Genomic DNA, 230,686 nt, shown 5'->3' on the forward strand with positions numbered 1-230,686 from the left:
TTAGTAGACGGCTGGTATTTAATTGTGAAATCTTTGCTTCAGAGCTTTTAGGGTAGGTGCTAAACGTGAGTTCAGAATTTGTAATTTCTATGGCGGAAAAAGCCGTATACGTAACGCTGATGATCAGCGCGCCATTACTGGCTATTGCTTTACTGGTCGGTTTAATCGTAAGTATCTTTCAGGCGACAACTCAAATCCAGGAACAGACTTTGGCGTTTATTCCAAAAATCGTGGCGGTTCTCCTAGCTCTGATTTTTTTTGGTCCATGGATGCTATCGACCATTCTTTCATTTACAACAGAGCTGTTTTCTAACTTAAATCGTTTTGCAGGGTAATGTAGAGATGAATTCGATTATTGATTTATTTCCTGCTTTTTTATTGGTTTTTATTAGAATCTCTGCTTTTTTTGTAACGATTCCGCTTTTCGGACACCGGAATGTGCCAGCTGTTCATCGTATTGGATTTGCTTTTTTTCTCGCGGTCATTTGTTTCAGTACCATTGATAAACCTCCCTCTTTGGAGATAGATGGGCAATATATGCTCTTGACATTTAAAGAAGCTTTGGTTGGCCTTTGTCTAGGCTTAATTGCTTATATGATGATTGCTGCAGTACAGATTGCCGGCTCGTTTATTGATTTTCAAATGGGATTTTCAATTGCGAACGTTATTGATCCCCAAACAGGTGCACAAAGTCCGTTAATCGGCCAGTTTATCTATACAATGGCACTTTTGTTTATGCTGAGTGTCAATGCCCACCATTTGCTGCTGGACGGTATTTACTACAGTTTTCAGTATATTTCAGTTGATCAGGCATTTCCAAATTTCGGCGATGAAAAGTTTGCTTATTTGATCGCGAAAAGCTTTAATGCGATGTTTATTATCGCTTTTCAAATGTCAGTGCCGGTTGTGGCCAGTTTGTTTCTTGTTGATTTAGCATTAGGTATCGTGGCTCGAACTGTTCCACAATTAAATGTATTTGTGGTCGGTCTGCCTTTAAAGATCGCTGTCAGTTTCATCATGCTCATTGTGTGTATGTCCGTTATGTTTGTCGTTGTGCGGAATGTCTTCAGTTTAACGATTGAAACGATGCGGAATCTTTTAGCATTGGTCGGTGTTTCTTAATGAAGCTTAGAATTGACCTGCAGTTTTTTGCGGGAGAGAAGACAGAGAAAGCTACTCCGAAAAAACGGAAGGATACACGAAAAAAAGGGCAGGTAGCCAAAAGTTCGGATGTCAATACAGCCATTTCTTTACTAGTAGTATTCCTTTCGTTTATTGCGATTGGTCCGTATATGAGAGACAGGCTGCTGTCATTTATAGAAACATTTTATACCGAATCGCTCACAATGAAGCTCTCAGAATCAAATGTTCATATACTGTTGATCAGCTTATTAAAGGATATGGGCATGATACTTGCACCGATTTTGCTTGTCGCTCTTGTTGCAGGGGTCGTCAGCAACTATATGCAGGTTGGGTTCTTGTTTTCTGCTGAAGTGATACAGCCTAAGCTTGAAAAGCTGGACCCGATCAAAGGCTTTAAACGAATATACAGTATGAGGGCGATTGTAGAGCTAATTAAATCCATATTGAAAATTACTGTTGTTGGTTTTGCGGCTTTCGCTGTGCTTTGGCTGCATTATGGGGAAATTCTCCGGCTCCCGCTCTTGACACCCGAAGAGGCACTTTCTTTTGTTTCAAAACTTACCTTGTGGATGGGGCTGAGCGGTGCAGGAGCTTTGTTGATACTTGCTGGTCTCGACTATTTATATCAGAGATTTGACTATGAGAAAAATATCAAAATGTCAAAGCAGGATATAAAAGATGAGTACAAAAAATCTGAAGGAGACCCGATTATCAAGTCAAAAATTAAACAAAGACAGCGGGAAATGGCGATGAGGCGGATGATGCAAGAAGTTCCCAAAGCAGATGTCATTATCACAAACCCGACCCACTATGCGATTGCCCTGAAATATGATGATGAAAAAATGGATGCTCCTTATATTGTTGCAAAAGGTGTCGACCACCTAGCGTTAAAAATCAGGAAAATTGCTAAAGAGCATGATGTCATGATGGTAGAAAACAGACCGCTTGCCCGTGCGTTATATGATCAGGTAGAAATTGACCAGGCGGTGCCGGAAGAATTTTTTAAAGTCTTGGCAGAAATTCTGGCTTACGTATATAAAACAAAACAAAAAGTATATTGAATTTTTCGAGTTAAAAGGAGAGAAAAAACAGCATGTCAACAAGAGATTTATCCGTTTTAATAAGTGTTGTCCTCATTGTGGCGATGCTGGTGATTCCATTTCCTCCATGGCTGTTAAGTATTTTGATCATTATTAATATTTCTCTTGCGTTGATCGTGCTTCTTACCACAATGAATATGCAAGAAGCGCTTCAGTTTTCGATTTTCCCGTCACTGTTGCTGCTTTTAACCTTATTTCGTTTGGGCTTGAACGTCTCAACTACCCGTTCAATTCTTTCACATGGTGAAGGAGGAAAAGTCGTCGAGACTTTCGGAAATTTCGTTGTCGGCGGAAATGTATTAGTTGGACTCGTTGTATTTATCATCCTTATTATTATTCAGTTTATCGTCATTACGAAAGGTGCTGAACGTGTTTCCGAGGTTGCAGCAAGGTTTACGCTGGACGCAATGCCGGGGAAGCAGATGAGTATTGATGCTGACTTAAACGCAGGGATGATTACCGAACAGGAAGCGAAGCACCGCCGCGAAAAAGTGGCAAGAGAAGCTGACTTTTATGGAGCAATGGACGGTGCCAGTAAATTTGTAAAAGGCGACGCGATTGCCGGAATCATCATTGTGATGATCAATATTATTTTTGGTATCGTGATCGGAATGCTTCAGCAGGGAATGTCCATTCAAGAGGCCGCTTCACAATTTACGATGCTGACTGTCGGGGATGGAATTGTTTCGCAAATTCCGGCGCTGTTAATTTCTACAGCTACGGGTATTGTCGTGACAAGAGCTGCCTCTGAAGGAAACTTAGGGCATGACATTACAGGTCAGCTGTTTGCTTATCCAAAGCTTTTATACGTCGCAGCATCTACGATTCTGCTTCTTGGTATTTTCACTCCGATTGGCATTTTTCTGACGGGGCCGCTTGCAGGTCTGCTTGCTTTCGGCGCTTATATGCTATCTAAATCAGGTAAGGAAAAAGAAGAAGTGGATGAGATTCTCGAAGAAGAGGCTGAGGTTGACGACCTTAAAAGCCCTGAAAGCGTTGTTCAGCTTCTGCACATCGATCCGATAGAATTTGAGTTTGGATATGGCCTGATACCGCTTGCTGATGCCAATCAAGGCGGTGATTTATTAGACCGAATTGTCATGATACGCCGTCAGTTGGCTCTGGAACTTGGGCTTGTCATTCCTGTCGTGCGAATCAGAGACAATATAGCGTTGCAGCCTAATGAATACCGATTGAAAATTAAAGGCAACGAAGTAGCAAAAGGCGAGCTGTTGCTTGATCATTATTTAGCGATGTCGCCTACACCTGAAGACGATCTCATCGAAGGGATTGAAACAGTGGAACCGTCATTCGGACTGCCGGCCAAATGGATTAGCGAATCGGTAAAAGATGAAGCTGACATGCTTGGTTATACAGTTGTCGACCCTGCTTCAGTCGTTTCGACTCATATTACGGAGAAAATTAAGCAGTATGCCCACGAATTAATCGGAAGACAGGAGACGAAACAGCTGATCGATCACTTGAAAGAATCGTATCCAGTCCTTGTTGAAGAGGTTACGCCAAATCCGTTGTCTGTCGGTGATATTCAAAAGGTGCTGGCCAAGCTTTTAAAAGAAAAAGTTTCAATCCGAAACTTAGTAACGATTTTTGAAACGCTTGCTGACTATGGAAAATTAACAACAGATTCTGATCTTTTGACAGAGTATACAAGACAGGCACTGGCAAAACAAATTACAGCCCAGTTTGCCAAAGAAAATGAAGTGTTGAAGGTTGTTACTTGTTCGGGTCGTGTAGAAAAGGCAATTGCAGATGGCGTACAGCAAACGGAACACGGGAATTATTTGTCGCTTGAACCAGATGTTTCAGAAAGTATTGTACGCTCTGTCGCTAAAGAAGCCGAACAGCTGTCATTACGTCAGGAAACTGCGATTCTTCTCTGCTCGCCGCCTGTCAGAATGTATGTGAAACAGCTTCTGGAACGATACTTCCCTGATCTTCCGGTACTTTCTTATAACGAACTTGAGGCGAATGTTGAGGTACAAAGCATTGGAGTGGTGGATATTTAATGAAAATAAAAAAATTTACTGCTGCTTCAATGCAAGAAGCGGCACTTCTCATCAGAAAAGAGTTAGGTAATGAAGCGGTCATATTAAATTCGAAAAAAATTAAAAAGCGAAAATGGTTTGGACTCATCAACAAGCCTGCTGTTGAAGTAATTGCCGTATTGGATCAGGACTTTCTTGAAAACAAAACACCTCAGAAAGCAGCTGAGCCGAAACAAACATTAAAAACTCCGGTCAGCAGTCCGAAAATAGAGGAGAGGATATATCCCCCTCAAACTCCGGCGCAACATGAGCCCGGTGATTTTTCAGTGTATCAATCTGTACTTCCTGAGCCGCTGCAAAAAGCAGAAAAGCTTTTGCAAGAAACGGGTATTAAAGAGTCAACGAAGACGAGCGCACTGAAAAAATTGCTTCGATGCTCTGTGGAAGCGGGCGGTCTGACGGAAGAAAACGTGGTTGGCAAACTTCAGGATATACTATGCGATACGCTGCCTTCAGGAGACAAGTGGCAGGAGCATATTCACTCAAAGTATATCGTGCTGTTTGGTTCAACAGGGGCAGGAAAAACAACAACACTGGCTAAGCTTGCAGCCATATCTATGCTTGAAAAACAGAAAAAAATCGCTTTTATCACAACAGATACGTATCGGATAGCAGCTGTTGAACAGTTGAAAACATACGCCGAACTGCTGCAGGCTCCTCTGGAAGTTTGCTATACAAAAGAAGAATTCCAGCAGGCGAAGGAGTTATTTTCTGAGTATGATCATGTGTTTATTGATACAGCCGGAAGAAACTTCAAGGAGCAGCAATACATTGATGAATTGAAAGAAACGATTCCTTTTGAGAGTAGCATTCAGTCATTTCTCGTTTTATCCGCGACTGCAAAATATGAAGATATGAACCATATTGTCAAACGGTTTTCATCCGTCCCTGTCAATCAGTTTATTTTTACGAAAATAGATGAGACTACTTCCTTAGGTTCTGTATTTAATATACTGGCAGAATCAAAAATAGGTGCCGGGTTTATAACGAATGGCCAGAATGTGCCGGAGGATATACAGACTGTAGCTCCACTTGATTTTGTAAGGATGCTGTGCAGATGAACAGATTTGACCAAGCAGCAACTTTACGGGCGAAAATGGAAAAGCGTCAGCGTGTTCTGTCAATGGTTTATTCACAAAAAGCCAAGACACTTGCTGTCATCAGCGGCAAGGGCGGTGTCGGCAAATCCAATATTACTTTAAACATGGCCCTTGCGCTGCAGGATAAAGGTAAGAAGGTACTGCTTATTGATCTTGATATTGGGATGGGAAACATTGATATATTAATGGGAAACTCATCTTCCGCCACGATTATCGATGTATTAACCGATCGCAAGCCTTTGATGCAGTCATTATCCACTGGGCCAAAGGGTTTGCGGTATATATCAGGGGGAACCGGTCTGGATGTAATGTTTCAGCTGGATCAGAGAAAATGGGCGTTTTTTGCTAATGAGCTTTCTCATGCGTTAAGCCAGTTCGACTATGTGCTGTTTGACATGGGAGCGGGCTTATCAAAAGATCAGCTGCCTTTTATTTTATCGGCAGAAGATATTTTGATCATAACAACTCCCGAACCGACGGCCATCATGGATGCATACAGCGCTGTCAAGCACTTGGTTTTGACAGAAAATAAACTTTCGATGAAGGTGGCTGTCAATCGGTGCCGTGATCAAAAGGAAGGGCTAGACGCCTTTACCCGCCTTTCCCGCACGATTCATATGTTTTTGGATGCTCAGGTTCAGTTTGCCGGTTCCGTTTCTGACGATGCGATCGTGAGCAAAGCAGTTGTCGAACAGGTTCCTTTTTTCATAAAAAGTCCTCAGGCAAAAGCCAGCCGGTCAGTCCGTGTTTTAGCGGACGCCTTGTTTGAAAGAGAAGAAACAAGACACAAAGAAGACAAACAGACATTTATTGAGAAATTATCTTCTTTTTTAATGAGGAGGGCTTAATTTGATTCGTGTGCTTGTAGTTGATGATTCAGCTTTCATGAGAAAAATGATAAGTGATTTTTTAACCGAGGAAAAGCAGATAGACGTAATCGGAACTGCGAGAAACGGAGAAGAAGCGCTTAAGAAGATTGAATTACTAAAGCCAGATGTTATTACTCTTGATGTTGAAATGCCGGTCATGAACGGGACAGACACACTGCGCAAAATTATCGAAATTTATAACTTGCCGGTCATCATGGTGTCAAGCCAGACAGAGAAAGGCAAAGAGTGCACAATTAATTGTTTAGAGATCGGCGCCTTTGACTTTATCACAAAGCCATCAGGCTCCATATCTCTGGATTTGTACAAAATTAAAGAACAATTAGTTGAGCGTGTCATCGCGGCTGGGCTTTCCGGCAAGCGGAAACATCCTGTTTCACAGGCAGTTCGGCCTGAACCTATAGTGCGTGCTGTAAAGCCTGAATTAAGCAAGCCGAAACCCGGCACAGGCAGACAAATTGTATGTATCGGCACATCAACAGGCGGTCCAAGGGCGTTACAAAAGGTGATACCGAAGCTCCCTAAGGATTTGAACGCACCAGTGGTTGTTGTTCAGCACATGCCTGAAGGTTTTACTGCTTCTTTGGCTGAGCGGCTGAATCATTTATCCGACATTCAAGTAAAAGAAGCAAAAGATGGTGAAGCAGCTCTTAACGGCTGTGTTTACATAGCACCGGGAGGAAAAAACATATCCGTTATTAAAAACAGCGGAGGACTCCAGATCGTGCTTGATAATCTCGATACGCCAAGCCGTCATAAACCATCAGCTGATTATTTATTCCGTTCTGTCGGTAAACTGGCAGACTATGAAAAAGTAGCCGTTATCATGACCGGTATGGGCAGTGACGGCACTGCCGGCTTAAAGGACATGCTTATGGCCGGCAATGTGAAAGCCATTGCGGAGTCTGAAGAATCTTGTGTCGTATATGGGATGCCGAAAGCAGCTGTTAAAGCGGGCCTCATCCATGAGATTAAACATGTGGAAGATATCGCAGCATCCATCACAAGCTGTGTGAAAAAAGAGAGGATGTGATTCAAATGGATATGAATCAGTATTTAGATGTCTTTATTGATGAGAGTAAAGAACATTTACAAACATGTAATGAAAAGCTTCTCCTTTTAGAAAAAGACCCGACTGACCTTCAGCTCGTTCATGATATATTCAGGGCTGCCCATACATTAAAAGGAATGAGCGCAACGATGGGCTATACCGACTTAGCACATCTAACCCATCTGCTTGAAAATGTGCTGGATGCAATCCGAAACGGAGACATGGCAGTTACCTCAGAATGGCTGGATATTTTGTTTGAAGCCCTGGATCACCTGGAAGCTATGGTTCAGTCTATTATTGACGGCGGGGATGGTAAAAGAGATATCTCAGAAGTGAGTGCCAAGCTTGATGTGAATGGTGCACACGCTGAAATGGCTGCCTCTGCGGAACCTGCAGAAGCACAGAATTCAATATCTGATTGGGAATATGACGAGTTTGAACGGACTGTCATACAAGAAGCGGAGGAGCAAGGTTTCAAACGATATGAAATCAAGATTTCTCTGAACGAAAACTGTATGTTAAAAGCAGTTCGTGTCTATATGGTGTTTGAAAAGCTTAATGAAGTCGGAGAAGTAGCCAAAACAATTCCAAGTGCGGAAGTGCTTGAAACAGAAGATTTCGGCACTGACTTTCAAGTTTGTTTCTTAACACATCAATCAGCGGAAGAGATTGAACAATTAATCAATGGCGTTTCAGAAATTGAGCATGTTGAAGTCATTCAAGGGGCTCCTTTAACATCAGCTGAAAAGCCGGCAGAATCTAAGCCGGCAGATTTGCCAGCACCGGTACCTGTGAAGCAGGAGAAACAAAAACAGTCTGCTAAAAACGAAGAGCAGGCGAAGCACACAGCCGGTGGATCTAAAACAATTCGTGTCAACATTGACAGACTTGATTCTTTAATGAACTTATTTGAAGAGCTTGTCATTGACCGCGGGCGACTCGAGCAGATTGCAAAAGAGCTTGAGCACAATGAACTGACTGAAACGGTTGAACGAATGACGAGAATTTCCGGAGATTTGCAATCGATTATTCTTAATATGAGAATGGTTCCAGTTGAAACTGTTTTTAATCGGTTCCCGAGAATGATTCGCCAGCTTCAAAAAGAGCTGAATAAAAAAATCGAACTCTCGATCATCGGTGCGGAAACTGAACTGGATCGAACAGTGATTGATGAAATCGGAGATCCTCTCGTTCACTTGATCAGAAACAGTATTGATCATGGTATCGAGTCGCCGGAAACACGTTTGCAAAAGGGAAAACCGGAATCAGGAAAGGTTGTGCTTAAAGCTTATCACAGCGGCAACCATGTCTTTATCGAAGTAGAGGATGACGGTGCAGGCCTTAATCGCAAAAAAATTCTCGAAAAAGCGCTTGAGCGCGGGGTCATTACGGAAAAAGAAGCTGAAACCTTAGAAGACAATGAAATTTACGAATTGATCTTTGCTCCAGGGTTCTCAACTGCTGATCAAATTTCTGATATTTCCGGCCGCGGTGTTGGACTTGATGTTGTAAAAAACAAACTGGAGTCTCTGGGCGGTTCAGTCAGTGTGAAATCTGCAGAAGGTCAAGGCTCTCTATTCAGCATCCAGCTTCCACTTACCTTGTCCATTATTTCAGTTCTCCTAATCAAATTGGAAGAAGAGACATTTGCCATTCCAATTTCTTCAATCATTGAAACGGCAGTTATTGACAGAAAAGACATTTTGCAAACGCATGACCGTGAAGTGATTGACTTTAGAGGGCACATTGTCCCTGTCGTTTATTTAAAAGAAGAGTTTAAAATAGAAGATACAAGACAAGATGCGGAACAGCTCCATATCATTATCGTGAAAAAAGGCGATAAACCTACTGCATTTGTGGTGGACTCCTTTATTGGCCAGCAGGAAGTTGTGCTGAAATCACTCGGAGATTATTTAACAAACGTCTTTGCAATTTCCGGAGCTACTATTTTAGGAGACGGAGAAGTAGCGCTCATTATTGATTGTAATGCACTGATTATTTAACCATTCGAGGAGGTGTCCCACATGACTGCAGAAATTAAAACAGGCGAAAAAATGATTGTCTTTATGGTAAATGGCAAAGAATATGCCATTTCCGTCACTCAGGTGAAATCAATTGAAAAATGGCAAAAACCAACGAGAGTGCCTGGCGTCGAACCATATATTTGCGGGGTAATCAATTTGCGCGGGGTAGTGACTCCGGTTATTGATTTAAGAAAGCGCCTGAATTTGCCAGAGTATGAAATTACCGATGAAACACGGATTATCATTATTGCTTATCGTGATACTGAAATCGGCTGGATAGTGGATGAAGCTAATGATGTGATTACCGTACACGAAAGTGAAATCGAATCCGCTCCAGAAAGCATCCAGAAAGATACGGATGTGTCGATCGAACAGATTGTGAAACAAGAGAACAGGCTCTTAAATATTATTGATGCGAACGCGGTTTTGGATAAAGAATCATCTCAGTCCGCTGTGCCCGATCAAGCTTAATCTTAAAGGGGTTATGACATGAGTATTTTTAATGGAATCAAAGAAGAGCAGATGGACATTTTGCGGGAAGTCGGCAATATAGGCGCCGGCCACTCCGCCTCTGCAATGGCCCAGCTGTTAAATAGAAAGATAGATATGGAAGTCCCGTTTGCAAAGCTGTTGTCTTTCGATGAGCTTGTCGATTTTTTCGGCGGCGCCGATATCCCGGTTGCCAGCATCTTTTTAAGAATGGAAGGCGATTTAACGGGCTCGATGTTCTTTATAATGCCTTTTTATCAGGCGGAGCAGTTTATCAGAGAGCTGATTGGAAACCCCGATTTTGATATAGAGGACTTAGGTGAAGATCATATGAGCTCATCCGCTTTGCATGAACTGGGCAATATTTTAGCAGGATCATATTTAACAGCTTTGGCGGATTTGACGAAACTCCAGCTTTATCCAAGTGTTCCTGAAGTTTCTTTGGACATGTTCGGCGCTGTGATCAGCGAAGGGCTGATGGAGCTAAGCCAGGTTGGAGAACACGCCATTGTTGTGGACACGTCAATTTTTGACCAAAGCCATCAGCAGGAGCTGAAAGCGCATATGTTTATGCTGCCGGACTATGATTCATTTGAAAAGCTCTTTGTCGCCTTGGGTGCATCATTATGAGTACAACTGAGGCTGTCGTTGTAAAGGTTGGAATTGCTGACGTGAAGATCGCCCGCTTCCCGGACACCATCAGGACCTCTGGGTTGGGATCATGTGTGGGACTGGTGCTTTATGATAAAGAAAAGCAGACGGCGGGGCTTGTCCATGTCATGCTTCCGGATTCGACGTTATCGAAAACTGCCGAACTCAATCGGGCTAAGTATGCTGATACAGCCGTAAAGACCACGATTGATATGTTGATAGAAGCGGGATGCCGGAAATTTGCATTAAAAGCAAAGCTGGCCGGCGGATCAGAGATGTTTAAATTTAAATCAACAAATGATTTGATGAAGATAGGACCGAGAAATGTATTAGCGATAAAGGAACAGCTGTCTTTATATAATATTCCTATTATTAGTGAAGATACGGGCGGCTCAAGCGGCCGGACGATAGAATTTGAACCGAAGTCCTGCATGCTGCATATTCGAACTGTTAAACAAGGTGAAAAAACGATTTAATTAAGGTATTAGGGGGATAACAATGCAATCCTTGAATTATGAAGATCAGGTGCTTTGGACGCGCTGGAAAGAGTGGAAAGATCCTAAAGCCGGTGACGATTTAATGCGCCGTTACATGCCGCTTGTTACATATCATGTAGGCAGAATTTCTGTCGGACTGCCGAAATCAGTGCATAAAGACGATCTTATGAGCCTTGGTATGCTTGGTTTATATGATGCCCTTGAAAAATTTGACCCTAGTCGGGACTTAAAATTTGATACCTACGCCTCGTTTAGAATTCGCGGCGCAATCATAGACGGGCTTCGTAAAGAAGATTGGCTGCCCAGAACCTCACGTGAAAAAACAAAGAAGGTTGAAGCAGCAATTGAAAAGCTTGAACAGCGCTATCTTCGGAACGTATCGCCCGCAGAAATTGCAGAGGAACTCGGAATGACGGTACAGGATGTCGTGTCAACAATGAATGAAGGTTTTTTTGCAAATCTGCTGTCAATTGATGAAAAGCTCCATGATCAAGATGACGGTGAAAACATTCAGGTTATGATCAGAGATGACAAAAATGTTCCGCCTGAAGAAAAGATTATGAAGGATGAACTGATTGCACAGCTTGCTGAAAAAATTCACGAACTCTCTGAAAAAGAACAGCTGGTTGTCAGTTTGTTCTACAAAGAGGAGTTGACATTGACAGAAATCGGACAAGTATTAAATCTTTCTACGTCCCGCATATCACAGATTCATTCAAAGGCACTTTTTAAATTAAAGAATCTGCTGGAAAAAGTGATTCAATAATGAATTTCAATGGTTAGCGAGTGAAAAACATGTCAACACTATTATGGCTTTTAAGCTTTACGCTCCACGGCGTTCTTCTGTACGCTGTCATTATCCTGTATATGAGACTCGCAGCTGTGAAAGAAACAGAAAAACAGCAAAAGAAATTACTTGAAGAGACGGAAAACACCTTGGCAGCATTTCTTCTTGAATTAAAAGAAGAAAATGAGAAACTGATAGAAAATACCGGTTCACCTTCAAGTCAAGCGGAAGAAGAAACCCAAAAGCCAGACCTTCGGCACTCTGAAAAAGATTCAGAGCGGGGTGCAGTTCAAGAAGAAGAAAATCTTCTTGAACATATCGAAGGTCTGATTACTGAGGTTGAGCGTCAGGAAGAGAGCATAAACAGCAATGCCCAATCATTTGAAGACCAGGTCATAGCATTATATGAGCAGGGGTATTCGGCCAATCAAATTGCTCAGAAACTGAAGAGCGGAAAGACAGAAATCGAGCTGTTTTTAAAATTTCGCTCCAAAGGTGTAAAGGATTCTTGATTGTCGGATAAAGCTGTGTTATATTATGTCTTGGTGTTAAATACACACGCTTAACGATTTATGCAGAGGGTGCTGCAGGCGGCAGTTCTGCACAAAAATGACCTAAGCGGAGGAAAAAAACCATTATATTAGGAGGAAATAACATGTCAGTCATTTCTATGAAGCAATTGCTTGAAGCTGGTGTTCACTTCGGTCACCAAACACGCCGTTGGAACCCAAAAATGAAGCGTTACATTTTCACGGAGCGTAACGGAATCTACATCATTGACCTTCAAAAAACAGTCAAAAAAGTAGAGGAAGCTTACAACTTCACTAAAAACCTTGCTGCTGAAGGCGGGAAAATCCTTTTCGTCGGAACAAAAAAACAAGCTCAAGATTCTGTTAAAGAAGAAGCTCAGCGCTCTGGCATGTACTATGTCAACCAACGCTGGTTGGGCGGTACATTAACAAACTTTGAAACAATCCAAAAACGTATTAAACGTCTTAAAGACATTGAAAAAATGCAAGAAAACGGTACGTTTGATGTACTTCCTAAAAAAGAAGTCGTTCAATTGAAAAAAGAATTAGAGCGTCTTGAAAAATTCCTAGGCGGAATTAAAGATATGAAGGATCTTCCTGATGCATTATTCATCATCGATCCTCGTAAAGAGCGCATCGCTGTTGCGGAAGCTCGCAAATTAAACATCCCTATCATCGGTATCGTAGATACTAACTGTGATCCAGATGAAATCGATGTTGTAATCCCAGCGAACGATGACGCTATCCGCGCTGTTAAACTTCTAACTTCTAAAATGGCAGATGCAATCTTAGAAGCGAAGCAAGGCGAAGAAGAAGCGGAAGTTGCTGAAGAAACTGCACCAGAAACAGAAACAACAACTGCGTAACCTATTCAAAAGGTGATAAGAGGGACTGCCTTTTATCACCTTTTTTCAAGAAAAATGTGTAATATACATACTCTTGTTTTAACATATAAGGAGGAATACAAATGGCAATTACTGCACAGCAAGTAAAAGAACTGCGTGAAAAAACTGGCGCGGGCATGATGGATTGTAAAAAAGCGTTAACTGAAACTGACGGAGATATGGACAAAGCAATTGACCTTTTAAGAGAAAAAGGGATTGCGAAAGCAGCGAAAAAAGCTGACCGTATCGCGGCAGAAGGTTCTACTCTTATTAAAACTGACGGCAACAAAGGCGTTATCTTAGAAGTAAACTCTGAAACTGACTTCGTTGCGAAAAACGAAGGCTTCAAAGAGCTTCTTAACACTTTAGCTGACCACCTTCTTGCAAATGCTCCAGCAGATGTTGAAGAAGCTATGGGTCAAAAAATGGAAAATGGCTCTACTGTTGAAGAGTACATCACAAGTGCAGTTGCTAAAATTGGTGAGAAAATCACTCTTCGCCGCTTTACAGTTCTTACAAAAGACGACAGCTCTGCATTCGGTGCTTACCTTCACATGGGCGGCCGCATCGGCGTATTAACTGTTCTAAACGGTACAACTGACGAAGAAACTGCGAAAGATATCGCAATGCACGTTGCTGCGGTTAACCCTCGTTACATTTCTCGTGATCAAGTATCTGAAGAAGAAAGAAATCATGAGCGTCAAATCTTAACTCAGCAAGCCCTTCAAGAAGGTAAACCTGAAAACATCGTAGCGAAAATGGTTGAAGGCCGTCTGAACAAATTCTTCGAAGAAATTTGTCTTTTAGACCAAGCGTTCGTTAAAAACCCAGATGAAAAAGTGAAACAAGTGGTTGCAGCGAAAAACGCAACTGTTCAAACTTATGTACGCTATGAAGTTGGAGAAGGCATCGAAAAACGTCAAGAAAACTTTGCTGAAGAAGTAATGAACCAAGTGAAAAAATAATGGCGAAAAGATTTCGCGGCCAAGTCGCGTCTTTTCAGGCAGTATAGGGGACACACTTTGTGTTCCCTATTTTTAAAACTATATTTACAAACCTTTTTTTCTCTTGCATAATAGAAAACGGCAATGTTTACACTTGGAGGTTATCATGGAAAAACCAAAATACAAACGTATCGTATTAAAGCTTAGCGGGGAAGCATTGGCAGGAGAACAGGGAAACGGAATTAACCCAACTGTCATTCAATCCATTGCAAAGCAAGTGAAAGAAATCGCTGAGCTTGAAGTCGAAGTGGCTGTTGTAGTAGGCGGCGGCAACTTATGGCGCGGAAAAACAGGAAGTGACCTGGGCATGGACCGTGCAACTGCTGACTATATGGGAATGCTGGCGACAGTTATGAATTCGCTTGCTCTTCAAGACAGCTTGGAAACACTCGGAATCCAGTCCAGAGTGCAAACATCCATTGAAATGAGACAAGTTGCTGAACCGTACATAAGAAGAAAAGCGATACGCCACTTAGAGAAAAAACGTGTCGTTATTTTCGCTGCGGGTACAGGAAACCCATATTTCTCAACTGATACGACAGCTGCACTGCGGGCTGCTGAAATTGAAGCAGACGTTATTTTAATGGCTAAAAATAATGTTGACGGTGTGTATAATGCTGATCCTAGAAAAGATGAATCAGCTGTTAAGTATGAATCACTTTCTTATCTTGACGTTCTTAAAGACGGCCTGGAAGTCATGGATTCAACAGCATCATCTTTATGCATGGATAATGACATTCCGCTTATCGTCTTTTCTATTATGGAAGAAGGAAACATCAAACGTGCCGTTATCGGTGAATCAATCGGAACGATCGTGAGGGGGAAATAACGTGTCAAAAGAAGTATTAACTCAAACAAAAGAAAAAATGGAAAAAGCAATTACTGCTTATCAACGTGAATTGGCTACTGTACGCGCAGGGCGTGCAAATCCATCTCTATTAGATAAAGTAACGGTTGAATATTACGGAGCACAGACACCTTTAAATCAGCTGTCTTCTATTAACGTGCCTGAAGCTCGTATGCTCGTTGTAACGCCATACGACAAATCAGCAATCGGCGATATCGAAAAAGCGATTTTAAAAGCTGATTTAGGTATTACGCCAACAAGTGACGGCAATATGATTCGAATTGCGATTCCGGCGTTAACGGAAGAAAGACGGAAAGAATTAGTGAAAGTTGTAAAAAAATATGCTGAAGACGCGAAAGTAGCTGTCCGTAACGTTCGCCGTGATGCTAACGATGATCTCAAAAAACTTGAGAAAAACGGAGACATTACTGAGGATGAACTGCGTGCTTCAACTGAAGACGTTCAGAAACTGACAGATGAATATGTGTCAAAAATTGACAGTGTCACAAAAGACAAAGAAAAAGAAATCATGGAAGTTTAATGAAAAACTATGTACAATAGATAATAGTGAAAAGACCCTCTCATGTTTACAGGGGGTTTTTTTGTTAATACTGTTGATTACATTGATTATCAGCAGGGAATGCAACCTTTTTGGGTGACGGAGGAATCTCATGCTCAACATACTCAAAAATTGGAAGAATCAGCAAACTGCGGCTTCCAACTTAGAACGTTATACAAAAGAAGACATACTTAAGGGAGAAATTCCCGAACACATCGCCATTATCATGGATGGAAATGGCCGTTGGGCTAAAAAACGCTCTCTTCCCCGAATTGCAGGCCACCATGAAGGGATGAAGGTGGTAAAAAGGACAACGAAGCTTGCAAATGAATTAGGTGTAAAAGTACTGACATTGTATGCATTTTCAACAGAAAACTGGAAGAGGCCGAAAATGGAAGTCGATTTTTTAATGAAGCTTCCGGAAGAATTTTTGAATACGTATCTTCCAGAGCTTGTTGAGGAAAATGTACAGGTTCGGATCATTGGAGATGAAACGGCTTTGCCGGCACACACATTACGTGCGATTGAAAAGGCAGTACAGGATACGGCACAAAACGACGGAATGATTCTTAATTTTGCTCTCAATTATGGAGGCCGTACTGAAATTGTCGCTGCTGCAAAAACACTCGCGGAAAAAGTGAAGGATGGCTCTTTGAATATTGAAGACATTGATGAATCGCTTTTTTCTAATTATTTAATGACTGAATCTTTGCAGGATCCTGAGCTTTTAATTCGAACGAGCGGCGAGATTAGACTGAGCAATTTTATGCTATGGCAGGTTGCCTACAGTGAATTTGTCTTTACTGACGTCTTGTGGCCTGACTTTAAAGAAGATCACTTCTTACAGGCTTTAGGAGAATATCAGCAGAGAGGCCGGAGGTTTGGCGGAATTTAGAGGATGGTGGACATGAAACAAAGAATTTTGACAGGTGTTCTGGCAGCAATTGTATTTTTATTGTTGGTTATTGTCGGGAAATTGCCGTTCACCATATTAATTTATGCTATGGGCAGTGTGGCGCTTTTTGAACTTTTACGGATGAAAAAGCTGAAGCTGGTTTCACTGCCGGGTTTGATCGGTCTTTTATTATTGTGGATGTTCTTATTGCCAAGCCAGTATTCGTTTTTTGAAGCGAACGGTATTTCAAAAATGGAAATCGCTTTGTTTGCGGTACTACTTTTGCTGACTTACACAGTGTTGGTGAAAAACACCTTTACTTTTGATGAAGTCGGTTTTATTACGCTGGCAGTAATTTACATCGGAATGTGTTTTCATTATTTTATAGAAATCAGAAATATTGACCAATACGGATTAACATACATTTTTTACGCGTGTGTTGTGATTTGGTCCACTGATTCCGGTGCATATTTTGTCGGGAAAGCGCTTGGTAAGCGAAAACTGTGGCCTGAAATCAGTCCGAATAAAACAGTGGAAGGATTTGTAGGTGGAATTGTTATCGCGCTTGTATTGGCGACGATTTTTCAGCTTGTTGCACATCTTCCGGTCCCGTATATCTATCTGCTGTTGATCACGCTGTTTTTGTCTGTTTTCGGACAACTTGGAGATTTAGTGGAATCCGCCTTAAAAAGACATTACGATGTAAAGGATTCTGGGAAGATTCTTCCCGGGCATGGCGGTATCTTAGACCGTTTTGACAGTTTCTTGTTTGTCATGCCTTTCTTGTACTTTCTGCTTGCCCTTTTTTCATAAAAAAGTCTAATATGAATATAAGACTGATCATGCAGCAAAAAGAATAGGAGTAGTGGCAACTTTGAAAAATATTTGTCTTTTAGGAGCAACAGGATCAATCGGCGAACAGACACTTGACGTACTTCGTACACATCAAGATCAATTTCAGCTGGTATCTATGTCGTTTGGCAGAAATATTGATAAGGCCGTTCCAATGATAGAGGCCTTTCAGCCGAAGTTTGTCTCTGTCGGTGATCTGGATACATATCATAAATTAAAACAAATGTCTTTTTCTTTTGAATGCCAAATTGGGCTGGGAGAAGAGGGACTGATAGAAGCAGCAGTGATGGAGGAGGTTGACATCGTTGTCAACGCCTTGCTCGGAAGTGTCGGTCTTATCCCGACGTTAAAGGCAATTGAACAGAAAAAAACAATCGCGCTTGCAAATAAGGAAACTCTTGTCACTGCAGGGCATATAGTAAAAGAACACGCTAAGAAATACGATGTTCCGCTGCTGCCTGTTGACAGTGAGCACTCGGCCATTTTTCAAGCGCTACAAGGCGAACAGGCTAAAAACATTGAACGCCTCATTATTACGGCATCCGGCGGAAGTTTTCGGGACAAGACGCGGGAGGAGCTCGAATCAGTAACGGTTGAGGACGCATTAAAACATCCAAATTGGTCAATGGGTGCAAAAATTACGATTGATTCGGCTACAATGATGAATAAGGGGTTAGAGGTGATCGAGGCGCATTGGCTTTTCGATATACCATATGAACAAATTGATGTGGTTTTACATAAGGAGAGCATCATCCATTCAATGGTTGAGTTTCATGACAAAAGTGTGATCGCACAGCTCGGAACTCCGGATATGAGGGTTCCAATTCAATATGCGCTCACTTACCCTGACCGGTTGCCATTACCAGATGCGAAAAGGCTTGAATTATGGGAAATCGGCAGCCTCCATTTTGAGAAAGCTGATTTTGACAGGTTCCGATGCTTACAATTTGCTTTTGAATCAGGTAAAATAGGAGGAACAATGCCGACAGTGCTAAATGCGGCAAATGAAGTAGCTGTCGCTGCCTTTTTAGCCGGCAAGATATCGTTTTTGGCTATTGAAGACTGTATCGAAAAGGCATTATCCCGCCATCAGTTAATGAAAAAACCGAGCCTGGCGGACATTCAAGAAGTGGACAAAGATACCCGGGGATACGTCAATTCAATACTCACATAAGGTGGTATGTTCGTGAATACAGTTATAGCGTTTATCATTATTTTTGGAACGCTCGTTTTCTTCCATGAACTGGGCCATTTGTTGCTAGCCCAAAGAGCGGGAATTCTCTGCCGTGAATTTGCGATCGGATTCGGTCCAAAGATTTTTTCTTTCAAAAAAAATGAAACAGTTTATACGATCAGGCTCCTTCCAGTCGGCGGATTTGTCCGTATGGCCGGCGAAGATCCGGAAATGATTGAGGTGAAACCTGGTTACACGGTTGGGCTTCTGTTTAATAAAGAAGATCAAGTTGAGAAAGTCATCATCAATCAAAAGGAAAAATACCCGGATGCTTTAGTCATCGAAGTGGAAACAGCGGATTTAGAGCATGACATGAAGATCACCGGCTATGAACAGGGCAAAGAGGATGAGCTTTCCAGCTTTACTGTCAGCGAAACATCCTTTTTCATTGTAGACGGAGAAGAAGTGCAGATTGCGCCGTATAATCGCCAATTTGGTTCCAAACCAGTGTGGCAGCGGATTAAAGCGATTGCTGCAGGGCCGATTATGAACTTTATTTTAGCTTACGTCATTTTAGTGATGCTTGGGCTGATTCAAGGTGTACCGTCTAATGAGCCTATGCTCGGGCAGCTGACAGACAATGGACGGGCGGCCGAAGCAGGGCTAAAAGAAGGGGATTATATCCAAAGCATTAACGGAGAGAAAATGAGGTCTTGGACTGACATTGTCTCCGCTGTAAAAGAAAATCCGGAAAAAGAAATGGATGTTGCGGTAAAAAGAGATAACAAAACGCTTCATATTGCAGTGACTCCGGAAGCTGTGAAAGATGAGAACAAAAAAACAATCGGACGTTTCGGTTCCTATGCGCCGACTGAAAAAGGTGTTCTCTCAGCAGTTGCTTACGGCGCGACATCAACAGTTGATGTCACCAAAGCGATTTTAACCAACTTAAGCAAATTAGTAACAGGCCAATTTAAACTTGATATGCTGTCAGGTCCTGTCGGCATATATGACATGACAGACCAAGTGGCGAAAACAGGGTTAGTGAACTTATTCCAGTTTGCTGCGTTTCTAAGCATTAACCTTGGGATTGTCAACCTGCTTCCAATTCCGGCACTTGACGGAGGAAGACTGCTATTTCTATTTATTGAAGCGATTCGGGGCAAACCGATTAACAGGGAAAAAGAAGCATTTGTTGTGTTTATCGGGGTAGCTTTCTTAATGCTACTTATGCTGGTCGTCACATGGAACGATATCCAGCGGCTGTTCTTGTAAACGAAAAGTAAATCAATCAGAGGTGCGAAGAAATGAGACAAAGCTTGACGCTTATTCCTACGCTCCGTGAAGTTCCAGCTGATGCCGAAGCAAAAAGTCATCAGCTTCTTCTGAGAGCAGGATTTATCAGACAGAATACGAGCGGGGTATACAGCTATATGCCTCTTGCGTATAAGGTGATTCAAAACATTCAGCAGATTGTTCGTGAAGAAATGGAGAAAATAGATGCCGTAGAAATGCTTATGCCCGCATTGCAGCAGGCTGAGACATGGCAGGAATCAGGCAGATGGTATACGTATGGTCCTGAACTGATGAGACTAAAAGACCGTCATGGCCGTGAATTTGCTTTAGGGGCAACGCATGAAGAAGTCATCACTTCACTTGTTCGCGATGAGGTTAAATCTTATAAGCGTCTCCCTCTGACTCTGTATCAAATCCAGTCTAAGTTCAGAGATGAAAAACGTCCTCGCTTCGGTTTGTTAAGAGGGCGCGAATTTATTATGAAGGATGCGTATTCTTTCCATGCATCTGAAGAGAGCCTCGATGAAACGTATCAAAAAATGTACGAGGCCTATTCTAATATTTTTGCCCGCTGCGGCATTAATGTAAGACCTGTCATCGCCGATTCAGGCGCAATGGGAGGAAAGGATACGCACGAGTTTATGGCACTTTCTGCAATCGGTGAGGATACAATTGCGTATTCTGATGAATCACAATATGCGGCTAATATCGAAATGGCTGAAGTTCTTTATCAAGAAGTCCCTTCTGATGAAGAGCCTAAAGCTTTAGAGAAAGTCCACACGCCTAACGTGAAAACAATTGAAGAACTGACTGCGTTTTTACAGGTTTCCGCTGAAACCTGCATTAAATCGGTTTTGTTTAAAGCAGATGACCGTTTTGTCTTAGTGCTTGTAAGAGGCGACCATGAAGTCAACGATATTAAAGTGAAAAACTTGCTTCATGCAGAAGTTGTGGAGCTTGCCACACATGAAGAGGTCATTCAGCAGCTCGGAACAGAGCCAGGATTTGTCGGCCCTGTCGGTGTCTATCAAGATGTTGAAGTATATGCCGATCATGCTGTGAAAGCAATGGTCAATGCTGTTGCCGGTGCGAACGAAGAAGATCATCATTATAAAAATGTCAACGTGAACCGTGACGCGCAAATTAAAGAATTTGCAGATCTTCGTTTTATTAAAGAAGGCGACCCTTCACCAGACGGTAAAGGCACGATCCGTTTCGCGGAAGGAATCGAGGTCGGACAAGTCTTTAAGCTCGGAACACGCTATTCAGAAGCGATGAATGCGACATACTTAGACGAAAACGGACGCGCGCAGCCAATGCTGATGGGCTGTTACGGAGTAGGTGTGTCAAGAACGCTTTCTGCTATTGCTGAACAGCATCACGACGAAAAAGGATTAATATGGCCAAAAAGTGTTGCACCGTATGATCTTCATATTCTTGCTTTGAACATGAAAAACGATTCGCAAAGAGAGCTTGCTGAAAAGCTGTATGCCAATTTAAAAGCAGAGGGCTATGAAGTGCTCTATGACGATCGTGCTGAACGCGCAGGCGTAAAATTCGCTGATTCAGATCTAATCGGCCTTCCAATCCGCATCACTGTCGGAAAACGTGCGGACGAAGGAATTGTCGAAGTGAAAATCCGTCAAACGGGTGAGTCAACTGAGGTTTCAGTAGATGAATTATCTGCTTTTATCAGCAAGCAGTAATCACCATAACGATTTAGCAAAAAACATGTTAAAATAGAAATAATAGAAGGTACCTCATTGCCTGAGGTACCTTCACTTATGATGTTTTTAGGGAGGGATACTGTCTTAATGGAACAGTTATCAGTAAACAGAAGGCAGTTTCAAATTCTTCTGCAGCAGATTAATATGACAGATGATACCTTCATGACATATTTTGAAGATGGCGAGATTAAAAAGCTGACAATACACAAAGCTTCTAAGTCTTGGCATTTTCATTTTCAATTTAAATCTTTGCTGCCTTTTCAAATATATGACACATTAACAACGAGGCTGACGCAATCGTTTGCCCACATAGCAAAAGTGACATCTTCAATTGAAGTGCAGGATGCCGAGGTCAGTGAAAGTATCGTTCAAGACTACTGGTCACGATGCATTGAAGAATTGCAAGGCATTTCGCCGCCGATTATCAGTCTCTTAAACCAGCAAAAACCGAAACTGAAGGGCAATAAACTGATTGTCAAAACAAAAACAGACACAGAAGCGGCTGCTCTTAAGAACAAATACAGTTCCATGATTCAAGCTGGCTACCGTCAATTTGGTTTCCCAGACCTTCAGCTTGATGCCGAAATATTTGTATCCGAGCAAGAAGTTCAAAAGTTTCGGGAGCAAAAGCTTGCAGAAGACCAAGAGCGGGCCATGCAAGCGCTGATTGAAATGGAGAAGAAAGATAAAGAAAATGATGAAGATCAAGTGCCATCTGGGCCTCTTGTCATCGGTTACCAAATTAAAGATAACGAAGAAATCCGGACGCTTGACAGCATCATGGACGAAGAACGGAGAATTACAGTCCAAGGTTACGTGTTTGATGTGGAGACCCGCGAGCTGAAAAGCGGGCGTACGCTATGTATCTTCAAAATTACAGATTACACAAATAGTATTTTAATCAAAATGTTTGCACGTGAAAAAGAAGATGCGGCACTAATGAAGTCTCTGAAAAAAGGAATGTGGGTAAAAGCACGCGGAAGCATTCAAAATGACACTTTCGTCAGAGATCTCGTCATGATCGCAAATGACGTAAACGAAATAAAAGCAAAAACCCGGGAAGATTCGGCTCCTGAAGGAGAAAAAAGAGTGGAATTGCATTTGCATTCCCCAATGAGCCAAATGGATGCTGTTACGGGTATTGGAAAGCTTGTCGAACAGGCGAAAAAATGGGGGCATGAGGCCATCGCTTTGACGGACCATGCTGTTGTTCAATCTTTCCCTGATGCGTATTCTGCCGCCAAAAAGCATGGAATTAAAATGATTTATGGGATGGAAGCGAATCTCGTTGATGATGGCGTGCCAATTGCTTATAACGCTGCACACCGTCTGCTTGAGGAAGAAACATATGTTGTTTTTGACGTCGAGACGACGGGACTGTCTGCTGTATACGATACCATTATTGAGCTGGCTGCAGTAAAAGTAAAAGGCGGAGAAATTATTGATAAATTTGAGGCGTTTGCGAACCCACATCGTCCGCTCTCAGCCACAATCATAGAGCTGACTGGCATCACCGATGATATGCTTCGCGACGCTCCGGATGTCGTAGATGTGATAAGAGATTTCAGAGAATGGATTGGCGATGATATCCTTGTCGCTCATAATGCGAGCTTTGATATGGGATTCTTAAATGTAGCTTATAAAAAGCTTCTTGAAGTCGAAAAAGCTAAAAACCCAGTCATTGATACGCTTGAGCTTGGCCGTTTTCTCTATCCGGAATTTAAGAACCACCGTTTGAACACACTTTGTAAAAAGTTTGATATCGAACTCACACAGCATCACCGTGCGATCTACGATACTGAGGCGACTGCTTATTTGCTTCTGAAAATGCTGAAGGACGCAGCTGAAAAAGGCATTCAGTACCATGATGAGCTGAATGAAAATATGGGTCAGTCCAACGCTTATCAAAGATCTAGACCGTATCATGCAACATTACTCGCTGTGAACAGCACGGGGCTTAAAAATTTATTTAAGCTTGTGTCACTTTCTCATATTCATTATTTTTACAGAGTGCCTCGTATCCCGAGATCTCAGCTTGAGAAATACAGAGAAGGGCTTCTGATCGGTTCAGCCTGTGACAGGGGAGAGGTTTTTGAAGGGATGATGCAAAAATCGCCTGAAGAGGTTGAAGATGTCGCAGCATTCTATGATTATCTTGAGGTTCAGCCGCCTGAAGTGTACCGTCACTTGCTAGAGCTTGAACTGGTCCGCGATGAAAAATCGCTGAAAGAAATTATTGCGAATATCACGAAATTGGGTGAAAAGCTAAATAAACCGGTTGTTGCTACGGGAAATGTTCATTACTTGAATGATGAGGATAAAATTTACAGAAAGATTTTAATATCCTCTCAAGGCGGGGCCAATCCGCTGAACAGACATGAACTGCCGAAAGTGCATTTCAGAACGACAGACGAAATGCTTGAAGCATTTTCTTTTTTAGGCGAAGAAAAAGCGAAGGAAATTGTTGTTACCAATACCCAAAAGGTTGCTTCTTTAATCGATGACATCAAGCCGATTAAAGATGATTTGTATACACCGAAAATCGAAGGCGCCGATGAAGAAATCAGAGAAATGAGCTATCAGCGTGCAAGAAGCATTTACGGCGAACAGCTGCCTGAAATTGTCGAAGCGCGGATTGAAAAAGAGTTAAAGAGTATCATTGGCCACGGCTTCGCTGTTATTTACTTGATCTCTCACAAACTTGTAAAACGTTCACTAGATGACGGGTATCTCGTAGGTTCCCGTGGTTCCGTAGGATCTTCATTAGTTGCGACGCTTACTGAGATTACTGAGGTCAACCCGCTGCCGCCACACTATGTCTGCTCTGAGTGCCAGCATTCTGAGTTCTTTAATGACGGTTCTGTCGGTTCCGGTTTTGACTTGCCCGACAAGATGTGTCCTCATTGCGGAACACCTTTGAAAAAAGATGGCCATGATATTCCGTTTGAAACGTTCTTAGGATTTAAAGGGGACAAAGTACCTGATATCGATTTGAACTTCTCAGGGGAATATCAACCGCACGCACACAATTACACAAAAGTATTGTTCGGAGAAGACAATGTATATCGAGCAGGAACAATAGGCACAGTTGCAGAAAAAACAGCCTACGGTTATGTAAAAGGCTATGCCGGAGACAATAACCTCCACATGCGCGGGGCCGAAGTAGATCGGCTCGTACAGGGATGTACAGGTGTAAAACGTACAACTGGACAGCACCCTGGGGGTATTATCGTAGTTCCGGATTATATGGATATCTATGATTTTTCACCGATTCAGTTCCCGGCAGATGCCACAGGTTCAGAGTGGAAAACGACTCATTTTGATTTCCACTCCATCCATGACAACCTGTTAAAACTGGATATTCTCGGACACGATGACCCGACCGTCATTCGGATGCTTCAAGACTTAAGCGGCATTGATCCGAAAACAATTCCAACCGATGATCCAGAAGTGATGAAGATTTTCCAGGGAACCGAATCACTCGGTGTTACAGAAGAACAGATCGGCTGTAAAACAGGAACTCTTGGAATCCCTGAATTCGGAACACGATTTGTTCGGCAGATGCTTGAAGATACAAAGCCGACAACTTTTTCCGAGCTCGTTCAGATTTCAGGCTTGTCTCACGGAACTGATGTATGGCTCGGCAATGCGCAAGAGCTCATCCACAATAATATTTGTGAGCTGAGTGAGGTTATCGGCTGCCGTGACGACATTATGGTTTATCTAATCTATCAAGGCCTTGAACCGTCCCTTGCCTTTAAAATCATGGAATTTGTGCGTAAAGGAAAAGGATTAACGCCTGAATGGGAAGAAGAAATGAAAAATAACAATGTCCCAGACTGGTATATTGATTCTTGTAAAAAGATTAAATACATGTTCCCGAAAGCCCACGCCGCGGCTTATGTATTAATGGCAGTCCGCATTGCTTACTTTAAAGTACATCATGCGCTTCTGTATTATGCGGCTTATTTTACCGTTCGTGCAGACGACTTTGATATCGATACAATGATCAAGGGCTCTACAGCAATCAAGGCGGTAATGGAGGATATTAACTCTAAAGGACTTGATGCTTCACCGAAGGAAAAAAACCTTCTGACTGTATTAGAATTAGCGCTTGAAATGTGTGAGAGAGGCTATTCATTCCAAAAAGTCGATTTATATCGCTCCAGCGCTACAGAGTTTATTATTGATGGCAACAGTCTTATCCCGCCGTTTAACTCCATTCCTGGATTAGGGACGAACGCCGCTCTGAACATTGTAAAGGCTCGTGAAGAAGGCGAATTCCTCTCAAAAGAAGATTTGCAAAAGAGAGGGAAAGTGTCAAAAACGATTCTAGAGTATTTAGATCGTCATGGCTGTCTCGAATCACTGCCTGATCAAAACCAATTGTCATTGTTCTAACATAGAAGCAGAATTTCTCTCGAAATTCTGCTTCTATGCATATATAACCGCAAAAAGTGCCATTGTAACATTAGAGTTTCTGTCATTTGCTTAGGTATGAAAGTAGCGTATATCCATTTGCAATAAAAATATGGTTATGGTATAGTTTTATTGGAAATGCTAACGATTACCGAGGCAAAGAGTGGGGAAACCCGCTCTTTTGTATTGAACAAGAGAATTTTGTCTCGACATGTTCATCGTTTACTTTTTAGCCCCTGCTCTCTTGAAGCAGGGTTTTTATGCAGAGTGACGAGACGAATATGATATCGACAGCACAAGGAGGAAGAACATGAGCAAAAAAGTGACTGACACCGTTCAAGAAATGGCTCAGCCAATCGTAGACAGCCTTCAGCTGGAACTCGTTGACATTGAATTTGTCAAAGAGGGTCAAAGCTGGTTCCTTCGCGTGTTTATTGATTCCGATGACGGTGTGGATATTGAGGAATGTGCCAAAGTAAGCGAAGCTTTAAGCGAAAAGCTTGATGAGGCAGATCCAATCAGCCAAAATTACTTTCTTGAAGTCTCATCTCCGGGAGCTGAGCGTCCGCTAAAGAAAAAAGCCGATTTCGAAAAATCACTTGGAAAAAATGTGTATATTAAAACTTATGAGCCTATTGAGGGCGTAAAAGTGTTTGAAGGTGAGCTGGCTGAATTTGATGGACAAACAGTGACAGTTGAGATCACGATCAAAACAAGAAAGAAACGGATCAATATTCCGTATGAAAAGATAGCTAATGCAAGATTAGCTGTTACATTCTAATGAATACAAATGTTTTAAGGGGGGAGACCGTTAAATGAGCAGTGAATTATTAGATGCTCTCACGATTCTTGAAAAAGAAAAAGGCATCAGCAAAGAAATTATCATTGAAGCAATCGAAGCTGCGTTAATTTCTGCTTATAAGCGGAATTTTAATCAAGCGCAAAATGTACGGGTGGATTTAAACCGTGAAACAGGCTCCATCCGTGTATTTGCAAGAAAAGATGTCGTTGACGAAGTTTACGACCAAAGGCTGGAGATCTCTATTGAAGAGGCGCAGAGCATCCATCCTGAATATATGGTCGGCGATGTCGTTGAAATCGAAGTAACGCCTAAGGATTTCGGGCGCATAGCTGCTCAAACAGCGAAGCAGGTCGTCACACAGCGTGTGCGCGAAGCTGAGCGCGGTGTGATATATTCTGAATTTATCGACCGTGAAGAAGACATCATGACAGGTATCGTTCAGCGCCTAGACAATAAGTTTATCTACGTGTCTTTAGGCAAAATTGAAGCCTTGCTGCCGGTTAATGAGCAAATGCCGAATGAAAGCTACAAGCCTCATGATCGCATTAAGGTATATATCACAAAAGTAGAAAAAACGACGAAGGGCCCGCAGATTTATGTGTCAAGAACACATCCAGGCCTGTTAAAGCGTTTGTTTGAAATCGAAGTGCCTGAGATTTATGATGGAACTGTCGAGCTGAAATCTGTTGCCAGAGAAGCTGGCGACCGTTCAAAAATTTCTGTTCGCACAGACGATCCTGACGTGGATCCTGTTGGCTCATGCGTAGGTCCTAAAGGCCAGCGTGTTCAGGCAATCGTCAATGAATTAAAAGGTGAAAAAATTGACATTGTCAACTGGTCCAGTGATCCTGTAGAATTTGTCGCGAATGCGCTCAGCCCTTCGAAAGTGCTGGATGTCATCGTTAATGAAGAAGAAAAAGCGACAACTGTTATTGTTCCTGATTACCAGCTGTCTCTGGCGATTGGCAAAAGAGGACAAAACGCACGCTTAGCTGCTAAACTGACAGGCTGGAAGATTGATATTAAGAGCGAAACGGACGCAAGAGAACTTGGAATCTATCCGAGAGAACTTGAAGAAGATGATGAGCCGCTCTTTACGGAGCCTGAAACTGCTGAATCGGATGAATAAGAGGTGACCTTAGGTGAATAAACACAAAAAGATCCCGTTACGCAAATGTGTAGTGACTGGTGAAATGAAGCCTAAAAAGGAACTGATCCGAGTTGTACGTTCAAAAGAAGGCGAAGTCTCAGTAGACCCGACCGGAAAAAAGAACGGGCGGGGTGCTTATTTAACGCTGGATAAAGAGTGCATCTTAACAGCAAAAAAGAAAAACACTTTGCAAAATCAATTTCAATCACAAATCGATGACCAGATTTTCGAAGAATTGCTGGAACTGGCGGAAAAGGTGAAAAAATAAAATGTCTGGAATGGAATGGTTTCCCTTGCTGGGTCTGGCCAATCGAGCTCGTAAGGTCGTGTCAGGCGAAGACTTGGTAATAAAAGAAATCAGGAATGCGCGTGCAAAGCTTGTCCTGCTTACAGAGGATGCATCATTTAACACAGCGAAAAAAGTAACCGACAAGTGCAATTATTATAAAGTCCCTTATAAAAAAGTCGAGAGTCGCGCGGTTCTTGGACGCTCTATCGGTAAAGAAGCCCGTGTCGTTGTCGCCGTCACTGACCAAGGTTTTGCGAATAAGCTGATCAGCTTGCTCGATTAATATTTTTGGGGGTGAACGAATGGCTAAAATGAGAGTATACGAATATGCAAAAGCGTTAAATGTTTCAAGTAAGGAAATTTTGACCGCACTGAAAAACATGGATTTAGAAGTGAATAATCACATGGCCATGCTTGAGGAAAAGGCCATTAAACAGCTTGATGCCAAATATAAAAAAGGCGGCGCAGCCGCTAAATCTCAAAAGCCAGCAGAAACGAACAAAAACAAACAGCCGCAAGGGATCAATCAGCAATCAGCTGGAAATCAACCAAATAAAATTCGAGACGGAAAGAAGAATGACGTGCAGAATAATCAATTTAACAAAAACAAGAAGAATAACAACAACAAAAAAAATAAACGCAACCACAACAATAAAAACCAACATCAGCAAAAGCCTGTAAAGCCGAAAAAAGAGCTTCCTGAGAAAATTACATTCTCTGGAACATTAACAGTCGGCGCACTGGCTGAAGAGCTTGGCAAAGAGCCTTCAGAACTCATTAAAAAGCTGATGCTTCTTGGCGTAATGGCAACCATTAACCAAGAGCTTGATAAAGACACAATTGAACTCATTGCATCAGAATATGGTGTTGAAACAGAAGAAGTTATTGTGCTTGAAGAAACAGAGCTGGAAAAATACGAAGAGCCTGATAATGAAGAGGATCTTGAAATTCGTCCTCCTGTCGTTACGATCATGGGTCACGTTGACCACGGGAAAACGACGCTTCTTGACAGCATCCGTAAAACGAAGGTTGTTGAAGGAGAAGCAGGCGGAATCACTCAGCATATTGGTGCTTACCAAATTGAAGAGAACGGCAAGAAAATTACGTTCTTGGATACTCCGGGCCACGCCGCATTTACAACGATGCGTGCACGCGGTGCAGAAGTAACTGATATTACAATTCTAGTTGTTGCTGCCGATGACGGTGTAATGCCGCAAACAGTAGAAGCGATTAACCATGCAAAAGCAGCTGAGGTTCCTATTATCGTTGCAGTGAATAAAATTGATAAAGAATCCGCAAATCCTGACCGTGTGATGCAAGAACTGACGGAATACGGTCTTGTCCCTGAAGCTTGGGGTGGAGAAACCATTTTTGTTCCGCTTTCCGCTTTAACTGGAAAAGGCATTGATGAACTCGTTGAAATGATTTTGCTTGTCAGTGAAGTAGAAGAACTGAAAGCGAATCCGAACCGCCAGGCAAAAGGAACGGTTATTGAAGCAGAACTCGATAAAGGCAGAGGGTCAGTTGCGACATTGCTCGTACAGACTGGAACACTGCATGTCGGTGATCCGATCGTAGTCGGCAACACATTTGGCCGTGTCCGTGCAATGGTTAACGACATTGGACGCCGTGTGAAAACTGCCGGCCCGTCAACTCCGGTTGAAATTACCGGTTTGAATGATGTCCCTCAAGCGGGAGACCAATTCCTTGTCTTTAAAGATGAAAAAACAGCTCGTTCTGTCGGGGAAGCCCGTGCTTCGAAACAGCTTGAAGAGCAGCGCAGCGATAAAGCGAAGCTTAGTCTTGATGACTTATTCGAGCAAATTAAACAAGGTGATGTAAAAGACATCAACATCATCGTAAAAGCTGACGTTCAAGGATCTGCTGAAGCTTTAACAGCCGCACTTCAAAAAATTGAAGTAGAAGGCGTTAAAGTGAAAATCATCCATACAGGCGTTGGTGCAATTACCGAATCTGACATTATCTTGGCATCTGCTTCCAATGCAATTGTTATCGGGTTTAATGTGAGACCGGACGGAAATGCTAAGAGTACGGCTGAAGCTGAAAATGTAGATATTCGACTTCACCGTATCATTTACAAAGTAATCGACGAGATTGAAGCTGCCATGAAAGGTATGCTTGATCCTGAATATGAAGAAAAAGTAATTGGTCAAGTAGAGGTACGCCAAACATTCAAAGTATCTAAAATCGGTACAATTGCCGGCGGATATGTTACTGAAGGAACCATTACGCGCGACAGCGGCCTCCGTTTAATTCGTGACGGCGTCGTTATCTTCGAAGGCGAAGTAGACGTTCTGAAACGCTTTAAAGACGATGTGAAAGAAGTTTCACAAGGCTATGAATGTGGTATTACAATTAAGAAATACAATGACATTCGTGAAGGTGACATCCTTGAAGCGTTTGTCATGCAAGAAATTGAAAGAACGTGATCGGATTTGCGGAGTGTGAATGCATCATTTATGATGCAGGATCGCTAAAAGAAAAGCGTGCCGTTCTGAAGCGGATTTTAACCAGGGTTCAAAACAAGTTCAATGTTTCGATTTCGGAGATTGGCTATCAGGACACATGGCAAAGGACCAGCTTCGGAATCGCCGCTGTTTCTTCCTCTCGCGTTCAAACAGAAAAAGAACTGCAGCGCGTTCTGGCGTTTATCGATTCTTTTCCTGAAATTGAACGGACGATCACTAGAACAGAGTGGTTTTAACTTAGAGGTGATTGAATTGAGTATGAGAGCAAACCGTGTTGGCGAGCAAATGAAAAAAGAACTCGGTGACATTATCAGCCGCAAGCTGAAAGATCCGAGAATTGGTTTTCTGACAGTAACGGATGTGCGTGTATCAGGTGATTTGCAAATTGCAAAGGTGTATATCTCGGTTCTCGGTGACGAGAAAAAACGGGAGGAAGCGCTGAAAGGGCTGGCAAAAGCGAAAGGATTTATCCGATCCGAAATCGGCAGCCGCATCAGACTTCGAAAAACGCCTGAAATTGAATTTGAATTCGATGAATCAATCGATTACGGAAATCGTATCGAAACACTGATTCACGAAATACATTCAGAGAAACCATCTGAATAAAAAATGGAGAGGATAGGCGTATATCGTCTGTCCTCTTTTCTATGTTTTAAAGAGAAAAACTCAAAAGAAGGAGTGAAAGACAAATGGTTAACGGAGTTCTCCTTTTACATAAACCAGTTGGCATGACATCACATGACTGTGTCATGAAAATCCGAAAACTGTTAAAAACAAAAAAAGTAGGACATACGGGAACGCTCGATCCAGAAGTATCAGGCGTGCTTCCGATTTGTGTGGGAAGGGCGACAAAAATTGTCGAATACTTAACTGAAAAGTCTAAAACGTATGATGCGGAAATAACGCTTGGCTTTTCAACGACAACTGAGGATCAAACGGGCGAAACGGTTGAAACAAAGCCTGTCAATCAAGACATTGATAAAGCGGAAGTAGAAAAGGTGTTAAACAATTTAAAGGGTAAACAAGAACAAATTCCTCCCATGTATTCCGCTGTAAAAGTAAACGGCAAAAAATTATACGAGTACGCTAGAGCAGGGATTGAAGTAGAACGTCCGAAACGCATGATTACCATTGAAGACATCGCCCTGACGACAGAGATTACACATAATGAAGAAACCGCAAGCTTCCGACTTACAGTGACATGCTCCAAAGGGACCTATGTAAGGACGCTGGCGGTCATGATCGGCGAAAAACTCGGATACCCGGCTCATATGTCTCATTTAATTCGTACGGCATCCGGAGATTTTTCTCTCGACGAATGCTTTACCTTTGAAGAACTGGAAGCACAGGTCCAGTCCGGAACCGTGGGAGAGCATACAGTTCCTATTGAACGTGCGCTCAATCATTTGCCGAAATGGATCATAAGTGATACATTAGCTAAGAAAGTAGAAAATGGGGCTTTGCTTGAGACGCCCGAGCAGTTTTCTGAAATGACAAGCGAAGACCGCATTGCCGTCTTTACTGAATCCGGAAGCTGTTTGGCGATCTATTTCCCCCATCCTGCGAAAAAAGGGCTGTTAAAGCCGGCAAAAGTATTGATGCAAAAAAGCGAACAATAGAAAAAAGGTGACCGTTCTGTGAAGACGATACATATTACACATCCTCATCATTTAATCCAAGAGGAGCAGGCAAAGTCTGTGATGGCGTTAGGGTATTTTGACGGCGTTCATCTTGGGCATCAAAAGGTAATCGGGACAGCGAAGCAAATAGCCGAAGAAAAGGGTCTGGCATTAGCTGTGATGACCTTTCATCCTCATCCTTCTCATGTATTGGGCAGGGATCAGGAGCCAAAGGATCTGATTACGCCTCTGGAAGACAAAATAAACCAAATTGAACAATTAGGCACAGAGATTCTGTATGTCGTTAAATTTAATGAAGTATTTGCTTCTCTTTCTCCTAAGCAGTTTGCAGACCAGTATATTATCGGCCTTAATGTACAGCACGCAGTGGCGGGCTTTGACTTTACGTATGGCAAATATGGCAAGGGAACAATGGAAACCATGCCGCATGATTTAGACGGAAAAGCAGAGTGCACAATGGTAGAAAAATTAACGGAGCAGGATAAAAAAATCAGCTCCTCATATATCCGTACCGCGCTTCAAAACGGAGACGTTGAATTGGCGAATATCTTGCTCGGACAGCCTTATTTTATAAAAGGAATTGTCATTCACGGTGATAAAAGAGGGCGGACCATCGGGTTTCCGACAGCAAATGTCGGTTTAAATAACAGCTATATCGTTCCGCCGACGGGTGTATATGCCGTGAAAGCGGAAGTGAACGGCGAAGTTTACAATGGCGTTTGCAATATCGGCTATAAGCCGACGTTTTATGAAAAACGTCCGGAGCAGCCTTCAATCGAGGTCAATCTGTTTGATTTCGATCAGGAAGTATACGGAGCCGCTATAAAAATCGAATGGTATAAACGGATTCGGAGCGAGCGGAAATTCAATGGCATCAAAGAATTAACAGAGCAAATTGAGAAGGATAAGCAGGAAGCCATCCGTTATTTCAGCAATTTGCGGAAATAACATGCAACGCACACAAATTTTATTCTAAAATATTTGCATATGGGCACGATTTTTAGTATGATAGTTTTCGTAGTCTTAAAACCATTGCTTGGCAATCCGAAGTCACCGACGGTTGCTAGGTAACTGGGGCTAAATATGATTTGGAGGTGAAACAGGATGGCAATTACTCAAGAGCGTAAAAACCAACTCATCAGTGAGTTCAAAACACACGAATCTGATACTGGATCTCCAGAAGTTCAGATCGCTATCCTAACTGACTCAATTAACAACTTGAACGAGCATTTACGTACTCATAAGAAAGACCACCACTCACGTCGCGGTCTTCTTAAAATGGTAGGTAAGCGTCGTAATCTTCTTACGTATCTACGTAATAAAGACGTAACTCGTTATCGTGAGTTAATTAACAAACTAGGCTTACGTCGATAATCGTAAAAAGCGGGAGGATTCCCGCTTTTTTATCGTATTAAAGCGAAATTACTTATAACAAATCATTGAAATCCTTTTACATACTACTTTGACATTGATATGTTCAATTCATTTCGTTCATAATAGGAGTAATTGATTATTTCACACAACGAAGAGAGGAGTTCGTAATCGTATGGGACAAGAAAAACATGTCTTTACCATAGATTGGGCCGGAAGAACGCTTACCGTTGAAACCGGCCAGCTTGCCAAACAGGCAAACGGTGCTGTGATGATCCGCTACGGTGATACAGCAGTACTTAGTACAGCAACCGCTTCAAAAGAACCAAAACCGCTTGATTTCTTCCCGCTTACTGTAAACTATGAGGAAAGATTATATGCGGTAGGAAAAATTCCGGGCGGATTTATTAAAAGAGAAGGACGTCCAAGTGAAAAAGCGGTTCTTGCCAGCCGTTTAATCGACCGTCCGATCCGTCCTTTGTTTGCCGATGGATTCCGTAATGAAGTACAAGTCATCAGCATTGTCATGAGTGTTGACCAAGACTGCTCTTCTGAAATGGCTGCCATGTTCGGTTCATCTCTTGCTCTTTCTGTATCGGACATTCCGTTTGAAGGACCGATTGCAGGGGTTACTGTCGGACGCATTGATGATCAATTTATTATTAACCCGACAGTCGATCAGCTTGAGAAAAGCGACATCAATCTTGTTGTTGCCGGCACGAAAGATGCCATTAACATGGTAGAAGCGGGAGCGGACGAGGTTCCTGAGGAAACCATGCTTGAAGCCATTATGTTCGGCCATGAAGAGATTAAACGCCTGATTGCATTCCAAGAAGAAATTGTAGCAGCAGTTGGCAAAGAGAAATCAGAAATTGCGCTTTATGAAATTGATGAAGAGCTTAGTGAAAAAGTAAAAGCTTTAGCAGAAAAAGATCTGCTGAAAGCTATTCAAGTTCATGAAAAGCATGCCCGCGAAGATGCCATTAATGAAGTGAAAAACACAGTTGTGGCAAAATTCGAGGATGAAGAGCATGATGAAGACACAATCAAGCAAGTGAAGCAGATTTTATCCAAGCTGGTGAAAAATGAAGTGCGCCGCCTGATTACTGAAGAGAAAGTAAGACCGGACGGCCGCGGTGTCGATCAAATTCGCCCGCTTTCTTCTGAGGTCGGCCTCTTGCCAAGAACGCACGGATCAGGTCTGTTTACAAGGGGACAAACACAAGCCCTCAGCGTATGTACGCTAGGTGCTCTAGGAGATGTGCAAATCCTTGACGGCTTAGGTGTTGAAGAGTCAAAACGGTTTATGCATCACTACAACTTCCCGCAATTCAGCGTTGGGGAAACAGGACCAATGCGTGGGCCGGGACGCCGTGAAATCGGACACGGAGCACTGGGTGAGCGTGCGCTTGAGCCAGTTATTCCGTCTGAAAAAGACTTCCCTTACACTGTCCGTCTTGTATCAGAAGTGCTTGAATCAAACGGTTCTACGTCTCAAGCAAGTATTTGCGCAAGCACACTTGCAATGATGGATGCCGGTGTACCAATCAAAGCCCCAGTTGCGGGTATTGCGATGGGTCTTGTCAAATCAGGCGAACATTACACCGTTCTGACTGACATTCAAGGCATGGAAGACGCGCTTGGAGATATGGACTTTAAAGTAGCAGGAACGGAAAAAGGCGTAACAGCGCTGCAAATGGACATTAAAATCGAAGGCCTTTCCAGAGAGATTCTTGAAGAAGCGCTTCAGCAGGCGAAAAAAGGAAGAATGGAAATCCTCAACAGCATGCTTGCGACATTAAGCGAATCAAGAAAAGAGCTTTCTCAATATGCGCCTAAGATTTTAACAATGGCCATTAATCCTGATAAAATCCGCGATGTCATTGGGCCAAGCGGAAAACAAATCAATAAGATCATCGAAGAAACCGGTGTTAAAATTGATATTGAGCAGGACGGCACAATCTTTATTTCTTCAACAGATGAAAGCAGCAACCAAAAAGCGCAAAAAATCATCGAAGACCTTGTCAGAGAGGTTGAAGTCGGCCAGCTTTACCTAGGTAAAGTGAAACGAATCGAAAAATTCGGGGCTTTCGTTGAAATTTTCAGCGGAAAAGACGGTTTGGTGCACATTTCAGAGCTTGCGCTTGAACGCGTAGGAAAAGTTGAAGATGTTGTGAAAATCGGAGACGAGATTCTTGTCAAGGTCACTGAAATTGATAAACAAGGACGAGTCAATTTGTCTCGTAAAGCGGTGCTCCGTGAAGAGAAAGAAAAAGAAGAACAACAATCTTAAATGAAAACATAAAAAGGAGCCTGGGAGACCCGGCTTCTTTATTTTGAAGCTTTTAAAAAGCAGGCGGGTTCTACCTTGTCCTTCTCCTTCATAATGTGAGGTGAGGGGGGACAGAACATGTACAAAAAATTTGTGCCGTTTGCCGTTTTTCTATTTCTTTTTTTTGTCTCATTTGAGATGATGAAAAATCCGCACACACTTGATTATATAGGGGCAATGAAAAAAGATACGGTGACTGTCACGGCGTCCAAAGACCCGTTATATGAAGAATTGCTTCAAAAAGCGCCGGAGTATGAAGTCAAGCCCCAAGATGCCAGAGTCGATAAAGTGTGGAAAAGCATTCCCGGCTATAATGGACTGAAGGTCAATATTGAACAATCATATAAAAAAATGAAAAAGCACGGCGAGTTTCGGGAAAACGATCTGGTGTACAGCCAAGTAAAACCAAACGTTCATCTTGAGTCTCTTCAGCCTGAGCCTATTTATAAAGGAAATCCTGACAAACCGATGGTGGCTTTTTTAATCAATGTGGCATGGGGAAATGAGTATTTGGAAAAAATGCTCCCTATCCTGCAAAAGCACCAAGTCAAGGCTACGTTCTTTTTAGAAGGCAATTGGGTGAGGAACAATAAACAGCTCGCTAAGAAGATTGCGGAAGACGGACATGAAATCGGAAATCATTCATACAATCATCCAGATATGAGCAAACTGACTACAGGAAGAATTTCCGAGCAGCTCGACAAGACAAATGAGCAAATAGAACAAACGATTGGCGTTAAGCCGAAGTGGTTCGCTCCGCCGAGCGGAAGTTTACGAAAAGCGGTTGTCGACATTGCAGCTGAGAAACAGATGGGAACAATAATGTGGACAGTTGATACGATCGATTGGCAAAAACCGGCTCCGTCTGTACTTCAAACGAGAGTGTTAAGCAAGATACATAATGGTGCCATGATTTTAATGCATCCGACTGACTCCACGGCGGAAAGTCTTGAAGTGCTGATTACAAAGATAAAAGATAAAGGATACGCGCTTGGAACAGTCACTGAACTAATGGATGAAACAAGACTGTTGAAGTAACAGATGCAGGCAGCTTGTCTTTGAATAGGAGGAACAAATTTGATTAAACGATATACGTGTCAAAATGGTGTAAGAGTTGTGCTGGAAAATAACCCGACAGTCCGTTCTGTTGCGATCGGCGTATGGATCGGCACAGGTTCGCGGCACGAAACGCCGGAGATAAACGGGATTTCTCACTTTTTAGAGCACATGTTCTTTAAAGGGACGAGCACAAGATCTGCACGCGAGATAGCAGAATCTTTTGATCGTATTGGCGGTCAGGTCAATGCGTTTACTTCAAAGGAATATACCTGCTACTATGCAAAGGTGCTTGACGAGCATGCGAATTACGCGCTTGACGTATTAGCAGATATGTTCTTTCATTCAACGTTTGATGAAAACGAGCTGAAAAAAGAAAAAAATGTAGTATATGAAGAAATTAAAATGTACGAAGATGCGCCAGACGACATTGTGCATGATTTACTGAGCAAAGCCACTTACGGCAATCATTCTTTAGGCTACCCAATTCTAGGCACGGAAGAAACGCTTGCTTCTTTCAATGGTGACTATCTCAGACAATACATGCATGATTATTATACGCCGGACCGAGTGGTCATTTCGGTAGCGGGCAATATATCTGACAGTTTTATCAAAGATGTAGAAAAATGGTTCGGGTCATACGAGGCGAAAGGCAAAGCGACAGGCCTTGAGAAACCCGATTTCTACACAGAAAAACTGACGAGAAAAAAAGAAACAGAGCAGGCTCATCTGTGCCTTGGATTTAAGGGCCTTCAGGTTGGCCATGAACGCATTTATGATTTAATTGTCCTGAATAATGTGCTCGGAGGCAGCATGAGCAGCCGGCTGTTCCAAGATGTCCGAGAAGACAAAGGCCTCGCTTATTCTGTTTACAGCTATCATAGCTCTTATGAGGACAGCGGAATGCTTACCATTTACGGAGGAACGGGTGCCAATCAGCTTCAGCAGCTGTCAGAAACCATTCAAGAAACCCTTGCTACATTAAAACGCGACGGCATTACCTCAAAAGAGCTGGAAAATAGCAAGGAGCAAATGAAGGGAAGCTTAATGCTGAGCTTAGAAAGCACAAACAGTAAAATGAGCCGAAACGGGAAAAATGAACTGCTGCTCGGTAGACATAAAACATTAGATGAGATCATCAATGAATTAAACGCCGTGAACTTAGAGCGTGTCAACGGCCTTGCCAGACAATTGTTTACTGATGATTATGCACTGGCACTCATCAGCCCTTCCGGCAATATGCCGTCTTAAAAAGGAAAAGCCTGCCCCTTAACGGAGCAGGCATTTTTTTATCCCTTTGATCATACATAGTACAAGGGGGTGACAGACATGCGGCTCAGTGAATTATCAGGAAAGGAAATTGTAGACATCAAAAGAGCTGAACGGCTGGGAGTGCTTGGCCAGACCGATTTAGAAATCAATGAACAGGATGGCCAGATTACAGCACTCCTCATTCCGACAGTTAAGTGGTTTGGTTTGAGAAAACACGGTCAAGACATTCGTGTCCCCTGGCATCATATTCAAAAGATCGGATCAGATATGATCATATTAGATGTACCTGAGGAAATGTCTCCTCGACAAGAGTAAATGAAAAAGCCCAAAATGACTGTGGTGCGGGCTCTAAAGTAAACATCTGAAACATCGGCTTTTGGCAGCCGATGTTTTTTTATATGAAAAAACCGCATGTTTTAATTCACCGGTATTTCCTTTTGATCATAAGATGAAGGGGAGCTTAACAACTAGAGATCCAGTATATACAAAGAAGGTGAACGTTTAGAATGTTAACCGGATTGAAAATTGCAGTTATCGGCGGTGACGCAAGACAGCTCGAAATTATTAGAAAGCTCACTGAACAGCAGGCTGACATCTACCTTGTCGGTTTTGACCAATTGGATCACGGTTTTACCGGAGCAGTAAAATGCAACATTGATGAAATTCCTTTTCAGCAAATAGACAGCATTATTCTTCCAGTGTCTGCGACAACAGGAGAAGGTGTCGTATCGACGGTATTTTCGAATGAAGAGGTTGTGTTAAAACAGGAGCATCTCGACAAAACGCCTGCACACTGTGTCATTTTCTCAGGAATTTCTAACGCCTATTTAGAAAACATTGCAGCTCAAGCAAACAGAAAACTTGTTAAGCTGTTTGAGCGGGATGACATTGCGATATACAATTCTATTCCGACAGTAGAAGGAACGATCATGCTGGCTATTCAGCACACGGATTATACGATACACGGATCTCAGGTGGCCGTTCTTGGTCTAGGACGCACCGGGATGACGATTGCCCGTACATTTGCCGCGCTTGGAGCGAATGTAAAAGTGGGGGCAAGAAGTTCAGCGCATCTGGCACGTATCACTGAAATGGGGCTCGTTCCTTTTCACACCGATGAGCTGAAAGAGCATGTAAAAGATATAGATATTTGTATTAATACCATACCGAGTATGATTTTAAATCAATCGGTTCTTTCTAGCATGACACCAAAAACCTTAATATTGGATCTGGCCTCACGTCCCGGGGGAACGGATTTTAAATATGCCGAAAAACAGGGGATTAAAGCACTTCTTGCCCCTGGCCTTCCAGGGATTGTCGCACCTAAAACAGCCGGGCAAATCCTCGCAAACGTCTTGAGCAAGCTTTTGGCTGAAATACAAGCTGAGGAGGGGAAATAAGGATGTCGTCATTAAAAGGAAAAAGAATCGGGTTTGGACTGACCGGATCGCATTGCACATATGAAGCGGTTTTCCCGCAAATTGAGGCGCTGGTCAACGAAGGAGCGGAAGTGCGTCCGGTTGTCACATTTAACATGAAATCCACAAATACCCGATTTGGAGAGGGAGCAGAATGGGTTAAAAAAATTGAAGACTTGACTGGATATGAGGCAATTGATTCAATTGTAAAAGCAGAGCCCCTTGGGCCAAAGCTTCCCCTTGACTGCATGGTCATTGCTCCTTTAACCGGCAATTCAATGAGCAAGCTGGCAAATGCCATGACGGACAGTCCGGTGCTGATGGCGGCAAAAGCGACAATCCGAAACAATAGGCCGGTCGTTCTTGGCATCTCGACAAATGATGCTCTCGGTTTAAACGGAACAAATTTAATGAGGCTCATGTCAACAAAAAATATCTTTTTTATTCCATTCGGGCAAGACGATCCATTTAAAAAACCGAATTCAATGGTAGCCAAAATGGATCTGCTTCCGCAAACCATTGAAAAGGCACTAATGCATCAGCAGCTTCAGCCGGTTCTGGTTGAGAATTATCAGGGAAATGACTAAATTTACAGAAAATCTTTCCCAAACTAAAAAATTCGGTCATCACCCGCATATTCTATGGTAAAATAAAACGTAAAATCATAGTCAAATCAATTCAATGAGGCTGATTGGCGGAAGGAGTTTTACAGATGGGAAGAGGTTTACACGTAGCTGTTGTCGGAGCGACAGGAGCTGTAGGACAACAAATGCTTAAAACACTTGAAGACAGAAACTTTGAAATGGACACACTTACATTGCTATCTTCAAAACGCTCTGCGGGGACAAAAGTCACGTTTAAAGGCGAAGAGCTGACTGTTCAGGAAGCTTCTCCTGAGAGCTTTGAAGGGGTAAATATTGCTTTGTTCAGCGCCGGCGGAAGCGTATCACAAGCATTGGCACCAGAAGCTGTAAAACGCGGCGCTATTGTTATAGATAATACGAGTGCGTTCCGTATGGACGAAAATACACCGCTTGTTGTGCCTGAAGTGAATGAGGCAGATTTACATGAACACAACGGCATCATTGCCAATCCTAACTGCTCTACAATCCAAATGGTTGCGGCTCTTGAACCGATCCGCAAAGCATACGGCTTAAACAAAGTCATCGTATCAACGTACCAGGCGGTATCAGGAGCGGGAAATGAAGCTGTAAAAGAGCTTTACAGCCAAACACAGGCGATTTTAGATCAAGAAGAAATTGAGCCTGCGATCATGCCTGTAAAAGGTGACAAAAAACACTATCAAATCGCCTTCAACGCGATTCCGCAAATTGATAAATTCCAAGATAACGGCTATACGTTTGAGGAAATGAAAATGATAAATGAAACGAAAAAAATCATGCACATGCCAGACCTTCAAGTAGCGGCTACATGTGTGAGACTGCCAATTCAAACTGGGCACTCAGAGTCAGTCTACATTGAGGTAGACCGTGACGACGCTACAGTTGAAGATATTAAAAATCTATTAAAAGAAGCTCCGGGCGTGACACTTCAGGATGACCCAAGCCAACAGCTTTATCCGATGCCTGCTGATGCCGTCGGCAAAAACGATGTGTTTGTAGGCCGCATCCGCAAAGACTTGGACGGAGCAAACGGTTTTCATTTATGGGTTGTTTCTGATAACCTATTAAAAGGCGCGGCATGGAACTCTGTTCAAATTGCAGAAAGCCTGAAAAAACTAAACCTCGTATAATAGAGAGAATTTCCTAAAGACGAATAGAAGAGAGTAAGGCACTATCAGCCTGCTCTCTTCTGTTACGTCCGAATAATTTGGAGTGAAAACAGTGAAGATAATTGTTCAAAAGTTCGGCGGAACATCTGTAAAAGATGATAAAGGCCGCAAACTGGCTTTAGAGCATATTAAAGAAGCAATCAGTGAAGGATATAAGGTTGTCGTTGTCGTTTCAGCGATGGGCCGGAAAGGAGACCCGTACGCTACAGATTCTTTGCTGGGACTGCTTTACGGCGATCAGTCAGCGATTTCTCCACGGGAGCAGGATTTGCTTTTATCTTGCGGAGAGACCATTTCCTCTGTCGTCTTTACAAGCATGCTGCTTGATAACGGTGTGAAAGCAGCTGCGCTGACAGGGGCTCAGGCTGGCTTTTTAACGAATGATCAGCATACCAATGCGAAAATCATTGAAATGAGACCGGAGCGTTTATTCGGTGTGCTCGCGAATCATGACGCTGTAGTCGTCGCAGGATTCCAGGGCGCAACTGAAAAGGGTGATACAACAACGATCGGCAGAGGGGGCAGCGACACGTCCGCAGCCGCACTCGGAGCAGCTGTTGACGCGGAATACATCGATATTTTCACCGATGTAGAAGGTGTGATGACTGCTGACCCGAGAGTGGTGGAAAATGCGAAACCGCTTCCTGTCGTGACATATACAGAAATTTGCAACCTGGCGTATCAAGGGGCGAAGGTCATTCATCCGCGGGCTGTGGAAATTGCGATGCAGGCCAAGGTTCCGATCCGTGTCCGTTCGACTTATTCGAAAGATAAGGGCACATTGGTGACATCGCATCACTCTTCCAAAGTCGGAAGCGATGTTTTTGAAAGGCTGATTACGGGAATTGCCCATGTCAAAGATGTCACTCAGTTCAAAGTGCCTGCCAAAATTGGCCAGTATAACGTTCAGACTGAAGTGTTCAAGGCGATGGCGAATGCGGGAATCAGTGTCGATTTCTTTAACATTACACCTAGTGAAATCGTATATACGGTGGCTGGGAATAAAACAGAAACAGCTCAGCGTATTTTAATGGATATGGGCTATGATCCGATGGTAACCAGAAATTGCGCGAAAGTATCGGCGGTCGGAGCGGGCATTATGGGTGTTCCTGGTGTCACATCGAAAATCGTTTCTGCTCTATCAGAAAAAGAAATTCCGATCCTTCAGTCGGCTGACAGCCATACGACGATATGGGTGCTTGTCCATGAAGCCGATATGGGACCTGCTGTAAACGCTTTGCATGAAGTGTTTGAACTTTCCAAGTAAATGTGATTGAATCATGATGAGGTGAATAAAATGAATTTCGGAAATGTGTCTACAGCGATGATTACACCCTTTGACAATAAAGGGAACGTAGACTTTCAAAAACTGTCTACACTGATTGATTACTTGTTGAAAAACGGAACGGATTCTTTAGTAGTAGCGGGAACAACTGGAGAATCTCCGACCCTTTCAACTGAAGAAAAAATTGCGCTTTTTGAATATACGGTAAAAGAAGTGAACGGTCGGGTGCCGGTTATTGCGGGTACTGGAAGCAACAACACGAAAGATTCCATTAAGCTGACAAAAAAAGCTGAGGAAGCGGGCGTAGACGCAGTCATGCTTGTTACGCCTTATTACAATAAGCCTTCTCAAGAAGGAATGTACCAGCATTTTAAAGCAATTGCGGCTGAAACGTCTCTTCCGGTTATGCTTTATAATGTGCCGGGCCGTACGGTTGCTTCTCTTGCTCCTGAAACGACGATCCGTTTGGCGGCAGACATTCCGAATGTTGTTGCGATTAAAGAAGCGAGCGGAGACCTCGAAGCGATTACAAAAATTGTTGCAGAAACGCCGGAAGACTTCTCTGTCTATTCAGGGGATGACGCCCTGACGCTTCCTATTCTCTCAGTTGGAGGAAGAGGAGTTGTGTCAGTGGCGAGCCATATCGCAGGCTCTGATATGCAGCAAATGATCAAAAATTATACGAATGGGCAAACAGCTAATGCGGCACTGATTCATCAGAAACTGCTGCCGATTATGAAGGAACTGTTTAAAGCGCCTAATCCTGCTCCTGTCAAAACAGCGCTTCAGCTGAGAGGCCTTGATGTCGGTTCAGTGCGTCTTCCTCTTGTTCCGTTAACCGAGGATGAACGTCTGAGCTTAAGCAGCACGATCAGCGAACTGTAAGAAAAATTTCATACAGTGAAACAAACGCGGTCATTCTCACATTCAGCTGAGTTTGACCGTTTCTTATACATATTGGTTTTCCCTAAACCTTCTGCTTTATCTTGTTTTCTAAATTTACTTTCAGTTATAATAGGAACAAGTGATGATGGACGGGTATGAGACTAGGAGGATATAGATTTTGAAAAAGAAAAATACAGAAAACGTTAGAATTATCGCCCTTGGCGGTGTCGGAGAAATTGGGAAGAACCTTTATGTCATCGAAATTGACGCAGACATATTTGTTGTAGATGCCGGCCTTATGCATCCAGAAAACGAAATGCTCGGTATTGATGTGGTGATTCCTGACATATCATATTTGATTGAACGGGCTGACCGCGTCAAGGCAATCTTTTTAACGCACGGGCACGATGAAAATATCGGCGGCGTTTTTTACTTATTGAACAAGCTGTCCGTTCCAGTGTACGGAACAAAGCTGACGCTTGCGCTATTAAGAGAAAAATTAAAACAATACGGACATAACCGAAAAACTGATTTAAGAGAAATTCACTCCAAATCTGTCATTACATTTGAATCGACTAAAGTATCGTTCTTTAGAACGATTCACAGCATCCCTGATTCTGTAGGTGTGAGTCTTAAAACATCACTTGGATCTATTGTATGCACGGGAGACTTCAAATTTGACCAAACGCCTGCACTTAACCAAACGTGCGACATTGGCGAGATCGCCAAGATCGGCAATAGCGGCGTACTTGCCCTGCTTTCCGACAGTGCAAATGCGGAGCGCCCGGGCTATACACCTTCGGAAGCTGCTGTCAGCGGAGAAATTTCGGACGCGCTGTATAATTCAGTGAACCGGGTGATTATTGCTGTTTTTGCATCCAATATTAACCGGATTCAGCAAGTCATTCATGCAGCGGCTCAAAATGGCAGAAAGATTGCCGTTGCCGGAAAAAATCTTCAATCTGTCCTGCAGCTGGCAAGAAAGCTTGGATATATTGAAGCAGATGATGAATTGTTTATTTCTGTACAGGATGTCAAGAAATATCCGAAGCGCGAAGTGGCCATTATTACAGCCGGCAGCCAAGGTGAACCGTTAGCTGCACTGACAAGAATGGCAAACAAAGCTCATAAACAGCTGAACATTGAAGAAGGGGATACGGTTGTCATTGCGTCAACTCCAATCCCTGGGCAGGAACTCATTTATTCTAAAACAGTAGATCTTCTTGCGAGAGCCGGTGCACAAGTCATCTTTGCACAAAAGCGTGTCCATGTATCTGGCCACGGCTCACAAGAAGAGTTAAAGCTGATGATCAATCTGCTTAAACCAAAATATTTAATTCCTGTAAACGGCGAATACAGAATGCAAAAAGCTCATTCAAAAATCGCTGAAGAAATCGGCATGAAGCGCAGTGATATCTTCTTAATTGAAAAAGGAGACGTCGTTGAATTCCGCGGCCAAAACGTAAAAATTGGGGATAAAGTTCCGTACGGCAATATTTTAATTGATGGTTTGGGTGTCGGTGATATCGGCAATATCGTATTAAGAGACCGCCGCTTGCTTTCACAAGACGGAATTTTAATCGTTGTCATTACACTTGATAAACAAAAGAAACATCTTGTATCAGGACCAGAAATTATCACTCGCGGTTTTGTTTATGTAAGAGAGTCTGAAGGCCTTATCGTACAGGCTACTGAGCTTGTCCGTTCCATCGTGACAGAAGCGACTGAAACATCAAATGTTGAATGGTCAACGCTGAAGCAGGCAATGCGAGATGCTTTGAACCAATTCCTATACGAAAAAACGAAACGCAAACCGATGATCATCCCAATTATTATGGAAGTATAATGTCTGAATAAAGACCGGAGCTGCTCCGGTCTTTATTTTTTTGCCTTTCAAGCCGGGATTGAATTGAGTATCTTTGTTCATAATACAAAGAGAAATTCGGAAAGGGTGAAAGCGAAATGGATCATCGTATGGAAAACGCAGAAGAAGAGCGTCCTGAAAAAAATGACGCGAAAGACAGCATTATGAATAAAATACAGCAGCTTGGTGAAACGACGCTTCCGCAGCTGCCCCAAGATACAAATATTCATTGTCTGACCATTATCGGACAAATAGAAGGCCATGTTCAGCTTCCTCCGCAAAACAAAACAACAAAATATGAGCATGTCATCCCGCAGATTGTGGCAATTGAACAGAATCCCAAAATTGAAGGCCTGCTGATTATATTAAATACTGTCGGAGGAGATGTTGAGGCGGGTCTCGCAATAGCGGAAATGCTGGCATCATTATCAAAACCGACCGTTTCCATCGTGCTTGGCGGAGGGCATTCCATCGGCGTTCCGATTGCGGTATCCTGTGATTACAGCTATATTGCTGAAACAGCAACGATGACGATTCATCCCGTTCGGCTGACAGGACTGGTAATTGGTGTGCCGCAAACGTTTGAATACCTGGATAAGATGCAAGAAAGAGTTGTTAAATTTGTAACAAGCCACTCAAATGTAAACGAAGATAAGTTCAAAGAGCTGATGTTTTCAAAAGGAAACTTAACACGCGACATCGGAACAAATGTCGTTGGTAAGGATGCTGTCGAGTACGGATTGATCGATCACGTCGGAGGAGTCGGACAAGCGATCAATAAACTGAACGAGCTGATCGAGGAAGCAAGAGCAGAAGAAGGACGGATGATTCAATGATTCTGTATACTATGATGCCGCAGGAAATTGTTTTTGCTGAACAGAACCAACAGACAAGCGCACATGAGCAAATTGAATATAGAGGTGTGCCGCTTCTTGTCGAGATGAAAGGCAATGAAGCGGAAGTTATTCAAATCATGAGCACAAATCCAATGCATTTTCTGCACCCGGACATTTCACCGGGACAAAAGCTGAAATTAAACGTATAAGATCCATCCCTTTTTTAAGGGCAAAATATGCTATAATAGGGGAATCCTACAGAAAAAACGCAGCCTGTAATCGGCTGCTTTCTTCATTATGTATGAACTTACATTTTTTAACGCAGTAAGGTGATGAGTGTGGCAAAGAAAAAACGAAAATCAAGAAAAAAACAGGCGAAACAGCTCAATATAAAATACGAACTCAACGGATTGCTGTGTATAGCCATTTCAATTATTGCGATTCTGCAGCTGGGGGTAGTCGGGCAAACCTTTATTTACTTGTTCCGCTTTTTTGCTGGAGAGTGGTTTATTTTATGCTTGTTAGGTTTATTAGTGTTAGGAGTCTCGCTGTTTTGGAAGAAGAAAACGCCAAGCCTATTAACGAGACGAAAGGCCGGATTGTACTGTATTATCGCAAGCATATTGCTGCTTTCTCACGTGCAGCTGTTTAAAAATTTGACGCACAAAGGGTCTATTGAGTCCGCAAGCGTGGTGCGCAACACATGGGAATTGTTTTTGATGGACATGAAGGGCAGCTCCGCTTCACCTGATTTAGGCGGAGGGATGATCGGTGCGTTGCTATTTGCGGCTTCACACTTTTTATTTGCGTCAACTGGTTCTCAGATCATGGCGATTGTTATGATTTTGATCGGAATGATTTTAGTCACAGGGCGCTCTCTTCAAGAAACGCTGAAAAAGTGGATGAGCCCGATTGGCCGTTTTATAAAAGAACAATGGTTTGCATTTATTGATGATATGAAATCCGTCAAAACCAATATGAAGTCATCGAAAAAAACGAAAGTGCCGAGCAAAAAACAAAAACCGGCCCGCAAAAAACAGCAAATGGAACCGGAGCCTTCTGATGAAGAGGGGGATTTGGAAACGATATCGCCTCTTATTCATTCAGAGCCGATTATCTCAAGCTTTTCAGATCGTAATGAAGATGAAGAGCCTCCAGTCATAGAAAAACGTGCTGAACCTGTACCAGAGCCGATTCAGGACATCCAGACTGAGACAGGTGATCAGGAAACTGTTTCTGCTCCGCCTATGACCTTTACGGAGCTTGAAAATAAGGATTATGAGATGCCGTCACTTGATTTACTGGCAGATCCGAAGCATACTGGCCAGCAGGCAGATAAAAAGAATATTTATGAAAATGCGAGAAAGCTCGAACGCACCTTCCAAAGCTTTGGCGTAAAGGCGAAAGTCACACAGGTTCATCTCGGGCCGGCCGTAACAAAATATGAAGTGTATCCTGATGTCGGAGTGAAGGTTAGCAAAATCGTCAATTTAAGCGATGATTTAGCGCTTGCACTTGCTGCAAAGGATATCAGGATCGAAGCGCCAATACCAGGCAAATCAGCAATCGGAATTGAGGTTCCGAACGCAGAAGTGGCGATGGTATCGCTGAAGGAAGTGCTGGATTCTAAATTGAATGACAGACCGGACGCAAAGCTGCTAATTGGACTCGGCCGCAATATTTCAGGTGAAGCTGTGCTGGCTGAGTTAAACAAGATGCCCCATCTTTTAGTCGCAGGCGCAACAGGAAGCGGGAAGAGCGTCTGTGTCAACGGCATTATTACGAGTATTTTGATGCGCGCGAAACCGCATGAAGTGAAAATGATGATGATCGATCCTAAAATGGTAGAGCTGAATGTCTACAACGGGATTCCGCATTTGCTTGCTCCGGTTGTAACTGATCCGAAGAAAGCGTCACAGGCTTTGAAAAAGGTTGTCAATGAAATGGAGCGGCGGTACGAATTATTTTCTCATACGGGTACAAGAAATATTGAAGGATACAATGATTATATAAAACGTGCCAACGAAGAAGGAGCGAAACAGCCGGAGCTGCCGTATATCGTTGTGATTGTGGACGAGCTTGCCGATCTCATGATGGTCGCTTCATCTGATGTGGAGGATTCAATTACGAGATTGTCCCAAATGGCGCGGGCTGCCGGCATCCATCTCATTATTGCGACACAGCGGCCGTCGGTTGACGTTATCACAGGGGTCATCAAAGCGAATATTCCGTCACGAATCGCGTTCAGCGTATCTTCACAGACGGATTCAAGGACGATTCTTGACATGGGTGGCGCTGAGAAGCTGCTCGGCCGCGGCGATATGCTGTTTTTGCCTGTCGGGGCTAATAAACCTGTCCGTGTGCAGGGAGCATTTTTGTCGGATGACGAAGTGGAAAAGGTCGTCGACCATGTGATTACGCAGCAGAAAGCGCAATATCAGGAAGAAATGATTCCTGATGAGACAACGGAAACTCATTCCGAAGTTACCGATGATCTTTATGATGAAGCTGTTGAATTAATCGTCGGCATGCAGACGGCATCTGTTTCAATGCTGCAAAGAAGATTCAGGATCGGTTATACGAGAGCGGCGCGCCTGATTGACGCCATGGAGGAACGGGGCGTTGTCGGGCCGTATGAAGGCAGCAAACCTAGGGAAGTCTTATTATCAAAAGAGAAATATGATGAGCTCTCTTCTTAATGAAGGGAGTTCAGCTTTCTCTAGTTATCAATAATAACATTATGTAAACTAATAACCTTGCTATTTATTTTTTCGACAAAACATGATATAGTTGTCCCAATTGTTCAATAATTTTTATCGAAAGTGGTTTACGGAGGGGAAACATGTCTACAAAAGCTGATAATCGGCACTTGTATTTGAAAGTAATTGAACGAATTAAAGAGGATATAAAAAATGGCATTTACACTGAGAAGGAAAAGCTGCCTTCTGAATTTGAGCTTTCCAAAAAGCTTGGTGTCAGCAGAGCGACGCTTAGAGAAGCCTTGCGGATACTGGAAGAAGAGCATGTCATTATCAGAAGACATGGTGTAGGCACTTTTGTCCATTCTAAGCCGTTATTTCTTTCGGGCATTGAACAGCTGAACAGTGTAACGAAGATGATAGAACAGGCAAATATGACGCCTGGTACGATTTTTCTATCATCCCAAGTGCTTATGCCGTCTGAAGATGATATTAAGAGATTTCATTTGGAAGATGAGCAAGAACTTTTTTACCTCGAACGAGTCAGAACAGCTAACGGACAGCCGATTGTGTATTGTATAGACAAAATTCCGATGGATATTTTGCCGAATTCTTTCTCTCATCAGCAAGAATCCATGTTTGACCTGCTTGAGAAAAATTCAGGCTCCGTGATCAGCTATGCCGTGACTGATATTGAACCGATCGGCTATCATGATACCATTTCTCCAGTGCTGGAATGCGATCCGGAAACAGCTCTTTTGCTGTTAAAACAAACCCATTACGATCAGCACGATAAACCGGTGCTTTACTCATTAAACTATTTTAGAGCGGACAAATTCAGATTTCATGTTTTGCGTAAACGATTCTAAAACGGGCGCTGTGATGTGTCTGTTTTTTTATTTGCACTGATTCATGTTTCTTTGTACATACTTTCACTCCGATTAACGCAACATATAAGGGATGACAAGAAAGTGAATGGGTGAAAATGTTGAGAGAGAAAAATGGAATGAAAAATATTATTGCATTGTCTTCCGTACCGCTTGTGATGACACTAGGGAACTCCATGCTGATTCCTGTTCTTCCGATGATGGAGAAAAAGCTGTCTGTGACTTCATTTCAAGTGTCTTTAATCATTACTGTATATTCAGTAGTAGCGATTATTTGCATTCCGATTGCCGGATATTTGTCGGATCGATTCGGGAGAAAAAAAATATTGCTTCCATGCCTCCTCATTGCAGGATTAGGTGGGTTGGTGGCTGCTTTTGCCTCAACCTATATGAAAAATCCTTATGCTATGATTTTGGCGGGTCGGGTTCTTCAAGGTATCGGCTCTGCAGGGGCAGCTCCTATCGTTATGCCGTTTATCGGCGATTTGTTTCAAGGAGACGATGAAAAGGTCAGCGCCGGCCTTGGTGATATTGAAACTGCCAACACGTCAGGGAAGGTATTGAGTCCGATACTTGGCGCCTTACTGGCTTCCTGGTACTGGTTTGTCCCATTTTGGTTTATTCCGTTTTTCTGTTTGATCAGCTTTTTGCTCGTGTTGTTTCTGGTGGCCAAGCCTGAAGAAGATGAAGATGCGCCAGCAGTTTCTGAATTTATCAAGAGTGTGCGGAAAATCTTTAAACAGGATGGGCGCTGGCTTTATACGGTCTTTATTATCGGGTGTGTGATTATGTTTTTGTTATTTGGCGTATTATTTTATTTGTCAGATACGCTGGAGAACAAGTATGCCATTGACGGAGTGGCTAAAGGCGGATTACTGGCAATCCCACTTTTATTTTTGTCAACCAGTTCATTTATAGCAGGCAAAAAGATTGGCAAAGATAAAGTCCGAATGAAATTTTGCGTTGTTACGGGAATGATTCTGTTAACCCTGTCGTTTATTGCCTTGTGGTGGAACCACAGTTTTTATTTTTTATTTGTCTTTTTAAGCTTTGGCGGGATTGGGATTGGAATGGCGCTTCCTGCTTTAGATGCACTGATAACCGAAGGAATTGAAAGTGAGCAATGCGGAACCATTTCCTCCTTTTACAATAGCATGCGCTTTATAGGAGTAGCTCTCGGTCCACCTGTGTTTGCGGCATTAATGTCTAATGCAAACTGGCTGATTTTCATTCTATCGGCGTTTTGCAGCATCATTGCTTTATTCTTAGTGCTTTTTACTGTGGATGCTAAAAAAAGTGAAGAGGAAGAAAAAAACTTAGGGACGGTCTAGCCAACCGTCTTTTTTGCTGTGATAGCGAAAAATCTTTCTCTCTTGCAGTTTACAACTGTCGTTCTGCAGGCGCAAACAGAGGTCTTTCAGATAGAAAATGGATTAACCTATACAGCCTCCGTCCTGTCGTGCGGAGGTTATTGTTTCCTTATAAATCCTACAGTTGCTATAATTACATGAAAGAGTGTTTCTGCGGATGCTGAAAATTGGTCATAATACATACTAATAAGAAATGAACGAAGGAGGTTCCATATGTCATATGTAAATGAAATCAAAACAAAGCACGGCGGTTTAACCGCACACATTGTAAAAACAGAAAAATTCAAAACCGTCTCGCTTATTTTTAAAATGCTTGCACCGCTGACAAAGGACCAAGTCACCAAAAGAGCGCTGCTTCCGCATGTGCTTCTTCGCGGAACAAAAAGCCATCCGAAAACCGCAGAGTTGCGTTCTTATTTGGATGAACTATACGGCACGTCCGTTTCGGCGGATCTTTCGAAAAAAGGAGAGCGGCACGTCATTACGTTCAGGCTTGAAGTCCCGAATGAAAAATATTTAAAAGATCAAACGCCGCTTCTTGAAAAAGGACTGCAGCTTCTTGCAGAAATCGTCTTTTCACCTGCTTTAGAAGGAGGCGCTTTTCAATCACAATATGTGGCTCAGGAAAAACGGACGCTCAAGCAAAGAATCCAAGCCGTCTATGACGATAAAATGCGCTACTCGAATTTAAGGCTGATACAGGAAATGTGCAAAAATGAGCCTTACGCGCTCCATGTCAATGGGGAAATCGACGATGTCGATGCCATTACGGCCGATCAATTATATGAAGCATATCAAAGCGCTATCCAAAAAGACCAGCTCGATCTTTATGTCGTTGGCGATGTGGACAGTAACCAAGTGCAAGCGGCAATTGATAAGTATTTCCAAGCAAAAGAGCGCAACCTCGGCACGCCTGAAAACAATCACGCTGAGCAAAAAGCCCAGCCTAAAGAAGTAATTGATGAAGAAGACGTCAAACAAGGAAAGCTGAATATCGGCTACCGCACCAGCATCACTTATACGGATCAGGAATATCCTGCTCTGCAAGTGTTTAACGGATTGTTCGGCGGATTCTCTCATTCCAAGCTTTTCATCAATGTTCGGGAAAAAGCCAGTCTTGCATACTACGCCGCTTCGCGTATAGAAAGTTTTAAAGGCTTGTTAATGGTGATGTCGGGCATTGAAATGAAAAATTACGAACAGGCTGTTTCTATTATTGCTGAGCAATTTCAGGCAATGAAAAACGGCGACTTCAGCGAGCAGGACATCGCTCAGACAAAGGCTGTCATTCGAAATCAAGTGCTGGAAACCATTGATACAGCGTACGGTTTATCTGAATTTTTATATCAGCAGGCCGCTGCCCAAGTCGATATTCCTATCGAAGAATTTCTTGCCAATATTGAGCAGGTCACAAAAGAGGATATCGTGAAAGTCGGCGAAAAGATTCAGCTTGATACGACTTATTTCTTAAAAGGGACGGAGGGTGCATCTTGATCAAACCAATCGAATACGAACAGCTTCAGGAGACGCTGTACCATGAAAAAATGCCGAACGGACTTGACGTTTACGTTTTGCCGAAAAAAGGCTTCAACAAAACATATGCGGTCTTTACAACAAAGTACGGCTCTATAGATAACCGGTTTGTCCCTTTAGATAAAAATGAGATGGTTCACGTGCCGGACGGCATTGCCCATTTTCTTGAGCACAAGCTGTTTGAAAAAGCGGACGGAGATGTTTTTCAAGATTTCAGCAAACAGGGCGCTTCTGCAAATGCGTTTACGTCATTTACAAGAACGGCTTATCTTTTCTCAAGCACATCAAATGTTGAACGCAATTTAGAGACGCTCATCGATTTCGTACAGGACCCGTATTTTACTGAAAAAACGGTTGAAAAAGAAAAAGGGATTATCGGGCAGGAGATTAACATGTATGACGACAACCCCGATTGGAGGCTTTACTTCGGGGTCATTGAAAACATGTACAAAGAACATCCTGTCAGAATTGACATAGCAGGAACAGTGGAAAGCATTTCACATATTACAAAAGACTTTCTTTATGAATGCTATGAAACGTTTTATCACCCGAGCAACATGCTCCTCTTTATTGTCGGGCCTGTAGATCCTGAAGCGATCATTTCTCAGGTAAGAGAAAATCAGGAGAGAAAGCCGTATACTGACCAGCCGGAGATCAAACGGGAAGAAGTGAAAGAGCAAGAAGCTGTTTTCCGAAAAGAAAAAGAGATCAAAATGAATGTGCAGGGACCGAAATGCCTTGTCGGGCTGAAATCAAAGAATCCGTTTAAATTAGGCAAAGAGCTGTTAAAGCATGAACTTTCAATGAACTTATTGCTTGAATCTCTTTTCGGCAAAAGCTCTGCCCAGTACGAATCACTTTATGAAAAAGGGTATATTGACGAAACGTTCAGCTTTGATTTTACTGCTGAATATGGGTTCGGTTTTGCGGCGATCGGCGGCGATACGCCGGAGCCTGATCAATTGGCAGAAGACATTTCAAGCATGCTTCTGCGCGCCGGTGAACTGATTACTGCTGAAAAGATTGAACTTGCCAGAAAGAAAAAGATCGGTACATTCTTAAAAGCGCTGAATTCACCTGAATACATTGCCAATCAATTTACCCGTTATGCTTTCTTGGATATGAGCCTGTTTGACGTCGTAACGGTTCTCGAGCAAATTACCCTCGAGGATGTCCAGAAAGTCATACAAGAGGAAATTGCTGCAGACAGACTGACTGTCTGCAAGGTTGTTCCTAAATCATAAACAAACATCCCTCCAGTGTGAGGGGTGTTTTTCTGCGGAAAGAAGGAAAGAGGATGAACAAAACAGCACTAATCACCGGAGCAAGCGGCGGCATCGGCAAAAGCATAAGTGAAACCCTTGCGGCAGAGGGATACAATCTTCTTCTGCATTATAATACAAATCAAAACGCGGCAGCGGAGCTTGCTGAAAAACTAAGAGAGACGTTTGGCGTGCATGCTGAAACTTTGCAAGCCGATCTGTCCGCGCCAGAAGGAGCAGATAAGCTGACAAGTTCAATTGTTCAGCCGGTTGATGCGATTGTTTTAAATAGCGGAAGAAGCCATTTTGGACTGATTACGGATGTGGATAATGCAACAGTTCAGGAAATGGTTCAGCTCCATGTGGCGAGTCCGTATATGTTGACGAGAAACCTTCTTCCAGGCATGATCCGGAATAAATCAGGAGCGATTGTGGCTGTCAGCTCTATTTGGGGCGAGACTGGAGCATCTTGTGAAGTGCTGTACAGCATGGCAAAGGGAGCTCAGCACTCGTTTGTAAAAGGACTGGCTAAGGAGCTGGCGCCAAGCGGAATAAGAGTAAACGCCGTAGCGCCGGGCGCGGTTGATACAAATATGATGAATCAATTTACCCTGTCTGAAAAAGAAGAGATTGCTGATGAGATCCCAATTGGCCGGCTTGCCCGGCCGCAAGAAATTGCCGATGCAACAGCATTTCTCCTGTCTGAAAAAGCGTCATATATTACCGGCCAAATTCTGTCGGTGAATGGCGGCTGGCACTGCTGATTCGAAAATATTCGGTGTATAGTTTCTTTTGCGAAGGACACAATAATCTTGTAACTTCACATGAAATGGAGGAAACGAGCATGTCAGTATTAGAAAACTGGGATAACTGGAAAAACTTCCTTGGCGACCGTCTGAACTATGCGCAAGATAAAGGTATGAGCCAGGATACTATTACAGATCTTGCGACAGAAATCGGCAGTTACTTGGCTAATGAAGTGGAATCTAAGAACGAGCAGGAAAAAGTGCTGGCAGATCTTTGGAGCGTAGCATCAAAAGATGAACAGCACGCAATTGCCAATATGATGGTTAAGCTTGTTGAAAATAACAGCACTCACTAAGAAGAGAGGGGATTTTTCCTCTCTTTTTTATGTTTTCCTCATCACAGCAACATTCTTCTTTCTAATTAGAGAAAAATGCTTTATGATAAAGGAAGGTAAAATTTTGCCACAATGAAGGGGGTATATCATTTGGCAAAGCTCGAATGGTATTTTGAATATGAAATTCAAGTGAACCGCCCCGGACTGCTCGGGGATATTTCATCTCTTCTTGGGATGCTTTCTATTAACATCGTAACGATAAACGGCGTCGATCTTTCCAGAAGGGGAATGCTCCTCAGGTGCCGCCATATAGATCAAATTAAACGATTAGAATCAATCTTAAAAACGATGGAAACAATTAAAGTAACGAAGCTGAGAGAACCGAGGCTTCGCGACCGTCTTGCCGTACGTCACGGCCGTTACATTCAAAGGGATGCCGATGACAAGAAAACGTTCCGCTTTGAACGGGACGAGCTAGGCTTATTAGTCGATTTTATGGCCGAACTGTTCAAAAAAGAAGGCCATAAATTAATCGGGATCAGGGGGATGCCGCGTGTCGGAAAAACGGAATCGATTGTGGCCTCCAGCGTGTGTGCAAGCAAAAGGTGGCTGTTTGTGTCATCAACCTTGCTGAAGCAGACGATAAGAAGCCAGCTGATTGCCGATGAATACAGCACTGAAAATGTCTTTATCGTGGACGGAATTGTGTCAACACGAAGAGGATCAGAACGCCACCTCCAGCTGGTCAGAGAAATCATGAGGCTGCCTGCAACAAAAGTGGTGGAGCATCCGGACATATTCGTTCAAAATACAGAGTATACACTAGATGACTTTGATTATATTATTGAACTTAGAAATGACCCTGATGAGGTTATTACATATGAACATGCCGAAGAACCCCAAATGTTTGACCAATCCGGGTTTTCAAGCTTTGATTTTTAAAATTGGAAGGTGTTTGTTGTGACTGAACTAGGAATCCGGCTCAAAGAAGCCAGAGAGGAAAAAGCAATGTCATTGGATGATCTCCAAGCGGCAACAAAGATTCAAAAAAGGTACTTAACCGCCTTGGAGGAAGGAAACTATGACATTATTCCGGGGAAGTTTTATGTTCGGGCATTCATCAAGCAATATGCGGAAGCTGTCGGGCTTGATGCGGATCAGCTGTTTGAGGAGCATAAAAAAGATATCCCAAATACGTATCATGACGATGTGTCTGAAAAGATCTCCGGCATGAATCTTCAAAAGGAAATGCCAAAGCCAGCATCTAAGGCGCTGGAGCTGCTGCCAACGATACTTGTCATTCTTGGCGTGATTGTCGTGATTGCGATTGTGTACGCGATCATTCAGTTTGCGAATCATAAAAACAGCGATGATAACAATGCCGCATCTGAAAAATCAATTACGCAAAGTGAAAGCAAGTACGAAATCCCAAAAGATTCATCACTAAAAGAGAATCAAAGCAACAGCTCTGAAAAAGAGACAGACACTAAAAAAGAAACGAAAGAAAAAGAAGATAAAAAAGAAGAAAGCGACAGTGATAAACTGGAGATTAAAGCAACTGGCACTGAAGGATCATTAACAACTTATGAAGTGTCCGGCGCTGATAAAATCGAGCTCGAACTGAAGGCATCAGACAGTTCTTGGATTCGAGTACGCGATGAAAACAGCAGCTCGTTAAAAGAGGGAACGCTGAAAAAAGGCGAAACCTATAAAAAAGACATAACTGATCAGAAACAAGTTGAAATCCGCACCGGATATGCACCTAATCTGAAAATAAAAATCAACGGTGAGGTTCTTTCATATGAACTTGACCCGAAAAAAGTGATGGCACAAACCATAAAGATTGTAAATAAAAAGGAAGAAAAGTCATCTTAATTACCAGATGACTTTTCTTCACGTCCGAGTATGAAATTGGAGGGGCTTTATGTTTAACTTACCAAATAAAATCACACTTGCTAGAATCGCATTAATCCCAATCTTCATGATTATCATGCTGGCACCGTTTGACTGGGGCAGGCTCGAATTTGGAGACGAATCGATTCCGGTCGCACACTTGGCGGGGGCTATTCTATTTATTATTGCATCCACAACAGACTGGATAGACGGATATTATGCCCGAAAACTGAATCTCGTTACAAACTTCGGAAAATTTCTAGATCCGCTTGCGGACAAACTGCTTGTATCCGCAGCGTTAATTATCCTTGTTCAATTTGATCTTGCTCCAGCCTGGATGGTCATTGTGATTATCAGCCGAGAGTTTGCCGTGACAGGTTTAAGGCTTGTCTTAGCCGGAACAGGAGAAGTCGTAGCTGCTAACATGCTTGGTAAAATTAAAACCTGGGCACAAATCATTGCGGTTTCCGCATTGCTTCTTCATAATCTTCCGTTTGAACTTGTGTCATTCCCGTTCGCTGACTTAGCGCTGTGGGTAGCCGTCTTCTTTACTGTCGTCTCAGGCTGGGAATATTTCGCTAAAAACTGGGAAGCGTTAAAAACATCTAACTAAGAAAGAAGGACTTCGTCATGGAATTTCCAAAAAAAGCAGAAATTATTGCAGTCGGTTCAGAGCTATTGCTTGGCCAGATCGCCAATACAAATGCTCAATTTATCAGCAAACAGCTCGCTGAAATCGGAGTGAACGTATTTTATCATACAGCAGTCGGAGATAACCCGGAGCGGCTGAAGCAGGTCATCCGCATTGCTGAAGAACGCTCTGACTTCATTATTTTTTCAGGAGGTCTCGGACCGACAAAAGATGATCTGACGAAAGAAACGATTGCAAATGCGCTGGGACGTCCGCTTGTGTTAAATGATGAGGCGTTCCAATCCATTGAGGACTATTTCAAACGAACAAAACGGACGATGTCACCTAATAATCGAAAACAGGCGCTTGTAATCGAAGGATCTGACGTACTGGCAAATCACTTTGGAATGGCACCGGGAATGCTCACAGAACATGAATCGCGCTTTTATATGCTTCTTCCTGGACCGCCAAGCGAATTGCGTCCCATGTTTGAAAACGAGGCAAAGCCTCTTCTGCTGAAAAAGATGGGTTCAAATGAAAAAATTGTGTCAACCGTTCTTCGCTTTTTCGGTATTGGTGAATCTCAGCTTGAAGCCGATTTGGAAGATATTATTGATGCACAAACCAACCCGACAATCGCTCCTTTGGCGGCAGATGGAGAGGTGACGCTGCGTCTGACAGCCAAGCATGCTGACGAAAAGGAAACAGAGCGTCTGTTAAAAGAAACAGAGGCTGTTATTTTAGAACGTGTCGGTGAATTTTTCTATGGTTACGATGATACTTCCCTTGTAAAAGAGCTTTCTAAAGCATGTAAGGAAAAAAGCATTACGATTTCCGCGGCGGAAAGTTTTACCGGCGGGCTGTTTTCTGAATGGCTGACGGATCTTAGCGGTGCTTCAAAACGATTTGCCGGCGGCGTCGTTTGCTATACAAACGACATGAAACAGAATGTGCTTGGCGTCAAGAAGGAAACATTAGATCAATTTGGCGCGGTCAGCAAGGAGTGCGCATCAGAGCTGGCAAAGGGTGTTCAAAAGCTCACTGGTAGCGACATCGGCATCAGCTTTACCGGTGTAGCAGGACCTGATACTCAAGAAGGGCATGAGCCTGGACATGTGTTTATCGGTATTTCAGCTAATGGAAAAGAAGAGGTTCACGAGTTTCACTTTGCGGGCTCCAGAACGGGAATCAGAAAACGCGGTGCCAAATACGGCTGCCATTTAATCTTGAAGCTTTTAGAGCAAAAATAATATTTTCAGCACATTATCCTCCTAAAAAAACATGATTTCTCTGATACATTATGATATTTTGATAGAAATCACGCCAAGAAAAAATCCGAATATGCGTTCGCTTTTTTCTTGGCAAATCCCTTCAAACAGGGTATAGTATATGTAGTGGTAACATAAAGGAGGAAAAAATAGAATGAGTGATCGTCAGGCAGCCTTAGATATGGCTCTTAAACAAATAGAAAAACAGTTCGGCAAAGGTTCCATTATGAAACTGGGAGAAAAGACAGATACAAGAATTTCTACTGTCCCAAGCGGCTCCCTCGCTCTTGATACGGCATTAGGAATTGGTGGATATCCGCGCGGGCGGATTATTGAAGTATATGGTCCTGAAAGCTCAGGTAAAACAACTGTGGCGCTTCATGCGATTGCTGAGGTTCAGCAGCAGGGCGGACAAGCCGCGTTTATCGATGCGGAGCATGCGCTAGATCCGGTATACGCGCAAAAGCTCGGAGTCAATATCGAAGAGCTTTTACTGTCTCAGCCTGATACAGGCGAGCAGGCGCTTGAAATTGCGGAAGCGCTGGTTCGAAGCGGTGCAGTTGACATTGTTGTTGTCGATTCTGTAGCAGCTCTCGTGCCGAAAGCGGAAATTGAAGGCGACATGGGAGATTCGCATGTCGGTTTACAAGCACGCTTAATGTCTCAAGCGCTTCGTAAGCTTTCAGGGGCCATTAACAAATCGAAGACAATTGCGATTTTCATTAACCAAATTCGTGAAAAAGTCGGCGTTATGTTTGGAAACCCGGAAACAACTCCTGGCGGCCGTGCGCTGAAATTCTACTCTTCCGTGCGTCTTGAAGTGCGCCGTGCTGAACAGCTGAAACAAGGAAACGACGTAATGGGGAACAAAACGAAAATCAAAGTCGTGAAAAACAAGGTAGCTCCGCCGTTCCGTACAGCCGAGGTTGACATTATGTACGGAGAAGGCATCTCAAAAGAAGGCGAAATCATTGATCTTGGAACTGAACTTGATATCGTGCAAAAAAGCGGTTCATGGTATTCCTATGAAGAGGAGCGTCTTGGCCAAGGCCGTGAAAATGCAAAACAATTCTTGAAAGAAAATAAAGATATCATGCTGATGATTCAGGAGCAAATTCGCGAACATTACGGCTTGGATAATCACGGAGCAGTGCAGCAGCAAGCTGGAGAGGCACAAGAAGAACTCGAATTTGAAGAATAAAAATAAAATAAGTTTGAAATGATACAAAAGGCTGAGTGAAAAACTCAGCCTTTTTGTATTTTTACAAAAAAATGATAAATATATTGCTTTTTTTGACAACTTTTTTAGTGCTTTATTCGTCTAACAAAACGTGTGCAAAATGGAATTTATTTCGGGAGGAAAAAATGAATGACAAGCCCAACCCGCAGAAGAACTGCGAAACGCAGACGGAGAAAACTAAATAAAAGAGGCAAACTTTTGCTTGGTCTTTTAGCAGTGATGATTTGCTTCACGATTTGGAATGCGCTTCAACGAAATAGTGAAGAGAACGAGCCATCACAAGAAACTGCAGCAGTTTCAGATACCAGCCAGAAAAAAGAAGTCAAAAAGAAAACCACCAAAAAAACAGACGAACAAATCAAAATAGTCGACCGTAATCAAAAAATCAGCAATTATTTAAAAGAGATCGGTTTCAGCGGAACAGCCATGATTGTCAGAAATGGAGAAATCGTAACAAGTAAAGGTTTTGGTTATGCAGACCGTAAACATCACATTCAAAATAATCCATTGACATCTTTTTATGTCGGTTCGTCACAAAAAGCGTTGATTGCAACCGCTATTTTGCAGCTTGAGGAAAAAGGGAAACTTCAAACAAGTGATCCTGTAAGCACGTATTTACCTCATTTTCCCAATGGACAAACAATTACTTTGAAGAACCTGCTTACACATACATCGGGAATAAATGGACATATTGAAGGCAATGGCGCAATCACTCCGGACGATTTAATAAAAGACATAGAACGTCAAGGAATCAAACGTCAGCCGGGCGTATGGGACTATAAGGATTCCAATTATTCTGTTCTCGCTTATATTATTGCTGAGGTAAGCGGTGAGTCTTATGAACAATACATAACGAATCATATTTTTAAACCGACGGGAATGACGCATGCAGGCTTTTATAAAACATATAATAAAGAACCTTATCCTGCTGTCGGGTATAAGCTGAAGGGCAGCAGAATGGTTACACCGTATATGCCTGATCTATCTCAGTTGTATGGAGCCGGTGATATTTATATGAGTGCTATAGATATGTACAAATTTGACCAAGCGCTGATAGATGGCAAACTGTATTCGCCAAAAAGCTACGAAAAGATGTTTACGCCAGGGAGCAGCTCTACATATGGTATGGGATTTTATGTCGCTCCCGGAAGCTATTCAAACCATGGTGTCATGCCGGGCTTCAACATCTTGAACAGCTTTAGCAAATCTGGGCAAACCATTGTTGTTTTGTTGTCAAACATTCAAAATAACGCTAAATTAGGCCAAGTGAACAATAAAATATACCAGCTTCTGAATCAAGAATGATTTATGATCTTCTTTGGAAGGATTGCATTCGGCACGTTAAAAGACGGCAGTCGGCAAACGTTAAGATGGCAAGCTTGACAAGTATTTCCGACACATTTACAATGAAGTTGTAACATTTGTTTTTTTAACATGATTGTTAAACCATTTTAAACTTGACAAGGGCGATGAAAATACTCATTCCCTGTGAAGGTTCTGTATGTTGAGAAAACTAGACAATGTACATGCCGACACTTATTTAAGCAACAACCAAGTTCATAGCAAGAGGAGGTGAAAGTATGACCCCAATTATGATGGTTCTCATCTCCATTTTGCTGATTCTACTCGGTTTAGTTGTTGGCTACTTTGTTCGTAAAACCATTGCCGAAGCGAAAATTGCGGGCGCACGCGGTGCAGCCGAGCAAATTCTTGAAGATGCAAAGCGTGATGCTGAAGCACTGAAAAAAGAAGCTCTGCTTGAAGCAAAGGATGAAATCCACAAACTTCGAATAGATGCTGAACAGGAAGTTCGTGAAAGACGAAATGAGCTTCAAAAACAAGAAAACCGTTTACTCCAAAAGGAGGAAAACCTTGATCGCAAACATGAGGGAATTGATAAACGGGAAGCGATGTTGGAGAAGAAAGATCATTCTCTGAATGAACGACAACAACATATTGAAGAGATGGAAAGCAAAGTGGATGAGATGATTCGTATGCAGCAGTCAGAGTTGGAACGAATTTCGAGTCTGACTCGTGATGAAGCAAAACAAATCATTCTTGAGCGGGTTGAAAACGAGCTTTCACATGACATCGCCATCATGACAAAAGAAACTGAAAACCGCGCGAAAGAAGAGGCGGATAAGAAAGCGAAAAACATTCTTTCACTCGCCTTACAGCGCTGCGCAGCGGACCACGTTGCCGAAACAACGGTATCAGTTGTCAATCTTCCAAATGATGAGATGAAAGGACGTATCATCGGACGGGAAGGGCGTAACATTCGTACGCTTGAAACGCTGACAGGTATCGACCTGATTATTGATGATACGCCTGAAGCTGTCATTCTTTCCGGATTTGATCCGATCAGACGTGAGACAGCAAGGATTGCTCTTGATAAACTCGTTCAGGATGGCCGTATTCATCCGGCACGGATTGAAGAAATGGTTGAAAAATCTCGCCGCGAGGTCGATGACTATATTCGTGAGATGGGTGAGCAAACGACATTTGAGGTTGGCGTTCACGGCCTCCACCCAGATCTCATCAAGATCCTCGGCCGCTTAAAGTTCCGTACAAGCTACGGTCAAAATGTGCTTAAGCATTCCATGGAAGTCGCATTCTTGGCCGGTCTAATGGCATCGGAGCTTGGAGAAGACGCAAAGCTTGCTAAACGTGCGGGCCTTCTTCACGACATCGGGAAAGCAATTGACCATGAAGTAGAAGGAAGCCACGTTGAAATCGGGGTAGAGCTTGCGACCAAATATAAAGAGCACCCAGTCGTGATTAACAGTATTGCATCACACCACGGGGATGAGGAGCCGACTTCCATTATCGCTGTGCTGGTAGCTGCAGCAGATGCGCTTTCCGCTGCAAGACCTGGCGCGCGAAGTGAGACGCTCGAGAATTATATTCGAAGACTTGAAAAGCTCGAAGAAATTTCTGAGTCCTACGAAGGTGTTGAAAAATCATTTGCCATTCAGGCTGGACGCGAAGTGCGTATTATGGTGAAGCCGGATTCAATTAATGATCTTGAAGCTCATCGACTGGCGCGAGATATCCGTAAGCGAATTGAGGACGAGCTCGATTATCCAGGTCATATTAAAGTGACAGTAATCAGAGAAACTCGAGCCGTAGAGTATGCAAAATAAAGTGATGCGCTAAGCATCACTTTATTTTTTTGATGGTCAAGGAATTTTTAAGAAGAAAGGATTTACAAAATGAGAATTTTATTTATCGGAGATGTTGTCGGTTCACCGGGCCGTGACATGGTAAAAGAATATGTACCAAAGCTAAAAACAAAATATAAGCCTCACTTTACCATTATTAATGGTGAAAACGCCGCACATGGAAAAGGCCTGACGGAAAAAATTTATCACAGCTTAATCCAGTCCGGCGCAGATGCAATCACGATGGGGAACCACACATGGGATAAAAAAGAAATTTTCGATTTTATAGATGACGTTCCGAACTTGGTTCGCCCGGCAAACTTTCCTGAAGGAACACCGGGAAAAGGGATCACATATGTGAAAGCAAACGGCAAAGAGCTTGCCGTCATTAATTTGCAAGGACGTACGTTTTTACCGCCGCTTGATGATCCGTTTTTAAAAGCGGATGAATTGATTGCCGAAGCTTCGAAAAGAACACCGTACATTTTTATCGACTTCCATGCCGAAGCGACAAGTGAAAAGCTTGCACTCGGCTGGTACACAGACGGTCGGGCATCAGCTGTCGTCGGAACTCATACACACGTGCAAACAGCGGATAACCGCATTTTGCCGAAGGGGACGGCATATATTACTGATGTAGGAATGACTGGCCCATATGACGGTATACTGGGGATGGACAGAGAGACGATTATTAAGCGATTCAAAACGAACCTTCCAGTCCGCTTTACTGTCGCTGAAGGAAAAACAACGCTGAGCGGAGTTGTCATTGACATCGACGATCAAACGAAAAAGGCTGTCAAAATTGAACGTATTCTGATCAATGATGATCACATGTTCTTTGAATAATTAGCATAGGGTTATTTTATAAAAATATTAAAAAGAAAAGCAGGAATATAGCAACTTCTTAGTGAATATAGTAAAAATGGAAGGTAGCCCGCTATTTTTGAAAAGCATTGTGGGGATGGCTTTTTGGATAGCAACATCTAATAATGATTGTTCTAATGAACACTCACTTATCCATTGTAAAACTAAGGGGGAGCAGAAATGGAAATCTTAAAAGTTTCAGCAAAATCGAGTCCAAATTCAGTGGCAGGTGCACTTGCAGGTGTGTTAAGAGAGCGAGGGGCCGCCGAGATTCAAGCGATTGGAGCGGGTGCATTAAACCAGGCTGTAAAAGCTGTGGCGATTGCCAGGGGATTTGTGGCGCCAAGCGGCGTTGATTTGATTTGTATTCCGGCTTTTACTGATATTCAGATCGATGGGGAAGAAAGAACGGCGATTAAATTAATCGTGGAGCCTCGCTAAAAACAAATAAAGCATTCTCAACCTGTTTGCGTGAGCAAACAGGTTGTTTTTCATTTGTTGTGATATTTTCTTCCAATAGTATTTTCAGCATATAAATGACGGATATACACAAGTCAGAAATGTTTTAGAACGTTTCAGAAAAAAATTCCGCCCATTTTTCAAGACAGATACTTTTGTCTTTCTCAGAAAGACAGTGCTGTTTACGCTTATTCCATATCATGGTACAATCCGAATGTAATAAGAATTTTTCAAGGGGGATTGTACATGCGGAGTGGAAAGATGAAAGCTCTAATGAAAAAGGAGGGGTCGTTCGGTGCTGTACTGACTGAAGTTCCCATTCCTGAGATCGATAAACATGAAGTCCTCATAAAAGTGAAAGCTGCTTCCATATGCGGCACGGATGTGCACATTTATAATTGGGATCAATGGGCACGCCAGAGAATCAAAACTCCCTATGTTTTCGGCCATGAGTTCAGCGGCATTGTTGAAGCTGTAGGAGAGAATGCCGGCAATGTAAAAGTAGGGGAGTATGTGTCTGCTGAAACGCATATTGTCTGCGGTGAATGTGTCCCTTGCGTAACCGGAAAATCTCATGTTTGCACCAATACAGCTATTATTGGGGTGGACACGGCAGGCTGTTTTGCGGAGTATGTGAAAGTCCCCGCTGATAACGTTTGGAAGAATCCCGCCGATATGGACCCGGCGATTGCTTCCATTCAAGAACCTTTAGGAAATGCGGTTCACACAGTACTCGAGAGCCAGCCCGCAGGAGGAACAACTGCAGTCATCGGATGCGGACCGATTGGTCTTATGGCTGTTGCGGTTGCAAAAGCAGCAGGTGCTTCTCAAGTGATAGCGATTGATAAAAATGAATACAGGTTGGCGCTTGCCAAACAAATGGGAGCTACACGTACTGTTTCTATTGAAAAAGAAGATCCGCTCAAAATTGTAAGCGCTTTAACGAATGGGGAAGGAGTGGATCTCGTTTGTGAGATGTCGGGTCATCCCTCAGCGATTGCCCAAGGTCTTGCGATGGCTGCGAATGGCGGAAGATTTCATATTCTCAGCTTGCCGGAACATCCGGTGACAATTGATTTAACGAATAAAGTAGTATTTAAAGGACTTACGATTCAAGGAATCACAGGAAGAAAAATGTTTTCGACATGGCGGCAGGTGTCTCAATTGCTCAGCTCAAACGTGCTCGATCTTTCACCTGTTATTACCCATCAGTTTCCGTTAGAGGAGTTTGAGAAAGGATTTGAACTGATGAGAAGCGGCCAGTGCGGAAAAGTGATATTACTTCCATAAGGGGGATAAACATGATGAAGGAATTTGAGTTTTTAAAAACAGAGCTTGATAAAATGAAAGAAAACCATACATGGCAAGAGATCAAACAGCTTGAATCAATGCAGGGCCCAGCTGTCACAGTGAATCACAAAAACGTCATTCAGCTTTCTTCTAATAATTACCTCGGTTTTACTTCACACCCAAGACTCATCAAAGCCGCGCAGGAGGCCGTTCAGCAATTTGGGGCAGGCACCGGATCAGTGAGAACGATTGCCGGTACATTTACAATGCATCAAGAGCTTGAGAAAAAGCTGGCAGCCTTTAAAAAAACGGAGGCGGCACTTGTTTTCCAATCAGGCTTCACAACAAACCAAGGCGTACTTTCAAGTATTCTTTCAAAAGAGGATATTGTCATCTCAGATGAATTGAACCATGCCTCTATTATTGATGGAATCCGACTGACAAAGGCGGATAAAAAGGTGTATCAGCACGTCGATATGAGTGATTTAGAGAGGGTGCTGAGAAAGTCAATGAATTATCGGATGCGTCTGATTGTGACAGACGGCGTATTTTCCATGGATGGCAACATAGCTCCTTTGCCTGATATTGTAGAACTCGCTGAGAAATATGACGCATTTGTAATGGTAGATGACGCCCATGCATCGGGAGTGCTGGGTGAAAACGGCAGGGGAACGGTGAATCACTTCGGTCTGGACGGCAGAGTCCATATTCAGGTCGGAACGTTAAGCAAGGCAATCGGAGTGCTCGGCGGCTACGCCGCAGGTTCAAAGGTGCTGATCGATTATTTGCGCCATAAAGGCCGTCCGTTTTTATTCAGCACATCCCATCCGCCGGCTGTCACTGCAGCTTGTATGGAAGCGATTGATGTCTTGCTGGAAGAGCCGGAGCATATGGAGCGCTTGTGGGAGAATACGGCCTATTTTAAATCCATGCTGGTGAAAATGGGTCTGACGCTCACGCAGAGTGAGACGCCAATTCTTCCTATTTTAATAGGTGACGAAGGAGTGGCAAAGCAATTTTCTGATCAGCTCCTTTCTCGCGGCGTTTTTGCCCAAAGCATCGTTTTCCCGACTGTAGCAAAGGGAAAAGCCAGAATTCGCACGATTATTACCGCTGAGCACACTAAAGAAGAACTGGATGAGGCGCTTGCCGTCATCGAAAAGACGGCTAAGGAGCTCCAGCTATTGTAAGAGGAAGAGTATACTCTTCCTCTTTTGATTCCTTATTGATTATTATTCTCAATGAGTGTACAATGATAGGTTGCCAGTTGTGCAGAGCTTCAATAACCTTTATACTGAAGGGTGGAAGTTTGGTTTGAAAGGAGAAATCATGACATGAATGAAAAGCAAAAATTAGAGAGCGGACAAGTTAATCCATCGGACAAAAAATCCGAGAAGGATTACAGCAAGTACTTTGAAGCTGTTTATATTCCGCCTTCCTTAAAAGATGCGAAAAAACGAGGCAAGGAAGCCGTTACTTATCATAATGACTTTAAAATTTCTGAACAATTTAAAGGATTGGGAGACGGAAGAAAGTTCTATATCCGTACGTACGGCTGCCAAATGAATGAACACGATACAGAGGTTATGGCAGGGATCTTTATGGCGCTCGGTTACGAAGCGACAAACTCTGTTGATGATGCCAATGTCATTTTGTTAAACACATGTGCGATCCGTGAAAATGCCGAGAACAAGGTGTTTGGTGAGCTGGGGCACTTAAAAGCGCTGAAAAAAAACAATCCCGATCTGATTTTAGGCGTGTGTGGCTGTATGTCCCAAGAGGAATCAGTCGTGAACCGGATTTTGAAAAAGCATCCGTTTGTCGATATGATTTTCGGAACGCATAACATCCATCGCCTGCCAGAGCTTTTGTCAGAAGCATACCTTTCAAAAGAAATGGTCATAGAAGTTTGGTCCAAGGAAGGGGACGTTATTGAAAACCTTCCGAAAGTCCGGAACGGAAAAATTAAGGGCTGGGTCAATATCATGTACGGCTGTGACAAATTCTGTACGTATTGCATTGTGCCTTACACACGCGGAAAAGAAAGAAGCCGCCGCCCTGAAGAGATCATTCAGGAAGTGAGAAGGCTCGCAAGTGAAGGCTACAAGGAAATTACACTATTAGGTCAAAACGTAAACGCGTACGGAAAAGACTTTGAAGATATGACGTACGGCCTCGGTGATTTGATGGATGAGTTGAGAAAAATCGATATCCCGAGAATCCGTTTTACAACGAGTCATCCGCGTGACTTTGACGACCGTCTCATTGAAGTGCTGGCAAAAGGCGGAAACCTGCTTGATCACATTCATCTTCCGGTTCAATCAGGAAGCTCAGAGGTTCTGAAGCTGATGGCCCGCAAATATGACAGAGAGCGTTACATGGAGCTCGTGGGAAAAATTAAGGCAGCAATGCCGAACGCATCTTTGACAACGGACATTATCGTCGGATTCCCGAACGAAACGGACGAACAGTTTGAAGAAACGCTTTCTCTATACCGTGAAGTAGAGTTTGACAGCGCCTATACGTTCATTTACTCTCCGCGTGAGGGCACTCCGGCTGCCAAAATGAAGGATAATGTACCGATGCGCGTGAAAAAAGAACGTCTGCAGCGTCTGAACGCACTGGTGAATGAAATTTCTGCTAAAAAAATGAAGGAATACGAAGGCAAGGTTGTCGAAGTATTAGTTGAAGGTGAAAGCAAAAATAATCCTGATATTCTTGCCGGCTACACTGAAAAAAGCAAGCTTGTCAATTTCAAAGGGCCGAAGGAAGCCATCGGCAAAATCGTCCGCGTGAAAATCCAGCAAGCGAAAACATGGTCGCTTGACGGAGAAATGGTAGGAGAAGCAATCGAGGTGAAATAAGATGACGCTCTACTCAAAAAAAGACATTGTGCAGCAGGCACGAAACCTTGCAAAAATGATCTCTGAAACAGAAGAGGTTGATTTTTTCAAACGGGCTGAGGCGCAAATCAATGAGAATGACAAAGTGTCTACAATTGTTAATCAGATTAAAGCCCTGCAAAAGCAAGCTGTCAATCTGAAGCATTATGAAAAGCATGAGGCGCTCAAACAAGTAGAAGCAAAAATTGACGCGCTGCAAGAAGAGCTTGAAGAGATTCCTGTCATCCAGGAATTCAGAGACTCGCAGATGGAGGTAAATGACCTTCTGCAGCTCGTTGCACACACCATTTCCAATCAAGTCACAAATGAAATCATCACGTCAACCGGAGGCGACCTGCTGAAAGGGGAAACCGGTTCGAAGGTGAAACATTCAAATAACAGCTGTTCTCTCTAAACACGGTGCCTTTACTGGCCCGTGTTTTTTTATTCAAGCGGCTAAAAATGAACTAAATAATCTATGTACCAAATGTTCAATTTGTTTTTCTGTGCTCAGCCGCGAGTAAACTTTATCGCACTTAAAAGTAAAGTTTCTAGGCACGCCTGCATACAATGGAACAGAAACTTTGTATTTTTATATTTTATTTATAAAAATGCACACTAGACAAATGCCCAGCATAAGATAACACGAAGAAGAACAAGGAGGCATGCCGGAATGTCTGAATACAGGGAAATTATTACGAAGGCGGTAGTAGCGAAAGGCAGAAAATTCACCCAATGCACCAATACCATCTCCCCTGAGAAAAAACCGAGCAGCATTTTGGGTGGTTGGATCATTAACCACAAGTATGACGCTGAAAAAATCGGAAAAACAGTAGAAATTGAAGGGTATTATGATATAAACGTATGGTACTCTTACGCGGACAACACAAAAACAGAGGTTGTCACAGAACGGGTGAAATACGTAGATGTCATTAAACTCAGATACAGAGACAACAATTACTTAGATGATGAACATGAAGTAATTGCGAAAGTCCTTCAGCAGCCTAACTGTCTAGAAGTGACCATTTCACCGAATGGAAATAAAATTGTTGTGCAGGCAGAAAGGGAGTTTTTGGCTGAAGTGGTAGGAGAAACAAAGGTAGTGGTTGAGGTCAATCCTGATTGGGAAGAGGAAGACGAAGAAGATTGGGAAGATGAGCTTGATGAAGAGCTGGAAGACATCAACCCGGAATTTTTAGTGGGAGATCCTGAAGAATAAAAAAGGGACTAGGGGAGACAGTACCCCCAAGTCTCTTTTTTATATTGATATATCATTCTTTTATCACTTTTTGTTTATGTTATAATGAAGGTTGGAAAATAGAAACGTTGATACATAGTGAGGGATTAAACAATGGCCGGTTATACGCCTATGATACAGCAATATTTAAAAATAAAGGCAGAGCACCAGGATGCCTTTTTATTTTTTCGCCTTGGTGATTTTTACGAAATGTTTTTTGAGGACGCCAAAAAAGCGTCACAAGAGCTGGAAATTACGTTAACAAGCAGAGACGGCGGTGCGGCTGAAAAAATACCGATGTGCGGTGTGCCGTATCATTCTGCTTCCGCGTATATTGAGCAGCTGATTAAAAAAGGGTATAAAGTGGCTATCTGTGAACAGACGGAAGATCCGAAAGCCGCAAAGGGCGTTGTGAAACGAGAAGTGGTTCAGCTTATTACACCCGGAACTGTAATGGACGGCAAAGGCATCCATGAATCAGAAAACAACTTTATCGCGTCTGTTTCCGTCTGCTCGAATGGATACGGGCTGGCGCTGTCTGATTTAACAACGGGAGAAAATTTGGCTGTCTTGATTGAACGGCTCGAAGATGTCATATCAGAAATTTATTCAGTCGGCGCACGGGAAATCGTCGTTTCAGGCAGCTTGGATGCCGATACGGTCGCACAGCTGAAAGAGCGGTGCGGTGCAACGATCTCAATTGAAGATGGTGAAACAGACGAACACGTAATGATCATTGAGCATTTAGATAATGAAGATGTAACAAAAACATTTTTACGCTTGTATACGTATCTGAAAAGAACCCAAAAGCGCAGTCTTGATCATCTTCAGCCCGTACAGGTGTATGAGCTTGAGGAAGCGATGAAAATTGATTTGTACTCAAAGCGAAATCTGGAGCTGACTGAAACGATCCGTTCGAAAAATAAAAAAGGTTCCCTTTTGTGGCTGCTGGATGAAACAAAAACTGCAATGGGAGGCCGGCTGCTTAAACAGTGGATTGACCGGCCGCTTATCAGAGTCAATCAAATCGAAGAGCGCCAAGAAATGGTGGAAACATTGATGTCCCATTTCTTCGAACGGGAAGACCTGCGTGAACGGTTAAAAGAAGTATATGACCTAGAACGCCTTGCAGGCCGCGTTGCATTTGGAAATGTCAATGCAAGGGATTTGATTCAACTGAAGGAATCGTTAAAGCAAGTGCCTGGCATTAAACAGCTGGTTGCTTCACTGGCTCATGACAAGGCCAAGGAACGTGCGGAACGGATTGATCCTTGCGGGGATGTGCTTGAATTGCTGGAAGAAGCGCTGTACGCAAACCCTCCTTTATCGTTAAAAGAAGGGAACCTGATTAAAGACGGATACAATCAAAAGCTTGATGAATACCGTGACGCAAGCAGAAACGGAAAAGACTGGATTGCCCGCTTGGAACAGCAGGAGCGCGAATATACGGGCATTCGCTCTTTAAAGGTCGGCTTCAATAAAGTTTTCGGTTATTATATTGAAGTGACAAGAGCGAATTTGCATTTGCTTGAGGAAGGGCGATATGAGCGGAAGCAAACGTTAACGAATGCAGAGCGCTACATTACACCTGAATTAAAAGAAAAAGAAGCGCTCATTTTAGAAGCAGAAAATAACATCTGTGAACTGGAGTATGAGCTGTTTACCGAGCTGCGCGAGAAAGTGAAGCAGTATATTCCGCGGCTGCAGCAGCTTGCCAAACAGATGAGCGAGCTGGACGCACTGCAATGCTTTGCGACAATCAGTGAAAATCGTCACTACACGAAACCTGAGTTTTCTAAAGATGAAGTCGAAGTGGTAGAAGGCAGACACCCGGTTGTTGAAAAAGTCATGGACAGCCAGGAATACGTCCCGAACAATTGTATGATGGGCGATAACAGACAAATGCTTCTCATTACCGGTCCAAACATGTCAGGGAAGAGCACGTATATGAGACAAATTGCGCTCATTTCCATCATGGCGCAAATCGGCTGCTTTGTACCTGCGAAAAAAGCGGTGCTTCCGATTTTTGATCAAATTTTTACGCGAATCGGCGCTGCGGATGATTTGATTTCCGGACAAAGTACATTTATGGTGGAAATGCTTGAAGCTAAAAATGCGATTGTAAATGCGACGAAAAACAGTCTGATTTTGTTTGACGAAATCGGGCGGGGAACGTCCACTTATGACGGTATGGCGCTGGCACAGGCGATTATCGAATACGTTCACGATCATATCGGCGCCAAGACGCTGTTCAGCACGCACTATCATGAGCTGACCGTTCTTGAGGACAAGCTGCCGCAGCTGAAAAACGTTCATGTTCGGGCTGAGGAATATAATGGAACGGTTGTCTTTCTTCATCAAATTAAAGAAGGGGCCGCTGACAAAAGCTACGGTATCCATGTAGCCCAGCTTGCTGAACTGCCGGAAGATCTTATTTCGCGCGCTCAAGATATTTTAAAAGAGCTTGAGCATTCAGGGAACAAACCGGAAGTGCCGGTGCAGAAACCTCAGGTGAAAGAAGAGCCGGCACAGCTGTCCTTTTTTGCCGAAGCGGAAAAGCGGGTGGAAGCGCCAAAGCTTTCAAAAAAAGAAAAGCAAGTGCTCGATGCTTTCAAATCACTTAATATATTGGATATGACACCGCTTGAAGCGATGAATGAAATGTATAAGCTGCAAAAGAAATTACATTAAAACGGGGTGATGAATGTGGCAAAAGTCATCCAGCTGTCAGATGAGCTTTCAAATAAAATAGCGGCAGGCGAGGTTGTGGAGCGGCCCGCCTCAGTCGTCAAAGAGTTGGTGGAAAATGCGATTGACGCTGACAGCACAGTCATTGAAATCGATATTGAGGAAGCAGGCCTTGCATCCATTCGGGTACTGGATAACGGCGAAGGAATGGAAAATGAAGATTGCAAGCGTGCTTTCCGCCGCCACGCAACGAGTAAAATAAAAGATGAAAATGATTTATTCAGGGTGAGAACGCTTGGTTTTAGGGGAGAGGCACTGCCGAGTATCGCGTCAGTCTCTCATCTAGAGATTACGACAAGCACCGGTGAAGGAGCAGGGACGAAGCTCGTACTCCAAGGAGGAAACATGATTTCTGAATCGCGTTCCTCAAGCAGAAAGGGAACTGAAATTGTCGTTTCCAATCTGTTTTTTAACACACCGGCCCGTTTGAAATATATGAAAACCGTTCATACAGAGCTTGGGAACATTACAGATGTGGTCAACCGTATTGCTCTGGCCCATCCAGAGGTATCAATCCGCCTGCGCCATCATGGGAAAAACCTGCTTCAAACGAACGGAAACGGAGATGTGCGCCATGTCCTGGCAGCGATTTACGGCACGGCTGTCGCCAAAAAAATGCTTCCGCTACATGTGAGCTCATTGGATTTTGAAGTTAAGGGATATATCGCCCTCCCAGAGATTACACGGGCGTCGAGAAACTATATGTCGTCTGTCATCAATGGCCGTTATATTAAAAATTTCCCGCTTGTCAAAGCGGTGCACGAAGGATATCATACGCTTCTGCCGATTGGACGCCATCCAATAACCTTTATAGAAATTACGATGGACCCGATTTTAGTTGATGTCAACGTGCACCCATCGAAGCTTGAGGTCCGTCTCAGCAAGGAAACAGAGCTTCATGACTTAATTCGTGACGGAATAAAAGATGTATTTAAACAGCAGCAGCTGATTCCAAGTGCCCAGCTCCCGAAAAAATCGGCACCTGCCATCAAAAATGAGCAGCAGTTCATAACCTTTGATGAAAAGCCTGCGGAAAGAAAAGTACCGGAAAAAGCGCCTGCGCCATCTTATTCACCAATGAAGCTCAGCTCAGTCGTGAAAGAGCCGGTTAATACGGAGGAAGAATTGCCCTCTGCTCAATTTGATACTCCACCTAGCTTTGATCAGGAACATAGGATTGAAGTGCCTGATGTTTCAGAAGATCAGCCTGTGGCTTTTGAGCAGGAACACCATCAAGAAGAACATCCTGAGCCAACGTCTGAGCGGGTTCCGATTATGTACCCGATCGGCCAGATGCATGGGACTTATATATTGGCACAAAACGAAAACGGCCTGTATATTATCGACCAGCACGCCGCCCAAGAGCGTATTAAGTACGAATATTTCCGCGAAAAGGTGGGAGAGGTTGAGCCTGAGGTGCAGGATATGATCGTGCCGCTGACGTTCCATTACTCCACGAACGAGGCGCTGATTATTGAACAGCACAAACAAGAACTGGAAAGCGTCGGTGTCTTTTTAGAGTCATTCGGCTCAAACAGCTACATCGTCCGCTGCCACCCGGCTTGGTTTCCAAAGGGAGAAGAAGCCGAGCTGATAGAAGAAATCATTCAGCAGGTGCTCGATTCCAAACATATTGATATTAAAAAACTGCGCGAGGAAGCGGCGATTATGATGAGCTGCAAGGGCTCCATCAAAGCAAACCGCCACCTTAGAAACGACGAAATCAAGGCGCTTCTAGACGATCTCCGAAGCACATCAGACCCATTTACATGCCCGCACGGCCGTCCGATCATCATTCACCATTCCACTTATGAGATGGAAAAGATGTTCAAACGCGTGATGTAGCGGGATTGGGCGAAGAGGAAAATTTAGCATTGAGACATTCTTTGAATGGATCAATGCTTTTTTTGTACTGATTTGAAGTAATCAATTAAAAGAAACTATTGTAAACGTGTGAACAGTGTTAATGCATAATAGTTCATGGATACATTCCTCTGCATAACAAAATTGTAATTTACAAGTAATTGAAATTAATGTATATTTTGGACAAGGGGGGGTGGGAACATGGCATGTGGTCCAAATATGATTATCGTTTTGAATGAACTCGATGATCCGAATGTAAGAATAATTGTAGAATGCAGAATTTAAATTAAATCATTGTGGTTTGCTTCCTGTTCATGTGAACAGGGAGTTTTATTTTGAATTATGAAAGGAAAATACTTGTTTTATCCGCTTTTATAACTGGTAATGTCAAAATATAAGGAGTTGTGGAATTGTACTCTGTTTTCTGCCATATCTATCATTATCGATTCTATGATTCCACTCATCATTTTACATTTTATTGTGGACTATCTTCCAAATTAGATGATGAGAATGATATAAAACAAAAACGCTTAATTTATCACAGGCAATTTTAAGCTGCTTCCCCATTTGGCTGGTCAAATGCAAGTTCAATGAAAGCCATCAAAGCTGATATCACAACAAGCAAGACATCTGGAATATATATAGACTGCATATAGTAATCTGCAAAACAGATCGTTATGAAATTGCTCACAAAGTACAGTATAAAAGCAAAAAGTGCAGTTTTTTTCAATGAAAGTGATCTTGCCAAAATCATAGAGATAATCTTTGTAAGCGGGTCTATGATCAAGCCGACAGCAAAACAGACTAAAATAAATAAAACTAATGTTTGATTTGAATCATATGTGACGCCCAGTATAGAGAATAATCCTTTGATCCCAAAAAAATAGCCGCCGAAGATTACTACAAGTGCAATAGCAACGATAAAAGTGATAGAGACAATTTCGATTAATTTTGATCTTAGATTAAAATCTTTAGAGTGTTCGTTCTGTTCTTTTTGGCTCAAGTATAACACTCCCTTCACCTGCTTACTCATACAAACAGTTACTCTTGAATTAGCCCAAAATATCTATAAGTCTGTTTTCTAATGAAAATAGTATAACATATTTTGACAAAACCAAAAAAGGTCCTTTCCGCTGGGGAAGGACCTTTTTCATCATGTTAACTCCTGAGATTCGCCGAAGCTTTCTCTTTTTTTGGCCAAATAAAATAGCTGGCAGTAATGAGAAAGTCAATGCCTATGATGACAGTCCACAGTTTAAGAATGCCGCTCAATGCCTCGGTTCGGGCGGAATCATTGATAAAATAGATCATCCCTGCTAATAGTCCTGCACCAATTAGGTAGGCCAGCACATGTCTTATCCAGCCTTTCGCATAGTGCTTGGCATAATCCATTCCAAAACGTTTCAGCGGTTTTGCGCCTTTTTTTGTTACATAATATTGAAATTTTTCATCTGCCCATTGAATCATTTGTTTCCCATAGGCGATCGATATCCCGATGTAAACAGCAGCAATCCCATGGGCAGCAGTCGCTGAGGCTCCGCGGTAAAGGTCCACACCAGTTGCCGCTAATAAGATCAAATCGATAACTGGAGTTAAGGCAAGGAATAGCAGTCCTAATGTATGCTGTTTGAATAGGTAGCGTACAGCAAGCCCTAAAACAATCACAACCCAAAACGCAATTTCACAGAAGACAATCATCCATGCGATACCGTTCAATCCATTCCCCTCTTTTCAGTACAGTTGTATTATTTAAATAATATGTTACCATCTTTGTTTTTGCAATACAACTGTATTATAAAATTGCTCTCTTATTTTTTTCTTGTTACAATAAAGCTATGCCAAAACAAATTGACCATGAGAAAAGAAGAAAAGAAATTGCAGAAGCAACGTGGCGGGTGATTTTAGAACGGGGGATGGAGGGAGCCTCAGCCAGGAACATTGCAAAGGAAGCAGGATTGTCATTAGGTGCGCTGCGCCATTATTTTTCTACTCAGGATGAACTGCTTGTTTTTGCAATGAAACTCGTTCAAGAAAAGGTGATGGCCCGAATTAAGGACATTACAATGAGGAATGTGCCCCCTAAGGAAAAAGTGTTACATATTTTGCTTGAAATTGTCCCAACGAATGAAGAAACGGTAAGAGAGATGGAGGTGTGGTTCGCTTTTACGGTTTACGCCAGACATAAAAAGGATATGTTTGATGCGAATCATGACGGAATTTACAGCGGCATGCGGAATCTGATTGCCTATTTAGATGAATTCGATTTACTGAGGCAGGATGCTGATAAAGATATTGAAGCTGAGAGACTTTACGCGCTTATTGATGGCTTGGCTTTACATGCGATGCTTGACCCTGTGAGAGTGAATAAAGACAGGATCAAACGTGTCATTATGCAGCATGTAGAATCAATTTGCGTGAAAGAAACAAATGAGACAGAAGAAAGAAATCCCTAAGATATAGTGCGAAAAAGCTATTCTCGTTGGACATGCTTCCAGAAGAATAGCTTTTTTATATGCAGAAGGAACAAGGGTCTCTGAAAAAAAATGGAAAACAATCATGCTGTTTGGTAAAGTGGAATGAAAGACGACTGAGGGTTGAACAGTTTGCCCATCATTTAAGAACTTTACATGATAGGAATGGTGTAAATGAATCTTACGTATAAGGTACATCCAATTAAAACTAGCTATCAGGGCTGGACGAATTATTGCTATATCATTGAAGATATTGTAAGCAGATCTGCAATTGTTGTTGATCCCTCATGGGAACTGAGTAAAATAACAACTAAACTTTCCGAGCTGGAAGTTGAATTAACAGCAATCGCATTAACACACTCTCATTATGATCACGTTAACCTGGTAGAGCCGCTGACGAAGATGTTTAACGTTCAAGTTTATATGTCGAAAAAAGAAATTGATTATTATCAATTCAGCTGCCGAAATTTAATTGGCTTGCATGATCATCAGACGATCAGCATAGGCAACACAAGAGCGCAATGCCTTCTCACACCGGGGCATACAGCCGGCGGAATGTGTTATTTGTTTTCTGAAAGTATGTTTACCGGAGATACGGTATTTACAGAAGGGTGCGGCATATGTGAGGATGATGGAAGTTCTGCAGAAGAGATGTTCAGAAGCATTCAAAGGATTAAGTCGGAGGTTTCTCCCTATGTACGGGTTTATCCTGGTCACTCATTTGGCAAAACACCCGGCCATACGATAGAGGATCTTTTTCAGTATAATATTTACTTTCAAATTGATAAAAAAGAATATTTTGTGAAATTTCGCACTCGTAAAAACCAAAAAGGTATTTTTGATTTTAAATAAGCCTTCTGAATCTATTATCCTATTTTCCTTCGAATATCTAAATGATTGGTCATTTTTAAAATGATTATATAGAACGATTTTATTTATTTCGAACAAGGCTCAGGAGATAAGATAAAGCGTATTCTCATCATATCCGCGCCCTATACGTGATACAGGTCATTTTTCTTATGTTCTGCTATATCCCCTGATCCTTTATGCCTCAATTGAAAAAATCAGGAAAACAATCGAGTAAACTGTAGGAAAAATTAACTTGACGGATAATATTTACAGAGGTTACCATCAACATGAACATGCTACTATTTATCCGGTCATCACTATTTTTTATAAAATGATACAGAAGTGAAACACATCTACTAATCGGAAAGGTGGCTTTGAGAGAATGATCACATATGTTTTTCCGGGCCAGGGTTCACAGAAACAGGGAATGGGCAGCGATCTATTTGATGAATTTAAAGAACTGACGGCTCAGGCAGATGAGATCTTAGGATATTCAATCAAACGTCTTTGCATGGAAAATCCTTATTCCAATTTAAACAAAACGCAATTTACCCAGCCGGCATTATATGTGGTAAACGCATTAAGCTATCTGAAAAAAATCAGGGAAGCAGAAGCTAAGCCTTACTTTGTCGCCGGGCACAGCTTGGGTGAGTACAATGCGTTATTTGCAGCTGGAGCCTTTGATTTTGAGACAGGTTTAAAGCTTGTCAGAAAAAGAGGCGAGCTGATGAGTATGGTGAGCAACGGCGGTATGGCCGCTATTATGGGATTAAATGAAGAGCAGGTTGCAAAGGCTCTGAAAGAATATCATTTACACGATGTTGATATCGCCAATGTGAACGCCCCATATCAAATTGTGATTTCAGGAAAAAAAGATGAGATTGAAAAAGCCGCATCTCTTTTTGAAACGATGACTGAAGTTACAATGGTACTCCCCTTAAACGTAAGCGGCGCGTTTCATTCCAGATACATGAATAAAGCAAAAGAAGAATTCGAACAGTTCCTTCAAACCTTTCATTTTTCACCTCTGTCTATCCCGGTTATTTCGAATGTGTATGCCAAACCGTATACATACGAATTAATGAAGCAAACGCTGGCTGATCAAATCAATCATTCAGTGAAATGGACTAAGAGCATAAGCTACTTAATGAAAAAAGGCCAAATGGAGTTTGAGGAAATAGGACCTGGAAATGTTTTAACAGGGTTAATTCATCGCATAAAAAAAGATGCAGAGCCAATGCCCCGCTAAAACGAATTGTTCCTGAGACCCATGCACCGTATGAACAGGCTAAGGACAGATTTTCTTTTATTAAGGTATAAAGTTTTGGAGATGTAATCGTTCTAAAGACACTGTTTCTGAATGAATAAGTTTATATACTGTTACATAAAGAGGCTGATAAAACATATCCGCACGATATTTGAACTATGTCCAGTCAGCCGGCATATCATGACAGACCATCGCTCTCACATCAAGATGGCCTTCTATTTAACCGCACCCAAATCATAGAGTCGATGTTCTTTGCTGATCCTGTCATTATGTTATATCAATTTTGAGATATCAACATACGCCTAGACCACTTCATAATAGAGCCGCATCCAGAGCACCAAAAGCAATCCTCCTAAAAGTTGATTCTTCTTATTTTTTACATTATGTCTTTTCAATTAAATATCACATTTCACTCGCTGCTGTGTATTGTATACATTGAGAGAAATCTAAATAGCCGTCATAAATATAAAAAAAGTAGGTTATGCATATGAATGAACCGCTCGTTTTTATGTTTTCCGGACAAGGTTCCCAGTACTATCATATGGGGAAGGAATTATTTAAGGAAAATATCGTGTTTCGTCAATCGATGCTTGAAATGGATGCCATTGCAGCGCGGCGAATCGGAACATCCATTGTTGAAGAAATTTATCATCCGGCTAAACGTGTGGCGGAACCGTTTGACAGCCTTCTTTTTTCCCACCCTGCAATCTTTATGGTTGAGTATTCTTTATACAAAGTTTTAGAAGATAGGGGAATCTATCCTGATTACGTATTGGGATCAAGTCTGGGAGAATTCGCATCGGCCGCTGTTTCAGGTGTGTCAGACGCAGAGAATATACTGGATTGCATACTTGAACAGGCTATAGTCATCCAAAAATCTTGCGATAAAGGGAAAATGCTTGCCATTCTTGATAAACCGCAATTACTGAATGATTATCCGCAGCTGTTTGGAAATAGTGAACTCATTTCTCTCAATTACGATTCGCACTTCGTCATTTCTGGTGAAGAAGAAAACATAAAGCAGATCATGGAGGCTTTAAAAGAGAAACAGATTCTTTGCCAGCTGTTGCCTGTGTCTTATGCCTTTCATTCTTCGCTTATTGATCCGGCAGAAAGCGCCTATGCAGAATTTTTAAGATCAATCTCTTTTAAAAAACCTTCAATACCGGTTATATCGAGTTTAACGGGAAGCTGCCTTCACGAAATGGACAAGCATTTCTTTTGGAATGCGGTCAGAGAGCCAATGAAATTTCGCGAAGCGATTCGATATTTGGAAAGCCAGCATACATGCCGGTTTATCGATTTAGGTCCGTCCGGCACCTTAACTGCTTTTGTGAAACAGCTGATCCCGGGAGATTCAACTAACCGCTGCTGCTCGATTATGACACCATTTCATCAGGAGCTGAAAAATCTGAATACGGTTGAGTGTTTCCGTAAACCAGAAAGGAAGTTTACAAGATGATTACATATGTTTTTCCAGGGCAAGGCTCCCAGCAAAAGGGGATGGGACAAGGGCTATTTGAACACTATCAGGATTTGACTGACCAAGCAGATCAAATATTGGGCTATTCAATAGAAAAGCTCTGTACCGAAAAATCCTATTTGGATTTAAACCATACCCAGTACACGCAGCCGGCTTTGTACGTCGTCAATGCACTCAATTATTTGAAGAGGGTAGAGGAGACCGGCAGAAAACCTGATTTTGTGGCCGGACATAGCTTAGGAGAATACAATGCGCTGTTTGCAGCGGGTGCATTTGATTTTGAAACAGGATTAAGACTTGTCAAAAAAAGAGGCGAACTGATGGGACGAATTACAGGAGGCGGAATGGCTGCTGTGATCGGCTTGAATAGGGAACAAGTTACAGCCGTTTTAGAAGAGCACCGTCTCCATGACATTGATGTGGCAAATGAAAATACGCCCCGGCAAATTGTGATTTCCGGCCAAAAAAAAGAGATTGAAAAAGCCCGAACGGTTTTTGAAAACACCAAGGATGTAAAGCTGTTTCATCCTTTAAACGTAAGCGGAGCTTTTCATTCCAGATATATGAATGAAGCAAAACAGGAATTTAAGCAATTTATTGACTCATTCCATTTTAGGCCTTTGGCTATCCCGGTTATCTCGAATGTCTATGCAGAGCCGTATCGTCAGGACAGGTTAAAAGAGACGTTATCTGAACAAATGGACAGCACAGTGAAATGGACGGGCAGCATACGTTTTCTGATGGGAAGAGGAGAAATGGAGTTTGAAGAGATCGGGCCTGGAACTGTGTTAACCGGCCTCATCCATCGGATTAAAAATGAAGCAGAACCATTAACACATGCACCCGATAAGAAACATGCTTCAAGTCATCCAGAAGCTGCTGACCATCGACCTAATGTTCAAGCTGGGATTACGGCAGAGTCATTAGGAAGTGATGAGTTTAAGCGGGATTATCATCTTACATATGCTTATCTTGCAGGAGGAATGTACCGCGGCATTGCTTCGAAAGAAATGGTAGTAAAGCTGTCAAGAGCGGGAATGATGGGGTTCTTTGGCACAGGCGGCCTGAGCCTGAATGAGGTTGAAGATGCCATCCTCACCATTCAAGGGGAGTTAGGGGAAGGACAAGCCTATGGCATCAATCTCGTCCACAATATGAAACATACTGAATCAGAAGAAAAAATGATCGATCTATTATTAAAGCATCAAGTGAGAAATGTAGAAGCTTCAGCATTTTTAAGTGTCACTCCCGCATTGATAAGGTATCGCGCAAAAGGAGTGAAACGAAACCACAATGGTGAAATTATATGCTCAAATCGTATCATTGCGAAAATATCACGGCCGGAAGTTGCAGAATCATTTCTGAGTCCTGCGCCTGAGAATATGCTGCAAAAGCTTTTAGGAGAAAATAAAATCACAGTGAATGAAGCTGAATTATTGCGGTGCATTCCGATGGCTGACGATATTTGTGTGGAAGCTGATTCAGGCGGTCATACAGATGGCGGTGTAGCATACAGCCTGATGCCGGCGATGACATCATTAAGAGATGAAATGATGAAAAAATATCAATATCCGAAAAAAATTAGAGTTGGTGCAGCTGGAGGAATTGGAACGCCTGATGCAGCGGTGGCAGCTTTTATGCTTGGTGCGGATTTTATTGTTACAGGCTCAATCAATCAATGTACGGTTGAGGCGAAAACAAGTGATAAAGTAAAGGATTTGCTTCAGCAGATGAATGTACAAGATACAGCCTATGCGCCTGCGGGTGATATGTTTGAATCGGGCAGCAAAGTGCAAGTGCTGAAGAAAGGCGTGTTCTTTCCGGCGCGGGCAAGCAAATTATATGAACTGTACCAGCGATATGGGTCAATACGTGAGCTGGATGCAAAGACGTTGACTCAGCTTGAGGAGAAATACTTCAAACGCAGTATAGAAGATATATATGAAGATATTACATTACATTATCCCGCGGCAGAAATTGAGAAGGCTGAACGAAATCCGAAACATAAAATGGCTCTGATTTTCAGGTGGTACTTCAGATACAGCTCCAACTTGGCAATCAGCGGAAGCGAACATTCGAAGGTCGATTATCAAATTCACTGCGGTCCGGCTTTAGGAGCTTTTAATCAATGGGTCAAAGGATCGGAATTAGAAAACTGGCGCAATCGCCATGTGGATGAGATCGGAAAAACATTAATGACAGAAACGGCAGCATTGCTTCATGAACGGATGCAATCAATGTATCAACCTTCGTATTAATCAGATAGCAGAAGATCAATAGTTAGAATATTGCGTAAATATACCCATAAAAAGGGCTAAAATGATCCCTTGAAGGAGAGAGCGCGTTATGGATAAACAGAGAATCTTTGAAGTGTTAGTCACCAATATTTGCGAGGTACTTCCTGAATTAGACGGACACAGTTTTGCGCCTGATGATCAGTTAGTTGAGTTAGGAGCTGACTCTGTAGACAGAGCAGAAATTATCACAATGGTGCTCGAGGATCTATCATTAAAAATTCCCCGTATTGAGCTGTCCGGGGTGAAAAACATCGGCGAATTAGCTGAGGTGCTTTATGACAAAGTGCAATCTGTCTGAGGTGGTGGTGACCGGTGTAGGCGTCACTGCCGCCATTGGTCAAGGGAAAGAGGACTTTGCTTCCTCGCTGCTGTCTGGCAGGCATGCCTTTGATGTCATGAAGCGTCCAGGCAGACAAAAAGACAGCCAGTTTATCGGAGCTGAAATTGCGTCATTGTCCTATCCCGACCGACTCTCTAAAAAATTGTTGCGAAAAGCGTCATTTTCCAGCCGTGCTGCATTGGTAACTCTCTCAGAGGCTTGGGAGGAGGCTGAATTAGACGATACCGATTCTGCACGTATCGGACTTGTAGTCGGTGGATCAAATTTTCAGCAGAGAGAAACCTTACAGCTTTATGAAAGTTATCAAGATCGCCCTGGCTTTATTTCGCCGTCGTATGGCCTGTCTTTTATGGATAGCGACCTTTGCGGGCTATGCACAGATCAGTTTGGTATCACGGGCTTAGCTTATACGGTGGGAGGAGCCTCCGCCAGCGGCCAATTAGCAGTCATTCATGCGATTCAGCAAGTCTTATCAGGTGAGGTTGATGTTTGCATAGCACTGGGTGCATTAATGGATCTTTCTTACATGGAATGCGAAGCGCTCAGGGCTTTAGGCGCTATGGGAACAGACAAATATGCTGATGAGCCTGAAAAAGCGTGCCGTCCCTTCGATCAGAACAGAGACGGGTTTATTTATGGAGAATCATGCGGCGCATTGGTGATAGAACGAAAGGAGACGGCTGTACGCCGAGGTGTTAAACCTTATGCAGCATTGTCTGGATGGTCAATCAAACTAGACGGGAACCGGAATCCCGATCCTTCTTTAGAAGGAGAGATTCATGTCATCCAGGAGGCGCTGGAGCGTGCAGGTCTTTCACCAGAAGAGATTGATTATATTAATCCCCATGGAACAGGTTCTTTTATTGGAGATGAAATTGAATTAAAGGCACTGCATGCATGCCGGCTTTCCCATGCTTATATAAATGCAACTAAATCGATAACCGGGCACGGCCTTAGTGCTGCGGGCATTGTAGAGATTATTTCTGTTCTGCTGCAAATGAGAGAATTTGCCCTGCACCCGAGCCGGAATTTGGATCATCCGATCGATGATTCCTTTCATTGGGTAAATGAGAAATCGATTTCATACCGCATCAAAAATGCGCTGAGCTTAAGTATGGGGTTTGGCGGAATGAACACCGCGGTTTGTATACAAAACATTGAGAAATGTGGAGGCGAATCATAAATGGTTTCAGCCGGAATAGAAGCGATGAATGTCTTTGGCGGAACGGCATACCTTGATGTCATGGAACTGGCCAAATACAGACACTTAGATACTGCCAGATTTGAAAATTTATTAATGAAAGAAAAAGCGGTAGCACTGCCTTATGAAGATCCAGTAACCTTTGGAGTCAATGCAGCTAAGCCGATTATTGATGCTTTATCCGAAGCAGAAAAAGAACGGATTGAATTGCTGATCACTTGCTCTGAATCCGGGATCGACTTTGGGAAATCGTTAAGTACATATATCCATGAATATTTAGGACTTAACCGCAACTGCCGTTTGTTTGAGATTAAACAAGCATGTTATTCAGGAACCGCGGGATTTCAGATGGCGGTGAATTTTATATTATCCCAGACTTCTCCGGGTGCCAAAGCACTGGTTATCGCCAGTGATATTTCACGTTTTTTAATCGCTGAGGGCGGAGACGCTTTAAGTGAAGACTGGTCTTATGCCGAACCGAGCGCCGGAGCGGGAGCGGTGGCTGTTTTAGTAGGCGAAAATCCCGAGGTGTTTCAAATAGATCCAGGAGCAAATGGCTATTACGGCTATGAAGTGATGGATACCTGCCGTCCCATTCCCGACAGTGAAGCGGGAGATTCTGACCTGTCTTTAATGTCATATCTGGATTGCTGCGAACAAACCTTTCTGGAATACCAAAAACGTGTACCGGGTGCGAGTTATCAGGACACGTTTCAATACCTTGCTTACCATACACCATTTGGCGGGATGGTGAAAGGTGCGCACCGAACAATGATGCGCAAGGTGGCGAAGATGAAAACAGCTGAGATTGAAACGGATTTTTTAAATCGGGTTATGCCAGGTTTAAACTACTGCCAACGGGTTGGAAATATTATGGGAGCTGCCTTGTTTCTGGCATTGGCAAGCACGATAGACCAAGGGCGGTTTGATTCGCCTAAACGAATCGGCTGTTTTTCCTACGGATCAGGCTGCTGTTCTGAATTTTACAGCGGAATTACAACTCCGCAAGGCCAGGAGCGCCAGCGCTCATTTGGCATTGAGAATCATTTAGATCGCCGGTATCAGCTCTCTATGGATGAGTATGAGCTGCTGTTTAAGGGGAGCGGGATGGTGCGGTTCGGGACACGCAATGTAAAGCTGGATTTTGAGATGATACCGGGCATCATGCAGTTTACAAAAAAGAAGCCGCGCTTGTTTTTAGAAGAAATTTCTGAGTTTCATCGGAAATACAGGTGGATCTCGTGACCTATCAAACGATAAAGGTCCGCATTCAAGAGTCGGTTTGTTATATCACATTTCACCGTCCTGAAGCGAATAATACGATTAATGACACACTTATTGAAGAATGTTTACAAGTGTTAAACCAATGTGAAACATCATCAGTTACGGTTGTTGTTTTAGAAGGGCTTCCCGAGGTATTTTGCTTCGGCGCGGATTTTCAAGAAATCTATCAGGAAATGAAAAGTGGCAGAAAACAGGCAAGGTCCCAAGAGCCTCTCTATGATTTGTGGCTGAAATTACAGACCGGACCTTATGTCACGATTTCGCATGTCAGGGGAAAAGTGAATGCCGGCGGCCTTGGATTCGTATCGGCCACAGATATTGCCATTGCTGATGAAACGGCGTCATTCAGTCTCTCTGAGCTGTTGTTCGGTCTGTATCCGGCTTGTGTTTTACCGTTTCTGGTACGCCGGATCGGCAGACAGAAAGCACATTATATGACCCTGATGACAAAGCCGGTTTCCGTTCAGGAAGCCAGTGAATGGGGATTAATAGATGCGTTTGATGCTCAAAGTGAGGTTCTGCTGAGAAAGCATTTATTGCGTTTGCGGAGGCTGAATAAAAAGGGAATCGCGCGTTATAAACAGTATATGAGCTCACTTGATCATCAGGTCAGCCATTCGAAACCCCTCGCTTTAACTGCAAATCAAGACATGTTTTCTGATCCTCAAAACCAAATGGGACTCATCAGGTATGTTGAAACAGGGCAATTTCCATGGGAGGATCAGTAATCATTTGAAACGTTGACAATCAGAACCGTTAGGAGGACATCATGACGCATTCTGTTGTAGAGCTCATCGAAATCGAGCCCGCCATTATTCAGGTAAAGATGCATGACCGCACTCATAAAAACGCGTTTTCACAAGAACTTACAGATGGTTTAATTCAAGCGTTTGAATTCATTCGTCAGCAACCCAATTATAAAGCGGTCATTTTGACAGGATATGATAATTATTTTGCTTCAGGAGGAACGCAAGAAGGTCTGCTTCGAATTCAGCAAGGATTAACCAAGTTCACGGATGACAATCTTTATTCTCTGGCGCTGGATTGCGAGATTCCGGTCATTGCGGCCATGCAGGGCCACGGAATTGGAGGCGGCTTTGTCATGGGGCTCTTTGCTGACATTGTCATTTTAAGCAGAGAGAGTGTGTATACGGCTAATTTTATGAAATACGGATTTACGCCTGGAATGGGCGCTACCTTTATCGTGCCTGAAAAACTGGGATTCAGCCTGGCCCAGGAAATATTAATGAATGCGGGCAGCTATCGCGGAGCTGATCTTGAAAAAAGAGGGGTTCCTTTTAAAGTTCTGCCCCGGGCGGAAGTAGTAGATTATGCGGTGGAGCTGGCGCATGAACTGGCGGAAAAGCCGAGAAACTCATTGATTACATTAAAAGATCATTTGGTGGCCCCGCTTCGTGAGCAGCTGCCGCGCGTCATAGAACAGGAAGTGATAATGCATGAGAAAACATTTCATCATGACGAAGTCAAAACGAGAATCAAAGGTTTGTATGGAAATTAACTGAGAATCTACATAAAAATTCGCAGGTGAAATGGAGGCAGCGCGATGAGAAATAATGATAATACCCGCAATTTAGCTAATCCTTCTGTCAGCTATGGTGAGACTTTACATATATCTGAAGAGCAGCCGGCAACTATACCTGAGGTTTTATACAGAACGGCTGCGGAGCTGGGGGATACAAAGGGAATCATTTATTTGCAGCCGGATGGAACTGAAGTGTACCAATCATATGGACGATTGTGGAATGATGCGTTGCGTATCGTGAAGGGTCTCCGCCAATCAGGCCTGAAAGCAAAACAAAATGTGATTTTGCAGCTTGGCGACAATTCACAGCTTCTCCCTGCATTCTGGGGGTGTGTTTTAGCAGGAATTGTTCCGGCTCCGTTAGCCGTTCCGCCAACATATGCTGAATCGAGCAGCGGGACTCAAAAGCTGAAAGACGCATGGACGCTTCTTGATAAGCCGGTGGTGCTTACGGATCGGGACATGCACCAGGAAATGCTCAATTGGGCAAAAGAGCAAGACCTTGAAGAATTCCGTGCAATTGCTGTAGAGGATCTGCTCAGTGCTGAAGCGGAGACGGATTGGCATCAATCCAGTCCTGAAGACTTAGCGCTTTTATTGCTGACTTCAGGCAGTACGGGAACGCCCAAAGCAGTTATGCTGAATCATCGAAACATTATGAGTATGGTGAAAGGGATTATTCAAATGCAAGGCTTCACCAGAGAAGATATCACGTTTAACTGGATGCCGTTTGATCATGTCGGAGGCATTGGGATGCTGCATTTGCGGGATGTCTATCTCGGCTGCCAAGAAATTAACGTCTCAAGTGAAACGATCTTAATGGAGCCGCTGAAATGGCTGGATTGGATTGATCATTACCGTGCTTCTGTTACGTGGGCGCCGAATTTTGCGTTCGGTCTTGTCACTGATTTTGCAGAAGAAATGAAAGATCGGAAATGGGATCTATCCTCAATGCGTTACATGCTCAATGGCGGTGAAGCAATGGTAGCCAAGGTAGGGCGCAGAATGCTTGAGCTTTTAGAACCTTATGGACTGCCTGCTGATGCCATCCGACCTGCATGGGGAATGTCCGAAACTTCATCGGGCGTTATTTTTTCTCATGAGTTTACCCGGGCTGCAACAAGTGATGATGATCATTTTGTTGAGATAGGTTCTCCAATTCCTGGATTCTCTATGAGAATAGTGAATGACCATAATGAAGTGGTTGAAGAAGGCGAGATTGGCCGTTTTCAAGTCTCTGGTCTTTCCGTTACAAGCGGTTATTACCGGCGCCCGGATTTAAATGAGAGTGTGTTTACAGAAGATGGATGGTTTGAAACCGGAGATCTTGGCTTTTTGCGAAACGGGCGCTTAACCATAACGGGGCGCACGAAAGATGCAATTATCATTAACGGCATTAATTATTACAGTCATGCGATTGAGTCTGCTGTTGAAGAATTACCGGACATCGAAACTTCTTATACTGCTGCCTGCGCAGTCCGCGTGGATCAGAATTCAACAGATCAGCTGGCTATCTTCTTTGTTGCTTCCGCAAAAATGAATGATGAGCAAATGTCTCAGCTTCTTAGAAACATACAATCCCATGTCTCACAGGTGATCGGAGTCACCCCAGAATATTTGCTGCCGGTCCAAAAAGAAGAGATTCCGAAAACGGCTATCGGAAAGATTCAGCGCACTCAGCTGAAAACTTCATTTGAAAATGGAGAGTTCGACTCCTTGCTTCATAAATCCAACCGGATGAACGGTGCGGTTCAGGACGGGGAGACGCAGCAAGCAGATCATGCGAAAAGAATAAGGGAAGAGGTACAGGAGCATCTGCTCAGCTGTTTGACTGAGGAGTTGCATGTTTCCCGTGATTGGGTAGAGCCAAATGCAACTATCCAGAGCCTTGGAGTGAATTCTATCAAGATGATGAAGCTCATTCGGTCGATCGAGAAAAAATACAGTATCAAACTCACAGCCAGAGAGATACATAAGTATCCTACGATTGAACGCTTGGCTCATTATGTATCTGATCATGAAGACATTAGCAGCTTGTCTGCTGACAGGGAGGGTACTGACACATTTAAAACGGAACCGGAAAAGAGTCAGGCATCTTTTCAGCCCCTATCTGAGGTTCAAAAAGGATTATGGACATTGCAAAAAATGTCACCTGAAAAAAGTGCATATCACGTACCTCTCTGTTTTCGATTTTCGTCAGGGCTTCACCTTGAAACATTACAGCAGGCTTTCGGCCTTGTATTGAATCAGCACCCGATCTTAAAGCACATCATCCAAGAGAAAGATGGAGTACCATTTCTAAAAAATGAGCCAGGGATTTCGCTTGAAATCAAGACAGAAGACATTTCTGGTATGAAAGAGTCTGCCATTCCTTCTTTTCTTAGAAAGAAAGCAAAGGAACCGTATGTAAAGGAAAACAGCCCATTAGTGCGTGTCATGAGTTTTTCCAGATCTGAACAAGAGCATTTTTTGCTTATTGTCATTCACCATATGATTTTTGACGGGGTTTCATCTGTAACATTTATACGCTGTCTGTTTGACAGCTATAAGCTTCTTTTAGAAGGACGACAGCCGGAAGTGTCAGTTTCTCCTGCCATGAATCATGATTTTGCGGCATGGGAGCAGAACATGCTAGCCGGAGAAGACGGCGCGAAGCATCGTTCATACTGGCAGAAACAGCTATCGGGAACTTTGCCGAATCTGCAGTTGCCTAAGGTCAGCACGAGTTCAGCTGATTCTGAGTTTGAAGAGGATACATACACCCGGCAGCTGCCCAGCGGCTTCATGAATCGAGTGAGGGCGTTTGCGAAAGAGCATTCCGTGAATGTTTCGACGGTATTCTTGAGCTGCTATATGGTGCTGCTTGGCCGTTATACCGGCCAAAAGGAACAGATTGTCGGCATGCCGGCAATGGTGAGACCGGAAGAAAGATTTGATACTTCCATTGGACACTTTCTCAATATGCTCCCGATTCGCAGTGAGCTGAACCCGGCAGACACTTTTTCTGAATTTATTTCAAAATTGCAATTAACGATGCTGGATGGGCTTGATCATGCAGCTTATCCTTTTCCGAAAATGGTGAGGGATTTGAATGCTCCTCGCAGCCAAACGGGTTCACCAATATTTCAAACCGCTTTTTTCTATCAAAATTTTCTTCAATCCGGAAGCTATCAAAACTTGTTGAGCCGCTATGCTGACTTCTTTTCTGTCGATTTCATTGATCGTATTCATCAAGAGGGCGAATACGAACTAGTATTTGAACTGTGGGAAACAGAAGAAAAAATGGAGCTGAACATCAAGTACGTAACTACGCTGTTTGATGCGGCTTCTATATCCGCGATGTTCGATCATTTTGTTTATGTAACAGAACAGGCGATGTTGAATCCTTCTCAACCTTTAAAAGAGTATTCTTTATTACCTGAAGCAGAGGAGCAGATGATTCTCAAAACATGGAACGCCACTGACAAAACGTATCCATATACATGTTTTCATGAATTATTTGAGCAGCAGGCGAAAAAGACACCTGATAGGGCAGCTGTCAGCTATGAAGATCAAACATTGACGTATCGGGAGCTCGATGAAAGAAGTACACAGCTGGCCATTTATTTGCAGGCGCATGGAGTGGGACCTGACCGTCTGGCGGGAATCTATGTGGATCGATCGCTTGACATGCTGGTGGGATTATTGGCGATTCTTAAGGCTGGAGGAGCATATGTGCCGTTAGACCCGTCCTATCCGGCTGAGCGACTGGAATACATGCTGGAGGACAGTGAAGTATCCATGACGCTGACGACATCAGAATTAGTAAATACGTTGAATTGGAACGGCATCAAGACTGCTCTGTTAGATCAAGACTGGGATGAGATCGCACAAACAGCCTCTGATCGAAAAGTGCTTACACGCACTGTCACGCCGGAGCATTTGGCATATGTCATTTATACATCCGGCAGTACAGGAAAGCCAAAAGGCGTCATGATACCGCATAAAGCTTTGACAAATTTTCTTGTTTCAATGGGAGAAACACCGGGTCTTTCGCCAGAGGATAAAATGCTCGCTGTCACAACCTATTGTTTTGATATCGCAGCTCTGGAGTTATATTTGCCTTTGATAAAGGGCGCACACTGCCATATTTGTCAAACGGAGCATACAAAAGACGTTGAAAAACTGAAACAGGACATCCAAACGATCAAACCGACAGTGATGCAGGCAACCCCCGCTACATGGAAGATGCTCTTTTATTCAGGCTGGGAAAATGAAGAGAGAGTGAAAATTCTATGCGGAGGCGAAGCTTTGCCTGAGACGTTAAAACGATATTTCTTACATACAGGCAGCGAAGCCTGGAATATGTTCGGACCAACCGAAACAACAATCTGGTCAGCGGTTCAGCGTATTAACGAGGAATGCTCTCATGCCACGATAGGAAGGCCAATCGCCAATACACAAATGTATATTACGGATTCTCAGCTTGTTCCAGTACCGGCTGGAGTCCCGGGTGAGCTTTGCATTGCAGGGGACGGCGTGGCGAAGGGCTATTACAAAAAGCAAGAATTAACGAATTCGAAATTCATTGACAGCCCTTTTGAGCCTGGATCGAAGCTTTATAGAACAGGAGATATGGCGCGCTGGCTTCCGGGAGGACGAATTGAATATATAGGCCGTATCGATAATCAAGTGAAAATACGCGGATTCCGTATTGAACTTGGCGATATTGAAAGCAGGCTCAGTGAGCATCCTGGCATTCAGGAATGCGTCGTGGTTGCAACTGAAGAGAATGGAATGGATAAGCTTGCTGCCTATTATACAGCTCAACATGTAAATGCTTCTCTTGGGGCAAGGGAGCTGCGTCATTATGTAAAAGACGTTTTGCCTGCCTATATGGTGCCTTCTTATTTTATTCAGCTTGACCATATGCCGTTAACACCGAACGGAAAAATAGACAGAAACAGTCTTAAAAATAAAGAACTTACAGCGAAGCAGCCAAAGCAAAGGGAGATCTCTCCTAAGAACATTCAGGATGCGGTTTTCACCATTTGGCAGGATGTGCTGAAAATGACTGACATTGAATGGGAAGACGGATTTTTCGATGTGGGCGGGGATTCGCTTCTAGCGGTTACTGTCGCTGACCGCATCAAACATGAACTATCCTGTGAGTTTTCTGTCACAGACCTGTTTGAGTACTCAACGATCAAAAATATCAGCCAATACATTACTGAACAACGGATGGCCGATACAAGTGCCTCGATGCCGACAGAACCGGCAGTTCATATAGATCAGTCCACCCAGATGAGCGAACTCCCAGATTATTATGAGGATAGTGTGGCGGTTATTGGCATATCGTGTGAATTCCCAGGGGCGAAAAACCATGCTGAGTTTTGGGAGAACCTCAGAGACGGCAAGGAAAGCATTACGTTTTTTAGTAAAGAAGAGCTTCAGCGTTTTGGCATTTCAGAGGAGATAGCGGAGAATGCCAGCTATGTCCCGGCTAAATCTTCAATTGATGGGAAAGACAAATTTGACCCAGGCTTCTTTCAAATCTCTCCTAAAGACGCTGAATTTATGGACCCGCAGCTTCGAATGCTGCTGACTCACTCATGGAAAGCAATAGAAGATGCCGGTTATGCTGCGAAGCAGATTCCGCAAACCAGTGTTTTTATGTCGGCAAGCAATAATTCTTATCGCGCGCTGCTGCCGTCAGATACAACAGAGAGTCTGGAAACGCCGGATGGCTATGTCTCGTGGGTGCTTGCGCAGAGCGGGTCGATTCCGACAATGATTTCCCATAAGCTCGGGCTGAAAGGGCCAAGCTATTTCGTCCATGCCAATTGCTCATCGTCCCTGATTGGATTGCATTCTGCCTATAAAAGCCTGCTGTCAGGTGAATCTGCTCATGCTTTAGTTGGTGGTGCAACGCTGCATACCGAGTCAAATATCGGATATATGCATCAGCCGGGTCTTAACTTTTCGAGCGACGGACATATTAAAGCTTTTGACGCTTCAGCTGACGGAATGATAGGCGGTGAGGGTGTTGCCGTAGTATTGCTGAAAAAAGCGGCTGATGCTGTAAAAGACGGGGATCATATCTATGCTTTGCTGAGAGGCATAGGTGTAAATAACGATGGCGCCGACAAAGTCGGTTTTTATGCTCCTAGTGTCAAAGGACAGGCTGACGTGGTGCAAAAGGTCATGAATCAAACGAAGATACAGCCTGAATCCATCTGCTATGTGGAAGCGCACGGAACTGGAACGAAGCTGGGAGATCCAATCGAGCTGGCGGCTTTAACGAACGTTTACAGGCAATATACAAATAAAACGCAATTTTGTGGCATTGGGTCGGTGAAAACCAATATCGGACATTTAGATACGGCCGCCGGTCTGGCGGGCTGCATTAAGGTCATGATGAGTCTTTATCATCAGGAGCTTGCACCGAGCATCAATTATAAGGAACCGAATCCAAATACAGACTTGGCCAGCTCTCCTTTTTACATCGTTGATCAAAAGAAAACGTTAAGCCGTGATATCAAAACGCACAGGGCTGCACTTAGCTCGTTCGGGCTTGGCGGGACAAACACTCATGCGATTTTCGAACAGTACAAAAGGGATTCAGATAAGAAAAAGATAGACGGGACCTGCATCATACCGATCTCGGCGAAAAATAAAGAGAGGCTGCAAGAGTATGTAGAAGACATTCTGGCCTATTTGGAAAGAAAAGGGCTTGAGCCTAGCCAGCTCCCTGATTTTGCGTATACCCTTCAGGTCGGACGGGAAGCGATGGAGTATCGCGTCGCCTTTACTGCCGATCATGTGAATGAGTTAAAACAGAAGCTCACAGATTTTATCAATGGAAAAAAAGCGATTGAAGGCTGTTTTCAAGGAAGTAAGCACAATGCCAGGGAGATTTCATGGCTGACGGAGGATGAGGACAGCGCGGACCTGATCCGTAAGTGGATGGCCAAAGGAAAAGTGAGCAAGCTCGCGGAAATTTGGAGCAAGGGAGCGCATATGGATTGGATGCAGCTTTACAAAGGTGAGCGTCCATACAGAATGAGCCTGCCGACATATCCATTTGCAAAGGAACGATACTGGCCATCGCAGGATGACCGCAAGCCGTCGGGTCAAATATCATCCAATCAGACAGAGACCGGTTTCATTCATCCGCTGCTCCATCAGAATACATCTGATTTTTCTGAACAGAAATTCAGTTCGGTTTTCACTGGTGAGGAATTCTTTCTGAGAGACCATGTGGTAAGAGGAAAACCGGTGCTCCCTGGTGTTGCGTACCTTGAAATGGCGCACGCGGCTGTCGAGCAGGCGACAGGAAGCAATAATGGTCAAGGGATCAGAATCAGATTGAATCATACAGTCTGGGTTCAGCCTGTTGTGGTTGACGAACATTCGGCTCAAGTGGATATCGGTCTCTTTCCTGAAGAAGGTGGGAAAATCACTTTTGACATTTACAGTACACAGGAAGACGGGGCCGACCCGATTATTCATAGTCAAGGCAGTGCGGAGCTGGTATCTGCCGCCGAAACGCCGGTCGCAGATCTCACTGAAATTTCAAGCCGCTGCGGCAAAGGAAAGATGTCACCTGATCAATTTTATGAAGAAGGCAGAAGCAGAGGGATGTTCCATGGTTCGGCCTTCCAAGGAATTAAGAATGTGGATATAGGAAACAGAGAGGTTTTGGCGCAGCTGCAGCTTCCAGAAAACGTTTCTGAAACGAGAGAACAGTTTGTGCTGCACCCGAGTATCATGGACTCCGCCTTGCAGACGGCAACAATATGCATCATGCAGGAATTGACGGATCAAAAGCTGATTTTGCCATTTGCGCTTGAACAGCTTGAGGTGATTAAAGGATGTTCTTCTTCTATGTGGGCTTATGCCCGCTTAAGTGACGGTGATCACGCCGGAGATATGGTTCAGAAAGCGGATATCGATGTCATTGGCGAGAGCGGAGACGTATGTGTCAGGATTAAAGGATTCTCCACGAGAGTATTGGAGGGAGAGGTTCATTCATCAAAGCCTTCATCACAGCATGAACGCTTAATGCTCGAGCCGGTATGGGGAGAACAGAAGGGCGGATTTGAGGACGAAGACCTTTCATTCGCAGAGCAAATTGTTGTTCTCTTTGAAACTGAACGAAGTGTCACAGACAGCCTTGCATCAAACTTGAAGGATGCCCATGTCATAACTCTGAATGAAGCTGAAGGGCATATTGCTGAACGTTATCAGATTTACGCGCAGAACGTGTTTGAGCTAGTGCAAAGAAAGATCCGTGAGCATTCTGCCGGCCGTATTATGATTCAAGCCATCGTTCCACTAAAAAAAGAGAAACAATTGTTTGCCGGTGTTTCCGGTCTGCTTAAAACAGCTGAATTAGAGTTCAGCAAACTGACAGCTCAGGTCATCGAAATCGAGAAACCTGAAGAGATGAATGATCTTCATCTCAAGCTGAAAGACGACAGTCGGAGGCCTGCGGATAAAAAGATTCGATATGAGGCTGGAAACCGTTTTGTGAAAGGTTGGCGGGAAATGGCGCTGCCTTCCGCTGAAGAGCTTCATATGCCGTGGAGAGACGAGGGTGTTTATCTAATTACAGGCGGAGCAGGAAGATTAGGCCTGCTGTTTGCAAAGGAAATTGCTAATCGAACCGTTCGATCCACTATTGTGCTGACGGGACGCTCTGTTTTGAGTGAGCGTAAGGAACATGAACTGGAGGCTCTGCGAAGCATGGGAGCAGAGGTCGTCTATCGAGAGGCTGATGTAAGTGATCAGAGGGCGGTTCGGCGTCTCATGGAGGAAATCAAAGAAAAGCATGGCACTCTTAACGGAATTATTCACGGTGCAGGCAGCATTAAAGATCACTTCATCGTTCATAAAACGAATGAAGAGTTTCTAGAAGTGTTACAGCCAAAAGTGAGCGGGTTGTTACATGTAGACGAATACAGCAAGGATTTTCCATTGGACTTTTTCATTTTATTCTCATCTGTTTCCGGATGTTTAGGAAACGCTGGACAAGCCGATTATGCCGCAGCCAATACGTTTATGGATGCATTTGCTGCATACCGCAGTTCTCTTGTGGCATCCAAGAAGCGATTCGGCTCAACCATTTCCTTTAACTGGCCGTTATGGGAAGAAGGCGGTATGCAAGTCGGCGCTGAAGTTGAGCAGAGAATGCTGAAAACGATGGGAATGGTCCCGATGCCAACAGATAGCGCCTTGAAAGCATTTTATCAAGGAATAGCATCTGAAAAATCGCAAGTTTTTGTGATGGAAGGGCAGCTTCAGAAAATGAAGCAAAAACTGCTTTCTGCAGGAGAGAAAGCCAAACGGAACGATCAGAGAAACGCGAATCAGGATCACGGACAAACCCGAAAATTGGAGTCGTCTTTGATTCAAATGGTTGGCGAGATTTTAAAGGTAAACACTGGCGATATCGATGTCAATACAGAGCTGAGTGAGTACGGATTCGATTCGGTTACATTCACTGTCTTTACAAACAAGATCAACGAAGCATACCAATTGGAACTAACGCCGACCATTTTCTTTGAATACGGGAGCATCCAAAGCTTGGCTGAATATGTAATGGCGGCGCATCCGGGAGAATTGAATCAAGATGCTGCTGTTAATGACACAGATGAAAGATCAAGCTCATTGCACAGTTTAAACAGCCTGAGTTCATCATTAGGCAACATGGTCAGTGCGATTTTAAAAGTGGATAGTGAAGATATTGATGTCAATACAGAGCTAAGTGAATACGGATTTGATTCGGTTACATTTACGGTCTTTACAAACAAGATCAACGAAGCATATCAATTGGAGCTTACGCCGACCATTTTCTTTGAATATGGAAGCATTCAAAGCTTGGCTGGATATTTGATAGATGAATTTGAGGAAACTTTTGTTCAGGAGAGCAAAAAATCAGAGGGGCAAGAAGAGTTACAGACTAATATATCATCTGAAGTTCCGAAAATGACAGCGCGTAGAAAGCACCGCTTCCAACAGCCTGTTATTGCAAAAGAAGAAAGCAGCAAAAAGCAGACTGCCGATTTTGAGCCGATTGCAATTGTGGGTATCAGCGGCCGATTCCCTGGCGCTATGGATATAGATGAATTTTGGAAAAACCTAGAGGAAGGCAAAGACAGCATCACAGAAGTTCCAAAAGATCGATGGGATTGGCGGGAGCATTATGGAAATCCTGACACTGAAGTCAATAAAACCGACATCAAATGGGGCGGGTTTATTGATGGTGTCGCAGAGTTTGATCCATTGTTTTTTGGTGTTTCGCCGCGAGAAGCCAATTATGTAGACCCTCAGCAACGTCTGTTAATGACGTATGTGTGGAAGGCGCTGGAAGATGCGGGCTGCTCGCCGCAAAGCCTTTCGGGTACAGGGACGGGTATCTTTATCGGTACTGGAAACACAGGTTACAAAGACCTATTCCATAGAGCGAATCTTCCAATTGAAGGCCATGCCGCTACAGGTCATATGATCCCTTCGGTTGGCCCGAATAGAATGAGTTATTTTTTAAATATTCACGGTCCGAGCGAGCCAGTCGAAACAGCTTGTTCCAGCTCTCTTGTAGCCATACACCGTGCTGTGACCGCGATGCAAAGCGGCAATTGTGAAATGGCGATCGCAGGAGGCGTGAATACGATCCTAACCGAGGAGGCGCACATTAGCTACAGCAAGGCCGGCATGCTAAGCAAAGACGGCAGGTGTAAAACCTTCTCCGCCGATGCGAATGGTTATGTCAGAGGTGAAGGTGTCGGAATGGTCATGCTGAAAAAGCTGGCAGACGCCGAGCGCGACGGGAATCACATTTACGGTGTTATTCGGGGGACGGCGGAAAATCACGGCGGAAGAGCCAATACCCTCACATCACCTAATCCGAAAGCACAAGCTGATTTGTTAGTGCGTGCATATCGCCAAGCAGGCATAGATCCAAGCACGGTCACATATATCGAAGCGCATGGAACGGGGACGGAATTGGGTGATCCAATTGAAATAAACGGGCTGAAAGCCGCGTTTAAGGAATTATCCAATAAGAGAGGCGGCAGCCAGCCGGACATTCCGGATCACCGTTGCGGCATCGGCTCAGTTAAAAGCAATATCGGCCATTTGGAGCTTGCCGCAGGTATCTCAGGTCTGATCAAAGTGCTGCTGCAAATGAAGCATAAAACGTTAGTGAAAAGCCTGCATTGCGAGACGCTTAATCCTTATCTTCAGCTGGCTGACAGTCCGTTTTACATCGTTCAGGAAAAACAGGAATGGAAGGCTGTCACAGATCGTGACGGAAACGAGCTTCCGCGCCGCGCCGGAGTCAGTTCGTTTGGAATTGGCGGAGTAAACGCACATATTGTGATTGAAGAATATACGCCAAAAGCCAATTCAAAACAAACGGCACCAGAACAGCCAAACATGATTGTGCTGTCGGCTAAAAATAAAAACAGGCTAATGGATCGTGTTTCGCAATTTCTGGAGGCGATTCGCAAGCAAAAATATACAGATAAAGATTTGCACCGCATCGCTTACACCCTGCAAGTTGGGCGAGAAGAAATGGATGAGCGTCTGGCGTGTATTGCGGGGACGGTGCAGGAACTTGAAGAAAAACTGCAGGCGTTTGTTGACGGTAAGGAAGAAACTGAAGCATTCTTCCGGGGACGGTCGAATCGAAATAAAGAAACCCAGGCCATTTTTACAGAAGATGAGGATATGGCGATAGCAATTGATGCTTGGATCAGAAAAAGAAAATACGCTAAACTTGCTGATTTATGGGTCAAAGGCGTGACGATCCAGTGGAATACATTATACGGCAAGACCAAACCGCGCCTGATCAGTCTCCCTTCATATCCATTTGCAAAGGATCGCTATTGGGTACCGGTAAAGGAACATTCAGAATCGGACAAGAAAGAACTAGTTGATGCTAGAGAAAAGCGCACCGCATGTATTTTGACAAAACAATGGAGTTTGAGCCCGGTTGGCTCAACAGTGCCAGTGACACGAATGGTTGCCATCCTGAGCAATCAAGAGACAGCAGATTTGGCAGCTGAAGTGTCTACGTATTTTCCGAACCATCTTATATTAGATGTGAGCCGGATAGACTGGTACCAGCCAGACATTGATTGGAAAGAGTTTGACGGCCTAGTGGATGTCATCGGCTGCGGTGAAGATGATGAAGACCAGCTGGATTGGATTGAATGGGTGCAAAGACTGGTTGAATTCGGGCATAAAGAGGGGCTCAGGCTGCTTTGTGTGACGAAGGGGCTCGAATCGTTTCAAAACACATCCGTCCAAATGGCAGGCGCCTCACGAGCTGGTTTGTATCGAATGCTTCAAAGCGAGTACAGCCACCTTACATCAAGGCATATGGACGCAGAGGAGGTTATTGATCATCATCTCGCGAAGCAGATCGCTGATGAGTTTTATTCAGATTCTCATGATACGGAGGTTTGCTACAGAGACGGTTTGCGGTATCAGGCTTTTCTAAAAGCGTATGCTGAAACAGGTGAGGGAGCCGAACAAAGGAAGACCTTCCCTAAAGATCATGTGCTTTTCATTACAGGCGGGACACGAGGCATCGGACTATTATGTGCCCGGCATTTTGCGGAGCACTATGGAGTGAAAAAGCTGGTGCTGACCGGGCGAGAGCAGCTTCCACCGCGAGAGGAGTGGGCTCGTTTTGAGACATCAAACACATCCGCGGCAGAGAAAATTCAGGCAGTGCGGGAGCTGGAAGCGCAGGGTGTGCAAGTGCAAATGCTGTCGCTTACGTTATCTGATGATGCTCATGTTGAGCAAACGCTGCAACATATCAAGCGAACATTAGGACCGATCGGCGGTGTCATTCATTGTGCAGGTCTGACGGATATGGACACTCTGGCGTTTATTCGAAAAACTTCTGATGATATTCAGCGGGTGCTGGAGCCTAAAGTTGCTGGGCTGACAACGCTATATCGCCACGTGTGTAACGAGCCATTACAGTTTTTTGTATTATTTTCTTCTGTTTCAGCCATTATTCCGCAGCTTTCGGCGGGACAAGCTGACTACGCTATGGCCAATAGCTATATGGATTATTTTGCGGAAGCACATCGGAAAAATGCGCCGATCATCAGTGTTCAGTGGCCGAATTGGAAAGAAACCGGTATGGGCGAAGTGACAAATGATGCATATCGAGAAAGCGGCTTGCTGAGCATTACGAATTCAGAGGGCTTACGTTTTCTAGATCAAATCTTATCAAAAACGCTCGAACCGGTTGTTCTCCCTGCGCTGGCGAATCAAACAAATTGGGAGCCGGAGCTACTGATGAAGCGGAGGAAACGGCATGAGGACGGTTTGCGGGAATCGACTTTGCAGAGCCCGCTGGCCAAAGATAACGAAGGGATCGATGCAATTTCTAAAAGTGAGGGGCTATTATCTGAAACACAGTCCTGGCTTGTTGATTTGTTTTCCGAAGAGCTGAGAATTGATCGTGAAGACTTTGAGATTGACGGATTATTTCAAGATTATGGGGTGGATTCGATCATTTTGGCACAGGTGCTTCAGCGTATAAACCGCAAATTAGAAGCAGCGCTCGATCCATCTATTCTATATGAATACCCGACAATTCAAAGATTCGCAGATTGGCTGATCGGCTCTTATTCCGAAACGCTGTCTGCTCTATTCGGAGGCGGGATATCGGGTACATCAGCAACTTTGGAGAACAAAATGGAAGCAGGCGTATCTGCCCGTGCGAATGAGCGTGCTCCTGCCGCCCAGATACAAGCGCCGACGACTCTTTCGCCGGGTCCTCATGCAGAAGATATTGCTGTTGTCGGGCTGTCTTGCCGCTTTCCGGGAGCAGATACGCTAGAAACCTATTGGTCGTTATTATCTGATGGACGTTCATCAATCGCTCCGGTTCCGGCAGAGCGCTGGGGCTGTAAAACGCCATATTATGCCGGCATGATTGATGACGTCAGCCATTTTGACCCTGATTTCTTTCTGCTTCATGAAGAAGATGTAAGGGCGATGGACCCGCAAGCATTACTTGTATTGGAAGAGTGTCTGAAGCTCTTGTATCACGCCGGATATACACCTGAGGAAATAAACGGGAAGCCAGTCGGCGTTTATATTGGAGGCAGAAGCCAGCACAAACCTGATGAAGAGAGTCTTCATCATGCTAAGAATCCGATCGTGACAGTCGGCCAAAATTATTTAGCGGCCAATATTTCACAGTTTTTTGATGTCCGCGGCCCGAGTGTTGTAGTAGATACAGCCTGTTCGTCAGCTTTGGTCGGCATGAATATGGCCATTCAAGCTCTGCGTAGCGGTGATATTCAATCTGCCTTAGTCGGCGGTGTCAGCTTGCTGAGCTCAGATGCCTCTCACAGACTATTCGACCGGCGCGGCATTTTAAGCAAACATTCATCCTTCCATGTGTTTGATGAGCGTGCCGATGGAGTTGTGTTGGGTGAAGGCGTCGGAATGGTCATGTTAAAAACAGTAAAACAGGCGCTGGAAGACGGAGATACCATATATGCTGTCGTGAAAGCAGCCTCGGTCAATAACGACGGAAGAACGGCAGGCCCGGCCACGCCTAATCTGGAAGCGCAAAAGGAAGTCATGAAAGACGCGCTTGTCAAAAGCGGAAAAAAACCAGAGGACATCAGCTATCTTGAAGCAAACGGGTCAGGTTCAATGGTAACCGATCTGCTTGAACTGAAAGCGATCCAATCGGTGTACCGTTCCAATCACTCATCGCCTCTTTCTCTCGGCTCCATCAAGCCGAACATCGGGCATCCGCTATGTGCTGAAGGGATCGCCAGCTTTATTAAAGTTGTACTGATGCTGAAAGAGCACCGCTTTGTCCCATTTTTATCAGGTGAAAAAGAGATGGCGCATTTCGATCAACGGAAAGCGAATATTACGTTTGCCCGAACGCTGGAAAAATGGACAGATTCGCGGCCTGCGGCGGCCATCAACTGTTTTGCCGATGGGGGGACGAATGCTCATGTCATCGTAGAGGCGTGGGAAGAAGATGAAAAACGCGCCAGCAAGCGCAGTCCAATATCGCCTCCGCCATTAAAGAAACGGGCGTTTTCGCCCGGCGAGTCAAAGCCGATAGCGGAGACCTTAAAAGTGGATGCGGCAAACATATGGGATACTTATGAGGTGGAGGTCTAACGTGAAAAATATAACGAAACAACTCACATTATCGTTAAAAAATCCGTTTATTTATCACCATGTGGTTTACGGACAAAATGTCCTGCCGGGATTAGCCTATATTGATATGATCTACCAGATATTCAGAGAACACGGCTACGCCTGCTCAGAGCTTCAGCTGCGGAATTTATCCATCTATCAGCCGCTGATTGTGGAACAGAATGCGGTGATCGTTCTCGATGTCCAGTGTACGGAGAAAAAAGAAGGAAAGTGGCAAATCACAGCTAAAGGCTTTGAAAAACGTGGCGGGAATAAAGCTTCAGAAGAAAAGGTCTATATGAAGGCTGACATGCACGCCCACTCCCCGGCTGTATTTGAAGAAACACTGGATCTTAATCAGATTAAAGCAGCTGCGCAAAACGTTATTCAGCTTGATGATGTATATGAACAATGCAGACGTCAGGAGTTAGTGCACAGCGAATATATGAAAGCCAGCGGTCACATTTATGAAGACGAAAACGGCGTCCTTCTTGATCTTTCTCTCGGTTCTGAAGCCATGCATCACGCAGAAGGCTTTATGTTTCATCCGACTCTCATAGACGGGAGCGGGGTGGGTGCCAACAATTTGCTCACATCTTTGCTTAAAGGAGAACAGAGGCTGTATTTGCCTCTGTTCTATGAATCCTTTTCCGCTTCAGCACTTTTGCAGACACATTGCATGACGAGAATTAAGCGCTCCTCCGTCCGGCAGGAAAAAGAGCTGATTTATGTAACACTTGAATTTTTCAACGCTTCGGGAGAAAAAGTGGCTGAACTGAAAAACTTCACAAGCAAACTAGTGCGGGAAGCAGAGCTGATTAGCGGAAAGCAACAGGATGTAGAGGAGAAACAAGAGACGGGAAAGGGCACAGTCGAGCATACTCAAGCTGCTGACACCGTATCTTCATCCGGCAGTATGGGGTCCTATGGCGAGGCTGAACAGTTCGTAAGCCAATTAATTGCAGGCAAAATAAATAAGCCGATCGAACAGATTGAAAAGCAGGTCGGCTATTACCAAATGGGACTGAATTCATCAGGCTTGCTTGAAGTGGTAGAAACCATCAGTGACAAGATCGGTGAGAGCCTTTCGCCGACTCTCTTGTTTGAGCATACCACCATTGCCGAATTGTCAGCGTTTCTTGCCGAGGAATATGCTGAGCATTTTTGTGCCGCTGGTTCCCTTGATCAAAATGAAAGAGAGCACGTCTCCGATAGCATAATCGGCGATAAGGCTGCCGAAGGCCGAAAGACAAGCGGACCTGCTGACTTTTCTCATATTGCACCTTCTGAGACAGCAGGCGACATTGCGATTATCGGCTTGGCGGGCAGGTATCCGAAGGCAAACAATATTCATGAATTTTGGAACAATCTGAAAGAGGGCAAGGATTGCATTAGCGAGATTCCAGAGTCGCGCTGGGACTTGCGGCGCCTTGAAGGAATCACATCTCCTTCGGGTAAGGACATTTCCAAATGGGGCGGATTTATTGATGATCCAGACTGCTTCGATCCTCAATTTTTCAGAATCACGCCGAGAGAAGCAGAGACCATGGACCCTCAGGAGCGACTGTTTTTAGAAACCTGCTGGGAAACGATTGAGGATGCAGGCTACACGCCGAAGACTTTGGCCAAGCCTAAAGGACGGAACAAAAGGCAGCATGTAGGCGTTTTTGCAGGCGTCATGCATAAGGATTATACATTAGTCGGCGCTGAAGAAGCATCAGCGGAAAATGTGTTTCCTCTCTCGCTCAACTATGCGCAAATCGCCAACCGTGTATCTTACTTTTGTAATTTCCACGGCCCGAGCATGGCGGTCGATACGGTATGCTCCTCATCTCTGACTGCTGTACATCTAGCGTTGGAAAGCATTCGCCACGGTGAGTGTGATGTCGCGTTAGCAGGCGGAGTGAACCTGTCCCTGCATCCTAATAAATATATGACATACGGGGTCTGGGAAATGTTTTCCACTGACGGGCACTGCCGTACATTTGGCAAGGATGGAGACGGTTATGTGCCGGCTGAAGGAATCGGTGCGGTTTTATTAAAGCCATTGCACCAGGCAGAGAAAGATGGAGATCGCATTTATGCAGTGATTAAAGGAAGTGCTGTGAATCATGTGGGCACTGTAAGCGGCATTTCAGTGCCGAGTCCAGTTTCTCAAGCTGATCTGATTGAGGCATGCTTAGAGAAAACGGGAATTGACCCGCGGACGATCAGTTATGTAGAAGCACACGGAACCGGTACGTCCTTAGGAGATCCGATCGAATTACAGGGGTTGATGAAAGCATTCCGCCAATATACACAGGATCGGCAGTTCTGTTCAATCGGTTCTGTTAAATCGAACATCGGGCATGCTGAATCCGCCGCGGGTATCAGCGGTTTAAGCAAGGTTGCCCTTCAGCTTCACCATCAAACACTCGTGCCTTCTTTACATTCAGAAGAACTGAATCCGTACGTGGATTTTGAAAAGTCTCCATTTTATGTACAACATGAAACAGAAACGTGGAAACAGCCTGTTATCAAGGAGAAAGAGGAAGACATCCTTTATCCGCGCCGGGCGGGTATTAGTTCCTTCGGGGCAACCGGTTCAAACGCACATATTATCCTTGAGGAATACATTCCTCAAACAGCGGAGCAGGACGTTTCATTGCCGTCAGATTCTGACATGGCCGCTGTTATCCCGCTTTCTGCCCGTAATCAAGAACGTCTTCGTGTATATGCAAAACGTCTCTTGGAGTTTCTTCACGACGGGATTCAGATTAGAGATTTGGCTTATACATTGCAGGTAGGTCGTGAACCTATGGAAGAGCGGGTGGCTTTTGTAGCAACCGGAATTCAAGAATTATCAGGTCAATTGAAGGCTTTTGCAGAAGGGCACGAATCCATTCAGCATTGCTGGATGGGCCGAATATCAAGAGGAAGCGATTTATCGCTTTCTGCCGAAACGGTACATAAATTGCTGGAGCAAAGAAAACTCGATCAGATTGCGGAGCAGTGGGCGAACGGATCTGCGGTTGACTGGAAGCTTCTATATGAGGAAAAGAAACCAAAACGGATCAGCTTGCCGACATACCCTTTTGAGAAGGTGCGTTATTGGGTGCCAAAAGCTGAGGCGGCGACTAATCGTTCTAAGCAGGAAGGACACATCCTACATCCTCTTCTGCATCAAAATGTGTCCGACATGTCGGGAGTCCGCTTTCGTTCAGCGTTCACCGGACGTGAATTTTTCTTAAAGGACCATGTCATTAATGGCGAGCGGGTTTTACCCGGTGCAGCTTTATTGGAAATGGTACGGGCGGCTGTGGAAAAGGCAGCTGCAGATCAGTTCCCGACAGGATTCCGACTCCGGAATATCGTCTGGGTTCGGCCGTTTGCCGTCACAGAACAGCAAGCAGACATACACATACGTTTATATCCTGAGGACAATGGTGAGATTGCATTCGAAATCTGCCAAGAGCCTGAAAGCGCAGAGAAGGCGCCGGTTGTATATGGACAAGGGGTCGCAGTGCTTTGTGAGGCTGATGAACCTCGGGTAATCAACATTGAAGAACTGAAGGCAAATGATAATGAGCGGATTCTGTCACCTTCTGATTGCTACGAGGCTTATGCAGAAATGGGCATTCATTATGGTGACAGCCACAGAGCGATTGACAGCATATATATCGGCAAAAACGGAGTTCTCGCGAAATTGACGATGCCTCCTGTGATCACCGACACGGAAGACCATTATGTCCTGCATCCAAGCATGATAGATTCGGCATTTCAAGCATCTATCGGTTTGAGGCTGGGAAACGATACGCGTTTAGCAGACAGAAAGGCCATGCTGCCTTTTGCATTGCAGGATGTCCAAATCTTCAAAGGCTGTGAGGCGTCTATGTGGGCGCGGATCACATACAGCGAGGGCAGTGGAGCTGGGGATCGCATGCAGAAGCTTGATATCGATTTGTGCAATGAAGAGGGGCAGGTTTGCGTGCAGATGAAGGGCTATTCTGCAAGAGTGCTAGAAACAGATACAGAAAATCCTTCTGAGACAATTGACACGCTGCTGTTTGAACACGTTTGGGAAGAAAATGCTCCTGACGAGAAGAAAGAGTTTATAGCGTACGAGACACATAAAGTCGTTATCTGTGATTTTGGAGAACAAATGGAAAACATCCGAAACGATCTTGACTGTATAGTCCTGCATCATCATACAGCGGCAATTGATGAAAGGTTTGAAGCATACGCCGTACAATTATTTGAAGAAATCAAACAGCTGCTGCACTCGAAAACCGGGGGACATACATTCATTCAAGTGGCGGTGCCTGCGTTGAACGAGCCGCAGCTATTAAGCGGCTTAACCGGACTGCTCAAAACGGCTGAACTGGAAAATCCCAAACTGACGGGACAGCTGATTGAATTAGATACCGGGATATCTGCTAGTGGCCTATACGAAATATTGGAAGAAAACAGACGCTGTCCTCTTGACACACATATCCGCTACTGGCAAGGAAAACGTATTGTAAGCAAATGGAAAGAAACGTCTGGTGAGCACCTAAGTGCTGACATGCCATGGAAAGATAAAGGGGTTTATCTGATGACAGGCGGTGCAGGCGGCCTTGGCTTCATCTTTGCAAATGAAATCGCAAACCAAACGAATGATGCTGTTATGATCCTGACTGGTCGCTCTCCTCTCGATGAAAGGAAGCAGGTGATGCTTCAAGAGCTGCAGAAACTTGGCGTCCGAGCGGTTTACAGACAGGCGGATCTGACAGAGAAACAAGCTGTTGATGCCTTAATAATAGAGATCCAAAACACTTACGGCGGCCTGGACGGCATCATTCATAGCGCCGGTATGATAAAAGATAATTTCATTATTAAGAAAAAGAAAGAAGAAGTTCAAACCGTGCTCGCTCCAAAAGTAGCCGGTCTGATTCATCTTGATGAAGCAACGAAAGATATTCCGCTTGATTTCTTTATCCTTTTTTCTTCAGGTGCAGGAGCAGTGGGAAGTGCGGGACAGGCTGATTATGCAATGGCGAATGCATTTATGAATGCATTCAGCGAATATCGAAATGGTCAAGCAGCGCTGGACAAACGTTACGGAAAAACACTTTCGGTATGCTGGCCGCTGTGGAAAGACGGGGGCATGCGTATTGATGCTGAAACTGCGAGGATGCTGACAAAAGAAACAGGCATGGTAGCCATGGAAACAAGGCGAGGGATTCAGGCGCTATATCATAGCTGGGTGTTAGGAAAGCCGCAAGTATTAGTGGCTTCCGGTGTTGCCAATCGGATACGTGCATTTTTATATGAAACGGGACATGGTCAAGATCCATCTCACAATATGAAGAATAGAAATGTCAATCAGAATACGGAAAGAGCGGACATTGTCCTGGGAGTCGATGAAGAGACATTGAGAGAAAAAGCTGAGAATTATGTGAAACAAGTGCTTTCTTCGGTTATCAAGCTGCCGGCCGGCCAGATTGATGCTGAAGCTCCTCTCGAGGATTACGGGATCGATTCTATTATGATCATGCATGTAACGGGTCAATTAGAAAAAGTATTTGGATCTTTGTCTAAGACATTGTTCTTTGAGTACCAGGATATTCGGTCATTAACCCGGTATTTTACTGATTCCCACCGAGAAAAGCTGCTGGACATCTTGAAAATTGAAACAGACAAACCTTCTGCTGCGGAGAATAGAAAAACAGATTCAGAGCCTGAAAGGAGAGAAATCTCTGTTGCCCCAAGAAAGTCCGGATTCTTTCCTTTGCAAGAAAAAGGGCAGAAGCAGCCGAGAAAAAAGGAAACAGAGGAAATTGCAATCATTGGTATCTCAGGGCGCTATCCTCAGGCAGACAACATCTATGAATTGTGGGAAAACCTGAGGGACGGACGAGACTGTATTACGGAAATTCCTGAAGATCGCTGGGATCATAGTCTCTATTATGATGAAGATAAGGACAAGCCTGGAAAAACCTACAGCAAGTGGGGCGGCTTCATGAAGGATGTAGACAAGTTTGATCCGCAGTTTTTCCATATTTCGCCCCGTGAAGCAAAATTAATGGACCCTCAAGAGCGTTTATTTTTGCAGTGTGTGTATGAAACGATGGAAGACGCAGGATATACAAGGGATCATCTTGGCCGTAAGCGTAATTCGGAGCTTGGCGGAAGCGTCGGGGTGTACGTCGGGGTCATGTACGAAGAATACCAGCTCTACGGAGCGCAAGAGCAGGTGCGCGGCAGGTCTCTGGCGTTAACAGGGAATCCATCATCCATCGCGAACCGGGTATCTTATTATTTTGATTTTCATGGGCCGAGTATTGCTTTGGATACCATGTGTTCTTCTTCCTTAACTGCTATTCATTTGGCCTGCCAAAGCTTGCAGCGCGGAGAGTGTGAGGCGGCATTCGCGGGCGGCGTGAATGTTTCAATCCACCCCAATAAGTATTTGATGCTTGGGCAGAACAAATTTATGTCCAGCAAAGGCCGATGTGAAAGCTTCGGAGAGGGTGGAGACGGCTATGTGCCGGGTGAAGGTGTTGGAGCAGTTCTTCTTAAGCCATTGTCTAAAGCCGTTGAAGATGGCGATCACATATATGGAATCATTAAGGGGACAGCCATTAACCACGGAGGAAAAACAAACGGTTACTCAGTTCCCAACCCGAACGCCCAAGCAGATGTGATCAAAAAGGCATTTGTGGAAGCAAAGGTTGACCCGCGGGCAGTCAGTTATATCGAAGCGCACGGCACGGGAACGTCTCTCGGAGATCCTATTGAAATGACAGGGCTGTCCAAAGTGTTTACGCAACAAACGAATGACAAACAATTTTGTGCAATAGGCTCAGCCAAATCAAATATCGGGCACTGTGAGAGTGCAGCAGGTATCGCAGGATTAACGAAGGTATTGCTCCAAATGAAAAACAGGCAACTGGCGCCTTCCCTACATTCAAACGTGTTGAACCCGAATATTGATTTCCATAACTCACCGTTTAAAGTACAGCAAGAGCTAGAAGAATGGAAGAGGCCAATCATTTCTGTCAATGGTAAAGACATCGAATATCCGAGAATCGCAGGCATCTCTTCATTTGGCGCTGGGGGAGTTAACGCCCATATTTTAATAGAAGAGTATGTTCCGGAATCTGGGCAGGAACGTTCCCTAGCAGGGAAACAGCCAGCTGTCATTGTGCTCTCAGCAAAAAATGAGGAAAAACTTCAGAAACGGGCGGAACGATTGCTGCATGCCATTCGTGAACAACGATATGATGAAGCTGATTTGCACCGAATCGCCTATACGCTGCAAGTCGGGCGTGAAGCGATGAATGATCGCCTGGCGTTCGTTGTGGAAACGATGCAGGAGCTTGAAGAAAAGTTGAATGAATGTGTCTCAGGAACAGAAGATCGTGAATCTGTCTATCGAGGACAAGTGAAACGCAACAAAGAATCCATTGCCGCTTTTGCCGCTGATGAAGATATGTCAAAAACAATCGAGGCATGGATGAAAAAAGGAAAGTACGCGAAGGTTTTAGACCTTTGGGTAAGAGGCTTGCGTATCGACTGGGACACGCTTTATCAGGATCAGAAACCGCGGCGCATCAGTCTACCTGCCTATCCTTTTGCAAGAGATCGCTATTGGATAGAAGTTAATGCAACAAAGGCTGAGGAAAAAAGAACGGTGGACCCAGCTGCTGAGGTACAGCCGGTCATACAAAATCCGTCTAAAGTGAGAGAAGCCAGCGGCAAGCCTGCCAATATCACGTTACAGCCTTTAATGGCCAATCAGGATCGTTTGCAGCGTACAGCATCTCTGGTTCCATCAGATACAGAATCAGAGACGATCTCGGCGGAAGAATTGTGCGATGCACTAACGGCGAGCTTAGCGGAAGTGCTGTACATGGAACAAAACGAGGTTGACCCAGACGACGCATTCATAGACATCGGAATGGATTCGATTACAGGACTCGAATGGATAAAAGCAATAAATAGACAGTATGGGACATCACTAAATGTCACCAAGGTTTATGATTATCCGACAACACGTGATTTCGCTGTTTACTTAGCACATGAGTTAAGCGCACAAGCCAGAGAGAAAACAGAAGAAAGCGAAGCCCCGAAGCAAACGGGGACGTACGCACCGATGAAACAGAAAACAGCAGCACCTGCTGCTAAACCGGACAATATCTCCCTGCAGCCGTTAGAGCATCATCAGCCGTTGCAGGAAGAACCTGCAGCAACTATTCAATATGCAGCAGCTCAAATATCCGCATCAAGCCAAAATACTGGGGCAATTGAAACGCTGTATGAAGAATTGAGGGTAAGCATAGCAGACGTGTTATTCATGGAGCCGCATGAGGTGGATATTGACGAAGCATTCATTGATATCGGAATGGACTCGATTACCGGGCTCGAATGGATAAAAGCTGTGAATAAGCAGTATGGCACGTCCTTTTCAGTCACCAAAGTGTATGATTATCCAACGATACACAATTTTGCCGAGATGCTAAAGTCTGAGCTTGGAACTCATCTCGATAGAAAACAAGAATTGACAGAACAGAATGATCCCTCTGAAGCTGTTAAACAGCCGGCGGCACTGCCTAAGGCAGAGCCGTCAGAGCGTCCGCTTCAGTCTGTTCAATATCCAATAAAGGAAGAACATGAGAAGAAACCTGCCCCTATTCATCAAGATCACCGGGAGGATGCGATAGCCATTGTCGGGATGTCGGGAAGGTACCCGGGCGCAAGTAATGTAAGAGAGTATTGGGATAACCTGGTTCATGCGAGAAATGCCATTCGGGACATTCCAACATCACGGTGGGATGTTGATCAGTACTATGATCCTGCCTTGAACAAAAAAGGGAAAGTCTATTGCAAATCAATGGGGATGCTTGATGATATTGAAGATTTTGATCCGTTGTTTTTTAATATCCCGCCGTCAGAAGCTGAACTGATGGATCCGCAGCACCGAATATTTTTGCAGGAAGGCTATAAAGCCTTTGAGGACGCTGGATATAACGCCCGAACATTAAATGAGAAAAGATGCGGCGTTTATCTTGGCATTATGAGCAATGAGTATGGGGTCATGCTGAATCGGCAGGCAAGAGCAAACGCCACCGGGAACAGCTTTGCGATCGCCGCGGCGCGTATTCCGTATTTTCTTAATTTAAAAGGGCCTGCTATTCCTATTGACACCGCATGCTCATCTTCTTTGGTCGGCACACATTTAGCGCGACAGGCACTCATAAACAAAGAAATTGATATGGCGCTGGTTGGCGGTGTCAGCTTATACCTGACGCCGGAATCTTACATCAGTATGTGTGAGGCCGGCATGCTTTCACCTGATGGACAATGTAAAGCATTTGATAATGGTGCGAATGGTTTTGTGCCCGGCGAGGGTGCGGGTGCGCTGGTTCTGAAAAGGCTGAAAGATGCAGAAGCAGACCGTGACCATATTTATGGCATCATCATTGGCTCAGGTATTAATCAGGACGGGAAAACAAACGGAATCACGGCACCGAGTGCGAAAAGCCAAATGGATCTGGAAAGAGATATATATGAAACATATGGCATAGATCCTGAGAGTATCAGTTATGTAGAAATGCATGGTACCGGAACGAAACAAGGGGATCCAATTGAATTAGAGGCTTTGTCCACCGTATTTCAAGAAAAAACAGACAAAAAACAGTTTTGTGCAATCGGCTCAGTCAAAAGTAACATTGGCCATACATCCGCGGCGGCCGGAGTAGCTAGTGTTCAAAAAGTGTTATTGTGTATGAACCACAAAACCCTGGTGCCGACATTGAACTTCACGACACCGAATGAGCATTTTCAATTTGAGCATTCTCCTTTATATGTAAACACGGAGCTTAAGCCTTGGGAATCGGCCGATGGAAAACCGAGGAGAGCCTGTGTCAGCTCTTTCGGATATAGCGGGACGAATGCCCACATCGTGATAGAAGAATATCAGCCTGAACAGAGGAATGATCAATTAACAAAGCAGCATCATTCAACATTATTTGTACTCTCAGCGAAAAAAGAGCAGCAATTGAAGGCCTATGCAAAAGTAATGAAAGATTACGCAAATTCAATAGAAGAAATTGATTTGGAGGATATGGCATATACGCTACAAACCGGCCGGGAAGCGATGGATTATCGGATGGCGTTTTTGGCGGATTCGAAAGAAGCGGTTATCAAAGCTTTAGGTGATTATTTAGCGGATGTGCCAAACAACAGCATATTTGCCGCTCACGTGAAAGCGAAGAAAAGTGAAATCAAGCTATTTGAAACAGATCATGATGCCAAAGCATTGCTGCAAACATGGATAGAGAAGAAAAGGCTGGAGAAAGTAGCGGAATTATGGGTGAAAGGGCTGCAGATCGATTGGAACGGACTTTATGGAGCTCACATGCCTCGCCGAATCAGTCTGCCTGCTTATCCGTTTGCAAAAGAGTATTACTGGCTGCCACATCAAGAAGACAAGCCCGAAAACAGTGGTTCAGCACAGCCTTACTCCGAACCGATTACTAAGCACTGCTTTCTGCGCAAACAGTGGCAGCATTGTCCGATTGAATCAGTAGAACGTACGAATCAAACCGTTGCCATTTTAGCAAACGAGGAGACAACGGCATTAGCGGCAGAGCTTTCGAAGTATTTCTCGAATTACCGTATATTTGACAGTCAAGAGCTCGGTCATGTATCTGCTGCAGGCTTTGAACATATCTCTGGAGCAATCGATCTGATCGGGTGCGGTACGAGCCATGAGCAGTCGATAAGCTGGATAAACTGGCTCCAAAAGCTGATCGAGCAAGGACGTACAAGTAAGTATCGTTTGACGATCTTGGGTGTAACGAAAGGGCTGGAGTCTTTCGAAAATAAAGCTGTTCATTTGTCTGGTGCTTCACGGGCCGGTTTATATCGCATGCTTCAAAGCGAGTACAGCCACCTTACATCAAGACACGCAGATATGGATTGCGCAGCCTCTCATGAGGAGCTGGCCAAACAGATTGCAGACGAGTTTTATGCCAATAGCACAGAATCAGAAGTCTGTTATCGAGACGGCAAGCGTTATCGCGCACATTTGGCAGAGCAGCCAGCAGACGCTGCCGGCCTTTATCAGAAGCAAGTATCCTTTCCAGCAGAAAAAGTCCTGCTCATTACAGGCGGGACAAGAGGTCTCGGTTCGTTGTGTGCGCGGCATTTTGTGAAAACATACGGTGTTAAGCACCTGGTGCTCATCGGCCGTGAAGAGCTGCCGCCGCGTGACCAGTGGAATTCAGTAAAAAGTGCCTCGATTGCTGAGAAAATAAATGCGATTCAAGAGCTAGAAGCCATGGGTGCGGATGTTCAAGTGCTGTCTCTGGACCTGGCCGATTCATTTGCTGTCGCACAGAGCCTGAAGACCATACACGAAACAATGGGGCCGATTGGCGGAGTCATCCATTGTGCCGGGAAGGTGAACAAACATAATCCGGCATTTATCAGAAAATCACTAGAAGAGATCGAACAGGTGCTTGAACCGAAAGTCGAAGGCCTGCAAACGTTGTTTGATCTGCTCAAAGGTGAACCGTTGGCGTTTGTTGCCTTGTTTTCATCAGTATCAGCGGCCATTCCTATTCTTGCAGCCGGACAAGCTGATTACGCGATGGCGAATGCATTTATGGATTATTTTGCAGAGGCGCATAGAGATGAATGTCCAATTGTCAGCATTCAGTGGCCTAACTGGAAGGAAACCGGTTTAGGTGAGGTTCGCAGCAAAGCTTTAGAACAAACGGGATTGGTAAGCTTGAGAAACGATGAGGGATTACAGCTGCTGGATCAGATTCTATCCGATACACAGCATGCTGTCGTGCTGCCGGTAATCCAAGATACAAATGTATGTAAGCCGGACAAGCTTATACAGCCGTCACGGCCTGTTGAAGCTCTCTCACATCCTGAGACGAAAAAGCAAGCTGACACTCAAAACCTGTTCCTTGAAACAGTCGACTGGCTTGTAACTCTATTTTCAGATGAATTGAAGATAGCAGCTGAAGATTTTGAAACGGATGAGCCTTTCCAAGAATACGGAATCGACTCGATTATATTGGCTCAGCTGGTACAGCAGATGAATCAAACATTAAATGGAGATATTGATCCGTCGATTTTGTTTGAATATCCGACAATAGAATCCTTTGCAAACTGGCTCATATCGAAATATGATGTATCAGCTATTTTGCATCGATCTGTTCCTGAGAAACAGACACCTGTCAAGGCACAACCAGCAATGAAACAGACGCCACTGCCAGAACAGCAGCCGCAACAGATAAGTCATGTAAAAACGGCGGGTCTTACAGAAGATATCGCCATCATCGGTCTTACTTGCAGGTTCCCTGAATCGGAAACGCTTGAGGCATACTGGGATTTAATACGTGATGGACGGTCTGCGATTAAACCTGTACCGCCTGAACGATTCGGGCATTCCAGCTCGAATTACGGGGGTCTCATTGATGAAATGAACCGATTTGATCATGATTTCTTCATGATGTCCGAGAATGATGTCAGAGCGATGGATCCTCAAGCTTTGGCTGTATTGGAGGAAAGCCTGAAACTGTGGTATCACGCCGGTTATACAGAGAAAGAAGTGAAAGGCATGAGGACTGGTGTTTATATAGGAGGCCGCAGCCAGCACAAGCCTGATCCGTCCAGTCTTTCAAAAGCAAGAAATCCGATTGTGGCTGGCGGACAAAACTATTTAGCAGCTAACATTTCACAATTTTTTGACTTAAGGGGCCCAAGTATTGTCTTGGATACCGCTTGTTCCTCTGCGCTGGTCGGGCTGAATATGGCCATTCAGGCTCTCCGAAGCGGAGATATTGAGGCAGCGGTTGTGGGCGGCGTCAGTTTGCTTGATGCTGATGCGCATCAAATGTTTCAGGAGCGCGGACTTTTATGTGACAAACCGTCATTCCATATTTTTGATAAGCGGGCAGACGGTGTCATTTTAGGAGAAGGCGTGGGTATGGTTCTCGTCAAAACCGTCAGCCAAGCACTCGAAGACGGAGATTCCATATACGCAGTCATTAAAGCCGCTGCTATTAACAATGACGGAAGAACGGCAGGCCCATCTTCACCGAATCTCGAGGCGCAAAAGGATGTCATGCAGACAGCGCTTGAAAAAAGCGGCAAAAAGCCTGAAGAGATCAGTTATCTCGAAGCGAATGGTTCGGGATCAGCAGTAACAGACTTACTTGAACTGAAGGCGATTCAAGCCATTTACCGCTCTGGGTCAAAGGCGCCATTAGGGCTTGGATCAGTGAAACCTAACATCGGCCACCCTTTATGTGCTGAAGGAATAGCGAGCCTGATTAAAGTTGCTTTAATGCTGAAACATAGACAATTGGTTCCATTCCTGTCAGGTGACGAAAACATGCCGTATTTTGATATAGAAGAGACAGATTTGTATTTTTGTAAATCGCAAACCGAGTGGAGCGAAACAACGCCAGCTGCGGCAATCAATTGCTTTGCCGATGGCGGAACGAATGTCCATCTGATTGTAGAAGCTTGGAAAGACTCGGCTGGGCGTCCAATCAGAAGAAAACCTTTGCCTCTGCCGGAATTGCATCGTCAGCCCGTTTTAACAGAACCATCAGCTCAAACTGTGCAGAAAAAAGTGCTTTCAGACACGGGGGCTCCTAAAGATATGTTTTGGAAAACTTTCAAATAAGAGAGGAGTGGGAAAATGATAACTGAACAACTGACCATTTCAATAAATAATCCTATTATGTCCAACCACAAGGTATATGGACAAGCGTTATTACCCGGCCTTGCTTATATAGATTTGATCTACCAAGTATTCCAAGAACATGGTTATGCATATCAAGAGCTTGAATTGAAAAACCTGACCATTTTTTACCCTTTGATCGCAGACGAATCGTATGACATTGCTTTGACCATTCACGTGTCTGAAAGCAAGAAAGGGAAATGGTCCATCATCATCGACGGACAAAAACAGCGTGGTGAGTCGCTATCGGACAAAAGACAATATGTGACGGCTGACATGCATCGTAAAGAGCGAACTGCTTTTGCCGAATCAATAGACCTTAATCAGTGGAAACATACAGCTGACAGGATTCTGAATTTGGCTGAAATATATGAACAATGCTGCTCTCAACAATTAGTGCATACTGGCATGATGAAAGCGGAAGGGCAGATTTTTGAAACCAAAGAAGGTGCTTTGATAGATTTATCAGTCGGACAGGAAGCGTTGCTTCATTCTGAAGCGTTTCTGTTTCATCCGACTCTCATTGACGGCAGCGGCATAGGTTCAAGCTGCCTGCTCTCAGATCAAACGATGTATTTGCCATTGTGTTATGAATCGTTTTCAGCTTCGGAACGATTGCAAAAAGGATGTACAGCCCGGATACTTTCTTCATCTGTGCGCCAGAAGAAAGAACTCACATATATGACGATTGAATATTTTAATTCATCAGGACAAAAAGTGGCCGAGCTGAAACAGTTTGCAGGCAAGTCTGTACGGGATGCGGCAGTCTTTCCTTCTGCAAAAGAAAGTCAAGAAGAAAGACAAGCTGTCTCTCAAAACCCTGGTCAGGACTATACCGCAATTGAAACGTATTTGCGTCAATTGCTTGCTGAACAGCTTGAAAGGCCGGCAGAACAAATGGATATCCATGCCGGATACTATGAGCTTGGGCTGGATTCACCATCTTTGCTTAATGTGGTTCAGGAGATAGGGGCTAAGATTGGAGCGGACCTCTCTCCAACACTGCTGTTTGAATATACAACGATTGCAGAACTAGCTGCGCATCTTGCTGATTACTATTCAATTGGAGAGGCGGGCGATATAGTCCGCCAGTCTCCTGTACCAATGCAGGATTCTTCAGCAGCCGCTATCTCTTCACGAGAAATCGGGGAGGATATTGCGATTATCGGAATGGCAGGCCGTTATCCTAAGGCAAAAAACATACAGGAATTTTGGGAACATCTTAAGGCAGGTACCGACTGCATCACAGAGATCCCCAACTCGCGCTGGGAATGGAAGGAAAACAATGGGCTGGATTCACCTTCAGGCAAGCCATTCTCGAAATGGGGCGGGTTTATCGAGGATGCTGATTGCTTTGATCCTCAATTTTTCAGGATCTCACCCCGTGAAGCGGAAACCATGGACCCTCAGGAACGCTTATTTTTAGAGACGTGCTGGGAAGCTATTGAAGATGCGGGGTATACACCAGAAACAATTGCTTCACAGCAGGGAGAAAATAAAAGGCAGCATGTCGGCGTATTTGCCGGTGTTATGCATAAGGACTACTCCCTTATAGGAGCGGAGGCTCTATCAGAACACAATCCATTTCCTTTATCGCTGAATTATGCGCAAATTGCCAACAGGGTCTCTTACTATTGTAATTTCCACGGCCCAAGCATGGCGGTGGACACGGTCTGCTCTTCTTCATTAACTGCGGTTCATCTGGCTATAGAGAGCATCCGGAATGGAGAATGCGAGGCCGCGCTTGCAGGAGGCGTCAATTTATCACTGCATCCGGCCAAATATATCAGCTACGGCAGTGTGGGGATGCATTCGAGTGACGGCTATTGCCATACATTCGGCAAAGGCGGGGACGGCTACGTATCTGGAGAAGGTGTCGGAACAGTATTGTTAAAGCCGCTCCGAAAAGCTGAACAGGACGGTGACCGGATTTATGCTGTCATCAAAGGCAGTGTCATTAATCACGTAGGAAAAGTAAGCGGAATTACAGTTCCGAGCCCTGTCGCTCAAGCTGATGTTATCGAAGCGTGTTTAGAGAAAACGGGAATTGATCCACGCACCATCAGCTATGTTGAAGCCCATGGCACTGGAACCTCATTAGGGGATCCGATTGAAATACAAGGATTGGTGAAGGCTTTCAGCCGCAATACACAAGACAAGCAATTCTGCTCAATCGGTTCTGTGAAATCAAACATTGGCCATGCCGAATCTGCAGCCGGCATCAGCGGCTTAACAAAGACTGTCCTGCAGCTGCATCATAAAACATTGGTGCCATCATTACACTCAGAAGAGCTGAATCCATATTTGCAGCTCGATCAAACCCCGTTTTTTGTCCAGCATGAAACGAAAAAATGGGAGCAGCCTTCAATGGCAGAAAACGGGATGGACGTCACATATCCCCGCCGCGCCGGTTTAAGTTCGTTTGGGGCCTCAGGGTCCAATGCGCATCTTATTTTGGAGGAGTATATTCCGGCAGAGAGCTTTTCAGAGCCGGTTTTATCGAAAAATGAAGAAGTAATGATTCCATTGTCCGCGAGAAACAAAGACCGTCTGCAGGCTTACGCTGTTAAACTCCTTGCTTTTCTGAGCGAGGACGTCAATCTTGTAGCGTTAGCTTATACATTACAGACGGGCCGGGTGGAAATGGAGGAGCGGGCAGCCTTCATCGTGAAGGACATAAAGGATTTAACTGCTAAGCTTCGGGCGTTTACAAATGGTGAAGAAGAGATCGATGGTTGCTGGACTGGGCAAGCCATGGAGGATCAGGAGGCTGCAGAACCAACATCAACAAACAGCGAGTTGAAGAAAATGGCGGAATCATGGGTTCAAGGAAAGCGGGTCATCTGGGACGGCTTATACGGCGATCGCAAGCCGCTTAAAATCAGCGTTCCGACCTACCCGTTTGCTAAGGAGCGCTACTGGATACCGGCTCCTGAAACGAAAACCAGCACTGTGAATCATACCTTACATCCGCTTGTGCACCGCAATACGTCAGACTTTACTGAGCAGCGCTTTAGCTCTGTTTTTACAGGTAAGGAATTTTTCCTTTCTGATCATGTTGTGCAGGGACAGAAAATCTTGCCGGGTGTTGCCTATTTAGAAATAGCAAGAGAAGCAGCGGAAAAAGCTGCGGGCGATCTGGAAGATGAACAAAGAGTTGTGTCGCTTAAAGACATCGTCTGGGTCCGTCCTATCACGATAGGAAGTGAACCAAAAGAAATACATATTGGCCTTTATCCTGAAGATAACGGGGACATTTCCTTTGACATTTACAGCATTTCTGAAACTAAAGAAGAAACCCCAATGGTACACAGTCAAGGCCGTGCAGTCATTTCAGCTGAAGCGGACACCCCAGTTTTAGACCTTGCATCAATCCAGACAGAATGCAGTCTGGACACAGTAACGTCAGAACAATGCTATACGGCGTTTCGAAAGATTGGGCTTGACTATGGCGAGGGCTATCAAGGGATAGAAAAAGTGCTTGTCGGACAAGATCAATTGCTTGCCAAAATCTCATTGCCCGATTCTCTAAAAGACGGTAAGCAGCAATTTACGCTTCACCCGAGTTTGATGGATTCCGCCTTCCACTCCACAGTCGGTTTTATCGTTAGCTCAGTCAATGCTGACAGACAAGCTCATCAGCTTTCTCTCCCGTTTGCATTGCAGGAGCTTGACATTTTCAGCCCGTGTCCAGAAGAGATATGGTCTTATATTCGATACAGTTCAGATAGCAAAGCGGAGGACAAAGTCAGAAAATATGATATTGATTTATGCGATGAGAACGGGAACGTTTGTGTTCGAATGAAGGGTGCTTCGATGCGAGCACTTGATGGAGAGCAGGCCAAGCCTCAAACAGCAGCTGATTCCCCGCTGACAGGGCATACGATGATGATCCCTGCCTGGGAACCGGTTTCTCCAGATAAGGAGGGCGATGCTTCGTTTATCGGTACGCGTGCTGTTTTATGCGGCGGTACTGAAGGTGAACGGGCATTAATAAAGCAGCATTATCCTCAGGTTTCCTTTATCGATTTTCGGCCTGCAGATGACATTGATGCAATAGCAGACAAACTGCAACTGTACGGCAGCATTGACCATGTATTGTGGATTGCTCCGTCATACTCGGAGAATATGTTTAGTGAGGGACAAGAAGAGGCTGTTATTCAGGCGTTTAAGCTTGTGAAGGCATGTCTTCAATTAGGCTATGGTGAGAAACAGCTAGAATGGTCTCTTGTGACCGTCCAAGCGCAGCCGGTTACGCAACATGAGGCAGTACAACCCGCTCATGCAAGCATTCACGGACTCGCCGGCACAATCGCTAAGGAATATCCGCATTGGATAATCCGTCTTCTTGATCTTGAAGAAGGCTGCACATGGCCGGTAAAACAAATGTTTACCCTTCCTGCTGATCGTCTCGGCAATGCTTGGGCCTATCGGAATCAGCAATGGCATCAGCAGCAATTGATCCCATATCGGCACTCACCGTCAAATGACACGCTATATCGAAAAGGCGGAGTCTATGTGGTCATCGGAGGCGCTGGGTACATCGGGGCGGCATGGAGTGAGTACATGATCCGCCGCTATCAGGCGCAAATCGTTTGGATTGGACGCAGTCAAATCAATGATGCCATCAAGGCAAAAGTAGACCGTCTTTCCGCTCTTGGCCCTGAGCCTTACTATATTGCTGCCGATGCAGCGGATATGAATTCATTGCAGCAGGCTTATGATCAAGTGAAAAAGCGTTATCCTCACATTCACGGGATCGTTCACTCTGCCATGGTTTTATCTGAACAAAGCCTGGAAAAAATGACGCTGGAAGAATGTAGAGCCGGACTGGCGGCCAAGGTGGATGTCAGTGTTCAAACGGCCCAAGTGTTCCGTCAGGAGAATTTGGATTTTGTTTTATTTTTCTCTTCGCTTGTAGCCCATATCAAAAATGTGAAACAAAGCCATTATGCCTCTGGCTGCGCATTTGCAGATGCTTTTGCTCACCGTCTTTCCCAAAGCTGGGCTTGCCCTGTAAAAGTCATGAACTGGGGATATTGGGGGAACAGTGAAGCGGCTGAGGATGAACAATATGTACAGCTCATGAATCAAATTGGCTTAGGCTTAATTAAGCCTGCGGAAGGCATGAAGGCGCTGGAAGCACTGCTTTCTGGGCCAGTCAGCCAAACGGCTTTCATTCATACGACAAAACCTGTCGCAGTCGAAGGCGTGAATCAGAATGAATTCATCACCCTTTATCCCGAGCACCCTTCAGCTAACGCTGAAAGCCTGAAGGAGCGCCTGCCGAAAACAGGACAATTACAAAGAGTCACACATGAAGAGCTGGACGATCTTCTTTACAGGTTGTTGTTAGGGCAGCTGCAAACGGCCGGACTGTTTGATGGTCATAGATTATCAGTTGAACGCCTTCAACAATACAAGACTCGTGAATTTTATGAAAAATGGCTTCAGCAAAGCAGTGAATTCCTTCTGCAGCATGATTATCTTAAGAAACATGGAGATTCATTGGTGAGGAAGGATCAAGCAGAGGATATTGGGCTCCTTTGGCAAGAATGGAATGCGAAAAAAGAAAAGTGGCTCAATGACAGCAATACAAAGGCGATGGTTGTTTTAGCAGAGACCATGCTGAAAGGATTACCGGATATTTTGACAGGAAAAGTGCCTGCCACGGATATCATGTTCCCGCATTCCTCGATGGAATTGGTGGAAGGCATTTATAAGCATAACCAAGTGGCAGACTATTTTAATAAAGTGCTTGCCGATACGTTAATCGCTTACGTGGATGAACGGCTGAAGCACGATCCTGAGGCATCGATTCGCATTATGGAAATAGGCGCAGGCACAGGCGGCACGAGTGCCGGAATCTTTCAAAAACTGAAAGCCTATCAAAACCATATCAAAGAATACTGTTATACAGATCTGTCGAAAGCATTTTTGCTGCATGCTGAAAAGGAATATGGGGCGGAAAATCCGTACCTGACGTATCAGCTTTTTGACGTGGAAAAACCAATTGACCAGCAGGAAATCGAGGCTGGCGGCTATGATGTCGTCATTGCCGCTAATGTCCTTCACGCGACAAAAAATATCCGTCAAACCCTGCGGCATACAAAAGCAGTGATGAAAAACAACGGAATGCTGCTGCTGAATGAAATGGCGGGAAACAGCCTGTTCCCCCACATCACCTTTGGTCTCTTGGAAGGCTGGTGGCTGTATGAAGATCCTGCAGTGCGGATTCCCGGCTGTCCAGGCTTATATCCTAACAGCTGGAAAGAGGCACTAGAAAGCGAAGGCTTTGAATCTGTCTTCTTCCCGGCCGAAGCTGTCCATGATCTCAGTCACCAAATTGTCGCAGCCTCAAGCAATGGGCTGGTTCGCCGTATGATGATGGAAAGTGTGATCGTGCCAGAGAAAGATATGTCTCAGACATCATTTAACGAGCCAGCCAATACACAAAACATAGCTTCGGAGAAAGCGGGACAATCCAATACTGATGCTCTTAGAGAAAAAAGCACAGAATATATGAAAAAACTAATCGGAGAAACATTGAAAATTCCTGCAAGCAAAATTGAGTCATCTGAACCGCTTGAAAAGTACGGTATCGATTCTATCGTCGTTGTCCAGCTGACGAATACATTGCGTAAAGAATTAGACCATGTAAGCAGCACTTTATTTTTCGAGTACCAGACCATCGACGCGTTAGTAGAACATTTAATCAAAACAAAAACAGAAGCACTGATGAAACTGACAGGTCTTGACCGTCAAGTTCACCAACAGCCACCGGCCGCAAGCGAGAATGAATCTTCACAGAAGTCTGGACACGCCGTTAAAAGATCGCAGCGCTATCGCAAGCTTGGCTTCAGCAGGGAGAAAGAAACGCCAACACACGCTCTTGACAGCCGTGACGTTGCCATTATTGGCATATCCGGACGTTATCCTCAGGCGGAGACAGCAGAAGACTTTTGGAATAACCTAAAAGAAGGAAGAAACTGTATTGAGGAAATTCCGAAAGAACGCTGGGATTGGAGAGCCTATTACGATAAAGAAAAAGGAAAAGAAGGGTCGATTTATACGAAATGGGGCGGGTTTATCAAGGATATGGACAAGTTTGATCCATTATTCTTTCAGATTTCTCCGCTCGAAGCAGAAAGAATGGACCCTCAGGAGCGATTATTTCTGCAAACCGCTTATGCAAGTATTGAAGATGCGGGATACACGCCTGACACGCTCTGTACAAGCAGAAAAATCGGCGTCTTTGCCGGAGTCATGAACAAAAATTATCCGACCGGCTACGGCTATTGGTCTATCGCCAACAGAATATCCTATTTGCTGAATTTCCAAGGTCCGAGCCTTGCAGTCGATACTGCCTGCTCCTCTTCTCTGACAGCGATTCATTTAGCGCTGGAAAGCATTTATAGCGGATCAAGTGATTGCGCCATTGCCGGCGGTGTCAATGTAGTTGTCGACCCGGTCCATTATCAGAACTTATCTGTCATGAATATGCTCTCTACAAGTGATACATGTAAATCATTCGGCGATGATGCAGATGGATTTGTCGACGGTGAAGGCGTAGGAGCCATTGTGTTAAAGCCGCTGCAGCAAGCAATAGCAGACGGCGACCATATTTACGGGGTGATAAAGGCCAGTGCGATTAACAGCGGAGGAAAAACAAATGGATATACGGTTCCAAATCCTCATGCACAGGCACAGCTGATCAAAGAAGCGATTGAGCGCGCCAACATTCCTGCCCGGACCATCAGTTATCTGGAGGCGCACGGAACAGGCACCGCATTAGGAGATCCGATTGAGATAGCGGGATTAACAAAAGCATTTGAGGAAGATACGCAAGAAAAACAGTTTTGCGCGATTGGCTCCAGCAAATCAAATATCGGCCATTGTGAAAGTGCAGCCGGCATCGCCGGGCTGACAAAAATTCTTTTTCAGTTTAAATACGGCCAAATTGCGCCATCTTTGCATTCTCAGCGATTGAATCCAAACATTGAATTCAGCCATACTCCGTTTGTCGTTCAGCAGCATCTTGGTGAATGGAAACGCCCGGTGATTGACGGGCAAGAGGTGCCGAGACGTGCCGGATTGAGCAGTTTTGGCGCCGGAGGGTCCAATGCACATATGATTCTAGAAGAATATATTCCGAGAACAGAAGCGCAGACTCCTGAAGCTCATTCTCCTGCGTTGATTGTGCTGTCAGCGAAAAACAGGGAACGGCTGCAAGAAAAAGCGGAACAGCTGCTCACAGCCATTCAAGAAAAAAGGTACAGCGAAACAGATCTGATCAGGATCGCCTATACTTTGCAAACGGGCCGTGAAGCAATGGAGGAACGGCTGGGCTTTATAGCGGAATCATTAGAGGATCTTGAGAGAAAGCTGAACGATTTTATCGAAAACAAAGCAGACAGCCTGTACCTGGATCGCATCGATGACAACAAAAAAGCATTAGCCGTCTTATCAGCTGATGAAGATACGGAAAAAATCATAGAGGCATGGATGAGCAAAGGAAAATACACGAAACTGCTGGATCTTTGGGTGAAAGGCTTGTCTTTTGACTGGGGCAAGCTGTACGGAAGCCAAACGCCTGTCCGGATCAGTCTTCCGGCATATCCATTTGCAAAAGAACGTTACTGGGCACCAAGCCCGGCAAAGGCTCGGGCGCCTATAGAACAGAATCATGAACAGCAACCAGAAGAGCATTTCGAGGTTATGACTTTTCAAGAAGTGTGGAAAGAAGAGCCGGCAACTCTCACATCGAAACGTTTCAAAACGCTCATCTGTTTTCTGACGGATAGAGAAAAGCAAAACGCATTCGCTGCATCTGTGAAAAATGTTGATCAGGACACCAAGATCATTTTTATTTCACAGGGCGAGGTGTACAGCAAACAATCTCAAAACAGCTATCAGATTGTGCGGCAAGAACCCGTCACTTTTGAAAAAGCCTTCCAGAGCATTCAGGCGGAACATGGAGAGCCAGATGCAATCCTCTATATGTGGCCTGCGGAAGACGCGAGCTGTATAAAGGACCATTCCTGTATTGTCTATCTATTACAAAGTATGACTGCAGCAAAGCTTCACCCTTCACGGCTGCTGCTGGCAGGACGTTTTGAAAATGGTCTTGACCGGAGCTATCTGGAATCATGGATTGGCTTCGAACGTTCACTCGTGCTTGTCCTTCCACACACAAAAGTGACTGGGATCTTTCAGCCGGCAGATCAAGAATCGATGGAGGATTGGGCGCGAAAAATCTGGACGGAATTACAGGCTTCAACTGAACAAACCGTTTTGTATCAAAATGGGAAACGATGTGTGTGTCACATTGAACAGACCACGATACAACCGAACAACAGCAAATTGAAATTTGGCGGTACTTACCTAATGACAGGCGGTTTAGGAGGGCTCGGTTATTTATTCGCCAAGCATTTGGCTAAACACTATGCCGCAAACCTGATTTTGACAGGGAGGTCGCCTTTCAATGACGAAAAGCAAAAGAAATTAAAAGAATTAAAGGATCTAGGCGGCGAAGCCATGTATGCAGAAGCAGATGTTTCAGATCCTATCGCGATGGGAGACTGCGTAAAAAGAGGGAAAGATCGATTTGGTACCATCAATGGTGTTATTCATGCAGCCGGGATCGAAAGCGATTCTACTATTTTTGACAAAGAGATCGAAAGCTTCCGGCGCATCATTGAACCGAAAGTCAACGGCACGATAGCGCTTGATGAATGGCTTAAAAATGAAGCCCTTGATTTTATTTGTTATTTTTCTTCGTCTGCTGCTATTTTAGGAGATTTTGGCTGTTGTGATTATGCAATCGGGAATCGGTTCCAAATGGCTTATGCACAATACAGAAATGAGCTTCATAGCGGAAAAACGTTTGTCATCAACTGGCCTGTATGGAAGGATGGCGGAATGAAGATCGGTGATGAAGGAACAACCGATATGTACCTGAAATCAAGCGGTCAGCGCTTCTTAGAAGCCGATGAAGGCATCCGTCTATTTGAACACATCCTGTCTCAGCAGGATGCTCAGCATCTCGTGATCGCTGGCCAGTCCAGCCGGGTCAGCCGCTTTTTAGGAATGACTGAACCAGCTGTTCCGGAACCGGCCATTCAAGCACCTGCAGCACAAGAAAAAAGGGAAGAGATAAAAACGCTAAGCATTGAAAAGCGTTTAGAACACGATCTGAAAGAACATATTCACGCATTGCTTAAAATCTCAAAGGACAAGCTGAATTTGAACAAAAATTGGGCCGACTTCGGATTTGATTCGATCTATTTGGCTAAATTCTCGAATGTGCTATCAAAGCATTTCAACATCGAAGTGACACCGGCTTTATTTTTTGGCTATTCGACTTTACAAGAATTGATCGGCTTCTTCTTAACGGATCACAAAGAGCTGATCGAAGCACTTTACCGGGATGATGCATCTGAGGCACAAAAGCCCCCTGAAGCTGAAGTGGAAATTCCTGCAGCTCCCGTACCAGAAAGCAATCATAAGAGCGACAGGCAGTCTCACGCCGAGCCTATCGCCATTATCGGAATGAGTGGCAGGTTTCCTCAAGCTGACTCGATCCATGAGCTATGGGACAATCTGAAAAACGGCAAACATTGTATCTCTGACATCCCGAAAGAACGCCGCGACTGGGGTGGTGCTGACGGAGATCCAGAAAAAGCAGTCCCAAAATGGGGTGCATTTTTGAAGAACATAGACCGATTTGATCCACTGTTTTTTCAAATATCGCCTAAAGAAGCCGAAAGCATGGACCCGCGCCAGCGCATTTTTCTAGAGGAAGCATGGCACACGTTTGAAGACGCTGGCTATATGGGACATCGGATAAAAGGAAAATCCTGCGGTGTTTATGTAGGTGTGGAAGAAGGAGAATATGCGCATTTAACCGGGGATACGGATTACATTAATGGTACGCAAAACGCCACATTATCTGCGCGAATCGCATACGCATTAGATTTAAAAGGGCCTAATATGGCGTTGACAGCAGCATGTTCATCTGGACTTGTGGCGATTCATCAGGCGTGTTCAGCCCTGCGTCAAGGAGATTGTGAAATGGCTTTAGCCGGCGGCGTCAGCCTGAATATTTCTCAAATGTCTTTTGAAGCGCTGACAAGAGCTGAAATGCTTTCTCCAAATGGACAATGTAAAGTGTTTGACCAGGATGCCAATGGTCTGGTGCCAGGTGAAGCGGTAGCTGCTGTTCTCCTGAAACCATTATCAAAGGCCATTGAAGATAAAGATCACATTTATGGCTGCATAAAGGCCAGCGGTGTGAATTACGATGGCAAAACCAATGGCATTACTGCACCAAATCCTTTTAGCCAGGCAGAATTGATCGAAAACATTTATGAAAAAAATGAAATCAACCCACTCGATATTCAATATGTGATGGCGCACAGTACCGGCTCAAATCTTGGAGATCCGCTTGAGGTCCAAGCGTTAACGAGCGTGTTCAACAAATATACGAAGCAGAAGCAATTCTGCATGATCAGCTCGATTAAACCGTTAATCGGACACACATTTGCAGCGTCAGGGGTGGTTGCTTTAATCAGTATGCTGATGGCAATGAAAAACAAGACCATTCCGGCTACTCATCATTGTGAATCGGACAACCCGTATATTCAGTTTAAAGAAAGCCCGTTTGTGCTATGCAAAGAGAACCGTCCATGGATCAGGAAAAATCAGAAGCCGAGGATGGGAACAATCAGCACGACAGGAATCAGCGGCACCAATGCGCATGCAGTCATTGAAGAATACATCCCGGATGAGCAGCCGATCACACAACGGCATAAAGAGTCAGCTGAATCCCCGCAGGTCATCGTGCTTTCAGCCCAAAATGACGATCGGCTTCAGGATGCTGTCAGCAGCATGATTGCGTATCTAGACCAGAATCAAAACCTTTCTTTACCTGATGTTGCATATACACTTCAGGCGGGGAGAAAAGCCATGGAAGCAAGGCTCGCGATTGTTGTGAACAATCAGGAGCAATTGGTGCGAATATTGAAGGAATATGCGGAAGCAATGAAGAATGGTGGGGTATCAGGCCAACAGGCATCTCTTTATACAGGACATACGGAAGGGATGATAGAAGAACAGGATGAAGCAGTCCTGCAAATTCTCGCAAAAGAAAGAAATTTGGAAAACATTGCGGAATGTTGGGTGAAAGGATATCAGATTCCTTGGGAGCTCCTTCATGAAGGTGATGACGTTCGGATGCTCCCTTTACCTGGCTATCCATTTGCAAGGGAGCGGTATTGGGTTTCGTCAGGCAATCATCAATCAGAGGCCGCTAAACCGCATACACAAGACATGAAAAAAAAGGTTGACGAGCCTAATGGGGAAACGCACATGCAAAAGATCATTGTTCAATTTTTAGCACGAGAGTTGGGCATATCTGAGGATCGCATCAATTTCAAAAGAAACTTTCTGGATTATGGGATGGATTCAATTCTTGGCCGAAAATTGATGCGTCATATCGAAAAAACCACGCAGATGAAGATGACCGGCCGGGAAATCCTTGAATGTCAGACAGTCCAAACTCTATCCGCTCATTTGGCATTAAAAGCAGAAAGACAGAATCAAAGCGCGGCAGCACATCAAACAAAGGGCACGTATACAGACGAGCAAATCATCGGATTGATGCAAGGGGTGGCGCAAGGAAAATTGGATTTTAAGAGTGTGCAAAACATCATAGAAGGGAGTAAATCGTATGAATCATAAAGAAATTCTCGATGCCTTCAGATCAGGAGAATTAACCATTTCTGAGGTAGAAGAACATCTTCAAGGCAAGAAGCGGCAGTTGAAAAGCCCGCTTTCAGAAGGACAAAAAGGACTGTGGATGCTTCAGAAAATGTCTCCTGATATGAGTGCATATAATATTCCTTTATGCTTTCGCATCAGCAAACGAATACATGCAGAGACGTTCAAGAAAGCCCTTCTGTTTGTGCAGAGACAATATCCTGTTTTAACCAGTGTGATTCAAGAGGAGAATGGCATTCCATTTCAATCGGTTCAGTCGTCAGAAGCTCTTTGTTTTGAGGAAGAGGATATTTCAGCGATCAAATCAGCAGAGATATTGCCTTTTCTAAAAGAAAAAGCAAAAGAACCTTTTCATTTGGAAACTGGTCCGTTATTGCGCACACATCTTTTTCATCGATCAAAAGAAGAATGCATTGTGCTCATAACGATTCACCATATCATATTTGACGGTGTGTCGATGCTGACATTGATATCGGAACTTTTTAAGGCGTATCAAGAATTAGTGAATGGGACTGAGCCCGTGCCGCAGCCGCTAACAGCTGATTATTACGATTTTGTCGATTGGGAAACCCGGATGCTGAATAGCAGAGAAGGGGAAGAGCATCTCGCTTACTGGAAAGAACAGTTGTCTGGGAATCTGCCAGTTCTTGATCTTCAAGCTGACCGCCCGCGGTCTTCAGCACGAAAATTCAAGGGGCAAGCATATAAAAGCTTGCTCCCTCATCACCTGAGAAATCAAATCAAATCGTGTGCCCGCACCAATCATGTGAATGAATCGGTTGTGTTTTTCTCCATTTACAAGGTCCTGCTGCATCACTATACAAAACAAAAAGATATCATTGTCGGCGTTCCGACAATGGGGCGGCATGAAGATAGCTTTGAAACCCTTATCGGTTACTTTATCAACATGATGGCTGTTCGAAGCAAGAATATCGGATCTATGCCATTTACAGCATTTATTCGGGAACTGCAGCTGACAATGGCTGACGGTCTGGACCATGCGGCATATCCGTTCCCAGCATTGGTAAGAGAGCTGAATGTAGACCGCTCGGCCACGGATTCGCCGGTTTTTCAAACAGCCTTTCTGTACCAAAACTTCTTTCAGACAACAGGCTTGCAAAAAGCGCTTGAACCATATCAAACGCTTGGCATTGAATATATTGAGGATATTCGGCAAGAGGGAGAATTTGAGCTGGCACTCGAGATATATGAGCAAGAAAATGAAACAGTGCTTCACCTTTTGTACAACCCTGATCTATATGAATTGTCCTTCATTGAAAGCATGATGGAGAACTATATGAAGCTCGCGCAACACATAATGGAGGATCCGTCTTTGCCGCTTGAAACCTACTCTTTACAGTTACATCAAGAACAAAACAGTTTACTGGAACAATGGAATGCGACAAGCACAAACACGCCAAATGACAAGTGTATACATGAAGTGTTTGAGGAAAAAGCGAAACAAACCCCGGATGCGGTTGCTGTGATTTTCGAAGACAGGTCTCTTACATATAAAGAAGTAGATGAAAAAAGCACATCTTTGGCAATCTATCTTCAACATCAGGGGGTTGGACCTGAACACCCTGTTGGAATTTGTGCAGAGCGTTCGTTTGATATGATCATCGGGATTTTAGGAATACTGAAAGCCGGCGGAGCGTATGTGCCGTTAGATCCAAGCTTCCCGCAAGAACGGTTGAAGTACATGCTCAAAGACAGTCAGGCATCCATTGTCCTGACCCAACCTAACGTTCATCATACGATCAGCGGATTAATTGGCAGCCATGTAAAAGCTATCAATATCGAGTTGGCTTGCCGGAATGATTATACAGATCAGCAAAGCAGCGGTTTAAAACGGGAAGTAAAACCGGAGCATCTCGCTTATATCATTTACACATCGGGAAGCACTGGACAGCCTAAAGGGGTTATGGTCGAGCATAGGAGCATTATGAATACCCTAAATTTTCTTGAATCTCACTATCCCGTGACTGCTGAGGATGCATATTTACTGAAGACGAACTATGTGTTCGATGTATCGATCTCGGAATTATTTGGATGGTTTATCGGAAACGGCCGCCTTGTGATTCTTCCGCCTAATGGAGAGAAATCACCGCAGCAGTGCATGGATTATATTGAAAAATACAAAGTGAGCCATATTAATTTTGTACCGGCTATGCTCCATGTTTTTTTAGAAACGGCGAAAGACAACAAGCAGTTCACAGAGGATGGACCGCTCAAGTATATGATGGTTGCAGGTGAAGCTTTCCCTAAAGAATTAGTGAAAAAGGCGGTATCAATCTTTAAAAACTGCCGTGTTGAAAATATTTACGGACCTACGGAAGCCTCCATTTATGCTGCGTATTTCGGATGTGGAAACGGGGATATTGCAAGTCACCATACGCCGATTGGAAAACCTGTCTCCAATGTGAAACTTTATATTGTGGACCAGCATTTGATGCCTGTGTCGATTGGAAAGCCTGGTGAGCTTTGCATCGCGGGAGCCGGCTTGGCAAGAGGCTACTATAATAAGCCTGGCCTCACGGCTGAAAAATTTATTGACAATCCATTTGAACCAGGGACCAAGCTTTATAAATCAGGTGATTCAGCAAGATGGCTTCCTGACGGCAACATAGAATATTTAGGTCGGATTGACAGCCAGGTCAAAATACGCGGTTTTCGCGTCGAACTGGGCGCAATAGAAACAAAGCTGAGTGAATATCCGGGCATTTTAGATCAGGCGGTCGTGGTGAAGCAGCTGGAAGGCCATCAACAGCTCGCTGCTTATTATACAGAGGAAAGCGGCCATTCCTCTGCAGATCCAAAAGAGTTGCGCCGTCATCTAAAATCCAGTCTGCCGGAATATATGATACCTTCACACTTTATCCGCTTAGATGAGCTGCCGTTATCGCCTAGCGGGAAAGTGAACCGTAAAGAACTGGAAAAACGCGAGATCGTTTTCAATAAAAAGAAACCAAATCGCTTGCGGTTAACGGAAATAGAGGATCAGGTGCTTCGCATTTGGGAGGAAACGCTCAAGGTCAGCGGATTTGGACCGGAAGACGGATTTTTCGATGCGGGCGGTGATTCGCTTCTGGCTGTAGCTGTGGCTGAACGAATCAAAAAAGAATTGGATTGTGAATTTAGTGTTACCGAGCTATTCGAATATTCCACGATCCGTGCAGTAAGCCAATACATTTTGGAGATGAAAAACTCAGAAAAAGCCATAACTCGAAATGAAGACGAAGGTGATCTCAAAAGAGATGGAAAATACCAGCAGCAGACGATCCCTCCTTATTTTGACGATAGTGTTGCGATTGTGGGGATATCCTGCCAATTTCCGGGTGCGAAACATCATCATGATTTTTGGAATCACATCAAGGAAGGCAAAGAAAGCATTCAGTTCTTCTCTGAAGAAGAGCTTCGCGAAAACGGAGTTCCGGAAGAATTGATTCAACATCCTGACTATGTGCCTGTGCAATCTGCGATCGAGGGTAAAGACTTATTCGACCCTGGTTTCTTTCAAATTTCTCCGAAAGATGCTGAGTATATGGACCCTCAGCTCCGCCTCTTATTACTGCATTCCTGGAAAGCGATTGAGGATGCAGGATATGTGGCAAAGGAGATTCCGGGCACAAGTGTATATATGTCTGCGAGCAACAATTCATACAGAACGTTATTGCCGAAGGAGGCAACAGAAGGGCATGAATCACCGGATGGCTATGTCTCATGGGTTTTAGCTCAAAGCGGAACCATCCCGACGATGATCTCACATAAGCTCGGATTAAAAGGGCCAAGCTACTTTGTTCATTCTAATTGCTCTTCATCACTAGTCGGCTTGTATCAGGCATACAAAAGCCTGACATCAGGCGAATCTCAATATGCGCTTGTCGGAGGCGCGACATTGCACGCTCAATCAGCGATCGGCTACGTACACCAAAACGGATTGAATTTTTCAAGCGACGGTCATGTTAAGGCGTTTGATGCTTCAGCGGATGGAATGGCCGGAGGTGAAGGCGTAGCGGTTATCCTGCTGAAAAAAGCTGTGGATGCCATAAAAGACGGAGACCATATTTATGCCATTATGCGCGGAATAGGCATTAATAATGATGGGGCAGATAAGGCAGGCTTCTACGCGCCAAGTGTAAAAGGCCAAACAGAAGTGATACAGCATGTATTGGATCAAACCAACATCCATCCTGAAACGGTCAGTTATATTGAAGCGCACGGAACGGGAACGAAATTAGGCGATCCTATTGAATTGTCTGCTTTAAATAAAGTGTACAAGCAATACACCGACAAAACACAATTTTGCGGAATTGGTTCAGTGAAAACGAATATCGGCCATTTAGATACGGCTGCTGGGTTAGCCGGATGCATTAAAGTTGCGATGAGCTTATACCATAATGAACTTGCACCGACTATCAACTGTACGGAGCCGAATCCGAATATAAACTTTGAAAGCTCTCCCTTTTATGTTGTCCGCGAACGAGAGCCGTTAAAGAAAAGTGAAGGTGTCCACCGGGCGGCTCTGAGTTCATTCGGTCTTGGCGGCACTAACGCCCATGCTATATTTGAGCAATATGAAAACCTTTCTGCATGGGCAGGGAACGAAGGCGATCAGCCCTATATCATTCCTGTATCAGCAAAAAATAGTGAACGGCTCCAAGCATACGTAAAGGAGCTGCTGACCTATATCAGTCAAAACAAGCAAACGCATATCTCTCTAAGAGATTTTGCATACACCTTCCAGGTCGGACGGGAAGCAATGGACAGCAGGGTCGTTTTTATAGCGAACGATCTGGAAGAATGGAAACAGCAGCTGGAAGCTTTTGTGAATGGAAAGCCGCTCGCAGAAGGCTATATTCAAGGAGAAAAAACGAGAATGACATCCGCTGAACAGTTGCTTGGAAACGCTGAAGCGGAAGAACTGGCTGCATCACGGATATCAAAAGAAGAATTGAAAAAGCTTGCCGAGATGTGGGCAAAAGGCTTTCACGTTGAATGGCGGAGGCTTTACCAAAATACGACGCCGCGCCGCATCAGCTTGCCGACATACCCTTTTGCTGAAGAACGGTACTGGCCTGAAAGCGGCACCGGCGCTATCACAACAATTGAACCATCGCGTTTGCATCCTTTGGTGCACCATAATACATCGATTCTGTCAGAGCAGCGGTTCAGCTCCACCTTCACAGGACAAGAGTATTTTATTGCCGAGCATATCATTAAAGGCATGGCGATTTTGCCGGCGGCGGTCACGCTTGAAATGGCAAGAGCCGCTATAGAACAAGGAATTGGCGAATTGGAGGATCATGAAACCGGAATCAGGCTGAAAAATGTCGTGTGGGTTCGTCCGGTTGTAGCAGGAGATGAGCCGGTTCACGTAAACATCGGACTTTATGATGAAGACGGCGGACACATTCTTTATCGGATGTATGGTGAGCCGGAATCTGTTGATGCAGGACCAGTTGTATATAACCAGGGTATAGCGGAATTGATGCAGGTAAAGCAAGAAAAAGCGCTGGATCTTGCTGAGATCAAGACCCGATGTGATCAAAGCAGAATGGACGCTGCCTTGTTTTATGAAGGAATGATCGGCGCCGATTACGGTCCCGGTTACAAGTGTGTAGAGACCGTATATAAAGGCGACGGCCAGCTGCTTGCTAAATTATCACTGCCGGAATCTGTCATGCATACGTTGGCCGATTATGTTCTTCATCCAAGTGTAATGGACGGGGCGTTACAGGCGGCTGAATATTTGCAAAACGTCGTCAGAGCGGAGCTGTCAGATAGTAAAGACTTTAAGGCAGCACTGCCGTTTGCCCTGGAGGAGCTTGAGGTCTTTCATCAAAGTGTCACTGACATGTGGGTTTATGTTCAATTCAACGCGAAAAATAAACCAGGGGATCTGATACAGAAAGTCGATATTGATCTATGCGATGAGCATGGCACGATTTACGTGCGGATGAAAGGATTTTCGACGAGAGTGATGGAGGCTGATATACAAACCGAACCATCAAAAATAAACGCTGAAACTTTATTGCTTCAGCCCGTTTGGCAAGAACAAAAGGCAGCTGAAGGCGCGGCGGCAAAAAAATATGCAGATCATCTCGTGTTCCTATGTGAAAGTGACAATGAGACGAGAAAACAGATTGAAGCAGCGATCGAGGATGTCCATGTATATAGCTTGGAAGCAAGGCCTTCTTCAGTGGATGGGCGTTTCCATTCTTATACGGAACAAGTGTTTAAGAAGGTACAAGAGATCACTCGCACGAAACCGATAGGCGGCATTCTCATTCAGATCGTAACCTTTGCCGAAGGAGAACAGCAATTGTTTTCAGGGTTGACTGGACTGCTAAAAACGGCCGAGCAGGAAAATGCCAAACTAACCGGCCAAATGATTGAAGTCAGCAGTGAAGAAAGTGGAGAAGGCATAGCTGGCAAACTGATAGAAAATCAAATGAGCAGCGATTCATATATCAAATATCACAACGGTACACGATACATTGCTGATTGGCGTGACATCAAAACGGCAAACCAAGACATCAGCAAGCCGTGGAAAGATGATGGCGTTTATCTCATTACAGGTGGTGCCGGAGGCTTAGGCCTTATTTTTGCAAAAGAAATCACGGAACAAACGAAGAATGCGACAGTGATTCTGACAGGCCGCTCGCCTCTTAGCGAAAGTAAAAGCAATAAGCTTAAAGAGCTTCACGGCAAGGGGGCTGAGGTCACCTATCAGCAAACAGATGTTACCGATAAGATTGAAGTCTACCAGCTTATTGACAGAATTCAGAAAATATACGGCCGTCTGGACGGCATTCTTCACAGCGCGGGAATCATCAAAGACAGCTACATGGTCAATAAATCAGCCGAAGACCTGCACGACGTACTGGCGCCTAAAGTAAAAGGACTTGTTTACCTAGACGAAGCAAGCAAGGATTTGCCGTTGGACTTCTTTATTCTCTTTTCATCACTTTCTGGAAGTTTAGGAAGCATCGGTCAGTCTGACTATGCGGCTGCCAATGTATTTATGGATATGTATGCAAGCTATCGAAATAGACTTGCCGACCTCAGCCAGCGGCACGGGAAGACACTTTCTGTAAACTGGCCGTTATGGAGCGAGGGCGGCATGAAGGTCGATCAAGAAACAGAGAAAAGACTTGTGCAAATGGCCGGGATTGTTCCTATGAGAGCAGAAAAAGGAATTCAGGCATTATATCAAGCGTTTCATTCCGAAGCAAACCAAGTAATGGTGATCGAAGGCGATGTGCAGAAGATAAAACAAAACATGCTGGCAAAAACCGCCTCGGCACCTATGGAAAAGAAGGAAACAGAGAGCATGACTGAACAAGCAAAGAACATTGATACAGACAATTTGCTGGATAAAGTAAAGGCGATGTTAAAGCGGGAGGTCGCCAAGCTGTTAAAGGTTAAGCTTGAAACGATTGATGATCATGCCGAGATGACGGTGTATGGATTTGATTCTATCTCAATGACGGAATTCACCAACCATATCAATCGCGCCTATAAATTAGAGCTGACGCCAACCGTCTTTTTTGACCACCCGACGATTCATGCGTTTGGCAAGCATTTGTCAGAAGAATATCAAGCGGTGTTTGCGAAGACATTTGCTGTGCGCGCAGCATCGGCCCAGGTTCAGCCTGCTGCCAAACAGGAGCAAGCCTTACATGTCAAAGCTAAAAGACGCCGGAAGCAGCAAGTCACGCTGCCAAACGCCGCACAGAGTGATGCTGGGCATGAGCCTATTGCCATTGTGGGCATTAGCGGGATTTTCCCTATGGCGAAAGATGTTGATGCATACTGGAAGATCTTAAAAGAGGGCAAAGACTGCATGACGGAAATTCCGAAAGACCGCTGGGATTGGCGGGAATATGAAGGTGACCCGGCGAAGGAAGTCAATAAAACGAACGTAAAATGGGGCGGTTTTATTGACGGAATTGCAGATTTTGATCCATTATTCTTCGGCATTTCCCCGCGTGAAGCGGAACAAATGGAACCTCAGCAGCGCTTACTGTTGACTTACGCCTGGAAAGCGATCGAAGATGCAGGATATTCGGCGAAACGTCTGTCTGGCACAAAAACAGGCGTCTTCATCGGAACGGGAAATACAGGATACAGCTCCCTTTTGTCAAAAGCCAACTCGGCAGTAGAAGGCTCAGCGGCGGCCAATACAAGCCCTTCAGTCGGTCCGAACCGGGTCAGTTATTTTCTTAATCTGCATGGGCCGAGCGAACCGATTGATACAGCTTGCTCCAGCTCATTGGTGGCTATCCATCACGCCATCTCCTCAATTGAGGAAGGCACTTGTGACATGGCATTGGCCGGCGGCGTGAATACAATTATCCTTCCTGAGGTGTATATCAGCTTTGATAAAGCGGGGGCACTGAGTAAAGAAGGAAAATGCAAAACGTTTTCGAATCAAGCCGATGGTTTTGCCCATGGAGAAGGGGCCGGCATCCTGTTCTTGAAAAAATTAAAAGCGGCTGAAGAAGCGGGAGACCACATTTACGGAGTCATAAAAGGCAGCGCAATCAATCACGGCGGCCGTGCAGCATCTTTAACGACGCCTAATCCGAAGGCGCAGTCGGATGTCATTCAGTCGGCATATGAAAAAGCGGGAATCGATCCGAAAACCGTAACCTACATTGAAGCGCACGGAACCGGGACGGAGCTTGGAGATCCGGTTGAAATTAACGGATTGAAATCAGCTTTTAAAGCACTGGGTGTGAATGAAGGAGATCCATCAGCCAATCCTTATTGCGGATTAGGGTCTGTGAAGACAAACATCGGCCACTTATCGCTGGCAGCCGGTGCAGCAGGGATCATTAAAATATTATTGCAGCTTAAGCACAAAACCTTAGTGAAAAGTCTTCACTGCGAAACCGTGAATCCGTACATTCAGCTGAAAGACAGTCCGTTCTATATCGTACGGGAAACGGAAGAATGGAAAGCGATGAAAAATGAACGGGGAGAAGAGCTGCCTCGCCGAGCAGGTGTCAGTTCATTTGGGATCGGCGGCGTAAACGCCCACATGATTATTGAGGAATATATTCCAGAAGCAGCCGATGAGATTATACCGTCCATCACACCTGAACATCCGGGTATCTTCGTTTTATCGGCTAAAAACGAAGCGCGGCTAAAAGAATATGCACAGCAGCTGGCAGATGCGATTGATAAGGAAACATATAGTGACGTAAATCTCACCCGCATCGCTTATACACTGCAAGCCGGACGGGATGCGATGGAAGAACGTCTCGGGATTATTTCTGGTTCCATTGAGGATTTACAGCAAAAGTTAAAAGACTTTGCAGCAGGCAAAAGCGATGTGGAGGATTTATTTAGAGGCAGGATTGATAAAGGCACGTTGCAAATGCTGACAGAGGACGAAGAGATTCAAGAAGCCGTTGAAAAATGGATGGAACGGGGAAAGTACGCAAAACTGCTTGAGTTATGGGTAAAGGGGCTTGATGTAGACTGGACGAAACTGTATGGCGAGAATCTACCAAAGCGCATCAGCTTGCCGACATATCCTTTTGCAAAAGACCGTTATTGGATCTCTGATCATATTCAAAAAAGCGGCAGCCCTGAAGCAAACAAAGCAGCCTCCCGCCTTGGCGGAGCTGTGCTCCATCCATTAATGCATCAAAACACATCGAACCTCTCGGAACAAAGATTTAGCTCCATCTATACGGGAGAAGAATTTTTCCTTGCCGATCATGTTGTCAAAGGCCAACGGATCTTGCCGGGAGTGGCACATCTTGAATTGGCGCGAGCGGCTGTCGAACAGGCAGCAGAGGTACAAGGTGTTCCGTGCACCATGAAGCTAAAGAATGCGGTTTGGGTGCGGCCTATTGTTGTAGAGGATCAGCCGCAGCACGTACACATCAGGCTTTTACCGGGAGAAAATGGTGAAATCTCTTATGAAATCTACGGTAATCCAGACGCTGCAGGCGAACAGTCAATCGTCTATAGCCAAGGCAGTGCTGTAATAAGTCCTGCTGAAAACCTGCCGGTGGTTGACTTGCAATCCTTGCGGGAGCAGTGTCAGCAAAGCGATTTCAGCGTTACTGAAGTATATGACACCTATCAAATGATCGGTTTTGAATATGGTCCTGCTTACCGCGGGATGAAAAAAATCTATACAGCTGAACATTTTGTTTTAGCAAGATTGTCATTGCATCCGTCTGCTTTAGATACGCTCAGCCAATACAACATGCATCCGGGGTTGATGGACTCTGCTTTGCAGGCATCGAGCATTTTAACAGGCGCGGGGGATAACCAGCTGACACTGCCTTTTGCGGTCCAAGAGCTTGAAGTCTTCGGAGCATGCTCTTCAGAAATGTGGGTATATGCAAGATACAGTCAAGGCAGTAAGGCAACTGATAAAGTACAAAAACGGGATATTGATATGTTAGATGAGAACGGCAATGTTTGCGTACGGATGAAAGGATTGTCTTTCAGGGCAGCTGAAGGCGGCTCTGGATCGGCAAAACCTGATCAAACGCTGGAAACCCTGATGTTTGAAGAACAATGGGTGCCTAAGGCTTGTGAAAAAGAAAATCCTGAGCCTCATTACGAACGGCACATTGTCATGCTTTGTGACATGAATGGCCTCTCAAAAGACAGCATTGAATCAAGAATGATAGGAGCGGAATGCATCGTTTTGGAGTCTTTCCGCGAAGGACTGGCAGAGAGATTCCAAGATTATGCCGAACAAGCGCTTGAGACAGTACAGAGCCTTCTCAAAAGCAAGCCGCAGGGCAATGTCCTGATCCAGCTTCTAACTTCTGCCCAAAGAAAACAGTACTCATTCTCAGGGCTATCGGCGCTCCTTAAAACCGCCAGCCTGGAGAACAAAAAATTGATCGGCCAGACGATTGAGATCGATTCAAACGAAAACATTGAAAGTGTGATAGAAAAACTGAAAGAGAATAAAAGACACGCAGGAGATCAGCACATCAAATATGAAACTGGCAAACGGTACATCAATGAATTACGTGAATTGCAAATGGCTGATCAGGACATAAGCCTGCCGTGGAGAGATAAGGGTGTATACCTCATCACCGGCGGTGCAGGAGGACTCGGGTTTATTTTTGCAAAAGAGGTTGCTCGTCAAGCCGAACAGCCTGTGCTCATTCTGACAGGCAGATCTGCGTTGAATCCGGATCAGCAGGTACAGCTAAACGAACTTCAGCGCTTAGGGGCTCGCGCAGAATACAGACGGATTGATGTGACACAAGCAGAGGAAGCCTCCGAGCTCATCACAAGCATCACATCTGATTACGGGGACTTGAATGGCGTCATTCACAGCGCAGGGCTGATTAAAGATAACTATCTCGTGAACAAAACCAATGAAGAGCTGACACAAGTTCTTGCACCTAAGGTAAAAGGACTTGTGAATGTGGATGAGGCAACCGAGCATCTCGCATTAGATTTCTTTATCCTCTTTTCTTCAATATCAAGTGTTGCCGGCAGCGTAGGGCAGGCGGATTATGCGATGGCTAACGCGTTTATGGACAGCTATGCAGCTTATCGAAATGCGCTTGTGACCGCCATGTACAGGCACGGGCAAACGTTGTCGATCAATTGGCCGCTCTGGAAAGAAGGCGGCATGCGCGCGAATAAAGAAATTGAAAACATGACTTTGAAAAACACAGGTGTGACTCCAATGCGGACCGAGACCGGCATTCAGGCGCTGTATAAAGGTTTGGCATTTGGCAAAGATCACGTCATCGTCATGGAAGGGTTCAGAGACATGATGAGGGAAAAGTTGACTCAAAAACCGTCTTCTGATGATGTTCCAATGAAAACAGTGCAGGTACCGGTGACATCGGAAGCAAGAATCGACCAAGACAGTTTGTTTGACCATATTCAAGAAGCTTTAAAGCAAGCAATCTCTCAATTGCTCAAAATCAAACCTGAAGAGATTGACCCGGATATGGAATTTAATCAATATGGATTTGATTCGATAACGTTGACTGAATTTGCAAATACACTGAATGAGCAGTACAAGCTGGATCTCACGCCTACGATCTTCTTCGAACATGCAACTGTTTATGCATTTGCAGCGTATCTGTCAGAAGAATATCCAAATGCCTTTACAGTTCAAACGCCTGTCAAAGCTGATCAGCCTTTACAGCCTGTAGAAAAAAACATAAAAAACATGACATTTTCAGCTGAAAACCGCTTTGCAAAACCTTCGGTAACGCCAGTGCAAAAGGCAGCTGATCACGGGCCTGAGCCTATTGCGATTGTGGGGCTGAGCGGCGTTTTTCCGAAGGCAAAGGACATCGAGGAATACTGGAAGAATCTGAAAGCGGGCGTAGATTGTATTACAGAGGTTCCAAAAGACCGCTGGGATTGGCAGGAGTATTACGGAGACCCTCTAAAAGAAGCGAATAAAACAAACGTCAAATGTGGCGGTTTTATAGATGAAGTAGCTGACTTTGATCCATTGTTCTTCGGCATATCTCCGCTTGAGGCGGAACAGATGGAGCCTCAGCAGCGCCTGTTAATGACCTATGCGTGGAAGGCGATAGAAGAAGCGGGATACTCAGCGCGAAGCCTGTCAGGAACCAAAACGGGTATCTATATCGGGACTGGAAACACGGGGTACAGTTCGCTTTTGTCAAATGTAGACATCGAAGGCTCGGCAGCTGCGAACATGAGTCCTTCTGCAGGACCGAATAGAGTCAGTTATTTTCTGAACATTCATGGACCGAGCGAACCGATCGACACTGCATGCTCAAGCTCTTTGGTCGCCATTCATCATGCGGTTTGCGCAATTGAAAACGGAAACTGTGAAATGGCGATTGCAGGAGGTGTCAACACAGTTGTAACACCTCAAGGCCATATCGCCTATGATAAGGCCGGGGCGCTGAGCAAAGAAGGAAGATGCAAAACATTTTCTGATAGAGCCGATGGATTCGCAGTCAGTGAAGGTGCCGGCATTCTCTTCCTGAAAAAGCTGACAGCGGCTGAACGAGACGGTGATCATATTTACGGTGTCATCAAAGGAAGTGCGGTAAACCACGGAGGCCGCGCAAATTCTCTGACGACTCCTAATCCGAAGGCTCAGGCGGATGTCGTGAAAACAGCATATGAAAAAGCGGGAATTGATCCAAGAACCGTGACCTATATTGAAGCGCATGGAACTGGAACAGAGCTTGGTGATCCAGTAGAAATCAACGGCTTAAAAGCGGCATTTAAAGAGCTGTATGAAAAAACGGGAGACCCGGCAGTTCGTAGCGGTCATTGCGGACTTGGATCTGCAAAGACAAACATCGGTCACTTATCGCTCGCCGCCGGTGTGGCGGGTGTCATTAAAGTGTTATTGCAGCTGAAACATAAGACGCTTGTAAAGAGTTTGTACAGTGAAACGATAAATCCGTATATCAGACTGGAGGACAGCCCGTTTTATATTGTGCAGGAATCCAGAGAGTGGCAGGCGCTGCAGGATGAAGCCGGCCGAGAGCTGCCGCGCCGCGCCGGCGTCAGTTCATTTGGCATAGGCGGCGTCAATGCCCACGTGGTCATTGAGGAATATATTCCAAAAGAAGCAACTCATTCTGCACAAGCGCCAGCTGTGACAGCACAACATCCGGGCATCTTTATCTTGTCGGCAAAGGATGAAGATCGTCTAAAAGACCAAGCCCGGCAATTAGCAGACTTTATCAGCAGTCAATCTATTACATCTCGTGATCTCACTGATATTGCCTACACACTCCAAGTGGGGCGTGATGCAATGGAGGAGAGATTAGGGATCATCGCTGTCTCGGCAGGGGACTTGCTGAAAAAACTGAACCTCTTTATCACTGGACATGCAAGTGCGAAGTACATGTCAGGCAGAGCAGACAAAGGGATCGTACAGACATTGAGATCAGATGATGAAATACAGAAAATCCTCAATAACAGCTGGGAGCCCGTGATATATGAAAGACTGCTTGAATTATGGATAAAAGGCATGGAAATAGATTGGAGTAAACTGTATGGCGGCAAACAGCCGAAACGCATCAGTCTCCCAACCTATCCATTTGCAAAAGAACGCTACTGGATAACGGATATGAAAGAGGAAGCAGTCACACATCATGCAGCACCTAGTGTCGAAACAGTAGCTTTGCACCCATTAGTACAGTCCAACACATCCGATCTATCAGAGCAGCGTTTCAGCTCGACCTTTACAGGTGCTGAGTTCTTTTTCACCGATCATAAGGTGAAGGGAAGCCCGGTCATGCCGGGTGTGGCATATATTGAGATGGTTCATGCTGCCGTTACGAGATCAGTGAGAGGAATCATAGAGACACAATCTGTTGTTCACATCAAAAATGTTGTGTGGGTGCAGCCAATTGTGGCGGATGGCCAGCCTGTTCAAGTCGATATCAGTCTGGATCCCCAGCAGGACGGTGAGATTGCTTTTAACATCTTTACAGAGGATGCGCACAATGGGCGGAAAATACACTGTCAAGGCAGTGCTGCAATCAGCGGGGCAGGAGACATTCCAGTTCAGGATATCAGCGAGCTTCAAGATCAATGCTGCCTAAGCACACTCTCACACGAGCAATGTTATGAATTATTTAAGGCGATCGGCATTAAATACGGACCTGGTTTTCAAGGAATAGATCGGCTTTATATCGGCCGCAATCAAGCCCTGGCAGAGCTTTCCCTGCCTCCTGGTATATCTCACACGCTGGACGAATTCGTTCTTCATCCAAGTATGGCAGACTCTGCTTTACAAGCGTCAATCGGGTTGAAGTTGAATTCCGGCGACGAACAGCTTTCTCTGCCTTTTGCGCTGCAAGAGCTAGAAATATTCAGTCCGTGTACAGATAAAATGTGGGTGTCTGTCACATCTCGTCCAAATGAGGACAGAATACAGAAACTGGATATGGATCTATGTGATGAACAAGGCCGAGTGTGTGTACGAATCAAGGGTATTTCCTCAAGGGTACTGGAAGAAATACAACCGCAAGATGAGCCGAAGTCAATAGATATCAAGGCATCTCTTGATGGAGCGCTTCTTATGGCGCCGGTATGGGATCAAGTACAACTGGAGAAGAACAGCATTCCGCCTGCTGATGAGCGTGTTGTCATCCTTGGAGGGGATCACAACAGCAGAACAGCTGTTCAAAGGCAGTTCCCGTTTGCCGAGGAGCTGTATATTGAGCCGAGCGCATCGATTCATGAGATTGGGAGCCAGTTTGAAACACTCGGATCGTTTGACCATATTGTGTGGCTGTCCCCTTCCCGTGTGACAGAAAGTGAAGCCGGCGACGAAATGATTGAAGCCCAAGATCAAGGCGTGAATCAAATGTTCAGGCTCATTAAGGCAATGCTCTCTTTAGGCTATGGAGAGAAGAAGATGAGTTGGACGGTCGTGACGGCAGATACGCAATGTGTTGATCAGTATGATATTGTCGACCCGGTCGACGCCGGTGTACACGGTCTGATTGGTTCGATGGCAAAAGAATATCCAAATTGGCAGACAAAGCTGATCGATGTCAGGAAGCATGAGGATTTGCCGGTGTCTGAGATCGTTTCCTTGCCAATTGATCAAGAAGGGAATACTTGGGCCTATCGAAATCAGCACTGGCATAAACTGCGTTTGATTCCAGTGCACAACAATCAACCAGTGCATACGAAGTATAAGCACGGAGGCGTTTATGTCGTCATAGGCGGCGCAGGCGGTATTGGCGAAGCTTGGAGCGAATATATGATCAGAACATACCAGGCACAGATTGTTTGGATTGGCAGAAGGAAAATGGATACAGCGATTCAAAGTAAGCTGGACAGACTTGCGCGTCTAGGGTCAGCCCCATTTTACATTCAAGCTGATGCGGCTAACCGCGAGGAATTAGAGCATGCTTATGAAACAATCAAACAAACGCATCGAGAAATCAACGGCATTATACATTCTGCGATTGTCTTGCAAGACCGAAGCCTGATGAATATGAGTGAGGACTGCTTCAGAAACGTTCTTGCTGCAAAAGTTGATGTAAGTGTGCGAATGGCACAAGTTTTCCGGCATGAACCACTGGACTTTGTTTTGTTTTTCTCTTCCGTACAATCGTTTGCGAGAGCTTCCGGACAAAGCAATTACGCTGCCGGCTGCAGTTTTAAGGATGCTTTTGCACAGCGGCTTTCTCAAGTATGGCCTTGTACAGTAGCCGTGATGAATTGGAGTTATTGGGGAAGCGTCGGTGTTGTTTCCTCACCGGAATATCAGAAGAGAATGGCTCAGGCAGGCATTGGTTCGATTGAAGCCCCTGAAGCGATGGAGGCATTGGAATTGCTGCTTGGGGGACCGCTGAAGCAGCTAGTGATGATGAAAATGGCAAACGAAACGAATGATGAAGCGGAACAGATAGAAGAAACAATTGAAGTGTACCCGGAAACTCATAGCTCCGCCATTCAAAAGCTGCGAAGCTATCACCCGGGTGACAGCACAAAGATTCAACAACTGTTATAGGAGGGGAAACGCCAATGCTGAACACAGAAGACATTCTCTGTAAAATGCTTTTCGCACAATTGCAGTCCATAGGTTTTTTCACAGAACGTAAATCCCAGCCGGTATTGGAGAATTTCTATGGCAGATGGTTTGAAGAAAGCCAATCGATTTTAGAACGGCATCAATTTCTCAAGCGAACGAAGAATGGACATATTCCAACGCGCTCAATAGGGACCGTTGGTGAGCTGTGGAAGGAATGGAATGAACAAAAGTCAGACCTGCTTCAAGACAATAATATGAAAGCCATGGTGACATTGGTGGAAACAGCACTTAAAGCCTTGCCGGATATCCTGACCGGCAAGGCGTCTGCCACCGATATCCTGTTTCCGGATTCATCTATGGATTTAGTAGAAGGGGTCTATAAAAACAACCAAGTCGCAGACTATTTTAATGATGTGTTAGCCGACACATTAACAGCCTATCTGCAAGAACGCCTGAAGCAAGAGCCTGAGGCGAAGATTCGAATATTAGAAATCGGGGCCGGAACCGGCGGTACAAGCGCGGCGGTTTTTCAAAAATTGAAAGCCTGGCAGACACATATAAAAGAATATTGCTATACAGATCTGTCGAAAGCATTTTTGATGCATGCAGAAAATAAGTACGGTCCGGACAATCCATATTTGACATATAAACGATTTAATGTGGAGGAGCCGGCATCTGAACAGCATATTGATGCGGGGAGCTATGACGTGGTCATTGCAGCGAATGTGCTGCATGCCACGAAAAATATCCGGCAGACATTGCGAAATGCAAAAGCAGTTCTGAAAAAGAATGGGCTGCTTCTCTTAAATGAAATAAGTGATCATAATATATACTCGCATTTGACGTTCGGCCTTTTGGAGGGCTGGTGGCTGTATGAGGACCCTGATCTCCGTATACCGGGCTGCCCGGGCCTGTATCCGGACACTTGGAAAATGGCGCTTGAAAGTGAGGGATATCGCTATGTTTCCTTTATGGCTGAACAATCACATCAGCTTGGCCAGCAGATCATTGCTGCTGAAAGTGACGGAGTCGTCCGTCAAAAGAAGAGAACTGAGTCGGCAGAAGATACAGGACCTACACAAATGAATGCTGTAAAAGCTCATTCACAGGAAAGCGATTCTCTCATTGAACAAACTGCACAATTTGTCATGCAGACGCTGGCAAAATCAATCAAACTATCACCAGAGCGTATTCATGAAGATACAACATTCGAGAAGTATGGAATTGATTCGATTTTGCAGGTGAATTTCATTCGTGAATTAGAAAAAGTGACGGGGGATCTTCCAAAAACCATTTTATTTGAACATAACAACACAAAAGAACTCGTTGATTATTTAGTAAAGGAGCACGAAAGCAAGCTCCGGACAGTACTGTTAAAAGAAACACCACAGCCTGCCAAAAACGAAGCTCTTGTTCAAATGGAGCGTGCAACTGCTAGTAAGCCGTTTTCTTTTACTACACGCCGTTTTGCTGGAGAGCAGCAGGTTAAAGAAAAGCAGCAAGCATCAAATAGCGAGGTAAAAAAGGAAACGACAAGCAATGTCCAAGAGGCCCAGACGAAAGATTCTGGTACAGAAGATATCGCAATTATCGGGATCAGCGGACGCTATCCGATGTCTGATAGTTTAGAAGAGCTATGGGTGCATTTAATCGCTGGAGACAATTGTATTTCAGAGGCTCCGGAATCCAGATGGCGCACATCGTTATTGAAAACATTATCAAAAGATTCAATAAAGCCTGCAGATAAGAAGCGTTATGGCGGATTTTTACAAGACATTGAAGCATTTGACCATCAGCTTTTTGAAGTGGAGAAAAGCCGAGTGATGGAAATGACACCGGAACTCCGCTTATGTTTAGAAACCGTCTGGGAAACATTTGAGGACGGCGGCTATACCCGCACCCGGCTGGATGAACTGCGGGATGGCGACACCGGAGTGGGTGTCTTTATCGGGAATATGTATAACCAGTATTTTTGGAATATCCCATCAATAGAGCAGGCAGTCCTCAGTTCAAATGGAGGAGACTGGCATATCGCGAACCGCGTTTCCCATTTTTTCAATCTGACCGGACCGAGTATCGCTGTCAGCTCTGCATGCTCCAGTTCATTAAACGCCATTCATCTTGCCTGTGAAAGCTTGAAATTGAATAGCTGCTCTATGGCAATTGCTGGAGGGGTCAATTTAACACTTGATCTCTCAAAGTATGATTCTTTGGAGCGAGCCAATCTGCTGGAAAGCGGAAATCAAAGCAAAAGTTTTGGCACAGGAACCGGGCTTGTTCCCGGGGAAGGCGTCGGAGCTGTTCTGTTAAAACCACTATCGAAGGCAATTGAGGATCAGGATCATATTTATGCTGTGATCAAAAGCAGTTTTGCCAATCATAGCGGAGGAAGACAGATGTATACAGCTCCAGACCCGAAGCAGCAAGCAAAATTAATTGCCAAGTCGATTGAAAAGTCGGGCATTGATCCGGAAACTATCGGCTATATTGAATCAGCGGCAAACGGTTCAGCACTCGGCGATCCCATTGAAGTAATTGCATTGACAAACGCGTTTCAACAATACACAAATAAGAAACAGTTTTGTGCGATAGGCTCTGTCAAATCCAACTTGGGGCATTTGGAGGCGGCTTCCGGCATTTCTCAGCTGACAAAAGTGCTGCTACAGATGAAGAAGGGCACGCTGGTGCCGACAATCAACGCAACACCTGTCAATCCAAATATTAAACTGGAAAATACGGCTTTTTATCTTCAGGAACAAACGGAGCCATGGCATCGCTTGAATGATCCTGAAACCGGAAAACAATTGCCTCGCAGAAGCATGATCAATTCCTTCGGAGCGGGGGGAGCCTATGCCAATCTCATTATAGAAGAATATATAGAGACGGCTCCTGAGAGACAGATTGCTTTCCGCCAACAGGAATTTACAGCCGTTTTTTCAGCAAAAACAAAATGGAGCCTGCTCAGCTATCTTGAAAACATGCAATTGTTTTTAGAGAAGGAAGCTGCTCTGGGTATTGAACCAATTGTACAGGCTTTACACAGGAGAAATCACAATTTAGAGCATAGGGCTGCATTTACAGTAACATCGACTCAGGAACTGATCGAAAAACTAAAGATGTTCCGAACATCAATAGAAAGCTCACTCCAGCAAGGTATTTATACATCATTCGATTTACAGCCATGTGCGGGATCAGCCCATAAGGATAAAGAAACAAACCCAGCAAAGCAATGGGCACAAGGGGCATCCATTGCTTTTAAAGAAGCAGCTCAAGGGAACCGATCCGGCTGGGTTCACCTGCCACACTATGCATTTGATCATCATACAGCATTTCATTTCGATGTTCCATCGGGTCAGGGGAAACCACCGGCTGTCGAAAGCAATATCAATCATCCGGTCATACAAGATCAATTCACATATGATGAGCCTTACGTGCGAGGCCACGTCTTCAACAATGAACGGGTGCTTGTCGGTGCAACATACAGCAGTCTGGCCATTGATGCATTTTTTAACTTGTTTCCTGAGGAAACCAGCGGCCGTATCAGCAAATTAAGCTATATCAATCCAGTTGTCATCAAACAAGGCGAGACCATTGAACTACAGGCAAACCCGCTTCAAAAAGATCAAGTCATAGAATTACAAATCATGTACCGTGAGCTGGCCTCTGATACATGGAAGCCTGCCGCCATCGGGCAATGCCAAAAAAGTTTATTTGAAACAAAAAAAGTCAATATCGAGAGCTTAAAGCAGTCATTAACCGAGCTTCATCACATCGATCAGATGTATAAAGCCGGAAACGGGCCTGAGTGGGGAGAGCTATTTAAGACGATTACTCATCTTTACAGAGACAATAGGTCGATACTGGCAAAAATTCGCCTTCCTCAAAGCGGTCTGGCAAACAGGCATCTGTACACTGTAAGCCCATTGGTAACAAACAGCGCCTACTTGGCTATCCTCAGTTTCTTAGAGCAATTTGACATTGAGGGCAGCTTCCTGCCATTTGGAATCAATGATATCCAATTTACAAAACATACGATACAAGAGGATTTCTGGCTTCTGATTACATTGGTTAAAAATACAGGTGACATGCTGCTGTTCGATGTAGATGTAATCAATGAATCGTCAGAAACAGTGCTGCGCTATTCGGGCTACTCGTTAAAGCAACTACGTATTTCAAATCACAGAGAAAATGAAAATCAGCCCATCAAAGTCAGCAATCTAAAAGACCGTATCAGAAGCTATGTAACAGATAAACTGGCAGTAAACATGGCCGACCCGTCAAAACTGTCTCTTTCAAAAGCGCATATTATGGATTTGGGGGTTGATTCCTCTCAGTTGGTTGCGCTGACAAGGGAGATGGAATCAGAAACAAAAATCGAATTAAATCCGACGTTGTTTTTTGAATATCCAACTGTTCAAGAGCTTATCGACTTTTTTGCGGACAAACATGAAGAATCATTTGTCCGGCTGTTTGGTGAAGCTGATCAGCTGCAGGAACGCCCGGCTAAAATCGATAACAAAATGAAACAGATCCCGGCACATGAGGTGAAGACGGATAAAACAATTGAACATGCGACAGACGGAATAGCCATTATCGGCATGTCGGGGCAGTTTCCGAAAGCAAACAGCGTCACGGAATTTTGGGATAACATCATTCACGGAAAGAACTGTATCTCTGAAGTGCCGAAAGAACGCTGGGACTGGCGTAAATTTGCTTCAGCTGATAAAGAGGAACAATCTAGCCTTCAATGGGGCGGATTTATAGAAGGGATAGGTGAGTTTGATCCGCTGTTTTTTGGCATATCACCTAAAGAAGCGGCACATATGGATCCGCAGGAGTTTCTGCTCTTGATACATGCATGGAAGGCGATGGAAGACGCAGGCTTAACAGGACAGGCCTTATCTAGCCGTCCGACAGGAGTGTTTGTCGCGGCCGGCAATACAGATACAGCTGTGATTCCTTCCTTAATTCCTAACCGTATCTCCTATGCACTGGATGTAAAAGGGCCAAGCGAATATTACGAAGCTGCCTGCTCCTCAGCTCTTGTGGCTTTGCACAGAGCCATACAATCAATTCGATACGGCGAATGTGAGCAAGCCATTGTTGGGGCTGTGAATTTGCTGCTTTCACCAAAAGGTTTCATTGGCTTCGACTCAATGGGATATTTGAGTGCAGAAGGACAGGCCAAATCCTTTCAAGCAGATGCGAATGGCTTTGTCAGAAGTGAAGGAGCAGGGTTTCTTATCATTAAACCTTTGCAAAAAGCCATTGAGGATTCAGATCATATTTATTCGGTCATTAAAGGGACAGGTGTATCACATGGCGGCAGGGGAATGTCACTTCACGCGCCAAATCCGGTTGGTATGAAGGATGCACTGCTGAAGGCTTATCAAGGAGCGCAAATTGATCCAAAAACGGTGACCTATATAGAAGCGCACGGGATTGCCTCTCCATTAGCAGACGCGATAGAAATGGGGGCATTAACTTCAGGCTTAAGCCAGCTTGAATTGGAACTTCCACAGGAAGTACAGGAGGAAGCGCCATGTTATATCAGCAGCTTAAAGCCAAGCATCGGACACGGTGAACTGGTCTCCGGCATGGCTGCTCTCATGAAGGTCAGCATGGCAATGAAGCATCAAACAATACCAGGCATATCCGGATTTGATTCATTGAATGATCAGGTGTCAATAAAGGGCACCCGTTTCCAAATGACTGCGGAGAACCAGCAGTGGGAGGATGTAAAGGACGGCTCAGGCAGAAAAATCCCGCGCAGAGCGAGTATCAACAGCTATGGCTTTGGAGGCGTAAATGCGCACGTCATTTTAGAAGAATACATTCCTTCACCAAAAGCACCGATTCATATGAATGAGAATGAAGCTCACATTGCGGTTCTTTCTGCAAAGAATCAAGACAGGCTAAAAGCAGTTATTCAACAGCAGCTTGATTATGTGAACAAACAACAAGAACTGTCATTACAACATTATGCTTTTACACTTCAAACCGGACGAGAGGAGATGGGAGACCGGCTGGCGCTGGTCGTCCGCAATAAAGAAGAGCTGGTAACCGGCTTGCAAGACTGCTTAACAGCCGCGGAAAAAGGCGAAAAGCCGAAAAGTTCTGTACCTGTCTTTAGGGGAAATGCGGAAGAGGGCTCGTCAGATATCGAAGCCTTGCTGGATGGTCCATTAAGAGAAATGGTGATAGAGACTTTGTTGTCTGAAAACAACCTTGAAAAGATTGCATTTTGCTGGACAAAAGGGGTGCAAATCCCGTGGGAGCAGCTTTATCAAGGAAAAGATGCTTGCAGAATACCGTTGCCAACCTATCCATTTGAAAAGAGAAGTTGCTGGAATGGCTTTCAAGCAATAGAGAATACGCCTTCTGTTTCACATGATGAGCATATCAACATCCGCGATCATCACATGTTAGCTGATGTATTAGGGATGGCTCCAGAAGAATTGCATCCTCATAAGCAATTGCAACATTACGGATTTGATTCGATTTCTTGCATACAGTTATTACAGCAATTGCAATCAAAGGTTGACCCTCTCATCACCTTGGCGGAGCTGCAAGCATGCCAAACTGTACAGGACATGACGGACTTGATCGCAAAGAAACAGGAGGATGCATCTTTACAAAATGATCATGCTCGCACGTTTGCGGAATTGATACCGTTAAATGACGGTAAGCGGGGGCGCCCTGTATTTTGGTTTCATGGCGGGGTGGGAGGCGTTGAAATCTATCAGCAATTTGCACAAAAAAGCCAGCGCCCTTTTTATGGTATTCAAGCCAGGGGATTTATGACTGATCATGATCCTTTACATGGAATTGAACAAATGGCTTCCTATTATATAGAGATCATTCGAGCTATACAGCCGGAAGGCCCTTATGATGTAGGCGGATATTCCTTAGGCGGAATGATTGCATATGAAGTCACACGCCAGCTGCAAAATAAAGGCCTCGCGGTCAAAAGCATGGTGATGATTGACTCTCCATACAGTTCTGAGACGAAAGAGTATGAGGCTTCTATGAAAGCGTCAATGCTGCAAACAATCAATACGATGCTGGCATCGATTGCAAATCCGGATAAGCTTACTGACGTTCTCATCAGCCGTGAAGAGGTAGACACCAGCACAGAGGATGAAGAATTCCTGTCTGAGCTGATTGATTTGGCAAAAAAACGGGGATTAAATAAACCGGAGAAGCAAATACGTGTGCAGACGAAGCAAATGATGAAAACACAGTGTGCCTATGATGTTGAATCGTATACTGTACAGCCTCTGCCTAACCCTGAGGCGGTAAAATGTTATTACTTCCGCAACAAAAGCAGGTCTTTCTTTGGTGATTTAGACATTTATTTCACTTTCTCAAATGAAAAAACATCGTTCGATCAAGCTGCCTACTGGGAGGAATGGGAGCGGCAAATTCCCCATTTCAACCTGATAGATATCGATTCAAGCAACCACTTCATGATATTAACGGAACCTAAAGCGTCCAAAGCCATGTTAGAATTTTGCGAAAAACTCTATTCAAATAAGGGAGTAGTAAACGCGAATTTCCTTAAGGCTTTCCGGAAAAAACATGAAGCGAAAGAAGAAAAAGAAGATGAATTGGTGAAGCGCTGAGAAACACAAACGCCCCCTATTTAAGGGGGCGTTTTGAATATGTTATTTTGAAAGTGAAACAGGGAGACATTCTAACCCTCTTAAAAAGACATTTTTTCTCCATTGAATGTCATTAGGCGCTGCCGCGAGTTCAATATCCGGAAATCTCTTTAGAAGCGCGTTGAACGCAATGTGGCCTTCCAGTCTGGCAAGCGGCGCACCTAAGCAGAAATGAATGCCAAAGCCGAAAGAAATATGTCTGTTAGGCGATCGATTTAGATTTAATGTTTCCGGGTTCTCAAAAAAGTTTGGATCGCGATTGGCAGATCCGATGCCTATAAAGATCATGTCTCCTCTTTTGATCGAATGCCCCTTGTATGTAAAGTCCTCGATGGCCCACCGATTTGCCATCATAACGACAGGCGAGGTGTATCGCAGCAATTCTTCAACTGCTGTAGCGATCATTTCAGGATGCTGCTTCAGTTTTTCGAACTCCTCCTTGTGCTGAAGCAATGCGAGGGTGCCTGATCCGAGTAAGTTAACGGTCGTTTCAAGGCCAGCTACAACCAGCAAAAACAGCATCGAATAAAGCTCTTTTTCACTTAACTTGCTGCCGTTTTCTTCAGCATGCACAAGCTTACTGATTAAATCGTCTCTTGGCTGTATCCTTCTGTCATGGATCAGCTTGGCGATATAGTCTTTAAATTCACGAAGGGCTTGATTTGTCAGCTCTCTGTTACTTTCAGAGGTATCAACCATCGCATTGGTCCAGATTTGAAATTGTGCCCGATCCTCTTTAGGAATTCCCATCAATTCAGATATAACAATAAAAGGCAAAGGGGATGCGAAGGATTTCATGATGTCCGCTTTATTTTCTTTTTCCATTTCATCTAAAAGCTGTTCAGAAATTTGTTCGACGCTGCCGCGCAGATTTTCAATGGTGCGGGGAGTAAATGCTTGATGAACAAGTGATCTTAAGCGGGTATGGTCAGGTGTGTCTTTTGCCAGCATATGATCGGATACGAAATCGATATCCTCGCTGACGTTGAGCATTTTGATTTGTTCTTGGCTCATCACGTTTTTAACGTCTCTTGTAATTCGATTGTCTTTTAAAAAGGCCATACAATCATCATATCGGGTGATTAACCAAGCCGGATATGTGCCTCCGAATCGTTTTAATTCAAATCGGTGAATGGGATCTTCCTCTCTAAATCGGCCCAATACTGAAAAAGGATTTTGATGAAATTCTTTACCATGCGGATGAAACATCAATTTTTCCATGTGCATTCTCCTCGCCTAAAATAGGGTAAATTGGTAATTTCATTTTATTATACAAGTTGCAGTTTGCAAAAAACAGAATTGTTTGAAACTTAATCCTGTCTCTAAAACTATATATCTATTCTAGGCGGCATTCAATAGGGTGAAGAACGAAAAAATGAAAAAGTGGCGCCATGTAAAGCAGCGCCTTTGAATGAAAGCTCAAAGACGCTAAGCTGTATTATTTTGATGAAAGTGACTATCAGCTGTGCTGGACATCAAATGTATATACTGCACGATCTGTTACAACCTTCAATCCTTCATTTTCTTGGTGAATATGAATATCGCCTAATAAAGGAATCTCATAGGCATTTTGCGGAAGCGGTACGTCGCCGTCCTCAGTGAATGTTGTTCCTTCGCCTTCTAAAACGAGTTCTTCTTTTGCAACATAGTCATCAGGATGATTCGTGCTGCGTATACCCACTTTTTGAAGATGGAGAACAATCTGATCCAGGTCTGAAATCTCTTCATCATGGGTCAATTCACCTTTTCTAATATCAAGCGTTTGGCCGACTTTTGATTCCAGCCATTGAGAAAGCTGTGTATTCGTGTGTGCCATCAATATTCCTCCTTTTGATCTACACGATACTATTCCCAATTGCTGCATCTTTTACACGGAAAAGAGCCGCCTCACTCTCTATGTATGAAACAATTCGCTGTTCAGAGCCTTGATATAACGTACGGCCGAACGCTGGACTGCTTCGCCGGCATTCTCTCTGACAACTTTAGAAAAAGCATTATAAATCCGGTTAAATTGAAGCGGTTTGACTTTGGCTGCTATTTCTTCAACTTTGGAGGCGGGGAGGGGAATGAGATTTGGATAGCTGTACATAAAGCTGACCCAGTTCCGGTCGGCCGCAACCGTAATGACATCCCCGGTCAACAGACAGCCTCTCCCTTCATTGCCGTTGCTCCAATGGAGAACAGCACCGCCCTTAAAATGTCCGCCCAGGCGGTAAAGGTCCAGTCCCGGCTTCAGTTTGAGAGTTTCCCCAGTCCAGAAATGAATGTGATTGCTTGGTCTTGTCACCCAGTCTTTGTCATCCTCGTGAATATACATCGGAGCCTGAAACGCTTCAGCCCACTCAACCTGAGCAGAGTAATAATGTGGATGAGACAAAGCGATGGCTTGAATACCGCCTAATTCGTTGATTTGGTCAATTGTCTTTTGGTCAAGATATGTAATGCAATCCCACAGCACATTGAAGCCCTTATGCTGGATCAAATGTGCTGTTTGTCCGATCGCAAACTCTGGTTCAGTTTTGATGCTGTAAAGATGCTCTTCTTCCTTTTTGAGGATGTTTTGAAGGTTTTCTTTCTCACGCATGTCTTCAAGGGTTGTCCAAGATTGTCCATCCGGATGAATATACTGCCTTTCGTCATCGCAAATCAGACATGAGTTCGGCGGATTTACAGTCTGCGCATGTTGTACTCCGCATGTTTTGCAGATATAATATGGCACTTTTTCACTTCCTTCATCCATTTTCTATTATTTTATCCCATTATTATGGAAATTCAAAACATAAAGCCGGCAGTTCTGCAGAGAGAATTGCCGGCTTTATGGTACTGTCTATTGGCCAGGAACGGAATTTTCTGCGTTGACGGCGCCCGCTCCGTAAACATTCGGATCTTCATCTTTCCATTTGTCCGTGCCGTTTTTCAAAAGCTCTTTCACTTCATCAGGTGTAAGATCCGGATTTTGCTGAAGGATTAAAGCTGCAATTCCTGCACAGATCGGTGTTGCCATCGATGTTCCTGACATTGTAAAATACTGAGATCCTACACGGCTTGATTTTTGAAGCTTATCGATATAAGAATTGGGAGAGCGCAGGGAAATAATATTAACACCCGGCGCTAAAATATCGGGCTTTTCTTTCCCGTATACTGTCGGCCCGCGGCTTGAGAAGGAAGCGACCGTATCATCATCGCTGTTTGCGGTATTGTTATCGTCAAGGGCACCTACTGTAATCACCTTTTCGCTCACGCCCGGGCTTGCAATGGTTTGTGGATCAGGCCCTGAGTTTCCGGCAGCGACACAGACGACAATCCCTGCGTTCCACGCTTCTTCAACCGCTCTGACTAACGGGTCTTCTTGTTCATTATCATATCGAAGCGCATCGCCACCGAGCGACATACTGATAATATCAATCGGTTCATTCGGGTTGTCCTCATTGTATTGAATACACCACTCTACACCTTCAATAATATCAGCTAACGTTCCCGAACCTTGCTTGTTCAAAACCTTCACACCGATTAGATTGGCTTCCGGTGCAGGCCCGCGGTATTGGCCAGAAGAGGATGCGCCGCTGCTTGCAACATCACCTGCACAGTGTGTGCCATGACCATTATCATCATACGGTTCTGTTTTTTGATTGACCATGTCCGCGAATCCGATAATTCTGCCTTCTAAATCAGGATGCGGGTAGATTCCTGTATCGACAACAGCGACAGTAACACCTTTTCCAGTCAGGGTCTGCCCGTTTCTGACGACTTCCTTCGCGTGGCTTGCTTCGGTTGCCGTGTCCAGTAGCGCTTTGACTTCGCGGTTTAAATACACTTTGCGGATATCACTGCATTCAGAAAGAAGGGAATGTAACGCTGAAGGGGTCACCTCGGCGCTGCAGCAATTGATTTTATTGAATCGGCTTTTTAACTTGCTGCGTTTTTCTTTTTGCAGTACCTCTCCAGCCATTTGACAGCCGGTCTCGTGACAGCCTTCTTCAAATTCAATAATGACTGACATTTTTTTTCTGTTTTTCAATTTGGTTTCGAAAAACTGATGCAAGAAGCAAGGAGTCCATTTGAAGGGCTTGTAAAGCTGCAAGACGCTTTCCCGTAACGGCCAATCTAGCTTATGAGCATTTGCTCTCACCATTTGTACCATAGAGTACCCAAACATGTATTTTCCTCCTATTATAAGGTTCACTGTATACTCTATGAACAGATGATAGTTTTGGTAAGTTTGTTTGTCCTTTATAAGAGGCGGACAAGAGTTGGTTTTTATGAATCTTTCGAATTAGATTCAGGAGTTGTGGCAATCATTGGGGATTGAAAAGGAACGTTTGTTCGTATTATAATATTGTCATATTAAACTGGCAAAGGGAGAGCAGCTGTATGAATTTCTTCTTTCATCGGTCTTTGGAAAGCCAAATACCAATTAGCATTATATATATGAAGAAAGACGGAACGATTAGTAAAAGAACAATTATTGTAAGACAGAAAAGCCAAACGCAAATCAAAGCATTTTGTTTTTCGAAACAACAGATCAGAACGTTTTTGTTGGATTCGATCCTCTCCTGTGACTTTGTGAGAACAAATAAACAAAACCTCTATTTGGCAGACAGATAACAGGCTGTCCGTCTCAGCAACTGGGCAGCCGCAATAAAACCCTCCTTAAACCTCTATACATGTAATTGCCAAGTGAGGTTATTCCTACCTTTTTTATCTTTCCTCTCAATCTTTTTTCACTCATATTTCAAATGAACCGCTATTAACCGTGACAATCAATTGATTTTTTGAAACCGGGAACTTTTTCACTGATGATATAGCGTATACAATGGTAAGATAAAACCTATTGGCTAAACCTCATATAATGAACCGTGCCATTCTTATGAAAGGAGTTAAACATGAGAAGATTTATACTAAATGTCATATTAGTCTTAGCCATTGTCTTATTCCTGAGATATGTTCATTACTCATTAGAACCTGAACCATCTAATCAGCCAGATACATATTCAAATTTCAGCAGCTTGGCAGAAAATGAGAGCCCAGCCGATTATGATATTTCTTATAGTGAGAAAAAAGGAAGCAAAGTGTTAATTATGTCTCCACACGGCGGAAGAATTGAAGGCGGAGTAAGCGAGCTTGTGCGGTATTTCAATAATGAATTCTCTACATACCTGTTTGAAGGGTTGAAGTCACACGATAACCAAACGCTTCACATTACAAGCACCAACTTTGATGAGCCATTGGCCGAAAAGAAAATCAAGGAGCATCAATATGTTGTGGCTTTTCACGGATATAAAGGAGAGAACAAGAATACACTTGTTGGAGGCACAGATCGAAAGCGGGCGAAAATGATCGTAAGAGCCCTTGAGAGAAGAGGGTTTTCCGCTGAGTTAGCGTCGTCTAAAAGCGGTCTTGCTGGGTTGAGTGCCGAAAACATTAACAACCAAGGGGAAACGGGGCTGAGTATCCAGCTGGAAATCAGCCGCGAGCAGAGAGAAGCATTTTTCGATGATTTTTATTATAAAAATAGGAAATACACAAAGAACAGTGAATTTTATGCTTATGTGAGTGCGATCAAAAGTGTCCTTGAAAAAGAGTATTCGTAATAAGCAGATCAGAAGACAAAATAAGAGAAGATCAGTAGACTGAAATAGGATTATAAAAGGAGGCAAAACATACGATGGCAGATCATCATTTTTATTTAAAAGCGAACTGGCCAGGCAACCGCAATGATGTCGGTACAATCGAAAGCGGGAACTTAATCACATCTATTTCCATTCCTAAAGAAATGGATGGACCGGGAGAGGGGACCAACCCAGATGAAATGCTTCTCGGGGCGGCAGCGACCTGTTACATTATTACACTTGCTGCAATGATGGAAAGAAGCGGGCTGGAAAAGGAAGACTTGCAGATGGAGTCAGAAGGTATTGTCGACGTCACAAAAGGAGTTTTTACATATAAAAAGATCATTCATCGTCCCTCTGTCGTGCTCAAACATGATGCCTCACAAGAAGATGTCACATTGGCGCACAAGCTTTGTGAAAAGGCGGAATCGTCATGCATGATTTCACGCGCAATTCAAGGAAATGTCGAGCTGCAGCTTGAAGCCTCCGTAAAACGGGCTGGAGAATAAGAAACAGACGGTCACTCACAGACCGTCTGTTTTTTATCTTTAGCAGGGGCTTTCGACTGATTTAACACGACGACGCCTGCAATGACAAGCGTGAGCCCGAACACTCCCTTTAAGCTGATGGTTTCGCCAAAAAGCAAAAACCCGACAATGGCTGTAAGCGCCGTTCCAACGCCAGACCATGTCGCATACGCGCTTGATAAGTCAATTGTTTTTAAAGAAAAGCTTAGAAAGGTAAAAGCAGAAAGAAATCCGGCAATGACTCCGACAATGGGCCAGGCTTGTGTAAATCCTTCTGAAAGCTTCAGCATTGTGCTCCCGAAAACCTCAGATACAATGGCAAGAGCCAAATAAAGCAATCCTTTCATCATTATCACTCCTTTACTGCCAGTTAAGTAACACGACCCCTGATATTAATAAAAGAATCCCGATAAGCCCTTTGACATTCAATTCTTCCTTAAACCATTTCACTCCGATCACTGCCGTCAGCACCGTGCCTACACCGCTCCAAGTCGCATACGAGAGGCTGAGGGGGATATGGTTTAAGGTCAGCGACAGCATATAAAAGGCGAGGGAATAGCCAATCACGACTAAAACGCTTGGCTTCCACTTTTTGAAACCGTCAGATACTTTCAACATGGCCGCTCCTATCGATTCCGAGCATATGGCAATCGTGAGGAATATATATCCTACCAACATCGTAAATTCTCCTCACTTCAACTACATTTTTAGATTTGAAAAGATCTTCAGCTAGAAAAATATTAGTGTATGCCTATGTATGAGTCAAGAGATTCATTTTCAATCACATAAAAAGACCCCTTTTGAAGAGGCCTTTTGTGTTTAATAGTAGTAAGGGAATGGGGCGTACGGATAATAGGGATATCCGCCATAAAAATAAGGATTAAATAAAGCGCTTCCTACAAGCCCGCCAACTAGGCCGCCGAAAAAAGGTCCCCCGTAAAAACCGAATGGCCGGCCAAACCCAAATCCAGGTCTTCCAAACCCGTAGCCGAATCCAGGTCTTCCAAATCCGAAAGGTCTTCCAAATATTCTTGTATCTTCAGCAGTGAAATGTTCTATCTCGTTCATTTTTTCTTGCCTCCTGTAATAAAGTGTAGATGATGCAGTGTATTCAGCCTACCCAGATTTGATTGGGCGTTTGATGAAAAAGAAGGGATGTGATCACATTGGGCCTGTATCCGTCTGACTGGTCAAAAGCGCCGCCTCACGCACATGCTTATCATGTCAAAACGACGAGAGAACAGGAACATTATCATCTCATTGAAGGATTTACTCAGCCGGCTAATGGATCGAATAGCGATCAGCATACACATTACTTTACAGGGATCACTTCTTTTGAAAGCGGCCATTTTCACCGGTATTACGGAATCTCAGGGCCTGCGATTCCCTTAGCGGACGGCACCCATTATCACGAAATCGAGGAAACGACGTATCTGGCCTATAATGAACCTATTGAGATCCGGTACGGAGGCGTGGTGTATGATCCGAAAGATGACGGAAGAAAAACGCATCGGCATGCCCTGAAAGGAAAGACGAGAGAAATCATCGGCAATGAGCCGCTCGGGTGGTAGAAGAATGTTTACCGGTGCAAAAAAAGGGCAAAATGGATAGGTGGTTGTACATGATGAATGCTATAATGGGGGGAGATTTATAAAAGAGAGTGATACACATTGAATAATACGAAGCAGCCCGTTGTCATTTTAGTCGGACCGACGGCAGTGGGGAAAACAAATTTAAGTATTCAGCTAGCCAAATCTTTGAACGCGGAAATTATCAGCGGAGATTCGATGCAGGTTTATAAAGGGATGGATATTGGAACAGCTAAAATTACTGAACAGGAGATGGAGGGAGTGCCCCATCATCTGATTGACATTTTAGATCCCCAAGATTCCTTCTCCACCGCCGATTACCAAGGCTTAGTGAGAAACAAAATAAGTGAGATTGCAAAAAGAGGAAAGCTTCCGATGATTGTCGGCGGTACAGGGCTTTATATACAGTCTGTGCTTTACGATTATACATTTACGGAAGAGGCGAACGATCCTGCGTTTCGACAGAGCCTGCAAGTCGCTGCCGAGCGGGAAGGCGCTGACTTTCTTCATGCCAAACTTGCAGAAGCAGATCCCGAGGCAGCAGCTGCGATTCATCCCAATAATACAAGAAGAGTCATTCGCGCGCTGGAAATTTTACATACGTCTGGAAAAACGATGTCTCAGCATTTGAAGGAACAAAAACGAGAACTTCTGTACAATGCAGTGTTAATCGGACTGACAATGGATAGAGACACGCTTTACGCAAGAATTAATCAGCGGGTCGATATGATGATGGAGGCAGGTCTTCTTCCAGAAGTGAAACGCCTCTACGACAGGAACGTGAGAGACTGTCAATCGATACAGGCGATAGGCTATAAGGAGCTATATGCATATTTTGACGGTTTTGTGACACTTTCTGATGCCGTCGATCAGCTAAAGCAGAACTCAAGGCGGTATGCGAAACGCCAGCTGACGTGGTTTCGCAACAAAATGCAGGTTACCTGGTTCGATATGACACCGCCCGTTGATATGGAGCTGAAAAAAAAGGAAATTTTCACACATATAGCAGGAAAACTCGAACTTTAATCGAAACTGTATGATATAGAGAATCAAGGAGGACGAAACATGAAACCGATTAATATTCAGGATCAGTTTTTGAATCAAATCCGGAAAGAAAATACGTATGTCACTGTTTTTTTGCTGAATGGCTTTCAGTTGCGTGGCCAGGTGAAAGGCTTTGATAACTTTACCGTATTGCTGGAATCGGAAGGTAAGCAGCAGCTTATATATAAACATGCGATCTCAACGTTTGCGCCGCAAAAAAACGTCCAGCTTGAACTCGAATAGATCAAAACATACCATGTCAAGGCATGGGGAGGCTGTCGGGGGAATCCCGGCAGCCATTTTTTAAAATTGATCCACTTCCGTTCCAAGCTTTTTTGTAAGCAGACCATGCCAAGGCACGGTCTTTTTTTATGAAATCAACATATGCAAGACTAACTTGAATATCATGTAAAAATCACAATCTGGGAGTGACGCGACCTTGTTTGAAAGTGAAGCAGAACTGAGACGAATCAGGATTGCGCTTGTGTGGATAGCTGTGTTTTTACTGTTCGGGGCGTGCGGGAACCAAGAAACCATCATTGAAACAGACAGCGGCAATTCAGACTATGAAACGCCTCAGCCAACCTCGTTCCCGCTTGAACATAATCATTTTGGCGTTGTGGAGGACGGCTATATCAAAATTTATGAGTATAATGAGTCCCGCAATGAGGTAAAGCTGAAGAAAGAATACGCGGATGATGAGCTTGAATAAAATTCACAAGCATCCGAATTTACAAAGCGGATGCTACCCGCTAAACTAAATACAGACACAGATCAAACAGAGGGTGAAAAAATGAAGCATAAAGTGATCGTGAATCATTGGGAAGAAATTTGCGAAGATGATTCTTGCTATGAATACGGAACAAGCATCATTGTGAACGGAAAAGAATTAGTCAGAGAAGCGTCAATTATCAGCGCTTTGAAGGCGGTTTTAGAAGAGATCGGTGCGGATGTTGAAATAGAAGAAACAGTTGAGAGCGAAAAATGCTGTGATAGCTTAAGAAAAAAAAATCTAGACTACTAAGCAGTTTTTTTTCATGTTATGATATACATCGGCTTAAAAACGACACCCCGAGTAGGACGAGAGATGATTCTCGTTCTGCTCTCTTTTTTGGGCCCTAATGAGTCTGCCCATTTGCCTGATTTGATCAAAATATGAATTTTTCATAAAAACAAATCTATATATTGTGTTTTTGATAGAGGATAGTATACTATATATAGTGTTAGTGATGAGAGATTCATATTTTTTGATAGGTCGTGATAAACGTGGTACAAATCATATTTGATTCGAAAACAGGGAATGTTCAGCGGTTTGTGAATAAAACAGGCTTTCAGCAGATACGCAAGGTGGACGAAATTGATCACTTGGACACTCCGTTTGTTTTGGTCACCTACACGACAAACTTCGGTCAGGTACCGGCATCAACACAATCATTTCTCGAAAAATACGCCCATCTTTTATTAGGAGTCGCTGCGAGCGGCAATAAAGTATGGGGCGATAACTTTGCAAAAAGCGCCGATACCATTTCAAGACAATATCAGGTGCCGATCTTGCACAAATTTGAACTCAGCGGCACATCTAAAGACGTTGAATTGTTTACTCAGGAGGTAGAAAGAGTTGTCACAAAATCAAGTGCCAAAATGGATCCAGTTAAATAACGAAATCATGATCCAAAAAGATGGAAAATTCCAGTTTGATAAGGATAAAGAGGCTGTACATAGCTATTTTGTAGACTATATCAATCAAAACACAGTTTACTTTCACGATTTAAAAGAGAAGCTGGATTATTTGATTGAAAACCAATACTACGAAGAGGAATTCTTAAGCCTTTATTCTTTTGAAGACATTAAAGAAGTGTTTAAGACAGCTTACGCTAAGAAGTTTCGTTTTCCTTCCTTCATGAGTGCGTTTAAATTCTATAATGACTATGCTTTGAAAACGAATGACAAAAAAAGAATCCTCGAGCGTTATGAGGACCGGATCTCAATTGTTGCGCTGTTCTTCGCAAACGGCGACACTGAGAAAGCAAAAGAATATGTGAACCTGATGATCAATCAGGAATACCAGCCGAGCACACCGACATTTTTGAACGCCGGCAGAAAACGCCGCGGAGAACTTGTGAGCTGCTTCCTGCTCGAAGTCAATGATTCATTAAACGATATTTCAAGAGCGATCGATATCTCTATGCAGCTTTCTAAACTGGGCGGCGGGGTTTCTCTTAACCTGTCCAAGCTTCGCGCGAAAGGTGAAGCCATTAAAGATGTTGAAAACGCCACAAAAGGCGTTGTAGGCGTCATGAAGCTTCTAGATAACGCGTTCCGTTATGCTGACCAAATGGGGCAAAGACAAGGATCTGGCGCGGCGTACTTAAACATTTTCCACCGCGATATCAATGATTTTCTCGATACGAAAAAGATTTCAGCGGATGAAGATGTGCGTGTCAAAACGCTATCTATCGGTGTTGTCATTCCGGATAAGTTCGTTGAGCTTGCACGTGAAGACAAAGCGGCTTACGTATTTTATCCGCACACGATTTATAAAGAGTACGGCCAGCACATGGATGAGATGGATATGAACGAAATGTACGACAAGTTTGTCGACAACCCTCGGGTGAAAAAGGAAAAGATCAACCCGCGGAAATTGCTTGAAAAACTGGCGATGCTTCGCTCTGAATCAGGCTATCCATACATCATGTTCCAAGATAACGTGAATAAAGTGCATGCAAATAACCATATTTCCAAGGTGAAATTTTCTAACCTTTGCTCTGAAGTGCTGCAGGCATCTCAGGTTTCTTCATACACAGACTATGATGTAGAAGATGAAATCGGTTTGGATATTTCCTGCAACCTGGGTTCGCTTAACATTCTCAACGTCATGGAGCACAAATCAATCGAAAAGACAGTTAAGCTTGCGACAGACTCTTTAACACACGTGTCTGAAACGACTGATATCCGCAATGCGCCTGCTGTAAGACGGGCAAACAAAGCGATGAAATCAATCGGTCTCGGCGCTATGAACCTTCACGGCTACCTTGCGCAAAACGGTATTGCGTATGAAAGTCCGGAAGCGCGTGACTTTGCAAACACGTTCTTTATGATGGTGAACTTCTACTCTATCCAGCGTTCTGCGGAAATCGCAAAAGAGAAGGGCGAAACGTTTGATCAATATGAAGGATCAACCTATGCGACAGGTGAATACTTCGACAAATATGTTTCAACTGATTTCTCACCGAAATACGAAAAAATTGCTAACCTGTTTGAAGGTATGCATATCCCGACGAGAGAAGACTGGGAAAAGCTAAAAGCATTTGTAGCTGAACACGGCATGTATCACAGCTACAGATTATGCATTGCGCCGACAGGCTCGATCTCATACGTTCAATCAAGCACGGCGTCTGTTATGCCGATTATGGAACGGATTGAAGAAAGAACATACGGCAACTCAAAAACGTACTACCCAATGCCTGGGCTTGCATCTAATAACTGGTTCTTCTATAAAGAAGCCTACGATATGGACATGTTCAAGGTTGTAGATATGATCGCGACTATCCAGCAGCACATTGATCAGGGAATCAGCTTCACATTGTTCTTAAAAGACACAATGACGACTCGTGATTTAAACCGAATCGATCTGTATGCACATCACAGAGGAATTAAAACCATTTACTATGCAAGAACGAAAGATACTGGGCAAGACAGCTGCCTTTCTTGTGTTGTTTGATTAAAGGAGAGTTTATAGTGACGAAAATTTATGACGCAGCAAACTGGTCAAAGCATGAAGACGATTTTACCCAAATGTTCTATAACCAAAACGTGAAACAGTTCTGGCTTCCGGAAGAGATTGCTTTAAACGGCGATCTCCTCACATGGAAGTATCTCGGAAAAAACGAGCAGGACACTTATATGAAGGTACTGGCCGGACTGACTCTTCTTGATACAGAGCAGGGGAATACGGGGATGCCGATCGTGGCTGAACACGTTGACGGCCACCAGCGGAAAGCGGTGCTGAACTTTATGGCGATGATGGAGAACGCTGTCCATGCGAAGTCGTACTCTAATATTTTCATGACCCTGGCACCGACTGAAACGATTAATGAAGTATTCGAATGGGTTAAACAAAATAAATATTTGCAGAAAAAAGCGCAAATCATCGTCGGACTTTACAAAGCGATTCAAAAAGATGACGAGATTTCACTGTTCAAAGCGATGGTTGCTTCCGTCTATCTGGAAAGCTTCCTTTTCTACAGCGGTTTCTATTATCCGTTATATTTCTATGGACAAGGAAAACTAATGCAAAGCGGGGAAATCATTAACTTGATCCTTCGTGATGAAGCGATTCACGGCGTCTATGTGGGTCTCCTTGCTCAGGAAATCTACAATAAGCAGACAGAAGAGAAAAAAGCAGAGCTTCGCGAATTTGCGATCGACCTTCTGAATGAGTTATATGAAAATGAGCTTGAGTATACAGAAGACTTGTACGATCAAGTTGGACTCTCACACGATGTAAAGAAATTCATCCGCTATAATGCCAATAAAGCGCTGATGAACCTTGGATTTGATCCATATTTTGAAGAAGAAGATATTAATCCGATCGTTTTAAACGGATTAAATACAAAAACAAAATCACATGACTTCTTCTCTATGAAGGGGAACGGTTATAAAAAGGCGACAGTTGAGCCGCTCAAAGACGATGACTTTTATTTTGGAGATGAAAAAGAGCAGATATAATATCTGCTCTTTTCGGCTTGAAGGTTCAAATGAGGAGGACGCAGTAACCATGGGAAAAATGGACGAAATGATTTTAGTAGCCCCGCGCGATGACGTGTTTAAGAAAGAAAGCTTAACCTTCCAGGGTGTGAACAGTGAAGATAGCAAAGTAGCAGAAATCATGGCTCAGATCGAAGCAGGCTATCGTGAAATGAGAAGGGGAGACGCAGAAGAAGATCCGCATTTCAAGCAGCCGATTCCTTATGTCGTCATTAAGCGCGAAGATGAAGTTTTCCTTTACGAGCGGCTGGCTGGCGGAGGGGAATCACGTCTGCACAATAAGCTTTCTCTCGGCTTTGGAGGCCATATGAACTCCATCGAAGGAGCAGCCTCATTTGCTGAAGTCTTAAAACTGAACACAGACCGTGAGCTTGACGAAGAACTGCAAATAAATGAAGAGGATAAACAGGCGATTGTCACACTGGGACTTATCAATGATGATGAAAACAGTGTCGGCAAAGTGCATATCGGTATTCTTTCTGCGCTTCAATTACAGCCAGGCTCACAAGTGGAAGTGAAGGAGAAAGAACAAATTGCTGGAAAATGGATGAAAGTCTCTGAATTAAAACAGGACGACATCTATAACCGTTTGGAAGCATGGTCACAATTTGTTGTTGATATCCTTGAATAAAAAAACCCGGTTTCTCGTGATGAGGAGCCGGGTTTTTTTATGAGACGTTCGTCCGCGTTTAGACTATGATTCTAGAATCACAATAGCGTCAAAGCCGGCATTTCTTGCTCTGGCAGCAAGAGCGCCTGCATTGTCTTTGGATGAAAATGCGCCAATTTGTACTTTGTATAATCCATCCTTTAAAAGGACAATCGTGTCAAAGCCTTTAGCTTCGGCTCTGCTTGCAAGTGAGTCCGCATTCGCTTTGACTTTAAATGCGCCAATTTGAACCTTATATAACCCTGAGCTGGATGTCTTTTTAAGGCTAAAGGCTTGCTCCAGCCCGTTTGCATGGCCTCTCGCTAAGCTTTGAATAAAGCTGTTTGTTTTCAGCTTATTTGCATCCGCAACGGTATCAATGAAGCCGTTCTCGGTTAATAGGGCAGGCATTGCCGACTCCCTTAGAACGTGGAAGTTTGCTGTTTTTCTGCCGCGGTCTGCAAAGTCGACAGCTTGTATCACATTAGAGTGAATTGCCGATTGGTAAGTCGTCGTCGGGGCACCGACACCCGGGTAAATATAGCTTTCAAAACCTGTGCCGCCCCCGGAATTAATGTGAATGGACAAAAAGAAGTCTGCTCCCCAGTTATTTGCAGCGTTTGTCCGGTCGCTTAAGCTGACATATTGGTCGCTTGTCCGGCTCAGCAGCAAAGAAACGCTTTCATACTCATTTGTCAATATCGTACGTAAAGCTAAAGCGATTTGCAGGGTTAACGTTTTTTCTTGAAGGCCATTTCCTGTTGCGCCTGGATCAGACCCGCCATGGCCAGGATCAATAAAAATCTTAACCATTCTTCATCACCTCATTACAGGATATGAAAAAGCACGGCTCCTGCTTGTACGATTATCATTCGTCTGAAAAATGAGGAAATAACCCTTTCAAATGAGGAAATTATTTCTCGGGAAAGCGCACAATTCAACATGAAGCGACAGCAGATTCTATCTGAATGAAAAATGTGAATATGTTATTTGTTTGTGAGAATTATGGGTTCGGCTTTATTTCAACTGATTCCGTCTGGTCTTCGGTTTTGCGTCAGGCATTCGGAACGTAAATTCATACGCAAAGCTCCTTTCATATGCTGAGAAGAAAAAGGGAGGGAAAACGTGTCGCTGAAGACATCTCTTTATTAATAGAAGAAAAAGAAATGTCTCAGGTATCTTAAGCGAATGAGAACAGCAAATTAACCGCGATCCATATGCTGACAGGTGTGATCGATTCGTATTTTTGGCTCGCTCCCTGTTCAAAACCGAAGTGTCATGCCAAACAGGGTGAGCAACGGACAAAGAACACAGCTTAGGAGGGGATCTTCCGCTGAGAGATTCGTTTGAGCTGTTAAAAGCGATATAGGAAGTGTCCGTGATAAAGAGATTTATATGTCAAAGGCATATCACCATATTCATCGCTCAGTGTTCCTTACAAAATTGTTAAAAACAAAATCTCTTGGTTTGTCCACCCCATGTCCGTGAATACAATAAGAAATAAAGTATTTCTCGGGAAAGCGCAAAATTCCTTATCATTCCCGAAAAAAGCAATTGTTTCGACACATGATAGGCGTTTGTCACAAACGGCATCCGCTTGAATATCATATAGAGAGAACAGAGAGGTGAAAATGTTGGAGCGCGCTGTGACATATAAAAACAACGGACAGATCAACATTATTCTTAACGGGCAAAAGCAGGTGCTGACGAATGCTGAGGCAGAGGCGGAATATCAAGCTGCATTGCAAAAAAACGAAGCAAAGCACGGCATTTTGAAGGAAATCGAAAAAGAGATGAGCGCACTGGTTGGGATGGAGGAAATGAAACGCAACATCAAGGAAATATACGCCTGGATTTTTGTGAACCAGAAACGCGCGGAGCAAGGCTTGAAGGTGGGGAAGCAAGCGCTGCACATGATGTTTAAAGGAAATCCGGGAACAGGAAAAACGACGGTTGCACGGCTGATCGGCAAGCTGTTCTTTGAAATGAATGTCCTGTCAAAAGGTCACCTGATAGAAGCGGAGCGGGCTGATCTGGTCGGGGAATATATCGGCCACACCGCCCAAAAGACGAGAGATTTAATCAAAAAGTCATTAGGCGGCATTTTGTTTATAGACGAAGCCTACTCGCTGGCAAGAGGAGGCGAAAAGGACTTTGGAAAAGAAGCGATCGACACGCTCGTAAAGCATATGGAAGACAAACAGCATGAGTTTATTTTGATCCTTGCCGGATATTCTCGTGAAATGGATCATTTTCTCTCATTAAATCCCGGTCTCCAATCAAGATTTCCTATCTCCATTGATTTTCCGGATTATTCTGTCACACAGCTCATGGAGATTGCGAAACGCATGATCGCTGATAGGGAATACCAGCTCAGCCAAGAAGCAGAATGGAAATTGAAAGATTACTTAATGACAGTCAAAAGTACGACAAGTCCCATTAAATTCAGCAATGGCCGTTTTGTCAGAAATGTGATCGAAAAATCAATCAGAGCGCAAGCCATGAGGCTTTTAATGGGCGATCAATACTTAAAAAGTGATTTAATGACCATTAAAAGCCAAGATCTTTCCATTAAAGAAGAAGCATCTGGCTCTGCATAGACCTCTCGGTTTTCGAGAGGTCTGTTTTTTGCTTGTATTTCTTGCTTTTCAAAGCAATCGATTTGTGGTATACACATGCAGGGTTTGGTATGATAATACTACTGCCCAATATGCAAAAGAAAGGAACATCCATTTGAACGAACAGGAAACAAGACAGGAAAAAGCTATTTTAGTCGGATGTCAGCTGCCGCATATCACGGATGAGCATTTTGAAAATTCTATGGAAGAGCTTGCATCTCTGACAAAAACAGCAGACGGAAAAGTATTGACCAGCGTCACACAAAAACGGAACAGGGCTGACGCCGCTACATATATAGGAAAAGGGAAGGTAGAAGAGCTGAAGGCACTGGTGGAAGAGCTTGAAGCTGATCTCCTCATCTTTAATGATGAGCTGTCGCCAAGTCAGCTGAAGTCATTAGCAACAGCAATTGAAGTGAAGATGATTGACCGTACACAATTGATATTAGATATTTTCGCTAAGCGGGCGAGAACGAGAGAAGGCAAACTTCAAATTGAGCTGGCTCAGCTGCAATATGCACTTCCGCGCCTGACGGGGCAAGGGATCAATCTTTCCCGGCAAGGCGGTGGAATTGGGGCGAGAGGTCCCGGGGAAACGAAACTAGAAACTGACCGCCGCCATATCAGAAATCGCATTCACGAAATCAACACACAGCTTTCAACTGTTATTCGCCATAGAAGCCGATACCGTGAAAGAAGAAAGAAAAACGGTGTGCTTCAAATTGCGCTTGTCGGATATACAAACGCGGGGAAATCAACATGGTTCAATCGCCTGACAAGTGCTGACAGCTATGAAGAAGATCTCTTGTTTGCCACACTGGACCCGATGACCAGAAAAATGGTCCTGCCAAGCGGGTACAGCGTGCTTCTGTCAGATACAGTAGGATTTATTCAGGATCTTCCGACGACATTGATTGCTGCATTCCGGTCAACGCTTGAGGAAGTCAAAGAAGCGGATTTGATTCTGCATTTAATTGATTCCTCAAATGAGGATTACCCGGGACACGAAAAAACGGTGCTTCGGTTGCTTGAGGAGCTTAAAGCCGATGACATCCCGATGCTGACGGCTTACAATAAGCGAGATCAAAAGCTGCCTGATTTTATTCCGTCCGCCGGAAAGGATCACATTATGGTCAGTGCGAAATTTGAGGAAGACGCTGAAACGTTTAAAGAAACGATTCAACGCTATTTGCGCCAAGAGCTGTTAACGTATTTTGAAGCGCATGTGCCGGCAAGTGAAGGCAAGCTCCTTTCGAGAATCAAATCGGAAACGATGGTTGACCGCTTCTATTTTAATGAAGAAAATGAACGGTACGACATATCAGGCTATGTACAAGAAGAGCAAAGCATCATTGGTGAATTAAAGAAGTATATGTAGGAAGGAAATTCAAAAACATGTTTGACACATTAACACACGGAGAGTTATTGAAAAAAACGGCAATGGAAGTGGAAGCGGACATTGCCGGTGTTCATAAACAAATAGAAGAAATTAGCGAGCGCAATGAATGGAGAGTGCTTCAAAGCTATAGAAAACACAAAGTAAGCGACACTCATTTCACGCCGTCTACTGGATACGGCTATGATGATATCGGAAGAGACACGCTTGAAAGCATTTATGCGGATGTGTTTGGCGGAGAAGCGGGACTTGTAAGGCCGCAAATTATCTCAGGCACGCATGCCATCTCGATTGCTTTGTTCGGTGTTCTCAGGCCGGGGGACGAGCTTCTTTATATAACGGGCAAGCCATATGATACGCTAGAAGAAATTGTAGGCGTCAGAGGCGGAGAAAACGCTGGATCGTTAAAGGATTTTCAAATCGGCTACAATGCGGTTGATCTGACGGAAGACGGAAAAATTGACTATGATGCAGTCGCCGCTGCGATCAATCCGAAGACGAAAGTAATCGGCATTCAGCGCTCAAAAGGATATGCAAATCGTCCTTCTTTCTTAATTAGTGAAATAAAAGAGATGATCCGTTTTGTAAAAGAAATCAATGAAAACCTGATCGTCTTTGTGGACAACTGTTACGGAGAATTTGTGGAAGAGCTTGAGCCTTGCCATGTCGGAGCCGATCTGATGGCGGGATCTCTCATTAAAAATCCCGGCGGCGGTCTTGCGAAAACAGGGGGCTATCTCGTCGGAAAAGCGAAATGGATTGAAGCTTGCTCTTACCGTATGACGTCACCTGGTATCGGCAGAGAAGCAGGAGCATCTCTCTACTCGCTCCAAGAAATGTATCAAGGCTTCTTTTTGGCGCCTCACGTTGTATCACAAAGCTTAAAGGGAGCGGTGTTTACAGCGAGATTCCTTGAAAAACTGGGCTTCACTTCAAACCCGAAATGGGATGCGAAAAGAACAGATTTGATACAATCCGTTGAGTTTTCTGACAGAGAAAAGATGATTGCCTTTTGCCAGGCCATTCAATATGCATCGCCGATCAATGCCCACGTGACGCCTTATCCAGCCTACATGCCGGGATACGAAGATGATGTCATTATGGCAGCAGGCACATTTATTCAAGGAGCAAGCATCGAATTATCAGCAGATGGCCCTATCCGCCCGCCGTATGTAGCGTATGTTCAGGGTGGATTAACCTATTCGCATGTGAAGAATGCCATATGCAGTGCAGTGGATTCACTCATGGAAAAGCAATTAATTTAAATTTTTTAAAAATTTCACTGAATTCATGTTAAGAATCCTTACATCGTATTGACACATAATATAACATCACCTATAATGAAACTAAGTTAAGAAAAGGAGGAAATTGAGATGAGTGATAATATTCGCCGCTCAATGCCTTTATTTCCAATAGGAATTGTCATGCAGTTAACGGAGTTATCAGCAAGACAAATTCGATATTATGAGGAAAATGGATTGATATTTCCAGCCAGAAGTGAAGGGAATAGACGATTATTTTCATTTCATGATGTAGATAAACTGTTAGAAATCAAGCACCTGATAGAACAAGGTGTAAACATGGCAGGAATTAAACAGATTCTGGCGAAAGCGGAAGCCGAGCCGGAGCAAAAACAAAACGAGAAGACGAAAAGACCAATGAAACATGATCTGTCCGATGACGAACTGAGACAGCTCCTGAAAAACGAGCTCATGCAAGCCGGCCGTTTTCAAAGAGGGAATACATTCCGCCAAGGCGACATGTCCCGCTTCTTTCATTAATCCGTTAGCAACTGTTTTGCTATATACATTTACCTTTTAAGAGGAGGAGTTTTACGAAATGGCAAAGTACACTAGAGAAGATATCGTAAAATTAGTAAAAGAAGAAAACGTGAAGTATATCCGTCTTCAATTTACTGACATTCTTGGGACAATCAAGAATGTTGAGATTCCTGTAAGCCAGCTTGAAAAAGCGCTTGATAATAAAGTCATGTTTGACGGTTCTTCTATTGAAGGATTCGTTCGCATCGAAGAGTCAGACATGTACCTGTATCCAGATCTGAATACATTTGTTATCTTCCCATGGACAGCTGAAAAAGGTAAAGTAGCACGTTTCATCTGTGATATCTACAATCCGGATGGCACACCTTTCGAAGGTGACCCGCGAAACAACTTAAAACGGATTCTGAAAGAAATGGAAGACCTCGGCTTCAGTGATTTCAACCTCGGGCCTGAGCCTGAATTCTTCTTATTCAAATTAGACGAAAAAGGCGAGCCGACGCTTGAACTAAACGACAAAGGCGGATATTTCGACTTGGCTCCAACTGACTTGGGAGAAAACTGCCGCCGCGATATCGTTCTTGAGCTTGAAGAGATGGGCTTTGAAATCGAAGCGTCTCACCACGAAGTAGCACCTGGCCAGCACGAAATCGACTTTAAATATGCTGGTGCAGTCCGCTCTTGTGACGACATCCAAACGTTTAAACTTGTTGTCAAAACAATTGCCCGCAAACACGGCCTGCATGCGACATTTATGCCAAAACCATTATTCGGTGTGAACGGTTCCGGTATGCACTGCAATCTATCACTCTTCAAAAATGGTGTTAACGCATTCTATGACGAAAACGCAGATCTTCAGTTAAGTGAAACAGCGAAACACTTCATTGCAGGTATTGTGAAGCACGCAACAAGCTTTACAGCAGTAACAAACCCGACAGTAAACTCTTACAAACGTCTTGTTCCTGGCTATGAAGCACCTTGCTACGTTGCATGGAGCGCGCAAAACAGAAGCCCGCTTATCCGTATCCCGGCTTCCCGCGGCATCAGTACACGCGTTGAAGTCCGCAGCGTAGATCCAGCTGCTAACCCGTACCTTGCACTTAGCGTATTGCTTGCTGCAGGCTTAGATGGAATCAAAAACAAACTGGAAGCGCCAGCTCCAATCGACCGCAACATCTATGTGATGAGCAAAGAAGAGCGCATGGAAAACGGAATCGTTGACCTTCCAGCAACACTTGCGGAAGCGCTAGAAGAATTCAAATCAAACGAAGTCATGGTCAAAGCACTGGGCGAGCACCTCTTCGAACACTTCATCGAAGCAAAAGAAATCGAGTGGGATATGTTCCGCACGCAAGTACATCCTTGGGAACGCGAACAGTATATGTCTCAGTATTAATCTTTCAATCCCTTGGCACTATTAGTGTCAGGGGATTTTTTTGATTTGATCGATAGAAGGAAAATTAGCATTTTTGGTCATTGACCAAAATATGACCAAAAATATTTGAAGTTATGAATCTAAATCCACAATTGAGGACACGTATTTCTCGTAAATTAATTCGATTTTGGTCGAGCTTCTTACTAATAAGTGAATAAACATAGGCAGTCACCATCATGCTTTTATGATCTAAACGTTCTTGATTATATTTCATATCAGCGGAAAATGGTGAATGTACTAATGCTTAATTTTTTTGTGAGAAAAAATTCCAAAGGGTTCAAATGAGTTTTTGAGATAAGATAATTACCATAAGGAAGAATTTGAGGGCTTAAGAAACTTCAAGGGACAATTGATTCTTAAATAGAGGTGTTACATAAAATGAAATTGTATAATGAATTTATAAATATAGCTAAAACTTTTAATAAAGAGTTAGACATAATTCCATTATTATATGGCTCTTTAGGTCTTGAAAAGGTAACTGGGTTGGACTTTTCCCCAGAAGATATTGATATCCTTATTCCTTTATTTTTTTTAGAGGAAAAGTGGGAAAAACTAAAAAAAGTTATGGAACTGCAAGGATACAAAATGGTTGATTTACATGAGCATGAATTTAGGAAAACTAATACTAAAATAGGCATTGCTTACATTGAGGATTTAAAACCATTTGCAGATGTAGACTATAATAACCTAGAGGTTTTTGAAGATGACGGAGCGAAATATCATTTGTTAACTATTGATGATTACCTCAAGGTTTATAATAAGTCTTTTTTAGATGGGTATAGAAGAACAAAGAAGAATCATAAAGACCAAAGTAAAATTAACATATTGAAAAAACTAATACAGAATTAATTTCTCTTATTCTCTTTTGTTCCAACAACAAACATAAGTTTGTAGCAATGTTCTAAGATTCTTCCATGTAGGCATCTGATAAGTCGCCTTCACCCGAGATATCAGGAATACACTCGTTAAAAAAGCAATTTTAACAATTCGATCAATCGATTGGTCAGCAATGCCAGCCTAATCTTCATAAAATGATTTTATGTATTGGCCCTCCTGAAAACTCGCTATCTAAGCAGTTTTGATAACATCCCGAATATAAAATATCCTGTATATATCATAGTTGGTATATCAGCCACCATAGGCCAGAGACTTCCCTCACATTCTTTCTGGCGTTTAAACTGTAAGGAGGACAACACTGTGTGGAAAGCTATTAAGACGTTTATTCAAGAAACAGAAAAATCAAAGTCCAAACACTGATGGCTATTTGCATATTTTAGAGAAGGATATAAATCTAGAATTAAAACAAAAAATATATGCGTTGGAAGGCTTAGGAGAAGTAGTTGCAGAAAAACTGCAACGTAAATACACAGATGTTTTTGGAAGTCAGGGCAAACGTAACCTTAGTATCAAAATTTGTAGAGACATAGATGGAGATGTGTTAAGTGATTTAACAGCTGAGAGGTGCTTGGAAAAAGAATACCGTTCCCAGATAACAATTAATTATGGAACTGTGGCAGCCCATGATGAAGATTTAGACGCTTTTACAATTGATTTATGGTATTACTACGGTGGATTTAAAGGAACTGGTAGGGGAACATTATTTGATGTAAAGAACAATGAGCTAGAGAAAGAAATTGAAGAGATGCTAATATATTTACAATATGACAAACAATCCGCGAAATAAAAAGGAAACTTCAATGTAAGTTCAGTTTTTAGTGAATAGCTAACATTTGCTGTATTATTTTTAAGTAACTAGAAAGTCTTTTAACCTTTCCCAAAAAGTCTCCCCCCTAGTTTCGCATTTGTGATACTAGATGTTCTTCTGTATCTGTAATAATAACAGCCTGATTAGGATTAAAACGTTACATCTTAAGTGCTTTCATATTGAGTACAACAGCGCGAACTTTATCCTGCTTATTAAAGTAAAGTGATTATGCATCGTCATTTGACTGAACTTCTAGAATATCACCTTCGGCAATATAAAAATTCATACTGCCTATTTTAATTGGCTTTGATGGAGTGGCTATACCTGTAATTTGATTTTTCATTATAGCCGTCATTTTTTAGGACGACCGACTACGTCATCATGGTTCAAACTTTTCCTAGTTCAATTGACAAAGATATTTCCAATTGGGACTTACTTCTTTTCGGAAGCGGCAGGAGCGTTAGTTTCCATGAATATGGTTTGCAACAACAAGAGCTCAAACAGAGATAGCAAAAATGATAGTTGCAAATCTTCATTTCTTTATTCGGTTCTCCTGTTTGTAATTTTCTTCATTTCAATTCTGAATAGGTATACAAATATTGTAAACTAATCGATGTTGTGTATATTCTTTTTGACGATCTTAATTATTTTAAGAATACAAAGTAATGACATTAAAATTGCGGCAACAGCAATTCCTAATAACACTAAACCGGCAATGATATAACCTTTCATTTCTTCGCTTATCATGTTATCACTCCAATAAAGAATGACCTCCCACAAGTTTGCAACAATTTGATTTTTTATTCCATAGGCTAAAGATACTCTCTTGTAAAATTGGACTGAACAGAACCGGAATATAAAGAAATAAAGATGAAAACTAAAGAAAGGCCTACATATTGAGTAGGACTTCTGACCATTAAACGAATTAACGTTGATTTACTTGGAAAATGAGCTGACTACAATAACAGTAGGACAATGAAAAACTTTTGAAAAGAGATTCGATGAGATTTTTACTAAATCAAATGAATTACAATATTACATAAGTTGTTTATAAAGGTGAGTAATTATCCCTTTGATTTAACGAAACCTGTGATACTTATTAATTAAAATCGCCTTTGTTTCTTAACAAATATTTATATGATTGGTAGCATTTATTAAAGAAAGAAGGTGATTTATGAGATTGTCTGTTTGATAAGTATGTATGCAAGGTGAGAGTTTTTTTACAAAGGGGTTATTTTAATGAACAAGTCTTTTTTTCGAACGATCCTAGCATTAGTTGCCGTATTTGTACTGGCTTTTGCAACATTTCCGCAAAACAGTGATGCAAAGAGTACAATTTCAACAGATAATATCGACAAGGATAAGGTAAAAACAGAGGCGGAATTTATTGCAGACCATACGATTGATGTAAGCGATGATAATAAGGAAAAGCTTCTTTTAAAAGCTGAAAAAGCAATTGAAAATGGAGACATTACATATCACAAGTCAAATGAAAAAGTATTTGATAATGAATCAGTTAGAGCTATTAACTATGATGATGGCACAGTCACTTATTCAGTTTCTTATCTATACGTGGACACTGAAAAAGTTGATAGAGTTAGTTCATTCAATGTTTCATTTGATAGCGATATGAATATTGAAGAATACTATGAAGTTGATATGAAGAAGATCAGCAGCACACAAAACGAAATGACATATTGGGTTAATGGAGTAATAGACGAAGACAAGTCAGGAGTCTTTGAAACAGAAAAATCTTCAGACAATGAAACAGGGTCAACAAACATGATGAGTACCCAGAGTTGGACTGGGTGTGTATCTGATTGTTTAGGTGATAAAAATATTAGCCAATGGGCAATCACGGGCTTAGCTATATTATGTGGTGCTGCATGTACAGCTGGTGTCCCAGCAACAGCAGGAACTGCTTGCTATGCTTGTGTAAATACTGCAGGAATCATTGGTGTTAATGCATTCTTTGACTGTATGGAGAAGTGTAAATGATCAATATCTTAAGTAAAATACTATTTATTTTGTCTGGTTGTGCATTGTTGATTTTTGGGATCGTCTTTAAGAATGGATCAATGGCTTTTGGATTGTTCGCATTATTCTTCATAGCGGCTATCATCGTTCGTGTATTTCATAAACGAACTGAAGAACATTAGTAGCAGCCATATTGTAGGAGAGGAAACTCTCCTACTTAAAATAAAATTAAGCAAAAAAACACTAATATAAATTTCATGTTGATACCGGATTATATGACCTGACCTTTAATGGTCCAATAAGGTTTTGAATTCAATTAAGCTGTTTTCAATGAATAGGTAAGCAAGTGAAGTTTTCTATGAAGGGGGAGGCAAAACAATTTTCACTGAAATAATATCTGATTATTAAATATTTTCAACTATGTAGGGAAAATAAAAAGATTTTTGATGAGTTTTATGAAAACAATGATGTTGAAATAGAAAGGGTAGAACATAAAGCATTTTACAGAGTGGTTTTATAATGTTGGAAATAAGCTGGAAGTTATACAATGTACCTTCATGCTTTGTTATTCATCATGACTATTAGTCATTGGATGTACGGGCTAACAAGTGGATATCAAATGATGAAAAGTGTGAATAAACACAAGAAAAGTTGATGATCAAATAGGGCCTCTTTATGACAGTCTTAAATTTCAAATTCGATGCCCATTAGTCTATTTCTCCAGTTGATGCTGAGGGGAAGAGGCTTTATTGTCACTTTCAGTGGAAGTGACTCCATTTTTTTGAGTCTTATTCTGTGACGTTGTTGCTTTTTAACAGCAGTGTTTTTGTGTTTCACACAGCCATTACATCTCCGATCAGCTACATTCCATTCTTACTCTAAATTGAAAGCTTCTCTGATTTGCTTCTTGTTCATTTTTCTTAAATTGATCTATGTATTTGGTGTTAGGCTCGTATACATACGCTACTCTTGCCCCTTTATTCAGTCTCTTGGACAGATTTTCCATCAACATAAGCGTGAGCTGACTTCTTCACATTTTTATCTCTGCGATCACCTTCATCAAACTTCAATTGCAATCTTATCGCTGCTAACCAATTCCTTGTTTCGCTTAGGTGCATCTTTGCCACTGGTTTCTTAGTCTTAGGAGTGTTTGCGAGTAAGAAGCGAACTGTATCAAGAAGGACTTGGCTTCATTAATTGGTACGTGACATTTCTTAAATATTTGAGAAAAGGAATGTATAAAAAGAAGGCAATTACCGACATATTTCTTGCAGGCTGATTTAAATTTTCTGAAAAAGATGTTGAAAAAGTCAAAAGGATTTTATAATATTAAATCAAGTTAGTTTGTTCAGTCAACAAACTAATGAGATGAACTTTAATTGACCATCGGTAAAGTTCTTGCTAAATATGGATGGAAGGGGGATGAGAGGCTCGATTTATTTGGAGCTTAACAATATAAGAAGCGGAAGAAAGAGGCTTTTATCCTTTTTAGGCATATAAGGTATGACGAAAAAAGATGAGTTTACTGCTTGTTGATCACCATTTAGATGATGAAAATGCTCTGTGAACGTAAATCACTATAATTCTCTTTGAAAGCGCTTTTATAAACACTTCCTGTCCATAAGTTTAAGGGAATTGTTATACCATTTCATACTGTTCCTTATTAAAGGATCGAAAAGGGGAGAAATCATGCTCAATGAAAATGTAAAGAAGATTAGCATGGTTGAAAAAGTTGGATATGCGTCTGGAGATTTTGCATGTAATTTAATTTATGCAACAGTGTCTACTTATCTTTTGTTTTTCTATACAGATGTATTTGGTTTATCGGCAGCAACAGCCGGTACTATGTTCTTGGTGGTTAGAATAATCGACGCTCTTGCTGATCCTTTTATTGGAACAATAGTTGACAGAACGAATAGCAGGTTTGGACGCTTTAGACCGTATCTTTTATTCGGAGCTTTTCCATTTGTCATACTGGCAATACTCTGTTTTACAACCCCAGATTTTTCGGATATGGGGAAATTAATATATGCCTATATGACCTATGTTGGCTTGTCGCTTACATACACAATGATAAACGTTCCATATGGCGCGTTAACTTCTGCAATGACTAGAAATAATCAAGAAGTTGTTAGTATAACATCTGTCCGTATGTTATTTGCGAATCTTGGGGGACTTGTCGTTGCATTTTTTGTTCCCTTACTGGCTGCCTATTTAAGCGATACTTCCGGCAACGAATCTCTTGGCTGGCAACTAACCATGGGTATTTTGGGAATGATAGGCGGGGGCCTTTTAATCTTTTGTTTTAAAAGCACAAAAGAGCGTGTCACTCTTCAAAAATCTGAAGAGAAAATTAAATTATCTGATATATTTGAGCAATTTCGTGTTAATCGTCCACTTGTTGTATTAAGTATTTTCTTTATTATTATTTTTGGAGTGAATTCAATCAGTAATTCGGTTGGCATTTATTACGTAACGTATAACTTAGAAAGAGAGGATTTAGTGAAGTGGTACGGTTTGATAGGAAGTTTGCCCGCTTTGGTCATTTTACCGTTTATTCCAAAGCTACATCAATTATTGGGGAAGAAGAAATTACTAAACTATGCATTATTACTGAATATTATCGGCCTCTTAGCTTTACTGTTTGTTCCGCCAAGTAATGTATACCTCATACTTTTCTTTCGATTAATCGCTGCTGCTGGAAGTCTCACTGCCGGAGGATATATGTGGGCGCTCATTCCTGAAACAATAGAATATGGAGAGTACAGGACTGGGAAAAGAATGGGTGGGCTCATATACGCTATCATCGGATTTTTCTTTAAGTTTGGTATGGCCCTGGGAGGAGTTATTCCTGGGCTGGTTCTAGACAAATTTGGGTATGTGGCAAATCAGGCACAAACTCCGGAGGCATTAACGGGAATTTTAATTACAACAACCATTATTCCAGTGTTTTTGCTGGTTCTAGCCATGATTGATATTAATTTCTATAATTTAGACGAGAAAAAATATAAAAACATGGTACGAGAATTAGAGAATAGAGATAAAGTTTATTTGGATCATATTGATGATTTCAAGGCTTAAGAAATAATGAGTCAAAAGAAAATAGCTGAGGAGGAGTTCCAAATGAAGATTATCAATCCAGTACTTAAAGGATTCAATCCCGATCCAAGTATTTGTAGGGCAGGAGAGGATTATTATATCGCTGTGTCTACATTTGAGTGGTTTCCAGGTGTCCAGATACACCATTCAAAAGATTTAGTGAATTGGCACTTAGTCGCACATCCATTACAGAGAGTTTCACAATTAGACATGAAAGGGAACCCTAATTCAGGCGGGGTTTGGGCACCATGTTTAAGTTATAGTGACGGAAAGTTTTGGCTGATCTATACGGATGTTAAGGTAGTAGATGGCGCTTGGAAAGATTGTCACAATTATTTAGTTACTTGTGAAACCATTAATGGTGATTGGGGGGAGCCGATTAAATTAAATAGTTCGGGGTTTGATGCTTCTTTGTTCCATGATACGGATGGAAAAAAATATTTATTAAATATGTTATGGGATCAGCGTATTGATCGGCACTCATTTGGAGGAATTGTCATACAGGAGTATTCTGATAAGGAGCAAAAATTAATCGGTAAACCGAAAGTTATATTTAAAGGAACTGATAGAAAACTAACAGAAGCTCCGCACCTTTATCATATCGGGAACTATTATTATTTATTAACTGCAGAAGGAGGAACACGGTTCGAACATGCTGCTACAATTGCCCGTTCTACAAATATTGAAGGCCCATATGAAGTTCATCCCGATAATCCAATCCTAACGTCATGGCATGATCCAGGAAATCCACTGCAAAAATGTGGACATGCATCGATTGTTCAAACACATACAGGTGAGTGGTATTTGGCTCATTTAACGGGACGTCCTATTCATCCTGACGATGATTCAATTTTTCAGCAAAGAGGATATTGTCCTTTAGGCAGAGAAACAGCTATTCAAAAACTCTATTGGAAAGATGAATGGCCTTATGTAGTAGGTGGAAAAGAAGGAAGCTTGGAGGTAGAAGCGACTTCTATACCCGAAAAAATGTTTCCAGCAACGTACCCGGAAGTTGATGAATTTGAGGATTCGAAATTAAATATTAATTTTCAAACTTTAAGGATCCCGTTTACGAATGAATTAGGTTCATTGACTCAAGTGCCAAGTCATTTGCGATTATTCGGTCATGAATCATTAACCTCGACATTTACTCAGGCATTTGTAGCAAGACGTTGGCAAAGTCTCCATTTTGAAGCGGAAACTGCTATTGAGTTTTATCCGGAGAATTTTCAACAAGCCGCTGGATTGGTGAACTATTACAATACAGAGAACTGGACGGCTCTTCAAGTCACGCATGATGAAGAACTTGGCCGGATTCTTGAATTAACAATATGTGATAACTTTTCTTTTTCACAACCATTAAAAAATAAAATTGTTATTCCTCGTGAAGTAAAGTATGTATATTTAAGAGTAAATATTGAAAAGGAAAAATATTATTATTTCTATTCTTTTAACAAGGAAGATTGGCACAAAATTAACATTGCATTGGAATCGAAAAAATTATCTGATGATTACATCCGGGGAGGAGGGTTCTTTACAGGAGCCTTTGTAGGGATGCAATGTCAAGATACCAGTGGTAATCATATTCCGGCCGACTTTAAATATTTTCGCTATAAAGAAAAATAATTTGTACGTGAAAAAGGAGACTTCTATTTTAGGACTCCTTTTTCATATGAGAAGGTATCATACGTAAATATTCCTTAACAAAATTGTCCTATTCAACATTAAAATAACAAAACAAAAAACTCATCTTTGAAGATGAGCGTAGAACATAGAGATTTGTACATTTTAATAATGAATTACATTTTAACGATATCTAGAAAATGTTCAATAACAATGGAAGACATCCCTAATGCCGGTGCATTCTTTCCTAAGGAAGATGGTAATAATTCATAGCTATTGCCTAATTGGGGATAAACCCTGGACGACACTTCACTTCTAATTGAATTTAAAACCATAGGATGCAATTCAATTATGCTGTTTCTTAAAATGATGGCTTGTGGATTGAATGTATTAAGAATATTGGTAAGGCCTATTCCTAAATAGAATCCGAAATTCTGTAATGCATTTAAGGTGCCGATATCATTCAGATGGGCGAGGTCTATGATATCTTGATAGGACACTTTTTTCTCTTTAGTCTGAAGAGATTTTAATAAAGCCTTCTCTGAAGCATACAATTCCCAGCAGCCTCGGTTTCCGCAACTGCATTTAGGGCCATTAAAGTCTATTGTCATATGTCCCATTTCTCCAGAGAATCCGCTTACCCCTCTATATAATTGATTGTTGATAATAACACCGATCCCTATACCTGTACTGATACTTGCATAAATAATGTTATCGTGATTTTTTGCAGCACCAAATACTTTTTCTCCATATGCACCAGCATTTGCCTCATTTTCAATAAAAACAGGCACATTGAACTTCTCTTGTATGAAAGATTTTAAGTCAATTTCTCTCCAGTTGGAGTTCGGAGTGAAAACAATTTTTTGATTTTTATCAATTAGTCCAGGCACGCATATGCCTATACCAATAAGCCCGTACGGAGATTGTGGCATATGCGTAATAAAGTGATGAATCATATCAATTAAAATGTCTTTCGTTATTTCTGGAGAATTGCATTCCAAATGGTGGTGTTGATCAAGAATGATCGTTCCTTCAAGGTCTGTTAAAATGCCATTGATATAATCCACACCAACATCTATTCCTACGGAGTATCCTGCCTTTTTATTAAAAACAAGCATGACAGGTCTTCTTCCGCCGCTTGATTGTCCCTGACCTATCTCAAATACAAGATTTTCTTTCATCAGCGTGTTAACCTGTGATGAAACAGTTGATTTATTTAATCCAGTCATTTCAGATAATTTTGCTCTTGAAATAGGTGAATTCTTAAGTATTTCTTTTAATAATAACTTTTGATTTACTTTTTTGACAAAGGTTTGATCTGCGATATCCACTTCATCCACTCCATTTGTATAACCTTTAAATTAAGTTGAAATTTTTGTGTTTTCAGTATGAAACATAGTACATAGCGAATCTTACCTTTATTATATCGAATGTGTTCATAAATAACTAAAAAAATATTGAAAATACTGATGAGGTTATATAAGATTAAAATAAGTTAGTTTGTTTGGGCAACAAACTAATGTACAACTTACTTACAATATGACATACAATGCGCCTGTATTTAAATGATCATGTTTTGAATTTATTTTTAAGGGGGAAATCACATGGCTCAATCTCATTCTGGTTCAGTTAACTATTTTGGAAGCGTAAACAAAGTGGTTTACGAAGGGAAAGCTTCCACTAATCCTTTAGCATTTAAATATTATAATCCTCAAGAAGTAATCGGCGGAAAAACGATGAAAGAGCATTTGCGATTTTCTATTGCCTATTGGCATACATTTACTGCTGATGGCACAGACGTTTTTGGAGCAGCTACAATGCAAAGACCATGGGATCACTATAAAGGCATGGATCTAGCTAGGGCGAGAGTAGAAGCAGCATTTGAGATGTTTGAAAAACTAGATGCACCATTTTTTGCTTTTCATGACCGAGATATTGCACCAGAAGGAAGTACGTTAAAAGAGACGAATCAAAATTTAGATATTATCGTGGGCATGATTAAAGATTACATGAGAAATAGCAACGTTAAGTTATTATGGAATACTGCGAACATGTTTACAAATCCCCGTTTCGTCCATGGTGCCGCGACTTCTTGCAATGCAGATGTGTTTGCGTATGCTGCAGCACAAGTAAAAAAAGGGTTAGAAACAGCAAAAGAGCTTGGCGCCGAGAACTATGTATTTTGGGGCGGCCGTGAAGGATACGAAACATTGTTAAATACCGATTTAAAATTTGAGCTTGAAAATTTGGCAAGATTTATGCATATGGCAGTAGATTATGCGAAGGAAATCGAGTATACAGGGCAGTTTTTGATTGAACCAAAACCAAAAGAGCCGACCACCCATCAATATGATACAGATGCAGCAACAACCATTGCCTTTTTGAAGCAATATGGCTTAGACCATCATTTTAAATTAAATCTAGAAGCCAATCATGCCACATTAGCCGGGCATACATTCGAACATGAATTACGCATGGCAAGAGTACATGGTCTTCTCGGCTCTGTTGACGCGAACCAGGGGCATCCTCTTTTAGGCTGGGACACAGATGAATTTCCGACAGATTTATATTCTACGACCTTAGCAATGTACGAAATCCTGCAAAATGGCGGCCTTGGAAGCGGTGGATTAAACTTTGACGCGAAGGTCAGAAGATCTTCTTTTGAGCCTGATGATTTAGTATATGCCCATATTGCAGGGATGGATGCATTTGCAAGAGGATTGAAAGTAGCCCACAAATTAATCGAAGATCGTGTGTTTGAAGATGTGATTCAACATCGTTATCGCAGTTTTACTGAAGGAATTGGTCTTGAAATTACAGAAGGAAGAGCTAATTTCCATACTCTTGAGCAATATGCGCTAAATAATAAAACAATTAAAAACGAATCTGGAAGACAGGAGCGATTAAAAGCGATATTGAACCAATACATTTTAGAAGTATAACAGGTGAAAGAGGAGCCCCAGATCCATCTATAAGAAGATATAGCAAGATAGCCAAGTCACCTAACTACCCGTCATGATTCCTTTGCTATTTCTTATTGTTATGACGGGTAATTTCTATAATTGGGATTTATTTAGAGTGAATGGTTTTTTAAAAGGTTAAGGAGTGAAAAAATGAAGTATGTCATTGGAATAGATCTTGGAACGAGTGCTGTTAAAACCATTCTAGTCAATCAAAACGGCAAGGTTTGTGCAGAAACGTCCAAAAGTTATCCGCTCATCCAAGAGAAGGTGGGATATAGTGAGCAAAATCCTGAAGACTGGGTGCAGCAAACAATTGAAGCATTGGCTGAATTGGTTTCTAAATCCAATGTTCAAGCCAAGGATATTGACGGGATAAGCTATTCAGGACAAATGCATGGGTTAGTACTGCTTGACAAAGATCGTCAGGTGTTACGTAATGCCATTCTTTGGAATGATACCAGAACGACGCCTCAATGTATCAGGATAACCGAGAAATTTGGCGATAACCTGCTTGACATCACAAAAAACCGTGTTCTAGAAGGGTTTACATTACCTAAAATGTTATGGGTGAAGGAACATGAACCTGAACTTTTTAAAAAAACTGCTGTTTTTTTGCTTCCGAAAGACTATGTGAGATTCCGTATGACTGGTGCGATTCACACCGAATACTCCGATGCAGCAGGAACTTTACTTTTACATATTACTCGCAAGGAGTGGAGCGATGATATTTGCAATCAATTTGGTATTTCTGCAGATATTTGTCCTCCGCTTGTTGAATCTCATGAATGTGTAGGATCGCTGCTTCCGAACGTTGCGGCGGAGACAGGGCTATTGAAAAAAACAAAAGTGTACGCTGGGGGAGCAGATAATGCCTGCGGTGCTATTGGAGCGGGGATTCTTTCTTCCGGCAAAACATTATGCAGTGTTGGGACGTCAGGGGTCATACTTTCCTACGAAGAGGGGAAAGAAAGAGACTTTAAAGGGAAAGTGCACTTTTTTAATCATGGAAAAAAGGATTCTTTTTATACGATGGGAGTCACGCTCGCTGCAGGATACAGCTTGGACTGGTTTAAAAGAACGTTTGCACCAAACGAATCGTTTGAGCAATTATTGCAGGGGGTGGAATCTATTCCGATAGGAGCCAATGGACTACTATACACTCCTTATTTGGTTGGTGAAAGAACGCCACATGCAGATTCTTCTATTCGGGGAAGCTTGATCGGAATGGATGGATCCCACAAAAGAGAGCACTTTTCGAGGGCAATAATGGAAGGCATCACATTCTCTTTACATGAATCAGTTGAGCTATTCCGCGAAGCAGGAAAATCAGTTCATACTGTTGTTTCAATTGGTGGGGGAGCTAAAAATGAAACGTGGCTGCAAATGCAAGCTGATATTTTCAATGCAAGGGTGATTCAGTTAGAAAATGAACAAGGCCCAGCCATGGGGGCTGCTATGCTAGCTGCCTTTGGGAGTAGGTGGTTTGAATCCCTTGAAGAATGTGCAGAGCAGTTCATTCGTGAGGCTGCTGCATTTTATCCAAAGCAACAAAATGTTCAAAAATATAAAACACTATTCGAGTTGTATAAGAAAATTTACACACACACAAAGGATCTAAATGCAGCTTTGAAGAGCTTTCGAAAAAACTAGTCATAAGTGTGGCTCGTAAAGAGTGTATTTTTTGTCAGGAGATCAACGAAAGAACAATTAACGACAATCATCATCAAAGGCCTTTGAGACATTACTGCTGCACTATAGAAGTTAGTTTTATATATCTATTACAAAATTGAAAGCGGCATCAAAACTCATGTAATGTAATTCTATTCCCAAACAAAAAACACAAAGCTATTACATTATAAAGCAGGAACAATAATATAACGACTATGGCTGCCTTCTTATGAAAGGTGGTGGGAAAAACAAAACATTATGGTAAGACCTTAATACAATCTAATCAAACAGGAGGTATACCAAATGAAACAAAAAAGAATGAAGTTTTTGTTAGCAGTTTTATTTAGTCTAGTGCTGGCATTACCTGCATGGTCCGCTCAGGCGGCAACTACAATCACCTCAAATCAAACCGGCTCCCAAGATGGCTACGACTATGAATTGTGGAAGGATTATGGAAACACCAGTATGACGCTCAATAGCGGCGGCGCATTTAGTGCCCAGTGGAGTAACATTGGGAATGCTTTATTCCGAAAAGGCAAGAAATTTGATACAACCAAGACTCACTCACAACTTGGAAACATATCAATGAATTACAACGCAACCTTCAATCCGGGAGGAAATTCCTATCTGTGTGTTTATGGATGGACGAAAGACCCGCTCGTAGAATATTACATCGTCGATAATTGGGGCACCTATAGACCGACCGGAATGCCAAAGGGCACTTTTACTGTTGATGGGGGGACATATGATATTTATGAGACCACTCGAATCAATCAACCTTCGATTATAGGTATCGCAACCTTTAAACAGTATTGGAGTGTCCGGCAGACAAAACGAACGAGCGGAACCGTATCTGTTAGCGAACACTTCAAGAAGTGGGAAAGCTTAGGAATGCCAATGGGTAAGATGTATGAAACCGCGCTAACGGTAGAGGGATATCAAAGTAATGGCAGTGCTAATGTAACTACTAATGTACTGACTATCGGAGGGAAAAGTAAATAATCCTTACTCTTGATTTACGATGAAAATTGGAAGTGTATTCACACACAAATAACCCCTCACATTAACGTGAAGGGGTGTTTTTTATTATCTACACGATCTAATAGCTATTTTTATATTATTCAACAAGATTCATGTTTAAAAAGCACGATCAACTCTATCTTGTAGGAGTTACTAAACCAGATAAAAACATATAGGATAATATAGTATCTCCTGGAACTACTATACAGCAGAAAATTTCACAGGCATAGTTGCAAGACCTCTGTCTATTTTAGATTGGTAAGCAGAATGGAAACTAGACACGCCAGCTACATCTTCCTTAACTCAGTTTGCAAACGTTTCTGTTCCTCGAGTTGACGATGGAGCAGAAGAGGTTTCATTTTCATTTGTATTGGAAGTTTCACTCAATTCTTTCTTTGGAAGATGCATTCTGATACGTTGCTGCTTTTTTACCCTTAGTGTTTGTCTGTTTCACACAACCATTAAATCCTCTGTTAGTCACATAACCATTCCTGCTCCAGATTGAAAGTTTTTCTGATTTCGCTTCTTGCTCATCCTTCCTAAATTGGTCTATGTATTTTGTGTTAGGCTCATATACATACGCTACTCTGGCCAATCCTTCTTTCAACAATGTCTCTTGAACAGATTTGCCATCGACATAAACGTAAGCTAACAGTCTTCCATACTTATCTCTGCGGTCACCTTTGTCAAACTCCAATTGCAGCTTACCGCTGCTAACCAGTTCCTTGTTTCGTTTAGATGCATCTTCACCATATGGTTGAATACATGAATCTGGTTTCTTCGTTTCAGGTGTATCAACGAGCAAGTAGCGAACTGTGTCCACATTTCCATTGTAACTAACCTTAATCGTATCTCCATCAACTGCTCTATCTAATGTAACATTCACCAATTTCTTATGATTTTTTGAATGAGATGTGCCAGCCTTTTGTTCTGGCTGTTTATTTTCATTAGATTGAGTATCTTGAGAGACTTGCTCTGTGTCATTAGAAGCTGAATGGCTTTTTTCTGCGTGATTTGATTCACAAGCTGCCAAAGTAATGCTTAAAACGAATGCGATAATACTGACCAAAACTTTCTTCATATGATTTCCTCTCTAGAATGTAAGTTCTTGTATGCTCTCCTTTTGATCGGTTAAACATCATTATTATAACGATTTGTACATTTTTTGTGAATGAAAAATATCCATAACGCTAAGGGAGATTACATTGAAATTGCTTACAGTCAAAATGTAAACTTCACAATGAAGTGACAAAAACATACCTATCACATAACGAAAACAAACAATTCTGAAAATGATATTGACTGAAAACGCTTTTGGAATTATGATAATAATCAGATATGACAATAATGTGACAAAAACATCACTACAACATAACAATTCATCACTTATGTGTATTCTATCGATGAAATATGAAAGCGATTACAAATTTAAGGGCAGAAGTCTAAGATAGAGATGACTTTAGTTTTGTATCAATATCCACACTGAAAGAACTTATTAAGTATTCTTAATAAAGGCAGGGGAAATGGATATGAATGAACATCGAAATCGAAGTTTGAAATTAATAATGATTTCAGCAACATTTGGAGGGCTTCTCTTTGGATATGACACCGGAGTTATAAATGGAGCTTTGCCTTTTATGGCAAGACCAGATCAGCTTCAGTTAACACCGGTTACAGAAGGGCTTGTTACAAGCATTCTTTTATTAGGTGCGGCGTTCGGAGCGTTGTTATGCGGCAGATTAGCTGATCGCTATGGCCGCCGTAAAATGATCCTTAATCTTTCTTTTTTATTCTTCCTGGCATCACTTGGAACAGCATTAGCACCTAATGTTTCAATCATGGCGGTCTTTCGTTTTTTGCTCGGGCTGGCTGTTGGGGGAGCTTCAGCGATGGTACCGGCTTTTTTGGCAGAAATGGCACCGCATGAGAAGAGAGGACGAATGGTAACTCAAAATGAGCTAATGATTGTCGGCGGGCAATTTCTAGCATATGTTTTTAATGCGATTCTTGGTGTTACAATGGCAAATACCGGACATGTTTGGAGATACATGCTGGTCCTTTGTGCTGTTCCGGCTTTAATGTTATTTGCCAGTATGCTCAAGGTTCCAGAAAGCCCGAGATGGCTAATCTCCAAAGGCAAAAAAAGTGAGGCGCTGCGTGTTCTTAAACAAATTCGAGAAGAGAAACGTGCAGAGGCTGAATGTAGAGAAATACAAGCAGCGGTAGAAAAAGATACCCTGGAGAAGGCATCACTCAGCGACTTTTCTACACCATGGCTGCGCCGTCTTTTACTGATTGGAATCGGTGTTGCCATGGTGAATCAAATTACAGGCGTGAACTCGATTATGTATTATGGCACTCAAATCCTTAAAGAATCTGGTTTTGGTACAAAAGCAGCTTTAATCGCTAATATTGGAAATGGTTTGATTTCAGTCATTGCAGTTATATTTGGGATTTGGCTGGTTGGAAAAGTGAGCCGGCGACCAATATTATTGATTGGTTTGGCGGGGACCACGACAGCACTTCTATTAATAGCAATATTCTCAATAGTGCTTGATGGATCTGCAGGACTCCCTTATGCTGTTCTTTCTTTGACCGTTTTATTTCTTGCCTTTATGCAAGGATGCGTAGGGCCTGTGACTTGGCTGGTCATAGCAGAAATATTCCCTCAAAGATTAAGAGGGCTTGGTTCTGGAATAAGTGTTTTTTTCCTTTGGATATTAAACTTTATGATCGGCTTTGCATTTCCGATATTGCTTAGCACTGCAGGTTTGTCTTTTACATTCTTTATATTCGTGGCGTTGGGTATATTGGCAATCGGTTTTGTTTACAAATTCATGCCGGAAACAAAGGGGCGTACACTTGAAGAACTAGAAGAGCATTTCCGTTCTCAACACGATAAAGATACCCCTGAAAAATCAGCTATTGAGGTATAATAAAATCATTATACTGATGCATGAAATCTCTCTGCTTATAGGAGGGATTTTTTGTTTGGTTTCAGAAAAGTAAAACCCCTCCGGTAGCGGAATCTTGATTCAGCATAAAAGAGAGATTTTGGGGTATTTACAAAAAAACGCAAATGCAAAACTACACGTATAATACTGGAGTTGATACTTTAAAAATCTCGCCATCTCTTATATAAAAACGAGGGATGCGGCGGCTTAATGTAGACACCACTTCATAGTTAATCGTATTAAGCATTTCAGCAACTTCATCCACGGGAATCTCGGCTCCCTTTTGCTGGCCGTAAATCACGACTTCTTCTCCTTGTTTACCTTCACCGTTCTCTCCTAAACTGACCATGATCATATCCATTGTTACTCTTCCCGCCACTGGGACTCGTTTTCCGCGATGAAGAACAAACCCGCGATTTGAAAGTGCACGGGAATAACCGTCAGCATATCCGATCGGGAGTGTAGCAATGACTTCGTCGGGTTCTGCAATGTATGTAGCACCATAGCTAATGGTTCGGGGTTCTGTCCGCATGGTTTTCACATAAGCGATACGCGCCTTTAAACTTAATGCAGGAACAAGCTTCACGAGGTTTAGTTGTTTGATATAGGTTGAAGGATATAACCCATATAAGCCGATACCTAAACGAATCATATCAGCACTAAATTCCGGAAAAGCAATAGCTGCAGCCGTGTTGCTCATGTGCACGGTGGGCAGTTCAATGCCCTGGTTCTTTAAAAAGCTGAGAAAACTAATGAATTTATCGTGCTGCAGCTTGGTTAGTGTGGTGTCAGCTTCATCAGCTGTAGAAAAATGTGTAAATATCCCTGTCCACCTGAGGGATTTGCTTGCCTTTAGTGCCTTCACTACTGCTAAAAGTTCTTCCTTTGTGCGTACACCTAATCGTCCCATCCCAGTATCCACGTTAATATGAATAGCCAGCCGGTCAGTACTCGCTTCTTTTTCCAATATCTCGTTAGCTTCTTTCATCCAATCAACCTGAAATGCTGATAATGTTATATTCCAAGCTGCTGACTTTTTCACACAACTAAGGGAGGTAAAACCAAGCACAAGGATAGGTGCTGTAATCCCCGCTTTTCGTAAAACGATTCCTTCCTCCACGCTGGCAACAGCGAGCTCACTCGCCCCGTGTTCCAGTGCATGGCGCGCCACTTCTACAGACCCATGACCATAACCATTCGCTTTTACGACAGCCATAATTTTGCTTTTATTTGGAATATGACGGCGAATTGTTCGCAAATTTTTTTTTATGGCATCAAGATTGACTTCAATCCAAACTTCTCGGCAAAGCTTTGTCATTAATGCTTCCTTCCTTCTTATGGAATAGTAAAAACCGCATTTAGCCGCAAAATAAATGTTAATTGTTGGATGGTTTCGATCTTATTTTATTCAACTTCATTTGAAATCATTCAACAGCAAATCTATGATATATGAGAAGGTGTCATCGATGCCGAAATATTTGCTTTCAATGTTCTATAACCCAAACGTAAAACTGAAGATACTGGCCGGGCTAACTCTTCTTGATAAAGAACTGGGGAACGCCTATTGTTACTGAACATAGGAAGAACTTTTTAAATGGGAAGGCTGAGAAAATGTGTAAAAGAAGGCGGGTATCAAACCGCACTTGATTCCTGTTCCACAAACCTAACATCTGAGTATATAATTAAATTCATGTTCAGAAAATCGTTTAAGTGAGGAGTATAAATGAAAAGGGGAGTTAGTTTTCAAATACCGAATGAATATGGAAATTATCTATGGAGAATACTGCAGCCGTTAGAAATAGCTAATTATATGTGGCAAACGAGTGGGGAATCTTATTTTGTTGTAGACGGAGAGCTAGATAATGAGGAGCTCTTTAATGATTACGCAATTGTTGAAGGGACTGACTTTGCGAATCGATTAAAAACAAATCAGTACTACACCATTTTCGTTGAATTGAAAGCATTTCCATTTGGAAAAACGGTTAATGAAGTCCAGACATATGAAGAGTTTGTTGACAGTGATTGCGAACTTGTCCTTTTGATAGCAGATAATAGCTATGTTTCGATTTACTGTAAGAACAAAAATACCATTGAAAAACTTTACTTCAATGCTTTAAAGAATGATTTTGAAGAAGTTCTATTTATAACTGATGAAAACGACACAAGAACAGGCCTTACCGTATGGTAATTCAATAATGTTAAAGGAGTAATACATATGACAATGCAAATTAAAATCAAATATCTAGATGAAACACAAACAAGAATCAGCAAAATTGAGCAAGGAGATTGGATTGATCTTCGAGCAGCTGAAGATGTAGCAATTAAAAAAGGTGAATTTAAACTTGTCCCATTAGGTGTAGCTATGGAATTGCCCGAAGGTTACGAAGCACATGTCGTTCCTCGTTCGAGTACATATAAGAACTTTGGCGTTATTCAAACAAACTCAATGGGTGTTATCGATGAGTCTTATAAGGGAGACAACGATTTTTGGTTCTTTCCTGCTTATGCGTTACGTGACACAGAGATTAACAAAGGGGATCGGATCTGCCAGTTCAGAATCATGAAAAAGATGCCGGCAGTTGAATTAATTGAAGTCGAGCGTTTAGGGAATGAAGATAGAGGCGGACACGGTTCAACGGGAACGAAGTAAATAATAAAAACCTTGGCTGTATTCATGCTGTGATCTGAACAATGGAAGTTTCAGCCAAGGTACATATAATAATATGTATAAAATGAATATTTTAATACGAAGGATTTAATTATAAACAAATTTTAAAAAGGGAGGTTTTGGAAAAGTGAAATAGTAATAACTAAAGTAGATAAAGAACCTAAAGATGTCAAAGAAACAATTTTTCGGGTGCTTTGCTTTTTTGAAGGTTTACTTAGTTCATGAACAACTGCACCCCATAAAAGTATGGATGCTAAAACTATAATACTTATATACATATAGATGCTCCTTTTCTTATTTACAGTTTTTACATTTTTACCGATTTTACCACATTTAGGATTGAGATGTCGATGAAACAAGCATCTCTATAAAAGAATACTTTTATCTAAATTTTTATAAGTAGGGGAAGGCAGCCATGAGACAAGTTCAAAATATGAGATGAAATGAGACACAAGACTTCACAAAAAAATCTGAGTATCGTCGACAAATATCATAAAAAAGCCCCCGGTATGTCGCCGGGGAATAAATAGATGTTTAAGAGATTTAGTGATGTTTTTTAAATGATTCGACAAAATCATAATAATGATCATCATCATCATAATACTTTTTTTCGTAATGATAATCGTGATCATCGTAATACTTTTTATCATGGTCATAATACTTTTTGTCGTAATCATAATGTTTTTTATCATGATCATAATACTTTTTGTCGCAATCATAATGCTTCTTATCATGGTCATAATACTTTTTGTAATACGTTTTTTTCCAAGTGTAATACTCTTCTTTATATTTTTTATAATAACCCAATTAAATTCCTCCTTTTATTTGATTCGAAATTAATTTATGAAGTTTAAATGATATGGTATGGTCAAAAGAAATAAGAATAGCAAAAAGAGGCTGTTTAAAAAACTTTCTGAAAAACAAAATGGATAACTGCTTATTAAAATAAGAGCGGGAGAAGGACTCAATCACTGTAAAAGAATAAAATAATATAGTGTATGGAGAAGATTAATATACGTAAAGAGAGACTTTCTCTAATTGAAGAATATTTGAACGTCTTGGTTAAGATTCAAGAACTCTATGTTGTGATTCCTGATGCTTTTTTTGAAGGATTTAAAGTTAGACCTTAACAAACAGCAAACCGGTCAGAAACGGATTATAGAAGGAATGATCTGCTGCCAAATATCATAAAAGAAAGTGTCAATGATCAACTGAATGAAAATTAGAGGGGATTTGTTTTAAAGAAAGCCCAATTGCACATGGACAAATGACAATTGATATTGAGGTAAAATACAATGCATTAAATCAGAGGGAGCGATTGGAGGGTTTAATGTGTTTAGACAATATCCAATTTGGTATACACAAACACCTTACTATTTGAATGTTCATGTGCCTCAATATCAAATCATTTCTTATAATCCTCAACAATGTTATCAACGGTGTATGTATCAAACTGGCGGTAACTATGAGCAATGTGACAGACTATGTTATGGTGAAATACAGGTGTAAAAGAGGGGGTTAACTCCTCTTTTACAGTAATTAGAATAAAAATCTCATTTTATCTGCATGTGCTTGGTATTTGCGTTAATATTGTTTTCGTAATAAATTATGCCAAGTAACTGAAAATGAAAGAAGGATATGAATAGTTATGACTCAATTCGATAAACAATACAATTCAATCATAAAGGACATTATGAATAATGGAATCTCAGATGAAGAATTTAATGTAAGAACCAAGTGGGACTCTGATGGAACACCGGCTCATACACTAAGCGTGATTAGTAAGCAAATGAGGTTTGACAACTCAGAGGTTCCTATTTTAACGACAAAAAAGGTTGCCTGGAAAACAGCCATTAAAGAGTTGCTCTGGATTTGGCAGCTAAAATCTAACGATGTTACTGAATTAAACAAGATGGGCGTACATATTTGGGATCAGTGGAAACAAGAAGACGGCACCATCGGAAATGCTTATGGATTTCAGTTGAGCAAGAAAAACAGAAATCTAAATGGAGAAAAAGTGGATCAAGTTGATTATCTTCTTCATCAATTGAAGAACAACCCATCTTCACGCAGACACATTACAATGCTATGGAATCCAGATGAATTAGATTCAATGGCCTTAACGCCATGTGTATACGAAACTCAATGGTATGTTAAGCAAGGAAAGCTCCACCTCGAGGTAAGAGCACGGAGCAATGACATGGCGTTGGGAAATCCATTCAATGTATTTCAGTATAATGTGTTGCAACGCATGATTGCTCAAGTGACTGGTTATGAGCTTGGTGATTATATCTTTAACATTGGTGATTGCCATGTGTACACACGTCATATCGACAATTTGAAAATCCAAATGGAAAGAGAGCAATTTGAAGCACCTGAATTATGGATCAATCCTGAAGTCAAAGATTTTTATGACTTTACGATTGATGATTTTAAGTTAATTAACTATAAGCATGGGGACAAGCTTTTATTTGAGGTAGCAGTATAATGCTGCCTCTTTATTGATCACTATATTGTAGTAGGCAATCCTAATTTTATTTTTAAGACATCCGGAAGATGAATGAATTTGGATTATCGAAGAAGTTAAAAAGATAAATACATATTATTCTAAAGACTCATATAAAAAAGATTAACTTTACAAGTTAATCTTTTTTATTTAGAAGAAAATATCCTAATTTTGAAACTAGATACAACGTGAAAGCGATCATTAAGGTTCTTGATATTACAATTCCATGAATGGCCAGATCATATCCAGCAGGTATCAACGCTTTTGTATTAAACATAAAATACATTGATATTAGAAGCGCTATAATAACCAAAAGCATTCCAAAAGGACCTGTCTTTCCATATTTCATACAATTTCCACCCTATATTAAAATATGATATAACAAACAAATGAGCTGAAGATTCTGATGATTATTTCTAAAATAATGCGAGCTATGAACACACGTGCCATTTTTTGTGTAATTGTCCTAATAAAACCGCCTGGCAATGCCGGCGGCCTTTTGCTGCTTTATTTATTAACAGAAATCGAAACGTTATTTCCTGAAACAGAAACCTTTGCGAAATCCTGTGTATCTACCACAGGAGTGACGGCTTTATTGTCGATTGTAATGTTGTTAAAAGATGTCGAAAAGGTTGCTTTGATGGCATTACGCTGACTTTCATACGAAACAGCCGCGGTAGCAAGTGTTTTCCATTTTGAAATCGTGCCGATGTTGGTTCCTTGGATTTCTGTGATAATCCGTCCGGTATAACCATCATTGTTCGTTCCCCAAAGAGTCATGCGTGTATTGCCGTTCAAATTTTTATAAATTATCATTTGGACTGTGCTTCCAGGGCGGAAGCCTTTATTGTATGTGAATTTGTCTTTTCCTTCGATATACGTTTCTTCATTTTTGGCCCCAACCTTCATGAGGGGCTTCCAGACGTTGTATTGTTTGCTGTACTGGAGCCCGATGTCTGCCTCAGTTCCGCTTGTTGCCCTGAAGCCTGAATAAATATAAGGCGTAGAGACCGAGTCATCATGTTTTACGGTGTCGGGAAGCTTGATTTTAGCTGTGAAAACGGCGCCAGTACTGTTCAGATAGGCGCGGCCGCCGATGCCTTTAGGCAGCTGGGTGGCTGCTTTTGCGACCTGAGTGTCTGCCGCGGGCAACCCTGGAATACCCGCTGAAAGTGTTCCGAAAAGAACTGCTGTTCCTACTGCACCTGCAATCAATACTTTTTTCATCAAAATTCCCCCTTTTAATAGTGGTTTCGTCATTCATTATACCTTATTTTGGAACTGGATTTATGTATATCAATCGACAAAATATTTCATTTCGCCAATCAGTTTCATGTTGGATGGTTTATGGGACGAAACGGCTCCTCCAATTTGAAAACTATATACATTTATTAGATGAGAGGGTTAGCTCACAATGGTTTTAACCGATTTGAAATCTTCCTCAAAATAAAAACACAAATGCTTAAAGAAACGATAATCAAAAGAATGACCGCTATTGTTTCCCAGCCGGTAAAAAAGGGGTGATCTTTAATTACTGCTTGTCCTTTCAAAATCATAAAAGTACAGGTACCGACTAAGAAAAGAAAACAAATACTTAGAATCGCCAACGATTTACGTGTATATGTTTTCAATTCGTCTTTAACATACAGCAAAACGAAAACAAAGCAGCTAACATTGGCAATCGTTTTTACCACATCAAAGTTTTTCATGACAATTGATATAAATAGACAAAGTAAAATAAGATAAAATACGATGTTTTTAGACAAAGAATCTCTCCTTTTATGTATGGCCCTTAAAGAGCTTACAAAAGTTCCTTTATCACTGCAATACTTGGAAGCAGAACCAATCGCACGTCCATAAACTAATTAAACTATATACTAAATATTCAACATAAATTTAGATTCAGTCATTAAGGAAAACTTCAGATTATACCAACAGTAGATCAAACAAAAAAACCCGGCATTAGCCGGGGAAAAAGTGAAATCGAGGAGATGTTAATGGAGTTTAGTAATGTTTCTTATGCTTTTTATACTCTACAACATAATCATAGTCTTTTTTGTCGTGATCATAATATTTTTTATCATAGTCGTAATATTTTTTGTCATAATCACAGTCATAATATTTTTTATCATGGTGATCATAGTATTTTTTATCATATTCGTAATACTTCTTATAATACGTTTTTTTGACCGTATAATACTCTTCTTTATATTTTTTGTAATAACCCATATTTACTCCTCCTTTATTATTGATACGCTTTATTATATGGCGAATTGATTGTGCGGCTTGGACAGTTACTATCATAGAAGAAAAAAAGGGCTGTCCAAATCATAGAAAAAGAGGCAGATGACACAGAAACAAATCAACATAAAAAGCCGATTTTTTATCGTCCCAAATCATTTATCTTATATTAGTTTGTCTTCTTTGTTTTCTGAATCACTTTTTCTTACATCCTGAGTCAGTCCGCTGGCCGCTTGTTTACATCTTGATAAGGCTTTTCCGGCAGCACGGCCAACAGGTCCAAATACGAAAAAACCTACAAATAAATAACGAGTATTTTTGTGAAGCTTACTTCATGTTTTTTTCCTCCTGATTGAAGTACAACCTGCGAAACAAATGATAAGAGATGACGATTCAAATGGAAATACGCTTATTTTGAACAAGAGTTGATTCATAAAATGGCTGCAGCCGAATATAATGTCCAATGCCATTTGTAAAAAAAGCTGAGAGGCGATCTGGATCAATGTTGTTTACGCTGGCCAGTATCTATGGCTTTTGCGAACAAGGCACGGGGGTATAGGGATCATATCGGCCATAATGGGTGGCATATTAGATTCAAAGAAATGATAGTACTGTGACTTGCTATGATTGAAAGAGAGGAGAGATCTGGTTGATACGATTCAATAAGGTAATTGGATTCCTGTCTGTTTTAGGATTCACTGCGGTTTTACCATTAACAGCACAAGCAGAACAAGCGGGAACTGCTGGGGCTGGGGAGTGGGATAAGTTGGGGACTTACACATATACTTATTCAAGTCCGACGGTATATTCGAGCGGAGGAGATTTTAGAGTCTGCCTTTCAGGAAGCACTCCTTTTTCTGTCTCGCTGCACTTATATGAGGATGATGCCGGTGACAATCCTGATGATTATGTAGGGGCAAACTATTTTTCTCCCGGAGAATGCCACACTTTTAGCAGTATTGGAAAATTTGTAGATGGGAGCAATAACAAGGCCGAGTTCTTTGTTACCGATTACTCTGGTAAATCTAAAACAGTTACGTTTTATGATTGATGGACTCAAACTGTGAAGTATAACCTTTGAAAACAAAAGAGAGAGACACCTCTCTCTTTTTCTATTCTTCGACAGTCTTACGAAGCCGTTCATTTACAATGCTTGTCCAGCCTCCATCCATCTTATCGCGTATGATGGAGCTTTTCTCGTTTGCTTTGCCAATCATTTCATTTGGCTCCTTCCAGCCGCCGTGAATAAGGGTAAACCTCGTCTTTTCTCCTAAGTCTTCTAATTGAAAGGTAACGATCCATCCATCTGTATCCCATTCAAATGAAAGTTCAGTGGGAACTTGAACAGTCAAAACTTTACAAGGAGATGGCCCAAACGGTGATTGTAAGTGGAATTCTTGTCCTTCTTTCAGCTGAAAATCATTGGGCATAAACCACTTGGCAATGCCTTCTGAAGTGGAAACCGTTTCCCAGACTTTCTGAATAGGTGCCTCTAGGGTAATATTTTTCGTAATATCCGGTAATGTATTTTCGCGATTTTCACGATTTTGATCCATTTCGTTTACCTCTAACATATGATGTTTTTTTCAATTAAATCATATAATAACTAATAAGATCATGTCCATATCTTGCATGATTTATGCTGCAGCCTGTTGTTAAACATTGTATCAGTCCCATCCAGTTTGATCTGTTAAAGGGGGGAGTTCCTGCGTGTACGAGAAAGAAAATACAGTGAGAGAGTGGAAAGTGTATCTTTTCGTCTTTTCATTCATGATTGTTTGTGCAGTTGCATTTGTTATTTTTGAACCGAAAATTTTGTTCAGCCAAATCGTTCTGCGCGGATTTGATGCCTTCATCAGTTTTGTTTTATTAACCAATGTGCTGTTTTTCTGGAGAAGGAGCAAACGTATAGCATATGTTTCAGGAGTTTTAGCTGTTATCAATCTCATTATGGTTATTTCTCTGGTTTAATCTAAAACAGGAGGTTTTTTTATGCTTGGAAAAATTAAAGCAGCCATTGATAATAGTCCGGGAAAGCCGGCTAGAATTGTAGTCAGTGAAAAAACGTTTCAGCAACTAGAAAAAGAGATGCGTTTTGTTTACGTTTCCAAACCGAAAACGATAATGGGAATACCTGTGGAAGTGTCAGATCAGGCAGAAAGCTTCAAGCTGGAATTTTAATCTATTCCGAACTGCAAAAAGGCTCATTTTGAGCCTTTTTATTATAATAAAGTTAAGATTCGTTATCATTTCAAACAAGCGCTTGCAAACATGTTTCAGTTTTTTATACTTAAGTGGAGTATTTCAGCTTTTTTAGAATGCTGAGAACATGGGAGGGAGCAATGCACAAACATAAGCGCAACAGCTTTAAAACTCTGATAGAAATTTTAATTGTTTCGACAAGACTCGGGTTTACATCATTCGGAGGTCCCATTGCTCATCTGGGCTACTTTTATGAAGAATATGTTCGCAAAAGAAAATGGCTGGATGAAAAAAGCTATGCTGATTTGGTTGCTTTGTGCCAGTTCTTGCCAGGACCGGCGAGCAGCCAAGTTGGGATTGGGATTGGTGTTATGCGTGGCGGGTTACTCGGCGGTATCGTTTCATTTCTCGGCTTTACGCTGCCCTCTGTTTTGGCACTTATCATATTTGCCCTTTTGTTAAAAAGTACCGATATAGAGCAAGCCGGCTGGATTCATGGTTTAAAAATCGTGGCGGTTGCAGTTGTTGCACATGCTATAACAGGAATGGCTCAAAAACTGACGCCTGATGTTAAGCGAAAAACGATGGCTTTGTTTGCATTGGTTGTTTCACTTTTATGGCAAACCGTGTTTACCCAAGCAGGTATTATAATCATCTCAGCAGCGATTGGTTTTCTGCTGTTTAAAGAGTCTATCGACAAAAAAGAATCAGCATTCCATTTTCCTATTTCTAAGACATTCGGAACAGTGTGTCTTTCATTATTCTTCGGATTGCTTGTTCTTCTGCCTGTTCTGCGAGAAACTGCGGATTTGCGCTGGCTTTCTATGTTTGACAGTTTTTACAGGGCAGGTTCCTTGGTTTTTGGCGGGGGACATGTTGTATTGCCGTTATTGGAACAGGAATTTGTACCAACTGGAATGGTCAGCAAAGAAGCATTTTTAGCAGGATATGGTGCAGGACAAGCTGTGCCGGGACCGTTATTTACATTTGCCGCCTATCTTGGTGCAGTCATGGGCGGCTGGCAGGGCGGAATGTTAGCTGCTATTGCCATTTTCCTGCCTGCGTTTTTGCTGATTTTAGGAGCGTTGCCCTATTGGGATATTTTGCGGAGGAATCCCAACCTAAAGGGAGCTCTTGCAGGAGTGAATGCAGCGGTAGTCGGAATTTTAATTTCAGCTTTTTATTTTCCGATTTGGACAAGTGCGATTTTGAATCCGATTGATTTTGCGTTTGCGGCTGTATTGTTTAGTATGCTTGCTTATTGGAAGCTGCCTCCTTGGGTGATTGTAGTCACCGGTGTCATTGGCGGTTTTCTTCTGAACCTTCTTTACATTTGACTTCTTTAAAGCGTGATGAAGACGTTCATCATGCTTTTTTTATTGGGAAAAAAGACGAACATAAAAAATAGATATATGGGAAAATAATCCTATTAGACAGAATTTCATTCCATGTCGATATTGAAACAGAAGGGGATTTGGTTGAAAACTGGAACACAAAAGAGACGTTGGACACTCAGTTTTTAGAACGTATTGAAACAAATACTGAAAACGAAGTAAAGAAAATAGTCGGTAATGTATTAAAAAAAATCCAGCATGAATATAAAGCAGATGTTGCGGGTTTTGATGAATCTTTAAGACTTGAGCATCCGGACTTATGGAAAAAGGTGAAAAATAATTGGGGTGACACATTCAGTAAGGTTGCCATCACGTACAGCGTAAACGCCACAATTACTCATTATGGAACGGTTAAAACACAGTGATGAATCAAGTAGATGCTTAAAAAGAAGAGAAGGCAAATATCTCTTCTTTTTTATGTGTTTTTAGGATTAGTATACTTTTTTTGGAGGTAATGGATTTTTTTGAATGGTCAATATGCTAATATAGAATTGCTTTAAATCGAAGGGAGGAGGGGCTGTGAGACAGAAACCGATTTATGTAGAAATCGAAATGAGATCTGATCTGGATAAGCTTTGGGAATATACACAAAACCCATCGCTGCATAAGGAATGGGACCTCCGGTTTTCAAATATCACGTATTTGCATAGGCAGCCATACGAAAAGCAGAAGTTTCTTTACGAAACAAGGATAGGCTTTGGATTAAAGGTATCGGGTACAGGAGAAACAGTCGGTGTTTTCGACAAATGTTCATCTGAAAGAGTTTCCTCACTGGCTTTTGGCTCTGACCATCCGTTATCTCTGATTCAGCATGGCAGCGGGTACTGGAAGTATATACAGCGAGACAACGGGAAAATGATGTTTTTAACACAGTACCAATACAAAACAGCATACGGGCTGCCGGGAAGGTGGATCGATCGTTTATTATTTCGGCCGCTTCTTGGCTGGGCGACTGCATGGAGCTTTGATGCATTAAGGCTTTGGATTGAGCAAAATAAACATCCGAAACACACAATTCGATCGGCTATCATCTATGTGTTAATGTGTCTGTTTTTCAGTCTGTTTTGGTTTTACCAAGGTTTTACAGGTTTTGACACAAGGATTTTTGCAGGGACAGCAGAGATAGGTATGGGAATTTTATGGTTGTTTCCATTAAATAGAAAATGGATCATTCATGCTGTACAGGCTTGTATCTTTGCTGGATTCGCTTTTCGAGGTTCCGAGATATTATGGATACTATTGAGTGTGTTTTCTGCGGCAAGTGGCGTTCTTAGTCAGCAGCTCCCCAGTGCCCGGCACACAAAACGAAAGAGAAAGAAGTGACATTGTGAGTTCGATTTATGAAAAAACGATCAAGAACTATCATTTACTGCATCCCAAGCTGCGAGAACGGTATCAATTAGACGAATCTCATACATTCAGCGGGACAGGAACGATGTCAGAAATAAGCGGAGGCTCTTTTCTGGTCAGAATGCTGTTAAAGCTGGGTGTTTTTTTCAGGTGCTTTTTTTCAGAAAGAGGCAAAAACATCCCATTTACCATTCAAAATAGAACTTGTCTTTTGAATCGGGAACATACTGGGATAGAATGGAATCGTACATTTTTCTTTAAAGGCAAAAAACGTTTCTTTGACGCGATCATGGTATACGACGAAAAAGAAGATAGAATACTTGATTTCTTCGGCAAACCTCATCTTCTGCTGTCTGTTTTAGCGTTCGAGGCATCTCCTGACGGCTCTCTAACCATTACAACGGGAAAGCAATGGCTATTGATATGCGGAAAAAGAATACCGCTTCCAAAATGGCTGACCGGTACATCCGCTGTTTGCGAAACGTTTGATGAAAGAAAGAATTGCTTCACCATTCAAGTGCATGTCCAAAATACAATTCTCGGCACTCTTTTCTTTTATAAAGGAATGTTTCAGGAAGAAGAGAGAGAATCATGATAAAACGAAATGGCATGATCAGTTCGCTTTGCTTTATAGGATTTCTTGCAGCGGAAGCACCTCATATATCAGTGGCAGAGGCACTTGTTTTGTTATCCATTCTTTTTTTCGTGCCGGGAATTTTTCTTTTTGTCTTTCAATCGCAGCTTCGGGCTGCTCCATTTCTGGAATCTGTGTTAATCCAATGCTATCCGGCAGCCGCTTTATTTGCGGTGCTGGCTCTTGTGACAGACATCGGAGGTTTCGCGCTGATCTGGTGGATGTACACAGTTTTTATGGCGCTGTATGCGATCCTTCGTCTTTGGGAAACAAAGATACATAGAATCGAAGAGACATCAGTTCTGTTCGGGCTTATCTATTTGGCGGGAGGAGATTTTTGGTTTTTTGCTTATGCTGCACATTTGCAGATAATGCAATTTGGCCCTCTCATCATTTTGCTGACTGCTGTCCACTTTCACTATTCAGCTTTTCTTCTCCCGATCTTTAACGGCTTGCTCGGGAGAATCACCAGAAAAAATCGGATGTTGTACAGTTGGATAACATGGGTGATTTTGTTTTCGCCCCTTCTTATCGCGCTTGGCATCACATATTCAAAAACACTAGATGTCATTGCGGTTGGCATCTATATGGCGGCGCTTTATCTTCACGCATTTTTGGTGTTCACCACATCTTTTCGCAGCAAGACGGGGAAATTTCTTGTTCGGTTCTCTTCTGCCGTTCTAATGATAACGATCTCTTTCTCGATGATTTATTCATTTGGTGTATTTCGGCAAGACGTTACACTGACCATTAATCAGATGATTTGGATTCACGGTTTTGTTAACGCGTTTTTTGTTATATTGCCCGCTCTCATAGGATGGAGAATAGAAGATCCGAAACCTTTTGATGCAGACAGCGTAAAGACATTCAGCCGTATCTACGGAAAAAGAAGGATTGGAAAAGACTTTTTAGCTAACATTCAAGCTGAAAATAACGTTCAGTACAGAGGGCTCGTGGATGATATGGGAAGCCTTCGATCAAAAGATTTTTCACCTGAAAAACTGGCGCCGTTCATTCTTTCGTTTTATGAACAAACCATTGATTATGATGTAAAAGCAAAAGTGACGTGGAGCACGTGGTTTCGGCCGCTTGCAATGGTTTACGAAAGGTTCAGCAGAAGAACCGGCCAAATCCATTTGTCGACGAACCCTGACTGGTATAGGATGTACAGCACGATAAAGGGTGTTCATTCGAAAAAAGACGGAAGAAAAAAAGTGCGTGCCTGGATCAGAACAAATGAAAAAAACGAAACCATTTTTACCGCTCTATATTCAGTATATCGTTCGAATGGAGAAGGGTATATGAACATTTCTCTACCGCTTCCATTCAGCAGTATGACAGGCATTTTAAAGCCTTATCATCATCGTGAGAAGCTGGTTTTGACAAGCCGGCGGAGAAAAAGCGGAGCCGGGGATGAGGGGATTTATCTGCAAACAAGAGCGGGAACTTGTCCGCTGCCTTTATCTGAAACCTTTCTGATAGAAGCTATACATGACAACAAGTTAACTGCTGTTCATCACATGTGGCTGTTTGGAATAAAATTTCTAACTGTACATTACATCATTACATATTGTCCGTCCAAATGAAAGAACCTAATACATAGAAGAGGATTCATCGGCCAGCTGTTTAATGATTAGATCTGCTACATTCCAATTCTGCGCCGCATCTAGACGGGAAAGGAAGGATTAATGATGTTTTATATCAGTTGTTTTCTGATTCTTTGGCTGGCTGCGGGATTTACAGTGGGAATGAAACAAGTGTATGTCGATCAGCTGTTTAATAAAGACGTAACCGAAAGACTGGAAAAAGAAGCGGATGATCATGGCCACGCTGACCGGATGATCAAACAGCGTGTCCTTTACATTGCAGCAGTGACATTAAGCGGGTTTATCGCTGTTTATTTTGAAGTGAAAACAATCCCGCAAAGGCGAAAAATAAGAAAAATTGAAAAAAACATCATGAAACTGAATAAAGAAAATAAACGAAGAATGAAAAGAAAATAAAAATGCACAGGCCAAAGGGCAGGTGCGTTTTTTTTCTGTTTGATATGCGATTTGGGAAAAAGGTAGTTGGTGCCAACTTACTTTTCATAAATTCAGAAATGGGAAGAACAGCGCCCGGGCCAATGGTATATAATATTGTGAATTTAACAAAAATTTAACAAGGAGGACGAGAAATTCGTGCTAAAGCCTCAAAGAAACCGACATCCTGTTGATTTGGACTTAGAGGCGGAGTAGATGAAACCGGCCAAAGTATCCCTGCTCCGCCGTTTGCTCCATTCCTTGAAGCATGTTGATTGTAACATAGCCAAACGTTTTCCATCAACTCTTAAAATTGTAAAATTATTGTTTATTTTTATGGTATTTACTCCGATTTCTTCAATATATGCTGAAGATGTATATCAGAATTTTGAGGAATTAAAAAACAATGAAGATCCTTCTGATTACGGCATTGTTACGAAAGAAACCGGCAGTCCTGTTCTTGTTTTAGCCATTCACGGAGGAGGTATTGAAGGCGGGACAAGTGAAATAGCGAGAGAGCTCAGCAAAGAGTACTCGATGTATTTATTTGAAGGCTTAAAATCGTCAGGAAACTCAGTGCTGCATATTACGAGCACGCATTTTGATGAGCCTCGGGCTCTGAAAATGACGGGAAGTCATGAATATGTCATTTCATTGCACGGATATGCAGAAGAAGATCAGCAGATCGAAGTCGGCGGTACAGATCGTGTAAGAGCGTCAGATTTAGTTGAAAAACTGCAAAATGCCGGTTTTCCTGCTGTATTGCTCGGTATGGACCATCCGCATGCAGGTGTAAGTCCGAATAACATTGCAAATAAATCAAAAACAGGTTTGAGTATCCAGTTAGAAATGAGCACAGGTTTTAGAAGATCTTTGTTCGGCGTTTTTTCTTTAAAAAGCAGATCTGTTACTCAAAATGAGAGGTTTTATGATTTCACAGAAGTGATGTCCCGTTTTATCAATAATAGCTACTGAAAAATAGGAGGCGCTAAGCCTCCTATTCCTCATGCTTCTCATTCGTAACGTCAGGAAACAGCTCGTCTGCGGCTTCTGTTTGATACTGCAGTGTGTTATCCCTGGCTGACAGTTCATTTCGGAAGGTTTCATCCAGCACATTTTTTAGCAAATACCGATGAAAAAAGTATTCAAAAACAGTAAGACAGAGGGCGGAAAGTAGAGCAGCTGCAAACGGTGGGAAATCATTTCTTGTTTGGGTTAAAACAAAGACCCAAAGAATAACGAATGAAAGTCCAAAGTCAGCCAATGAAGCTGTAATATTGTTTGTTCGCGGAAGGACGAGCATGTCACCGGATAGATAGGAAACAAAACCTAGGAAAAGTGCAATAAACATTACACTTAAAAAGGGCGCGTGATAGACTCTGTCCAAAATCACATATAAAAGGGCGAGAGTGAAAGCAACCTTTGAAGCAAGAGCAATGATATGTTTCATTTGACCACCTAAATTGTTATTTTTGAAGAAAACCCTTGGCTGTAAACAAATTATAAAAACATAAGTAATTCAATTCGACAATCATTATTTTAAACAATCCGATTTTGTTTACACTGGTATTTTTTGCTGACTGCATGAAACTTTTTTGGAAAAAAGTCGTACATATGGATGATCAGCTTTCAAGGGGGAATGATTTGTGAAGGTAAAAGGAATCAATCACTTATTATTTTCAGTTTCTCATCTGTATACATCGATTGATTTTTATCAAAAAGTGTTTGATGCCAAGCTTCTGGTAAAGGGAAAAACAACAGCATATTTTGATTTAAATGGCATTTGGCTTGCGCTTAATGAAGAACCTGACATTCCGAGAAATGACATTAAGGAGTCTTATACCCATATTGCATTTACTATTGAAGATCAAGAGTTTGAGGAAATGTCAGCAAAATTAAAAAGGCTTCATGTCAATATCCTGCCTGGCAGAGAACGAGATGAACGCGATCGAAAATCAATTTATTTTACCGACCCTGACGGCCACAAGTTTGAATTTCATACCGGAACCCTTCAAGACAGGCTTCGTTATTATAAACAGGAAAAAACGCATATGGATTTTTATGATTGAAACGACCTCTTGATATTACACAGAACATATACATAAATCTCATGTAGGGTTAAAATGTGGTAAAGGAGGGGTGTAATTGAAAATAAGTATCTTAGGCTTAACAGCAGTTTTGATGTGTTTTTTTGGCATTGGCAGTACCCATGTGTCAGCTTTAGATTTTGATCACAAAACAGACTTTATTTTAAATGACAGCACAAAATCGTTTGTTCTGGAAAATATCAGTGATGTCCCGGCGATCGACTATATTTTAGGCTATCAGTTTACGATCTTGGGAGCCAATACTTGTTCAGTTGAGATTAAACTTCAGCGAATGGGGCTTACGGGAGAATATACCACACTGAGCACGAAGCAATTCAGCGGCAGCTGGTTTGATTTTAGTGCTCAGGATAAGGTTTCTATCGATCCGTTTCACCGATACCGTATATTAGCAGAAGAACACTCAGAAAACTGCACGAGTGTTCGGGTAAAGGGCAGTTGTGGTATACAATATTTTCATTTTGATTGAAGCTCACGTTGATCAAGAGAAGTGAGCTGTTTTTTAGAAAATGTTGAACCAACTACACTATGTACTAAATTTTCATTAAAATTCAATTACTGCCGCGCTCCTTACATAAACATGAAACCACGTCATTCCACGACCTAAGAAAATGAAACATTTTTAAGGACATAACGTCTAATATTTTAAACGGACAATATTCAGATAAAAGTTTCCTGAAGGAAAGAAAATTTCTTGACTTCAACAATTGTTTGGTGGATAATTATGGTGTAAACATGATGTTCTTTTTCCTCCTATTCAGGCTCGCACCCATAAGTCAGGGCGAGCCTGCTTTTTTGTACAATAAACCCCCTCTCCATAAAGGAAGAGGGGGTTATTTCATGCATTTGATAGATCAATAGGTTAATGGACGGTTCTGAACACGCCAATCACTTTCCCTAGAATGCTGACATTCTGCAAGATGATAGGTTCCATCGTTGGGTTTTCAGGCTGTAAGCGAATGTGAGTATCCTCTTTATAGAAACGTTTTACCGTAGCTTCATCATCTTCTGTCATCGCAACTACAATTTCCCCGTTGTTCGCTGTATTTTGCTGTTTAACGATGACATAATCCTTATCGAGAATACCAGCATCAATCATACTGTCTCCCATAATCTCCAGCATAAACACATGCTCGTCCGGAGGAACCATACGGTCAGGAAGCGGAAAATATTCTTCAATATTTTCTACTGCTGTAATAGGAGATCCCGCCGTGACTTTCCCGATGACCGGTACATTAACGACCTGACTTTGCGGAATGTCTACTTCTTCATCAAGTATTTCTATTGCTCTAGGTTTTGTCGGATCCCGTCTGATCAGCCCTTTTGTTTCCAAACGGGCCAAATGGCCGTGGACAGTTGAGCTGGACGCAAGCCCAACAGCCTCTCCGATTTCTCTCACGGAAGGCGGATATCCTTTTGATTTAACCTCTGCTTTAATAAAACGGAGGATATCAAGTTGCCTTTTTGATAGCTTCGTCATTTTTCGCACCTCAAAACGTCGATTTTAAGAAGATTATAGCATGATTTTCCTTACAGTACAAACATAGGTTCGAAAAAACAATTGACAGAAACGTTTGTTCGTATATACTGAAATTATAAAAAAGCGAACGAACATTCCTGTTGGAGGTTATGATCATGAGTAAAGAATCTATTATTTTTGTCGGTCTATTCACAGTGATTTTGAGCGCGGTTATCCTTTTGCTGTCATATACAAGCAGCGGTCAGGAACTTAATCAGTATGCTAAAATAGAAGTCCAGCAAGGCGACACACTTTGGTCAATTGCTGATCAGGTAGCAGATACAAAAAAGATAAACAAAAACGATTTTATTGAATGGGTAGCTGATAAAAATCATCTTCAGACGTCTGATATCCAGCCGGGAGATGAGTTGGTGATTCCATTGAAAAAGAAGCATCAGGATGCATATAAATTGGCAACTGTAAGATAGAGAGGAAAGATAGAAAAAATGAAAGCACTCATATATGCCCGCGTAAGCACAAATAAAGAACAGCAGGAAACTTCATTAAAGCGGCAGGTGGAGGAGCTAACGGCCATTGCAGCCGAGAACGGCATGGAAGTCGTCAAAGTGATTTCTGAAAAAGCCAGCGGATATGAAATGGATCGTGACGGTGTATTTGAGCTGCTTGATGAGATCAAGAATTCGGGAATTGATGTTATTTTGGTTCAGGATGAGACTAGGCTCGGTCGGGGAAATGCAAAAATCGCCCTGCTCCATTGTATCTACAGAGAAGATGTGAAAGTCTATACAACGGCTCACAGAGGTGAACTGGAGTTATCGGAGGCTGACTCGATGGTGCTGGAGATCGTCAGCATTGTGGAAGAGTACCAGAGGAAAATTCACAATATGAAAATCAAGCGGGGAATGAAGCGTGCAGTAAAAAACGGTTTTAAACCGCAAAAAAACCTGAAAAACCAACATGAAAACAGCGGAAAGGAAAGAATAGAGGTCCCAATCTCAGAGATCGTTCGCCTAAGAGCGAATAAACTGACGTTCGCAGAAATTGCCGCAACGCTAAGAGGGTTTGGCTATGATGTGTCTAAAGCGACCGTCCACCGGCGGTATCAGGAATACATAGAGAATGACGAGACAGCCGAGTGAATCAGTTGTAAAACTCTTTTTGATCTAGTACTATATAGACAAAATGCAATAAAGGAGTTTAACATGATTTCAAACGCTAAAATTGCCAGAATTAATGAACTTGCTGCTAAAGCCAAAGCTGGCGTTATGACAGAAGAAGAAAAAGCCGAACAGCAAAAGCTTCGTCAAGAGTACTTGAAAGGTTTTCGCTCTTCTATGAAAAACACGTTAAAAAGTGTGAAAATCATTGACCCAGAAGGCAATGATGTAACACCAGAAAAGCTAAAAAAAGAACAACAAAATAACAAACTTCACTAATATAAGAGGAATACGGAAATATCGTATTCCTCTTTTGCATATACTATAAGCAAAACTCTTATGTGACAAAATTCAACAAGTTTCTCTCAAATTTAAGCTGAAACAGTTGAGAAAAAGTCGTCAGACATTTATGATGTAAGGGTACAACACATAAGGAAGGGGATTTTTATGGATACAATTGAAAAGAAATCAGTTGCTACCATTCGCACACTGTCAATAGACGCTATTGAAAAAGCAAATTCTGGTCACCCAGGGATGCCAATGGGGGCCGCTCCAATGGCATACACGCTGTGGACAAAATTTATGAACGTAAGTCCGGCAAACCCTGGCTGGTTTAACCGTGACCGTTTTGTTTTATCTGCTGGACACGGATCAGCACTTTTATACAGCATGCTTCATTTAAGCGGGTTTGATCTTAGCATCGAAGATCTTAAGGGATTCCGCCAGTGGGGCAGCAAAACACCTGGACATCCTGAATTCGGACATACTGCAGGTGTTGATGCGACAACAGGTCCACTCGGCCAAGGAATTGCCATGGCGGTCGGAATGGCTATCGCTGAACGCCATTTAGCAGAAACTTACAACCGCGATTCATTTAACGTAGTCGATCATTATACATACAGTATTTGCGGTGATGGTGATTTAATGGAAGGCATTTCTTCTGAAGCCGCTTCACTCGCAGGCCATCTTCAGCTTGGCCGTCTGATCGTATTATACGATTCTAATGACATCTCTCTCGATGGAGATCTCGACCGTTCATTCTCAGAAAACGTGAAACAGCGTTTTGAAGCAATGAATTGGGAAGTTCTTTATGTTGAGGATGGAAACAACATCGAAGAATTAACAGCGGCTATCGAAAAAGCACGCCAAAATGAAAAGAAACCTACATTAATTGAAGTGAAAACGACAATCGGTTTCGGTTCACCTAACCGTGCTGGCACATCCGGTGTTCACGGTGCTCCGCTTGGTAAAGAGGAAAGCAAGTTAACAAAAGAAGCTTACGCGTGGACGTATGAAGAAGATTTCTACGTACCGTCAGAAGTATATGAGCATTTTGCTGCAGTGGTTAAAGAATCAGGCGAGAAAAAAGAACAAGAATGGAATGCTCAATTCGCTAAATATAAAGAAGTTTATCCTGAACTTGCTGAACAGCTTGAGCTGGCAATCAAAGGAGAACTTCCGAAGGACTGGGATCAAGAGGTTCCTGTTTATGAAAAAGGAAGCAGCCTGGCATCCCGTGCCTCTTCCGGTGAAGTTCTCAACGGACTTGCGAAAAAAATTCCATTCTTTGTCGGAGGATCTGCTGACCTAGCGGGATCAAACAAAACGACAATTAAAAATGCCGGTGATTTTACAGCTGTTGATTACTCAGGCAAAAACTTCTGGTTCGGTGTTCGTGAATTTGCGATGGGTGCAGCCTTAAATGGTATGGCGCTCCATGGCGGACTGCGTGTATTCGGCGGAACTTTCTTTGTCTTCTCTGATTACCTGCGTCCGGCAATTCGCCTTGCAGCGTTAATGGGTCTCCCTGTCACTTATGTCTTCACACATGACAGTATTGCGGTAGGTGAAGACGGCCCGACGCACGAGCCTGTTGAACAGCTTGCTTCACTCCGTGCGATGCCTAATCTTTCCTTGATCCGTCCTGCAGACGGAAATGAGACAGCGGCAGCATGGAAGCTTGCAGTGCAAAGCACTGATCAGCCAACAGCGCTAATATTGACACGCCAAAACCTTCCTACGATTGACCAAACTGCTGAAGAAGCATTGGCAGGAGTGGAAAAAGGAGCATATGTCGTTTCTAAATCTAAAAACGAAACACCTGACGCTCTTCTTATCGCTTCAGGCTCTGAAGTAGGCCTTGCGATTGAAGCACAAGCTGAATTGGCAAAAGAAAATATCGATGTTTCTGTTGTCAGCATGCCTTCAATGGACCGTTTCGATAAACAATCTGTTGAATACAAAAACTCTGTCCTTCCTGCAGATGTGAAAAAACGTCTTGCGATTGAGATGGGCGCATCATTTGGATGGGGCAAATACACAGGGCTTGATGGAGACGTGCTCGGCATAGACCGATTCGGTGCATCTGCTCCTGGCGAAACCGTCATCAATGAATACGGATTCTCAGTTCCAAACGTAGTGAACCGAGTTAAAGCATTACTCAATAAGTAAAAGTCTTTTAAAGAGGATGAGTCAAATCATCCTCTTTTTCTTGTTTATCCGACAAAAATAGTATTAGCTGTTTAACAGTAATAGACAATTCTTTCTTTTCTTCTTTTGTATAATAGAGAGCAAATGAAATGCTGCTGGAAAAGGGGATGAAAAGATGGAACGTCACTACTATACGTACCTGATAAAAGAGGAGTTTGCTAATCACTATTTCGGGCGGGAATCGGTTATGTTTGAGCTGTTTCAAGACTATCATTGGACAAGCCTGACAAAGCAGCAGTATGAAATGACAGAGAAACAGATTCAATATATTACACAGCCAATCCCGATTCTACATATGCATCAGCGGTTAAAAATGAATTTACACAATACGGATTACAGGCAGCTAGATTATATTTATAGATTAGCTTTGCCGAAAGCAAAAGGCCACGCGACGTTTATGATGAAGGAGCACATGATAGAATTAGTGGCTTCGGGGGATTACGAGGCAGAAACGATCTTCTTTGAGGTGTTGAGAAAAGTAAGCCCTTGCTTTCTGGCTATGGATTTTAATTCGAAGCGTTATGGATGGCTAAATCCGGTGAAAGAAAGAAATTTTGTCTAAAACCGAAGAAAAAGAGATGTAAATGTTGTATAATAGCTTTTGGTTTAGTACACTTTAAACTAGACAACATGAAGGAGGAAATAAAATGACTTTATGGGTTGGCATCCTAGTGGGCGTAGTTGCATTGCTCATAGGTGTTGCACTCGGGTTTTTTATTGCTCGTAAATATATGATGAGCTACCTTAAAAAGAATCCGCCTATTAATGAACAAATGTTACGCATGATGATGATGCAAATGGGAATGAAACCTTCTCAAAAGAAAATCAATCAAATGATGAAAGCCATGAATAATCAAACGAAATAATACGTAAAGATTATGATATAGAGAAACATGGTTATAAAATAAAAAACCCTTATACGGGTTTTTTATTTTGCAATCATTCATCACCCGCTACTGCTCTAAGGCGCTGCTTTTGATATTGTATGAGAAGATGGTCAAGCTCCTGACTGAGCTCTATCGTAATATGAGATGTCATTCCGTTCGCCATGACAATTTGCAGCAGCTCTGCTCTTTTTTTTTCAATTTCATTTAATAGATGCTCTCTAATCACAGGGATGTATCCTTTCATACATTAGATCTTCAAAGTGAATGTTTATATTATATCCATATTTATACTAATTTTCAAATGAGAAGGAGTACAATATCTCAATGTCAAATTAAATTATATAAGTTTTTTCTGTAAATAGAAATCCTTCAAGTGAAAGTGTTAAAAAAATGAAATGATTTTGTCATAACTTGAAGGAATGTCAAATCATGAAGGGATGATGACATGGGAGACGTGAATTATTTTTTGACATTCGGAGCGGGATTTTTATCCTTTATTTCGCCTTGCTGCCTGCCGCTTTACCCAGCTTTCTTGTCATATATTACAGGGGTCAGCATGGATGATGTGAAAACAGAAAAGCTGCTGCTGCAGAAAAGAAGCTTGTTTCATACTTTGTGTTTTTTGCTTGGCTTTTCAGTCATTTTTATCGCTTTAGGCTATGGAACATCTTTTGTTGGCAGCCTGTTTAGGGATTATCACGATGCAATTCGGCAAATTGGAGCGTTGCTTATTATTTTGTTCGGTTTCATTACGCTCGGCGTGTTCCGGCCTGAGGCTATGATGAAAGAGCGGAGAATCCACTTTAAGCATAAACCAAGCGGGTTTTTAGGTTCCGTCTTAATTGGAATGGCATTTGCGGCGGGATGGACGCCATGTACCGGTCCGATATTAGCTGCTGTTATCACACTTGCAAGCACAAATCCAGGCTCAGCGGTGCCGTACATGATGTTATATGTACTCGGTTTTGCTGTTCCGTTTCTTTTATTGTCTTTCTTTATCACAAAACTGAAGTGGATAAGAAAGAACCAGCTTTTGATCATGAAAGCAGGCGGCGTTTTGATGATTGTGATTGGTGTGCTGTTATTCTTTAATTGGATGAGCCTGATCATTATTTTGCTGTCGGATCTTTTTGGAGGATTCACTGGTTTTTGACGGTAAATTACTTTCGTACTACTACTAGTCCTTTTGTTTTTGGTACAATAAGACTATTATCTGTGGAAATCGATTGTTGGAGGGGAATATGACAAGAGTTTTAGTTGTAGACGACGCCAAGTTCATGAGGGTGAAAATCAGAGAGATCTTGGAAGAGGCAAATTACATAATCGCAGGCGAAGCCGCGGACGGTGAGCAAGCCGCGGACCTGTATAAAAAACTGCGGCCGGACATCGTGACAATGGATATTACAATGCCAGTGAAAAACGGCATTAAGGCGCTTCGTGATATTTTAACCTTCGATCCTAAAGCGAAGGTCATCATGTGCACCGCCATGCGCCAGCAAAGAATTGTAACGGAAGCGATTGAGCTGGGGGCAAAGGACTTTATTGTCAAGCCGTTCGAAGAAACAAAAGTGTTAGAGGCTGTCAGCCGCGTTATGGGATATTAACGTCATTTCTTTTCAAAATGGTTTTTTTTATTGTTTTGGAGTATAGTATATAGTAACAACACTCCTAGAAACAAAGGAATGATAAGTATGATGATTATAGTTTCATCGATTATTGCTGTGTTAATGGCTGTAGCTGTGATGGTGGTCAGAATAAAGTCCTCTGACAAGCCCGTTTCACCGAAAAAAATCATTCTTCCGCCGATTTTTATGAGTACGGGAGCGTTAATGTTTTTATTTCCGGTATTTTGGGTCACTGGTGCAGAGTTTTTAGAATCAATCACTTTAGGCGTGATTTTTTCTATTTTTCTCATCAAAACTTCTAAGTTTGAAATTAAAAATAATGAAATTTACATGAAACGCTCTAAAGCATTTGTATTTATATTAGTCGGTCTTTTGGTGATCAGAATCGCGATGAAATCGATTTTGAGCACATCAATTGATTACGGCGCATTGAGCGGAATGTTTTGGATTCTGGCTTTCGGTATGATTGTGCCGTGGAGAATCGCCATGTATTTATCATATCGAAAACTTCATAACGAGCTGCAGTCAGCTAATATTCAAATGAATTAAAAAACCTTTCCTGATAGAAGGAAAGGTTTTTTATTTGAGAAGGGCCTGATAAGGTTCAAGATCGATTTTTTTGTCCTGCAGATGTCTTTTTAAGAAGGTATGGTCTCTTTTAGGAGTTGCGAGAATATAGCCTCTGATCATCAGTTGCTGATCAATCTTTGATACCTTTTCTTCTAATGCAAGCTCACCGATTTTACCTGCGATTTTGGCTTTTGCTGCATCTCTGAACAGCTCCGGAACCGGCGAAACCAATTCATTAAGAAATTGTTTGTTTTCATTGCTCCACAAATGCATGCTGTTTTCGATATAGTAATCCTGCCAATCAAGCTCTGACCTGCCGTCTTCTTTCGGTAAACGCTTTAAAAACTTTCGAAACATAAAAAAACCGCCGATTGATAATAAGGCAACCATCATGATCACCCAAAACAGAATAAACCACAAAAACCAGCCTTCCAGCATCAACCATTCCCCCCTTATTCTAACCATATTGTATACGAAGAGAGATTAGAAGAACACAGTAAAAAAAGAATAGAAAGAAATGATAGACGTCTAGTCAAAAGAGATAGTAGATCATATTCTATTGTATAGTGAATCTGCTATTTGGCCATGGGAGAGTCACTAGAGGGTATTTGACGATAAATGGACGGAAAAAAGTCACTTTCATAATAGGGGATGAAAGTGACTTTTTATGTTAGCTGAGAGGAAATTGAAGAGAAAAAGAAGAACCATCTTCTGTTTCTTTATTGACGGCAACTGTGAGTATTTGATTTTCGCATTCGGTTTGAATGGTTTTGTCATTAAAATAAAAAGGAAGCATCATTTGTTTTTCAAAAGTCTGCCCTGACGATTTGACTGTTAAGGTGAACTCGCAGCCAGACAGAGTAACCGTTACTTGTGTCGGCTGTAAAAAAGTCAGATCCGCTTCAATAATATACTGCTGACTTGTTTCATATAAATCAATAGGCAATGTTTCGTCGTACCAGGCAAAGGGGTCTTCAAAAAATTGCCGAAGCCATTCATCCATACTATCGAAATCATTAGCGTCATTACGTTTTGAATGGGTCATGGAAGCATTCCTCCACATATCAACCTTGCTTTACATCATATGCGGAATATCAGAAATGGGTGAACGCATAAAAAAACAGACACTAAGGTCTGCTTTTCTTACATATCATGGCTTGAGTTGTGCTTCTGTCTTGTGTGATTTCGGTTTTTTACTTTTTTGCTACCGCTGAGAGGCTCCGGCTGACCCGGATTGTGTCCTTTAGGGGCGTTTTTATGCATATCTTTACTTGTATTTTTATTGGTCATAAAATGAGAACCTCCTTAAAAAGAGTCCGGTGCTATTGATTGGTTTTTCTTTTTTTATTATTTTGGCGTTCAGCTTCAGTCAGTACAAGCTGGTCGTTTTCGACGTAGCCGGCGCCTTTGCCTTGGCTTTTCGCGTCATTCATTCCGTTAATGACGTGATTCGCTTTTCTTTTGACCATCATTATCACCTCAATCATAATATGGCTCCTTTTGTTGTGTTATATGAGAGAGCATAAACAGTAATAATTACCGGTACATTTGTCCGATAAGCCGAACTTATTGTATTTAATAAAAACATTGATATTTACTTATGTATGATTTTGTTTTAATATGAAATTGTGAGAAAATTGTGATGGAATTTACTTCATCTGAGAATGATCTGATCTGAAGGGGGATTTTGGAGAATGGCAAACGAGCAAAAAACTGTAGCAAAAGACGTTTTCCAAGCGAGAAAAACGTTTACTACTAATGGGAAAACATATCATTACTACTCTTTAAAGGCGTTAGAAGATTCAGGAATCGGGAAGGTTTCGAAGCTTCCTTATTCTATCAAAGTTCTTTTAGAATCAGTATTGCGTCAAGTTGACGGATTCGTCATCAAAAAAGAACACGTAGAAAATTTGGCAAAGTGGGGAACTGCCGAATTAAAGGAAATCGACGTTCCGTTTAAACCGTCTCGTGTTATTTTACAAGACTTCACAGGGGTTCCGGCAGTAGTAGACCTTGCTTCACTGCGTAAAGCGATGGCAGCTGTCGGCGGAGATCCTGATAAAATTAACCCTGAAATTCCTGTTGATCTCGTTATCGACCACTCTGTACAGGTTGATAAAGCGGGCACAGAAGATGCGTTAGCTATTAATATGGACTTGGAATTCGAAAGAAATGCAGAACGCTACAAATTTTTAAGCTGGGCAAAGAAAGCGTTTAATAACTATCAGGCAGTGCCGCCTGCAACAGGTATCGTGCACCAGGTAAACCTGGAGTTCCTGGCAAGTGTCGTCCATGCCACTGAAGAAGACGGTGAACTTGTAACGTATCCTGATACGCTTGTCGGAACAGACTCACATACCACAATGATTAACGGTATCGGTGTTCTTGGCTGGGGTGTCGGCGGAATTGAAGCTGAAGCGGGAATGCTTGGACAGCCTTCTTACTTCCCAGTTCCTGAGGTAATTGGCGCGAAACTTGTCGGCAAGCTTCCGAACGGAACAACAGCTACTGACTTGGCGTTAAAAGTGACACAGGTGCTGCGTGAAAAAGGCGTTGTCGGCAAGTTTGTTGAATTCTTTGGACCGGGAGTTGCTGAACTGCCTCTTGCAGATCGCGCAACTATTGCGAACATGGCTCCGGAATACGGTGCTACATGCGGATTCTTCCCAGTAGATGAAGAAGCGCTAAACTATCTGCGCCTGACAGGCCGTGACCCTGAACATATTGATGTTGTCGAAGCATACTGCAGAAGCAATGGCTTGTTCTACACTCCAGATGCGGAAGACCCTCAATTTACTGATGTGGTTGAAATTGACCTGTCTCAAATTGAAGCAAACTTATCAGGTCCAAAACGCCCTCAGGATTTGATCCCGCTTTCTGCTATGCAGGAAACGTTTAAAAAGCATTTAGTCAGCCCTGCGGGTAACCAAGGATTCGGTTTACATGCAGAAGAAGAAGAAAAAGAAATTAAGTTTAAACTCCTTAATGGCGAAGAAACAGTTATGAAAACGGGTGCGATCGCCATTGCTGCGATCACAAGCTGTACGAATACATCCAACCCGTTCGTTCTGATCGGCGCCGGACTCGTAGCGAAAAAAGCGGTTGAGTTAGGGCTTAAAGTGCCTAATTACGTAAAAACGTCACTTGCACCTGGCTCTAAAGTCGTTACAGGATATCTTGTGAATTCAGGCCTTCTTCCATACATGAAAGAGCTTGGTTTTAACCTCGTTGGGTACGGATGTACAACATGTATCGGAAACTCAGGTCCGCTTTCACCAGAAATCGAAGAAGCGGTTGCAAAAAATGATCTTCTGATTACATCTGTCCTTTCCGGAAACCGTAACTTTGAAGGGCGTATTCACCCGCTTGTTAAAGGTAACTATCTTGCTTCTCCGCCGCTCGTTGTGGCATATGCGCTGGCTGGAACGGTAAACATTAATCTGAAAACTGATCCGATCGGTGTGGGCAAGGATGGTCAAAACGTATACTTTAACGATATTTGGCCATCAATGGACGAAATCAATTCACTTGTTAAGCAAACTGTTACGCCTGAGCTCTTCCGCAAAGAGTATGAAACAGTATTTGATGACAACAAGCGATGGAATGAGATTGAAACAACAGATGAAGCCCTATATAAATGGGATAACGAGTCAACTTACATTCAAAACCCGCCATTCTTCGAAGAAATGTCTGTTGATCCAGGTAAGGTTGAGCCATTAAAAGGTCTGCGTGTTGTCGGTAAATTCGGCGATTCAGTCACAACTGACCATATTTCTCCTGCGGGGGCAATCGGAAAAGACACGCCTGCCGGAAAGTATTTGCAAGAAAAAGGCGTTTCTCCTCGTGACTTTAACTCCTACGGTTCCCGCCGCGGAAACCATGAAGTTATGATGAGAGGAACATTTGCAAACATCCGCATCAAAAACCAAATCGCACCGGGTACAGAAGGCGGATTTACAACGTACTGGCCGACTGGTGAAGTAACGTCCATCTATGATGCGTGCATGAGATACAAAGAAGATAAAACAGGTCTTGTCGTATTAGCAGGAAAAGACTACGGTATGGGATCTTCACGTGACTGGGCTGCAAAAGGAACAAACCTTCTCGGCATCAGAACGGTAATTGCTGAAAGCTTTGAAAGAATTCACAGAAGCAACCTTGTATTCATGGGTGTGCTGCCGCTTCAGTTTAAACAAGGTGAAAATGCGGAAATACTCGGTTTAACAGGTAAAGAAGTCATCGAGGTTGATGTGGATGAAACAGTTCGCCCTCGTGACCTTGTGACAGTAAGAGCAATCAATGAAGACGGTAATGTAACAACATTTGAAGCAGTCGTCCGCTTTGATAGTGAAGTGGAAATTGATTACTATCGCCATGGCGGCATCCTGCAAATGGTGCTTCGTGAAAAAATGAAGCAGTCCTGATGAATCTATAGGAAGAGAAGGCATTTCTGCTTTCTCTTCTTTTTATGACAAAGTGTGCTGCGGAGGTGGCATATGCTGAAAAAATGGCTCGCAGGTATCCTGCTTATCATGCTTGCCGGTTATATGGGATGGAATTTGTATCAAACATACAGCAAAAAAGAAGTCGGAATTGAAGAGGGACAGCAAGCACCTGATTTTGCTTTGAGAACGCTATCGGGAGAGAAAAGTTCCTTACAGGACACAAAAGGCAAAAAGGTGCTGCTCAATTTTTGGGCAACTTGGTGTAAACCGTGCCGTCAGGAAATGCCGGCGATGGAACAGCTGCAAAAAGAACACGCTGACGAACTTGCGGTTGTTGCGGTAAATTTCACTTCAGCTGAGAAAAGCGAGAAACAGGTCCGGGCATTTGCTGAAACGTATGATTTAACGTTTCCCATTCTGATTGATAAACAAGGGATCAATGCTGACTATAACGTGATGTCATATCCAACGACGTATATCTTAAATGAAAAAGGTGTTATTCAAGACATACACATTGGCACCATGACAAAAAAAGAAATGGAACAAAAACTGGATCTTGATTAGATTCAGTTTTTTTATGTTCAGATATGCTTACAAGTTTTCAGAATTGGAAAAAATAAAAGAATATGCGGAGGTGAGAAGAGTGAAGAAGATGAGAAAGCGTTCTTTTCATGAGCTCGTCATGGAAAACAAAAAAGAGCTGATGACCAATACGGAGTATTTAAATCAGCTTGAGGAAAAGCTTGAACAGCGATTTAAGCAAAAATAACCTTTAATTTGTATTCATGTTTACCCCTCCTTTTGAGAATCCTATCTGTTGAGGAGGGATAAACATGGGAAACAACAAGAAAAACGGTCAGCCTCAATATGCTCCCAGCCACTTGGGTACAAAGCCTGTAAAATATAAAGCCAATAAAGGGGAAAAAATGCATGATACTTCAGGGCAGCAGCCGATCATCATGCAGACAAAAGGCGAGTAGCGCCGCATCAAGTTTATTTCTAGGGGGTACATCCGAATGACAAAGAACCAAAATCAATACCAGCAGCCTAATCCTGATGATCGTTCTGATAACGTAGAAAAATTGCAGGATATGGTTCAAAACACAATTGAAAACATAGAAGAAGCAGAGGAGTCAATGGAGTTTGCTTCAGGAGAAGATAAACAGCGTATCAAAGAAAAAAATGAAAGACGCGAACAGAGTATCGAAGCGTTTCGTAATGAAATTCAAGACGAATCTGCAGCGAGACAAAACGGATACCGTTCATAAAAACCAGGGAAACCTGGTTTTTTTCTTTCTGATTTGATTATGGTAAAATGGGGCTAAATTGACGTTAAGGGAGCAGAGTAATCTTGCATGTATCAAAAAAAGAAATAGAAGTGCGTTATGCAGAAACAGATCAAATGGGGATTGTTTATCACGCAAATTATCTTGTATGGATGGAGGTCGGCAGAACGGCCCTCATTAAGGACTTAGGCTTTTTATACAGTGATATGGAAAAGAGAGGCGTTCTGTCTCCAGTCGTTGATATCAATATTTCCTATAAAAAGCCGCTTCATTACGGAGAAACCGCGGTTGTGCAAACATGGATAGAGGAATACAACGGTTTTAAAACCGTCTATGGTTATCACATTTATAATCCGGCCGGTGAGCTTTCCATCAAAGCCACCTCATCTCATATTTGTGTAGATAAAGAAAGCTTTAAGCCTATTCAGTTTCGTAAAGCTTTCCCTGATTGGCACGAGGCATATGAAAAGGCCAAAAAATAGGGAAGTGAACGAGATATGGCGTTTGGTGTGAAACGTGAGGAACTCAACCGGTGGAAACAAGCAGTGAAAAGAGGAGAAATCGCATTTTTAACACATTACTGGCTGGATGACCGGTTTCCGGAAGCAAAGACTGTGACAAAAGCTGGCTGTGCAGATATTGATAAGCTGATTCAGTGGGGAGCGGCGTACGGTTTAAAAAAAGAATGGATACATAAAAAAAGTGAATTTCCTCACTTTGATCTGCTGGGTGAGACACAAAAATATATTTTGGAGCAAGAAAACCTGACAGATCATCTTATCAGATTTCATTTATAAAAAAAGAGCGCACATAATGTGCGTTCTTTTTTTATTGGTATTCAAAAACCGGTTCATCAGCGTCTGCTGAATAGCTGACTAGTAGGTCGTGGTTATCGAAGTACCAAAGATCACTTTCTTCAATAAAGAAGGTGATGCCGCCGGCTTCTGCAGTGGCTCCAGCCTCTTGTGGGGCATCTTTCGCCACTCCGAGGGAAAATCCCTTTTGAACGTTGCTGCAGCCGCCGTAGCGGACGAAAAAGCGAACCTGGTCTCCGCTTTCTAAATCGAGCTCTTCCTTATACCAGTTCAGTGCGTCTTCGTTAATTGTCATATTCATAACAGAACACCCCTTTGTTCTTCATTTGAATTTTCTCTATTATAAACGTATTAGGCTATTCTGTGTCAAAAGAGAAGGTTTATAACCATTTCACTTTAGGTTCTGTTTTATTGATAATTCGTTTAATGTTCGCCCGGTGTCTGTATATCACAAAAATAGTGAGCAGGGTAACGACAATCAATAAATACTTATCATGGACAAAGAGACTATATATAACAGTATAGATCCCTGTTAACATCGATGACAGAGAAACAAATTTAGTTAAGTATAAAAAGATGAAAAATACCGCGACCATCGTGATAAATAACAGAGGTGCGTAAAATAGCAAAACGCCTCCGGACGTTGCCACGGCTTTGCCGCCTTTAAATTTAGCGAAGACGGGAAACACATGGCCCAAAACTGCAAAGACTCCTGCTAGAAGCGGGTGAATATCAACATGCATGAGAAAAGGCAATGCAGTTGCCAGCGTACCTTTCAAAATATCTCCGGCTATCACGATCGAACCAGCTTTTACGCCCAACGTACGGAATGCATTGGTAGCTCCTAAGTTGCCGCTCCCGTGCTCCCGGATATCAATTCCCTTGGCAAGCTTGCCAACAATTAAGCCAGATGGAATGCTGCCTATCAAGTAGGCCAAAATAATCAATAAAGCAATTAACATCTACATTTCTCCTTTTTCAAAATCCCTTCTTTCTATTTTAACATGAGATATCATAATCTGATGATAAGTTTTTTGTAAAGTTTGCTTACAAATCCAATCAAACATGCATCATATTTTGATTTCTTACATTTTGATCGTGTAAAATAGATGAAAAAGGAGTGGTACATGATGCAAAACCCTTCCAAAGCGGAAATTAAAGAGATTCTTGATCAAAGCAAGCGAATCGCGGTAGTGGGGCTTTCTGACCGCCCGGATAGAACGTCGTATATGGTTTCCAAAGCGATGCAGGATGCGGGCTATGAAATCATTCCCGTCAATCCTACAATTGATGAGGCACTTGGTGTCAAAGCTGTTTCATCTTTACAGGAGATTGATGGTCCGATTGACATCGTCAATGTATTCCGGCGCTCAGAACAGCTGCCAGGCGTGGCGGAAGAGTTTTTGGAGACAGACGCTCCAGTATTTTGGGCACAGCAAGGGCTGGTAAACGAAGAAGCTTACCAGATGCTAAAGCAAAAAGACAGAACGGTTATCATGGATCTGTGCATAAAAGTGGCGCACGCTGTAACAAAATAGATGCAGAACTGCAAAAATCCTTGTGAATTCAAGGATTTTTGCTTTTTAATTTTAAGATATTGTTTGCGTATTACGGTGAAACAGATACAATAAAGCTTGAACAGCTTTTTTTGAATACCTTGTCTAGCTGGGTTTCGGCCGTTCGATTTGCGAAGGTCTGCTGCTTTATATATAATAAACAAACATACGTTCTCATAGTGTAAAAACAGCACTATCCGATGTTTTGCGAACTGATTCGTTAGCTCTATGTTGCGATTGCAAACATATTGGTTATAATGAGGAGTCCAAGGCAGTACCGGCTCGAGGCGAGGTTTATAACAAATACTTTATACTATTGATGGTGTAACACTGAAAAAGAGAAAGACAATGTTAGTTTTTGAAAGGGGTTTGTACGTTTGGCTAGAAAACAGCAATTTGATTACAACGAAGATGCCATACAGGTGCTCGAAGGCCTTGAGGCTGTCAGGAAAAGGCCGGGTATGTATATTGGCTCTACTGACGCACGGGGCTTGCACCACTTGGTTTATGAAATTGTAGATAACTCTGTCGACGAGGTGCTTGCCGGCCATGGAGATCACATAATCGTCAAAATACATAAAGACAACAGTATATCTGTACAGGATAGAGGCCGCGGCATGCCAACCGGAATGCATAAGCTCGGCAAACCAACCCCTGAAGTGATTTTAACGGTGCTTCATGCCGGAGGAAAGTTCGGTCAAGGCGGCTATAAGACAAGCGGAGGGCTGCACGGAGTTGGTGCATCAGTTGTGAATGCTTTATCTGAATGGCTGACGGTTACCATTGAGCGGGACGGTTTCGTCTATCAGCAGCGTTTTGAACACGGAGGAAAGCCAGTCACATCTCTCGAAAAGATCGGCAAAACAAAAAAGACAGGAACGCTAACACACTTTAAGCCAGATCCAACGATGTTCAGCACAACGACTTATAATTTTGAAACGCTTTCTGAACGCTTAAGAGAATCTGCGTTTTTGTTAAAAGGATTAAAAATTGAGCTGATTGACGAGCGCAATGACCAGCAAGAGGTCTTTTATTATGAGAACGGCATAGAAGCATTTGTCGCTTACTTAAATGAGGAAAAAGACGCCTTGTCTGAAGTGGTCTCATTTGAGGGAGAGCATCATTCAATAGAAGTGGACTTTGCGTTCCAGTTTAACGACGGCTATTCTGAAAACATTTTATCGTTTGTTAACAACGTCAGAACAAAAGACGGCGGGACTCATGAGTCAGGTGCAAAAACAGCGATGACACGCGCTTTTAATGAATATGCACGAAAAGTGGCTTTGCTGAAAGAAAAGGATAAAAACCTGGAAGGCACTGATATAAGGGAAGGGCTTTCAGCCATTATTTCTGTTCGGATTCCTGAGGAGCTTCTTCAATTTGAAGGACAAACAAAAGGAAAGCTGGGTACGAGTGAAGCGAGATCAGCAGTTGATGCGATTGTTTCAGAGCAGCTTGCTTACTTTTTAGAGGAAAACCGGGATACTGCAACGCTTCTTGTCAAAAAAGCTATCAAAGCGAGCCAGGCACGCGAAGCGGCACGCAAAGCCCGTGAAGAAGCAAGAAGCGGCAAAAAACGAAAAAAATCAGAAGCGACATTAAGCGGGAAGCTGACGCCTGCGGGTTCGAGAAACCCGGCAAAAAATGAATTGTATCTCGTTGAGGGGGATTCTGCAGGCGGATCAGCCAAGCAGGGAAGAGACCGCAGATTCCAAGCAGTTCTGCCTTTACGCGGTAAAGTCATTAATACGGAAAAAGCTAAGCTTGCTGATATCTTTAAAAATGAAGAGATCAATACAATCATACATGCGATCGGCGGGGGTGTCGGAGCTGATTTCTCAATCGATGATATCAACTACGACAAAATCATCATTATGACCGATGCGGATACTGACGGCGCTCATATTCAAGTGCTGCTTCTTACCTTTTTCTATCGCTATATGAAGCCGCTCATTGAACATGGCAAAGTGTTCATTGCACTGCCTCCTTTATATAAGGTCAGCAAAGGAAGCGGAAAAAAGGAAATCATTGAATATGCATGGTCTGATGAAGAGATGGGTGATGTCCTGAAAAAAGTCGGCAAAGGTTATACCATTCAGCGATATAAGGGTCTTGGAGAGATGAACGCAGACCAGCTGTGGGAAACGACGATGAATCCCGAGTCACGTACGCTTGTAAGGGTCAAAATCGACGATGCGGCACGTGTAGAGAGACGTGTCACGACGTTAATGGGAGACAAAGTAGAGCCGCGCAGAAAGTGGATTGAGAAAAACGTCGCTTTCGGCTTAGATGAAGAAAGCAATATTTTAGAAAATGAAAACTTATCGGTCGCTGAGGAGGTTTAATGTTGTCACAACCAGAATTATTTCATGATTTACCATTAGAAGAGGTGATCGGCGACCGTTTTGGACGCTATAGTAAATATATTATTCAAGACAGGGCGCTTCCTGATGCAAGAGACGGCTTAAAGCCGGTACAGCGCAGAATTCTGTACGCGATGCATACAGATGGAAACACGTTTGATAAAAACTTCAGAAAAGCGGCCAAAACGGTCGGTAACGTCATCGGTAACTATCATCCGCACGGTGACAGTTCGGTTTATGAAGCTATGGTGCGGATGAGCCAGGATTGGAAAGTGCGAAATGTGTTAATTGAAATGCATGGGAACAACGGAAGCATCGACGGAGATCCCCCGGCAGCTATGCGTTATACAGAAGCGAGGTTATCTCCGATCGCTTCTGAGCTTCTTCGGGATATTGACAAAAATACAGTTGAATTTGTGCCGAACTTCGATGATACAAGCAAGGAGCCTGTTGTACTCCCGGCGATGTTTCCTAACCTATTGGTCAACGGATCTACCGGGATTTCAGCAGGATACGCAACCGACATTCCCCCTCATCATCTGGGAGAAGTCATTGATGCTGTCATCAAGCGCATTCAAATGCCATCTTGCTCTGTTGATGAACTCATGGAAGTCATTAAAGGGCCTGATTTTCCGACAGGCGGGATTATTCAAGGCGTTGACGGCATAAAAAAAGCTTACGAAACCGGAAAAGGAAAAATCATTATCCGTGGAAAAGCTGAAATTGAAACAATCAGAGGCGGACGAGAACAAATTGTCATTACGGAAATTCCATTTGAAGTGAATAAAGCAAACCTTGTGAAAAAAATGGACGAGTACCGCATTGATAAAAAGGTTGAAGGCATCTCAGAGGTTCGCGATGAAACGGATCGAACTGGGCTGAGAGTGGTCATTGAACTGAAAAAAGAAGCGGATGCCAAAGGCATTTTGAATTTCTTATATAAAAATACTGATTTGCAGATCACCTATAACTTTAACATGGTGGCTATTCATAATCGCCGTCCGATGTTGATGAGCCTGCCGTCTATTTTGGATGCATATATCGGCCACCAAAAGGAAGTCGTCACAAACCGGTCCGTTTATGAGCTTCAAAAAGCAAAAGACAGACATCACATCGTAGAAGGACTCATGAAAGCTTTGTCCATTTTGGATGAAGTCATTGCAACAATTCGTTCTTCAAGCGATAAACGTGACGCTAAAAACAACTTGATAGCGAAATATGAATTTACAGAGCCTCAGGCTGAAGCCATCGTGTCACTGCAGCTATATCGTTTAACCAATACAGATATCACAGCACTGAAAGAAGAAGCAGAAGAGCTCGGCAAAAAAATTGAAGAGCTCGAATCCATTCTGAGCAATGATAAAAAGCTGTTAAAAGTGATCACAAACAGCTTAAAAGCACTGAAAAAGAAATATGCAGACACGAGACGCTCCGTGATTGAAGAAAAAATTGAGGAAATTAAGATTAACCTTGAAGTCATGGTTGCGTCTGAGGATGTATATGTGACCGTTACGAAGGATGGCTACCTAAAACGGACGAGCCAGCGTTCATTTGCCGCTTCCAACGGCCAGGATTTCGGAATGAAAGATACGGACAGGATGCTCCATCAGTTTGAAATGAATACGACGGATGTGCTGCTGCTCTTTACGAACAAAGGAAGCTACATTTATTGTCCGGTTCACCAGCTGCCTGATATTAGATGGAAGGACATGGGCCAGCATTTTTCAAATATAATCACCATTGACCGTGATGAAACGATTGTAAAGGCCATACCGATAAAAGAATTTGATCCGTCGGCGTATCTATTGTTCTTTACGAAAAACGGAATGGTGAAAAAGACAGAGCTCACCCATTATAAAGCACAGCGTTATTCTAAAGCGCTTGTGGCCTTAAATCTGAAGGGTGAAGACGAACTGATTGATGTACATGTAACAAATGGGGAAAGCCAGATCTTTATGGCCACTCACCTAGGGTATGGCTTATGGTTTGGAGAAGACGAAGTAAATGTAGTTGGCGCGCGTGCCGCTGGTGTCAAAGGGATTAACTTAAAAGAAGATGACTTTGTTGTCTCTGGAGAAATCCTTCAAGAATCTGATTCAATTGTATTGTTCACACAGCGGGGAGCGGTGAAACGCATGAGTCTTTCCGAGTTTGAAAAAACATCCCGTGCAAAACGTGGTGTTGTTATGCTAAGGGAACTGAAGAAGAATCCTCACCGGGTCGTAGCGCTGTTCGCTTGCGGTCTTGAACAGCGGCTTATGGTGGAAACAGAAAAAGGCGACAGAAAAGAACTGCAGGCAAAAGACTTTCGGACAAACGACAGATACAGCAATGGCTCTTTCTTTATTGATGAAGAGGAATCAGGCAAGGTTACAGCTGTCTGGCGCCTTCATACAGAACAATAATAAAAAACCCGCTCATATCATGTGAGCGGGTTTCGTTTGTATTTCAATTAGCTTTCATGGCTAGTGAAAAGATCTGTAAAGGCATGAACAAATTCGATTCCTTGCCATACAAATAAATTCAGCGCGGTGAAAGAAAATAAGCCTAAAATCACCATTCTTAAGATAAACAACATGTTTAACAGCCTCCTCATATTTTCGTTATATAATCGGGTGATGTTGAACATGAAGTTTGCCGAAATAAGACGATTGATAAAATTTGGCCAGTATAAAGCTTTTTTTCCGCTGGCGCCTGCGGGAGTATCCCGTACTTTTGCTTTCAGCGGTCAGAAGCAGAACAGCCATTGCCCATAGAGCAGTCAGCGCAAATGCCCCTGTGATGGATTTCTTCTCATCATCTGCATTTTGCCCGGCTTTCATCTCATGCATTTCCTGCTGGTCGGCTACGGCTTTATAATGATGGCCTATATCAAAGGCGTGGGGAATTGAGAACAAATGAAAGCTGGCAATCGCCAAAAATAAGATGGACGCTTTTAGTATCGTTACTTTTTTCAAATGATCTCCCCCTCCTTTAATATTACTGAATATTTTTATAATAATACCCTAATCCATCCTAAAAGTAAACCTGATTTATTAAATTTA

The 230,686-nt window shown here is 42.9% G+C and carries 172 protein-coding genes and 6 pseudogenes (1 of these 178 running past the window's edge); 146 read left to right on the forward strand and 32 right to left on the reverse strand.

What is annotated here, in order from left to right; all coding sequences use genetic code 11:
* From fliP to mutL, 69 genes are all read left to right on the forward strand, one after another.
* A protein-coding gene (gene fliP / locus AC0C66_RS00895; protein WP_003220886.1) for a flagellar type III secretion system pore protein FliP crosses the window boundary here: on the forward strand, positions 1–51 show its 3' portion. It extends 615 nt beyond the left edge of the window; 51 of the gene's 666 nt are visible here — the last part of the coding sequence; its start codon lies beyond the left edge, outside the window; it ends in the stop codon at positions 49–51.
* 14 nt (positions 52–65) lie between these two features.
* Entirely contained in the window at positions 66–335 is a 270-nt protein-coding gene (fliQ, locus tag AC0C66_RS00900; protein WP_014113798.1) for a flagellar biosynthesis protein FliQ, read from the forward strand.
* A gap of 7 nt (positions 336–342) precedes the next feature.
* Complete coding sequence (fliR, locus tag AC0C66_RS00905) at positions 343–1,122, forward strand: flagellar biosynthetic protein FliR (protein WP_072183479.1); 780 nt, start codon at positions 343–345, stop codon at positions 1,120–1,122.
* On the forward strand, positions 1,122–2,204 hold the full coding sequence (gene flhB / locus AC0C66_RS00910) for a flagellar biosynthesis protein FlhB (protein ID WP_061187468.1): 1,083 nt from the start codon (positions 1,122–1,124) through the stop codon (positions 2,202–2,204). The genes fliR and flhB overlap by 1 nt, the downstream gene beginning before the upstream one ends.
* A gap of 32 nt (positions 2,205–2,236) precedes the next feature.
* Positions 2,237–4,270: a flagellar biosynthesis protein FlhA gene (gene flhA / locus AC0C66_RS00915; RefSeq protein WP_072183480.1), complete on the forward strand. Its 2,034-nt coding sequence runs from the start codon at positions 2,237–2,239 to the stop codon at positions 4,268–4,270.
* On the forward strand, positions 4,270–5,370 hold the full coding sequence (locus AC0C66_RS00920) for a flagellar biosynthesis protein FlhF (protein WP_072183481.1): 1,101 nt from the start codon (positions 4,270–4,272) through the stop codon (positions 5,368–5,370). The genes flhA and AC0C66_RS00920 overlap by 1 nt, the downstream gene beginning before the upstream one ends.
* A complete protein-coding gene (gene flhG, locus AC0C66_RS00925) occupies positions 5,361–6,257 on the forward strand; it encodes a flagellum location/number ATPase FlhG (protein ID WP_072183482.1) in 897 nt (298 codons plus the stop codon). Before AC0C66_RS00920 ends, flhG begins: the two co-directional genes overlap by 10 nt.
* A 1-nt stretch (position 6,258) precedes the next feature.
* On the forward strand, positions 6,259–7,329 hold the full coding sequence (cheB, locus tag AC0C66_RS00930) for a protein-glutamate O-methylesterase CheB (RefSeq protein WP_014113804.1): 1,071 nt from the start codon (positions 6,259–6,261) through the stop codon (positions 7,327–7,329).
* Positions 7,330–7,334: 5 nt separating this feature from the next.
* Positions 7,335–9,350, forward strand: coding sequence for a chemotaxis protein CheA (cheA, locus tag AC0C66_RS00935; protein WP_072183483.1), 2,016 nt, complete (start codon positions 7,335–7,337; stop codon positions 9,348–9,350).
* Positions 9,351–9,371: 21 nt separating this feature from the next.
* On the forward strand, positions 9,372–9,842 hold the full coding sequence (gene cheW, locus AC0C66_RS00940; RefSeq protein ID WP_014113806.1) for a chemotaxis protein CheW: 471 nt from the start codon (positions 9,372–9,374) through the stop codon (positions 9,840–9,842).
* Between the two features lie 18 nt (positions 9,843–9,860).
* Positions 9,861–10,490 (forward strand): CheY-P phosphatase CheC, encoded by a 630-nt coding sequence (gene cheC / locus AC0C66_RS00945; RefSeq protein WP_003220907.1) that lies wholly within the window; start codon positions 9,861–9,863, stop codon positions 10,488–10,490.
* A complete protein-coding gene (cheD, locus tag AC0C66_RS00950) occupies positions 10,487–10,987 on the forward strand; it encodes a chemoreceptor glutamine deamidase CheD (protein WP_003220909.1) in 501 nt (166 codons plus the stop codon). Before cheC ends, cheD begins: the two co-directional genes overlap by 4 nt.
* A gap of 22 nt (positions 10,988–11,009) precedes the next feature.
* On the forward strand, positions 11,010–11,774 hold the full coding sequence (gene sigD, locus AC0C66_RS00955; protein ID WP_003220911.1) for an RNA polymerase sigma-28 factor SigD: 765 nt from the start codon (positions 11,010–11,012) through the stop codon (positions 11,772–11,774).
* Between the two features lie 29 nt (positions 11,775–11,803).
* A complete protein-coding gene (locus tag AC0C66_RS00960) occupies positions 11,804–12,307 on the forward strand; it encodes a hypothetical protein (protein ID WP_041520953.1) in 504 nt (167 codons plus the stop codon).
* 143 nt (positions 12,308–12,450) lie between these two features.
* A complete protein-coding gene (gene rpsB / locus AC0C66_RS00965) occupies positions 12,451–13,191 on the forward strand; it encodes a 30S ribosomal protein S2 (RefSeq protein WP_003220918.1) in 741 nt (246 codons plus the stop codon).
* 101 nt (positions 13,192–13,292) lie between these two features.
* Positions 13,293–14,174, forward strand: coding sequence for a translation elongation factor Ts (tsf, locus tag AC0C66_RS00970; RefSeq protein WP_014113808.1), 882 nt, complete (start codon positions 13,293–13,295; stop codon positions 14,172–14,174).
* Between the two features lie 145 nt (positions 14,175–14,319).
* Positions 14,320–15,042, forward strand: a complete 723-nt coding sequence (gene pyrH, locus AC0C66_RS00975; RefSeq protein ID WP_003220923.1) for a UMP kinase — start codon at positions 14,320–14,322, stop codon at positions 15,040–15,042.
* Position 15,043: 1 nt separating this feature from the next.
* Positions 15,044–15,601, forward strand: coding sequence for a ribosome recycling factor (gene frr / locus AC0C66_RS00980; RefSeq protein WP_061187472.1), 558 nt, complete (start codon positions 15,044–15,046; stop codon positions 15,599–15,601).
* Positions 15,602–15,731: 130 nt separating this feature from the next.
* Complete coding sequence (locus AC0C66_RS00985) at positions 15,732–16,514, forward strand: isoprenyl transferase (protein ID WP_014113809.1); 783 nt, start codon at positions 15,732–15,734, stop codon at positions 16,512–16,514.
* 3 nt (positions 16,515–16,517) lie between these two features.
* Positions 16,518–17,327, forward strand: coding sequence for a phosphatidate cytidylyltransferase (cdsA, locus tag AC0C66_RS00990; RefSeq protein WP_088679095.1), 810 nt, complete (start codon positions 16,518–16,520; stop codon positions 17,325–17,327).
* 61 nt (positions 17,328–17,388) lie between these two features.
* The gene (gene dxr, locus AC0C66_RS00995) at positions 17,389–18,540 is read left to right on the forward strand and encodes a 1-deoxy-D-xylulose-5-phosphate reductoisomerase (RefSeq protein WP_061187474.1); all 1,152 of its coding nucleotides are present in this window, start codon (positions 17,389–17,391) and stop codon (positions 18,538–18,540) included.
* 6 nt (positions 18,541–18,546) lie between these two features.
* On the forward strand, positions 18,547–19,815 hold the full coding sequence (gene rseP / locus AC0C66_RS01000) for an RIP metalloprotease RseP (RefSeq protein ID WP_072182690.1): 1,269 nt from the start codon (positions 18,547–18,549) through the stop codon (positions 19,813–19,815).
* A 32-nt stretch (positions 19,816–19,847) separates the two neighbouring features.
* Positions 19,848–21,542: a proline--tRNA ligase gene (gene proS, locus AC0C66_RS01005; protein ID WP_072182689.1), complete on the forward strand. Its 1,695-nt coding sequence runs from the start codon at positions 19,848–19,850 to the stop codon at positions 21,540–21,542.
* A gap of 108 nt (positions 21,543–21,650) precedes the next feature.
* On the forward strand, positions 21,651–25,964 hold the full coding sequence (locus AC0C66_RS01010) for a PolC-type DNA polymerase III (RefSeq protein ID WP_072182688.1): 4,314 nt from the start codon (positions 21,651–21,653) through the stop codon (positions 25,962–25,964).
* A gap of 328 nt (positions 25,965–26,292) precedes the next feature.
* The gene (gene rimP / locus AC0C66_RS01015; protein WP_003220940.1) at positions 26,293–26,763 is read left to right on the forward strand and encodes a ribosome maturation factor RimP; all 471 of its coding nucleotides are present in this window, start codon (positions 26,293–26,295) and stop codon (positions 26,761–26,763) included.
* A 34-nt stretch (positions 26,764–26,797) separates the two neighbouring features.
* Complete coding sequence (gene nusA / locus AC0C66_RS01020; RefSeq protein WP_072182687.1) at positions 26,798–27,913, forward strand: transcription termination factor NusA; 1,116 nt, start codon at positions 26,798–26,800, stop codon at positions 27,911–27,913.
* 13 nt (positions 27,914–27,926) lie between these two features.
* On the forward strand, positions 27,927–28,202 hold the full coding sequence (gene rulR, locus AC0C66_RS01025) for a glucose-induced regulator RulR (RefSeq protein WP_003220944.1): 276 nt from the start codon (positions 27,927–27,929) through the stop codon (positions 28,200–28,202).
* A gap of 1 nt (position 28,203) precedes the next feature.
* Positions 28,204–28,506 (forward strand): YlxQ family RNA-binding protein, encoded by a 303-nt coding sequence (locus AC0C66_RS01030; RefSeq protein ID WP_072182686.1) that lies wholly within the window; start codon positions 28,204–28,206, stop codon positions 28,504–28,506.
* Positions 28,507–28,525: 19 nt separating this feature from the next.
* A complete protein-coding gene (gene infB / locus AC0C66_RS01035) occupies positions 28,526–30,673 on the forward strand; it encodes a translation initiation factor IF-2 (RefSeq protein ID WP_041520956.1) in 2,148 nt (715 codons plus the stop codon).
* Positions 30,670–30,948 carry a DUF503 domain-containing protein gene (locus AC0C66_RS01040; RefSeq protein ID WP_003220950.1) on the forward strand — a complete coding sequence of 93 codons (279 nt, stop codon included), beginning with the start codon at positions 30,670–30,672 and terminating at the stop codon, positions 30,946–30,948. Before infB ends, AC0C66_RS01040 begins: the two co-directional genes overlap by 4 nt.
* A 16-nt stretch (positions 30,949–30,964) precedes the next feature.
* Positions 30,965–31,318: a 30S ribosome-binding factor RbfA gene (gene rbfA, locus AC0C66_RS01045; protein ID WP_019258420.1), complete on the forward strand. Its 354-nt coding sequence runs from the start codon at positions 30,965–30,967 to the stop codon at positions 31,316–31,318.
* Positions 31,319–31,401: 83 nt separating this feature from the next.
* The gene (gene truB, locus AC0C66_RS01050; protein WP_072182684.1) at positions 31,402–32,331 is read left to right on the forward strand and encodes a tRNA pseudouridine(55) synthase TruB; all 930 of its coding nucleotides are present in this window, start codon (positions 31,402–31,404) and stop codon (positions 32,329–32,331) included.
* An 18-nt stretch (positions 32,332–32,349) separates the two neighbouring features.
* Entirely contained in the window at positions 32,350–33,300 is a 951-nt protein-coding gene (gene ribF, locus AC0C66_RS01055) for a bifunctional riboflavin kinase/FAD synthetase (RefSeq protein WP_072182683.1), read from the forward strand.
* Between the two features lie 156 nt (positions 33,301–33,456).
* On the forward strand, positions 33,457–33,726 hold the full coding sequence (gene rpsO / locus AC0C66_RS01060) for a 30S ribosomal protein S15 (protein WP_003154182.1): 270 nt from the start codon (positions 33,457–33,459) through the stop codon (positions 33,724–33,726).
* Positions 33,727–33,898: 172 nt separating this feature from the next.
* Positions 33,899–36,016, forward strand: coding sequence for a polyribonucleotide nucleotidyltransferase (gene pnp / locus AC0C66_RS01065; RefSeq protein WP_014113820.1), 2,118 nt, complete (start codon positions 33,899–33,901; stop codon positions 36,014–36,016).
* Between the two features lie 117 nt (positions 36,017–36,133).
* The gene (locus AC0C66_RS01070; protein WP_014113821.1) at positions 36,134–37,093 is read left to right on the forward strand and encodes a polysaccharide deacetylase family protein; all 960 of its coding nucleotides are present in this window, start codon (positions 36,134–36,136) and stop codon (positions 37,091–37,093) included.
* Positions 37,094–37,132: 39 nt separating this feature from the next.
* Positions 37,133–38,362, forward strand: a complete 1,230-nt coding sequence (locus AC0C66_RS01075; RefSeq protein WP_072182682.1) for a M16 family metallopeptidase — start codon at positions 37,133–37,135, stop codon at positions 38,360–38,362.
* A 78-nt stretch (positions 38,363–38,440) separates the two neighbouring features.
* Complete coding sequence (locus tag AC0C66_RS01080; protein WP_003238478.1) at positions 38,441–38,698, forward strand: YlmC/YmxH family sporulation protein; 258 nt, start codon at positions 38,441–38,443, stop codon at positions 38,696–38,698.
* 191 nt (positions 38,699–38,889) lie between these two features.
* On the forward strand, positions 38,890–39,783 hold the full coding sequence (gene dpaA / locus AC0C66_RS01085) for a dipicolinic acid synthetase subunit A (protein WP_014113823.1): 894 nt from the start codon (positions 38,890–38,892) through the stop codon (positions 39,781–39,783).
* Positions 39,784–39,785: 2 nt separating this feature from the next.
* Entirely contained in the window at positions 39,786–40,388 is a 603-nt protein-coding gene (gene dpaB / locus AC0C66_RS01090; RefSeq protein WP_061187482.1) for a dipicolinate synthase subunit B, read from the forward strand.
* A 125-nt stretch (positions 40,389–40,513) separates the two neighbouring features.
* The gene (gene asd, locus AC0C66_RS01095; protein WP_072182681.1) at positions 40,514–41,554 is read left to right on the forward strand and encodes an aspartate-semialdehyde dehydrogenase; all 1,041 of its coding nucleotides are present in this window, start codon (positions 40,514–40,516) and stop codon (positions 41,552–41,554) included.
* 91 nt (positions 41,555–41,645) lie between these two features.
* On the forward strand, positions 41,646–42,860 hold the full coding sequence (dapG, locus tag AC0C66_RS01100) for an aspartate kinase (protein WP_003220974.1): 1,215 nt from the start codon (positions 41,646–41,648) through the stop codon (positions 42,858–42,860).
* 30 nt (positions 42,861–42,890) lie between these two features.
* Positions 42,891–43,763, forward strand: coding sequence for a 4-hydroxy-tetrahydrodipicolinate synthase (gene dapA / locus AC0C66_RS01105; RefSeq protein WP_014113826.1), 873 nt, complete (start codon positions 42,891–42,893; stop codon positions 43,761–43,763).
* A 178-nt stretch (positions 43,764–43,941) separates the two neighbouring features.
* Positions 43,942–45,609 carry a ribonuclease J2 gene (gene rnjB / locus AC0C66_RS01110; RefSeq protein ID WP_072182680.1) on the forward strand — a complete coding sequence of 556 codons (1,668 nt, stop codon included), beginning with the start codon at positions 43,942–43,944 and terminating at the stop codon, positions 45,607–45,609.
* 116 nt (positions 45,610–45,725) lie between these two features.
* On the forward strand, positions 45,726–46,463 hold the full coding sequence (gene tepA, locus AC0C66_RS01115; RefSeq protein ID WP_003220980.1) for a translocation-enhancing protein TepA: 738 nt from the start codon (positions 45,726–45,728) through the stop codon (positions 46,461–46,463).
* Positions 46,460–46,672, forward strand: a complete 213-nt coding sequence (locus tag AC0C66_RS01120) for a YlzJ-like family protein (protein ID WP_041520957.1) — start codon at positions 46,460–46,462, stop codon at positions 46,670–46,672. Before tepA ends, AC0C66_RS01120 begins: the two co-directional genes overlap by 4 nt.
* A 129-nt stretch (positions 46,673–46,801) precedes the next feature.
* A complete protein-coding gene (gene spoIIIE / locus AC0C66_RS01125) occupies positions 46,802–49,162 on the forward strand; it encodes a DNA translocase SpoIIIE (RefSeq protein WP_133063220.1) in 2,361 nt (786 codons plus the stop codon).
* Between the two features lie 143 nt (positions 49,163–49,305).
* Positions 49,306–50,031 carry a GntR family transcriptional regulator gene (locus AC0C66_RS01130; RefSeq protein ID WP_014113830.1) on the forward strand — a complete coding sequence of 242 codons (726 nt, stop codon included), beginning with the start codon at positions 49,306–49,308 and terminating at the stop codon, positions 50,029–50,031.
* Between the two features lie 137 nt (positions 50,032–50,168).
* Entirely contained in the window at positions 50,169–51,380 is a 1,212-nt protein-coding gene (bcbE, locus tag AC0C66_RS01135) for a bacillibactin exporter BcbE (RefSeq protein ID WP_072182691.1), read from the forward strand.
* A gap of 252 nt (positions 51,381–51,632) precedes the next feature.
* Positions 51,633–52,913 carry an EF-P 5-aminopentanol modification-associated protein YfmF gene (gene yfmF, locus AC0C66_RS01140; RefSeq protein ID WP_072182678.1) on the forward strand — a complete coding sequence of 427 codons (1,281 nt, stop codon included), beginning with the start codon at positions 51,633–51,635 and terminating at the stop codon, positions 52,911–52,913.
* The gene (gene yfmH / locus AC0C66_RS01145) at positions 52,910–54,196 is read left to right on the forward strand and encodes an EF-P 5-aminopentanol modification-associated protein YfmH (RefSeq protein WP_072182677.1); all 1,287 of its coding nucleotides are present in this window, start codon (positions 52,910–52,912) and stop codon (positions 54,194–54,196) included. Before yfmF ends, yfmH begins: the two co-directional genes overlap by 4 nt.
* Positions 54,197–54,249: 53 nt before the next feature.
* Positions 54,250–54,978 carry an elongation factor P 5-aminopentanone reductase gene (gene ymfI / locus AC0C66_RS01150; RefSeq protein ID WP_061187488.1) on the forward strand — a complete coding sequence of 243 codons (729 nt, stop codon included), beginning with the start codon at positions 54,250–54,252 and terminating at the stop codon, positions 54,976–54,978.
* A gap of 80 nt (positions 54,979–55,058) precedes the next feature.
* Positions 55,059–55,316, forward strand: coding sequence for a DUF3243 domain-containing protein (locus AC0C66_RS01155; protein WP_003220996.1), 258 nt, complete (start codon positions 55,059–55,061; stop codon positions 55,314–55,316).
* 129 nt (positions 55,317–55,445) lie between these two features.
* Entirely contained in the window at positions 55,446–56,237 is a 792-nt protein-coding gene (locus AC0C66_RS01160) for a DUF3388 domain-containing protein (RefSeq protein ID WP_003220998.1), read from the forward strand.
* Between the two features lie 18 nt (positions 56,238–56,255).
* Entirely contained in the window at positions 56,256–57,170 is a 915-nt protein-coding gene (gene rodZ, locus AC0C66_RS01165) for a cell shape determination protein RodZ (protein WP_072182676.1), read from the forward strand.
* Positions 57,171–57,219: 49 nt separating this feature from the next.
* Positions 57,220–57,801 carry a CDP-diacylglycerol--glycerol-3-phosphate 3-phosphatidyltransferase gene (gene pgsA / locus AC0C66_RS01170; RefSeq protein WP_014113836.1) on the forward strand — a complete coding sequence of 194 codons (582 nt, stop codon included), beginning with the start codon at positions 57,220–57,222 and terminating at the stop codon, positions 57,799–57,801.
* Positions 57,802–57,818: 17 nt separating this feature from the next.
* Entirely contained in the window at positions 57,819–59,069 is a 1,251-nt protein-coding gene (locus AC0C66_RS01175; protein WP_079287757.1) for a competence/damage-inducible protein A, read from the forward strand.
* Positions 59,070–59,241: 172 nt separating this feature from the next.
* Complete coding sequence (recA, locus tag AC0C66_RS01180; RefSeq protein WP_014113838.1) at positions 59,242–60,288, forward strand: recombinase RecA; 1,047 nt, start codon at positions 59,242–59,244, stop codon at positions 60,286–60,288.
* Between the two features lie 168 nt (positions 60,289–60,456).
* On the forward strand, positions 60,457–61,632 hold the full coding sequence (locus tag AC0C66_RS01185) for a serine hydrolase domain-containing protein (protein ID WP_072182674.1): 1,176 nt from the start codon (positions 60,457–60,459) through the stop codon (positions 61,630–61,632).
* Between the two features lie 275 nt (positions 61,633–61,907).
* Positions 61,908–63,470 (forward strand): ribonuclease Y, encoded by a 1,563-nt coding sequence (gene rny, locus AC0C66_RS01190; RefSeq protein ID WP_003221010.1) that lies wholly within the window; start codon positions 61,908–61,910, stop codon positions 63,468–63,470.
* 69 nt (positions 63,471–63,539) lie between these two features.
* Positions 63,540–64,334, forward strand: a complete 795-nt coding sequence (gene ymdB, locus AC0C66_RS01195) for a 2',3'-cyclic-nucleotide 2'-phosphodiesterase (protein WP_003221012.1) — start codon at positions 63,540–63,542, stop codon at positions 64,332–64,334.
* Between the two features lie 198 nt (positions 64,335–64,532).
* Positions 64,533–64,793 (forward strand): stage V sporulation protein SpoVS, encoded by a 261-nt coding sequence (gene spoVS / locus AC0C66_RS01200; protein ID WP_003154135.1) that lies wholly within the window; start codon positions 64,533–64,535, stop codon positions 64,791–64,793.
* 264 nt (positions 64,794–65,057) lie between these two features.
* Positions 65,058–66,101 (forward strand): L-threonine 3-dehydrogenase, encoded by a 1,044-nt coding sequence (gene tdh, locus AC0C66_RS01205; protein ID WP_072182673.1) that lies wholly within the window; start codon positions 65,058–65,060, stop codon positions 66,099–66,101.
* An 11-nt stretch (positions 66,102–66,112) separates the two neighbouring features.
* Positions 66,113–67,291, forward strand: a complete 1,179-nt coding sequence (locus AC0C66_RS01210; protein WP_014113842.1) for a glycine C-acetyltransferase — start codon at positions 66,113–66,115, stop codon at positions 67,289–67,291.
* 144 nt (positions 67,292–67,435) lie between these two features.
* On the forward strand, positions 67,436–68,965 hold the full coding sequence (gene miaB / locus AC0C66_RS01215) for a tRNA (N6-isopentenyl adenosine(37)-C2)-methylthiotransferase MiaB (protein ID WP_079287760.1): 1,530 nt from the start codon (positions 67,436–67,438) through the stop codon (positions 68,963–68,965).
* Position 68,966: 1 nt separating this feature from the next.
* The gene (gene ricA, locus AC0C66_RS01220) at positions 68,967–69,398 is read left to right on the forward strand and encodes a regulatory iron-sulfur-containing complex subunit RicA (RefSeq protein ID WP_003231834.1); all 432 of its coding nucleotides are present in this window, start codon (positions 68,967–68,969) and stop codon (positions 69,396–69,398) included.
* Positions 69,399–69,656: 258 nt separating this feature from the next.
* Positions 69,657–70,202, forward strand: coding sequence for an outer spore coat protein CotE (gene cotE, locus AC0C66_RS01225; protein ID WP_003221022.1), 546 nt, complete (start codon positions 69,657–69,659; stop codon positions 70,200–70,202).
* A 132-nt stretch (positions 70,203–70,334) separates the two neighbouring features.
* Complete coding sequence (mutS, locus tag AC0C66_RS01230) at positions 70,335–72,911, forward strand: DNA mismatch repair protein MutS (RefSeq protein ID WP_072182671.1); 2,577 nt, start codon at positions 70,335–70,337, stop codon at positions 72,909–72,911.
* Between the two features lie 15 nt (positions 72,912–72,926).
* Positions 72,927–74,813 carry a DNA mismatch repair endonuclease MutL gene (gene mutL, locus AC0C66_RS01235; protein WP_072182670.1) on the forward strand — a complete coding sequence of 629 codons (1,887 nt, stop codon included), beginning with the start codon at positions 72,927–72,929 and terminating at the stop codon, positions 74,811–74,813.
* A gap of 568 nt (positions 74,814–75,381) precedes the next feature.
* Here mutL and AC0C66_RS01240 read toward each other — a convergent pair.
* Together AC0C66_RS01240 and AC0C66_RS01245 are read right to left on the reverse strand one after the other, a co-directional pair.
* Positions 75,382–75,834, reverse strand: coding sequence for a regulatory YrvL family protein (locus tag AC0C66_RS01240; protein ID WP_072182669.1), 453 nt, complete (start codon positions 75,832–75,834; stop codon positions 75,382–75,384).
* Between the two features lie 155 nt (positions 75,835–75,989).
* Entirely contained in the window at positions 75,990–76,547 is a 558-nt protein-coding gene (locus AC0C66_RS01245) for a hypothetical protein (RefSeq protein ID WP_072182668.1), read from the reverse strand.
* 119 nt (positions 76,548–76,666) lie between these two features.
* Between AC0C66_RS01245 and AC0C66_RS01250 the strand changes: the two genes are divergently transcribed.
* From AC0C66_RS01250 to AC0C66_RS01325, 16 genes and pseudogenes are all read left to right on the forward strand, one after another.
* Positions 76,667–77,284, forward strand: a complete 618-nt coding sequence (locus tag AC0C66_RS01250) for a TetR/AcrR family transcriptional regulator (RefSeq protein ID WP_014113847.1) — start codon at positions 76,667–76,669, stop codon at positions 77,282–77,284.
* Between the two features lie 192 nt (positions 77,285–77,476).
* Positions 77,477–78,154, forward strand: a complete 678-nt coding sequence (locus AC0C66_RS01255) for an MBL fold metallo-hydrolase (RefSeq protein ID WP_072183170.1) — start codon at positions 77,477–77,479, stop codon at positions 78,152–78,154.
* A gap of 111 nt (positions 78,155–78,265) precedes the next feature.
* Positions 78,266–78,537, forward strand: a pseudogene (locus tag AC0C66_RS01260) (hypothetical protein).
* Complete coding sequence (gene fabD / locus AC0C66_RS01265) at positions 78,534–79,400, forward strand: ACP S-malonyltransferase (RefSeq protein ID WP_072183169.1); 867 nt, start codon at positions 78,534–78,536, stop codon at positions 79,398–79,400. The pseudogene AC0C66_RS01260 and the gene fabD (AC0C66_RS01265) overlap by 4 nt, the downstream one beginning before the upstream one ends.
* Positions 79,401–79,905: 505 nt before the next feature.
* Positions 79,906–80,880 (forward strand): acyltransferase domain-containing protein, encoded by a 975-nt coding sequence (locus tag AC0C66_RS01270; protein ID WP_461845561.1) that lies wholly within the window; start codon positions 79,906–79,908, stop codon positions 80,878–80,880.
* Positions 80,877–83,159, forward strand: coding sequence for an ACP S-malonyltransferase (fabD, locus tag AC0C66_RS01275; RefSeq protein WP_072183167.1), 2,283 nt, complete (start codon positions 80,877–80,879; stop codon positions 83,157–83,159). The genes AC0C66_RS01270 and fabD (AC0C66_RS01275) overlap by 4 nt, the downstream gene beginning before the upstream one ends.
* Positions 83,160–83,247: 88 nt before the next feature.
* Positions 83,248–83,496, forward strand: a complete 249-nt coding sequence (locus AC0C66_RS01280; protein WP_072183166.1) for an acyl carrier protein — start codon at positions 83,248–83,250, stop codon at positions 83,494–83,496.
* Positions 83,474–84,721 carry a beta-ketoacyl synthase N-terminal-like domain-containing protein gene (locus AC0C66_RS01285; protein WP_072183165.1) on the forward strand — a complete coding sequence of 416 codons (1,248 nt, stop codon included), beginning with the start codon at positions 83,474–83,476 and terminating at the stop codon, positions 84,719–84,721. Before AC0C66_RS01280 ends, AC0C66_RS01285 begins: the two co-directional genes overlap by 23 nt.
* Positions 84,722–85,984 (forward strand): polyketide biosynthesis 3-hydroxy-3-methylglutaryl-ACP synthase PksG, encoded by a 1,263-nt coding sequence (pksG, locus tag AC0C66_RS01290; protein ID WP_014113854.1) that lies wholly within the window; start codon positions 84,722–84,724, stop codon positions 85,982–85,984.
* Positions 85,972–86,751 (forward strand): enoyl-CoA hydratase/isomerase, encoded by a 780-nt coding sequence (locus tag AC0C66_RS01295; protein WP_461845562.1) that lies wholly within the window; start codon positions 85,972–85,974, stop codon positions 86,749–86,751. The genes pksG and AC0C66_RS01295 overlap by 13 nt, the downstream gene beginning before the upstream one ends.
* 41 nt (positions 86,752–86,792) lie before the next feature.
* Positions 86,793–87,542: a polyketide synthase gene (locus tag AC0C66_RS01300; protein ID WP_014113856.1), complete on the forward strand. Its 750-nt coding sequence runs from the start codon at positions 86,793–86,795 to the stop codon at positions 87,540–87,542.
* Positions 87,543–87,587: 45 nt separating this feature from the next.
* Positions 87,588–102,728, forward strand: a complete 15,141-nt coding sequence (locus tag AC0C66_RS01305) for an amino acid adenylation domain-containing protein (protein WP_472973467.1) — start codon at positions 87,588–87,590, stop codon at positions 102,726–102,728.
* On the forward strand, positions 102,712–116,421 hold the full coding sequence (locus AC0C66_RS01310; RefSeq protein ID WP_461845564.1) for a type I polyketide synthase: 13,710 nt from the start codon (positions 102,712–102,714) through the stop codon (positions 116,419–116,421). Before AC0C66_RS01305 ends, AC0C66_RS01310 begins: the two co-directional genes overlap by 17 nt.
* 15 nt (positions 116,422–116,436) lie before the next feature.
* On the forward strand, positions 116,437–129,219 hold the full coding sequence (locus tag AC0C66_RS01315; RefSeq protein WP_472973468.1) for an SDR family NAD(P)-dependent oxidoreductase: 12,783 nt from the start codon (positions 116,437–116,439) through the stop codon (positions 129,217–129,219).
* Between the two features lie 118 nt (positions 129,220–129,337).
* The gene (locus tag AC0C66_RS01320; protein ID WP_472973525.1) at positions 129,338–145,741 is read left to right on the forward strand and encodes an amino acid adenylation domain-containing protein; all 16,404 of its coding nucleotides are present in this window, start codon (positions 129,338–129,340) and stop codon (positions 145,739–145,741) included.
* 14 nt (positions 145,742–145,755) lie between these two features.
* Positions 145,756–153,387 (forward strand): beta-ketoacyl synthase N-terminal-like domain-containing protein, encoded by a 7,632-nt coding sequence (locus AC0C66_RS01325; protein ID WP_072183159.1) that lies wholly within the window; start codon positions 145,756–145,758, stop codon positions 153,385–153,387.
* Between the two features lie 42 nt (positions 153,388–153,429).
* On the opposite strand, the gene AC0C66_RS01330 is transcribed toward AC0C66_RS01325, so the two are convergent.
* The 4 genes from AC0C66_RS01330 to aprX form a co-directional block, all read right to left on the reverse strand.
* Entirely contained in the window at positions 153,430–154,647 is a 1,218-nt protein-coding gene (locus AC0C66_RS01330; protein ID WP_072183158.1) for a cytochrome P450 family protein, read from the reverse strand.
* Positions 154,648–154,885: 238 nt separating this feature from the next.
* Positions 154,886–155,242, reverse strand: coding sequence for a protein YmzB (locus AC0C66_RS01335; RefSeq protein ID WP_014113863.1), 357 nt, complete (start codon positions 155,240–155,242; stop codon positions 154,886–154,888).
* 78 nt (positions 155,243–155,320) lie between these two features.
* Positions 155,321–156,145, reverse strand: a complete 825-nt coding sequence (locus AC0C66_RS01340; RefSeq protein WP_472973469.1) for an MBL fold metallo-hydrolase — start codon at positions 156,143–156,145, stop codon at positions 155,321–155,323.
* A 108-nt stretch (positions 156,146–156,253) separates the two neighbouring features.
* A complete protein-coding gene (gene aprX, locus AC0C66_RS01345; protein WP_014113866.1) occupies positions 156,254–157,582 on the reverse strand; it encodes a serine protease AprX in 1,329 nt (442 codons plus the stop codon).
* Positions 157,583–157,797: 215 nt separating this feature from the next.
* Between aprX and AC0C66_RS01350 the strand changes: the two genes are divergently transcribed.
* From AC0C66_RS01350 to AC0C66_RS01360, 3 genes are all read left to right on the forward strand, one after another.
* Complete coding sequence (locus AC0C66_RS01350) at positions 157,798–158,031, forward strand: hypothetical protein (protein ID WP_041520966.1); 234 nt, start codon at positions 157,798–157,800, stop codon at positions 158,029–158,031.
* Positions 158,032–158,309: 278 nt separating this feature from the next.
* Positions 158,310–159,017, forward strand: coding sequence for a poly-gamma-glutamate hydrolase family protein (locus AC0C66_RS01355; RefSeq protein WP_014113869.1), 708 nt, complete (start codon positions 158,310–158,312; stop codon positions 159,015–159,017).
* 74 nt (positions 159,018–159,091) lie between these two features.
* Positions 159,092–159,544, forward strand: coding sequence for an OsmC family protein (locus AC0C66_RS01360; protein ID WP_014113870.1), 453 nt, complete (start codon positions 159,092–159,094; stop codon positions 159,542–159,544).
* Between the two features lie 11 nt (positions 159,545–159,555).
* On the opposite strand, the gene ebrB is transcribed toward AC0C66_RS01360, so the two are convergent.
* From ebrB to AC0C66_RS01375, 3 genes are all read right to left on the reverse strand, one after another.
* Positions 159,556–159,909: a multidrug efflux SMR transporter subunit EbrB gene (gene ebrB / locus AC0C66_RS01365; RefSeq protein ID WP_061187512.1), complete on the reverse strand. Its 354-nt coding sequence runs from the start codon at positions 159,907–159,909 to the stop codon at positions 159,556–159,558.
* A gap of 13 nt (positions 159,910–159,922) precedes the next feature.
* On the reverse strand, positions 159,923–160,240 hold the full coding sequence (gene ebrA / locus AC0C66_RS01370; RefSeq protein WP_072183726.1) for a multidrug efflux SMR transporter subunit EbrA: 318 nt from the start codon (positions 160,238–160,240) through the stop codon (positions 159,923–159,925).
* Positions 160,241–160,381: 141 nt separating this feature from the next.
* The gene (locus AC0C66_RS01375; RefSeq protein WP_041520968.1) at positions 160,382–160,630 is read right to left on the reverse strand and encodes a hypothetical protein; all 249 of its coding nucleotides are present in this window, start codon (positions 160,628–160,630) and stop codon (positions 160,382–160,384) included.
* 89 nt (positions 160,631–160,719) lie between these two features.
* Between AC0C66_RS01375 and AC0C66_RS01380 the strand changes: the two genes are divergently transcribed.
* From AC0C66_RS01380 to AC0C66_RS01420, 9 genes are all read left to right on the forward strand, one after another.
* Positions 160,720–161,133 carry a YmaF family protein gene (locus AC0C66_RS01380; RefSeq protein ID WP_472973470.1) on the forward strand — a complete coding sequence of 138 codons (414 nt, stop codon included), beginning with the start codon at positions 160,720–160,722 and terminating at the stop codon, positions 161,131–161,133.
* Between the two features lie 99 nt (positions 161,134–161,232).
* On the forward strand, positions 161,233–162,177 hold the full coding sequence (miaA, locus tag AC0C66_RS01385) for a tRNA (adenosine(37)-N6)-dimethylallyltransferase MiaA (protein ID WP_072566310.1): 945 nt from the start codon (positions 161,233–161,235) through the stop codon (positions 162,175–162,177).
* 39 nt (positions 162,178–162,216) lie between these two features.
* On the forward strand, positions 162,217–162,438 hold the full coding sequence (gene hfq / locus AC0C66_RS01390) for an RNA chaperone Hfq (RefSeq protein WP_003221097.1): 222 nt from the start codon (positions 162,217–162,219) through the stop codon (positions 162,436–162,438).
* Positions 162,439–162,634: 196 nt separating this feature from the next.
* A complete protein-coding gene (locus AC0C66_RS01395; RefSeq protein ID WP_061187515.1) occupies positions 162,635–162,907 on the forward strand; it encodes a YmzC family protein in 273 nt (90 codons plus the stop codon).
* A gap of 81 nt (positions 162,908–162,988) precedes the next feature.
* The gene (locus tag AC0C66_RS01400) at positions 162,989–163,219 is read left to right on the forward strand and encodes a hypothetical protein (RefSeq protein ID WP_003221102.1); all 231 of its coding nucleotides are present in this window, start codon (positions 162,989–162,991) and stop codon (positions 163,217–163,219) included.
* Between the two features lie 242 nt (positions 163,220–163,461).
* Positions 163,462–163,854 carry a class Ib ribonucleoside-diphosphate reductase assembly flavoprotein NrdI gene (nrdI, locus tag AC0C66_RS01405; RefSeq protein ID WP_014113877.1) on the forward strand — a complete coding sequence of 131 codons (393 nt, stop codon included), beginning with the start codon at positions 163,462–163,464 and terminating at the stop codon, positions 163,852–163,854.
* Complete coding sequence (gene nrdE, locus AC0C66_RS01410) at positions 163,814–165,916, forward strand: class 1b ribonucleoside-diphosphate reductase subunit alpha (RefSeq protein ID WP_061187516.1); 2,103 nt, start codon at positions 163,814–163,816, stop codon at positions 165,914–165,916. Before nrdI ends, nrdE begins: the two co-directional genes overlap by 41 nt.
* A 17-nt stretch (positions 165,917–165,933) precedes the next feature.
* Complete coding sequence (gene nrdF / locus AC0C66_RS01415; RefSeq protein WP_014113879.1) at positions 165,934–166,923, forward strand: class 1b ribonucleoside-diphosphate reductase subunit beta; 990 nt, start codon at positions 165,934–165,936, stop codon at positions 166,921–166,923.
* A 49-nt stretch (positions 166,924–166,972) separates the two neighbouring features.
* Positions 166,973–167,593, forward strand: coding sequence for a hypothetical protein (locus AC0C66_RS01420; protein WP_072183296.1), 621 nt, complete (start codon positions 166,973–166,975; stop codon positions 167,591–167,593).
* A gap of 63 nt (positions 167,594–167,656) precedes the next feature.
* Here the strand turns inward: AC0C66_RS01420 and cwlC are convergent, their stop codons facing one another.
* Positions 167,657–168,424, reverse strand: a complete 768-nt coding sequence (cwlC, locus tag AC0C66_RS01425; protein ID WP_461845567.1) for a sporulation-specific N-acetylmuramoyl-L-alanine amidase — start codon at positions 168,422–168,424, stop codon at positions 167,657–167,659.
* An 818-nt stretch (positions 168,425–169,242) separates the two neighbouring features.
* Here cwlC and spoVK point away from each other — a divergent pair.
* From spoVK to AC0C66_RS01465, 8 genes are all read left to right on the forward strand, one after another.
* Complete coding sequence (gene spoVK / locus AC0C66_RS01430; protein ID WP_061187517.1) at positions 169,243–170,211, forward strand: stage V sporulation protein K; 969 nt, start codon at positions 169,243–169,245, stop codon at positions 170,209–170,211.
* A gap of 133 nt (positions 170,212–170,344) precedes the next feature.
* Positions 170,345–171,607 carry a GTPase HflX gene (gene hflX, locus AC0C66_RS01435; RefSeq protein ID WP_072183298.1) on the forward strand — a complete coding sequence of 421 codons (1,263 nt, stop codon included), beginning with the start codon at positions 170,345–170,347 and terminating at the stop codon, positions 171,605–171,607.
* Between the two features lie 17 nt (positions 171,608–171,624).
* On the forward strand, positions 171,625–172,890 hold the full coding sequence (locus AC0C66_RS01440) for a methionine gamma-lyase family protein (RefSeq protein ID WP_041907108.1): 1,266 nt from the start codon (positions 171,625–171,627) through the stop codon (positions 172,888–172,890).
* Positions 172,891–172,998: 108 nt separating this feature from the next.
* On the forward strand, positions 172,999–173,406 hold the full coding sequence (gene glnR, locus AC0C66_RS01445) for a transcriptional repressor GlnR (RefSeq protein ID WP_072183300.1): 408 nt from the start codon (positions 172,999–173,001) through the stop codon (positions 173,404–173,406).
* Positions 173,407–173,464: 58 nt separating this feature from the next.
* Positions 173,465–174,799 (forward strand): type I glutamate--ammonia ligase, encoded by a 1,335-nt coding sequence (gene glnA, locus AC0C66_RS01450; protein ID WP_014113887.1) that lies wholly within the window; start codon positions 173,465–173,467, stop codon positions 174,797–174,799.
* 417 nt (positions 174,800–175,216) lie between these two features.
* On the forward strand, positions 175,217–175,687 hold the full coding sequence (locus AC0C66_RS01455; protein WP_079287787.1) for a hypothetical protein: 471 nt from the start codon (positions 175,217–175,219) through the stop codon (positions 175,685–175,687).
* Between the two features lie 415 nt (positions 175,688–176,102).
* A complete protein-coding gene (locus AC0C66_RS01460) occupies positions 176,103–176,522 on the forward strand; it encodes a hypothetical protein (protein WP_472973471.1) in 420 nt (139 codons plus the stop codon).
* 1,260 nt (positions 176,523–177,782) lie between these two features.
* Positions 177,783–178,541: a hypothetical protein gene (locus AC0C66_RS01465; RefSeq protein WP_114150519.1), complete on the forward strand. Its 759-nt coding sequence runs from the start codon at positions 177,783–177,785 to the stop codon at positions 178,539–178,541.
* 857 nt (positions 178,542–179,398) lie between these two features.
* Here AC0C66_RS01465 and AC0C66_RS01470 read toward each other — a convergent pair.
* A pseudogene (locus AC0C66_RS01470) lies at positions 179,399–179,695 on the reverse strand (thermonuclease family protein); the annotation flags it as partial.
* 514 nt (positions 179,696–180,209) lie between these two features.
* Here AC0C66_RS01470 and AC0C66_RS01475 point away from each other — a divergent pair.
* Together AC0C66_RS01475 and xynB are read left to right on the forward strand one after the other, a co-directional pair.
* Positions 180,210–181,601: an MFS transporter gene (locus AC0C66_RS01475; RefSeq protein WP_472973472.1), complete on the forward strand. Its 1,392-nt coding sequence runs from the start codon at positions 180,210–180,212 to the stop codon at positions 181,599–181,601.
* Positions 181,602–181,643: 42 nt separating this feature from the next.
* Positions 181,644–183,245 (forward strand): xylan 1,4-beta-xylosidase, encoded by a 1,602-nt coding sequence (gene xynB / locus AC0C66_RS01480; protein ID WP_472973473.1) that lies wholly within the window; start codon positions 181,644–181,646, stop codon positions 183,243–183,245.
* Positions 183,246–183,418: 173 nt separating this feature from the next.
* On the opposite strand, the gene xylR is transcribed toward xynB, so the two are convergent.
* On the reverse strand, positions 183,419–184,573 hold the full coding sequence (gene xylR / locus AC0C66_RS01485; protein ID WP_014113894.1) for a transcriptional repressor XylR: 1,155 nt from the start codon (positions 184,571–184,573) through the stop codon (positions 183,419–183,421).
* A gap of 273 nt (positions 184,574–184,846) precedes the next feature.
* Here xylR and xylA point away from each other — a divergent pair, with 273 nt between their 5' ends.
* The 3 genes from xylA (at position 184,847) to AC0C66_RS01500 (ending at position 188,875) form a co-directional block, all read left to right on the forward strand.
* Positions 184,847–186,184: a xylose isomerase gene (gene xylA, locus AC0C66_RS01490; protein WP_472973474.1), complete on the forward strand. Its 1,338-nt coding sequence runs from the start codon at positions 184,847–184,849 to the stop codon at positions 186,182–186,184.
* 171 nt (positions 186,185–186,355) lie between these two features.
* Positions 186,356–187,855, forward strand: coding sequence for a xylulokinase (gene xylB / locus AC0C66_RS01495; RefSeq protein WP_072183633.1), 1,500 nt, complete (start codon positions 186,356–186,358; stop codon positions 187,853–187,855).
* A gap of 321 nt (positions 187,856–188,176) precedes the next feature.
* Positions 188,177–188,875 carry a glycoside hydrolase family 11 protein gene (locus tag AC0C66_RS01500; RefSeq protein ID WP_072183634.1) on the forward strand — a complete coding sequence of 233 codons (699 nt, stop codon included), beginning with the start codon at positions 188,177–188,179 and terminating at the stop codon, positions 188,873–188,875.
* 397 nt (positions 188,876–189,272) lie between these two features.
* Here AC0C66_RS01500 and AC0C66_RS01505 read toward each other — a convergent pair whose 3' ends face one another.
* Entirely contained in the window at positions 189,273–189,974 is a 702-nt protein-coding gene (locus AC0C66_RS01505; RefSeq protein ID WP_072183635.1) for a thermonuclease family protein, read from the reverse strand.
* A 442-nt stretch (positions 189,975–190,416) separates the two neighbouring features.
* Here AC0C66_RS01505 and AC0C66_RS01510 point away from each other — a divergent pair, with 442 nt between their 5' ends.
* Positions 190,417–191,829: a sugar porter family MFS transporter gene (locus tag AC0C66_RS01510; protein ID WP_072183636.1), complete on the forward strand. Its 1,413-nt coding sequence runs from the start codon at positions 190,417–190,419 to the stop codon at positions 191,827–191,829.
* Between the two features lie 151 nt (positions 191,830–191,980).
* Here AC0C66_RS01510 and alr read toward each other — a convergent pair whose 3' ends face one another.
* On the reverse strand, positions 191,981–193,165 hold the full coding sequence (alr, locus tag AC0C66_RS01515; RefSeq protein ID WP_072183637.1) for an alanine racemase: 1,185 nt from the start codon (positions 193,163–193,165) through the stop codon (positions 191,981–191,983).
* A 405-nt stretch (positions 193,166–193,570) separates the two neighbouring features.
* Between alr and AC0C66_RS01520 the strand changes: the two genes are divergently transcribed.
* Entirely contained in the window at positions 193,571–194,035 is a 465-nt protein-coding gene (locus AC0C66_RS01520; RefSeq protein ID WP_072183638.1) for a DUF2691 family protein, read from the forward strand.
* 27 nt (positions 194,036–194,062) lie between these two features.
* Positions 194,063–194,497, forward strand: coding sequence for a dUTP diphosphatase DutA (gene dutA, locus AC0C66_RS01525; protein ID WP_072183639.1), 435 nt, complete (start codon positions 194,063–194,065; stop codon positions 194,495–194,497).
* Between the two features lie 561 nt (positions 194,498–195,058).
* On the opposite strand, the gene cotU is transcribed toward dutA, so the two are convergent.
* Positions 195,059–195,322 (reverse strand): spore coat protein CotU, encoded by a 264-nt coding sequence (gene cotU / locus AC0C66_RS01530; RefSeq protein ID WP_472973475.1) that lies wholly within the window; start codon positions 195,320–195,322, stop codon positions 195,059–195,061.
* Positions 195,323–195,782: 460 nt separating this feature from the next.
* Here cotU and AC0C66_RS01535 point away from each other — a divergent pair, with 460 nt between their 5' ends.
* On the forward strand, positions 195,783–195,896 hold the full coding sequence (locus tag AC0C66_RS01535) for a hypothetical protein (RefSeq protein WP_152024364.1): 114 nt from the start codon (positions 195,783–195,785) through the stop codon (positions 195,894–195,896).
* A gap of 267 nt (positions 195,897–196,163) precedes the next feature.
* The gene (locus AC0C66_RS01540) at positions 196,164–197,003 is read left to right on the forward strand and encodes a thymidylate synthase (RefSeq protein ID WP_014113909.1); all 840 of its coding nucleotides are present in this window, start codon (positions 196,164–196,166) and stop codon (positions 197,001–197,003) included.
* A gap of 154 nt (positions 197,004–197,157) precedes the next feature.
* On the opposite strand, the pseudogene AC0C66_RS01545 reads toward AC0C66_RS01540, so the two are convergent.
* From AC0C66_RS01545 to AC0C66_RS01565, 5 genes and pseudogenes are all read right to left on the reverse strand, one after another.
* Positions 197,158–197,370, reverse strand: a pseudogene (locus tag AC0C66_RS01545) (hypothetical protein); the annotation flags it as partial.
* Between the two features lie 158 nt (positions 197,371–197,528).
* Positions 197,529–198,251 (reverse strand): YrpD family protein, encoded by a 723-nt coding sequence (locus AC0C66_RS01550; RefSeq protein WP_472973476.1) that lies wholly within the window; start codon positions 198,249–198,251, stop codon positions 197,529–197,531.
* A 179-nt stretch (positions 198,252–198,430) separates the two neighbouring features.
* Positions 198,431–198,787, reverse strand: a complete 357-nt coding sequence (locus tag AC0C66_RS01555) for a YoqO family protein (protein ID WP_088679164.1) — start codon at positions 198,785–198,787, stop codon at positions 198,431–198,433.
* Between the two features lie 238 nt (positions 198,788–199,025).
* On the reverse strand, positions 199,026–199,250 hold the full coding sequence (locus tag AC0C66_RS01560) for a hypothetical protein (RefSeq protein WP_014113913.1): 225 nt from the start codon (positions 199,248–199,250) through the stop codon (positions 199,026–199,028).
* A gap of 176 nt (positions 199,251–199,426) precedes the next feature.
* A pseudogene (locus AC0C66_RS01565) lies at positions 199,427–199,578 on the reverse strand (Sec-independent protein translocase family protein).
* 336 nt (positions 199,579–199,914) lie between these two features.
* Between AC0C66_RS01565 and AC0C66_RS01570 the strand changes: the two are divergent.
* Positions 199,915–200,313: a hypothetical protein gene (locus tag AC0C66_RS01570; RefSeq protein WP_041521167.1), complete on the forward strand. Its 399-nt coding sequence runs from the start codon at positions 199,915–199,917 to the stop codon at positions 200,311–200,313.
* A gap of 61 nt (positions 200,314–200,374) precedes the next feature.
* On the opposite strand, the gene AC0C66_RS01575 is transcribed toward AC0C66_RS01570, so the two are convergent.
* Positions 200,375–200,818: an SRPBCC family protein gene (locus tag AC0C66_RS01575; RefSeq protein ID WP_014113916.1), complete on the reverse strand. Its 444-nt coding sequence runs from the start codon at positions 200,816–200,818 to the stop codon at positions 200,375–200,377.
* 154 nt (positions 200,819–200,972) lie between these two features.
* Here AC0C66_RS01575 and AC0C66_RS01580 point away from each other — a divergent pair, with 154 nt between their 5' ends.
* From AC0C66_RS01580 to AC0C66_RS01620, 9 genes and pseudogenes are all read left to right on the forward strand, one after another.
* On the forward strand, positions 200,973–201,233 hold the full coding sequence (locus AC0C66_RS01580) for a hypothetical protein (RefSeq protein ID WP_014113917.1): 261 nt from the start codon (positions 200,973–200,975) through the stop codon (positions 201,231–201,233).
* Positions 201,234–201,254: 21 nt separating this feature from the next.
* Positions 201,255–201,443, forward strand: coding sequence for a hypothetical protein (locus tag AC0C66_RS01585; protein WP_014113918.1), 189 nt, complete (start codon positions 201,255–201,257; stop codon positions 201,441–201,443).
* A 161-nt stretch (positions 201,444–201,604) separates the two neighbouring features.
* Entirely contained in the window at positions 201,605–202,801 is a 1,197-nt protein-coding gene (chrA, locus tag AC0C66_RS01590; RefSeq protein WP_072183323.1) for a chromate efflux transporter, read from the forward strand.
* Positions 202,802–202,902: 101 nt separating this feature from the next.
* Positions 202,903–203,223: pseudogene (locus AC0C66_RS01595) on the forward strand (Ger(x)C family spore germination C-terminal domain-containing protein); the annotation flags it as partial.
* A gap of 154 nt (positions 203,224–203,377) precedes the next feature.
* A complete protein-coding gene (locus AC0C66_RS01600) occupies positions 203,378–204,181 on the forward strand; it encodes a hypothetical protein (RefSeq protein ID WP_072183324.1) in 804 nt (267 codons plus the stop codon).
* A gap of 4 nt (positions 204,182–204,185) precedes the next feature.
* The gene (locus AC0C66_RS01605; RefSeq protein WP_061186400.1) at positions 204,186–204,803 is read left to right on the forward strand and encodes a DUF4166 domain-containing protein; all 618 of its coding nucleotides are present in this window, start codon (positions 204,186–204,188) and stop codon (positions 204,801–204,803) included.
* Positions 204,803–206,438, forward strand: a pseudogene (locus AC0C66_RS01610) (YndJ family protein). The gene AC0C66_RS01605 and the pseudogene AC0C66_RS01610 overlap by 1 nt, the downstream one beginning before the upstream one ends.
* A gap of 92 nt (positions 206,439–206,530) precedes the next feature.
* Positions 206,531–206,845, forward strand: coding sequence for a hypothetical protein (locus tag AC0C66_RS01615; RefSeq protein ID WP_472973477.1), 315 nt, complete (start codon positions 206,531–206,533; stop codon positions 206,843–206,845).
* 234 nt (positions 206,846–207,079) lie between these two features.
* On the forward strand, positions 207,080–207,838 hold the full coding sequence (locus AC0C66_RS01620; protein WP_072183325.1) for a poly-gamma-glutamate hydrolase family protein: 759 nt from the start codon (positions 207,080–207,082) through the stop codon (positions 207,836–207,838).
* A gap of 22 nt (positions 207,839–207,860) precedes the next feature.
* Here AC0C66_RS01620 and AC0C66_RS01625 read toward each other — a convergent pair whose 3' ends face one another.
* Positions 207,861–208,313: a YndM family protein gene (locus AC0C66_RS01625; protein WP_014113928.1), complete on the reverse strand. Its 453-nt coding sequence runs from the start codon at positions 208,311–208,313 to the stop codon at positions 207,861–207,863.
* A 196-nt stretch (positions 208,314–208,509) separates the two neighbouring features.
* On the opposite strand from AC0C66_RS01625, the gene fosM reads away from it, so the two are divergent.
* Entirely contained in the window at positions 208,510–208,932 is a 423-nt protein-coding gene (gene fosM / locus AC0C66_RS01630; protein ID WP_072183326.1) for a FosM family fosfomycin resistance protein, read from the forward strand.
* Positions 208,933–209,008: 76 nt separating this feature from the next.
* On the forward strand, positions 209,009–209,437 hold the full coding sequence (locus AC0C66_RS01635) for a hypothetical protein (RefSeq protein ID WP_080376123.1): 429 nt from the start codon (positions 209,009–209,011) through the stop codon (positions 209,435–209,437).
* A 393-nt stretch (positions 209,438–209,830) separates the two neighbouring features.
* On the opposite strand, the gene lexA is transcribed toward AC0C66_RS01635, so the two are convergent.
* Positions 209,831–210,448, reverse strand: coding sequence for a transcriptional repressor LexA (lexA, locus tag AC0C66_RS01640; RefSeq protein ID WP_003238209.1), 618 nt, complete (start codon positions 210,446–210,448; stop codon positions 209,831–209,833).
* 149 nt (positions 210,449–210,597) lie between these two features.
* On the opposite strand from lexA, the gene yneA reads away from it, so the two are divergent.
* The 6 genes from yneA to AC0C66_RS01670 all read left to right on the forward strand — a co-directional run bounded on the left by yneA (position 210,598) and on the right by AC0C66_RS01670 (position 214,961).
* The gene (yneA, locus tag AC0C66_RS01645) at positions 210,598–210,915 is read left to right on the forward strand and encodes a cell division suppressor protein YneA (RefSeq protein WP_072183328.1); all 318 of its coding nucleotides are present in this window, start codon (positions 210,598–210,600) and stop codon (positions 210,913–210,915) included.
* An 18-nt stretch (positions 210,916–210,933) separates the two neighbouring features.
* Positions 210,934–211,587 (forward strand): YneB family resolvase-like protein, encoded by a 654-nt coding sequence (locus tag AC0C66_RS01650; RefSeq protein WP_014113933.1) that lies wholly within the window; start codon positions 210,934–210,936, stop codon positions 211,585–211,587.
* A 63-nt stretch (positions 211,588–211,650) separates the two neighbouring features.
* Positions 211,651–211,884 carry a DUF896 domain-containing protein gene (locus tag AC0C66_RS01655; protein WP_014113934.1) on the forward strand — a complete coding sequence of 78 codons (234 nt, stop codon included), beginning with the start codon at positions 211,651–211,653 and terminating at the stop codon, positions 211,882–211,884.
* Between the two features lie 168 nt (positions 211,885–212,052).
* Positions 212,053–214,056, forward strand: a complete 2,004-nt coding sequence (gene tkt, locus AC0C66_RS01660) for a transketolase (RefSeq protein ID WP_072183329.1) — start codon at positions 212,053–212,055, stop codon at positions 214,054–214,056.
* A gap of 154 nt (positions 214,057–214,210) precedes the next feature.
* The gene (gene sirA / locus AC0C66_RS01665; protein ID WP_014113937.1) at positions 214,211–214,657 is read left to right on the forward strand and encodes a sporulation inhibitor of replication protein SirA; all 447 of its coding nucleotides are present in this window, start codon (positions 214,211–214,213) and stop codon (positions 214,655–214,657) included.
* Positions 214,658–214,742: 85 nt separating this feature from the next.
* Complete coding sequence (locus AC0C66_RS01670) at positions 214,743–214,961, forward strand: YneF family protein (protein WP_003221221.1); 219 nt, start codon at positions 214,743–214,745, stop codon at positions 214,959–214,961.
* Positions 214,962–215,034: 73 nt separating this feature from the next.
* Here the strand turns inward: AC0C66_RS01670 and ynzD are convergent, their stop codons facing one another.
* A complete protein-coding gene (gene ynzD / locus AC0C66_RS01675; protein ID WP_024121579.1) occupies positions 215,035–215,208 on the reverse strand; it encodes an aspartyl-phosphate phosphatase YnzD in 174 nt (57 codons plus the stop codon).
* Positions 215,209–215,427: 219 nt separating this feature from the next.
* Between ynzD and ccdA the strand changes: the two genes are divergently transcribed.
* From ccdA to AC0C66_RS01690, 3 genes are all read left to right on the forward strand, one after another.
* Entirely contained in the window at positions 215,428–216,135 is a 708-nt protein-coding gene (ccdA, locus tag AC0C66_RS01680; RefSeq protein ID WP_014113938.1) for a cytochrome c-type biogenesis protein CcdA, read from the forward strand.
* 88 nt (positions 216,136–216,223) lie between these two features.
* Positions 216,224–216,586, forward strand: coding sequence for a response regulator (locus AC0C66_RS01685; RefSeq protein WP_014113939.1), 363 nt, complete (start codon positions 216,224–216,226; stop codon positions 216,584–216,586).
* A gap of 78 nt (positions 216,587–216,664) precedes the next feature.
* Positions 216,665–217,156: a CcdC family protein gene (locus tag AC0C66_RS01690; protein ID WP_072566335.1), complete on the forward strand. Its 492-nt coding sequence runs from the start codon at positions 216,665–216,667 to the stop codon at positions 217,154–217,156.
* 30 nt (positions 217,157–217,186) lie between these two features.
* Here AC0C66_RS01690 and AC0C66_RS01695 read toward each other — a convergent pair whose 3' ends face one another.
* The 4 genes from AC0C66_RS01695 to sspO all read right to left on the reverse strand — a co-directional run bounded on the left by AC0C66_RS01695 (position 217,187) and on the right by sspO (position 218,646).
* Positions 217,187–217,615 carry a DUF2621 domain-containing protein gene (locus AC0C66_RS01695; protein ID WP_072183186.1) on the reverse strand — a complete coding sequence of 143 codons (429 nt, stop codon included), beginning with the start codon at positions 217,613–217,615 and terminating at the stop codon, positions 217,187–217,189.
* 232 nt (positions 217,616–217,847) lie between these two features.
* Positions 217,848–218,240, reverse strand: a complete 393-nt coding sequence (cotM, locus tag AC0C66_RS01700) for an outer spore coat protein CotM (RefSeq protein ID WP_072183185.1) — start codon at positions 218,238–218,240, stop codon at positions 217,848–217,850.
* Positions 218,241–218,320: 80 nt separating this feature from the next.
* The gene (locus tag AC0C66_RS01705) at positions 218,321–218,467 is read right to left on the reverse strand and encodes a small acid-soluble spore protein P (RefSeq protein WP_003221237.1); all 147 of its coding nucleotides are present in this window, start codon (positions 218,465–218,467) and stop codon (positions 218,321–218,323) included.
* A 32-nt stretch (positions 218,468–218,499) separates the two neighbouring features.
* Positions 218,500–218,646: an acid-soluble spore protein SspO gene (gene sspO / locus AC0C66_RS01710; RefSeq protein ID WP_003221239.1), complete on the reverse strand. Its 147-nt coding sequence runs from the start codon at positions 218,644–218,646 to the stop codon at positions 218,500–218,502.
* A 225-nt stretch (positions 218,647–218,871) separates the two neighbouring features.
* Here sspO and acnA point away from each other — a divergent pair, with 225 nt between their 5' ends.
* The 7 genes from acnA to AC0C66_RS01745 all read left to right on the forward strand — a co-directional run bounded on the left by acnA (position 218,872) and on the right by AC0C66_RS01745 (position 223,705).
* Complete coding sequence (gene acnA, locus AC0C66_RS01715) at positions 218,872–221,601, forward strand: aconitate hydratase AcnA (RefSeq protein ID WP_088679168.1); 2,730 nt, start codon at positions 218,872–218,874, stop codon at positions 221,599–221,601.
* A 72-nt stretch (positions 221,602–221,673) separates the two neighbouring features.
* On the forward strand, positions 221,674–222,186 hold the full coding sequence (locus AC0C66_RS01720) for a redoxin domain-containing protein (RefSeq protein ID WP_061186392.1): 513 nt from the start codon (positions 221,674–221,676) through the stop codon (positions 222,184–222,186).
* 79 nt (positions 222,187–222,265) lie between these two features.
* On the forward strand, positions 222,266–222,391 hold the full coding sequence (locus AC0C66_RS01725) for an FbpB family small basic protein (protein WP_003244964.1): 126 nt from the start codon (positions 222,266–222,268) through the stop codon (positions 222,389–222,391).
* Positions 222,392–222,455: 64 nt separating this feature from the next.
* A complete protein-coding gene (gene sspN / locus AC0C66_RS01730) occupies positions 222,456–222,602 on the forward strand; it encodes an acid-soluble spore protein SspN (protein WP_003221249.1) in 147 nt (48 codons plus the stop codon).
* A 36-nt stretch (positions 222,603–222,638) separates the two neighbouring features.
* Positions 222,639–222,890, forward strand: coding sequence for a small acid-soluble spore protein Tlp (tlp, locus tag AC0C66_RS01735; protein WP_003221250.1), 252 nt, complete (start codon positions 222,639–222,641; stop codon positions 222,888–222,890).
* Positions 222,891–222,973: 83 nt separating this feature from the next.
* Positions 222,974–223,390: a YbgC/FadM family acyl-CoA thioesterase gene (locus AC0C66_RS01740; protein ID WP_014113943.1), complete on the forward strand. Its 417-nt coding sequence runs from the start codon at positions 222,974–222,976 to the stop codon at positions 223,388–223,390.
* 15 nt (positions 223,391–223,405) lie between these two features.
* Entirely contained in the window at positions 223,406–223,705 is a 300-nt protein-coding gene (locus AC0C66_RS01745) for a hypothetical protein (protein WP_003221255.1), read from the forward strand.
* Between the two features lie 31 nt (positions 223,706–223,736).
* Here AC0C66_RS01745 and AC0C66_RS01750 read toward each other — a convergent pair whose 3' ends face one another.
* Together AC0C66_RS01750 and plsY are read right to left on the reverse strand one after the other, a co-directional pair.
* Positions 223,737–224,024: a HesB/YadR/YfhF family protein gene (locus AC0C66_RS01750; RefSeq protein ID WP_014113944.1), complete on the reverse strand. Its 288-nt coding sequence runs from the start codon at positions 224,022–224,024 to the stop codon at positions 223,737–223,739.
* A 79-nt stretch (positions 224,025–224,103) separates the two neighbouring features.
* On the reverse strand, positions 224,104–224,685 hold the full coding sequence (gene plsY / locus AC0C66_RS01755; protein WP_003221258.1) for a glycerol-3-phosphate 1-O-acyltransferase PlsY: 582 nt from the start codon (positions 224,683–224,685) through the stop codon (positions 224,104–224,106).
* A gap of 168 nt (positions 224,686–224,853) precedes the next feature.
* Between plsY and AC0C66_RS01760 the strand changes: the two genes are divergently transcribed.
* From AC0C66_RS01760 to parC, 3 genes are all read left to right on the forward strand, one after another.
* Entirely contained in the window at positions 224,854–225,261 is a 408-nt protein-coding gene (locus tag AC0C66_RS01760; protein ID WP_014113945.1) for a CoA-binding protein, read from the forward strand.
* Between the two features lie 395 nt (positions 225,262–225,656).
* Positions 225,657–227,624 (forward strand): DNA topoisomerase IV subunit B, encoded by a 1,968-nt coding sequence (gene parE, locus AC0C66_RS01765; protein ID WP_014113946.1) that lies wholly within the window; start codon positions 225,657–225,659, stop codon positions 227,622–227,624.
* Positions 227,625–227,626: 2 nt separating this feature from the next.
* Complete coding sequence (parC, locus tag AC0C66_RS01770; protein ID WP_072183183.1) at positions 227,627–230,047, forward strand: DNA topoisomerase IV subunit A; 2,421 nt, start codon at positions 227,627–227,629, stop codon at positions 230,045–230,047.
* A 47-nt stretch (positions 230,048–230,094) separates the two neighbouring features.
* On the opposite strand, the gene AC0C66_RS01775 is transcribed toward parC, so the two are convergent.
* On the reverse strand, positions 230,095–230,220 hold the full coding sequence (locus tag AC0C66_RS01775) for a hypothetical protein (protein WP_014113948.1): 126 nt from the start codon (positions 230,218–230,220) through the stop codon (positions 230,095–230,097).
* Between the two features lie 25 nt (positions 230,221–230,245).
* The gene (locus AC0C66_RS01780) at positions 230,246–230,599 is read right to left on the reverse strand and encodes a hypothetical protein (protein WP_014113949.1); all 354 of its coding nucleotides are present in this window, start codon (positions 230,597–230,599) and stop codon (positions 230,246–230,248) included.
* Positions 230,600–230,686 lie beyond the last annotated feature (87 nt).

The organism is Bacillus sp. VA13, from assembly GCF_055710085.1.

What these genes read in the sequence shown, in the direction of transcription:
- fabD (WP_072183169.1), top strand. Translation starts at nt 78,534, where the DNA reads ATGATCACATATGTTTTTCCGGGCCAGGGTTCACAGAAACAGGGAATG.
- AC0C66_RS01655 (WP_014113934.1), top strand. Translation starts at nt 211,651, where the DNA reads ATGATTTCAAACGCTAAAATTGCCAGAATTAATGAACTTGCTGCTAAA.
- infB (WP_041520956.1), top strand. Translation starts at nt 28,526, where the DNA reads ATGGCTAAAATGAGAGTATACGAATATGCAAAAGCGTTAAATGTTTCA.
- tepA (WP_003220980.1), top strand. Translation starts at nt 45,726, where the DNA reads ATGGATCATCGTATGGAAAACGCAGAAGAAGAGCGTCCTGAAAAAAAT.
- AC0C66_RS01320 (WP_472973525.1), top strand. Translation starts at nt 129,338, where the DNA reads ATGCTTCAGAAAATGTCTCCTGATATGAGTGCATATAATATTCCTTTA.
- AC0C66_RS00920 (WP_072183481.1), top strand. Translation starts at nt 4,270, where the DNA reads ATGAAAATAAAAAAATTTACTGCTGCTTCAATGCAAGAAGCGGCACTT.
- cheC (WP_003220907.1), top strand. Translation starts at nt 9,861, where the DNA reads ATGAGTATTTTTAATGGAATCAAAGAAGAGCAGATGGACATTTTGCGG.
- AC0C66_RS00985 (WP_014113809.1), top strand. Translation starts at nt 15,732, where the DNA reads ATGCTCAACATACTCAAAAATTGGAAGAATCAGCAAACTGCGGCTTCC.
- dapA (WP_014113826.1), top strand. Translation starts at nt 42,891, where the DNA reads ATGAATTTCGGAAATGTGTCTACAGCGATGATTACACCCTTTGACAAT.
- fliR (WP_072183479.1), top strand. Translation starts at nt 343, where the DNA reads ATGAATTCGATTATTGATTTATTTCCTGCTTTTTTATTGGTTTTTATT.
- xylA (WP_472973474.1), top strand. Translation starts at nt 184,847, where the DNA reads ATGGCTCAATCTCATTCTGGTTCAGTTAACTATTTTGGAAGCGTAAAC.
- acnA (WP_088679168.1), top strand. Translation starts at nt 218,872, where the DNA reads ATGGCAAACGAGCAAAAAACTGTAGCAAAAGACGTTTTCCAAGCGAGA.
- AC0C66_RS01250 (WP_014113847.1), top strand. Translation starts at nt 76,667, where the DNA reads ATGCCAAAACAAATTGACCATGAGAAAAGAAGAAAAGAAATTGCAGAA.
- cotM (WP_072183185.1), bottom strand. Translation starts at nt 218,240, where the DNA reads ATGTGGAGGAATGCTTCCATGACCCATTCAAAACGTAATGACGCTAAT.
- tsf (WP_014113808.1), top strand. Translation starts at nt 13,293, where the DNA reads ATGGCAATTACTGCACAGCAAGTAAAAGAACTGCGTGAAAAAACTGGC.
- AC0C66_RS01520 (WP_072183638.1), top strand. Translation starts at nt 193,571, where the DNA reads ATGAAAAGGGGAGTTAGTTTTCAAATACCGAATGAATATGGAAATTAT.
- AC0C66_RS01720 (WP_061186392.1), top strand. Translation starts at nt 221,674, where the DNA reads ATGCTGAAAAAATGGCTCGCAGGTATCCTGCTTATCATGCTTGCCGGT.
- AC0C66_RS01615 (WP_472973477.1), top strand. Translation starts at nt 206,531, where the DNA reads ATGATGTTTTATATCAGTTGTTTTCTGATTCTTTGGCTGGCTGCGGGA.
- nusA (WP_072182687.1), top strand. Translation starts at nt 26,798, where the DNA reads ATGAGCAGTGAATTATTAGATGCTCTCACGATTCTTGAAAAAGAAAAA.
- sspN (WP_003221249.1), top strand. Translation starts at nt 222,456, where the DNA reads ATGGGAAACAACAAGAAAAACGGTCAGCCTCAATATGCTCCCAGCCAC.
- flhB (WP_061187468.1), top strand. Translation starts at nt 1,122, where the DNA reads ATGAAGCTTAGAATTGACCTGCAGTTTTTTGCGGGAGAGAAGACAGAG.
- ymfI (WP_061187488.1), top strand. Translation starts at nt 54,250, where the DNA reads ATGAACAAAACAGCACTAATCACCGGAGCAAGCGGCGGCATCGGCAAA.
- pnp (WP_014113820.1), top strand. Translation starts at nt 33,899, where the DNA reads ATGGGACAAGAAAAACATGTCTTTACCATAGATTGGGCCGGAAGAACG.
- spoVS (WP_003154135.1), top strand. Translation starts at nt 64,533, where the DNA reads ATGGAAATCTTAAAAGTTTCAGCAAAATCGAGTCCAAATTCAGTGGCA.
- AC0C66_RS01670 (WP_003221221.1), top strand. Translation starts at nt 214,743, where the DNA reads ATGACTTTATGGGTTGGCATCCTAGTGGGCGTAGTTGCATTGCTCATA.
- AC0C66_RS01080 (WP_003238478.1), top strand. Translation starts at nt 38,441, where the DNA reads ATGCGGCTCAGTGAATTATCAGGAAAGGAAATTGTAGACATCAAAAGA.
- AC0C66_RS01560 (WP_014113913.1), bottom strand. Translation starts at nt 199,250, where the DNA reads ATGGGTTATTACAAAAAATATAAAGAAGAGTATTATACGGTCAAAAAA.
- AC0C66_RS01500 (WP_072183634.1), top strand. Translation starts at nt 188,177, where the DNA reads ATGAAACAAAAAAGAATGAAGTTTTTGTTAGCAGTTTTATTTAGTCTA.
- glnR (WP_072183300.1), top strand. Translation starts at nt 172,999, where the DNA reads ATGAGTGATAATATTCGCCGCTCAATGCCTTTATTTCCAATAGGAATT.
- AC0C66_RS01355 (WP_014113869.1), top strand. Translation starts at nt 158,310, where the DNA reads ATGAGAAGATTTATACTAAATGTCATATTAGTCTTAGCCATTGTCTTA.
- AC0C66_RS01070 (WP_014113821.1), top strand. Translation starts at nt 36,134, where the DNA reads ATGTACAAAAAATTTGTGCCGTTTGCCGTTTTTCTATTTCTTTTTTTT.
- AC0C66_RS01255 (WP_072183170.1), top strand. Translation starts at nt 77,477, where the DNA reads ATGAATCTTACGTATAAGGTACATCCAATTAAAACTAGCTATCAGGGC.
- cwlC (WP_461845567.1), bottom strand. Translation starts at nt 168,424, where the DNA reads ATGGTTAAGATTTTTATTGATCCTGGCCATGGCGGGTCTGATCCAGGC.
- yneA (WP_072183328.1), top strand. Translation starts at nt 210,598, where the DNA reads ATGATCATGAGTAAAGAATCTATTATTTTTGTCGGTCTATTCACAGTG.
- AC0C66_RS01300 (WP_014113856.1), top strand. Translation starts at nt 86,793, where the DNA reads ATGACGCATTCTGTTGTAGAGCTCATCGAAATCGAGCCCGCCATTATT.
- AC0C66_RS01510 (WP_072183636.1), top strand. Translation starts at nt 190,417, where the DNA reads ATGGATATGAATGAACATCGAAATCGAAGTTTGAAATTAATAATGATT.
- AC0C66_RS01540 (WP_014113909.1), top strand. Translation starts at nt 196,164, where the DNA reads ATGACTCAATTCGATAAACAATACAATTCAATCATAAAGGACATTATG.
- AC0C66_RS01350 (WP_041520966.1), top strand. Translation starts at nt 157,798, where the DNA reads ATGAATTTCTTCTTTCATCGGTCTTTGGAAAGCCAAATACCAATTAGC.
- sirA (WP_014113937.1), top strand. Translation starts at nt 214,211, where the DNA reads ATGGAACGTCACTACTATACGTACCTGATAAAAGAGGAGTTTGCTAAT.
- ebrA (WP_072183726.1), bottom strand. Translation starts at nt 160,240, where the DNA reads ATGTTGGTAGGATATATATTCCTCACGATTGCCATATGCTCGGAATCG.
- AC0C66_RS01120 (WP_041520957.1), top strand. Translation starts at nt 46,460, where the DNA reads ATGATTCTGTATACTATGATGCCGCAGGAAATTGTTTTTGCTGAACAG.
- AC0C66_RS01750 (WP_014113944.1), bottom strand. Translation starts at nt 224,024, where the DNA reads ATGAATATGACAATTAACGAAGACGCACTGAACTGGTATAAGGAAGAG.
- AC0C66_RS01270 (WP_461845561.1), top strand. Translation starts at nt 79,906, where the DNA reads ATGAATGAACCGCTCGTTTTTATGTTTTCCGGACAAGGTTCCCAGTAC.
- AC0C66_RS01625 (WP_014113928.1), bottom strand. Translation starts at nt 208,313, where the DNA reads ATGAAACATATCATTGCTCTTGCTTCAAAGGTTGCTTTCACTCTCGCC.
- AC0C66_RS01775 (WP_014113948.1), bottom strand. Translation starts at nt 230,220, where the DNA reads ATGTTGTTTATCTTAAGAATGGTGATTTTAGGCTTATTTTCTTTCACC.
- pksG (WP_014113854.1), top strand. Translation starts at nt 84,722, where the DNA reads ATGGTTTCAGCCGGAATAGAAGCGATGAATGTCTTTGGCGGAACGGCA.
- flhA (WP_072183480.1), top strand. Translation starts at nt 2,237, where the DNA reads ATGTCAACAAGAGATTTATCCGTTTTAATAAGTGTTGTCCTCATTGTG.
- AC0C66_RS01695 (WP_072183186.1), bottom strand. Translation starts at nt 217,615, where the DNA reads ATGCTGGAAGGCTGGTTTTTGTGGTTTATTCTGTTTTGGGTGATCATG.
- truB (WP_072182684.1), top strand. Translation starts at nt 31,402, where the DNA reads ATGGTTAACGGAGTTCTCCTTTTACATAAACCAGTTGGCATGACATCA.
- aprX (WP_014113866.1), bottom strand. Translation starts at nt 157,582, where the DNA reads ATGTTTGGGTACTCTATGGTACAAATGGTGAGAGCAAATGCTCATAAG.
- AC0C66_RS01440 (WP_041907108.1), top strand. Translation starts at nt 171,625, where the DNA reads ATGTTTGACACATTAACACACGGAGAGTTATTGAAAAAAACGGCAATG.
- tdh (WP_072182673.1), top strand. Translation starts at nt 65,058, where the DNA reads ATGCGGAGTGGAAAGATGAAAGCTCTAATGAAAAAGGAGGGGTCGTTC.
- ebrB (WP_061187512.1), bottom strand. Translation starts at nt 159,909, where the DNA reads ATGAAAGGATTGCTTTATTTGGCTCTTGCCATTGTATCTGAGGTTTTC.
- AC0C66_RS01620 (WP_072183325.1), top strand. Translation starts at nt 207,080, where the DNA reads ATGAAACCGGCCAAAGTATCCCTGCTCCGCCGTTTGCTCCATTCCTTG.
- pgsA (WP_014113836.1), top strand. Translation starts at nt 57,220, where the DNA reads ATGTTTAACTTACCAAATAAAATCACACTTGCTAGAATCGCATTAATC.
- AC0C66_RS01315 (WP_472973468.1), top strand. Translation starts at nt 116,437, where the DNA reads ATGATAACTGAACAACTGACCATTTCAATAAATAATCCTATTATGTCC.
- AC0C66_RS01400 (WP_003221102.1), top strand. Translation starts at nt 162,989, where the DNA reads ATGAAGCATAAAGTGATCGTGAATCATTGGGAAGAAATTTGCGAAGAT.
- AC0C66_RS01285 (WP_072183165.1), top strand. Translation starts at nt 83,474, where the DNA reads ATGACAAAGTGCAATCTGTCTGAGGTGGTGGTGACCGGTGTAGGCGTC.
- chrA (WP_072183323.1), top strand. Translation starts at nt 201,605, where the DNA reads ATGCACAAACATAAGCGCAACAGCTTTAAAACTCTGATAGAAATTTTA.
- cheD (WP_003220909.1), top strand. Translation starts at nt 10,487, where the DNA reads ATGAGTACAACTGAGGCTGTCGTTGTAAAGGTTGGAATTGCTGACGTG.
- lexA (WP_003238209.1), bottom strand. Translation starts at nt 210,448, where the DNA reads ATGACGAAGCTATCAAAAAGGCAACTTGATATCCTCCGTTTTATTAAA.
- AC0C66_RS01420 (WP_072183296.1), top strand. Translation starts at nt 166,973, where the DNA reads ATGGGAAAAATGGACGAAATGATTTTAGTAGCCCCGCGCGATGACGTG.
- mutS (WP_072182671.1), top strand. Translation starts at nt 70,335, where the DNA reads ATGGCCGGTTATACGCCTATGATACAGCAATATTTAAAAATAAAGGCA.
- AC0C66_RS01465 (WP_114150519.1), top strand. Translation starts at nt 177,783, where the DNA reads ATGAACAAGTCTTTTTTTCGAACGATCCTAGCATTAGTTGCCGTATTT.
- rpsO (WP_003154182.1), top strand. Translation starts at nt 33,457, where the DNA reads ATGGCAATTACTCAAGAGCGTAAAAACCAACTCATCAGTGAGTTCAAA.
- xylB (WP_072183633.1), top strand. Translation starts at nt 186,356, where the DNA reads ATGAAGTATGTCATTGGAATAGATCTTGGAACGAGTGCTGTTAAAACC.
- dutA (WP_072183639.1), top strand. Translation starts at nt 194,063, where the DNA reads ATGACAATGCAAATTAAAATCAAATATCTAGATGAAACACAAACAAGA.
- fabD (WP_072183167.1), top strand. Translation starts at nt 80,877, where the DNA reads ATGATTACATATGTTTTTCCAGGGCAAGGCTCCCAGCAAAAGGGGATG.
- AC0C66_RS01760 (WP_014113945.1), top strand. Translation starts at nt 224,854, where the DNA reads ATGCAAAACCCTTCCAAAGCGGAAATTAAAGAGATTCTTGATCAAAGC.
- proS (WP_072182689.1), top strand. Translation starts at nt 19,848, where the DNA reads ATGAGACAAAGCTTGACGCTTATTCCTACGCTCCGTGAAGTTCCAGCT.
- AC0C66_RS01010 (WP_072182688.1), top strand. Translation starts at nt 21,651, where the DNA reads ATGGAACAGTTATCAGTAAACAGAAGGCAGTTTCAAATTCTTCTGCAG.
- AC0C66_RS01335 (WP_014113863.1), bottom strand. Translation starts at nt 155,242, where the DNA reads ATGGCACACACGAATACACAGCTTTCTCAATGGCTGGAATCAAAAGTC.
- AC0C66_RS00960 (WP_041520953.1), top strand. Translation starts at nt 11,804, where the DNA reads ATGTCAACACTATTATGGCTTTTAAGCTTTACGCTCCACGGCGTTCTT.
- AC0C66_RS01455 (WP_079287787.1), top strand. Translation starts at nt 175,217, where the DNA reads ATGAAATTGTATAATGAATTTATAAATATAGCTAAAACTTTTAATAAA.
- AC0C66_RS01030 (WP_072182686.1), top strand. Translation starts at nt 28,204, where the DNA reads ATGTCTGGAATGGAATGGTTTCCCTTGCTGGGTCTGGCCAATCGAGCT.
- ccdA (WP_014113938.1), top strand. Translation starts at nt 215,428, where the DNA reads ATGGGAGACGTGAATTATTTTTTGACATTCGGAGCGGGATTTTTATCC.
- AC0C66_RS01535 (WP_152024364.1), top strand. Translation starts at nt 195,783, where the DNA reads ATGACAATTGATATTGAGGTAAAATACAATGCATTAAATCAGAGGGAG.
- miaB (WP_079287760.1), top strand. Translation starts at nt 67,436, where the DNA reads ATGAATGAAAAGCAAAAATTAGAGAGCGGACAAGTTAATCCATCGGAC.
- yfmF (WP_072182678.1), top strand. Translation starts at nt 51,633, where the DNA reads ATGTCATATGTAAATGAAATCAAAACAAAGCACGGCGGTTTAACCGCA.
- cheW (WP_014113806.1), top strand. Translation starts at nt 9,372, where the DNA reads ATGACTGCAGAAATTAAAACAGGCGAAAAAATGATTGTCTTTATGGTA.
- rimP (WP_003220940.1), top strand. Translation starts at nt 26,293, where the DNA reads ATGAGCAAAAAAGTGACTGACACCGTTCAAGAAATGGCTCAGCCAATC.
- pyrH (WP_003220923.1), top strand. Translation starts at nt 14,320, where the DNA reads ATGGAAAAACCAAAATACAAACGTATCGTATTAAAGCTTAGCGGGGAA.
- asd (WP_072182681.1), top strand. Translation starts at nt 40,514, where the DNA reads ATGGGAAGAGGTTTACACGTAGCTGTTGTCGGAGCGACAGGAGCTGTA.
- alr (WP_072183637.1), bottom strand. Translation starts at nt 193,165, where the DNA reads ATGACAAAGCTTTGCCGAGAAGTTTGGATTGAAGTCAATCTTGATGCC.
- dpaB (WP_061187482.1), top strand. Translation starts at nt 39,786, where the DNA reads ATGTCGTCATTAAAAGGAAAAAGAATCGGGTTTGGACTGACCGGATCG.
- AC0C66_RS01505 (WP_072183635.1), bottom strand. Translation starts at nt 189,974, where the DNA reads ATGAAGAAAGTTTTGGTCAGTATTATCGCATTCGTTTTAAGCATTACT.
- spoVK (WP_061187517.1), top strand. Translation starts at nt 169,243, where the DNA reads ATGTTGGAGCGCGCTGTGACATATAAAAACAACGGACAGATCAACATT.
- AC0C66_RS01175 (WP_079287757.1), top strand. Translation starts at nt 57,819, where the DNA reads ATGGAATTTCCAAAAAAAGCAGAAATTATTGCAGTCGGTTCAGAGCTA.
- hfq (WP_003221097.1), top strand. Translation starts at nt 162,217, where the DNA reads ATGAAACCGATTAATATTCAGGATCAGTTTTTGAATCAAATCCGGAAA.
- rny (WP_003221010.1), top strand. Translation starts at nt 61,908, where the DNA reads ATGACCCCAATTATGATGGTTCTCATCTCCATTTTGCTGATTCTACTC.
- ymdB (WP_003221012.1), top strand. Translation starts at nt 63,540, where the DNA reads ATGAGAATTTTATTTATCGGAGATGTTGTCGGTTCACCGGGCCGTGAC.
- AC0C66_RS01325 (WP_072183159.1), top strand. Translation starts at nt 145,756, where the DNA reads ATGCTGAACACAGAAGACATTCTCTGTAAAATGCTTTTCGCACAATTG.
- rseP (WP_072182690.1), top strand. Translation starts at nt 18,547, where the DNA reads ATGTTCGTGAATACAGTTATAGCGTTTATCATTATTTTTGGAACGCTC.
- sigD (WP_003220911.1), top strand. Translation starts at nt 11,010, where the DNA reads ATGCAATCCTTGAATTATGAAGATCAGGTGCTTTGGACGCGCTGGAAA.
- plsY (WP_003221258.1), bottom strand. Translation starts at nt 224,685, where the DNA reads ATGTTAATTGCTTTATTGATTATTTTGGCCTACTTGATAGGCAGCATT.
- AC0C66_RS01360 (WP_014113870.1), top strand. Translation starts at nt 159,092, where the DNA reads ATGGCAGATCATCATTTTTATTTAAAAGCGAACTGGCCAGGCAACCGC.
- tkt (WP_072183329.1), top strand. Translation starts at nt 212,053, where the DNA reads ATGGATACAATTGAAAAGAAATCAGTTGCTACCATTCGCACACTGTCA.
- cotE (WP_003221022.1), top strand. Translation starts at nt 69,657, where the DNA reads ATGTCTGAATACAGGGAAATTATTACGAAGGCGGTAGTAGCGAAAGGC.
- tlp (WP_003221250.1), top strand. Translation starts at nt 222,639, where the DNA reads ATGACAAAGAACCAAAATCAATACCAGCAGCCTAATCCTGATGATCGT.
- recA (WP_014113838.1), top strand. Translation starts at nt 59,242, where the DNA reads ATGAGTGATCGTCAGGCAGCCTTAGATATGGCTCTTAAACAAATAGAA.
- AC0C66_RS01475 (WP_472973472.1), top strand. Translation starts at nt 180,210, where the DNA reads ATGCTCAATGAAAATGTAAAGAAGATTAGCATGGTTGAAAAAGTTGGA.
- AC0C66_RS01185 (WP_072182674.1), top strand. Translation starts at nt 60,457, where the DNA reads ATGACAAGCCCAACCCGCAGAAGAACTGCGAAACGCAGACGGAGAAAA.
- xynB (WP_472973473.1), top strand. Translation starts at nt 181,644, where the DNA reads ATGAAGATTATCAATCCAGTACTTAAAGGATTCAATCCCGATCCAAGT.
- cdsA (WP_088679095.1), top strand. Translation starts at nt 16,518, where the DNA reads ATGGTGGACATGAAACAAAGAATTTTGACAGGTGTTCTGGCAGCAATT.
- AC0C66_RS01745 (WP_003221255.1), top strand. Translation starts at nt 223,406, where the DNA reads ATGGCGTTTGGTGTGAAACGTGAGGAACTCAACCGGTGGAAACAAGCA.
- dpaA (WP_014113823.1), top strand. Translation starts at nt 38,890, where the DNA reads ATGTTAACCGGATTGAAAATTGCAGTTATCGGCGGTGACGCAAGACAG.
- AC0C66_RS01210 (WP_014113842.1), top strand. Translation starts at nt 66,113, where the DNA reads ATGATGAAGGAATTTGAGTTTTTAAAAACAGAGCTTGATAAAATGAAA.
- glnA (WP_014113887.1), top strand. Translation starts at nt 173,465, where the DNA reads ATGGCAAAGTACACTAGAGAAGATATCGTAAAATTAGTAAAAGAAGAA.
- AC0C66_RS01705 (WP_003221237.1), bottom strand. Translation starts at nt 218,467, where the DNA reads ATGACCAATAAAAATACAAGTAAAGATATGCATAAAAACGCCCCTAAA.
- AC0C66_RS01650 (WP_014113933.1), top strand. Translation starts at nt 210,934, where the DNA reads ATGAAAGCACTCATATATGCCCGCGTAAGCACAAATAAAGAACAGCAG.
- rpsB (WP_003220918.1), top strand. Translation starts at nt 12,451, where the DNA reads ATGTCAGTCATTTCTATGAAGCAATTGCTTGAAGCTGGTGTTCACTTC.
- AC0C66_RS01690 (WP_072566335.1), top strand. Translation starts at nt 216,665, where the DNA reads ATGATAAGTATGATGATTATAGTTTCATCGATTATTGCTGTGTTAATG.
- AC0C66_RS01585 (WP_014113918.1), top strand. Translation starts at nt 201,255, where the DNA reads ATGCTTGGAAAAATTAAAGCAGCCATTGATAATAGTCCGGGAAAGCCG.
- AC0C66_RS01310 (WP_461845564.1), top strand. Translation starts at nt 102,712, where the DNA reads ATGAGGTGGAGGTCTAACGTGAAAAATATAACGAAACAACTCACATTA.
- AC0C66_RS01685 (WP_014113939.1), top strand. Translation starts at nt 216,224, where the DNA reads ATGACAAGAGTTTTAGTTGTAGACGACGCCAAGTTCATGAGGGTGAAA.
- AC0C66_RS01155 (WP_003220996.1), top strand. Translation starts at nt 55,059, where the DNA reads ATGTCAGTATTAGAAAACTGGGATAACTGGAAAAACTTCCTTGGCGAC.
- ricA (WP_003231834.1), top strand. Translation starts at nt 68,967, where the DNA reads ATGACGCTCTACTCAAAAAAAGACATTGTGCAGCAGGCACGAAACCTT.
- AC0C66_RS01280 (WP_072183166.1), top strand. Translation starts at nt 83,248, where the DNA reads ATGGATAAACAGAGAATCTTTGAAGTGTTAGTCACCAATATTTGCGAG.
- AC0C66_RS01575 (WP_014113916.1), bottom strand. Translation starts at nt 200,818, where the DNA reads ATGGATCAAAATCGTGAAAATCGCGAAAATACATTACCGGATATTACG.
- AC0C66_RS01375 (WP_041520968.1), bottom strand. Translation starts at nt 160,630, where the DNA reads ATGAACGAGATAGAACATTTCACTGCTGAAGATACAAGAATATTTGGA.
- bcbE (WP_072182691.1), top strand. Translation starts at nt 50,169, where the DNA reads ATGAAAAATATTATTGCATTGTCTTCCGTACCGCTTGTGATGACACTA.
- AC0C66_RS01330 (WP_072183158.1), bottom strand. Translation starts at nt 154,647, where the DNA reads ATGGAAAAATTGATGTTTCATCCGCATGGTAAAGAATTTCATCAAAAT.
- AC0C66_RS01130 (WP_014113830.1), top strand. Translation starts at nt 49,306, where the DNA reads ATGTCTACAAAAGCTGATAATCGGCACTTGTATTTGAAAGTAATTGAA.
- cheA (WP_072183483.1), top strand. Translation starts at nt 7,335, where the DNA reads ATGGATATGAATCAGTATTTAGATGTCTTTATTGATGAGAGTAAAGAA.
- AC0C66_RS01305 (WP_472973467.1), top strand. Translation starts at nt 87,588, where the DNA reads ATGAGAAATAATGATAATACCCGCAATTTAGCTAATCCTTCTGTCAGC.
- sspO (WP_003221239.1), bottom strand. Translation starts at nt 218,646, where the DNA reads ATGGTCAAAAGAAAAGCGAATCACGTCATTAACGGAATGAATGACGCG.